Origin of the sequence: Streptomyces sp. NBC_00236, from assembly GCF_036195045.1 — a bacterium.
Lineage (GTDB): Bacteria > Actinomycetota > Actinomycetes > Streptomycetales > Streptomycetaceae > Streptomyces.
This window is the reverse complement of sequence record NZ_CP108100.1, coordinates 6,282,828-6,513,513: the sequence shown is the minus strand read 5'-3', so window position 1 is coordinate 6,513,513 and position 230,686 is coordinate 6,282,828. Positions and strand designations below refer to the sequence as shown.

Below are 230,686 nucleotides of genomic sequence, written 5' to 3'. Positions count from 1 at the left end.
GGTCGGTGCCGGTGGACGGTGCCGGGTCGGACGAACCCGAGCCCCGCTCACCGCGCACGACGGAGCCGACCGTGGTTCCGTGGCCGCCGCTCAGGTCGTTGCCGGAGACCAGCTCGAACGTGGTGATCCCGATCATCGACACGACGAACACGACGGCCGCCCCGAGGGCCGAGCGCTTCCAGCCGCGGATCCGGGTGCCGTGCGTCGTCGCCTGTGTGAACGCGTCGTCGGAAGCCGGGGCCGCAGCGAGCTGCCGGGCTCCGGCCGGCGCCTCGACGATCCGCGTACGGTCGGGGTCGGCGGTCGCCCTGCGCAGCACGGTCGTGGCGTCCACCTGCCGCAGGACGGTCGTGGCGTCGGCGTCCTTCGGGGCGCCGCCCCCGGGCATGTCCGCGGGGTCCACCCGCCGGAGCACGGTCGTGGCATCCGGCGGGCGCAGCATCGCGGTGGCGTCGGCGGATCCGGCGGCCTCGCGCAGGGCGACCCGGGTACCGGAGGTCTCCCATCGCGCGTCCGGATCGCCGCCGTCCCGCGTCTGGCGTGTGTGGACCGTCACCTCGCGGCCCGGGTGCTTCACATGGACGGTGACCTCGCGGATCTGCTCGCCCGTACGGCGGAAGAAGTGCTGGAAGACCGAGCCGCCGCAGGTGGCCACGATGCTCATCACCCCGGCGCCGAGAATCGTCCCGTACACGCCCAGTTGGGAGGCCGCCACCGCCGCCGCGACCGCCGCCACCGCACTGCCCGCCACCTGGGGCAGGCTCAGATCTATCCGCCTTTCTCTGGGTTCCGTGTCACTTTCCGGCTTCTGCACCATTTCCAGCCCTTGGTTGACATCTCTCCCACCATGCAACAACAAGGGACATTTGAACGAAGCGGATAGTTCCGCTTAAGTTGATTCTGTGAAGGGGGACACGCATTGCGGGCATCCCGCCTTCAACGGGGTACCTCAACTCCCGTGCCTCACGAGAACTTCGGCGGCGCGGCGGTCCACCCCGATGGCCCGAATGGAGTACTGTGGCGAGCCCTGGGGCCGGACTCCCGCGTGGAAGTCCGGAACCTTCGGGAGGGGGCCGAAGGAGGCACTCGATCCGGCGGCGCCGCGGCATCGCACGGGGGCCAGCTACGCGGAGTGACCATCGGTCACTTTGCGTTGCACAAGAGGTCACCGTGTCATACCGGCGATCAAGGGCTCACGCCCGACACGCCGGGCAACACGGCAATGTTGTGGCAGGCTGCACCCGGGCAGGCCACACTCGACTAGCGGAAGCAGCGACGCACGTGACGTCGGCAGGCACCACCCGGGAGGTCCCCATGCCCGAACTGCGTGTCGTGGCCGTCTCCAACGACGGCACACGACTGGTGCTCAAGGCTGCGGACAGCACGGAGTACACGCTTCCGATCGACGAGCGGCTGCGAGCCGCCGTGCGCAACGACCGCGCGCGGCTCGGCCAGATCGAGATCGAGGTGGAGAGTCACCTCCGACCCCGCGACATCCAGGCCCGGATACGAGCCGGTGCCTCCGCGGAGGAGGTCGCTCAGTTCGCCGGGATTCCGGTCGACCGTGTCCGCCGCTTCGAGGGCCCCGTGCTCGCGGAGCGCGCCTTCATGGCCGAGCGGGCCCGGAAGACTCCCGTGCGCCGTCCCGGCGAGAACACCGGCACCGGCCCGCAACTAGGCGAGGCGGTGCAGGAACGCCTCCTGCTGCGCGGCGCCGACAAGGAAACCGTCCAGTGGGACTCGTGGCGCCGCGACGACGGCACCTGGGAGGTCCTCCTGGTGTACCGGGTCGCCGGCGAGCCGCACTCGGCGAGCTGGACCTACGATCCGCCGCGCCGGCTGGTCCAGGCCGTCGACGACGAGGCACGCTCGCTGATCGGCGAGACCGATGACGTCGCCGCGCCCGAGCCCAGCTTCCCGTTCGTCCCCCGGATCGCCCGGCTGCCGCGCGACCGGCCGCTGGACCGCGCCCTGGACCGGCAGATGGAACGCCCCGCGCCGCCTCCGCCCCCGGAGCCGGAGGAGCGCATCGGCGGGGTCACCGCGAGCGAGCGGGACTCGCTCACCAGCCTGCTGGAGGCGGTACCGAGTTTCCGCGGCGACATGGTCGTTCCGGAACGGCCCGCGCCGCCCGAGCCGCCGGCGCTCGAACCCGCCCCCCACGAGCCGGAGGCGGAGGAGCCGCCGGCCCCCGCGGCCTCGGCGGGCGCGGGTTCCGCTTACGCGGACGTCCTGATGCCGCGTGCGGTCGCGGGGCATCGCGACCGGCTCACCGGTACGACGGACCGGCAGGCCGAGGCGGACGGGGTCCGGCCCGGCCGACGCGCCGCCGTGCCGAGCTGGGACGAGATCGTCTTCGGCACCCGCCGCAAGAAGCAGGACTGAGAGAGTCCGGGTGACAGCAGCATGACGAGGGCCCGTACGCAGCCGCGTACGGGCCCTCGTGCGCTGTCCCGGCGGAGCCGGAGCCTCCGGGACCGCCCCGCGGATCCCCTACCGGGGGTCGGGGCCCGTGGCGACCGGGCGGGACTCGTCGCGCGTCCAGTGCGACCAGGAGCCCGCGTAGAGGGCCGCGTCCGCGAAGCCTGCGATCTCCAGCGCCAGCACCTGGTGGGCGCCGGAGACCCCCGAGCCGCAGTAGACGCCGACCTCCCCGGCGTCCTCGGTGGCACCCAGTTCGAAGAACCGGGAGGCCAGCTGCTCGGCGGGAAGGAAACGTCCGTCCGCTCCGACGTTCTCCACCGTGGGGGCCGACACCGCACCCGGGATATGCCCGCCCACCCGGTCGAGCGGCTCCACTTCGCCCCGGTACCGTTCGGCCGCCCGCGCATCGAGCAGCAGGCCCGAGCGGGCCAGAGCGGCCGCGCCGTCCGCGTCCAGCAGCGGCAGCGCGCCGGGGACCGGGACGAAGTCCCCCTCCGCCGGGCTCGGAATCTCCTTCGACAACTCACCGGTCCACGCGGCGAGACCGCCGTCCAGCACCCGGACATCCCGGTGCCCCGTCCAGCGCAGCAGCCACCAGGCACGGGCCGCCGCCCAGCTCTGGCCGCCGTCGTACACGACGACCGAGCTGTCCCGGTTCACCCCGGCACGGCGCATGACAGCGCCGAATTCCACCGGATCGGGCAGGGGATGGCGTCCGCCGTCACCCGCCGGCCCCGAGAGTTCCGCCTCCAGGTCGACGAAGACCGCGCCGGGAAGGTGCCCGGCCTCGTAATCGGGCCGGCCATGGGGGCCGCCGAGCTGCCAACGTACGTCCAGGAGCACCGGCGGACGTGGCCCCGCCGACTCGCTCGCGCATTCGGATGCGGTGATGATGGGCTTCATGCGTGCCATCCTCGCGCAGAGGTCGGCCCGCCCGTAACAGCGCCGAAATGGATGTATCACCAGAAACCGGACCTCCTTGGTCGAGATCGCGGAAAACGCGGCGCGGCCGGGACGCATCACGTGCCGGGTGGTGCAAGCATCTGCACGGGGCGTACACATCCCGTACCGCACAACGGCGCGCCGGCCCCGTTCCCCCTGTACGGCCACCACGATGGTCGGAGGAGAGTGTGACGATGACCGAGGCTGCCGCTCGGCGAGCGCCCGGAACACCATGCTGGGTGAGCCTGATCGTGCACGGCCTGCACACGACCCAGAACTTCTACGCCGAACTGTTCGGCTGGGAGTTCGGTCCGGGCCCGGAGCAGCTCGGCCCGTACGTCCGGGCGCTGATCGACGGGAAGGAGGTCGCGGGCATCGGCCAGCTGCCGCCCGACCGGCACCTCCCGATCGCCTGGACGACCTATCTGGCCACGGACGACGCCGATCTCACGGCGGAGGCCATCCGCGCCTGCGGCGGCACGGTCGGTGTCGGACCGCTCGACGCCGGGGAGGCGGGCCGGATGGCCATCGCCTCCGACCCGGTCGGCGCCGTGTTCGGGATCTGGCAGGCGGCCGCCCACCTCGGCACCACGCTGGCCGGCGCCCCCGGCACTCCGGTCTGGAACGAGCTGGTGACCCGGGAGACGTCGACGGTCGCCAAGTTCTACCAGGCGGTCTTCGGGTACGACACCGAGGCGGTCGTCTCGGCCGACTTCGACTACCAGACCCTCCACCTGGACGGCCGCCCGGTGGCCTCGCTGCACGGCGTCGGCAACGCCCTGCCGCGCGACCGGGGCCCGCACTGGATGACGTACTTCGAGGTAGCCGACACGGACGAGGCCGCACGGCGCGTGGTGGAACTCGGCGGACACGTCCTGCAGCCGCCCAGGGAGGGATCCAACGGCAGGGTGGCCACCGTCGCGGACCCGGAGGGCGCAGCGTTCACGATCGTGCGGTCGGCGGGGCGCTGAGGCGCTCGCTCACCGGCCCGGGCTGCGCGATACCGACGCCCTGGAAGTGACCAGCAGACCGGCGGCGAGACAGGCGGTGACCAGGCCGCCGGCCGCCCACCGCAGGGCGGACCAGGGCGGGCGCGGCCGGCTGTTCGTCCAGCCGTACGGGGCATGGCGGGCGCCCTCGCTCCCCCACTCGGAACCGGGGTCGGTGTCCGTCGGCTCACGGGCACGTCTGCCGATAGGGAACTCCGGGAAGGTGGGCACTCCATTGGTCGGGAGTGAACTGCCGTCCCGTGCGCCGGCAGACGGCTCGGACCACGGCCGTCACCGACAGATCGTAGGTACGCGGCGGGGCATGGTCGCCGGCCGCGCGCAGCGTGTGGTTGCCGTCGAAGGCAAGGCTGCCGATGGTGTCCCCGGCCGTCGGGAGGGGGCTGCCGATGCGTTGGCGGGTGTTGGTGTCCCACAGCTGGAGGGCCCCTTCGTCACCGGCGACGGCCAGGGTCCGGCTGTCGGGTGTGAAGGCCAGGGCGGACACGTACTGGCGGGTGGGGGTGTCCGGGTCGACGAGTTCGCCCAGCCGTCGGGTGATCCGACCGTCCCACAGCACGATCCGACCGGAGCCCTCACCGACCGCCAGGTACTTCCCGTCGGGGCTGAACGCCATGGCTGTGGCCTGACCAGGGGTCCGTGCCGAGGAAAGCGGTGTGCCGGAGGGCATTCGGAACGCCGAACCGCTCAATGTGGTGAGCAGGGTCCCGTCCGGGCTCAGCACCGGACTGCCGGACGCCTCCGGGATGGACACGGCGATGGCCTTCTGCCCGAGGTCCCAGATCCGGGTGGTGGGCGAGGGGCCCGACGCCCCCGCGACTATCAGCTTCCCGTCGTCCGGGGTGAACGCGGTGTCCTGCCAGTCGCCCCTGCCGAGGTCGGCGCCGGACAGGGCCGTGGTGATACGCCGCCGGGCTGTGTCGTAGAGGGCGATCCGCCCCGGGGCGGACGCGTCGAAGCCTGTCACGCCGTAGGCGAGCGTCCGTCCTGTGGAGTTGAAGGCCAGCGACACGCTGCCGCAGCTGTACCGCCCGACGGCGCCGTCGGGCGGGCAGGACACGCGCGGTGGAGATGCGAGGAGTGCCCCGGTTCGCGCGTCGAGGACGCTGACGCGGAGGCGCCGGCCGTCCGGATCCGCGCGGGCTACGGCCAGCCTGTCGCCCGCGCGGCTGAAGCGTGTCAGAGCGGGAGCCCGGTCCCACCGGGAGCCGAACGCCTCTGCCAGGACGATGCGGCGTGCCTCGACCTCGCGGCTGCGTTGCTCGCTGCTCCGATTCTGCTGCCAGGCGGCCAGGCCGGCGAGGAGGCTGAGGACAAGGAGAGTGGACAGAGCGGTGATTCCGGCCCGGCGGCGGTGGCGCTCCCGTTTCCGGGCGCTGCGACTGGCTTCGAGGAACTCGGCTTCCAGTTCGGTCAGTTCACCCCCCTGCTCCGGGTCGGCGAAATATCCGGTGGCTTCGTCCAGACGCAGTCCCCGGCACAGAGCCCCGGTGTCGCGTTCCAGACTCTGCCAGTTGGCAGCCGCTTCCGTGAGCCGGCGCTGGGCGCGGAGCCGGTCACGGTCCGCGTCGAGCCAGGAACGCAGCAGGGGCCAGCCGGCGAGCACGGCCTCATGGGCGAGATCGACACAGTCTTCGTCAAGGGTGACGAGGCGAGCGCGGGCGAGGCGCTCCAGGACGATTTCGGTGTCCTCGGTGCTGCCGTTGCCCAGCGCGGCGATCTCGGCGCGCGGGGCGGAGCGGCGGGTGTCCGGAGTGCCCTGGCCCGGAGTGATCAGGCGGAGCAGGAGGCGCCGGGCGGCTTCCGCCTGAGCGGGCGACAGGCGCGCGTACAGGTCGTCCGCTGTGCGGGCGATCGCGCCCTGGATGCCGCCCGTCTCGTCGTAGGCCGCCTCGGTCAGCACCCTTCCCCTGCGGCGGCGCCAGATCTCCAGCAGCGCGTGGGACACCAGCGGGAGGCTGCCGTCCTCGTCGGCGGATTCGCTGAGGAGTCGAGCTGTCAGAGCCCGCTCCACGACGAGGCCGGCGTGCGCCGCGGGTTTGATGATCGCCTCGCGCAGCTCGTCCGGGCTCATCGGCGGCACCAGCATGCTCGCCCTGCGGGCCGCATCCGCGAGTGTTCGGTGCTGGGTGAGGTGACCGTAGAAGTCGGCGCGGACAGCGACCACGACGCGTACGCCGCTGCCGGTCCCGGTAGCGGAGCTCAGCAGTTCGACGAAGCGCGCGCTCGCCCGTGTCCGTGCACTGCGTGAAGATCTCCTCGAACTGATCCACCACGATCAGCGTGCCCTTGCTCAGGACCGCGGGATCGAACAGCCCGGCATGGGTGTGCGCAGGCCGCGGACCAGGAGTGAGGACGCGGATCGTGGACGTCCGGTGGCCACGGATCGCACCGTCCCGGATGCGGTGGAGCAGCCCCGCGCGCAGTAAGGAGGACTTGCCGCTGCCCGACGGTCCGACCAACACGACGAACTCGCTTCGGACGAACAGGTCGACCAGTTCGTCGACGAGACGGTCCCGCCCGAAGAAGCGATCGTGGTCCTCGACACCGAAGCGGGCCAGACCCAGATAGGGCGGATCTCCTTCTGCAGAGGCCGCGTTGGCCTCGTCCGCCTCCCGCGACGCGTGCTTCCAGCGCTCTGTCCACTCCTCGGGGTCGCCGTCACAGGCGCGGACGTAGGCGAGTACGACCGCGAGCGTCGGCAGTCGCACGCCGGCGGCAGCCTGTGCGAGCGTCGCGGCCGAGTAGTGTTCCCGGTCCGCCATCGCCCGGTAGGTGCGGCTCCCGGCCTTGTGGCGTAACTCCCTCAAGGCGCAGGCAAATTCGGCGACAGGTCCCTCGGCCGCGTCGAGCGGCCGCTCACGACGTCCCATGACTCCCCCTCATCACGGATGCCGTTCGACGCTACGAAGCCCGGCGGGCCCTCCACAAGGCGGCACACCGCCACCCGCATGCCGTCCCGCAATTGTCCGAAGTGGCGAAAGGGGCCTGCCGGACAATCCTCCGGCCGCGAAAGCTGAGGTCAGGAAGTCCGCGATCGAGGTCGCGGACGGAGCTGCCGGCCGTCGGCAGCCCCAGTCGAAGGAGGCAACACATCATGAGAAGTCATCGGTTGACCCTTGCCGCACTCGGAGCCGCGCTCGCAGTGGGGAGTGCCCTGAGCACCGGATCCGGCGCCATGGCGGCCACCCCTGCCGGCACCCAGGCAGCATGGGGCGGCTGCAGCATCGGGGACATCTGCGTCTACTCGGGCCTCAACGGCACCGGGTCGGTGTGCGCATGGGACGCGGATGACCCCGACTGGCTCGGCGGCGCCATCAGGTGCAGCTGGGCCGGGACGAAGAACGTCAAGTCGATCTGGAACCGTGGGACAGGAGGGGCAGGCGACTACCGGCACGTGGCGTTCTACAAGAAGGCCGACTACCAGGACTACTACGCCTGCGCCGCCCAGGGCTTCCAGGGCAACACCGGTCCGGACGCCGGAGTGCGGCTCAGGTCCCACAAGTGGGTCACCACCTGCCCTGCGTAGGTAGGCAGAGGCGGCGGGTGTCGTGCAGCGGTGGTACGGGGGCTGCTGCACGACAGCCGCGTCGCTGAGCGGCGCGGTGGTCAGGTGCGCCGGGCGGCTCGTGCCGCCGACCGGCGAGTTCGTCGTCGGCCGCATCGGGGGTGCCGCGGCGGCCTGCCCATGGGAAGCCGGCCGGGGCGCCTGTCCACCGGCGGGTCCGAGCGTCGCGTCGTCGGTCACCGCTGCCGCGTTCCCGTGGGACCGGAGCAGCACGGACCGCGACGACCTCAGCCGGAGGCCACCGGCAGGACGTCCGGCGAGAGCGCGCCGGCGCGGGCGGAGCCGCTCGTCATACGGCGCCGATGGTGGCGCCGGCACAGCACCTCGTAACCGGTCTCCGCGGCGGGACTGCTCACATCACCCACGACGACCTGCTCACCCTCCACCACCATCGCGCCGCCCACCGTCCGGGCGTTGTGGGTGGCGCGCGCGCCGCACCAGCACAGCGCCTCCACCTGAAGGGCCTCTATGCGGTCGGCGAGCTCGATCAGCCGCTGGGAGCCCGGGAAGAGCTTGGTGCGGAAGTCCGTGGTGATACCGAAGGCGAAGACGTCCAGGCCCAGGTCGTCGACGACGCGGGCCAACTGGTCGATCTGTTCCGGGGCGAGGAACTGCGCCTCGTCGACGATCACGTAGTCCACCCTGCCGCCCTGGGAGAGCTGATCGACGAGGTGCGCGTACAGGTCCATGCCCTCGGAGGCCTCGACCGCTTCCGTGACCAGGCCCAGCCGGGAGGAGAGCTTCCCCTCCCCCGCCCGGTCGTCTCGGGTGAAGATCACGCCCTGGAGCCCTCGCGCCGACCGGTTGTGTCCGATCTGGAGGGCCAGCGTGCTCTTTCCGCAGTCCATCGTTCCGGAGAAGAACACAAGCTCGGGCATGAGGGGTTGAGCACCTTTCGGGACGGGCGGGGAGGAGAGCGGGACGGGGCGGGAGGGTCTAGGTCCGTACTTCGAGGAGCGGGACGAGCTGCTCGACGGGGGTCATCGAGCCGTGCATGCCGACCATCGCGGACTCGTGCGGCTCGTTGACGGAGGCGGTGATCACCACGTCGTCGTGGGCCGCCGCGACCACGTCGCCGATCCTGCCGAGGACCCGCTCGTCGATCCGCGGGCCGAACCAGCCCGCCTCGACGGCCTCGTCACGGCTCGCCACCCAGAACTGCTCGCCGAGCACCTCGCGCCAGACGGTCAGCACATCGGCCTCGGCACCCGGCACGGCGTAGACATGGCGGGCACGGCCCTCGCCGCCCAGCAGGGCGACGCCGGCGCGCAGCTCCCAGTCCTCGTCGAAGTCGATCCTGGACTGTTCGTCGAACGGGATGTCGATCATGCCGTGGTCGGCGGTGATGTACAGCGCCGAGCGCGGCGGGAGCTGCTCGGCGAGGCGCCGGGCCAGCCCGTCGACGTACATCAGCTGCCCGCGCCAGGCGTCGGAGTCGACACCGAAGCGGTGTCCCTTGCCGTCGACCTCGCTGTAGTACGTGTAGACGAGGGACCGGTCCCCGGCCGCCAGCCGCTGGGCGGCGACGTCCATCCGCTCCTCACCGGTGAGCCGGCCGAGGAACGAGCCGCCGCTGAGCGCGACCTTGGTCAGCGGGGTCTGCTCGAAGGCGGGGGCGGAGACCTGGGCGGTACGCACTCCGGCGGCGTCGGCCAGCTGGAAGACGGTGGGGTACGGCTGCCAGACCTTCGGCGGTGTCCACGGCTTCCAGCGGAGCTGGTTCATCAGCTCGCCGGTCTCCGGATTGCGGGCCGTGTAGCCGGGCAGGCCGTGCTCGCCCGGCGGGAGCCCGGTGCCGACCGAGGCCAGCGAGGTGGCGGTGGTGGCCGGGAAACCCGCGGTGACGGGGCGGCCCGTGCCACCGCGTGAGGTGGGCAGGAGGGAGTACAGGAACGGTGCCTCGTCGGGGTGCGCCTTGATCTGCTCCCAGCCGAGACCGTCGATCAGGAAGACGCAGTTGCGGTCGGCGGGGGTGAGCTCGGGGATCGCCGCGGTGAATCCGGGGACGCCCTGTCCCGCGACGAGAGTGGGGAGCAGGTCCGCGAGCGAGCCGCTGCCGTACTCCGGTACGGGGGCGGTGTCGACTGGCAGCAGCACGGGGTCGTCCTGCCAGGCCGGGTGGGCCATCAGCGGCCGGCCGCCGCGGTCGCGGCCGTGGCCTCGGAGAGCGCCTGGGCGAACGCGAGCGTCTGGCGCACGGTGTCGGGGCCGTCGCCGGCCTCGCTGACCCGCAGGCTCAGGTCGTCGGCGGTGGAGCTGCCCGTGTAGCCGTGGTCGGCCTCGCAGTTGGGGTCGCCGCAGGCGGCGGGCTCCAGGTCGATCCGGGAGACGGCGCCCCAGCCGATGGTCAGGACGACCTCGCGGGGCAGCGTGCCGGGGACGTACTTCTCCGGGTTGGCCACGACCCGGCTGACCACGACCGAGGAGATCCGGTCGAGCTTGACGGACTCGGTGGACGTGGTGGCGTAGGGCGTCGGCGAGCTGGTGTCGGCGTTCTGCTCATCGGTGTGGCTGACGATGAAGCGGGTGTCCGTGAGCACCAGCACCGTGACGTGCCTGCGCACCTCGTTGGAGTCGAAGGTCGTCTCCTGGTGCACCAGGTACGAAGCGACCGGCTCACCGCCGACGGCGGCCTCCACCGCCTCGGCCACGAGGGCCGGGTAGTAGCCGCTGCGCTCGATCGCCGCGCGCAGCCCCTGGGTCGTCGTACCGGTCTTAGCCATACGCACCATCCTACGGGGGGCCGATGGCTGCCGGGGACGGTCCCGCCGTCGCTGCCGGACGGGGCCCGGGGCGGGGCGGGTCAGTAGTTGGACAGGCGCCGGGGGCCGAGGTCGGTGCGGGCCGGGGGCGGCGAGAGCCGGACGCTCGCTCCGAGGACGGTCAGTCCCTGGGTGGCGACCACGACCGGTTCCAGGGCGATCGAGACCACCTCGGGGTGGTCGTCGACCAGTCGCGAGACCCGCAGCAGCAGTTCCTCCAGCGCGGCGGTGTCCACGGGCGCCGAGCCGCGCCAGCCGAAGAGGACCGGGGCCGCCCGGATGGACCGGATCAGTTCGGCCGCGTCGCGGTCCGTGGCGGGGACCAGGCGGTGTGCGGTGTCTCCGAGGAGTTCGGAGGGGGCGCCCGCCAGGCCGAAGGAGAGGACGGCTCCGGCTGCCGGGTCGATGGTGGCCCGCACCACGGTGTCGACGCCGCGCGGGGCCATCGACTGCACGACGGGCCGGAGCTCGGCGGGTTTGCCGAGCAGGTCGGTCAGTTCGCCGTACGCGCGGCGCAGCGCCGGCTCGCCGTCGAGGTCCAGGCGGACCCCGCCGAGGTCGGCCCGGTGGCGCAGATGCGGTGCGGTGGTCTTGAGCGCCACGGGGTAGCCGAGCCGCGCCGCCGCGGCCACGGCCTCCTCGGGGCCGGGGGCCGGGAGGGTGGGGCGGACGGTGATGCCGTAGCAGGCCAGCAGTTCGCGGGCCTCGTCGTGTTCCAGGGGCCTGCCACGCGGATCGGGGTCCTGGCCGAGCAGGGTTTCGATGAGGGCGCCCGCGGCCGGTTCGTCGATGGTGTCGTCGAGGAACTCGGGCACCTTTCCGGGTACGGCGGCCTGGCGTCGCCACTGGGCGTACCGCACGGCTTCGGCGAGCGCCCGGACCGCGCGTTCGGCGGCGGGGTAGGCGGGGATCCGGCCCACCGGGCGGGGGGCGCCGGGTGCGGGGCCGTCGTCGCCGGCCGCCTTGTCGGGGGCGGGGGCGGGGCGGCCGGTGGCGGCACGGCCGGTGTCCGGTCGGCGTGGGGCCGCGGCGGCGGGGCGCCCTGGTACGCCGAGGGCGGGTGACGCCGTCGACGGGCGCTGCTGCGCCACCGTGCTGGTCGCGGCGGCCAGGGCCTCGGCGAGGCCGCCGATCTCCACATGGACCACGGCCACCGGCTTGGCGGGACCGGTGGCGGCCGCCGCGTGCAGGGCCGTGGCGAGGACCTCGCCGTCACCCGACTCCGCCTCGCCGTTCTCGCCGACCCACGGGATCGCCGTCACGACGACCGCGTCGCAGCCGTCGTCGGCCAGGGCCGCGGACAGCGCGTCCCGGAAGTCCTGCGGCGTGGCTGCCGTGGTGAGGTCGACGGGCGGGCGCGGGCGCAGCCCCTCCGCCAGGCAGGCGTCGTACGTGAGCAGCCCGAGGGACTCCGAGTTGCCGAGGATCGCGACCCGCCCGCCGGCCGGGAGGGGCTGGTCGGCGAGGAGCAGGCCCGCGTCGACCATCTCCGTCACCGTGTCGACGCGGATCACGCCCGCCTGCCGCATCAGCGCGGAGACCGTCGCGTCCGGGATCCGGCTGACGGGGACCGCGTGGCCGGGTGGCGTGGAGCCGCTGTGCCGGGCGCCCTTCACCACGACCACCGGCTTCACGGCCGCGGTCCGCCGGGCGAGGCGGGTGAACTTGCGGGGGTTGCCGAGCGACTCCAGGTACAGCAGGGCGACGTCGGTGTCCGGGTCCTCGTACCAGTACTGGAGGAAGTCGTTGCCGGAGATGTCGGCGCGGTTGCCGGCGGAGATGAACGTGGAGAGCCCCGCGCCGCGCCGGTAGAGCCCGGAGAGCAGAGCGATGCCGATCGCGCCGGACTGGGTGAACAGGCCGATGCGCCCGGAGGCGGGCCGCTCGGGCGCGAGGGAGGCGTTGAGCCGGACCGCCTCGGAGTTGTTGATGATGCCGAAGGCGTTCGGACCGATGATCCGCATGCCGTACGAGCGGGCCTGGCGCACCAGTTCGCGCTGGCGTTCGCGGCCCTCGGCCCCCCACTCGGCGTAGCCGGCGGACAGGACGACGAGCCCCTGGACGCCGTGTTCCCCGCAGTCCGCGACGGCTTCGGGCACCCGGTCGGCCGGAACGGCGACGACGGCCAGGTCGACCGGTTCACCGATCTCGCCGAGGGAGCGGTGGGCGGGCACACCGTCGATGGTGGCCTGGTCGGCGGCGAACGCGCTGTTCACGGCATAGGTGCGGCCGGTGAAGCCGGCACCGAGGAGGTTGCGCAGGACCGTTCGGCCGACGCCGCCCGGGGTGCGGCCCGCGCCGATGACGGCGACGGAGCCCGGGGCGAGCAGGCGCTGCACGGAGCGGGCCTCGGCGCGCTGTTCCCGGGCGCGCTGGACGGCGAGCGACTCGGCGGTCGGTTCGAGATCCAGGGTGAGGTGGACGGAGCCGTCCTCGAAGCTGCGCTGCTGGGTGTATCCGGCGTCCCGGAACACCTTGATCATTTTGTTGTTGGCGGGCAGTACCTCGGCGGCGAAGCGCCGGATGCCGCGTTCGCGGGCAACGGCCGCGATGTGTTCGAGCAGGGCCGATGCGACGCCTCGGCCCTGATGGGCGTCCTGGACGAGGAAGGCCACCTCGGCCTCGTCGGCCGGGGCCGATGCGGGCCTGCCCTGCGCGTTGATCCGGTCGTAGCGGACCGTGGCGATGAACTCGCCGCCCACCGTGACGGCCAGCCCCACCCGGTCGACGTAGTCGTGATGGGTGAAGCGGTGGACGTCCTTGGCGGAGAGACGGGGGTAGGGAGCGAAGAAGCGGTAGTACTTCGACTCGTCGGAGACCTGCTCGTAGAAGCTCACCAGCCGGTCGGCATCGTCCGTGGTGATGGGCCTGATGCGGGCGGTGCCGCCGTCGCGGAGCACCACGTCCGCCTCCCAGTGATCGGGGTAGGCGTGATGCGGACTCTGCTCCGGAGAGGGCTGCATGGGCAAAGCGTACGGCTCCGCCAGCGGTCGCGTGGGTGCCGGGGCCGGGGCAGTCTGAGGGGTGCCGGGTGACGGTGCGGCGCGGGTGGAAAGCGGTCCGCGGGTCGGCCGGAGCATCGCGCACTGCATGAGAGACTGGTCTAGACAACCATTGATTCGTGAAGGGCAGAACCATGGCTGAGCGCCGCGTCAACGTCGGTTGGGCCGAGGGCCTGCACGCCCGCCCCGCTTCCATCTTCGTCCGTGCCGCCACGGCTTCCGGCATCCCTGTGACCATCGCCAAGGCCGATGGCAACCCGGTGAACGCGGCCTCCATGCTCGCCGTGCTCGGGCTCGGCGCGCAGGGCGGCGAGGAGATCGTCCTGGCGTCCGAGGCCGACAACGCAGAAGCCGCCCTGGACCGCCTGTCCAAGCTGGTCGCCGAGGGGCTCGACGAGCTTCCGGAGACCGTCTGACCCCGACGGGTCACCACCGCGGGAATTCCTGCGACAGAGCCGCGACACCCTCGACCGGGTGCCGCGGCTCTTTTGTTCAGCTCTTTCGTTCAACTCGTTCGTCCGCCAAAAGGTGCGGGTCATCGAATGGTTCCGCCGAGGCGAATTCGGGCAGCAGAAAGAAAGTCCTCCGGAATCCCACTCTTTGTATACGGCGCAATTGTTAATGCCGGCCGCTCGGGGTGTTTACGGCATGTTGCGAAGTTCTCACCCGGCCGGTCCGGGCCGTGGCGGACTCCGGCCGGCCGGGGCGGCGCAGCCGGTACGCGGCGGCGGCCCGCTCGGCGTGCTGGGCGGTCAGCGCCCGCGCCCTCTCCGCGTCCCCGCGCGCCACGGCGTCCACGATGGCCCCGTGCTCGGCCCATGAATCGGCCGGACGGGCCGGGGACTCGATCGCGTACATCCAGGTGGTCTTGTGCCGCAGCTGGGTGAGCAGCGCGATCAGGCCGGGGCTGCCGGAGGCCTGCGCGAGCGTCTCGTGGAACCAGGCGCCAAGGGAGCGCAGGTCCTCGCCCTCACCCCGGCGGGCGCGCTCCTGACCGAGCCTGACCAGGCCGCGCAGCACCTTGAGGTGCGCGTCCGAGCGGCGGTGGGCGGCGCGGGCCGCGCCGAGCGGCTCCAGCAGCATGCGGACCTCCAGGAGGTCGGCAGCCTCCTGCTCGGTGGGCTCGGCCACGCAGGCTCCGGCGTGTCTGCGGGTGACCACGAATCCTTCGGACTCCAGGGTGCGCAGCGCTTCCCGAACCGGCACCCGGGAGACCCCGTAACGCCGTGCGAGTACCTCCTCGGTGAGTCGGCTGCCGCGTTCGAAGACACCCGAGACGATGTCTTCACGGATTGCCGTGCATACCGAATGCGCCGGAATGCGCATGTCCGAACCTCCGCCTTAATCCCCGCGAAACGCAGCCGATCGACACCTGTCCTGCGACTCTATTGCAATGCGGTCGCATTTCCGACGGCGGGTGGAAATTCATGAATATCTTTTGGTCACCGGGCCGTTCCGGCGCCACCGCTGCGGAAGGCCGGGACACACGGACACGACGAAGGCCCCGGCGTGGTGCCGGGGCCTTCACCGAGGGGTCGTCGGCCGGTCAGACGGAGACGCCGTGGGAGCGCAGGTAGGCGACCGGGTCCATGTCGGAGCCGTACGAGGGCGTGGTGCGGGCCTCGAAGTGCAGGTGCGGGCCGGTCGAGTTGCCGGTGGAGCCGGAGAGGCCGATCTGCTGGCCGGCACCGACGCTCTGGCCGACGGACACGCCGATCGAGGAGAGGTGGCCGTACTGGGTGTACGTGCCGTCCGTCATCCGCAGCACGATGTTGTTGCCGTACGCCCCGCCCCAGCCGGCCTCGACGACCGTGCCGGCGCCGACGGCGACGACGGAACTGCCGGAAGCGGCGTGGAAGTCGATGCCGGAGTGGCTGCCGGAGGACCACATGGAGCCGCTGGACTTGTAGCCGGTGCTCACGTACGAGCCGGCGACGGGGAGCTGGAAGGAGCCGAGCCGGGTGCGCTCGGCGGAACGGGCGGCACGGGCCGCACTCTCGCGGGCCTTCTCTGCCCGGGCGGCCTTCGCCTTCGCGGCGGCCTCGGCCTTCGCGGCAGCCTTGGCCTTGGCTTCGGTCTTCTTCTTGGCCTCGGCCTTCTTCTTCGCGGCGGCCTTCGCCTCGGCCTTCTTCTCGGCGACGTCGGCCTGGTGCTGCTGCGCGTCCGCCTGGGCGTCGATCTGCTCGGCGAGGACGTTCTCGATGGCGATGACCTGGGTGAGGCCGGTGTCGCCGACGGAGGGGGTCCCGGTGTCCGAGGCGAGGGCCGGGGAGGCCAGTCCTCCGATGACGCCGGTGGTGGCCAGGGTCGCGATGCCGACGGCCTTCGCGCCGGTGCGCGTCAGACGGCCCGGGGCACGATGCTTCCCGGTGGCACGGGTGAACGCCATGAAGTGGCTGGTCCTTTCCTTCCTTCTCGCCTACCGGGTTAGCTGACGGGTTCGGAGCAGGAAGGTCTCCTACGGATCCCCGGTCCCGTACGGGACACGGCCATCCGATTCACCCCAGGGACTGCGTGGGTCCCCGGCTCCCCAGGCTCGCGCCTGACGGGGACTCGGCGATGGCTGCCCGGTACGTCACGGATGCGGCATACGAGTGACGGACAGCGGAGCCGACGCTAAGCGGGGGCACTTCCCGTCACCAAACGGACAGGCCGTTTTGTAGCGCATCCCACAGGGCAGAAAGGCAACCAACCCCCCAAAAAGGGGCAAAACGGAAGGTCCCGGCGGAGATCGCTCCGCCGGGACCTTCACCACTGTTCTGTTTGCCCTGATACCGGGCGGGATGACCGTTGTGCTCAGCCGGTCACGATCGACACCTCGCCGATGCCGAGGGCCCGGACCGGGTCGGCGATCTGCGCGGCATCCCCGACGAGAACCGTGACCAGCCGGTCCTCCGGGAAGGCGTTGACCACGGCCGCCGTCGCCTCCACCGTCCCGGTGTCGGCCAGGCGTGCGTAGAGCTGCGCCTGGTAGTCGTCCGGGAGATGCTGCTCGACCTGGTCGGCGAGGGTGCCGGCGACGGAGGCCGCCATCTCGAACTTCAGCGGGGCGACACCCACGAGGTTCTGCACGGCCGTCTCGCGCTCGGCGTCCGTCAGCCCTTCGGCTGCCAGCGTCCGCAGGACCTTCCACAGGTCCTCCAGCGCCGGCCCGGTGGACTCCGTGTCCACGGAACCGCTGATGGCGAGCATCGCGGCGCCCGTGGCCCCGGAGGCGGAGTCCGGAGCCGTCGAGCGCAGCACCTGGGCGAAGGCCCGCACGCCGTAGGTGTAGCCCTTCTCCTCCCGCAGCACCCGGTCGAGCCGGGAGGTGAGCGTGCCACCGAGGCAGTAGGTGCCGAGCACCTGGGCCGCCCAGACGCTGTCGTGCCGGTCGGCGCCGATCCGGCCGATCAGCAGCTGGGTCTGCACCGCGCCGGGGCGGTCCACGATCACCACACGGCCCGTGTCGTCAGCGGTGATCGGCGGGACGGGGCGGGGCTCCGCGGTGTTGCCCGACCAGTCACCGAGGGTGTCGGCGAGCAGCGCGTCCAGGTCGATGCCCGTGAGGTCGCCCACGACCACGGCGGTCGCGGTGGACGGGCGGATGTGGGCGTCGTAGAAGGCGCGCACGGCCGCGGAGTCGATCCGGGCCACGGTCTCCTCGGTGCCCTGGCGCGGGCGCGACATGCGTGCCGTGGCCGGGAACAGCTCCTTGGAGAGCTGCTTGGCGGCACGCCGGGCCGGGTTGGCCTGCTCGTGCGGGATCTCGTCCAGCCGGTTGCCCACGAGTCGCTCGATCTCGCTGTCGGCGAAGGCCGGAGCCCGCAGCGCCTCGGCAACGAGGCCGAGCGCCTTGGCCAGCCGGGAGGCCGGAACCTCCAGGGAGACCCGGACGCCGGGATGGTCGGCGTGGGCGTCCAGCGTGGCGCCGCACCGCTCCAGCTCGGCGGCGAACTCCTCGGCGCTCTGCTTGTCGGTGCCCTCGGACAGCGCGCGGGACATGATCGTGGCGACCCCGTCCAGCCCTTCGGGCTCGGCGTCCAGGGGGGCGTCGAGGAAGATCTCGACGGCGACGACCTGCTGGCCGGGGCGGTGGCAGCGCAGCACCGTGACGCCGTTGGGCAGCGAGCCGCGCTCGGGCGCGGGGAAGGCCCAGGGCCTGGCCACGCCGGGGGCGGGCTGCGGGTGGTACTCCATCGAAACTCCAGTCGCGGCAGCGTCGGTCACTTGTCCGCCCCTTCGTGCGCGTCGGTGTCGGTGGCGGCATCCGCCTCTTCGGCGGCCTCGGCGGCCTCGGCGGGCTCGATCGGCTCGTACACCAGCACCGCCCGGTTGTCCGGTCGCAGCTGGGCCCTGGCGGCCGCCTTGACCTCCTCGGCGGTCACGTCGAGCACCCGGTGCACGGCGGTCAGGGCGAGCTGCGGGTCACCGAACAGCACGGCGAACCGGCACAGTTCGTCGGCGCGGCCCGCGACCGTACCGAGGCGGTCCAGCCACTCGCGCTCCAACTGCGCCTGGGCGCGCTCCATCTCCTCGGGCGTGGGGCCCTCCTCGGCGAACCGGGCCAGCTCCTCGTCGACCGCGGTCTCGATCTGTGCCACCTCGACACCGCCGGACGTCTTGACGTCCAGCCAGCCGAGCGAGGGCGCGCCCGCCAGGCGCAGCAGCCCGAATCCGGCGGCGACGGCCGTCCGGTCCCGGCGCACCAGGCGGTTGTGCAGCCGGGACGACTCGCCGCCGCCCAGCACGGTCAGCGCGAGGTCCGCGGCGTCGCACTCACGGGTGCCGTCGTGGGGCAGCCGGTAGGCGGCCATCAGCGCTCGCGCCGGGACCTCCTCGCGGACCTCCTCGCGCAGCTGGCCACCGATGATCTCCGGCAGGGCGCCGTCGCGCGGCGGCTGCTTGCCGTCGTGCGAAGGGATGCTGCCGAAGTACTTCTCGATCCAGGCGAGCGTGCGCTCGGGGTCGATGTCGCCGACGACGGAGAGCACCGCGTTGTTGGGCGCGTAGTACGTACGGAAGAAGGTCCGCGCGTCCTCGAGCGTCGCCGCGTCCAGGTCGGCCATCGAGCCGATCGGGGTGTGGTGGTACGGGTGGCCCTCCGGGTAGGCGAGTGCCGTCAGCTTCTCGAAGGCGGTGCCGTAGGGGACGTTGTCGTAGCGCTGGCGGCGCTCGTTCTTGACGACGTCGCGCTGGTTCTCCATGGACTCGTCGTCGAGCGCGGCGAGCAGCGAGCCCATCCGGTCGGCCTCGAGCCACAGGGCCAGCTCCAGCTGGTGCGTCGGCATCGTCTCGAAGTAGTTGGTCCGCTCGAAGCTGGTGGTCCCGTTGAGGGAACCGCCGGCGCCCTGCACCAGTTCGAAGTGTCCGTTCCCCTTGACCTGGCCGGAGCCCTGGAACATCAGGTGCTCGAAGAGGTGAGCCAGACCGGTGCGTCCCTTGACCTCGTGGCGCGAACCGACGTCGTACCAGAGGCACACCGCGGCGACCGGGGTCAGATGGTCCTCTGAGAGCACCACGCGCAGGCCGTTGGCCAGACGGTGCTCGGTCGCTGTCAAGCCGCCGGAGCCGGCCTGGGCTGTGGCCGTGTGACCCATGGGCATGTACGTCCCTTCGATCGCGATACTGGTTTTACTGCGAGACCTGCCACTGTAAGCAAGCGCACCAGCACCTGGCGAAGTTCCCGTGCCGCGAAAGTTCGCGGGAAAGAGGGTTCCGAGCGCCTCGGGACGGGTGGAGAAGGCCCTTTGGGACGGGTCGAGGTCCGGGTTGTCAGTGGGGCGGTCCACAATGGTGCGCGTCAGAACCTGAGGTTGCCCGAACAGAATCCGTGAAGGAGTCGCAGCAGCGATGGCCCGCCGCAGCACGAAGACCCCGCCGCCGGTCGACTTCGAGGAGAAGATCCTCGACATCGACGTCGTCGACGAAATGCAGGGCTCCTTCCTCGAGTACGCGTACTCGGTGATCTACTCACGGGCCCTGCCCGACGCCCGTGACGGCCTGAAGCCCGTGCACCGCCGCATCGTGTACCAGATGAACGAGATGGGCCTGCGCCCTGACCGCGGCTTCGTGAAGTGCGCCCGGGTGGTCGGCGAGGTCATGGGTAAGTTGCACCCGCACGGCGACGCGTCGATCTACGACGCGCTGGTGCGGATGGCGCAGCCGTTCTCCATGCGGCTCCCCCTCGTCGACGGGCACGGGAACTTCGGCTCGCTCGGCAACGACGACCCGCCGGCCGCCATGCGGTACACCGAATGCCGGATGGCCGACGCGACGTCGTTGATGACGGAGTCGATCGACGAGGAGACCGTCTCCTTCCAGTCGAACTACGACGGCCAGGAGCAGGAACCGGTCGTCCTCCCGGCCGCCTATCCGAACCTCCTGGTCAACGGCACGACCGGGATCGCGGTCGGCATGGCGACCAACATGCCGCCGCACAACCTGGGCGAGGTCATCGCCGCCGCCCGCCATCTCATCAAGCATCCGGGTGCGGACCTGGAGACCCTGATGCGGTTCGTCCCCGGTCCCGACCTGCCGACCGGCGGCCGGATCGTGGGCCTGGGCGGCATCAAGGACGCCTACACCGCCGGCCGCGGATCGTTCAAGATCCGGTCCACGGTCACCGTGGAGAACGTCACGCCGCGCCGCAAGGGCCTGGTCGTCACCGAACTGCCCTTCACCGTCGGCCCGGAGAAGGTGATCGCCAAGATCAAGGACCTGGTCTCGGCGAAGAAGCTGCAGGGCATCGCCGACGTCAAGGACCTCACCGACCGCTCGCACGGACTGCGCCTGGTCATCGAGATCAAGAACGGCTTCGTCCCCGAGGCCGTGCTGGAGCAGCTCTACAAGCTGACGCCGATGGAGGAGTCCTTCGGTATCAACAACGTGGCACTGGTCGACGGACAGCCGCTCACGCTGGGCCTCAAGGAGCTGCTGGAGGTCTATCTCGACCACCGCTTCGACGTGGTGCGCCGGCGCAGCGAGTTCCGCCGGACCAAGCGCCGCAACCGGCTGCACCTGGTCGAGGGCCTCCTCGTCGCGCTGATCGACATCGACGAGGTCATCCGCCTCATCCGTTCCAGCGACAACTCGGCGCAGGCCAAGGAGCGGCTCATCGAGCACTTCTCCCTGAGCGAGATCCAGACCCAGTACATCCTGGACACCCCGCTGCGCCGGCTGACCCGGTTCGACCGGATCGAGCTGGAGAGCGAGCGCGACCGGCTCAACGCCGAGATCGCCGAGCTGACCGCGATCCTCGAATCGGACACCGAGCTGCGCAAGCTCGTCTCCACGGAACTGGCCTCGGTCGCGAAGAAGTTCGGCACCGACCGGCGCACGGTGCTGCTGGAGTCGGCCGGTTCGCAGGTCGCCTCGGTTCCGCTGGAGGTGGCGGACGACCCCTGCCGGGTGCTGCTGTCCTCGACCGGACTGCTGGCGCGTACGGCCAACGACGACCCGATCGTGTTCGCCGAGGACGCCAAGCGGGCCAAGCACGACGTGATCGTGTCGGCGGTGCCGGCCACGGCGCGCGGCGATGTCGGCGTGGTGACCTCCACCGGGCGGCTGTTGCGGCTCGCGGTGATCGACCTGCCGCAGCTGCCGGACACCCATGCGGCGCCCAACCTGTCGGGCGGGGCCATGGTCGGGGAGTTCCTCACGCTGGAGGCGGACGAGGAGGTCATCTGCCTCACCACGCTCGACGAGTCCTCACCGGGCCTGGCGATCGGCACCCTCCAGGGCGTCGTGAAGCGGGTGGTGCCCGACTACCCCGCCAACAAGGACGAGCTGGAGGTCATCACCCTCAAGGACGGTGACCGGATCGTCGGCGCGGCGGAACTGCGTACCGGTGAGGAGGACCTGGTCTTCATCACGTCGGACGCGCAACTGTTGCGCTACCCGGCGGCTCAGGTGCGCCCGCAGGGGCGTCCGGCCGGCGGTATGGCGGGCGTCAAGCTCACCGAGGGCGCGGTGGTGCTCTCGTTCGCCGCGGTGGATCCGGCGGTGGACGCGGTGGTGTTCACGGTCGCGGGTTCGCACGGCACGCTGGACGATTCGGTGCTGACGTGCAAGCTCACGCCGTTCGACCAGTATCCGCGCAAGGGCCGGGCCACCGGCGGCGTGCGCTGCCAGCGGTTCCTGAAGGGCGAGGACGTGCTGGTGTTCGCCTGGGCGGGTGCGACGCCGGCGCGGGCCGCGCAGAAGAACGGCACACCGGCCTCGCTGCCGGAGGTCGACCCGCGGCGCGACGGTTCGGGTACGCCGCTGGAGAGCCCGGTCGCGGTGATCGCCGGCCCCGTGTAGGCCGCGGGCCCGGCGGATCCGGCGCTACGCGTCGTCGCCGCCGGGCTGTTGCACGTATCGCAGGACGCCCCACATGGCTCGCTCGTGTGGGGCGTCCTGCGCCGTTTCCGGTGCCGGCTCCACCGAGCCCTCCCCCGAGGGCTCTCCTGATGGCGTTCCGGATGGCTTTCCTGATGTGCGACAGCCCTCCAGTTCCTTGAGGAGTGCCTGGGCGTCGATGCCGGAACCGATCAGGACGAGCCGCGTCAGCCGCGGCTCACCGCGCGTCCAGGGCCTCGGCACGAACCGCAGGAACCGGCCGACGGCGTGCACTCCGTACGCGTGGTCCTCGTCGCCCGCGCCGAAGTCGACGTAGCCCTTGATCCGGTAGAGACCCGCGGGCCGCGAGTCGAGGAACTCCATCAGCCGACGGGGGTCCATCGGCACGTCGGAGGTGAAGTCGATGCTCTCGTACGCCGTGTGCAGATGCGCCCCGTGTTCCTCGCCGCTCTCCCGCGCCCGCTCCTCCAGGTACAGGTCCTCGAAGGTGAGCTGGCGCGCCTTCTCCTCGCCGTCGGGCCGCAGCGCAGGATCGAAGAGCAGTTCCGGGTCGATGCGTCCGTACGTGGCGGGGATGACGGCCGCCGTGCTGCCGGACGCCTCGACGGCTTCCCGGATATCCGCCCGCTCCTGCTCACCGGCCCGGTCCGTCTTGTTCAGTACGACGAGGTCGGCGACGGCGAGGTGCCGGTCGATCTCCGGGTGGCGCTCCCTGGTCGCCCCGAACTCGGCGGCGTCCACGACCTCGACCAGTCCCCCGTACACGATGTGCGGGTTGTCGCTGGCCAGGAGCATCCGTACGAGTTCCTGGGGTTCCGCGAGCCCGCTCGCCTCGATGACGATCACGTCGAGGCGGGCGGCGGGACGGGTCAGGGTCTCCAGGTAGGTGTCCAGTTCACTCGCGTCGACCGCGCAGCACAGACAGCCGCCGCCCAGCGAGACGGTGGAGCCGACCTGCCCGGAGACGGTCATGGCGTCGATCTCGATGGACCCGAAGTCGTTGACGATCACCCCGACGCGGTTTCCCGCACGATGGCGCAGGAGGTGGTTGAGCAGCGTCGTCTTGCCGGATCCCAGGAATCCCGCGAGGACGATGACGGGGATCTGCCGGCTGCGGGGCGGGGGCGACGCGTTCAACGGGGGCCTTCCTGCGGTGTCACACGGCCGGGACCGGCTGGGGCGGGGGCGGACCGGCATACCGGGCCGCCGGGCGGATGATCTTCGAGTCCTCCGCCTGCTCCAGGATATTGGCGCTCCAGCCGACGACCCGGGCCGCGCAGAAGGTCGGGGTGAACATCTCACGCGGCAGCCCGCACAGCTCCATGACCACTCCGGCGTAGAACTCCACGTTGGTGTGCAGCTCGCGCCCCGGCTTGAGCTCGGCGAGGATCGCCTCGACCTGCCGTTCCACTTCTACGGCGAAGTCCACGAGCGGGCCGCCGAAGCCCTGGGCGATGGACCTCAGCATGCGTGAACGGGGGTCCTCGGTGCGGTAGACCGGATGCCCGAAGCCCATGATCCGGTCACCGGCGAGCACCCGCTCACGGATCCAGCGGTCGATGCGGTCGGGGGTGGGGATGGCGTCCAGGGTGTCGAGGGCGCGGCTGGGGGCGCCGCCGTGCAGCGGCCCGGACAGAGCGCCGACGGCGGCCACCAGGCAGGCGGCGACGTCCGCTCCGGTGGAGGCCACGACGCGGCCGGTGAAGGTGGAGGCGTTGAAGCCGTGGTCGACGGTGGAGATCAGATACTGCTCGACGGCCCTGACCCGGTCGGCGTCCGGTACGGAACCGGTCAGCATGTAGAGGTAGTTGGCCGCGTGGGGCAGGTCGTCGCGGGGTTCCACCGGTTCGAGGCCCTGGCCCAGCCGGTGGAGGGCGGTGAGCACGGTGGGGACGGCGGCACAGGCGGTCAGCGCGTCGCTGCGGCGCCGGTCGGCGTCGATGTCGTACACGGGCCGGAAGCCCGCCGAGGCGCCGAGCAGGGAGAGTGCCGTGCGCAGCCCTGCGAGGGGGCCGGTGGCCACGCCCGCGCGGGCTATGGCGGGCAGGGCGTCGCGGACCTCGGCCGGCAGCCGGCGGAGCCCGGCGGTGCGGGCGGCGAAGTCGGCGCGGGCCGCCGGGCCGGGCAGCTCGCCCTCGGTCATCAGGTACCAGACGTCCTCGAAGCTGCGGGTCTGCGCCAGCTCGATCGCCGAGTACTGCCGGTAGTGGTAGAAGCCCTCGCGGCCCCGGACGTCACCGAGAGCGGTATCCGTGACGACGACCCCGGCGAGGCCCCGGGGCACGTCGAGCGATGTGGCGGTGGTGGTCGTCATTGCTTCCTCCATGGACATTCCGGCCCTGTTGACATTGATTCGACTGTCCATGCTTGACTGAAGATCTGTCAATGTTGATTGAATCAATATGGATACGGTGGACACCATGACGGATCAAGCAGATGCGGCCGGTTTCACCGAACGCTCGGCGCAGCGGCTCACCACGAGGGAGACGGCCGAGCGCCTGGGCGTGAAGCCCGAGACGGTGTACGCGTACGTGAGCCGGGGGCAGCTCAGCAGCAATCGCGCCCCGGGCGGGCGTGGCAGCACGTTCGACGCGGCGGAGGTCGACGCCCTGGCGCGGCGTACCGGCCGCAGGGAACCCACCGCGGCAGCCGGCGGTCTGTCCTTCCCCACCGGCATCACGCTCATCGCGGGCGACCGGTACTTCTTCCGGGGCGTGGACGCCACGGAGCTGGCCCGGCGTCATACGTACGAGGAGGTCGCGGAGTGGCTCTGGACCGGGGAGCTGCGGCCCGGCATGCGTTTCACGGCGCCGGACGAGACGCTCGCCGCGGCCCGCCGGGCGGTCGGCGCGCTGCCCGTGCACTGCGGCTCGACCGACCGGCTGCGGGTGGCGGTCGTCGCGGCGGCGGCGGCCGATCCGCTCCGTTTCGACCTCTCGCGCGAAGCGGTGCTCGGCGGTGCCCGGAGCCTGATCCCGACCCTGGCCGCCGCGCTGCCGGCCGTTATCGAGGAGGTGGCGGAGGAAGCCGTACCCTCCGGTCTCGCGCGTCAACTCTGGCCGAAACTCACCGGCCGCCCGGCCGACGAGGCGTCACTGGCCGTGCTGGACACCGCTCTGGGACTGCTGATCGACCACGATCTGGCCGCCTCAACCCTGGCGGCGCGGGTCGCCGCCTCCGCCCGTGCTCATCCGTACGCCGTGGTCTCGGCGGGGCTCGGGGTACTGGAGGGTCCTCTGCACGGAGCCGCGAGCGGGCTGGCACACCGCATGCTGACCGAGGTCCTGGAACGGGGCGGGGCGGCTCCGGTGGTCGCGGACCATCTGCGCAGCGGACGCCGGATTCCGGGACTCGGTCACCGCCTCTACGCCGGCGAGGACCCCCGGGCCCGCACGCTGTTCGCACTGCTCGCCGAGGTCCCACGGGCCGCGCCCGCCCTGGCTGCCGCCCGTGACGTCGTCGCCACCACCGCCCGGCACACACCCCTGCACGCCAACGTCGATCTGGCGCTCGCCGTCCTGTCCGTGTCCTCGGGCATGGCCGTGGAGGCGGGCGAGACCGTGTTCGCGATCTCCCGCACGGCGGGCTGGATCGCGCACGCCCTGGAGGAGTACGGGGAGCGTCCGCTGCGGATGCGCCCCAGCGGTCAGTACACCGGCCCCCGGCCGCCCCAGCCGCTCCCCATCGGCCAGGCATCCGCTTCGCAATAGACGATGTCGGCAGTGTAAATTTTCGACGCTCAGCGGGAAGCGCTGCGCGGGGGCTGGGCCGTCGAGCCCCGCACCACCAGTTCCGGCTCGAAGAGCAGCTCGTCGGACGGCACCGTACGGCCTCCGATCTGCACCGAGAGCAGTTCGACGGCGGCCCGCCCCATGGCCTCGATCGGCTGACGCACGGTGGTGAGCGGCGGCTCGGTGCAGTTCATGAACGCCGAGTCGTCGTAGCCCACGACGGAGACGTCCTCGGGCACCGAGAGGCCACGGCGGCGGGCCGCCCGGACCGCTCCCAGGGCGAGCGGGTCGCTGGCGCAGATGAATCCGGTGACCCCCTGCTCCAGCAGCCGCATGGCGGCCGCCTGCCCGCCCTCCAGCGAGAACATCGCCCGGGCCACCCACTCGTCCGGGATGGCCGCGCCGGACGCCTCGGCCAGCGCACGGGCCGCGGTCAGCTTGCGCTGCGAGGGCATGTGGTCCGAGGGGCCGAGCACCAGACCGATGCGCTCGTGGCCCAGCGAGACCAGATGACGCCAGGCCTGCTCCACAGCCACGGAGTCGTCGCAGGAGACGCAGGGGAAGCCGAGGTGGGCGATGGCCGCGTTGATCAGGACGACGGGGATCTTGCGGTCGGCCAGCACCTTGTAGTGGTCGTGCGGGGCGTCGGCCTGGGCGTAGAGGCCACCGGCGAAGACCACGCCCGACACCTGCTGCTGGAGAAGCAGCTCCACGTAGTCCGCCTCGGAGACCCCGCCCTTGGTCTGGGTGCACAGCACCGGGGTCAGGCCCTGCTGAGCGAGGGCGCCGCCGACCACCTCGGCGAAGGCCGGGAAGATCGGGTTCTGCAGCTCGGGCAGGACCAGTCCCACCAGGCGGGCCCGTTCGCCGCGCAGCTGGGTCGGGCGCTCGTAGCCGAGGACGTCCAGGGCGGACAGGACGGCCTGCCGCGTGGCGTCGGAAACGCCCGGCTTGCCGTTGAGTACCCGGCTGACCGTGGCCTCGCTGACTCCAACCTTCTGTGCCACCTGAGCAAGTCGTCGCGTCATGTGCGCAAGATTAGCGCAAGAAGCGCAAGCCGATTGCGTGGAACGGGAAACGAGACGAATTTCGGAAAGCACCGGAACGCCCTCTACCGTTCATACGATGAGCGCCCCACCGCCCACGGCCAGGAGGCCGCGCCGGCTCGGCTGGCCCCAGCGGGTCTTCTCGCAGGTGCTGCTGATGCAGCTGGCCATCGCCACCGGCGTCACCGTACTCGCCACCGGTCTCTTTCTGGCACCCCTCAGCGCACAACTCGACGATCAGGCGATGCGCCGGGCCCTGTCCATCGCGCAGAGCACGGCCGCCCAGCCGCAGATCGCCGAGGCACTGCTCGCCACGGACCCGGCACCCGGCGGCGCCGTCCAGACCGCGGCCGAGCGGATCAGGCGTGCCACGGGCGCCGAGTACGTCGTCGTGATGGACCGCCGCGGGGTGCGCTGGTCGCATCCCGACCGGTCCCGGATCGGGCGGACCGTCTCCACCGATCCCGGCCAGGCGCTCGCGGGCCAGGACGTGATGGAGATCGACAGCGGCACACTCGGACGCTCGGCCCGTGGCAAGGTCCCGCTGCGTGACCGGTCCGGACACATCGCGGGAGCGGTCTCCGTGGGGATCGCGTACGACAGCGTCCGGGCCCGGCTCCTCGCGGCGATTCCCGGCTTGCTCGCCTACGCGGGCGGGGCTCTGGCCGTGGGTGCGCTCGCCGCGTACCTGATCTCCAGGCGCCTGCAACGGCAGACCCATGACCTCGCCTTCTCCGACATCGCCGCGCTGCTGACGGAGCGCGAGGCCATGCTGCACAGCATCCGGGAAGGTGTGGTCGCACTCGACCGCGGCGGCCGTGTCCGGCTGCTGAACGACGAGGCGCAGCGGCTGCTCGGGGTCGGGCCCGAAGCGTCGGGCCGTCCGCTGGCCGAGGTGTTCGGCACCGGGCGGACCGCCGACGTGCTGGCCGGCGACGTGTCCGGCGAGGACCTGCTGACCGTGCGCGGCAGCAGGGTGCTGCTCGCCAACCGGATGCCGACGGCCGACGGAGGAGCCGTCGTCACCCTCCGCGACCGCACCGAGCTCGAACACCTCGGCCGCGAGCTCGACTCCACCCGCGGGCTGATCGACGCCCTGCGCGCCCAGGACCACGAGCACGCCAACCGCCTGCACACGCTCCTGGGCCTGCTGGAGCTCGAGCTGCACGAGGATGCGAGGGAGTTCGTCACCGAGGTGGTCGGCGTCCACCGGGCCACCGCGGAACAGATCACCGAGAAGGTCCGCGACCCGCTCCTCGCCGCACTGCTGGTGGGCAAGGCCACGGTCGCCGCGGAGCGGGGCGTGGCTCTGCGCACGGCACCGGACAGCCTGCTTCCGGACCGGCTCGTCGACCCGCGCGGGCTGGTGACGATCGTCGGCAACCTGGTCGACAACGCTCTGGACGCGGCCGCGGGAACGGCCGGTGCACTGATCGAGGTGGGCCTGCAAGCCGAGGGCCGTACGGTGATGCTGTGGGTCCGCGACAGCGGGCCGGGCATCCCGCCGGAACAGCGCGAAACGATCTTCACCGAGGGCTGGTCGACCAAGGAGGTTCCGGCGCGCGGCAAGCGCGGCCTCGGGCTGGCCCTGGTACGGCGGCTGGCCGAGCGGCAGGGCGGCAGTGTGGCGGTGGACGGGGCGGACGAGGGCGGCGCCGTATTCGCCGTCGTCCTTCCCGAGGCCGTCACGGAATCGGAATCCGACAAGGCGGGAGCGGCTCAGTGATCGAGGTCCTGGTCGTCGACGACGATGTCCGTGTCGCGCGGATCAATGCGGCCTACGTCTCGAAGGTGCCCGGCTTCCGGGTGGCAGCCCAGGTGCACAGCGCCGCCGATGCCCTTGCCGCGGTCGAGGAGCTCCCGGTCGATCTGATCCTGCTGGACCACTACATGCCCGACCGCACGGGGCTGGCCGTGGTGCGGGAACTGCGCAGCCTCGGCCACGGCACCGACGTGATCATGGTGACGGCGGCGCGCGATGTCGCCACCGTCCAGGAGGCCATGCGCCAGGGCGCCCTGCAGTATCTGGTGAAGCCGTTCACGTATGCGCGGCTGCGGACGAAGCTGGAGGCCTATGCCGCGCTGCGCCGCTCCCTGGAGAGCGGCGGCGAGGCCGAGCAGGGCGAGGTGGACCGGCTCTTCGGCGCCCTGTGGGCAGCGGGCGAGCCCGATCTGCCCAAGGGACATTCGGCCACGACGGCCGAACTCGTCCGCCAGGCACTGCGCGGCGCCGGCGGCCCGCTCTCTGCCCAGGAGATCGCGGAGAGCGCCGGGATGAGCCGGCAGACGGCCCAGCGCTATCTGAAGCTGCTGGAACGGTCGGGCCGCGTCAGACTGACCCTGCGGTACGGGGAGACCGGGCGCCCCGAACACCGCTACGCGTGGGTCACCGGCGGCGGCCGGTGACCGCGGGGCCCGGGCACTACGCCTTGGGATGCTCCGCGTCGTAGGTCGTCTGACTCAGTTCGATACCGGGGTTGTTGTCGACGGCCCACTCGGCCAGCTGCACAGCGGGCTCGATCAAGGTGCGTCCCCGCGCGGTGAGTTCGTACTCGACCCGGGGCGGGACCTCGGGGAACACCGTGCGGGACACCAGGCCGTCGCGCTCCAGGTGCCGGACCGTACGGGTGAGCATGCGCTGCGAGATGCCGGGAATGCGCTGCTGGAGCTCGGTGAAGCGCATGCGTTCACCATCGAGGGTGGCGACCACCAGCAAGGTCCACTTGTCGCCGATGCGGTCCAGGATGCCGCGGACGGCCCGGCCCCCGTCACCACGGATGAGGCAGCTGTGGCGGTACTTCGACACCGGCGTCCCCTGTTCGCAAGGCACACCCGTGTGCCTTTTGTAAGCGTTCCGATAGTCACCGATCATGTGCTTGCTTACACATCGTAACCATGACGGAGGACGAGAATGCACATCGCCTACTGGATCGTCGCCGTACTCCTGGCGGCCTTCTATCTGTACGCGGGCGGCAAGAAGGCCGTCCAGAACCAGGAGCAATTGGCGCCCATGATGGGCTGGGTGGACACGGTTCCGATGTGGCTGGTCCGGGTCATCGGCGTCGTCGAGATCCTTGGTGCGGCCGGTCTGGTGCTGCCGCCGCTCACGGGAATCGCGCCCGCCCTCGCGACGGCGGCGGCACTCGGCCTGCTCGTGCTCCAGGTGCTGGCAGGCGCCCTGCACCTGTCCCGGGGCGAGGTCAAGGAGACCGGTCTCAACGCCGCCCTGATCGCGCTGGCCGCAGGGGCGGCGTGGCTCGCCCCGACCTGGTGACACCGGGGGTCCTGAGGCCCGGTCCGGTCCGGGCCGGGCCGGTCGGTCGGTCGGTCGGTCACACCGCGCCGGCTCCTGTCAGCGCACGCACCTCGGTCTCCGCGTGCTTGGCCTCGTCGGGCGGCTCGGTCGAGGTGACCGTGCCGATCCAGCCGGCCAGGAAACCCAGCGGGATGGAGACGAGGCCGGGGTTCTCCAACGGGAAGAGCTGAAAGTCCACTCCGGGGAACAGAGAGGTGGGGCTGCCCGAGACGACCGGGGAGATCAGGACGAGCACAACGGCGGGCAGCAGACCGCCGTAGACCGACCAGACCGCCCCGCGCGTGGTGAACTTCCGCCAGAACAGGGAGAAGAGCAGTACCGGCAGGTTCGCCGATGCGGCGACCGCGAAGGCCAGGCCCACCAGGAACGCCACGTTCAGGTCCTGGGCGAGCAGCCCCAGCCCGATGGCGGCCAGCCCGATCCCGGCCGCTGCGACCCGGGCCACGGCGACCTCGCTGTACTGCCGGGACCCCGGTCGCCTGAGCGAGGCGTACAGGTCGTGGGCGACGGACGCCGAGGACGCGAGGGTGATACCGGCGACGACGGCGAGGATGGTCGCGAAGGCGACTGCGGCGACCACCGCGAACAGAATCGTTCCCCCCCTCGAGCCCTCACCGCCGCCGAGGACCAGGGCAAGCAGCGGAACGGCCGTGTTCCCGGCGGGATTCGACTCCCGTACCTCGGCGGATCCGACCAGAGCCGCCGCTCCGAACCCGAGCACGATCGTCATCAGGTAGAAGCTGCCGATGAGGCCGATGGACCAGACGACGGACCGCCGGGCCGCACGGGCCGTGGGCACGGTGTAGAAGCGGGACAGGATGTGCGGAAGGCCCGCCGTGCCGAGCACCAGGGCCAGCCCCAGGCTGATGAAGTCGATGCGCGCCGTCCAGCTTCCGCCGTAGCGCAGTCCGGGCGAGAGGAACTCCTTGCCGTACCCGCTGCGGTCGGCGGCGGAGTTGAGCAACTCGTTGAAGTTTCCGTGGAAGTGGACCAGGACGAGCACGGTGAGCACCACGGTGCCCGCCATCAGCAGTACGGCCTTGACGATCTGGATCCACGTGGTGGCGCGCATGCCGCCGAGCGACACGTAGACCACCATGAGCGCCCCGACACCGATGACCGTCCAGGACCGTGCGGCGCCGCTCGTCCCGCCGAGGAACAGTGCGACGAGGCTGCCCGCCCCCACCATCTGGGCCACCAGGTAGAGCACGGAGACGGTGACGGACGACGTCCCCGCCGCGATCCGAACCGGGCGCTCCGCCATGCGGGCCGCCACCACGTCGGCGAGGGTGAACCTGCCGCAGTTGCGGACGAGTTCCGCCACGAGCAGGAGCACGACGAGCCAGGCGACCAGGAAGCCGACCGAGTAGAGCATGCCGTCGTAGCCGTAGAGGGCGATCACCCCGGAAATACCGAGGAAGGACGCGGCGGACATGTAGTCGCCGGCGATGGCGAAACCGTTCTCCATGGGGGAGAACAGCCGGCCGCCCGCATAGAACTCCTCGGCCGATCCCTGACGATTGCGGCTGACCCAGGTCGTGATGCCGAGAGTGACAGCGATGAAGGCGCTGAACAGCAGGAGCGCCAGGGTCTGATGGTTCCCGCTCAACGTCCGACCCCCCGCGTCATCTCCTGGGTGTCCCAGCGCAGATCGAGCGCGGCCCGGTCTCTGCGCAGCCGCGCATGCCGTGCGTACGCCCCGGTGAGCAGGAAGGTGGTGAGGAACTGCCCGAGTCCCGCGACCATGGCGACGTTCACCGCGCCCGCCACCGGACGGGCCATCAGGCCGGGTGCGGTGACCGCCGTGACGACGTAGGCGAGGTACCAGACCAGGAAGGCGAGGGTCGCGGGGACGACGAATCGCCGGTACCGGCGGCGCACTTCCTGGAAGGCCTCGCTGCGCTGCACCTCCAGGTAGATCTCCGCCGCGCTGGGACCACGCCCGGGTGTGGTGGGGGCGGGCACCGGAGCGGGCGCAGGACTTCCCGTGCCATCCAGGTCCCCCCATCCGGAGGCCAGCGCGTCGTACCACGGGTCGTCGAGCCGCGTCCCTGCGGCCTCGCGCCCTGCTTCCTTCTCCACCGAACAACTCCCCTTGTCCACGGACCACTTCGGCCGCGTACCCAAGAATGGGCAGATCGGGAAGATCCCGGGCACTTCATCACCCGGACTTCACCTCTTCAGGTGAAGGTTGTCCCGGGCGGCTGTGCGATCCCTCGAACGTACGCATAGCGGACCGCCTGGGCCCGGTCGCGGAGCCCGGCCTTGGCGAACAGGTTGTTGATGTGGCTCTTCACGGTGGCCTGCGAAATGTGGAGGCTCCGGGCGATCTCCGCGTTGGACATCCCGTCGGCGATCAGGACGAGCACCTCCGCCTCGCGGGGAGTCATCCCGTCGGGCAGCTCCAGCACATCGCCCCCCGTCCGCGGCAGGGACCCCTCGGTGACCTGTTCCAGCAGACGGCGCTGAATGGCGGGCGAGAGCCCCGCCTCTCCGGACAGCACGGCGTGGACAGCCCGCACGATCTCGTCACCCCCCGCGTCCTTCGTCAGGTATCCACGGGCCCCCGCCCGGAGCGCCGGGAAGAGCGAGTCGTCGTCGTCGAAGGTCGTCAGCACCACGACCTGTGTGCCGGGGAAATCCTTGCGGATGCGGCGCGTCGCCTCAACCCCGTCGCAGCGGGGCATCCGCAGGTCCATCAGGACAACATCCGGGGCGTGCTCGGCCACAAGGGCGACGGCTTCCTCCCCGTCCTTCGCCGATCCGACCACCTCGATCCCGGGCAGCAGCCCCAGCAGCATGACGATCCCCTCACGCACCACCGACTGATCGTCGGCGACCACCACCCGCGCGGTCACGCGGGCACCCGCAGACTCACCACGAACCCCTCCTCACCGGGACCGGCCTCCAGACTGCCGCCCAGCAGTTCGGCGCGCTCCCTCATCCCCAGCAGACCGTAACCGGAGCCACTGACAGCGAGGTCTCCCCCGGCGCCGTCCCCGCCCGAATCGCTGACGTCCAGGGCAATCGCGTCCGGCTGATACTCCAGCCTGATCAGTACGCTGGCGCCCGGTGCGTGCTTGCGCACATTGGTGAGTGCTTCCTGCGCCACGCGCCGGACCGTCTGCGAGGCCTCGGCGGTCAGCGCCCGCCGCTCACCCTCCACCCTGACCTCGACCGGCTCGGCCGCCACCAGCTGCCGCAGGAATTCCTCCACGGGCGCCACCTCCCCGCGCAGGGCGGAGAGCGCCTGACGGGTCTCCGCAAGCCCCTCACGGGCCATGGAACGGGCCGCGACGACCCGCTGCAGGACCTCGTCCCGGAACTCCCCGGCCGGTTCCCTCTCGATCAACAGCCGCGCTGCCTCCAGGTGCACCAACTGGGCGGAAAGGCTGTGCGCGAGCACGTCATGGATCTCCCGGGCGATTCTGGACCGCTCGTCCAGCGCCGCAGTCTCGGCCTCCGCCATTCGTGCCGCGCGTTCCTGTGCCAGAAGGCGCTGCGCGCTTCCACGAGCCTCTGCGTCCAGACGCAGCACGTACCCCGCAAGGCAGAGCCCGGCCGTGGTCACGGCCGTGGTCAGCCAGTCGTCGGTGTTCACCACCGCGTACGCGATGAGCGCCACCGCCGTGGACGGGACACCTGCACGAAGCGGAAGCCGCTCCAGTGCGGTGACGGCGCAGCCGCACCAGAGCACCGTCGCCGGCACCTCGGCCCCCGCCTGCTGCGCCCCGAACGCCGCAAGCATCAGCAGGAACAGCAGGCCGAGCGAGGGCCACAGACGGTTCTCCAGGCTGGCCCGGAAGAAGGCCACGGCGACTGCGGCGCATGCCGCCACTCCGACGACGCCGGCCACGATCTCCCACGGGCCGAACGGGCCGTCCGTGAAAGTCCCCCAGAGCATCAGGGTGATCAGTCCGACCGTCCGCACCAACCGGCTGACGACGGTCCGCGACCGGGGACGGGTCTCCCGCGCGAGCGCCTCCTTCGACGGCCAGCTCGTCCAGGCAGCGGCAGTCACACACGGTCCTTCCACGTCGGCCGGAAGCTCATGCCCTCGGCAGCTCCACGGCAGGGCTCCGGTATCTCCGCGGCCCGGCGGGCCAGGATGCCGCTGCGCACCAGCAAGGTCGCCGCGAGAGCCATCATCAGGGCGGGCGCACCCTGATGTATGCCCATGGCCGCGGCAAGCCCGTACAAGCCCGCTCGCAGCATCAGGCCTGCGCACCAGACGTAAGCGGTCGCTCTGGTGCCCTTGCCCCAGAGGGTCCCGTCCTCGGCACGCCGCAGCCGGGTGGTCCAGGCCCAGCCTGCACCGGTGACCAGGCCCACGGCCAGTTCGGCGCCCAGGACGACGACGGACAGCACTTCATGGTGCGGATCCACGAGTCCGGGCTCGCGCAGGGCCATGACCAGCAGTACTCCCGGCAGGACCCACCAGCGGCGGTCGCCTGAGATCCGCTGCGCCGAGCACTGGCGCACCACGACGAGAGAGATGATCGCGACGATCACCAGAACGTTGACGAGCCCGGGCATGGGCGCCTCCGAGTTGCGGAAAGTGCTGACAATCCGACGCTACGGAAACGGACCGCCCGGCAGATCGGCCGAGGGGTGGATCACGGGTGGAGCCGTTGTCTCCACCCTCGGGTGGAGACAACGGCTCGATCCGGCGCCTTGCCGGGGAGAACGCGGTCTCAGACGTCGATGCGCGAACGGTCCAGCGTGGCAGCCGAGCTGGTGATGAACTCCTTGCGGGGCGCCACTTCGTTGCCCATCAGCAGGTCGAAGACCTTCTCCGACGATTCCAGGTCGCCGATGTTGATTCGCCGCAGCGTGCGGTGGCGCGGGTCCATCGTCGTCTCCGCCAGCTGGTCGGCGTCCATCTCGCCCAGACCCTTGTAGCGCTGGATCGAGTCCTTGTACCGGACGTTCTTCCGCTGCAGCTCCAGCAGCCGCTGACGCAGCTCGTTGTCCGAGTACGTGTAGATGTACTTGTCCTGGCCCTTCTTCGGCTGGACCAGCTCGATCCGGTGCAGCGGGGGCACCGCAGCGAAGACCCGCCCCGCCTCGACCATGGGACGCATGTACCGCTGGAACAGCGTCAGCAGCAGGATGCGGATATGGGCCCCGTCCACATCGGCGTCGACCAGCAGCACGATCTTGCCGTAGCGGGCGGCGTCGATGTCGAAGGTCCGTCCGGACCCCGCTCCTATGACCTGGATGATCGCCCCGCACTCGGCGTTCTTCAGCATGTCGGAGACGGATGCCTTCTGAACGTTGAGGATCTTGCCGCGGATCGGCAGCAGCGCCTGGAACTCGCTGTTCCGCGCCAGCTTGGCGGTGCCCAGCGCGGAGTCGCCCTCCACGATGAACAGCTCGCTGCGCTCCACGTCGTCACTTCGGCAGTCGGCGAGCTTCGCCGGCAGCGAGGAGGACTCCAGGGCCGTCTTGCGACGCTGCGCGTCCTTGTGCTGGCGGGCGGCGATCCGGGTGCGGGCAGCCGCCACCGCCTTCTCCAGAACGGCCCTGGCCTGGGCCTTCGCGTCCCGCTTGGTGGAGGTCAGGAACGTCTTGAGCTCCTTGGCCACGACGTTGGCGACGATCCGGTTGGCCGCGGAGGTGCCCAGCACCTCCTTGGTCTGCCCCTCGAACTGCGGTTCCGCCAGCCGCACGGTCACGACGGCGGTGAGGCCCTCGAGTGCGTCGTCCTTGACGATGTCGTCCTCGGCGACACGCAGCATCTTCGCGGACCGGAGCACCTCGTTGACCGTCTTGGTCACCGAGCGCTCGAATCCGGACACATGGGTGCCGCCCTTGGGGGTGGCGATGATGTTGACGAAGGACTTGACGACGGTGTCGTAGCCGGTGCCCCAGCGCAGCGCGATGTCCACGCCGAGTTCGCGGGTGACCTCTGTCGGGATCATGTGACCCCGCTCGTCCAGGACCGGCACGGTCTCCTTGAAGCTGCCCTGGCCCGTCAGCCGCTGGACGTCGCAGACCGCCTTGTCCTGGGCCAGGTACTCGCAGAATTCGCTGATGCCGCCGTCGTAGTGGAAGGTCTCCACGCTGACGGGTGCGCCGTCGATCCCCCTCTCGTCGCGGACGACGAGGGTGAGGCCCGGCACCAGGAACGCCGTCTGACGTGCGCGCTGGTACAGCGTGTCCAGGTTGAGCTTGGCTTCCTTCAGGAAGATCTGCCGGTCGGCCCAGTACCTCGTACGGGTGCCGGTACGGGTCTTCGGGATCCGCTTGGTCTTGCGGAGCCCGTTGGCGGGATCGAACGGGCTCTCCGCCCCCTGCTCCGTGAAGATGCCGGGAACGCCGCGGCGGAAGCTGATCGAGTGGGTCGAGCCGTTGCGGTCGACCTCGACGTCCAGCCGCGCGGAGAGCGCGTTGACGACGGAGGCACCCACGCCGTGCAGACCGCCCGAGGCGGCGTACGAGCCGCCGCCGAACTTTCCGCCCGCGTGCAGCTTCGTCATCACGACCTCGACGCCGGAGAGCCCCGTCTTGGGCTCCACGTCGACCGGGATGCCGCGGCCGTTGTCACGGACCTCGACGGAGGCGTCCTCGTGCAGGATCACCTCGATGTGGTCACCGTAACCGCCCAGGGCCTCGTCGACGGAGTTGTCGATGATCTCCCAGAGGCAGTGCATGAGGCCGCGGCTGTCGGTGGACCCGATGTACATGCCGGGGCGCTTGCGAACCGCTTCGAGCCCCTCGAGTACGAGCAGGTGCCGCGCGGTGTAGTTGGAACCGTCTCGGTCTGCTCCGGTCAGCAGCGCAGTGGACGGCACGGACGTATCGGCGGTCACGCGGTTCGCTCCTCGCTGAATTTCATTTGGGGCCCAGTGGGTAACGGGCTCGGCTTCGGTCGCCGCTGAGAGGGTACCGAGGCCTGGTAGAGCGGGTGTAACGCCACCCTCGGAGAACGCTCACACTAGTCCAGCCTCGCATGCACGTTCGATCCCTCCTTGGAGTGACGTGCACATCACGTTCCCTTCCAGGCATGAACCATTTAGGCTCCGGGCACGTCCTCATGAACAACCCGGCAAGCCGGCCGGTGGGACCGACCAAGACAAGCAACGCGAAACCGTAGCGCCACGCAATACGGCACATTCGCCGCGAACCGGCAACAGACAGCCATCCTGAGAAGAAGTTTCGAAGAAATGCCACGAGCGGGAACGTTTTCGGCCTGGTTGGATGTTGACCCTGGTACGACAGCTCGTCGAGCTAGAGAAGAGGCGACGTGACTACTGTTCTGACCCCCGCGAGCCCGCTGACCGCAGCAGACCGCTGTGACCGTTGCGGCGCCCAGGCATACCTGCGCGTCGTCCTGATCAGCGGCGGTGAACTGCTCTTCTGCGCCCACCACGGTCGCAAGTTCGAGCCGGAACTCAAGAAGATCGCCGCGGAAATACAGGATGAGACGGACCGACTGACGGCCGTGCAGGCCCAAGCCGCCGAAGAGGAACAACACTGACACCTCGCATCCACGACGAGCCAGGGGCCGGTCCCGCACCGGCCGACGGGCGGCTCCCCAGCTGGGGAGCCGCCCGTTCTCGCACCCGCTCATTCAGCGCCGGTCAGGCGGCCCCCTCCATCCACTCGATGGCGGCGGAGATCCGCGTGTAGACGCCAGGGCTGCCCGGAAGCCCGCAGCCGTTGCCCCAGGACACGAGGCCGACCAGCTTCCCCTGGGCCACCAGAGGCCCTCCGCTGTCCCCCTGGCAGGCGTCGTAGCCGCCCTGGGGTTCGCCCGCGCAGAGCATCGCCGAGGCGTCGTAGGTGCCGCTGAGGCCTCCGGGGTAGGCCTGCTCGCACGAACTGTCCGGGAGTACGGTCACCTTCGCCGACCGGAGCGACGACGCGTAGTCACCGTTGCCGGTCGTATCGCCCCAGCCGTAGACCACCGCGGCGGTATCCGGGTCGTACGCGGAGTCACCGGACCCGGCCATGGGGATCACGCTCTGTTCGGGCAACGCCTCGGCGAGCGTGAGTACCGCGACGTCCCCGCTGTTGGTGGCGGCGTCGAAACCGGGATTGACCCAGGTCCCGCTCACCGCGATCTCCTTGCCGTCGGTGCCGTTCAGCTCGTCCCGGCCCGAGATGATCCGCAGATCCCGCACCTGGCCGACATCGACGCCCAGCGCCTCCCGGCTCAGACAGTGCGCGGCCGTCAGCGCCTTCTTCGGCCCGACCACGACGGCCCCGCAGAACTGGCCGGCGCGGGTACCACCGAACCGGTCACGGCTGGAGAGCGCCACCACCCACGGACTGTCCTTCACATGAGCGGGCTGGCCGCCGATGACGATGCTGTCGGCGACTGCCGGGGCAGGCGAGACGAGCGGTATCACAGCCGTTGCGGCAGTGAGGGCGAGCGCCCCGGTCATGGTGCGGGCGACGATACGGGACATACGTACTCCTGACTCTGTGATGGACCATGCCCACCCAGAGTCATTCCGCCAGCCGCAAGCCGCACCCGCACACGACCGAGGGCCCGGACCCCTGGGGGGATCCGGGCCCTCGGCCCACTGCGTGACTGAGCGACCTAGTCGAGATAGTCGCGCAGGACCTGAGAACGCGACGGGTGGCGCAGCTTGGACATCGTCTTGGACTCGATCTGACGGATGCGCTCACGCGTCACGCCGTAGACCTTGCCGATCTCGTCCAGCGTCTTCGGCTGCCCGTCGGTGAGGCCGAAGCGCATGGAGACCACGCCCGCCTCACGCTCGGACAGCGTGTCGAGCACCGAGTGCAGCTGCTCCTGGAGGAGCGTGAAGCTGACCGCGTCGGCCGGGACGACCGCCTCGGAGTCCTCGATCAGGTCGCCGAACTCGCTGTCCCCGTCCTCACCCAGCGGGGTGTGGAGGGAGATCGGCTCGCGGCCGTACTTCTGGACCTCGATGACCTTCTCGGGGGTCATGTCGAGTTCCTTGGCCAGCTCCTCCGGGGTGGGCTCACGGCCCAGGTCCTGGAGCATCTGACGCTGCACGCGCGCGAGCTTGTTGATGACCTCGACCATGTGCACCGGGATACGGATGGTGCGGGCCTGGTCGGCCATGGCACGCGTGATCGCCTGACGGATCCACCAGGTGGCGTACGTGGAGAACTTGTAGCCCTTGGTGTAGTCGAACTTCTCGACGGCACGGATCAGACCCAGGTTGCCCTCCTGGATCAGGTCCAGGAAGAGCATGCCGCGGCCGGTGTAACGCTTGGCCAGCGAGACCACGAGACGGAGGTTGGCCTCCAGCAGGTGGTTCTTGGCGCGGCGGCCGTCCTCGGCGATGATCTCCAGCTCGCGCTTGAGCTTGGGAGCGAGCTTGTCGGAGTTCGCCAGCTTGTCCTCGGCGAACAGACCCGCCTCGATGCGCTTGGCGAGCTCGACCTCCTGCTCGGCGTTGAGGAGCGGGACCTTGCCGATCTGCTTCAGGTAGTCCTTGACCGGGTCGGCCGTGGCGCCGGCAACGGCGACCTGCTGCGCAGGTGCGTCGTCCTCGTCGTCGTCGGAGAGGACGAAGCCCTTGTTCTCGCCCTCGCCCTCCTCTTCCTCACCCTTGCCGGCCTTGACTTCCTCGGCTGCGTCGTCGCCGTCGAGGATCTCGTCGTCCTGCTTGCCGGCCTTCTTGGACGCGGTCTTCTTCGCCGCCGTCTTCTTCACGGCGGTCTTCTTGGCAGCCGTCTTCTTGGCTGCCGCCTTCTTCGCAGGTGCGGGCGCAGCGGCGTCATCGGCCACCGCGTCCACGGTTTCGGCCGACGCGGCGGCGGTGGCCGCGACGGTCCGCGTCACGGTCGTCTTGGCCGCGACGGTCTTGGTGGCGGTGCGCTTGACCGGGCTCTTCGCTGCGACGCTGCTCTTGCGGGCGCGCTTCGACGGCTCCGCGGCACTGACCATCAGCGTCACACCCTCTTCCTCGAGGATCTGGTTGAGGCTGCGCAGAACGTTCTTCCACTGGGTTGGCGGAATCTGGTCAGCCTCGAAGGCCCGACGCACGTCATCGCCGGCGATCTGCCCATCAGCCTTTCCCCGCTCGATGAGCGCCATGACAGATTCGGACTCGGCGATCTCCGGCGGGAGCGTACGGGATGTGCTGGCCGACACGAACAACCTCTCGGAACGATGGAAACGGCTTCCGGCCCGGCCCTGAGAGGGCTGGTACCGACGACCGTCGGGCTGGGAATGTACCGACGGCGCGGGCTAGGCCTCAGAACTGCACAGCGCACTGAACGGCTGCTGTATTCCTTCCGCGGCGGTCACCTCTTAAGTCATCGCGCTGTTTCGAGGAGTGTTACGCCCAATCCGCGTGGCCCGAGTCACACCTCATTTGCGATGAACGAGACCAGGAGTGACATCTCGCCACAATTGTGCCGCCGGACCGTGGGGATCCGGCGACACATGGCTCGTACACCCTGAACGCGCTGCGGTCAGTGCTGCTCGCGCGGCCCCGGCACCACTCGTTCCACCTGGACCACGAGCAGCTGCCGCATGGCCGTTTCGGCGCCTGCGGCGTCACCGGTCGCCAGGGCGTCGACGATGCGGGCATGGTGGCCGAGCGAAGCCTCGTTGGGACGGTCACAGCCCGTGACCGGGCCGCCCGAGACCTGGAGCGCGGCCGACACGATGCCGGAGAGGTGCTCCAGCATGCGGTTGCCCGCGGCCTGGATGAGCAAGGAGTGGAACTCCGCATCGGCGCGGGCGCAGGTGATCACGTCCCCCTGTCCGAGTGCGTGCCCCATGATCTCGACCATGTCCCCGAGCCTCTGCTGAAGATCGTCAGGCTTGTGACCGGCGGCCAGCCGGGCGGCAAGGGGTTCGATCGTCCACCGGAGCTCACCGAGTTCGCGACGCTGGTCGTCACGCTGCGGGCCGAACGCGCGCCATTCGATGATGTCGGGGTCGAGCAGATTCCAGTCGCTGACCGGCCGGACCCGGGTGCCCACATTGGGCCGGGCGCTGACCAGACCCTTCGCCTCCAGCACGCGCAGAGATTCCCGGACGACGGTGCGGGAGACCTCGAATCGCTGGCCGATCTCCTCCGGCACCAGGGGCCGGTCCGCGCCGAGGTCACCGGAAACGATCATCTGACCCAGCTGCTGAACAAGTTGGCCGTGCAGGCCTCGGCCCCGGCTGGCCGATCCTCGCCGGCCCACACGGCCCAGTTCGGTATCGGGGTCCCCCCAGGACCGGGCGGCGGCACGCTCGCCGGCCGGCGCATCCGCGTGGGTGTATCGGTCGAGTTCGCCCGGTCCGGCGAGGCCGGTGTCGGCGGTGCGGGCGGCGGTCATCATGGTGTGCGCAAGGGTACTCACGCATCCTTTGTCGGCGCGGCTCAGCCGCCCCTTGAGGTCTTTGGTGAAAAGCACACGAAAGGGTGATCGGCACCCGCCTCCCAATTGACGCCTTAATGGTATAAAACGGGCATTTTTAGTGGAGTTGTGGTTCCCGGCAGGTTCAGATCTCCTTCGTCGATCACCAACGGACTCTGCTGCGAAGGCTCGTGAACAGATACGCGCAGACAAGGACCGACAACGACAGGGTCAGCGCGGTACCCACCGGGTGCGCCACGACCCTCACGAGGGCCAGCACCCACCGGTCCGCCTCACGCGGCCACTGCAGCCAGGTCAGTTCTCTGAGACGGCCCGGAAGTCCGCTCATCGAACGGGCGGTCGGCACCTTCGGCACCGCCTCGATGAGCGGAACCATCAACACGGGAACGGCGAGCACGGCGGCGACGCCCGCCGCTGTCACGCGGAAGATTCCCGCGGCCAGCAACCCCGCCCAGGCACAGCCGACCGTCAGTCCCGACCAACTCACGGCGAGCGACATCACATTCGTAGGCACCTGAACCAAATCCCCTCCGTACACGAGGCGGAGAGATTCGGCCGAGACCAGCACGACGAGCAACCCCAGCGACAGCGCGACGCCCGCCGAGACGGCAAGTTTGGCGAACAGCAGCCCGAACCTGCGGGGAACAGTCCCGCGGCCGGCGGCGAGTGCCGGGTATCGGAACTCGTCGCCGAAGGACAGGGCTCCGAGCAACCCCGCGCCGAGCGCGGCGGGGGGCAGCGGCAACAGCGAAGGCCAGGCGACCAGCACGTTCGGCAGTGGGGCACGGCCACTACGGGCGAGCACGACGGACACCGCGGCGGAGGCGACAAGGGTGACGGCGACGATCAGGGTCGTGGTCCTGACGCCGAAGAGGCGGCGCAGCTCATATCGCACCGGGCGCAGCGGGCCACGGGCCGGGCGCCGCCTGATCCGCGGCGGCAACTGCGCCCCGGCCGGGACGGCGGGGCCGTGCGTGGCGCGCACGCCGGTGGCGGCGACCGCACCGGTTCCCGTGGCGAGGCGGGCATCCGCGGCAGCGCCGCTGCCACCGCCGGGAAGGCGGTTGTCGCGGAGACCGTCGCCGACGAGATCGTTGCCGCGGAGACCGTCTCCCAGAGGGCCGTCGCCGAGGAGGCCGCCGTCACGAGGACGGGATCCGGAGCCGGTGTCGCCCACCTCGTCGGCGAGCTGATGAACGGGAAGCCCGTGGCGGAAAGCCGTGTCCCCGATCTCCGCACAGCTGCTGCCGTAGACGGAGAGCCGGCTGCTGCTCGCCTCGGTGACGACCTCGACGGAGCGCCGGGCGGCGCGGGCCTCTCGGCTGACGATCGCGGCAAGGCGGGCGGCGTGCGGGGAACGGACCGCGACGCGGGGGCGCAGCCGGGTACGGGAGAAGTCCGCGGCTTCCTGATCGGCGACGAGGCGCCCCGAGTCGATGGTCACCACATGACCGGCCGACCGCGCGGCCTCCTTGGGATCCTGCGTGGTGTACAGGACCGTTCCGCCCCTGTCGGCATGGGACCTGAGCATTCCATGCAGCCAGTCCGCCTCCCGTGCGCCGAGGCCTTGTGCAGGTTCGTCGAGGATCAGCGTGTGCGGGTCGGCGAGCAGCGCCGAGGCGAGGGCCAGCCTGCGGTCCATGCCCAGGGAGAGCGTGCCGATGCGCTGGTCCCCCAGCCCGACGAGACCTACGGCGTCCAGCACCTCGTCGGCCCTGGACGCCGGGACTCCCGCAGCGGCGCAGAGCATGCGCAGCTGCCCGCGGACCGTGCGGGCGGGGTGCCCCGGTACGTCCCCGAGCAGTACGCCCACCTCCCGGGCCGGATGAGCCACACGGTGCAGCGGTCTGCCCCGGAAGTACGTGATGCCACGCCCCGGCTCGAGTTCGAGCATCAGACGCAGGGCCGAGGTCTTGCCTGATCCGGGTGGGCCCAGGAGCGCGGTCACGCTGCCGGACCCTGCTTCGAACGTGAGGTCGTCCACGGCGGGCGGAAGTCCGCGGTGGCGGGCGCTGGTGAGTCCGATGGCCTGGAGCATCGCTTCTCTCGCAGGAGGTGAGGCCGCTCGACGGCAGAGGTACCGCAGCACGATAACCCGACATATCGGACTTTTCACTCAAGGCTGGGCCCACGGCGTTCCTCCTGACCCACGCCTACGGCGCCTGCGCAGGAACTACCGGGAACCGCGAGGTCCTACGCAGATCCGCACCAGGGCCGGACCATCCGGTCAGACCTCGGGCCGCAGCATCGGCGGGTTCAGCACCGTGGCCGAACCCGACCGGAACAGCTGGGCGGGACGGCCGCCCTGCCTGGTGGTCGTCCCACCGGCGGGCACCAGGAATCCGGGCGTACCCGTCACCTTGCGATGGAAGTTCCTCGGATCGAGCACCACACCCCACACCGCTTCGTACACCCGGCGCAGCTCGCCGACGGTGAACGCGGGCGGGCAGAACGCGGTGGCCAGGGAGGAGTACTCGATCTTGGAGCGGGCCCGCTCCACGCCGTCGGCCAGGATGCGGGCGTGATCGAAGGCCAGAGGTGCCTGGCTCTCCCCGTCCCGGCCGTAGCCCCCCTCCGGCCCGAGCAGGTCCTCGACGGGTGCCCAGCGCGCGCTGTTCGCATCACCGCCCGCCCGCGGTGCGGGCAGATCAGGGGCCAGCGCGAGATGCGCGACGCTGACGACCCTCATACGCGGATCGCGCGCGGGGTCGCCGTACGTGGCGAGCTGTTCGAGATGGGCCCCGTTACCGACCGCCGGGGTCGCCGGGTCGTGCGCACACAGCCCGGTCTCCTCGACGAGCTCGCGCGCCGCTGCGGCACCGAGGTCCTCATCCGCTCTGACGAATCCGCCGGGCAGCGCCCATCTGCCCTGGAACGGCGTCTCACCTCGGCGTACCACCAGGGCACAGAGCGCGTGACGACGCACCGTGAGCACGACCAGGTCGACGGTGACAGCGAAGGGCGGGAAGGTCGACGGGTCGTAGGGCGGCATGCCGTGATCATAGTCGTCTGCCTGACGATAAACACTCCCTTCGCGACGCTCTTCGTCGGGCACGGCGTCCGGCGGACCGGCGTTGCGGTGCCGGATTCCGGCACCGCAACGCTCTCATCGTCCGGTCCTGGCCCCGCGCCGGCCCTGACCGCGCAGTTGTCCCGGTCGACGTCGGCCGAGGGCCGTGCCCGGACGGGTCGAGCCCGGCCGCGTCCGGCGCCGCCCGGCAGCCTGGACCCGTGCGGAACGGGTCCCCGAGGCCCGTCCCGTACCGCGATCGCGTCGCACTGTCCGTGCGCTGCGCTCACCGCGCAGGCAGCGCCGCAGCGTCTCCGGATCGAGGCCCTGGTTGCAGGCCTCGTGCAGCAGTTGGGCAAAGGTGTATCCGGGATCCAGTCGCAGGGCGAGGCCGAGCGCCACCCGCGCCGCAGGCTCGTCACCTGTCGACCACGAGACCCAGCCCGCCAGGGTGAGCGGAGCCGCCGCATGTTCCTCGTACGGCGCGACACACCGGCGCGCGAGTGCCCGCCACAGCCTCAGCGCGGACTGCGCCTCCGGCCCTTCCATCCATTCCGCGGCCCTGTCCCGGGTCTCCCGGTCCTGGAGCCCGAGGATGACCGCCGCCGCCTCCTCATGACTGATCAGCCGGTCGTCGTTGAGGTCGGACAGCGATGGCGTCGATGCCGGGGCCTGTCCGAGGCGCTCCATGAGCCGCCGGGCAAGGCCCAGGGTCGCGCTGCCCACCTCCTTGCGGCTCTCCTCGTCGAGGAGCTTCGGCACCAGAGCGGACCCGGCCGAGTCCAGCGCCCGTTGCTGCTCACTGCCTGCCCCGCCCGGCTGGGGCGCGAGCCTGGACTCCATCTCGCGCAGCGATCCCCGCACCTGGATGCCCGCGTACGCCGCTGTCGCGGCCATGACCGAGGTGCCCTGCATGGCCAGGGGATTCCCCTCGGCCGGACAGCAGCGGGCGTCGGGGCAGACATAGGACCAGAACCTGTCGCCGGAGATGCAGAGCGCTTCGAGCACCGGCACGTCCAGCGCCCCGCAGGCGGTTCGCAGCCGCTGGGCGAAGGGCCGAAGCCGCTCCATGGTCTGGCTGCCCGTTTCTCCTTCGGCCGGGTCCTGGCAGAGGAAGAGCACGATCGCGTCGGGGCGCCCGCCGCGCCGCTCGCTCCCCTTGATCAGGCACTCGGCGAGCTGCTCGGCGACCGAAGGCCACTCGTGCGCGGACTGCGGGATCCCGAGCCTCAGGCGCCCGCCGAAACGGCCTCGACCGCCGTGCAGCGCGACCATGACCACGCTGTCGTTCGGATGGAATCCCATGAGGTACGGGAGGGCGTCGGCCAGCTCGGCGGGCCCGCGCAAGGTGATCTGCTGCTCGTCGGACGGTCCGGTGGATTCGTGGTGCTTGTTCATGGGATGACCGTCCCCCGGCCGGACAATTTTCGCGACCCCCTGTGGATAACTTATCCACAGGAACCGCCCGGTCGTTCGCGGTTTGTCGTACCCATCGGGTTGCATGGGGGTATGACCAACGCAGACCGTGCAGAGCTCAGAACTTCGGCCGATTCCGTATTGGCACGACTCGTCGGGGACGCCTCCGGCACTGCCCGGCTGCGTGAGGACCAGTGGCGGGCCATCGAAGCCCTCGTCGCCAACAAGCGCAGAGCACTGGTCGTCCAGCGGACCGGCTGGGGAAAGTCGGCCGTCTACTTCGTCGCGACCTCGCTGCTGCGCGCGCAGGGCAGCGGGCCCACCGTGATCGTCTCCCCGTTGCTGGCACTGATGCGCAACCAGGTGGCGGCCGCCGCCCGGGCCGGGATCAGTGCGCGGACGATCAATTCGTCCAACACCGAGGAGTGGGAGACGGTGCAGGCCGAGGTGGCCGCCGGTGAGGTGGATGTGCTGCTCGTCAGCCCCGAGCGGCTCAACAATCCGGATTTCCGGGATCAGGTGCTGCCCAGGCTCGCCGCCGCGACCGGACTGCTCGTGGTCGACGAGGCGCACTGCATCTCCGACTGGGGCCACGACTTCCGGCCCGACTACCGGCGGCTGCGGACCATGCTCGCCGACCTGCCCGCGGGCGTGCCCGTCCTCGCGACCACCGCCACCGCCAACGCCCGTGTGACCGCGGACGTCGCGGAACAGCTGGGCACCGGCGCGGGTACGGACGCGCTCGTCCTGCGCGGTCCGCTGGACCGGGAGAGCCTGAGCCTCGGTGTGCTGCAACTGCCCAATGCCGCACACCGGCTGGCCTGGCTCGGCGACCACCTCAAAGAGCTCCCGGGTTCGGGGATCATCTACACCCTGACGGTCGCGGCGGCCGAGGAGATCACCGCGTATCTCCGTCAGTGCGGGCACACCGTCGCCTCGTACACCGGCCGTACCGAGAACGCCGACCGCCAGCAGGCCGAGGACGATCTGCTGGCCAACCGCGTCAAGGCCCTGGTGGCCACCTCCGCGCTGGGCATGGGGTTCGACAAGCCAGACCTGGGCTTCGTCGTCCACCTGGGCTCGCCCTCCTCCCCCATCGCGTACTACCAGCAGGTCGGCCGTGCGGGCCGCGGCGTCGAACACGCCGAGGTGCTGCTGCTTCCGGGCAAGGAGGACGAGGCGATCTGGCAGTACTTCGCGTCGGTCGCCTTTCCCCCGGAGGAACAGGTCCGGCGCACGATCGACGCGCTCGCCCAGGCAGGGCGCCCGCTCTCGCTGCCCGCTCTGGAGCCCTTGGTCGACCTGCGGCGCACCCGGCTGGAGACCATGCTCAAGGTGCTCGACGTCGACGGGGCGGTCCGCCGCGTCAAGGGCGGCTGGATCGCCACGGGCGAGCCCTGGGTCTACGACGCCGAGCGGTATGCCTGGGTGGCGCGCCAACGGGCGGCCGAGCAGCAGGCGATGCGCGACTACGCGACGACGGGCGGCTGCCGGATGGAGTTCCTGCGCCGCCAGTTGGACGACGAGGAGGCGACGGACTGCGGACGTTGCGACAACTGTGCCGGAGCCCGCTTCGACGAGGCCGTCTCCACGACCGCTCTGGACACCGCGCGGGGCGAGCTCGGCCGGCCCGGCGTCGAGGTGGAGCCCCGCAAGATGTGGCCGACCGGTCTTGCCGCGGTGGGGGTCGACCTCAAGGGCCGGATCCCCGCAGGCGAGTTGTCCGGCACCGGCCGGGCGCTGGGCCGCCTCTCCGACATCGGCTGGGGCAACAGGCTCCGCCCCCTGCTGGCCGCGCAGTCGCCCGACGCTCCGGTGCCGGACGACGTGGCCGAAGCCGTGGTGACCGTGCTGGCCGACTGGGCGCGGGGCCCGGGCGGCTGGGCGCCCGGCGCGGTGAACGCCGTTCCCCGGCCGGTCGGTGTGGTCACCGTGGCCTCCCACAGCAGGCCCCAGCTCATCCAGTCACTCGGCAACCGCATCGCCGAGGTCGGACGAATGCCCCTGCTGGGCAGTGTCGGCCACGCCCCGGGAGCCGAAGGTGCCCGGATCTCGCAGACCAACAGCGCCCAGCGGGTCCGGGCCCTGCACGAGCGGCTCGTCGTGGGGCCCGAGCTGGCCGAGGCCCTGGCAGCGGTGGAAGGTCCCGTCCTGCTCGTGGACGATCGCTCGGACACCGGCTGGACCCTCGCCGTGGCGGCCCGGCTCCTGCGGCGGTCCGGGGTGGGCGGCGTGTTTCCGCTGGTCCTCGCTGTCCAGGCGTGACGGGTGGCGTCATCCGGTGCCGGACTGGGCAGGGATATCCGTGTCATTCCAGCTGATTACCGTCAGCTGTGCCAATTGCTCGTTGCCGCCTGCCGATACGCCAGGAAGAATTGGACTCGCTCCCCGCACGGTCTTTTCGCGGGCCCGGAAGGGCTGTGCCGCGGCGCGCCCTCACCCGACTCTGCCCGCATCGTGGGCGCGTATGCGAAGGGAGGACCGTGACCTTCGGATTCGCTCCGTCCGCAGCCACTTCGATGTCGCCGGCCACAGACTCCGCCAACCGCCTTGCCAGAATGCTCGAACCGGCGGAGTGGGCGGCAGCGGGCATACCGCTGCTGCGCAGCCCGCGCGAGGTGGTCAGCGGCCTGCACTCAAGGCATCGGCCGACCCCGCAGACCGCAGTCGTCGCTGTGCTCGACCACGAGGAACGTCTGACGGCCAGCGCCTCGTTCGCCCGTCGTTCGGTGACGGCGGACGGCTGGGAATTCCGTAACGCCCTGCTGGCCCACCTGCGCCGGGTGATCCCGCACGATCTTCGCCGCCGTACCCCCGTGCGTACCGCGGTACTGCTCTACTGCCGCGAGGGGGACGAGCGTTGGACGGAGGAGGACGGGGCCTGGATGTGGGGGTTGCGGGATGCCTGCACCCTGCATGGGCTGCGGTGCGGCGCGTACATCACGCTGACCCGCGGCGGCTGGCAGGTGCTCGGGGAGGGCCGCGGCGGCCGTCGCCCCAACTCCACGTCACAGCCTGCCTCCCTCTCCGACGCCGCAGTGGACCAGGATCCCGGTCCGGTGCGCACCGGCGGCGGTGCGGCCCAGGCACTGCATCGCACCGCGGCTCGCTGACCCGGGCCGTGGGTGGCTCGCTGACCCGCCCCGTGGCGACCCGGCCACCCTCACGGGCAGCCGGGTCGCCATGGGGCGGCAGGACCGTGGCTCCGGCGTCCGGGCCGGAGCACAACGCACCTGCACGAGCCGGAGCGCATCAGATCATCGACCCGCTCCGGCCGGGCACTTACGCCCGGTGCCACGTCACATCGGCGCCGGCCCGGACACTCGCGCCGGTACCACGTCACATCGGCGCCGGCCCGGACACCCGCGCCGGTGCCACGTCACATCCGCTCGGGCTCAGACACCCGCGCCGAGCACGGCGTTGATCCGCTGCGGATCGCCGCAGACGATCAGCAGGGCTCCGGCACGGCCCTGTGCCGCCGTCAGCACGCGCTCGGCGGTGCCGTCGTCGGCACCGTTGACCGCGATGATCACCACCGGCCGCGGCTTCACCCGGTCCACCGCAGCGGCGCCGGCGAAGAACACGTCCTCGCCCGCTTCGTGCTGGGCCCAGTAGGCAGCCTCGCCGAAGGAGAGCTCGTGCGTCGCCCACGGGTGCTGCTCACCGGTGGTGAGTACCAGGATGTCGCCGGGCGCACGACCGGAGTCGAGCAGCAGATCCACCGCCTCGTCGGCGGCATCCAGCGCACCGTCGGCCGAGGCGGGGATCACCTGGAGCTGGGGTGCGGAACGATTCTCCGGACGGGCCGCCTGGGGCTGGCCGGAGGTGGAGTGCGGGCGCGGCGCCGGGGGCGCGGGCCTCGCGGGGCCGGGACCCGGACGACCGGGGCGCGGCATGGCCGCGGAACGCGGACCGGGTACGGGACGAGGGGTCGACGCGGTACGGCCGGTGGCCGTGGTTGCGCGGGGACCCTGGACGCTCTCGTGAATCTGAGGCTCCTCGGGGATGAGAGGCATGGGTGGTTGTCTATCAAACGCCGATGCGCGAAGCACCGGCGGGTGGGCACATGTGCGCGATCAGAAGTCGAAGCCGAGCTGGCCCCCGCTTTCCAGTGCGGCCGCCTCGGCGGAGAAGCGGACCTTCTTGAGGTGCTGCCACCTGGGCAGCGCGTCGAGGTAGGACCACGAGAGGCGGTGATGGGCCGTGGGGCCCCGCTCCTCCAGCGCGGCCCTGTGCACAGGGGACGGGTAGCCGGCGTTGGCGCCGAAGGCGAAGTCCGCGTACTCACCGGATTCCGCGCCCAGTTCGGCCATCACGGCATCCCTGCGGACCTTCGCGATCACCGAGGCCGCGGCAACCGCGATGCAGGACTGGTCGCCCTTGATGACCGTACGCACCCGCCAGGGCAGGCCCAGGTAGTCGTGTTTGCCGTCCAGGATCACCGCGTCGGGCCGCACCGGCAGCGCTTCCAGGGCCCGCACGGCGGCGAGCCGGAGCGCTGCGGTCATGCCGAGCTCGTCGATCTCCTGCGGTGTGGCGTCACCGAGGGCGTACGCGGTGACCCAGCGCTCCAGCAGCGGCGCGAGTTCCGCGCGGCGCTTCGGGCTGATCAGCTTGGAGTCGGTGAGTCCGGGGGGAGGCTTACGGAGGCCGGTGACCGCGGCACACACGGTGACCGGTCCCGCCCACGCTCCGCGTCCGACCTCGTCGACACCGGCGACGGTCTTGGCACCGGTGGTGGCGCGCAGTGAGCGCTCGACGGTGTGCGTGGGTGGTTCGTACGGCATGGCGCCAGCCAGCGTACGCCGATGGGGACGCCGACAACACCCCGGGGCGTACCTGGACCGTCTCCGTCCGGCTGCGGGTCACCGGACGGAGACGGGAAGCGCTCGCACGAGAGCGGCCGCGCGGCCCGGCGGCGGACGCTCAGCGGGGGCCGGCGCTGAAGAACGGCACCGCGACCTGATCGATCAGGTCGGCGATGTCCCGATCCGTCCATTCGCTTCCGCACACCTTGCTGCGATACATCATCATCGCGGGAATGACGTCGAAGGCGAGCCCGCGCAGCGCATCGGCGCGCACCTCACCGCGGTCGACCCCCCTGCTCACGACTTCTCTGATGAGAGCGGTCGTCGGCCCGATCACTCCGCTCAGGATCACCGACTGGAACCGTTCCGCCGTGTCCGCGTCACATTCGTGAAGGACGGCGCGCAGCGCGGCGCCCGACTTGGAGAGCATGGCGTCACGGAGCCGGCAGCACAGCTGGTAGAGGTCCTCGCGGATGTTCCCGTAGTCCGGCGCGTCACCGATCGCCGGAAGGGCACTGCGCAGCGCTTCCGCGACCAGGTCCTCCTTGGAGGACCATCGCCGGTAGATCGCGGCCTTGCCGGTCTGCGCGCCCGCCGCGACGCCCTCCATCGTCAGCGCGCTCCAGCCGACCGTACTCAGCCGCTCCAGCGCTGCGTCGAGGATCGCGCGTTCCAGTACGGGTCCACGGCGCCTCAGGGACACCACCGGCTGCCGGGCGGCGGCTGCCGATCGCGAAGTAACCATGAGCTTCTCTCTCCATCGGGACAGGTCGGTACGCCCACGCCGGCCGGCCGGCGCTCGGGACCGGGCGGTCAGTGGCAGAGCGGGCGTCGCAACGGATCGGCGCGGGACTGAGCAGGTCCCGGCCGGGACGGCGGATACGGACACGGCACGCCAACGAAGGATTCAGTGAACGCTTGCGTTCACTGAAGGGGACTCACTAACGTTGACGCGACAGTGAACGGATCCGTTCACTAATTCACTTGTGGGGGACCCATAGTGACAACCTCTCAGCTAGAAGCACGGAACGCACCGGGCGCGGCGCGAAGGCAGGGCCGCCCGGGGATCGCCCTGGCCGTTATCGCCGCCTGTCAGTTGATGGTTGTGCTCGATTCCACGATCGTCAACATCGCCCTCCCACACATCCAGGATGCGCTCAGTTTCTCGACCACCGATCTCTCCTGGGTCCTCAGCGCCTACACGCTCACCTTCGGCGGTCTGCTGCTGCTCGGCGGGCGGGCCGGGGACATCCTCGGCCGCCGTCGCGTCTTCATGACGGGCATCCTGGTCTTCACGCTGGCCTCGCTGCTGGGCGGATTCGCCCAGGAGCCCTGGCAATTGCTCGCGGCGCGCGCGCTCCAGGGCATCGGTGGCGCCATCGCCTCACCGACCTCCCTGGCCCTGATCACCACCACGTTCCCGGAAGGTCCGGAGCGCAACCGCGCGTTCGGCGTCTTCGCCGCGGTGTCCGCGGGGGGCGGGGCGATCGGCCTGCTGGCGGGCGGGCTGCTCACCGAATGGCTCGACTGGCGCTGGGTCTTCTTCGTCAACGTGCCGATCGGCGTACTGATCGCCGTCCTGGCGCCGCTGTACATCAACGAGTCCGAGAAGCACCCTGGCCGCTTCGACATCTCGGGGGCCATGACCTCGACCCTTGGCATGGCCTCGCTCGTGTACGGATTCATCCGGGCCTCCGAGGAGGGCTGGCGGGACTCCGTGACCCTGGCTTCGTTCGGCGCCGCGGTGATCCTGCTCGCCTCGTTCGTCCTCATCGAGATGCGCGCCAAGGAACCGATCACTCCGCTGCGGATGTTCGCCGACCGCAACCGTTCCGGCACGTACGTGATCATGCTCAGTCTGGCCGCGGCCATGTTCGGCATGTTCTTCTTCATCGTGCTGTTCGTGCAGAACGTGCTGGCGTACAGCCCCATCGAGTCGGGCCTGGCGTTCCTGCCCGTGACCGTCGCGATCATCATGGGAGCGGGGCTCTCGCAACGGTTCCTTCCGGTGCTCGGCCCCAAGCCGTTCATGGTCACGGGCTCGGCGTTCACCGGCGTGGGCCTGCTCTGGCTCACGTTCATCTCCCCCGACAGCAGCTATCTGTCCGGCGTCCTGGGCCCGATGCTCATCTTCGGCTTCGGCATGGGGCTGAACTTCGTGACCCTCACACTGACCGCGGTCTCCGGAGTCGCCCAGCACGAGGCGGGGGCCGCCTCCAGCCTGCTCAACGCGAGCCAGCAGGTGGGGGGTTCGCTGGGGCTCTCCATTCTGGTCACGGTCTTCGGTACGGCGAGCCGCAACGAGGCGGAGAAGCAGGTTCCGCAGTTCCTGGCGCAGGCGTCTCCGGAACAGAAGGCCGAGTTCGCCAAGACGCAGGAGCTGCCCGGGAGCTGGGGTCACGCGGTTCTCTCCCAGGGCATCTCGACCGCGTTCCTCGCCGCGGTGGCCATGGCAGGACTCGCCCTGCTGACCGCCCTGGTGGTGATCCGGGTTCGGAAGAGCGACCTGGAGGCGCTGAGCGGAAAGGCGGCGGCAGCGGGGCCGGCGGCCTAGTACTGCGTCGGTCAAGGTGTGCCCGACGGCGCGAACCTCGGCTGCCGCAGCGCGTGCCGTCGGCCGCCCCGCAGTGGCTCGCGGGTACGGACGAGCCCCCGCGCCGCCGGGAACGGCGTCACTGGAACCCGTACGTACGGAAGCGGACCACGTACGAACGGAAGCGGACCGTCCCCGAGGGGACGGTCCGCTTCCGGTGCGATGTGCTACGGCGATCAGTACGGGTCGTAGGGGTCGTACGGATCGTCCACGTGGCCGCGTTCACTCCCGTTGTCCCCTGAGTCGAGACCGCTGCAGTCCCTCGTGCGGTAGCCGGGATCCCAGTCCCCGAGGATGTCACGGGCCCTCGCCTCGCCCCAGCTCGTGGCGTACCAGGGCTCGTCCGAGCTCCGCAGCGACCGCTGGATCTCCTCCAGCGCGCAGGAGCGCAGGGGCTCCGGGAGGGTGTCGAGGGCCGGCACCGCATCGGCCGAGAGGCCGCGGAGGTACTCGACGTCGATCGAGTGATGGCGGTCGTAGCGCGCGACGTTCTGCTCCGCGATCAGGCCGTCGGGCGAAATGAGCCCGAACGCCAGGACGCCGACGGCCGCGCTCGCCACGACGGCCCGCGGCAGCATCTTCGCGCCGAAGGCCCCGGCCGCCATGATCAGCACGAGGACCACGCCGAGCCACAGCTCGACCGCCGCCACGGAGATCCGCAGCCTGGTCAGGCCGTACGCGTCGACGTAGAGGTCCATGCGCCGAAGCGCGGAGGCGACGACGACGAGCGTGAGCAGGCACAGGGTACCGAGCACGCCGCGGACGAGCGTACGGTCGCGTGCTCCGCCGCGCGGCGCCCAGCGCAGCGCGAGCGCGATGACCAACAGGGTGAGCAGCGTGGCCCAGAGCAGCTGCCAGAACCCCTCGCGGGCGTACTGGGAGTAGCTGAGGTCGGTCTCGGCCATCACCTTGTCGTACCCGCCGAGCAGCACCGTGAGCTGAATGGCGAGAAAGGCGGCGAAGAGCAGGTTCAGAACGACCAGCGGCAGGGCCCATTCCAGGCGGCCGCGCGCCTTTCCCGGACGGACCGTCAGACCGTCCCAGCGCACGGGGGCGGCTGCGGTGTACGCGGCGGCGAGCGCGCCGACGAGACCGAGCACGCCGAGGAAGAGCCGCCACGGGCTGTCACCGACGGAGACATCGGGCATCAGGCTGCCGAGCACATCCGCGAACGCCGCGTCGGCGCTGGCGAAGAGCGCTCCGAACACAATGAGCAGGACGGCCGCCACGACCGTGGACCGGAAGACCACACCCCAGCGCCCCCGGGAGCCCGCCATCCGGTCACGGACACCCCGGGCGCCCCAGCCGAGCGACTCGGCGACGGATGTGAGCAGCCCCAGTGAACCGAGGAACATCCCGAGCCAGCCGCGGCTGCCGTGCAGCGCGAGTGACCCGAGCGCGAACGCGGACACGATGGCGAGGAAGCTCGGCCAGCCGGCGTCGCGGAGTGCCGGAACGACGAGCAGGGCCAGCCCGCCGACCGCCCAGACTGCGGTCCAGGGGCGCAGCCGTCGGCCCGCCGCACGGGCAGTGAAGTAGGCCGCGAGCGCTGCGGGGACCGCCACGAAGAGCAGATTCAGGCCGATGCCCTCGCCGAGCAGCAGGGCGCTGAGCAGTCCGGTGGCGAGTACGGCCCAGAGCGTGGCTACCGGAATGGCTCCCGGCTTGACCGGGCGGAGCCGAGAGAGTTCCGAGGGCGCCGGCTTGGGGTACCCCCACGGGTTGGCCTGCGGAGGCCTCGCCTGCTGCGCGTAGGCCGGGGTCTTCGGAGGCTGCGGCCCGGTGTCGCGCGGCTGGGGGACCGCGGGTCCCGCAGGCGGCTGCGGGGCTCCGGCGGGTCCATTCGCCGTACCTCCCGGCGAGGCACCACCGGCGTCGTCGGACCGGGAGGCACCTGCCGGCCCGGCACCAGTGACGTCGGGCCGGGACGTACCGGCCGACGGCACCCCGGCAACGTCCTCGGGCCGGGATATACCGGCCGGCTCGGCCTCCCCCGCTGCCGGAGCCTCCGGCACCGGCACCGGCTCGGCAGCGTCCGGTGTCCGGGGCGCAGGCTCCGGCCGGGGTGATTCTGGCGTGTGATCTGACACGGGACCCCTCCCCACCGGGATCCGCTCGCGCGAGCCCTGGGCAGCGCGGCCCCCCGGCGTCTCATTCGGTGCACACCCACCGTGATGATCACCGTGGGCGGCGTGGCCGAAAGAGTAACCCCCGGTGACGACTCTCAGCCGTGCGGGGCAACGCTGTGGCAGTTCCGTGACAGTCGGGCGCCGAAGACAGCCTGCCCGGCCATCCGGCCGGGCGACGGGAAGGCAGCCTCGCGCATCATCCACTGCGGCGCGAAAGGCGGCCCGTCATGTCATCCGGTCCGGAGGGGAAGACCGCCCGTCACGTGATCTACGGAGCCGAAAACGGCCCGTCACGTCATCCGGAGCGGACAGCGGCCTACCGCGTCATCCATTCCGGCAGCTCTTCCGTCCGGGCCGTCCACTCCGCCGGTGGGGCGCCCGCCGCACCCGACGCCACCACTCCGCCGACGATCGCGCACGTCGTGTCGACGTCTCCGCCCGCCTGGGCGGTCACCCAGAAGGCCTGCTCGAAATCGCCGAGACTGCGGGCCGCTGACCAGAGAGCGAAGGGAACCGTGTCGTGCGCGCTCGTGCGGCGCCCGTTGCCGAGGACCGCGGCGACCGTGCCCGCGTCCTTGTAGTCCAGCATGTCGCGGGCCCTGCGCAGCCCGGCGCCGACAGCGCTGCGCGGCACGAGCGCGATCACGCCGTCCAGAAGATCCGCCGGCGTCGGCGGGCCTGTGGGCGACGCCGCTAGCGAGGCGGCCGCCGCGACCGCCATGGCACCGACGACGGCTTCCCGGTGCTGATGCGTGGTGTACGAGGAGATCTCGGCCTGGTGCGTGGCCTGCTCGGGGTCGTCCGCGTACCAGGCGCCGAGCGGTGCGATGCGCATCGACGAGCCGTTGCCCCACGAGCCCTGGCCCTGGAAGAGCGCGGAGGCCAGTTCGCGCCAGTCCCCGCCTTCCCGGACCAGCCTGAGCAGGCGGTTCACGGCGGGGCCGTAGCCCCGGTCGAAATCGTGGTGCACCGCGAAGGAGTGCGCGAGCGCGTCCTGGTCGATACGGCCGTGCTTCCGCAGCACGGCCAGCACCGAGGCGGCCATCTCGGTGTCATCGGTCCACTGCCAGGGCCCGGGGGGCAGGGAGCGGTCCTTCAGGAGCGGATAGTTGGCGGGCACGAAGAACTGGGAGCCCAGGGCGTCCCCCACGGAGAGGCCACGCAGGCTGGCAAGGGCGCGTTCGAAGCGCGGGTCGGAAGCGGATTCGGTCATCGCTTCCACTCTATCCGGTGATGCCGTACGGCTCAGGGGTGCGCCAGCGCTCGAACGGCCTGTCCAGCGTGTAGCGGCCGTCCTTGCCGAGCACCAGCGTCCGGGATTCCCCGTTGCCCGGATTGGACAGCGATTCGAATTCGGCCACGGACCAGTGGAACCAGCGCATACAGAACAGCCGCATGGTCAGTCCGTGCGTGACCAGCAGGACGTTCGGCGGATGGTCGGGGTCCTCGAAGCTCCGGTACAGGCTCTCCAGGAAGGCACCGACCCGGTCGTACACGTCCGCGCCGGACTCGCCCTGCGCGAAGCGGTAGAAGAAGTGTCCGTAGGCGTCCCGGTACGCCTTCTGGAGGCGCACATCGTCCCGGTCCTGCCAGTTTCCCCAGTCCTGCTCGCGCAGCCGGGGCTCCTCGCGCACCCGGACGCGTTCCAGATCCAGCCCGAGGGATCTGAACGTCTCGTGCGTCCGGCGGTAGGGCGAGACGTACACGCTGACCCGCTCCCCGTCGAAGAGCTCGCGCAGCCGAACCCCGGTCTCACGGGACTGCCGCAGTCCGGTCGGGGTGAGCCTCAGCGCATGGTCGGGTTCGCGCTCGTACACGGTGTCGTCGGCGTTGCCCTCGGACTCGCCGTGCCTGACGAGGACAATGCGTTGCGGTCTTGCCATGTACCGACCCTAGATCGAGTCGCGGCCGTTCGAGCAATTGTCCGGAATCCGACGGTGCATGTCGCGCATCACCACCTGGCCGCGCCGGCCGCTCACACCGTCCACGACGGTTCGAGCTGCACGACATCACCGGCGAGCGAGACCACGTCGTCCTCGGTCTGTGCCCGTTGCGAGAGCCGTTCGGCACTCGCCAGGCGGTACTTGCCGCGCTCCGCGCTCGACTGCCACATCGACAGGACCAGGAACTCGTGCCCCGGCGCTTCCCCGAACACACCGCGCAGCATCCCGGGCGATCCGGCCATCGCCGGATTCCACACCCGCTGCTGCATCAGCGCGAAGTGCTCGACCCGGTCCTCGTGCACCCTGCTGTGCGCCACCCTGACCACGTCCGCGTCCGCGAAGTGGGGCTCGAAGCCGGTCTTCACATCGAAGCGGTAGTCGAACAGTTTGACCTGGATGTCGTTGCACGTGCCGACCTGCGCCGCCGCCAGTGCGTCGTGCCCGCGCGCCATGAAGGAGTCGTAGAAGACCCTGTTCTCCCAGAACGCGAAGACATGGGCCACCTCCGGCCGACTGCGGCTCCAGCCGCCGCCCTGCCCCCTGAACCCCGGCTCACCCAGCAGCCCCGCCCATTTCCGCTGTCCCCGCTCAAAACCGCGACGGTCTCCCACACTGCAGCGAATCCACTTGACCAGCACCGCATCATCGTACGGGTGATGGACGTGGCGTGGGTCACGCTCCGACGGAGTGCATCAGAACCGGTCATGGGTGATCGCACAATGATCGCCATGACCTCGCTGCACACCAACCCGCTGTTCGATCGCCTCGATTCCGCGGAACGAATCCTCGTCGCCGGTGCGGGCGGCGGCTTCGACATCTACGCCGGGCTTCCGCTCGCGCTCTCCCTGATCCACCGGAACAAACAGGTGCAGTTCGCCAATCTGTCCTTCAGCGCACTCGAAGGGCTCCCCCTCGACTCCTGGCTCGCCCCCGACGTCGCCGTCATCACCCCCGAAACCTCTCTCCACCAGGTGTACTTCCCGGAGCGGACCCTCGCCCAGTGGCTCGACCTGCACGGCTATCCGGGCCGCGTCCACGCCCTGTCCCGTACGGGCGTCCAGCCACTGCGTGACGCCTACCGCGCGCTGATCGAGCGATACGACATCGACGCCGTCGTGCTGGTCGACGGCGGTACGGACATCCTGATGCGCGGCGACGAATCCGGCCTGGGCACGCCGGAGGAGGATCTGACCAGCGTCGCGGCGCTCGCCGCGATCGAGGGACCGGACCGCCTGGTCGTCTCCATCGGTTTCGGCGTCGACGCCTACCACGGTGTGAGCCACGGCCTCGTCCTGGAGAACATCGCCGCGCTCGACCGCGACGGCGCCTATCTGGGCGCCTTCTCCGTGCCCCGCACGACCCGTGAGGGCGCGCTGTTCGTCGACGCGGTGGCCCACGCCCAGGAGCACACACCCGATCATCCGAGCATCGTCAACGGATCCATCGCCGCAGCGGTCAGGGGAGAGTTCGGGGATGTCCGGTTCACCTCGCGCACCAGCAACAGCGAACTCTTCATCAATCCGCTGATGTCGCTGTACTTCGCATTCGAGCTGGCGGGAGTCGCCCGCAACTGCCTCTATCTCGACCGCATCGAGCACACCCATCTCATACGCCAGGTCAGCAGTGCGATCGAGGCCTTCCGGGACGAGGTTCGCCAACGTCCACCACGGCAGATCCCGCATTGAGACACCGTGTCCCCCGTCGTGGCCCGAATACGCCCCTCGCGCCCAAGGCGGTTGGTTCCGGGGGCCATTACGGACATGATCGGGTGATAGAACCGGAGCGACGGCCCCGAGCGACGGCCCCGCGTGAAGGAGCGAAGCCCGATGAGCACTCCCAACAAGGACATCGAGAAGGTCGAGGTCAGGGTCAAGTGGGATCCCAGTCCCCACGGCGAGCCCGCCAACGACCTCGACATCATCGCGGCGACCTATCCGGCCGAGGAGCCGTACGGCGACCCTGCGTACCTCGTGCACTTCGACAGCCGCGCGCCCGACGGCACCATCACGCTCAACCGCGACAGCAGGACCGGTCAGGGCCTGGGGTACGACGAGGTCATGACGCTGGAGCTGGACCGGCTCTCGGAGACGTACTCCCGGGTCGTCGTCGGTGTCGCCATCCAGCAGCGCGACGGCCACAAGACGTTCGGGGCCATAGAGAACACCGCCGTACAGATCCGTGAGGGTTACACCGTCCTCTCCGAGGACGACTTCTCGGCGGTCGGAGCGGCGACGGCCGCCGTCATCGCCGAGTTCGTGAGGGACTCCTCGGGAGCCTGGAACTTCCACGACACGGTGCGCGGATTCGACGGGGACGCCGACTCGTTCGCCGGGGACATGGGAAGCCGTCCGCCCGGAGCGTGACGCGCCGGGCGGACAGCCAAAGGGGGCGGGCAGGAACTCCACGATCGGAGTCCTGCCCGCCCCCTTCGGCACGTGCCGCAGCCCCTCCCGGGGCTTCCGGTTCGGTCAGCTGCAGCCGCTGGTCGAGCCGCAGCCCTCGCAGATGTAGCAGGAACCGGCGCGCTGCATCTTCGTACCGCAGGAGAAGCAGAGCGGGGCGTCGGCGCTGATGCCGAGCTGCATCTCGACGAGCTCCGCCGACGTGTGCGCCGTCTTCGGGGCCGGCGTCCCGGCCTCCTGCACCGGGGCCACTGCCTTCAGCGGCTCAGGCTGCCGCACCGGGGCGGACTGGGCCAGGTTCTCGGCCTCCAGCTGCTCCTCCTCGAACGACGGCTCGTAGGAACCGGTGTCCAGGTGACGCTGACGCTCCTCGGCGGAGTGGATGCCGAGGGCCGAGCGGGTCTCGAAGGGCAGGAAGTCCAGCGCCAGGCGGCGGAAGATGTAGTCGACGATCGACTGCGCCATCCGCACGTCCGGGTCGTCCGTCATGCCGGCCGGCTCGAAGCGCATGTTGGTGAACTTGGAGACGTACGTCTCCAGCGGAACGCCGTACTGCAGACCGACCGAGACGGCGATGGAGAAGGCGTCCATCATGCCCGCGAGGGTCGAACCCTGCTTGGACATCTTCAGGAAGACCTCACCGAGACCGTCGTCCGGGTAGGAGTTGGCGGTCATGTAACCCTCGGCGCCACCCACCGTGAAGGAGGTGGTGATGCCGGGACGGCCCTTGGGCAGACGCTTGCGGACCGGGCGGTACTCGACGACCTTCTCGACCGCGGTACGGATCGTGTCCTCGGCCTTGGCGGTGACCGCCTCCTTCTCCTTCTCCTTGGTCTTCGCGGAGAGGGGCTGGCCGACCTTGCAGTTGTCGCGGTAGATCGCGAGCGCCTTGACGCCCAGCTTCCACGCCTCGAAGTAGACCTCCTCGACGTCCTCGACGGTGGCCGTCTCCGGCAGGTTCACCGTCTTGGAGAGCGCGCCGGAGATCCACGGCTGGATGGCCGCCATCATGCGGACGTGACCCATCGCGGAGATGGAACGCTCGCCCATCGCGCAGTCGAAGACCTCGTAGTGCTCGGTCTTCAGGCCGGGGGCGTCGATCACGTTGCCGTTCTCGGCGATGTGGGCGACGACGGCCTCGATCTGCTCCTCCTGGTAACCCAGGCGGCGCAGGGCCTGCGGGACGGTGCCGTTGACGATCTGCATCGAGCCGCCGCCGACGAGCTTCTTGAACTTGACCAGGGCGAGGTCGGGCTCGAGACCGGTGGTGTCGCAGGACATCGCGAGACCGATGGTGCCGGTGGGCGCGATGACCGAGGCCTGCGCGTTGCGGAAGCCGTTCTTCGCGCCGAGACGGATGACGTCCTGCCAGGCCTCCGTCGCGGCGGCCCAGATCGGGTTGTCCAGGTCGTCGGCGTGCACGGCCACGGCGTTGGCGTCGGCGTGCTGCTTCATGACGCGCTGGTGCGGCTCGGCGTTGCGGGCGTAACCGTCGTACGGGCCGACGACCGCGGCCAGCTCGGCGGAGCGCTTGTACGAGGTGCCGGTCATCAGCGAGGTGATGGCGCCGGCGAGCGCGCGGCCGCCGTCACTGTCGTACGCGTGACCGGTCGCCATCAGCAGCGCGCCGAGGTTGGCGTAGCCGATGCCCAGCTGGCGGAAGGCGCGGGTGTTCTCACCGATCTTCTCGGTGGGGAAGTCCGCGAAGCAGATGGAGATGTCCATCGCGGTGATGACCAGCTCGACGACCTTGGCGAAGCGCTCGGACTCGAAGGACTGGTTGCCCAGGCCGTCGTCCTTGAGAAACTTCATCAGGTTCAGCGAGGCGAGGTTGCACGAGGTGTTGTCCAGGTGCATGTACTCGCTGCACGGGTTCGAGCCGTTGATCCGGCCGGACTCCGGGCAGGTGTGCCAGGCGTTGATGGTGTCGTCGTACTGGATGCCCGGGTCGGCACAGGCCCACGCGGCCTCGGCCATCTTGCGGAAGAGGGACTTGGCCTCGACCTCTTCGATGACGTCGCCGGTCATCCGGGCGCGCAGCCCGAACTTGCCGCCGGACTCGACGGCCTTCATGAACTCGTCGTTCACGCGGACCGAGTTGTTGGCGTTCTGGTACTGGACGGACGTGATGTCGTCGCCGCCCAGGTCCATGTCGAAGCCCGCGTCGCGCAGGGCGCGGATCTTCTCCTCCTCCTTCACCTTGGTCTCGATGAAGTTCTCGATGTCGGGGTGGTCGACGTCGAGGATGACCATCTTGGCCGCGCGGCGGGTGGCGCCACCGGACTTGATCGTTCCGGCGGACGCGTCGGCGCCCCGCATGAAGGAGACCGGGCCGGAGGCGTTGCCGCCCGAGGAGAGGAGCTCCTTGGAGGAGCGGATGCGGGAGAGGTTCAGGCCGGCACCGGAGCCGCCCTTGAAGATCATTCCCTCTTCCTTGTACCAGTCGAGGATCGACTCCATGGAGTCGTCGACGGCAAGGATGAAGCAGGCGGAGACCTGCTGCGGCTGGGGCGTGCCGACGTTGAACCAGACCGGCGAGTTGAAGCTGAAGATCTGGTGCAGGAGGGCGTACGCCAGCTCGTGCTCGAAGATCTCGGCGTCCGCGGGCGAGGCGAAGTAGTTGTAGTCCTCGCCTGCCTTCCGGTACGTCTTCACGATCCGGTCGATCAGCTGTCGCAGACCGGTCTCGCGCTGGGGGGTGCCGACAGCCCCGCGGAAGTACTTGCTGGTGACGATGTTGACCGCGTTCACCGACCAGAAGTCGGGGAACTCGACGCCACGCTGCTCGAAGTTGATCGAGCCGTCGCGCCAGTTGGTCATGACGACGTCACGGCGTTCCCACGCCACCTCGTCGTACGGATGCACGCCGGGAGTGGTGTGGATGCGCTCGATACGCAGGCCCTGCTTGGTCGCAGTCGACTTGGCTCCCTTGTTGCGGGAACCTCGTGCCGGGCCGCTCGCCGTCTCTGTCATGCCGCCTCCCATATGTGGGCAAAAACGCCCTGAAGTGCCGAGAACTTCCCCGGGCACAGTGTGTGTCTGATGCTTCGGACGCCACGCACAGCATCCGGAGCAGGTCTGCGTGCCGCGCCGCCGCCGATCATCGGATCGGGCGGCAGCCGGCCGGTGCCGCTCAGTCGGCGGCGACGGCGGGAACGGGGACCTCAAGGGTCTCGCCGGTCCCGCATCCTTGTACGGGAGGCCGTCGCTCGCGGAGTTCCACGATGGCGGCCTCGAAGTCTTCGAGGCTGTCGAACGCCCGGTAGACGGACGCGAACCGCAGGTACGCGACGAGGTCGAGTTCCTGCAGGGGGCCGAGGATGGCCAGACCCACGTCGTGAGTGGTCAGCTCGGCGCTGCCGGTGGCGCGCACCGCCTCTTCGACCCGCTGGCCGAGTTTGGCGAGGGCGTCCTCGGTGACCGGCCGCCCCTGGCACGCCTTGCGCACGCCGGAGATGACCTTGGTACGGCTGAAGGGCTCGGTGACGCCGCTGCGCTTGACCACCATGAGCGAGCAGGTCTCCACCGTCGTGAAACGGCGGGAGCAGTCGGGGCACTGGCGACGCCGGCGGATCGAGGTCCCGTCGTCGGTGGTGCGACTGTCGACGACCCGGCTGTCGGGGTGCCTGCAGAAGGGGCAGTGCATGGCTCCCAACCCTCCTTCACAGCACGACTGAATAGCCTCTTCAGGCCCGGTGAGGGGCCCTCGAAGCGATCTCAAGCATAGGCGATGACCACACCCCCGATGGACGGGGACCACAACTTCTGGGTGGCTGTAGCAATCCAACCACTAGATCTTGGGTTTGGTCGCGCATTTGGCCCTGGCGCGTGTCGCGCGTCCGACGTGACCGGAAGGCAGCGTACGACCGACCACGAGGGTACGGGAAGCGCTCGGCGCGACCGAGTGCGGGGCGACGGCGCCGGGGCCGCTCGAGCACCGGTCCGGCCACCCCCGCGCCCGCCCCGGACGACCGGGACCGCTACCCCGCGCGCTCACGCCGCGGGCACGGACGGTAGCGTAATGGTCCGAATTGCCGGAACGTCCGCACGCGCGGAATACCGTCCGGCCCGACGGCGCAACGCCACTCCCGGCTTCGCTCATACACCTGGCACTGAACACTCGGCACACTTTTATTCGTTTTTCACTCGAACGTGTGTTTGGCGCAACCTTTCGAAAGCTACTACCGTTGTCCAGCTAGGGAGACCATTCGAGAGGGGCCGACGTGACCACCACCGCAGACAGTGCCATCATCACTGCCCAGGACCGCTCCCAGAGCCGACTCGAGCCGGTGCATGCCATGAATGACTCAGTCACGAACACGGAGGGGCCGGAGCCCGCGCGCCCAGCGCGCTCGCTGCCCGGACGACCTCCTGGAATCCGGGCGGACAGCTCGGGGCTCACGGACCGGCAGCGGCGAGTGATCGAAGTCATCCGGGACTCCGTACAACGGCGGGGCTACCCCCCGTCGATGCGGGAGATCGGTCAGGCGGTGGGCCTTTCCAGCACGTCCTCCGTCGCACATCAGCTGATGGCCCTGGAGCGCAAGGGCTTCCTGCGCCGCGACCCCCATCGCCCCCGGGCGTACGAGGTGCGCGGCTCGGACCAGCCCAGCACACAGCCCACGGACACCACCGGGAAGCCCGCGGCGTCGTACGTGCCGTTGGTCGGCCGGATCGCGGCCGGTGGGCCGATCCTCGCCGAGGAATCGGTGGAGGACGTGTTCCCCCTCCCCCGCCAGCTGGTCGGGGACGGAGAGCTCTTCGTACTGAAGGTCGTCGGTGACTCGATGATCGAAGCGGCGATCTGCGACGGGGACTGGGTCACCGTACGACGTCAGCCCGTGGCGGAGAACGGCGACATCGTGGCCGCCATGCTGGACGGCGAGGCCACGGTCAAGCGCTTCAAGCGCGAGGACGGCCATGTGTGGCTGCTCCCGCACAACTCCGCGTACCAGCCGATTCCCGGCGACGAGGCGACGATCCTCGGCAAGGTCGTGGCGGTGCTGCGGCGGGTGTGAAGCCCTGTCGTCAACCGCGAGGGCCCCTGGTATCCGCTGTACGGATCCAGGGGCCCTGGCCATGTCTCCACGGCCCGCGCGGGCTACTTCATGTCGGCCTTGGCCGCCGCGTCGATCGCGGCGAGCGAGCGGCGTGCCTGGTTCGGGTCCGTCGTGTACCAGAAGTCGGGCAGCGAGGCGCGCAGATAGCTGCCGTACCTGGCATTGGCCAGGCGCGGGTCGAGCACGGCGACGACGCCCTTGTCCCCCGTGGCCCGGACCAGACGGCCGGCGCCCTGGGCCATCAGCAGCGCCGCGTGGGTGGCGGCCACGGCCATGAAGCCGTTGCCCCCCGCCTCCTCGACGGCCTTCTGCCGGGCGCTCATCAACGGATCGTCGGGCCGAGGGAACGGAATCCGGTCCATGACCACCAGCTGACAGCTCGCACCGGGGACGTCGACACCCTGCCAGAGCGAGAGCGTGCCGAAGAGGCACGTCTCGGGGTCGGCCGCGAAGTTCTTGATCAGCTCCCCCAGGGTCTCCTCGCCCTGGAGCAGGATCGGCTTCTCCAGCCGGCCCCGCAGCTCCTCGGCAGCGGCCTGGGCCGCCCGCATCGAGGAGAACAGTCCGAGTGTGCGCCCGCCCGCGGCTTCCACCAGCTCGGCGAGCTCGTCCAGCATGTCGGTGCGGGAGCCCTCCCGGCCGGGGGTCGCCAGATGCCGGGCGACGTACAGGATCCCCTGCTTCGGGTAGTCGAAGGGCGAGCCGACGTCGAGGCCCTTCCACTGCGGGACGTCATCGCCCGCGGTGCCCTCCGGGGAGAGCCCGAGGGACGCGCCCACACCGTTGAAGTCGCCGCCGAGCTTGAGGGTGGCCGAGGTCAGGACCACGGAGCGCTCGTTGAAGAGCTTCTCGCGCAGCAGCCCGGAGACGGAGAGCGGGGCGACCCGCACGGAGGCGCCGAAGCGGTCGTGGCGCTCGAACCAGACGACGTCGTACTCGGAGCCCTGCGTAATGCGCTCGGCCACACCGTGAATGGTCTCGACCGAGGCGAGCGCCTGCTTCCGGACCGCGTCCTCGTCCGCGACGGACTTGTCACGGGTGGAGCCGAGCGCGGTGATCACCGTACGAGCGGCGTCCCGCAGCGCCATCAGCGCGTATCCGAGGTCCTCGGGCACTTCCTCCAGCCGGCCGGGCAGGGCCAGCTCCATGACCCGCTCGAACCCCTCCGAAGCCGTCTGCAGCGCGTCGGCGGCCTTCTCGTTGACCAGCTTCGCCGCCCGGCGCACCGCACGGTTGACCTGGCCGGGGGTGAGCTCGCCGGTGGCGACCCCCGTGACCCGGGAAACCAGCTCATGGGCCTCGTCGACGATCAGTACCTCGTGGCTCGGGAGCACCGGGGCACCCTCGATGGCGTCGATGGCCAGAAGCGCGTGGTTCGTCACCACCACATCGGCGAGCTTGGCGCGCTCGCGGGCCTGCTCGGCGAAGCACTCGGCCCCGTACGCACACTTGGTGGCGCCCAGGCACTCCCGGGAGGAGACGGAGATCTGCGCCCAGGCCCGGTCCGAGACACCGGGCGTCAGGTCGTCCCGGTCGCCCGTCTCCGTCTCGTCCGCCCAGTCGCGCATGCGCAGCAGGTCCTGGCCGAGCTTGCTCGACGGGGCCGCCGCCTCGAACTGGTCGAAGAGCCCTTCTTCCTCATCCTGCGGCACGCCCTCGTGGAGGCGGTGCAGACAGAGGTAGTTCGACCGGCCCTTGAGCATGGCGAACTGCGGGCGGCGGCGCAGCAGCGGATGCAGGGCGTCGACCGTACGCGGAAGATCGCGCTCCACGAGCTGGCGCTGCAGGGCCAGCGTCGCCGTGGCCACCACGACGCGCTCGCCGTGCGCCAGGGCGGGCACCAGATAGCCGAGCGATTTGCCCGTGCCGGTGCCCGCCTGGACGAGCAGGTGGGATTGGTCGTCTACGGCCTCGGCGACGGCATCGGCCATGGCGGCCTGGCCGGGTCGCTCCGTGCCGCCGACGGCGGTCACGGCGGCGTGCAGGAGCTCGGGGAGAGATGGCTTCGTCATAGCCCGGCCAGCCTACGGGGCGCCGCTGACAACGACGGTCACTCCCGGACTCACGTGGAGGGGTGGAGCGGGTTGGCCACGGTGCCGTGGACCGCCGCGTGCGGGCGCTCCGGCCGGTCGCGGTAGCCGTCGAGGTGCAGGCGGTTGCGGTTCAGACAGAGGCGTTCGATGCGGGGCGTCAGCATGTCGAACATCTCGAACCTCTCCTTCAGCTCGGGGAAGCGGGCTTGGTGGCGCAGGATCTCCGCCCGGACGAGTGACCAGAACACGCTCTCCGGGATCCCGAGCTGTTCCTCGCAGAGCGGGGACAGGAAGCGGAAGACTCCGGTGAAGAGACCGGAGTGGATGAACTGGGTGAGGAAGGCCGGTTCCTCGGTGAGCAGGACGCGGCGCACGTCGGGCGGCATCGTGTCGTGCTCGGGCAGCGGCCGGGCGCTGACGTTCACGTCGTCGACGAAGTCCTTGATCGCCAGGCGCACCGGGACGTCGTGGTCGTCGAAGACGACGATGGCGTTCTCGCCGTGCGGGGAGAAGACGGTGCCGTAGCGGTACAGGAAGTGCAGCAGCGGCGGGAGCAGCGCGGCGAAGAGCCGGGTGAGCCAGACGGTGGGTGTCAGACCTGAGCGGGCGACCAGCTCGGCGGTGAAGGCGCGGCCCTGTGGGTCGGTGTGCAGCAGGGAGGCGAGGGTGCGGGCCCGCTCACCGGGTGCCAGGCGCGGCAGGAGCGGCTCGCGCCAGATCGCGCCGAGGATCTCCTTGAACTGGTACGGCGTCTCGGGGAGGTGGTCGTAGAGCGGGTGCTCGACCGTGACGGAGGCGACCTCGCCGAGGAGGATGACACCGCAGGTGTCGCGCAGGAACGGATCGTTGTCGCGCAGCCCCTGCACCCAGCCGGTGACGGCGGGCGCGGCGAGGGTGCGTTCGGTCGGCAGGCCGCGCCAGACCAGTGTGTTGAGGATGGACAGCGGGAGCTTGACCGTGTGCCGGTCGGGCCGGTCCAGGTTGGCGAAGGTGCGGATGGACTGCTGCGGCAGCCGCAGGTCCGGGTCGGCGTGCAGCGGGACGATGTCGCCGGCGGCGATGGCGGGGGCGAACAGGGGCACGATCCACTCGTCCCACTGCCAGGGGTGAACGGGCAGGCAGTAGTAGCCGTCCGGGTCGAGACCGCGGCCGCGCAGGACGGCGGAGAACGACTCGCGGACCGCGGGGTCCAGCTCCTGGGCGTAGAGGCGGCCGGGATCGGCGAGCTCGCTCACGCCCCGGTAGGCGGCGATCCGGGAGGAGACGGCGATCCAGGGCAGGGTGACCGGTGTGCGGGCCTCGGGAGTGAAGCGGGCCGCGTCGCTGGCGGAGAAGCCGAGCCGCCCCTTGTTGGCGACGATCCAGGGGTGGCCGGTCTGGTGGCCTTCGAGCTCGGCGTAACCGAGGTCGGCCAGCTCGGCGGCGCTGAGTGCGCCGTGGTCGAGGCGGGCATCGGCGGTGAGCGTGGTGGTGAGTTCGCGCACGAGATGGCCGAGGGTGGCACCGTCCAGATCGAGGAGACGGCGGGCGCGGGCGAGGAACAGCAGCGGATCCCCGAAGGGGACACTGTCCGCGACCTGGTCCCGGCCCGGCGCCCCGGATCCGGTTCCCGCCCCACCCTCCGCCTCGGCGGCGGCGTCGGCCTCCGTCGCCTCGCTGCTCGCCTCCCGGATCGAGTCGGGGGCGACGCGCCAGCTGCCGTAGACCCCTCGCCGGGCGGTGAAGCTCAGGCTGCCACCGTCGTCGAGCACGAGGGTGTACGTATCGCCTCCGGCGGATCGTGGGACGGGCCGGACCACCTCCTCGTAGGCGAATTCGCCGAGCATCTTGGCGAGCAGCCGGGCGGCTGCCCGGTCCCAGACCGCACGGTTCAGTTCCGGGGTGCTGAGCAGCGCGGGCGAAGGGACTGCGTCACGGCTCGCGGGATATTTCTGCACGGGGACTCCTCGGGTGGGAACCGACGGGGTTCGAGCGGCGGGGACAGGGCAGCGGATCGTTCACAGCTGGGCGCGGTGGGCTCGGTCGCGGACCATCAGCGCGGCCCGCTTCTCCGGGAGTTCGACCTCGGCGGAGTAGCGGAATCCGGCACTCAGGAAGGCGGAGACGGACGGGGTGTTGCGGACGTCGGGCTCGGCGACCACGCGTGCGCACCGTGGGCGGTTGTCGAGCACAAGGTCGGCGACGGCCCGCAGCAGGGTGCTCCCGATCCCATGGCCCCGCCGGCCCACCTCGCCGATGAGGAGGTGGATCCCGGTGTCGTGCGGCCGGATCGGGCAGTGCCGGGCCAGGGGGTCGAGGTCGGCCCGGTAGATCTCCCAGTAGCTCATGGGGACACCCGAGAGCACCCCCAGACAGGGCACGCTGCGTCCGTCGCCGTCGAGTTGGGGCATCAGATGCCCGGCGGTGACGGTCTCGGCTCCGGCGAGTTCCCAGAAGGCCGCGACGGCGGGGTCGTTCATCCAGCGGCTGATCACCGCGAGGTCGCGTTCCAGTCGCACGGGGACGAGCTGGAACACGCCGGCCGGAGTGGTGACGGGCTTCCACTCGGCCGGCCGGTCGAGCAGACCGGAGTCCTGCGGTCCGTACCCGTCCGCGGGGGTCTCCTCGCCCAGGAGCGCCAGCAGTTCGGCGGTGAGCCGCAGGTCCAGGGTGTCCTCGGCGCCCGGCCCGGCCTGGGGGTCGGTGGGCGCATCGGCAGGAGGCACGGTGACGCTCTCCTCTCTCGACGGTTGGCGTCCGTCTCTCGATGGTCGGCGTCCCGGCGGGGACGGAGTGGTTCCCTCAGCCGCACAGGGGGTTGGCGATGGTGACGTAGACGGACTGGGTGTCCACGGGTCCGACGAGTTCGTCGAGGCCCCGGAGGCGCGTGAGCATATTGGCCTTGCAGCGCAGGCGGGGGGTCTCCAGCAGTTGTGCGGGCAGTGGGGATCCCAGTGCGCCGGCCGTTCCCAGGAACCGCCGGAAGGCGGCAAGGAGCACCCGTTCGTCGGCGAGCTGCTGGGCGCCGAACGCCCCGATCAGTCCGAACACGTTGTTGATGCCGAGGTAGTACGCGAAGCGTTCGTCGGTGACGGCGTCGGAGACGAAGGTGTCGCTGACCGCTCCGATGCCGGGGAGCCTGCGGTCGAGCACGGCGCGGTGGGACTCACGGAAGTAGTAGCCCTGATTGTCGCGGTAGCGGCCGCCGACCGGCCAGCCCTCGGCGTCGAGGAGGACCAGGGTGTTCTGCTGGTGTGCTTCGAGGGCGACTCCGGCGTTGCCGTCGAGCCAGAGGACCGGCTGCACGACGCGGTCCAGGTAGCGCAGGAACCACTCGGCGGCGACGGCGGTCGTGGTCCGGCCGGTGGCGGCGGCGAGGCGGCGGACGATGTCGGCGAGGCGGGAGCGCATCTCCGGCCGGTCCGGCCAGGGGCGCGGGGCGGTGAGCCCGGCGATGCAGACGGCGTCGTCGTACCGGTCGAACGGGTTGTGGCGCAGCATGACGTCGAGGCCGGGAACGGGTTCGCCCTCGGGGGTGTCGACCGCGAGCCAGGCGGGGTCCCGGACGATGTCGAATCCGGGGTGGACGGCGTGCCACTGCCGGGCGAGTCCGGTGCGCAGCAGCCGGTGGACCTCCACGCCGCGGTGGAGTTCCTTGCGGAGGTTCTCCCGGCGGGAGTTGGTGATGCGTACGCCGAGGGAGAGTTTCAGCATGAGGTCGACGCCGGGCCGTTGCACGGTGCGCACCGAGGAGGTGGGGTGCCAGCGCTCGCCGTACGGGCCGAGGTCGTGCAGCAGGCCGGAGTCGGCGAGGGCGGCGACTTCGGGCCGCATCGCCAGTTCGCGGGCCTGCCAGGGGTGGAGCGGGATCGGCGTGGTGTGCGCGGGGATGCGCAGGCCGTCGGCGTGGCGGGCCACGAGTTCCGCGGCGGGGACCGGCCGGCCGTGGTCGGTCCACGCCGAGTCGGTGGCCAGGACGGACCGGTCGACGGCCATCCAGTGGAGCGCGAAGGAGCCGTGCGCCTCGGGTGAGTAGAGGCGGGACTCGGAGTCGGAGAGGCCTTCCCGGCTCTTCGGCGAGGGGTGGAGCGGGTGGCCGAGGAGAAGGGACTGCTCCGCGGTGAGGAAGAGGTCCGCTTCGGCGGGGGCGGTGGGGCGGCGCCGCTGCACCTCGATGAATCCGGCGGTCCGCCGTACCGAGTCGGCCACCCTGGCCACCATGTCGGCGCCCTCGTTGTGGTCCGCCTCCCTGCCCAGGAGTGCGGCGACGGTGACGGCGTCGGCGGTGGGCGCGCCTTCGGGGGCGTGTTCCAGGAGGGGCGGGCCGAAGCGGTGCCAGCCGGTGGCGGACCAGTGCCGGACGGGGACGAGCAGAGCGGTGCCGCTGGCGGGGAGCGGGATGCGGAGTGTCTCCTCCTCCGGGCGGGGCAGGTCGCATTCGCGGACCCAGCAGCGGAGCAGGTTCTCGATGCCCGCCGCATCGGCTGCGCGCAGCGGGTCCGGGTGGTCCAGGGGGTCCGTGGCCGGCGCGGTGCAGCCGGCCGCCGTCCGGTGGCTCTGCCACTGACCGTGCGGTACCTCCTTCTGGCGCGGCACGGTCGACGTCTCGACGGCGAGGTGGCCGGAGGTCCCGGCCTCTCCCCGGTGGTGGCTGGAGGGAGGGCCGTCGGCCTCGGGCGCGGGGGTGGGGTTCACGGCGGTCTTTCCTGTGATGGTTTCCGGGGTCAGCGGATCGACGCGGTCGCGGTCCGTCGATGCGATGAGCGTTCGGCGGCTGCCAGGGCGTCGGCGAGGCGGTCGACGACCGCTGTCGCCTGTTCGTCGGTGAGCGTGAGGGGCGGGAGCAGGCGTACGACGGTGGAGTGACGGCCGCCGAGCTCGACGATGAGCCCACGGCGCAGACACTCCTGCTGGACGGCCGTGGCGAGCACGGGATCCGGCGGTGCCTCGCCGCCCGACCCCACCGGGGCGGCCTCGGGGTCGACGAGTTCCACGCCGATCATCAGGCCCCGCCCGCGGACGTCGCCGATGCAGGGGTGGTGGGGGGCCAGGGCCCGCAGGCTCGCGAGCATCCGGGCACCGAGGTCGGCGGCCCGATCGGCGAGCCGGTTCTCCCGCACGTACGCGAGGGTGGCGGTGCCGGCGGCCATGGCGAGCTGATTGCCGCGGAAGGTACCGGCGTGCGCGCCCGGCTGCCAGGTGTCGAGTTCGGAGCGGTAGACGATCACGGCGAGCGGCAGGGAGCCCCCGATGGCCTTGGACAGCACCATCACGTCGGGCACGATGCCGCTGTGCTCGACGCCCCAGAAGGCTCCGGTCCGGCCGACGCCGGTCTGGACCTCGTCGGCGATCAGGGGGATGGACCGGGCCGCGGTGACCGCCCGCATCCGGCGCATCCAGGCGTCGGGGGCCGGGTTCACCCCGCCCTCGCCCTGGACGGGTTCGAGGATCATGCCGGCCGGTGCGGGTGTTCCGCTCTTGGGGTCGTCGAGCACGCTCTCGGTCCACCGTGCGGCGATTTCCGCGCCGTGTTCGCCTCCGGTGCCGAAGGGGCAGCGGTAATCCTGCGGGAACGGGAGCCGGGTCACCCGTACGTCCTCGGCGCCGCCGGACGCCGCGAGGGCACCCGCCGTCATGCCGTGGTACGCACCGGTGAAGGCGAGCAGGCCGCTGCGGCCGGTGGCGGCACGGACCAGGGTGAAAGCCGCCTCGACCGCGTCGGTCCCGGCCGGTCCGCAGAACTGGATGCGGGCGTTGTCGGCGAACTCCCGCGGCAGCGTGGCGAAGAGCTCCGTGGTGAAGGCGTCCTTGACCGGCGTGGCCAGATCGAGCACGTGCAGGGGCGCACCGGAGTCGAGGACCTTCTTGATCGCCTCCAGGACGACCGGGTGGTTGTGCCCGAGGGCCAGGGTCCCCGCTCCGGACAGGCAGTCGAGATACCGCCGCCCGTCCGCTCCCTCGATGGTGAGCCCCCGTGCCCGTACCGGCACGATCGGCAGTGAGCGCGCATAGGTACGGGCGGCCGATTCACGCAGCGACTGACGGCGCAGGATGCCCTCGTGCGGCGCGAGTGGTGGTGCCGGAGCTGGTTCGGTCACGGCCACGGCTGTTGATCCTCCCGCTGTAACAGTTGCGTTGCACGTCAGCACGATTCCGCAAGGACGGACTGCGGGGGTGAACGCTGTCTCCGTGTCCCCCGTACGTACCAACGACGCCGGGCGCGGCGGATCACGGGTAAATCCGAAGATCCTTGCGGACCCCAACCGGGGCCCTGCCGCATGCCGTCCACGGCCGCACCGGCATAGTGGGGGACCGTGCCGTGGCCCCGGGACAGGCTCCTGGGCGCCGTGGCCTGCCCGGAAAGGCACCCGGACCGTCGTCCGGTGGAGCCGGCCCGTGGGCGTCGGGCAGTGCGGAAGTGCAGTACAGAAGCGTTGGGTTACGAAGTCCCAGGGGGATCACGAGATGCGACTCATTCGACCAGGAACCACCGCACGCCGCGGGGGAAGCGCTCGCCGCGCCCCCTCCACCGTGCTCGCGACGGCGGCGGTCACCGCCGTCCTCGCCCTCACCGCGACGGCCTGCGGGCCCGGCGAGGACGACGCGAGCACCGAGCCGAGCAGCAGTTCCGCGGGCCAGACGTCGGACGGCAAGATCACCATTCCGGATGATCTGAAGGACCGGCTCAAGGAGCACGGGATCGACCTCGACCAGTGGAAGGGCGGCGACTGGAAGAACTGGGACAAGGACAAGTGGCTGCGTGAGGCCAAGGACTACATCAACCCCATCATCGAGGACCTCTGGGACCCGGACCGGATGCGGGACGCCGACAAGGCCCCCGAGCAGCCGGTCGAGAACGACATCTCGGGCGACGCGGGTGTGACGGACCCGACGCCCGCCCCGGTCCGCGCCGTTGGCGTGCAGACGCCCTTCCACGACAACGCCGCCGAGTCCGGGAAGCTGTTCTTCGACGGCCCCGAGGGTTCGATGGTCTGCTCGGCGACCGTGGTGAAGGACCCGGCGCACCCCGGGAAGTCCAACATGGTGTGGACCGCGGGACACTGTGTGCACGCGGGCAAGAAGGGCGGCTGGTACCGCAACATCGCCTTCGTGCCGTCGTACAACAACAGCGGGTTGTCGACCGACGAGCTGCGGAACAACCCGCCCAAGGAGAAGGTCGCCCCGTACGGCGTGTGGTGGGGCTCGTGGGCGCAGACCTCCGAGCAGTGGATCGACCAGGGCGCTTCGGTCGGCGGCCTGGGTGCCCCGTACGACTTCGCCGTGCTGCACGTGACGCCGGAGAAGGGTTCTACGGGCAAGTCCCTGGAGGAGACGGTCGGTTCGGCGCTGCCGGTCGAGTTCAACGCCCCGGCGGTGCCCAAGATCGCCGAGATGACGGCCACCGGCTTCCCGGCCGCTCCGCCGTACGACGGCCAGAAGCTCTACCAGTGCGAGGACAAGCCGGGCCGGCTGTCGCTCACCAAGGACGACCCGACGATGTACCGCATCGGCTGCTCGATGACCGGTGGTTCCTCCGGTGGCGGCTGGGTCGCGGCGGGGCAGGACGGCAAGCCCGCACTGGTCTCGAACACCTCCATCGGCCCGGTGTCGGCCGGCTGGCTCGCCGGTCCGCGCCTGGGCAAGGAAGCCAAGGGCGTCTACGACTCGGTCAGCAAGAAGTACGCGGGACAGTAAGGACGGGTACGGATCGCCTTTCGCTCCGGGGCGGATCGCCTTTCGCGCTCCGGGGCGGATGACGACCCGACAGGGGTCTTCGGCGGGACATCTCGCGCCGGAGGCCCCTGATCCGCTTCGTGGGGTCCGGGCCCCGGTCCCGTACGGCCCTCCGGTGGCAGGGGCGGCCGTCCGGGCCGTCATAGGGTGGTCCCCGCACATCACCGGCAGCCGGCCAGTCCGGCGTGCGGCATGACACGCTCATGCCATTTTCGAAGGTTTCAGGGGGAATCTTTCCATGCGATTCATACGTCCGCTGCTGAGCGCGACCGGTCTGGTCGCCGCACTCGCGCTGACGGCGACGGCCTGCGGTCCGAGCGAGGACGCCGCTGCCGACAAGCCGGCGACCACCGCGTCCGCCGACGGCAAGGACTCCGGCGGCGGCATATCCGCCGATCTGGCCGACACCCTGAAGAAGCACGGTGTCGACCTGGACAAGTGGAAGGGCGGCGACTGGAAGAACTGGGACAAGGACAAGTGGCTGCACGAGGCCAAGGACTTCGTCAACCCGGTCATCGACGGGCTGTGGAAGCCCGACCGGATGAAGACGGCGAAGGACCCGGCCAAGACGATGTCCGCGGGGGACCTCTCCGGTGACCAGGGCGTCAGCGACGCGGAGCCGGCGCCGGTCACGGCCGAGCGCGAGAAGACGCCCTACCACGACTACGCTGCCCCGGTCGGCAAGGTGTTCTTCGACTCCCCCGAGGGCTCCATGGTCTGCTCGGGCACGGTCGTCAAGGACCCGAAGAACCCCGGCAGGTCCAACCTGGTGTGGACGGCCGGTCACTGCGTCCACGCCGGTGCGAAGGGCGGCTGGTACCGCAACATCGTCTTCGTGCCCGCCTACAACGACCAGGGCAAGGACGCCGCTTCGCTGAAGAACGCGCAGCCGCAGGAGATCGCCCCGTACGGTGCCTACTGGGCGGACTGGGCCAGCACCTCGGGCGAGTGGCTGGCCGACGGCGGCCCCACGGGCGGCGAGGGCGCCCCGTACGACTACGCGGTCCTGCATGTGAAGCCCGAGCGGGGCACCAAGTCCCTGGAGGAGACCGTGGGCAACGCGCTGCCGGTCGACTTCGACGCCCCTCAGGTCGCGCAGATCAGCGCGATGGGGGCCTGGGGTTACCCCGCCGCCCCGCCGTACGACGGTCTGATCATGCACAAGTGCGTCGACCGCCCCGGCCGGCTCTCCCTCAGCCCCGCCACCCCCACGATGTACCGCATCGGCTGCACGATGACCGGCGGCTCGTCCGGTGGCGGCTGGTTCAGCGAGACGAGCGACGGCGAACTGGCCCTGGTCTCCAACACGTCCATCGGACCGGTGACCGCGGGCTGGCTCGCCGGACCCCGCCTCGGCGAGGGCGCCCAGCAGATCTTCACGATGATGAGCGACAAGTTCGGAGCCCGGTAGCGGCACCCGCGCCCGGAAACGGCGGAGGGCCCGCACCCATGGGGTGCGGGCCCTCCGCCGTGAGCGCCGTGCTCAGCTCACCGCGGGTACGAACGCGGCGAGGTCCGAAGCGAGCTCCTCGTGCACCCGCGCCTTGAGCAGGGTGCCCTCCGACGTGTGCTCCTCGGAGATCACCTCACCCTCGGCGTGCACCCGGGAGACGAGTCCGCCCTGGGTGTACGGCACGAGTGCCTCGATCTCGACCGAGGGCCTCGGCAGCTCGCTGTCGATGAGAGCGAGCAGCTCGTCGATACCGGCGCCGGTCCGTGCCGACACCGCGATCGCGTGCTTCTCGTTGCGCAGCAGCCGCTGGAGAACCAGCGGATCTGCCGCGTCCGCCTTGTTGATCACCACGATCTCGGGCACGTCGACCGCGCCCACCTCACGGATCACCTCGCGGACCGCGGCGAGCTGCTCCTCCGGCACCGGGTGCGAGCCGTCCACCACGTGCAGGATGAGATCGGACTCGCCGACCTCCTCCATGGTGGAGCGGAACGCCTCGACGAGGTGGTGCGGCAGGTGCCGTACGAACCCGACGGTGTCGGCGAGGGTGTAGACCCGTCCGCTCGGCGTCTCCGCCCGGCGCACGGTCGGGTCGAGGGTGGCGAACAGTGCGTTCTCCACCAGCACACCCGCGCCGGTCAGCCGGTTGAGCAGCGAGGACTTGCCCGCGTTGGTGTAGCCCGCGATGGCGACCGAAGGCACCTTGTTGCGCTTGCGTTCCTGCCGCTTGATCTCGCGGCCGGTCTTCATCTCCGCGATCTCCCGGCGCATCTTCGCCATCTTCTCGCGGATCCGGCGCCGGTCCGTCTCGATCTTGGTCTCACCGGGGCCACGGGTGGCCATGCCGCCACCGCCGCTGGAACCGCCGCCGCCCATCTGACGGGAGAGCGACTGGCCCCAGCCGCGCAGGCGCGGCAGCATGTACTGCATCTGTGCCAGCGAGACCTGCGCCTTGCCCTCACGGGACTTGGCGTGCTGGGCGAAGATGTCGAGGATCAGAGCGGTCCGGTCGACCACCTTGACCTTGACGACGTCTTCCAGGTGGATGAGCTGGCCGGGGCTGAGCTCACCGTCGCAGACGACGGTGTCGGCCCCGGTTTCGAGGACGATGTCGCGCAGTTCGAGCGCCTTGCCGGAACCGATGTAGGTGGCCGGGTCGGGCTTGTCACGCCGCTGGAAGACGGCGTCGAGCACCTGGGCTCCGGCCGTCTCGGCCAGGGCCGCCAGCTCTGCGAGGGAAATCTCCGCATCGTGCACCGTGCCCGAGGTCCAGACACCGACGAGCACCACGCGCTCCAGGCGCAGCTGCCGGTATTCGACCTCGGTGACGTCCTCGAGTTCGGTGGAGAGGCCCGCCACGCGCCGCAGTGCGGCGCGGTCGGAGCGGTCCAGCTGGTCGCCGTCCCGCGCTCCGTCGATCTCGTGGCTCCAGGCGACGTCCTCTTCCATCAGGGCGTCGGCCCGAAGGCTTTCGGTGAGGCTCTCGGTGACGTTCTCCGTGGCACTCTGCGCGTCCTGCGCGTCCTGGGGAAGGGAAGAAGAGGAGGTCATTGGATCCTTACGTCGAGAGGAGTGGGATACATCAGTCACAACGCGTGACCTCCCGGGAAGATTCCCGCAGGGGGGTTTCTCCGGTCCGGCCGCTGCGGGGACTCGTCGATAGTGGCACGGCGGGCCCGGCCCGTCACGCGGGTTTACCGCTCCTCGCGGGTGTCTCACTCGTCCAGTCCGGGTGCCCCGGCATGGGCGGTGTCTTCTTCCCGTGCAGCCAGCCGTCGAAGAAGGACGTCAGGTCGCGTCCGGCCACCCGGGACGCCAGGCCGGTGAAGTCGGCCGTGTCGGCGTTGGAGTCGCGGTGCTTCCTCACCCAGAGCCGCTCCAGCCGGTCGAATGTGCCTTCGCCGATCTCCTGGCGGAGGGCGTACAGGACCAGCGCGCTTCCGTCGTACATCACCGGCCGGAACAGGCTGATCTTCTCGCCGGGCGCCGGCGCGGCGGGGCGGGCCGGCGGACCGCCCTGGGCACGCCAGCCGTCCGAGCGGGTGTAGGCGTCGCGCATCCGGCGCTCCAGCGGCTTGCCGGCGTGCTCCTCGGCATAGCGCGCCTCGTACCAGCTGGCGTGCCCCTCGTTGAGCCAGAGATCGGACCAGGTCCGTGGGGAGACGCTGTCGCCGAACCACTGGTGGGCCAGCTCGTGGACCATGACCGAGTCGACGTACCACTCGGGGTAGCCGCCGTCGGTGAACAGGCGGCGCTCGAAGAGGGAGAGCGTCTGGGTCTCCAGCTCGAACCCGGTCTCCGTGTCGGCGACCAGCACGCCGTAGTTCTCGAACGGGTAGCGGCCGACCTGCCGTTCCATCCATTCCAGCTGGCCGGGCGTCTTCCTCAGCCAGGGTTCCAGCCTCTCCCTGTCGGCGGCCGGTACGACATCGCGCACGGGCAGCCCGTGCGGGCCGGTGCGCTCGACGACGGTGGACCGGCCGATGCTGACCTGCGCCAGTTCGGTGGCCATGGGGTGATCGGTGCGGTAGGTCCAGGTGGTGCGGTCGCCGTGCCGGAACCGCCCCGTCCGCTCGCCGTTGGCCACCACGGTGAGTTCCTGCGGGGCGGTGACACGGAAGGTGAAGTACGCCTTGTCCGCAGGGTGGTCGTTGCTCGGGAAGACCCGGTGCCCGGCGTCGGCCTGGTTGGCCATGGCGAGCCCGTCGGCGGTCCGCACCCAGCCCCCGCTGTCCCGCTCGCCCGAGGGATCGCTGGTGTGGCGGACGGTGATGCGCAGCGGCACGCCTGCCGGGAGGTGGCCCGGCACCTCGATGATCAGGTCCTCGTCCTCGGACGCGAAGTCCGCGCGCAGCCCGTTGACGTCGACGGAGCGAACGGTTCCGCGGGTGAAGTCGAGGTTGATCCGGTCCAGCGGCTCGGTCGTCCGCGCGTCGATCGTGGTGACGGCGTCGAGGGGGTCGGTGTTGCGGCCCCGGTAACCGAGGCCGATGTCGTAGGCCAGTACGTCGTATCCGGGGTTTCCGAGGTGCGGGAAGAGCGGGTCCCCGATGCCGAGGGGCACCGGTGCGGGCAGGGTGGCGGCGACGAGGGTGGCCGATGCGGTGGCCAGCAGGGCGGCCCGCAGACGGCGGGAGAGGAACGGCATGGACTACGGCTACCAGCGCCGCACCCGCCCTACCGGGACGGCGCGCACCGCGCCACCCGAACGAGATCCGCCGTGGCGGAAGTGCGCGGGCCGACAGGGCCGCCGATCAGGGACACGGGGCGGACAGGACCATGGGCCGGAGCCACGGAGCCGAGCGGGGCGGTCCGTCAGAGTGCGGCGGCCGGGTGCTGGGCGCGGCTCACGTCGTACACCCCCGGTACGTCACGCATGGCGCGCATCAGCGCGGGCAGTCCTGCGGCGTCGGGGAGATGCAGGGTGTAGGTGTGGCGAACGCGCTGTTCACTGGGGGGCTCGACGGTGGCGGAGATGACCGCGGCGTCCGCGCCGGCAATCGCCTCGGTGAGGTCGGCGAGGAGCCGGGGCCGTCCGAAGGACTCCGCGACCAGGGTCACCCGGCATTCGGCCGCGTCGCCCCAGCTCACGACGACCGGCACCCGGCCGACGGCCTCCATCCTGGTCACGACCGGACACTCCAGCCGGTGCACGGTGACGGCGCCGCCGCGCACCGTGAAGCCGGTGACCTCGTCGGGAGGTACAGGGGTGCAGCAGCCGGCGAGGCGCACCGTGGTGTCGGGCTGCTCGACCACGGCGCTCACCTTGCGGCCGGCCGTTCCGGCGGATCCGGACCGTGCGGGCCGGGCGGACCGTTCCGGCTGCGGACCGGGCCCGGTGGCGTCGGCCGGGCTTGCGGCGGCGGTCTCCGCGTCCTGGGGGTGGGCGTCGAGCCAGCCGGTGATGGCGATGCGGGCGGTGGGCGTCCGGGCGTGGTCGAGCCAGTCGGGCGAGGGCCCGGACGCGGCGTCCTCGGCGAGGAGCGGCTGGACCGTGTCCCCGTCGCCGAGCACGGTGCTGAGGGTGGCCAGCCGGCCGTTCACCCGGGCGCCGATGCAGTTGTGGGCGGCGTCCCCGTACTGCGCGTAGGCGGCGTCCACGCAGGTGGCCCCTGCGGGCAGGCCGAGCGTGCCGCCGTCGGTGCGGAAGACGGTGATCTCACGGTCCTGGGCGAGGTCGGCACGCAGGGTGGTCCAGAACGTGTCGGGGTCGGGTGCGGACTGCTGCCACTGGAGCAGCCGGGAGAGCCAGCCGGGGCGGGTCGGGTCGGCCCGTTCGCCGTCGCCGGGTTCGGCGCCGGGTGCCGTGCCGTCGGCGGGTTCGGCGCCCGGGGCCGTGCCGTCCGCGGCGTACGGATTGCCGAGCGCGATGACGCCGGCCTCGGCGACCTTGTGCATGCGGTGGGTACGGATGAGGACTTCGGCGACCTCGCCGTCCGGGCCCACCACCGCGGTGTGGAGCGACTGGTACAGGTTGAACTTGGGTGAGGCGATGAAGTCCTTGAACTCGGAGATCACCGGGGTGAAGCAGGTGTGGAGCTCGCCGAGGACGGCATAGCAGTCGGCGTCCTCGCCCACGAGCACCAGCAGGCGTCCGAAGTCGCTGCCGCGCAGCTCACCGCGTTTGATCCGGACGCGGTGCACGGAGACGAAGTGGCGTGGCCGGACGGCCACTTCGGCGGTGATGCCGGCCTCCCGCAGCACCGAGGCCACGTTGTCCGCGATGGCGGTGAGCGGGTCCGCCGTCGAGGTCGCGGCGGCTGCGGCGGAGATCACGGCGCGGGTGTGCGCGTACTCCTCGGGATGGAGGATGGCGAAGACGAGGTCCTCCAGCTCGGTCTTGAGCGCCTGCACGCCGAGCCGTTCGGCGAGGGGGATCAGGACGTCACGGGTGACGTGGGCGATCCTGGCCTGTTTCTCGGGGCGCATCACGCCGAGCGTGCGCATGTTGTGCAGCCGGTCGGCGAGCTTGATCGACATCACCCGGACGTCGTCGCCGGTGGCGACGAGCATCTTGCGGAACGTCTCCGGCTCGGCGGCGGCGCCGTAGTCGACCTTCTCCAGCTTGGTCACACCGTCGACGAGGTAACAGACCTCCTCGCCGAACTGCTCCCGCACCTGGTCGAGGGTCACCTCGGTGTCCTCGACCGTGTCGTGGAGGAGGGACGCCGTCAGGGTGGTGGTCTCGGCGCCGAGCTCGGCGAGGATGAGCGTGACCGCGAGCGGGTGCGTGATGTACGGCTCACCGCTCTTGCGCATCTGCCCGCGGTGCGAGCTCTCCGCGAGGACGTAGGCCCGGTGCAGGACGGAGAGGTCGGCGTCGGGGTGGTGGGCCCGGTGCGCCTCGGCGACATGCCCGATCGCGTCCGGAAGGCGGTCCCGGGAGACCGGGCCGAGCAGGGCGACCCGGCCGAGCCTGCGGAGATCGATCCGGGGACGGCCCCGCCTGCGGATGGGAGCACCTGGGTTGGTGGCCTCTGCGCTCATGGGGCACCTCCGGCAACGTCGACCGGCGGTGGGGAGGCGCGGTCGCGCTTCCGGGCCGGTGCTTGATGCTACCGACCCCACCACGTGGCGGAGTCCGGCTCTCGCCCAGCGTGAAACGGATCACCCATTCGAGCGAAGCTCTGTTCGCTCAGCGTTTCGATCTTTGTCGGCTCAGCGCTTCGAGCGCAGTCCCTTCAGTGTGCCGAGCACCGTCCGCCCAGCGTTTCGAGGGCTATCCGTTCAGCGTTTCCAGCCACGCCGGGTCGATCACGCCCTCGGCAACGATCACGGCCGCTCCGGTCATCTCGATCTCACCGTCCGGGTGCTCGGTGATCACCAGGGTGCCGCCCGGCAGATCGACGGTGTACGTGACCGGGACCCCGGTCTCCGCGGGGTCCGCCGCGTCCCGCCGGGCCGCGGCGACGGCCACGGCGCAGGCGCCGGTGCCGCAGGAGCGGGTCTCGCCCGAGCCGCGCTCGTGAACCCGCATCGCGACGTGCCGGGGGCCGCGGTCCACGACGAACTCGATGTTGACCCCGTCGGGGTAGACGGCGGCGGGCGCGAACGCCGGCTCACTGAACAGGTCGCCGGCGTGCGCCAGGTCGTCGACGAACGCGATGGCGTGCGGATTGCCCATGTTCACGTTGCGGGTGTCCCAGCTGCGGCCGCCGACGGTGACGGTGACCCCGTCGCCGGGGAGCAGGGCGCGGCCCATCGAGACCGTGACGTCGCCGTTCTTGGCGAGGTGCACCTTCTTCACTCCGCCGCGGGTGGCCACCGCGAGGTCGCCCTCCTCCACAGCGCCGACGTGCTGCAGGTAGCGGGCGAAGACCCGCACGCCGTTGCCGCACATCTCGGCGACCGAGCCGTCCGCGTTGCGGTAGTCCATGAACCACTCGGCCTCGTCCGCCATGGCCTGCGCCTCGGGGTGGGCGGCGGACCGCACGACGTGCAGCATGCCGTCACCGCCGATACCGGCGCGACGGTCGCACAACCCGGCGACGAGGGACGCCGGCAGGTCGATGGCGTTGTCCGGATCGGGAACGATCACGAAGTCGTTCTCGGTGCCGTGGCCCTTGAGGAAGGCGATCTGCGAGATGGTCACAGGACAACTGTACGAGCCCGCACCGACAGCGCGGCGAACCGGCCCGCCGGACGGCAGAGGCGCCGGTCCGCTCCCTCAGCCCCGCAGCCGGGCGACGCGCCAGACGGCCAGCGCGACCAGTACGGCGCACACCGCCACGTACAGCGCGACCACCCGCCAGTCGGCCCGCTCCCCGGAACCCCGGGACGGCAGTCCCGGCCAGGTGTGCCCGACGCGGCGGGCGGCCATCATGCCCCAGCCGGCGGCGCAGCAGCTGATGAGAAGCCCCAGCATGGCGACCACCGGGCCGCCGTCGCCCACCTCGAAGGCGAGCGGGAAGGCGAACATCAGCGATCCCAGCGCGGCCAGCATGACGATCGGCGCAAGCTGCCAGATACGCATCCGGCGGGCGGGACGCAGCTCCACCTCGACCTCGGGGGTCACAGCGAGCTCATCGGGCCCGTCGGGGCTCAGCCGCCCTGCCTCGTGCTGCGCGTCCGGTGCGTCTTGTTCTGTGTCGCGAGGGCCGGCCTCCATCGCCACGCGCCCTCCCAACTCGGACTCCACTGGTCGATCGATGCTCGATGATGGCACGCCGCAGGTCGCCGAAATGACGGGCAGGGCTTCCCGATGCCATCACGTGATCAGGCTGTTATAGCCCTGCTCCAGGGTTTACGCAGGTCAGGCGCCTGCTGCTGGTCGGCGAGTCAGCAAGGGGTCAGCAATAGCCCCAGGTCAGCGCCCCGATTGACCGGTCGCGAGCAGCCGAAGAAGGAACCTTCTCAATCATGTCGAACACGCTTGCGCGGGGTAGGGGCGGCTTCTTCGAGCCCGGCGAGTGCCGCCGCCCGTAGAGCTGCCCGCACCTCCCCACGATCCGCTTCCGCAACACCCGGGGCATGCAGGCGGAGGATGCGGCTTCCCCACCCAGGACGCCGCCATCGAGCGCCTGACCGAACTCTGTGCGTCCCGCAGGACCACTCCGAGGACGATCGCCGAACTGCGGGAGCCCCTCGGCGAGATGGCCTTCGAGGAGTACGGAGGCACGGTTCACCCGCAGGCGCGGTCTCACCGGCCGCACGAAAGCCGCGAGCGCGTTCCGGATGCGCACCTACGCCTCTTTCGACCGGCGCCGCAAGGGGGACCACCGCCGCCCTGGGCAGCGCTCAAAGAGCATCCGTCAGCGCGTCCCGACGGCGCTCCGGTCCACGTGATCCTGGACACCAGCTCCGGATCGCCGGGAAGTCTCCTTCTGGACGGCTTCGATGTTGTTGCCGTCCGGGTCGCTGACGAACGCACAGTGGGCGCGGTACCCGCCCCACGTGCGGGGCCCGTGCCGGGAAGCACCCCCGGCCGCTGCCGCAGCCGAGCGGAAGGCATCCGCCGCATCCCGGCTGACCGCTGTGAACGCGATGTGCACCCCCTCGGTGACGGCGTCCTCCGCGCGTTCCAGGGACAGCGACGGTGTGTCCCGCTCCGGGCTCCAGTACTCGGCACCGCCGTCGGCCCGGAACCCGACACCGACCCCCGGAGCTCCCGGCGCAGAGGTACAGAACCGCTCGCCGGCCTCGAAGCCCGAAGCGAACACCCCGAGGTGATGAGGGAAGGACGCCGTTGTCTCCATGGCGACCGAGCCTACGGAACGACGAATCGAGCGACACGCTCCGACGCTCGGCAACGTCCGGCCCCGGTCCGGGGCCGGCGGCCCGTCATCTGCTCCGCTGCGTCGGCCCGGAGATCACACCGCGCGCTCGAGTTTCTCCGCCGCGCCGACGGTGTGTACCTCGGCCGCCTGCGCCGCGCGGCGTCCCCGGTAGGCGAACCGGGGAAGGAAGAACTGGGTGATCGGCCCGACGAGCAGTGCGTAGAGCAGGGTCCCCACCCCTGCCCTGCCGCCCAGGGCCCAGCCCACGAGGAGGACAGTGACCTCCAGCAGAGTACGGACCAGCCGTACGGACCCTCCCGTCCGGTGGGAGAGCCCCGTCATCAGACCATCACGGGGGCCGGGGCCGAACCGCGCCCCGACGTACACGGCGACGGCGAATCCGTTGAGCGCGATCCCGAGGAGCAGCAGCATCATCTGCCCGGCCAGGGTCGTGACGGCCGGAATCAGCGCGAGACCGAGATCCGAGGCCACGGCGAGTACGGCGATGTTGGCGACGGTGCCGAGGGTCGGCTTCTGGCGCAGCGGGATCCACCCGAGCAGCACCAGCAGGCCGACAACCGCGCTGATGGTGCCGAAACTGAGCGACGTCTGATGCTGCAGTCCCTCATAGAGGACACTCCAGGGGTTCACCCCCAGCGCGGCGCGCACCAGCACGGACATGCTGAGCCCGTACAGCACCAGTCCGCCGAGGAGCTGGGCGAGTCGGCGGATCGGGCGCTCGCCGACGGGCAGACAGGTCAGGACGGGCGGGGTGGGGCTGTCCGCGCGACCCGAACGCCTCTGAGAGATCTTCCCGATATTCACCCTCGCCATCACGGCCACTCCCAGAAGCTAGCGTCCACCTTGCCACTTGAGCGATTCTGTAGACTGGTGGCCACAATTAACATGGCCAATTCCACTGGATTGGCTTGCTTGCTTCACACTTCACCGAGGTTGCGCAATGCGAGACGTGGTACAGACGGTCCGTGGGCGGCAGTTGGCCTCGCTCCTGCCGAACCTGGACGGGCTTCGCCCCCTCTACCGGCACCTCGCCGAGGCCATCAGCCGGCTCATCCTCGACGGCCAGGTGGCGCTGCACGTCCGGCTCCCCGCCGAACGGGAACTGGCAACGGCGCTGGGTGTGAGCAGGCCGACCGTCACCGCGACCTACGACCGTCTTCGCGCGACGGGATACGCACACAGTCGGCAGGGCTCCGGCACCTGGACGGCGCTGCCCAAGGACGCGGCACCCACACGGGTGTTGCAGACCATACCGGCCCCGGACACAACGATCGATCTCGCGCGCGCGGCCCCGGCGCTGCCCCGTGAGGTACTGGAGGACGCCCTGTCCCGCGTCGCCGGCCAGCTTGCCCACGAGGACCGCATGACGGGCTACAACCCCTACGGACAGCCGCAGCTCCGAGTCACGATCGCCGAGAGGTTCACCCAGCGCGGTCTGCCCACCCGGCCCGAGCAGATCCTGGTGACCTCCGGAGCCCAGCACGCGCTCTCGCTGGTGCTCGGCCTGCTGACCGCCCCCGGGGACCGGATCCTGGTCGAGAACCCGTCCTACCCGATCGCCCTGGAAGCCATGCGGCGCGCCCACCTGCGCACGCTGACGGTCCCGGTATCGGACCAGGGGTGGAACATGGACGCCGTCGAGTCGGCCTTCCGCCACGCCGTACCCCAACTAGCCTTCCTCATCCCGGACTTCCACAATCCGACCGGTCTCCTGATGCCCGACGACGAACGGGTCCGGGTGCTCGCCGCAGCCAGACGCGCGGACAGCTGGCTCATCGTCGACGAGACGCTGACCGACCTGGCACTCGACGTGTCGCCGCCGGCGCCCTTCGCCTCGTTCGCCGCCCCGGGCGACACGGGAAAGGTCATCGTCCTCGGTTCGATGAGCAAGAGCCACTGGGGTGGGCTGCGCATCGGCTGGCTGCGCGCGACGGCGAACCTGGTGACGGAGCTCGCCGGGCAGCGGATCGCCAACGACCTGGGCGGCTCGGTGATCGACCAACTGGTGGCCGACACCCTTCTGCATGCCGCCCCGGACTGGCTCCCGGCGCACTTGGCACGCATCCGCGGGCAGCGCGCGGCCCTGTCCGAAGCGCTCACGAAGCACTTCCCCCACTGGCAGTGGAACCAGCCGCCCGGCGGCCTGTCCCTCTGGGCCGACCTGGGTGAGCCCGCGGCGGCATGGCTGGCCGAGCGCTCGCTCGGCTTCGGCGTCCGGATCGAGGGCGGTGGCTGTTTCGCGGCAGCACCGGGCATCTTCGAGAACCGCCTGCGCATCCCCTACGCGATGCCGCCCGATGTCCTCCGCGACGCGGTGCAGCGGATGGCTGCGGCGTCCGGGCTGCCGCCCGCCGCGAGCACACACCAGCCGCATTGGATCGTCTGAAGCCCGCCTGTACCGGCACGAGTACCCCGGAACGCCGTCAGGGACCTGCGGGCAGGACGTGCAGCCGAGTGCGGCCCTCGTGCAGCCCGGCGTACGGAGTTGAATCGGTCGTGTCGGACGTGGTGAACACCTCCAGGGTCAGTTCGCGGGGCGCGCCGGCCTCCGCGGTGTCCGAGGCATAGGACAGCAGGAGCGTCGGATCGCTGAGAACGCACTGACCCAGGATGAGGTCGGCGCAGTCGGTTCCCCGGTGCGGGTGGACCGTCTGGGTCGATGCGGCACAGGCGGAGTTCCTGCGCCACCGTCGCGCCCTCGTCGCGCCCTCGTCACGCCGTCAGCCTGTAACCGCTCGTTCGACCAATGCCAGCGCCCGGCCCGGCAGTTCCCCCCGGTGCTCCGCGGCACCGTTCAGCCACTGGACGCGCGGGTCGCGGCGGAACCAGGAGTCCTGGCGGCGCGCGAAACGTTTGGTGGCGCGCACGGTCTCGGTGCGCGCATCGTCCTCCGTGCATTCCCCGGCCAGGGCGGTGAGCACCTGCTGGTAGCCGAGCGCCCGGGAGGCGGTGCGTCCCTCGCGCAGCCCGCGCGCCTCCAGGTCGCGCACCTCGTCCACGAGCCCGGCCTCCCACATCATGTCGACGCGTACGGCAATGCGCTCGTCGAGTTCGGGGCGGGCCACGTCGACGCCGATCTGGACGGCGTCGTAGACCGCATCGTTACCGGGAAGGTTGGCGGTGAACGGTTTGCCGGTGATCTCGATGACCTCCAGGGCCCGCACGATGCGCCGGCCGTTGCTCGGCAGAATGGCGCGGCCCGCCTCCGGGTCGGCCGCGGCCAGCCGTGCGTGCAGAGCGCCCGAGCCGTGCTCGGCCAGCTCCTCCTCCAGGGCGGCGCGGACGCCGGGGTCCGTACCGGGGAACTCCAGGGCGTCGATCGCGCCCTTCACGTACAGACCGGAGCCGCCGACCAGGACGGGCGTGCGGCCCTCGGCGAGCAGCCGGTCGATCTCGGCGCGGGCCAGGCGCTGGTACTCCGCCACGCTGGCGGTCTCGGTGACGTCCCAGATGTCCAGCAGCCGGTGGGGCACGGAGCCGCGCTCGGCGGGTGTCAGTTTGGCGGTGCCGATGTCCATGCCCCGGTAGAGCTGCATGGAGTCGGCATTGACCACTTCGCCCCCGAGCTGCTGAGCGAGGAACACCCCCAGGTCGGACTTTCCGGCTGCGGTGGGACCGACGACGGCGATGACCCGCGGTGCGGGAGCTGGACTTCTCACTGCCACAGTCTCGCAAACCTCGGGCCCGTTCCCGAATGAGCGAGGAACGGACCATGCGGTGTGCGCGTCGTCACGCGCCGCCAAGTAAAATGGTGTCTACATATGGGTGGTTTCTCATGGTTCTGCCGTTTGTCCCCCGAGGCAGCCGATACCGCGGCCGGGAGTACGGGGCGGCGCGGCGGGTATCGGGACCGGAGAGAGCACACGCACGCAGCCCCCAGCAGAGAAGGTGTCCGATGGGCTTCATGGACAATTTGAAGGCGAAGCTGAGCCCTGCGAAGGACAAGGTGAGTGACCTCGCGCAGCAGCACGGGGGCAAGATCGACCAAGGGCTCGACAAGGCCGCGCGGGCGGTGGACGCGAAGACCAAGGGCAAGTACAGCGACAAGATCGTGTCCGGCACGCAGAAGGCCAAGGGAGCGGTGGACAAGCTGGCCCAGAAGGACGGGGGCGGTACGCCGCCCACCTCGGGCAGCACCCCGCCGCCGCCGGCTTCCTGACACCGGGCAGCCAGGAGGGCACGACGGCCGTGGAGCGGTATCGCTCCACGGCCGTCGTGCCCTCCTGGCTCAGGGAGAGCGTCAGGCCCAGGCCGCGACCATGTAGCCCACGCCGTACGGCGCGTCGTCGTAGAGCAGCCGCCCGTCCAGGCCGGCCCCCTCTGCCGCCCCGGCAAGCACCTGCCAGGGCGCGCGTCCCGCAGCCTTGAGTTCGTACGCCAGCGCCTCGTCCAGCGCGATCAGCGCCCCCGTGTCCGCCGCCCCCAGCGCCCGCGCGGCCTCCGCGTCGAACCCGGCGGCGCGCTCGTCCAGGTAGCCGGGCGACTTCACGGTCCGGCAGGCACTGCCGTCACCCATCACCAGCAGCGCGACCCGGTCCGCGCGAGCGGCCAGGGCACGCCCCGTCTCCGCGCAGCGGGCGGTCTCCAGCGGCTCCCCCACACCGAGCGCCTCGACCGGGGTGCCCGCCCATCCGCCGGTGCGGGACAGCAGCCACGCGCCGACCGCGAGCGACGGCGGGAGCCGACGCTCGGCGACGCCGCCCGTGTCACCGGCTCGCCCCAGCCGTACGTCGAGGTCCACACCGAACTCCTGGAAGCCGCCCGTGGCCCCTTCCGGGTGCGTGCCGCGGCCCTCGATGCCGGCCGGACCGATCACGATCAGCAGATCGGGCCGGGAGGCCGCGAGCACCCCCAGGGCGTCGGTGCACGCGGTCCTCGCTCCATCGAGCTCGGGCGCGGCACCGGCGGCGACCTCGGGGACCAGCAGCGGCGGGCAGGGGCAGACTGCGGCGGCGACAAGCATGAGGGGCAGCGTACTGGCCCGCCGCGGGCATGCCGCGCGGGGATCGTACCCGCGCCGTCAGTCGCAGCCGCAGCCCGGTGCCGAGGCGGCGGGCAGCGGCGCCGGGGCGCCGATCCCCGGCAGGCCCAGCATGACACCGGCCGGCTTGGCGGCCGCGGCGGCGGTCCGCTTCTCCCAGGCGTCCCCCGAACGGGTCCGCCGCACCCCGAGGGGCGCGCCCTCGGCCAGCAGGTGGTGCGGGGCGGCGTAGCTGATCTCGACGGTCACCACGTCGCCGGGCCGCACGTCCTCGTCCGGCTTGGTGAAGTGGACCAGGCGGTTGTCGGGAGCGCGGCCGGACAGGCGGTGGGTCGCGCCGTCCTTGCGGCCCTCGCCCTCCGCGACCATGACGTCCAGGGTGCGGCCGACCTGCTTCTTGTTCTCCGACCAGGAGATCTCCTCCTGGAGGACGGACAGGCGCATGTACCGCTCCTGGACGACCTCCTTGGGGATCTGCCCTTCCATGTCGGCGGCGGGGGTTCCGGGGCGCTTGGAGTACTGGAAGGTGAAGGCGTTGGCGAAGCGCGCCTCGCGGACCGCGTGCATGGTCTGCTCGAAGTCCTCCTCGGTCTCCCCCGGGAAGCCGACGATGATGTCGGTGGAGATCGCGGCGTCCGGCATCGCGGCGCGCACCTTGTCGATGATGCCGAGGAAGCGTTCCTGCCGGTACGAGCGCCGCATCGCCTTCAGGATCGTGTCCGAGCCCGACTGCATGGGCATGTGCAGCTGCGGCATCACGTTCGGCGTCTCGGCCATGGCCGCGATCACGTCGTCGGTGAAGTCGCGCGGGTGCGGCGAGGTGAAGCGGACCCGCTCCAGTCCCTCGATCCGCCCGCAGGCCCGCAGCAGCTTGGAGAAGGCCTCGCGGTCGCCGATGTCGGAGCCGTACGCGTTCACGTTCTGGCCGAGCAGGGTGATCTCGGAGACGCCCTCGGCGACCAGGGCCTCGATCTCGGCGAGGATGTCGCCGGTCCGGCGGTCCTTCTCCTTGCCGCGCAGCGCCGGGACGATGCAGAAGGTGCAGGTGTTGTTGCAGCCGACCGAGATCGAGACCCACGCGGCGTACGCGGACTCGCGGCGGGTGGGCAGCGTCGAGGGGAACGCCTCCAGGGACTCGGCGATCTCGATCTGCGCCTCCTCCTGGATCCGGGCGCGCTCCAGCAGCACGGGCAGCTTGCCGATGTTGTGCGTACCGAAGACCACGTCGACCCAGGGGGCCCGCTGGACGATCGTGTCGCGGTCCTTCTGCGCGAGGCAGCCGCCGACCGCGATCTGCATCCCGGGGCGCTTCGTCTTCATCGGGGCGAGCCGGCCGAGGTTGCCGTAGAGCTTGTTGTCGGCGTTCTCCCGCACCGCGCAGGTGTTGAAGACGACGACATCGGCGTCGCCGTCGGATCCCTCGGGCGCCCGTACGTAGCCGGCGTCCTCCAGCAGACCCGACAACCGCTCGGAGTCGTGGACGTTCATCTGGCACCCGTAGGTGCGCACCTCATAGCTTTTTCTGACGTCCACTGCTTCGCTCCGGTTGCCGCTGCTCATGCGACAAGGGTAGGCGCTGCACGGACACCTCCCGCCGCGGGCGGCCCGCGGACCGCGCACCGGGTGCCGCAGCGGGCTGTGAGATCCGACGGCACCCCTGGCCAGGGCCGGGAACCACCTGGCAGGATCGCCGCCATGCTCCCGGCTCTGTCCCGAATCGGCCGGCGTCGCTCACTACGGGCGGGCGCCGCCCTCGTCGTCGTGCTCGGACTGCTGCTCTGGTGGCTGCTCCCCCTCGGGGATCCGGCGCCGAACGGGACGCTGACGTTCAGCACGGGAGTGCGCAGCGGCGTCTACCAGCGCTACGGCGAGCGGCTGGAGGGCGCGCTCGCCAAGGACCTTCCCGAGGTGTCGATACAGCTCCAGACCAGCGAGGGCTCGCAGCAGAACATCGCCCGGGTGGCGACGGGCAAGGCCGACTTCACCATCGCGACCACCGACGCCGTCGCCACCTATCTCCGGGACCGCAAGCCGGGCGCCGACCGGCTGCGCGGCTGTGTCCGCCTGTACGACGACTACATACAGCTGGTCGTGGAGCGGGGCTCGGACATCCGCAAGGTCGCGGATCTGCGGGGCAAGACGGTCGCGGTCGGACAGCCGGGCTCGGGCGTGCGGCTGGTCGCCGACCGGCTGATGACGGCGGCGGGCCTGGATCCCGTCGCGGACGTGACGGCCGTGCCCGCGGGCATCGACACGATGCCGAAGCTGCTGGAGGACGGCCGGCTGGACGCGTTCTTCTGGTCCGGCGGGCTGCCGACCACCGCGGTCGCGGATCTCTCCGCCCGGTTCTCGATCCGGCTGGTTCCGCTGGAGGACCCGCTCATCAGGCAGCTCCAGGCGGCCGGCGGGTCCACCCGCTTCTACCGCTCGGCCGTGATGCCGGCCGACGCCTACCGCGACGCCCAGCAGGGACAGGCCGTTCCCACCGTCGCGGTCGCCAACGTGCTGGTGACCACGGACCGCACCAGCGCCGCGATGACGGAGGCGTTCACGCGCACCGTGATCGACAGCAGGGACCGGATCGGCCGTGAGGTGCACGCCGCGCAGCTGGTGGACCTGCGGACGGCGATCTACACGGATCCGCTGCCGCTGCACGAAGGGGCCAAGCGCTACTACCGCTCGGTGAAGCCCTGACCGACTCCGGACTGGCTCCGGGTGAGGACTTCTCGGCCCTGCTGCCCTTCCGGTGAGGGCTTCTCGGCCCTACCGCCCTCCGGTGAGGGCTGCTCAGCCCTGCGGCCCGGTGCGCGGGACCGAGACCGTCACACGGAGCCCGTGAGGTTCGTTCCGCGTGCAGGACAGTGAGCCGTCGCTCGCGGCGAGGAGGGCCTTGGAGATGGAGAGGCCGAGCCCCGATCCTCGTACGTTCTGATGCTGGGAACTGCGCCAGAACCGGTCGCCCACGCGCTCCATCTCCTGCTCGGTGAGTCCCGGTCCGCCGTCCGCGACGACGACGGTGACGCACGCGCTGTCGGAGGCGACCGTGACCCGGACCTCCTCGTCCCGCGGGGTGAACTTGAGGGCGTTGTCGATGATCGCGTCGAGTGCGCTGGACAGGGCGATGGGGTCCGCCCAGGCGGTGACGGCTCCCATGCCGTCCGCCCGCAGCCGTACGCCCCTCTCCTCGGCCACCGGCCTCCAGGAAGCGACCCGTTCGGCACTGAGGGCGCCGATGTCCGTGAGCTGCAGATCGGCGCCGGTGTGCTCGGCCAGCGCCAGGTCGAGCAGATCGTCGAGCACCTGGCCGAGGCGCTTGCCCTCCGTACGCACGGAGGCGATCTCCTCGTTGCCCTCGGGGAGTTCGAGAGCGAGCAGTTCGATCCGCAGCAGCAGGGCGGCCAGGGGATTGCGCAACTGGTGCGAGGCGTCGGCCACGAAGGCGCGCTGCTGCTCCAGCACGTCCTCGACGTTGTCGGCCATCTCGTTGAACGAACGGGCCAGACGCCTGAGTTCCGGGGGCCCGCCGGAGGCCGCCACCCGGGACCGCATGCGCCCGACGGCGATGTCGTGGGCGGCGGCGTCGAGTGTCCGCACGGGGAGCAGCACCCAGCCGGTGAGCCGGTTCGCGGCGCCCACGGCCACCAGCATCGCGATGACCTCCCCCGCGGCGATCACCAGCCAGCCGCGGAGTGTGGCGGCGCGCATCTGGTCGGTGGGCGAGTCGATCACGACGACGGCGATCACGTCGCCGTCCCGCACGACGGGTGAGGCGACGACCACCCGGCCGTCCTGCCAGGGCCAGACCTGGGGCGGGTCGTGGCTGCGACGGCCGAGCAGCGCCTCCTTGAACGCCTCACGGCCCTCGCCCTCGTCGGGCAGCCGCCAGGACGCGGGCGCCTTGGCCATGGCGGTGTCGTCGCGGTAGAAGACACCGGCCCTGATGCCGTAGACGGAGTCGTACGTCTCCAGCTCGCCCTGGAGCGTGCGGCGCCGTTCGTCGTAGCCGCTGGTGCGTTCGGTGATGAACTGGGCGAGTGCGGCGAAGCGTGCCGTGTCGTCGATGCGGTCGATCACGACGCCCTGTTGCCTGGCCGCCGCCACACTGACGGCCAGCGGGAAGCCGAGGGCGAGCAGGACGCCCGCCATGAGGACGATGAGCAGCGGAAGCAGCCGGGTACGCAACGGGAACGTGCGCCCTCTACGCGGCCGGCGCGACGAGGCGGTAGCCGACCCCGCGCACGGTCTCGATCAGGGCGGGCAGCCGCAGCTTGGAGCGCAGGGAGGCGACGTGCACCTCCAGGGTGCGGCCCGTGCCCTCCCAGCTCGTACGCCACACCTCGCTGATGATCTGTTCACGGCGGAACACCACGCCGGGCCGCTGGGCGAGCAGCGCAAGGAGGTCGAACTCCTTGCGGGTGAGCTGGACCTCGCTCCCGTCGACGCTGACCCGGCGGGTCGGCAGCTCGATGTGCACATGTCCCAGGCGCAGCGCGGCCACGGGCGTGGGCGCGGTGTCCTCGGGGCCCGTCTTGCGCCTGCTGACGGCGTGGATACGGGCGAGGAGTTCGCCGGTGTCGTACGGCTTGGTCACGTAGTCGTCGGCGCCGAGGTTGAGGCCGTGGATCCGTGAGCGGACGTCGGCCCGCGCGGTCACCATGATCACGGGGACGGAACTGCGCTTGCGGATCTTCCCGCAGACCTCGTAGCCGTCCTGGTCGGGCAGGCCGAGGTCGAGGAGTACGACACCGAAGGGTTCCGTCTCGGTGGGCAGGAGCGCCTGGAGGGCCTCCTCGCCGCTGCGGGCGTGCACGACCTGAAAACCGTGCCGGGTGAGGATCGCGGACAGGGCGGCGGCGACGTGGTTGTCGTCCTCGACGAGCAGCAGTCTCATGGCCCCCCTTTTCCTTCCCACTCGGTGTCGGTACGGTCGCGTACCCCTCCCGTTACTTCCCCGTACCGGGGCGTTTCACGTCAGGGTGTACCAGAGCATCCACCCCGATGACGGGGGGCCAGTCAAGTGCCCGCCTGTTGCATCCAGGTTTCCGTTATGCACCCGGTACGCCCCGGGGCACTGAAAGGCGCCCCGTTCACACGGAGTGTCCGGTTGCAGCCGGATCGTTATGCTCAATTTCCGCTCAGATGTAATGACGCTGGTCGCACTGCGTCACTAAGGTCCTTCCCAACCGAGGAGGACGGAGCAAGAAGCCGATGAGCGGAGTTTCAGTGACCAAGGGCGCCGAGGACGCTGCACCCGCGCCCGGCGGCGACCTGGTCGTGCTGAGCAACGTCAACAAGCACTTCGGCGCGCTGCATGTGCTCCAGGACATCGACCTGACGATCGCCCGTGGCGAGGTCGTGGTCGTCATCGGGCCCTCCGGGTCCGGGAAGTCCACGCTGTGCCGCACGATCAACCGCTTGGAGACGATCGACTCGGGCGCGATCTCGATCGACGGAAAGCCGTTGCCCGCGGAGGGCAAGGAGCTGGCGAGGCTGCGTGCCGATGTCGGCATGGTCTTCCAGTCGTTCAATCTCTTCGCGCACAAGACAGTGCTCGAGAACGTGACGCTCGGCCAGCTCAAGGTCCGCAAGACGGACAAGAAGGCTGCCGAGGACAAGGCGCGTTCCCTGCTCGACCGGGTGGGCGTCGGAACCCAGGCCGACAAGTACCCCTCCCAGCTCTCCGGTGGCCAGCAGCAACGTGTGGCGATCGCGCGGGCGTTGGCGATGGACCCGAAGGTCATGCTCTTCGACGAGCCGACCTCCGCGCTCGACCCGGAGATGATCAACGAGGTGCTGGAGGTCATGCAGCAGCTCGCCCGCGACGGCATGACCATGGTCGTCGTCACCCACGAGATGGGCTTCGCCCGCTCCGCGGCGAACCGGGTCGTCTTCATGGCGGACGGAAAGATCGTCGAAGAGGCCACGCCCGACCAGTTCTTCAGCAACCCGCGCAGTGACCGGGCCAAGGACTTCCTGTCGAAGATCCTTCACCACTGATGGAGCCTTCGGCGCCGGTCTCCGGACCGGCCGATCACTCACATCGCGTCAACTCTAGGGAATTTCACCATGCAGCTTCGTAAGGTCACCGCCGCCTCGGCCGCCGTGCTCGCCCTCGCCCTGACCGCCACCGCTTGTGGTTCCGACGACAAGGACGACGCGTCCGGTTCGGGCGGCGGCAAGAAGATCACGATCGGTATCAAGATCGACCAACCGGGTATCGGGCTGAAGACCCCGGACGGCAAGTACACCGGCTTCGACGTCGATGTCGCCACGTACGTAGCCAAGGAACTGGGCTACGACGCCAAGGACATCGAGTTCAAGGAGACCAAGAGCGCCGACCGCGAGACGTCGATCGAGCGCGGTGACGTGAAGTTCATCGCCGCCTCCTACTCGATCAACGACGAGCGGCTGAAGAAGGTCGACTTCGCGGGTCCGTACCTCCTCGCCCACCAGGACATCCTGGTCCGCGCGGATGACACCTCCATCAAGGCGCCGGAGGACCTGAACAACAAGAAGCTCTGCTCGGTCACGGGCTCGACCTCGGCGCAGAACGTCCACGACAAGCTGGCCCCGAAGGCGGACCTCCAGGAGTACGGCGGCTACTCGGAGTGCCTGACCGGCCTGGAGAACAAGGCTGTCGACGCGCTGACCACCGATGACAGCATCCTGGCCGGCTATGCCTCGCAGGACGCCAACAAGGGCAAGTTCAAGCTGGCCGGCTTCAAGATGACCAACGAGAACTACGGCATCGGCCTGAAGAAGGGCGACGCCGACCTCAAGAAGAAGATCAACGACGCGTTGACCAAGATGGTCTCGGACGGTTCGTGGAAGAAGGCCGTGGACGCCAACTTCGGCCCGGCGGGCTACAAGAACGAGGACGCTCCGAAGATCGGCAACGTCGTCAAGTGAAGCAGGGCTGACCGGGCGCGCCGCCACTGAGGGCGGCGCGCCGTGCCCTTCTACACGTGGAAGCGCGGGAGATCGTGTTCGACTTTCTTGATGGTTACGACCTGCTGGGGGCCTTCTGGGTGACGGTGCAACTCACCGTCTACTCCGCCCTCGGCTCCCTCATATGGGGAACGCTGCTGGCCGGCATGAAGGTCAGCCCGGTCCCCCTGATGCGCGGTTTCTCGACCGGCTACGTGAACGTGGTCCGGAACATTCCGTTGACCGTGATCATTCTCTTCGCGTCGCTGGGTCTGTTCTCCACGCTCGGCGTCAAGCTCGGCGCCGACGGTTTCACGGGGATCAACTTCCGGCTCGCGGTGCTCGCCCTGAGCGCCTACACCGCCGCGTTCGTGTGCGAGGCCCTGCGGTCCGGCATCAACACGGTGCCTGTCGGCCAGGCCGAGGCCGCACGCGCCCTCGGTCTGAGCTTCACCCAGGTACTGCGGCTGATCATTCTCCCGCAGGCCTTCCGCTCGGTCGTCAATCCGCTCTCCAACGTGCTGATCGCGCTGACGAAGAACACCACGGTCGCTTCCGCGATCGGGGTGGCGGAGGCCTCCTACCTGATGAAGAAGATGATCGAGAACGAGGCGCAGCTGCTTCTGATCTCGGCCGTCTTCGCGTTCGGCTTCATCGTTCTGACCCTCCCGACCGGCCTCATCCTCGGCTGGGTGAGCAAGAAGGTGGCGGTGAAGCGATGACCTCGGTCCTCTACGACGCCCAGGGGCCCCGCGCCAAGCGTCGGAACATCCTCTACACCGTGCTGTTCGTGCTGGGCGCGGCGGCCGTGGTCTGGTGGGTGTACGACGGTCTCGCCTCCAAGCACCAGCTCGACTGGATCAAGTGGAAGCCGTTCTTCACCAGCTCCCAGCCGTGGGAGACGTACATCTGGCCCGGGCTCCAGAACACGCTCAAGGCGGCATTCTTCGCGCTGATCATCGCACTTCCGCTGGGTGCCCTCTTCGGAATCGGCCGGCTCTCGGACCACCGGTGGATGCGTGGACCATCCGGTGTGGTCGTGGAGTTCTTCCGGGCCATTCCGGTCCTGATCCTGATGCTCATCGCGAACCAGGCGTACTTCGAGTACACCGACCTCGCTCCGGACACCCGCCTGCTCTACGCCGTGATCACGGGGCTGGTGCTCTACAACGCCTCGGTGCTCGCCGAGATCGTGCGGGCCGGCATCCTGACGCTCCCGTCGGGACAGACGGACGCGGCCAAGGCGATCGGTATGCGCAAGGGCCAGACCATGGTCTTCGTGCTGCTGCCGCAGGCGGTCACCGCCATGCTGCCCGCGATCGTCAGCCAGATCGTGGTGATCGTGAAGGACACCGCCCTCGGTGGCGCGGTGCTCAGCTTCCCGGAGCTGCTGGCCTCGGTCCGGCCGATGGCCGCGAACTACGGCGCGAACACCATCGCGTGCTTCACGATCATCGCCGTGATCTACCTCGCGGTGAACTTCGCCCTCACCTCGTTCGCGAGCTGGCTGGAGCAGCGCCTCCGGCGCGGGAAGAAGAGCACGGGCGCCATCGTGGGTACCGGCCCCGGGGGCGACCTGGAGACGATCGATGCGCCGTCGCTCAAAATCGATGGGAATCGCGCCGTCTGACGGTACGTCGGTGAATGCCCGTGAGGGGCGGTGGCGCATCTGCCACCGCCCCTCGCCGCGTTCCGGTGTCACTTGACGCACGCACCCCCAGTAGGTTGCATACGTTCTGTGATCGCGCCCCGAGCCTCCGCCGCCGCATCTCCTTCGACGCCGCCCTCCGCCTCAGGAGCCGTCCAGGCTTCCTCCCTCCGCTCGTGCGCCTCCTCGCGTCCGACCACAGGTGTTCCGGGGGCCGCGCCGTGGACCCGGTGATCGTCGTCGGCGCCGGGCCCGTGGGCCTGGTGCTGTCGCTCGCCCTCGCGGCGCAGGGTGTGCCCTCCGTGCTCCTCGACGAGGACCCGGGCAAGGACGAGACACGTCCGGCCCGCACGGTCGTGCTCCGTGAGGACACCGCCGGCCTGGTGGAACGGCTGGGATGCAAGACGCTCCAGGACGAGGGCCTTCGCTGGACCGGCTGGCGGTCCGTGCGGCGCCGGCAGGTCGTACGGAAGCTGTCGCTCGGCGAGGGCTCCCCCGCCGGCGACCTGCCTGCCGCTCCCGTCCATGTCCCGCAGCACGCGCTGGTGCGGGGGCTGCGGGACGCGGTGGCCGCGCAGGAACTCGTGCAGACGGCGCGGCTCAGCCGGATCGACACGCTGGAGCAGGACGCCGACGGTGTCACGGTGCACACCCGGGAGCCCGGTTCGACCTGGTGGCGAGGGAGTTATCTGGTCGGCTGCGACGGGGCCCGGTCCACCGTCCGCAAGCTCCTCGACATCCGGTTTCCCGGGCGTACGGCGGTGGAGCGGCATGCCGTCGCCGCGCTGCGCACCGAGCTGCCCTGGCCCGGCGAAGCCGTACTGCACCGGTTGCCGCCCTGGCGCACCGGCGGCGCCGAGGTCACGGCGCGGCCGCTGCCGGACGGGGTCTGGCGGCTGGACTGGCTGCTGCCGCCGCGCGGTGAGCTCGTCACGCCGGATGCCCTGGTCACCCGGGTCCGGGACACCCTGGAGGGCTGGTGCGGCGAGACACCCCCGTACGAACTGCTGGACACCGGCGTGTACACGCTCCATCACCGGCTCGCCCGGCGGTGGCGGGTGAAGCGGGCGTTCCTGGCCGGGGACGCCGCGCATCTGCTGGGCGCCCTGGGCACCCAGGGGCTCGACGAAGGGCTGCGGGACGCCGAGAACCTGGCGTGGAAGCTGGCGCTGGCCTGGCATCACGGCGCGTCCGAGGTGCTCCTCGACAGCTACCAGGCCGAGCGACGGGCCGCGGTCGCCTCGCGGCTGCGCGCCGCCGACCAGTCGCTGCCGATACTGCGGGGCGGCGGAGGTCTGCGGACCCTGGTCCCGGGGAGCGCACGGGGGCACGACTCGCTGCTCACCGACGGCCATCTGGGGTGCGGGCCACTCGGTGCGCCCCCGTCCTACTCCCACTCCCCCCTTGCGCCCCCACGCGCGGAGGCGCACACATCGGTGGGTACGCCCCCCGGTGCGCCGGTCGCCGATGTGCGGGTCACCGCGCCTGACGGAACGCCCGTACGGCTCCGGGAGCGGCTGGGGCAGGGGCATCTGCTGGTGCTGCTCGTCGCACCGGGCACGGGCGTCTGGGACCGGCGGCACTGGATGCGGGCCGGAGTCATGCCCCGGCTCGTCGAGACGGTCGACGGCCTCCCGGTGAAGGCCGAGTTGCTGGTCGCCGAGAGCTACCCGGGTGCGTCGGCGCACACCGTGCTGCTGATCAGGCCGGACGGCCATCTCGTGGAGTCGTTCGGCGGCGTCCGGCCGGCGGAGCTCCTCGCGGCGGCGGACGCGGCGCGCGGCGGCGCGGCCCTCACCTCCGTACGCTCCGACCGGACCGCAGACGTCAATTGACCGACGCAGGCGCACATGGTCTACTCCGGAACATGACCGACACCGATGTGCGCCTGTGGCGGAGGGTCCATATGGACCTGCTCCGCTATGCGGGCTGCGTGTGTCGCCCGTCCTGCTGAATCGCCTCCTCCTGCTCCGCCGCGCGCGGTGACGTGCGGCAGGAGCATCCACGCGAACTCTCAGGACGGTCCCCGTGTCTGCCTCTCCCTCCCCTGTCGTGCCCGTACGTACGGCCTCCGGCCCGACCGCCGCGGAACTGCTCGACTTCGTCCGACGTACCGCCGCCGACACCGCACTCATCGCCTCGCTCCCCCTCGACCCCGAGGGCCGCACCTGGATCCGGCTCGACGGGCCCGGGGGCAGCGAGGCCTGGCTGATCGGCTGGCCACCCGGCACCGGCACCGGCTGGCACGACCACGCCGACTCGATCGGCGCCTTCCTCACCGCGGCCGGCACGCTGAAGGAGCACTCACTCGCGGCACGGCTGCCCACCGACGGCTGGAAGACCCTGGAACTGACCGAGGACATCGACCGGTCAAGGGAGTTGACGGCGGGTCAGGGCAAGGCCTTCGGCCGGCACCACGTCCACGAGGTGCTGAACGAGTCCGCCACGGAGCACGCCGTTTCCGTCCACGCGTACTACCCGCCACTGCCGCAGATCCGGCGCTACAGCCGCACCGGCGCGGTGCTCCGCCTTGAGCAGACCGAACGCCCGGAGGACTGGCAGTGAGCGACGATCGGCACGACGGCGGCGACACCCCGCCCGGCATCGACCAGCTGCTGGAGCGGGTGCGGGCCGGATACGAGCGGCTCGGACCGCAGGAGGCGAAGGCGGCCGCCGAGGACGGCGCGCTGCTCGTGGACATCCGCTACGCGGAGCTGCGGGCGCGGGACGGGCTGATCCCGGGGGCCCTGGTCGTCGAACGCAACGAGCTGGAATGGCGGCTGGACCCGCGGGGAAGCCATCGCGCGGCGGAGGCCGTGAGCCACGGCTTGCGTGTGGTGGTGATCTGCAACGAGGGGTACGCGTCGAGCCTCGCCGCCGAGTCGCTGCACCGGCTCGGGCTGTACCGGGCGACGGACCTGGTCGGCGGCTTCCAGGCCTGGCGCGCGGCGGGGCTCCCCGTCGAGGTGTGACCGGGAGCCCCGCCGCGCTCGGCAGCCGGGCACGGCGTGGGAACCCCCGCCGTGCCCGGGGCCATCGGTCATCGGCTCGTGACGGCCTCCACCGGGCGGGCCTTCAGTGTCAGCCTGCCCGGCAACGCCGTGGCGACCAGGGCGAGCACGGCCGCGGCGCCCACCACCGTCGCGTACACCAACGGGACCACGGTGGGCGCGGCGCTGCCCGTCATGCCGATGCTGAAGGCGGTCAGTACGGCCAGCGCGATACCCGTGCCGAGGGCAGCGGCGACGGCCAGGACCGACAGGGTCTCGATGCGGAGCATCCGCAGCACCTGACGGCGCGTCGCCCCGGCCAGTCTCAGGAGCGCGAACTCCTTGAGCCGCTCGGAGACCGACATGGCGAGCGTGTTGACGACGGCGATGGCGGTGAAGGCCAGCACGAGCCCCATGGCCAGCAGGTTGACCTCGGCGTTCTCCTGCTGACGGTCTGCCTGGAGCCGGTCGGCGGTCTCGGGCGCGACGACGGCGACGCCCGGGAACCTCCCCAGAGCGGCCGTCAGTTCGCCGCGGCTCGCGTTCCCTGCGACCAGGACGGTCGCGGCGAGTGGATTGTCCATGTGCCGGGCGAGCAGGTCGTGCGGAAGCGTCAGGTCGCCGAAGCCCAGCCCGCGACGGTAGACGGCCGCGACCGTGAGGGTGGCGGGGGTGCCGTCGCCCAGGTGCAGCTTCAGTTCGCTGCCGGGGCGCAGGCCCAGTTGACCGGCGGCCAGTTCACTGATGGCGGCGGAGCGGGCGTCCGCAGTGAACGCGGCGATCGAACCGCTCGTCACGCCGGGGTCCCAGGTGCGGGCGAGACCCGCTGTGGTGACTCCCTGGGCCTGGTACTTGGCGAGCCCGACCCGGACGGTGGTGCGGACCACCTCCGTGGCGGCGGTGACTCCGGGCGTCCCGCGCACGGCCTCGGCGGCTGCCGACGGCACACCGGGGCCCTGCGCGCCCAGCACCCAGGTGGCGCGGGTGCCCTCACGGGCCTGGGCCAGGGCGGCGTCGCCGAGGGTCGGCTGGACGAAGAGAACCGTGCAGGTCATGCCGATGAGCAGGGTGAGCGGGGTGACGACGGAGGCCATCCGGGTGGAGTTCCCGCGGATGTTCGCCGTGGCCAGGACGCCGACGTGTCCGGCCGTCCGGTTCACGCCCGCCAGGAGGAACGCGGCAGCCCGGACCAAGAGGGGGCCGAGCAGCGACACCGCCGTGGCCAGCACCACCACGGCCAGGAAGGTGACCGGGGTCGAGGCGGCCTCGGTGTGCAGGATGCTCAGCACCGCGACGAGCACCCCGCCGCCGATGAGCAGGACCAGACCGGCGGCGATTCGCCCCCGGGCGGGGCGGCGGCGCTCGACCGCGGACTCGGCCATGGCCTCGGCGGGGCGGAGACGGGCGATGCGACGGCCGGAGATGCGGGCTGCGGCCCAGGCACCGAGGAGGGTGACGGCGAGTGCGGCACCGGCAGGAAGGATTCCGGCCGTCCGCTCCAGCGTCGCCGGGACCACGCCCATGTCGATGAATCGACTGTGCAGCCAGGTGGCCAGCGGCAGACCGGCAAGGGCCCCCAAGACCCCGGCGACGGCACCCACCAGCAGTGCCTCCCGGCCGAGCAGGCGGCGGATCTGCCGCGACGTGGCGGCGATCGTACGCAGCAGCGCGAGTTCGCGTTGGCGTTGCTGGATGGAGAGTGCGAAGGTCCCGACGACCACGAGCACCGCGACCAGCAGCGAGGTTCCGCCCATGGCGCCGCCCATCGAGACCAGCTTGACCCTCGCGCCGGCCGCATCCAGGAACTCGACCTGGCCGCGTTCGTCCCCCGCCGAGACCTGGGCGCCGGTGCCGTCGAGTGCCTGCTCGATCCGTTGTTTCAGCCGGTCGGTGTCCGTACCGGTTGCGGGCAGCACGCCCAGGGCGGAGACCTGGCCCGGGCGGGCGGCAAGGCGTTCGGCCTCCGCCGCGGAGAAGAACAGCGAGGTCTGCTGCCGCAGTTCGCCGGGTCCGCGCGGGGCGGCGATTCCGCTGACACGGTACGTGCGGGGAGCCTGCGTGGACTGCACGGTGAGCCGGTCCCCGGTGGTCAGGCCGGTCCGTTCGGCGAGGCCCCGGTCGATCACCACGTCGCCGGACGAGGCGGGGGCGCGGCCGGCGGTGAGGGCGAACGGGGTGAGGGGGGCGGACTCCCAGGAGTGTCCGTACGAGGGCGTGTCGCCGCTTCCGGCGCGCGCGGGCAGGGAGGACGTGCCGCCGCTCCCGTTCCCCGCACGCGGAGAGCGGACCACCGACAACGGCTCGGCGAGGAAGGTCAGTTCGGGGACGACCGCTCGTACACCCTCCAGGGTACGGAGCCGGTCGGCGGTGGTGACGGGCAGCCAGGCACGCTCGGCAACGGGCTTGGCCTTGTGCTTGACCTTCGTCTTCCCGTTGCCCTTGTGCTTGACGGTGGTCCGGTGGACGTTCTGGTCGGCGGAGACGACGACCGGGCTCGCGGCGTAGCGCTCGGTGGCGATCCGTCCGCGCAGGCCGGTCTCCAGAAGGGTGCCGCAGGCGGTGACGAGGGCTGCGGCGCACATGAGTGCCAACAGCGCGCTGAGGAATCCTCCTCTGCGGTCGCGGACCGTGCGCAGGGCATAGCGCAGCATCATGATGCGTCCGTCTCTCTTCCGTTGTCGTCCGTGCGGGCGCCACGGGGCGCATGGACGCCACGGGGGTCATGGCCGTCTTCGCCCGGCGCCGGGTCATGGCCGTGCTCGCCCGACCTCAGGTCATGGCCGTCCTCGCCCGGCGCCGGGAAGGCCAGCAGCCGGGTGTGGACCGTGCGGGCGCCCGGCGGCGTCTCCGCTTCGGGGCGCTTGTAGCGGTTCATGAGGGCGATGTACTCCTCGAAGAACTGCTGGAGCTCGGGCAGGGTGAGCCGCAGCGAGCCACGTGAGTACGCGTGCGCGTCGGCCCACTCGTCGGGCGCCGCGCCGTCTCCGGAAGCCCCGGCGGCCCCGCTCTCGCGCTGGAGCCGCTCGAAAAGTGCGAGGTCCGCGGCGTACGCGTGACGGTTCAGCTCGTCCATGACGAGCCGCATCCCGGGTGTCCGGCGGGACGGAGGCGGGAACCTGCGGTCACCGGGCACGGCCCGCCACCATCGTGCCCGGCCCCCGCCCGGCGCCTGCGGCACGGTGTCGGTGACGAAGCCGTACCGGGCCAGTTCGCGCAGGTGGTAGCTGGTGGCCCCGGTGTTCAGTCCCAGGGCACGGGCGAGGATCGCGGATGTCGCGGGACCGTGCAGGGTGAGGTGCTGAAGGATCTGCTGGCGTCGCGGCTGGGCGAGGGCCTTGAGGGCGGCCAGCTCGGTGATCTCGGTACCGCCGGGCTTCTCTGGCATGCGTCACACACTGCTCTGTGCACAGATGTCTGTGCACTGGAGTGTTCCGGCGTCTTCGTAGGGGGGTTTTCCCCCGTGCTGCTCCCCGTGCCGGGGGTTCCCCTCCCGCCGGCCTTCCTCTCCCGCCGGGGGTTCCCCTCCCGCCGGGGGTTCCCCTCCCGCCGGGCTGCTCCCGCGCCGCTCTTCCCCGCCCGCCGCGCTTCCCTTGCCGGACTCCCCGTTCAGCGCCTCCCGTTTCACCGCGCCCAGGCACACGCCGGCGGGCCCGGCCGGCCGCTCGCCATCCCCGAAATGCGTTGCGACACACCCGTATGGCCTCGCTCCGGTGGAGCGAACCGCGGACCGGACGGACATTCGCCTCAACGGCGAGGTCCGCCACGGCATCACCATCCCGCCGCCGCGGTACCGCTTCGCCACCGCTACGACGGGGAGCCCGCACCCATGCCGACCACCGCCACCGCCCTCACGCCCGACGAACTCGACGCCCAGGCCGCTCGCCTCCATGACACGGAGGCCTGGCAGCAGATCGTCACGGGCTGGGACCTCACCGTCCCCGAACCGCCGGGACCCGTCTCACCCGGTGCCGAGCAGAACCGTCCCGCTCCGTCGGACGACTGGCGCGATCTGCTGTCCGTACCGGTGGATCAGCTCATCGCCGATACGGTGCGCGCGCTGCCCGCGGCCCTGCCGCGCGAGCGGCCCCTCCCCGGGCGTCTCGGTGCGGTGCTGCCCGACCGGCTCCACGCCTGGCGGCGCATCGGACAGCCGGAGGTGCGGCCCTCCGTCCATCTCGCCCATGCCCGTCAGATCCTGACCGAATGGGGCTGGCAGAACACCCCGTACCGGCTCCGCAACGCCCGGGGCGCCCGCTGTATCTGCGGCGCCATGCTCACGGCACACCGGCTGGGCTACGGATCGGCGCACACCGTCGACCGGGCCGGTGCCTGGCTCATCTCCGAGCTTCGTGCCCAGGGATGGACGGGGCTCATCGGTCCGTGGAACCGCTACCCGGGGCGCACCGCCGCAGACGCCCTCGCCCTGATCGACGCCGCCATCAGCCGCGCGGCCCGCGCCGGGCAGTAACTGCACGGGAGACAACGGCGCACCGGCTCAACGGATGCCGCTGCTCTTGCTGTTGCCGCCGACGCCACCGCCGTCGACACCGCCGTCACCCTTGATGCCACCGTTACCGATACCGCTAACGATGCCGTTCAGAAAGGTTCGTCCAGCCCTTCCGTGTCCTCGCCCTCTTCCTCCAGCGCCCGGCGCACTACGCGCAGGGCCATGCCCTCCCCGTACCCCTTGCGGGCGAGCATGCCCGCAAGACGGCGAAGCCGCTTGTCGCGCTCCAGGCCCCGGGTCGACCGGAGCTTGCGAGCGACGAGCTCACGCGCCGTCTCCTCCTCCTGCTCGGAGTCGAGCTGACCTACGGCCTCGTCGATCACGGCGGAGTCCACCCCCTTGGTCCGCAGCTCACGGACGAGCGCGCGGCGGGCCAGCCCGCGTCCGTGGTGCCGCGATTCCACCCAGGCACCGGCGAACGCGGCATCGTCGATCAGCCCGACGTCCTCGAAGCGCGACAGCACCTCTTCGGCCGCCTCGTCCGGGATCTCCCGCTTGCGCAGAGCGTCCGCGAGCTGCTTGCGCGTGCGCGGGGTCCCGGTGAGCAGTCGCAGGCAGATGTTGCGCGCCTGCTCGACCGGGTCCAGCGGTTCCCCCTTCTCGGCCCTCGACGAGGAGGGGGAACCGCCGTCCCTGGACCGGGAACGGGAACGGCGCCCCGCTCCCTCACCGAATCCGGTGCCCGAGGCCGCGTTTCTCCCACGGCCGGCTCTGGCGGCCGGCCCGTGGGAGACATCGGACTCATGATCGGATCCGGCCGATCGCGCGGCGGCGAATTCGGGGCCGGGGCCCGTACCGGAATCGGCGGCGCTGCCCGGCCACTCCGTACGACGCGTCACGGTCTAGCTCTTGGCCGCCGCCGTCTTGGCCGGCTTGGTCTTGCCGGCCGGAGCGGGCACCGACTTCGCCGCGCCGTCGGCCGGAGCCGTCGCCGCGCCTGCCGCGTCCGCACCGGGTTCGGCGGACTCGGCCTCGGGCCGGACTCCGACGCCCAGCTTCTCGAGGATCTTCTTCTCGATCTCGTTGGCGAGGTCGGGGTTGTCCTTGAGGAAGTTGCGGGCGTTCTCCTTGCCCTGGCCGAGCTGGTCGCCCTCGTACGTGTACCAGGCGCCGGCCTTGCGGACGAAGCCGTGCTCCACGCCCATGTCGATCAGGCCGCCCTCGCGGCTGATGCCCTGGCCGTAGAGGATGTCGAACTCGGCCTGCTTGAACGGCGGCGCGACCTTGTTCTTGACGACCTTGACGCGGGTACGGTTACCGACCGCGTCGGTGCCGTCCTTCAGCGTCTCGATGCGCCGGATGTCCAGGCGCACCGAGGCGTAGAACTTCAGCGCCCGGCCACCGGTGGTGGTCTCCGGCGAGCCGAACATCACACCGATCTTCTCGCGCAGCTGGTTGATGAAGATCGCGGTGGTCTTGGACTGGTTGAGCGCACTGGTGATCTTCCGCAGCGCCTGGCTCATGAGGCGGGCCTGCAGACCCACGTGCGAGTCACCCATCTCGCCCTCGATCTCCGCGCGCGGCACGAGGGCCGCGACGGAGTCGATGACGATCAGGTCGAGCGCACCCGAGCGGACCAGCATGTCCACGATCTCGAGGGCCTGCTCACCGTTGTCCGGCTGGGACAGGATGAGGTTGTCGATGTCGACGCCGAGCTTCTTGGCGTACTCCGGGTCGAGCGCGTGCTCCGCGTCGATGAACGCCACCTGGCCGCCGAGCTTCTGCGCGTTCGCCACGGCGTGCAGTGTCAGCGTCGTCTTACCGGAGGACTCCGGCCCGTACACCTCCACCACACGGCCGCGCGGCAGACCGCCGACGCCGAGCGCCACGTCCAGCGCGGTCGACCCGGTGGGAATCACCTCGATGGGCTCGTTCGGCCGCTCGCCCAGGCGCATCACCGCGCCCTTGCCGAATTGCCGTTCAATCTGTGCGAGTGCGGCGTCCAACGCCTTCTCGCGGTCGGTTCCTGCCATGGGTTCCACCCGATTTGCTTGAGTCGATCGCTTCACGTCAAAGACGCTAACCCCTGCCACTGACAATGGGCCTCGACGTCCTCCCGGCCTGTGGACAACTCCACGGTCGAGCCCGGGAAAACCCGGCCGGAATCCCATGAGAATGGATGTTCGATTTTGGTGTCAAGCGCACCACGCCGCACCGGCTCGCCCTCAGGATAGCGCCGCGAAGTCGGGCATTCAGGGGAAAAGATCACCAACGCGACACCACGCCGCAATTGAGGTGTTCATGGGCAATGTGAACCGGAGGAACGCCGAGCCTCAGGAACGAGGCTGCGGGTCCTGAGGCTCGTCACCCTCCCCCTGGCCGTCCTCGGCCTCGGGGGCGTGCCAGATCCGGCGCAGCCGCACGGCCACCGGTTCACCGCGCCGCCACTGATGGCGTCCGTGCACCCGGGGGTCGTCCGTGACGTCGTAGCGCTTCACGTAGGCGCCGAGGAATGCCTGCAGCGTGGCGACGGCCGGAATGGCGATCAGCGCACCGACCGCGCCCATCAGGGCCGTGCCCGCGATGACCGAGCCGAAGGCGACCGCGGGATGGATGTCCACGGTCTTCGAGGTCAGCTTGGGCTGCAGCACGTAGTTCTCGAACTGCTGGTAGACCACCACGAAGCCGAGGACCCACAGCGCGTACCAGGGGTCGACGGTGAACGCGATCAGCATCGGCAGGGCCCCTGCCAGATACGTACCGATCGTGGGGATGAACTGCGAGACGAGTCCCACCCACACCGCGAGCACCGGCGCGTACGGCACTCCCAGGGCCAGCAGCAGGATGTAGTGCGCGACTCCGGAGACGAGCGCCATCAGCCCGCGCGAGTAGAGGTACCCGCCCGTCTTGTCGACCGCGATCTCCCAGGCCCGCAGCACCTCGGCCTGGCGGGACGGCGGGAGGACGGAGCACAGCGCGCGGCGCAGCCGGGGGCCGTCGGCCGCGAAGTAGAACGAGAACAGGAAGATCGTCAGCAGCCGGAACAGGCCGCCGAGGACCGTGGTGGACACGTCGAGGACACCGCTCGCACTGTTCTGGACGTACTTCTGCAACCAGTCGGAGTGCAGCAGGCTGTCCTGCACCTCGACACGGGAGAGCTCGGTGCGGAAGGTCTGGTTGACCCAGTTGATCACCGAGTCGAGGTACTTCGGGAAGTCCTCCACCATGTCGACGATCTGGCCCGCGAGCATCGAGCTGAGCAGCACGACGAAGCCGGCGCCGGCGATCAGCACGCCGAGGAAGACCAGGAAGGTGGCGAAGCCCCGTCGTACGCCGCGGGCCGACATCCGGCTCACCGCGGGTTCGATCGCGAGTGCCAGGAAGAAGGCGATCAGCACATTGATCAACAGACCGATGAGCTGGTCGAAGGCCCAGCTGCCGAGCCGGAAACAGGCGTAGAGCGCCAGTGCCAGGACCATGGCACGCGGCAGCCAGCCCGGCATGCGGGCGCGCCCGGCGCCGGACTGCGGGGGCGGTGGCGCGGCCGGCGGGACGGGCGGGTCGAGGGGCGGCTGGGTCTGAGCGGTCTCGTCTGTCGGTGCCACGGAGCAAGTCTCGCCTACTGCGCGGGCACGCGGTCGCGCGCCCCGGCTCCGGCCAGGCCGCCGTACCGGCTCGGATCGTGCTTCAGCGCTTGTCCGCGGGCACGTCCACGGCCGTGCACACCCCACGCCAGACGTCCTTGGCCTCCCAGCCCGCGTCCAGCGCCTGCCACACGGTGCGCCCGCCGAGCTCGGCCATCACATGGTCGCGCGCGAAGGAGTCGGCGTACCCCGCGCCGAAGTGGTCCGCCATCCGTTCCCAGAAAATCGTCAACCGCATGCCCCCAGTATCCCGCTCCTGAGAGTGCAGCCTGGCCGCCCGGCCTTGCCGAGAGCGCTTGCCGTCCTACGGTCGGTGCATGGCTGGAACCGGAACAAGTCCCCTCAACCGTGCCGAGCAGTTCATCTGGCTCACGGCCCGCGTCCTGGAACAGCGGCGGTTCGCCCATCACTTCCTGAAAGGAAGTGCGGACGCCGTGGAAACAGCGCTCGCCGCCTTCCTCAACGAGGACGGCGGATACGGTCACGCGCTCGAACCCGATCTGCGAGGTCCCGTGAGTCAGCCGCTCCACACGGCACACGCGCTGAGCGTCCTCGACTCCATCGATCGCTGCGGCGGGCTCCGGGTGGAACGGATCTGCCGATTCCTGACCGCCGTGTCCACCAAGGAGGGCGCCTTACCCGCTCTGCTCCCCTCGCAACGCGGCTACCCGGCCGCGCCGTTCATCCCGGTCGTCGACGATCCACCGGCCGAGCTGCTGGTCACCGGGCCCGTCGTCGGGCTGCTCCACCGCAATTCGGTGTGGCACGCCTGGCTGTTCCGGGCCACGGACTTCTGCTGGGCCGCCGTCGACGCCCTGGAGGTGTCGCATCCCTACGAGGTCGAGGCCGCGGTCGCCTTCCTCGACGGTGCGCCGGACCGTCCGCGGGCCGAGGCCGCGGCCGACCGGCTCGGACGTCTGGTGCGCGAGCAGCGGCTCGCCACCCTGGACCCGGAGCGGCGCGCGGAGTACCCCGTGGCGCCCGGGTACGCACCGGGTGAGCAGCACTTTCCGTACGACTACGCCCGCGCGCCGGAGTCTCTCGCCCGGCGCTGGTTCACCGACGCGGAGATGGATCGAGCGCTGGATCATCTGGCAGCCGCGCAGCAGCCGGACGGCGGGTGGCCGGTGACGTGGCGGCAGTGGGCCCCGGGAACCGCCCTGGAGGGGCGACCGCTGGTCACGCTCAGAGCCCTGCAGACACTTCGGGCGTACGGGCGCTGTCTGGGCTGACCCCCGGGCACCGGCGGCCGCCTCCCGCCCCGGGCTCTCACACACTGCCGTGGCCGTCCTCCTGCTTCCGGGCACGGCGTGCCGGATCGCAGGCAGGGACCGGGTCCATCGGGCGCTCGACGCCACCGCGCGTCTCCTGGACCCGCTGTGCCACCAGACCAGGGCCCTGCCTGTACGCGGGCCACCGCCTCGACACGGTGGTGCACGACGTGCGGGTGCCGCCGGAGCTTCTGCTGTCGAAGCCCTCTCTGCATCCGGCCTACGACAAGCCGGAGTTCGTCGTACGTCGTACGGAATCGGTGGCGGCTGGTACGACCAGAACCCGGCGCGCCTCAAGCCGGCTCCGGACACGGCGGTCACGGCCTGGACCGAGCCCCTTACCCGTCCCGGGCTGTCGTACGCACGGTCAGCCGAGGGCGCGCACTCCGGCGGTGACGGCCACGGCCACGCCCACGACCACGAGGAAGGGCGCACGCAGCACGAAGGCGAGGGCCGCGGCGGCAAGCCCGGCGCCCCTGGCGTCGAGCACCAGGTGCTGGCCGGTGCCGAACGCCTGCTGCGCGGTCAGGGCAGCCAGCAGGGCCACCGGAAGCAGAGCGGCCAGGCGCTGCACGACGGGACGTTCCAGGGCGCCGGCCGGCACCAGAAGGCCCAGGAGCTTGGCGAGATAACAGCCGAGGGCGGTGAGTGCGATGGCGATCCAGACGTTCATCGGCCGTCCTCCTGCGTGGTGGTGCTCGGCTCCCCGGTCTGCGCGGCGGCCCTCTCCGCTTCCTGCCCCTGCCCGGCCGTCCCGGCCGGTTCATCCGGGCTTCCTGTCTTGTCGCGGCCCATCAGCCCGGTCTTGTCGCGGCCCATCAGGAAGAGGACGGCCGGCGCCGCGAGCGCGGCCAGCAGTACGGGCACTCCTGCGGGCAGAACGGGCAGCAGGCCGAGCGCGAGCACGACGGCGAGCGCGGCGGTGACCCGCTCCGTCGTGCTCTTCAGCATCGGTGCAAGCAGGGCGAGGAAGGCGGCAGGACCTGCCGCGTCCAGCCCCCAGGCGGCGGTGTCGCCGAGCGCCTCGGCACCGAGCGCGCCGACCAGCGTGGTGACGTTCCACAGCACGTAGATCGTGAGTCCGGTGACGGTGAAACCGATCCGGGCGGCGCGCCGGGTGGGCTGGGGCAGCGTCACGGCGGTCGTCTCGTCGATGACCCACTGGGCGGCGAGGGGACGCAGGGCGCCCGGGAGCGCGAGCAGCTGCGACAGCCGCAAGCCGTAGAAGGAATTGCGCACGCCGAGAAAGAAGGCACCGGCAGCCGCGGTGTACGGGTTGCCCCCGGCGGCCAGGGCGCCCACCAGGGCGAACTGGGAGGCGCCGGTGAAGACGAGGAGGCTGAGCGCGCAGATCTGCAGCAGGCTCAAGCCTGACCCGGCCGCCGTGACGCCGAAGGCGAAGCCGGAGAGGCCGACGGCTATGCCGACGCCGAGTGCGTCACGTACGACGGCCGCGTCCGGCTTGGCCTCGGCTGTGATGGCGCCGGCGCCGGGCGGGCCGACGACGTTCTCAGGGGGTGCTGTCTGTTCTGCCACGAGCGGGACGCTACCCGGGCACTTCGCGACCGGTCTTGTACGTTCTTGCACGTTCCCGCTGGTAGGCGCCGGGGGGCACACCCACGATCCGGGTGAAATGACGGTTGAGATGCGGCTGGTCGGTGAAGCCGACCGCTGCGGCAGCCGCGGCGGGGGCCGTGCCCGCGTCGAGCATCCGTCGCGCGCGGCGGACGCGCGCGTCGGTGAGCCAGGTGTGCGGCGGCATCCCGTACTGCTTCTTGAAGGCCCGGAGCAGGGCGAACGGACTCGTGCCGAGTTCGGCGGCCAGTGCCTCCAGGGTGGGCGGCTGCGACATCCTGCTCTCCAGTACGGCCCGGGCCCGCGCCGCGTTCCGGGCGCCGGCCGCCCCGGGCACCGGAGTGGGCAGGACGCTGCCGTGCCGGGTGAGCAGACGCGTGACCAGGACCCGCAGCACGCTGTCCGCCGCCAGCGCGTTGCCCTCCTCCGCTGCCCGGTGGACCTCGCCGATGAGCCGCGCCGCGTAGGGATCGGCCACGCTGGTCTCCGTGAAACCGACGGTGCCGCGGAGATTCGTCATGTCGGCCGCGATGGCGTTGACCGCCTGAGCGGACGGATAGAGCGTGGTGTACGCCCAGCCCTCGGGAACACCCGCCCTTGCGGTGTGCGGCACCTCAGGGTTGATCATGACGACGGAGCCGGGCCCCGCGTGGACGGTGCCACCGGGCAGCTCGACGTCCTCGACGCCCTGGGTGACGGCGCCGAACACAAAGCCCTCGTGGCTGTGGCGCGGGAAGGTGTGGCGGATGTAGCGGGCGCGCAGCAGGTCGAGGCCGGGCAGCTCCGCGTACTGCCAGTGCCTCGCCCACTCCTCCGGTCCCGTCGCTCCTGCCATGCTCGAATTCTCGCAGCCCGCGGGCTGCGGGTGCCCCGGGCCCGTGGCCGGCCCAGCCGTCACGCCTCATCCGAGTGCGGACGCGACCCGGCGGGTCCGTTTCCGGGGCCGTTGTCAGTGGCGGGGTGCACGATGGGGGACATGACCGGCTCCGCACTCGATGCGTTCTCCCCCGCGACCCGCAATTGGTTCACGGGGGCCTTCAGCGCGCCGACAGCGGCGCAGGAAGGTGCCTGGCGGGCGATCGGCGAGGGGTCGGACGTCCTGGTCGTCGCGCCGACCGGGTCGGGAAAGACTCTGGCCGCCTTCCTCGCCGCCCTGGACCAGCTGACCGCGGTCCCGCCGCCCGCCGAGGCGAAGAAGCGCTGCCGTGTGCTGTACGTATCGCCGCTCAAGGCGCTCGCCGTCGACGTGGAGCGCAATCTCCGCTCGCCGCTGACCGGTATCCGCCAGGAATCGGCGCGCCTGGGGCTGCCCGAGCCCGAGGTGCGCGTGGGTATCCGTTCCGGCGACACCCCGCCCGCCGAGCGTCGCTCGATGACGACGCGGCCGCCGGACATCCTGATCACCACACCCGAGTCCCTCTTCCTGATGCTGACGTCCTCGGCGCGGGAGGCGCTGGCCGGGATCGAAACGGTGATTCTCGACGAGGTGCACGCGGTCGCGGGCACCAAGCGGGGCGCCCATCTCGCCGTGTCGCTCGAGCGGCTCGACGAGCTGCTGCCCCGCCCGGCCCGCCGCATCGGCCTGTCGGCCACGGTCCGCCCGGTCGACGAGGTCGCGCGTTTCCTCTCACCCCGGCGGAAGGTGGAGATCGTCCAGCCGCCTTCCACCAAGCAGTTCGATCTGTCGGTGGTCGTACCGGTGGAGGATCTGGGTGAGCTCGGCGGCTCCCCCGCCACCGACCCGGACTCCGGGCAGACGGACAAGCCGTCGATCTGGCCCCATGTGGAGGAGCGGATCGCCGATCTCGTGCAGTCCCACCGCTCCACGATCGTCTTCGCCAACTCCCGCCGGCTGGCCGAGCGGCTCTGCAACCGGCTCAACGAGATCGCGTACGAACGGGCCACGGGCGAGACGATGCCCGAGGCCCACTCCCCCGCCGAGGTCATGGCGGAGTCCGGTGCGGCGAAGGGTGCGCCCCCGCTTCTCGCCCGGGCCCATCACGGATCGGTCTCCAAGGAGCAGCGCGCGCAGGTGGAGGAGGACCTCAAGGCGGGCCGGCTGCCCGCGGTGGTCGCCACCTCCAGCCTGGAGCTGGGAATCGACATGGGAGCGGTCGACCTGGTCATCCAGGTCGAGTCGCCGCCGTCGGTCGCTTCCGGGCTTCAGCGGGTCGGCCGTGCCGGGCATCAGGTCGGCGCGGTCTCCACCGGGGTCGTCTTTCCGAAGTACCGCGGCGACCTGGTGCAGGCGGCTGTGGTCACCGAACGCATGCGTGAAGGATCCATCGAGGCGCTGCGGGTCCCTTCCAACCCGCTGGACGTGCTGGCCCAGCAGCTGGTCGCGATGGTCGCCCTGGACAGCTGGCAGGTAGACGACCTGCTGGCGGTGACCCGCCGGGCCGCGCCCTTCGCCTCGCTCCCCGAGTCGGCGTTCACCGCCGTGCTCGACATGCTCGCCGGCCGCTATCCGTCCGACGCCTTCGCCGAGCTGCGTCCCCGTGTCGTCTGGGACCGGATCGCCGGTACGGTCACGGGCCGGCCCGGCGCCCAACGGCTCGCCGTCACCTCCGGGGGCACCATCCCCGATCGCGGCCTCTTCGGGGTCTTCCTCGCCGGCTCCGACCCCAAGAAGGGCGGCGGCCGGGTCGGGGAGCTGGACGAGGAGATGGTGTACGAGTCCCGGGTCGGTGACGTCTTCACCCTGGGCACCACGTCGTGGCGGATCGAGGACATCACCCGCGACCGGGTCCTGGTCTCGCCCGCACCGGGTGTTCCGGGACGGCTGCCGTTCTGGAAGGGCGACCAGCTGGGCCGTCCACTGGAGCTGGGGCGTGCGCTGGGCGCCTTTCTCCGCGAGCTCGGCGGGCTGTCCCCGGACGACGCCCGGCAGCGGCTGCTGGCCGCGGGTCTGGACACGTGGGCCGTCGACAACGTGCTGTCCTACATCGACGAGCAACGCCGGGCCTGCGGCCATGTGCCGGACGACCGGACCATCCTCGTCGAGCGTTTCCGGGACGAGCTGGGCGACTGGCGCGTCGTCGTGCACTCCCCGTTCGGCGCCCAGGTGCACGCCCCGTGGGCGCTCGCCCTCAGCGCCCGCCTCGCCGAGCGGTACGGCATGGACGCCCAGGTCATGCATGCCGACGACGGCATCGTGCTGAGGCTCCCGGACGCGGACATGATGGGCTTGGACCTCCTCGACTTCGACCCCGCCCAGGATCCGTCCCAGGCGCCCGCCGCCGCACCGCTCCCTCCCGCCAACACCTCCCTCGACAGCGACCAGCCCCCGGTGGGTGCCGCCGATGTGGCCTTCGACAAGGGCGAGATCGAGCAGATCGTCACGGACCAGGTCGGCGGTTCCGCCCTGTTCGCCTCGCGGTTCCGCGAGTGCGCGGCCCGCGCGCTGCTGCTGCCGCGGCGCAGCCCCGGCAAGCGCACACCGCTGTGGCAACAGCGTCAGCGGGCCGCTCAGCTCCTTCAGGTGGCCTCCGAGTTCGGCTCCTTCCCCATCGTTCTCGAAGCGGTCCGTGAATGCCTCCAGGACGTCTTCGACGTACCCGGGCTCACCGAGGTGATGGGCGACCTCGAAGCCCGCCGGATCCGTCTGGTCGAGGTGACCACGCCGGAGCCTTCCCCGTTCGCCCGCTCGCTCCTGTTCGGGTATGTCGCGCAGTTCCTGTACGAGGGCGACTCCCCGCTCGCCGAGCGGCGGGCCGCCGCGCTCTCGCTCGACTCCCACCTCCTGGCCGAACTGCTGGGCCGCGCGGAGTTGCGCGAACTCCTCGACGCCGAGGTCCTGACCGAACTGGAGCGTGAGCTCCAGTGGCTGGCCGAGGACCGCCGGATCAAGGACGTCGAAGGGGTCGCCGACCTGCTGCGGGTCCTCGGCCCGCTCACCGATGCGGAACTGGCCGAGCGCGGGGCCGAGCCCCCATGGGCGGACGAACTGGCATCGGCACGCCGCGCCATCCAGGTCCGGATCGGCGGCGTCGATCACTGGGCTGCCATCGAGGACGCGGGCCGGCTGCGCGACGCCCTGGGCACGGCACTCCCGGTCGGCGTCCCCGAGGCGTTCACCGAACCGGTGAAGGACCCCCTCGGCGACCTCCTCGCCCGCTACGCCCGTACGCACGGTCCTTTCACCTCCACCACGGCGGCGGCCCGCTTCGGCCTCGGCACCGCCGTCACCGACGGCGCGCTGCAGCGGCTCGCGGCTTCCGGCCGGATCGTCCAGGGCGAGTTCCACCCCGCCGGTATCGGCCAGGAGTGGTGCGACGCCACGGTGCTGCGGCGGCTGCGGCGCCGCTCGCTCGCCGCGCTCCGCCATGAACTGGAGCCGGTACCTCCCGCCGCGCTGGCGGGGTTCCTCCCCCAGTGGCAGCATCTCGGCGACAACAGCCTGCGTGGCGTCGACGGACTGGCGCGCGCCGTCGAGCAGTTGCAGGGCGCACCCGTCCCCGCGTCCGCGTTGGAGAAGCTCATCCTGCCGAGCCGGGTCAGCGGCTACTCCCCGGCGCTCCTGGACGAACTCACCACCACCGGTGAGGTCGTGTGGGCCGGCGCGGGGGCCCTGCCGGGCAAGGACGGCTGGCTCTCCCTCTACCCGGCCGACAGCGCGCCCCTCCTTCTGCCTCCCCCGCGCCCGCTCGAACTCAGCGCGCTGCACGAATCCGTGCTGACCGCGCTCAGCGCGGGATACGGGCTCTTCTTCCGGCAGATCGCCGATCAGGTCCGCGCCACCACGCACCCGGACTCCACCGATCCCCAGCTCGCGGACGCCCTCTGGGACCTCACCTGGTCGGGCCGCCTCACCAACGACACCCTCGCCCCGCTGCGTGCGCTCCTGGGCTCGGGGCGCACAGCCGGATCGACCGCGCACCGCGCCAAACGCAACGTTCCACGCGGCCGTTACGGTTCTCTTTCCGCCTCGGCCCGTCCTGTCTCGCGCACGGGCCCGCCCACGGTCTCGGGCCGGTGGTCCCTGCTGCCCTCCACCGAACCCGAACCCACACACCGGGCCCACGCCCTGGCCCGCACCCTCCTGGACCGGCACGGTGTGGTGACGCGCGGCGCGGTCCAAGCCGAGGGTGTCGAGGGCGGCTTCTCCGCCGCATACCGCGTGCTGTCCGCCTTCGAGGACAACGGACAGGCGCGCCGCGGCTACGTCGTGGAGGGGCTGGGGGCAGCACAGTTCGCCATGGACGGCGCGGTCGACCGGCTCCGCGCGGCCTCCACCGCCCGCGACCGTACGGAACCGGGCGCGGCCCCCCGGGCGCTGGTCCTCGCCGCGGCCGATCCCGCCAACGCCTACGGGGCGGCCCTGCCGTGGCCCGAGCCACCGGCCGGGGCCGGCCACAAGCCCGGCCGGAAGGCCGGCTCCCTCGTCGTCCTGGTGGACGGTGAGCTGACGCTCTACATGGAGCGCGGCGGCAAGACGCTGCTCGCCTGGCCGACCGACCCGGACGACCCCGCGCTCCGAGCAGCCGCGACGGCCCTCGCAGCCGCGGCCCGGGCCGGAGCCCTCGGCACCGTCACGGTGGAGCGCACCAACGGCGCCTCGTCGCTGACCTCACCGCTCGGCCGCACCCTGGAGTCAGCCGGCTTCCTCGCCACCCCGAGAGGCCTGCGTCTGCGCGCCTGAGCCCGAGGACCACCGCCACCGCCAGGCCAAGGCACCCGCACCCGCACCCGCACCCGCACCCGCAAGCTCACCCGCGCATCATGGGTGTATGCCCGAAGGAGACACCGTCCTGCAGACCGCGAAGCGGCTGCACAGCGCACTGGCCGGCCAGGTCCTCACCCGGTCCGATCTGCGCGTCCCCCGGTTCGCCACCGCCGATCTCACCGGCCGTACCGTTCTGGATGTCTCCGCACGCGGCAAGCATCTGCTGACCCGCGTCGAGGGCGGTCTCACCCTCCACAGCCATCTGCGGATGGACGGCGCCTGGCGTGTCTACGCCCCCGACGAACGCTGGCGGGGCGGCCCCTCCCACCAGATCCGCGCCATCCTGGCCAACGCCACGCACACCGCGGTCGGCTACCGCCTCCCCGTCCTCGAACTCCTGCGTACGAAGGACGAGGAGCAGGCGGTCGGTCACCTCGGTCCGGACCTGCTCGGCCCGGACTGGAACGCCGACACCGCGCTGCGCAATCTGCTCGCCGACCCCGCCCGCCCCCTCGGCGAAGCCCTTCTGGACCAACGCAACCTGGCCGGGATCGGCAACGTCTACAAGTGCGAGCTCTGCTTCCTCGCCCGGGCCACCCCCTGGCTCCCCGTCGGCCGGCTCCCCGAACCCACCGCAGCCCTCATGGTCACCACGGCCAAGCAGCTCCTGGAAGCCAACCGCGACCGTCCGGTCCGCACCACCACTGTCGGTGCCCGCCCCCGGACCGCCGCCGCTCCGGTGTCTCGCGACCGTCGCACCAGCGAGAACCTGTGGGTCTACGGCCGGACCCACCGCCCCTGCCTGCGCTGCGGCACGGCGATCCGCATGGCGGAGCAGGACACCCGCCCCACCTACTGGTGCCCCCACTGCCAGCCGGGCCCCACTCCCTGAGCCGGCCTGGCCCAAACGAAGGACCCGGACGGGCAGTCAGCCACCGCACGATAGTTGACGATCCGTCAGATAGCGCCGTACGGTCCCGTCATGCCACTCGCCGCGTACGACCTCACCGGCCGCTCCGCGTTCGTCACCGGCGCCGCCGGCGGTATCGGCCGCGCCTCGGCCGTCCTGCTGGCGGAGGCGGGTGCCACCGTGCACTGCGCCGATCTCGACGAGAAGGGCCTCCTGGAGACCCTCGGCCTGATCTACTCCGCAGGTGGCGAAGCCCACACCCATCCGCTGGATGTCACCGACCGCAACCAGGTCCGGGCCGCCGTCTCGGCCGCGGGTGAAGTGGACATCCTGGCCGCCGTCGCCGGAATCATGCATACGAGCAGCGTGCTGGAGACCACGGACGAGGACCTCGACCGTGTGCTCTCGGTCAACTTCAAGGGTGTTCTTTACGCCTGCCAGGAGGTGGCTCGCACGATGCTGGCGCGCACCTCGCCCGGCTCGCTGATCACGATGGCCTCGGGGGCGGTCGACTCCGCGAGCCCGGGCCTGCTCTGCTACAGCGCTGCGAAGGCCGCGGTGGTCCAGCTGACCAAGACCCTGGCCACCGAGCTGGGACCCCACGGCATCCGGGTCAACGCGGTCGCCCCCGGATGGATCCGCACCCCCATGACCGCCCGCCACGACGCGGAGCAGCAGCACCGGGCCGAGGCCACGATGGCCCGCATTTCCCCACTGGGCAGGGTCGGCGAGCCCGACGACGTCGCCCACACGGTGCTGCATCTGGCTTCGGACGCGTCGGCCTTCATGACCGGTCAGATCCTCCGCCCGAACGGCGGCGTCGCCATGCCCTGGTAGCGCGCCACACCCTGCCCAGGGACCAGGACCGGCGGCCCTCGCACCGCCAAGGCCCCTTCGCCCGTCCGAACAGGGCAGAAGTTCGTCGAGACCAGGCGGAGGTCCCCCCGGACAGGGCGGCAGGGAGCCGGGTCCAGCCGCTCCCCCGCCACGACGGGCCGGGCATCGAGCCGGGCATCGAGCCGGGTATCGACGAGCCGGATATCAGTGACTGCCAGTGCCGGACCATCTCACGCGCACCTTCGGCACACCGCCGCAGCAGACCGCTCCCCGCGTCGAATATCCCCATCGGCCGGACGGTCTCGGTCACGTGTACGGGCAGGAGGCTGAGCCCCCATCCACCCGCCGCCACCACCCCCTCGACGGGCCCCGCGTGCGCCGGCTCCAGCACCAGCCGCAGCACCGCCCACCACCACACACCGCCGAGCACGAGCGCCGGCACCCATCGCCGCACCATGGCTGCCTCCTTCGGCCGAACCCGGGGCCTGTCGTTCGGAACGTGCCGAGCTCGTGGGCCCGCCCTGATCCGAACGGAAGACCCTAGCCCTGCCCGGTCACCCGGCGGGAGAGCACACCGGCGCAGTACAGGCGCGCACCATGCATCCGCACGCCCCTTTGGCCCGGTCGGTCACATCCCACCGGCCACCCACCCTCGGCCGCCGCCGACCACGCCCGCCCGACCGGCCGGCGAGCCGCAGGCCTCCCCGCCGGATGCCTTCCTCCAGCGGGGAGCCCCCACCGCTTCCGGTGGGGGCTCCGGCCACTTCCGCTCAGTTCTTGTCGTCGCGGGACAGGGAGTCCTTGACGCCCTCAGCACGTTCCTTGGCCTCGCCCATGGCGCCCTTGGCCTTGCCCTTCGCCTGGTCCGCCTTGCCCTCGGACTCCATGCGCTTGTTGCCGGTCATCTTGCCCATGGCTTCCTTGGCCTTGCCGGCCATCTTGTCCTTGGCGCTCTCGTCAGTCATCGCAACTCCTCGCGTCTTGCGGTCCGGCCTTCGCCCGATACCGGGCAGACCGGCTGAGATGGGGCCCGACCGGCGGACAACCGGCCGAGCGGGTCGGAGAACCGGGTCAGGCGCTCTCCGCCTGGAACATCCACGCGTGCTTCTCGAGGTCCGCGGTCAGCGCGATGAGAATGTCCTGGCTGACCGGGTCGGGATCGCCCGTCACGTCGATCCGCTCGCGCATCCGGCCGATCACGATGCCCAGGGCGTCCACCAGCGTCCGCACGGCGTCGACGTCCTTGACCCAGCCCTCAGGCACGGAATCGATGGCCGTGGTCCTGGCGATCGTCCCCGACCGCCCGTCCGGATTGACGCCCACCGCGGAGGCCCGCTCGGCCACCGTGTCGGAGTGCTGACGGGCGGTGTCGACGACCTCGTCGAGCTGGAGGTGAACCGACCTGAAGCGGGGCCCGACCACGTTCCAGTGGACCTGCTTGGCCACCAGAGAAAGATCGACGAGGTCCACCAGGGCTCCCTGGAGAGCCTCACCCACGGACTTGAGGTCGGCCTCGGACAGCGGGCTCTTCACCACAGACATGCACGTCTCCGATCTGATATCCGTTCCGTTCAGCACCAACCACGATGGCACAAACGAAGCAAAACGGTCATCCGGGGAAATGTTCGAAGCGTTCATTCCCCGCTCTCATTGATGCGCCTGCCCGCAAGGAGCACGCCAACACCCCGGACCGGGCAGTCGTCCGGGCCGGCCCGGACCGCCCGAAGGCCACTGGGCCGTCCCGGTCACACCCCCGTCCACGGGCCCGCGGACGCACAGAAGCCCCGGTCCGCCCGCTGAGGGGAGGACCGGGGCTCCGGCGTCACACCGAACCGAGCGGGTCAAGCGGCGACGACATCCACCGCTTCCGCAGGCGCCTTGATGGTCACCCGCCCCGTCGGCACACCCGTCACCGACGAAACGGAGACGGAATTGAGCATGGGGCGCACCGGTACAGGTACCGGATCGCTGGCCGCTGCCGACTCGGCCAGTTCGGCCAGGGACAGCTCATCGCTCACTTCACGCATGAGCTCGGACATCCGTACATCAAGCGCGTCGCAAATGGCGGAGAGCAGTTCGGAGGATGCCTCCTTCTGCCCCCGCTCCACCTCGGAGAGATAGCCGAGCGAAACTCGGGCGGACGAGGAGACTTCGCGCAGAGTACGGCCTTGGCGCTGGCGCTGCCGACGCAGCACGTCACCAAGCAGGCGACGGAGCAGAATCATCGGTGGCTCCCTCCTCGGACCGCGTAGCCGCATCCTTCACGCCCCACCGTACCGCCTAGCGCTGCGGCCGTGCGGGGAGCGATGTCGTGTTCACTCAGGGCTGCAAACATCAATTCCCCCCGTTGTGTTCCGTATCCTGTGCGCTCGCGTACCCGCCGAGTTCGCCGGAGAGCAGTTCGAGCACGCTCCGTACGCTCTTCCTACGGATGTCCGCCCGTCCGCCGTTCAACCGCAACGCGGTCACTTTCCCGGCGTCAAAGGGCCCGCAGACTGCGACGAAGACCGTTCCGACCGGGTGGCCGTCCTGCGTATCGGGACCGGCTACGCCGGTCGTCGCCGCTCCCCAGTCTGCACCGAGCGCCCGGCGTACGCCTGCTGCCATCTGGCGCGCGACCTCGGCGTCCACTGCCCCTCGTGCCGCCAGAAGCTCCGCGTCCACGCCCAGGACTTCACTCTTGAGGGGGGTCGCATAAGCCGTCACGGACCCGCGGAAGGCCTGCGAGGCACCGGGTACGGACGTCAGCTCCGCCGCGACCAGGCCGCCGGTGAGTGACTCGGCGACGGCGAGGGTCTCCCCCCGCCCCACGAGCAGCCGCAGCACCTGGGCCGCGGCTGTCACCGCTCGGCCTCCGCGGCGCCCCGGTTCCCGGACACCCGCTCCGGGTCGCCGGGCCCGTCGGAGGCGGCCCCGGCAGTCTCGGCACCGTGGGAGGAGCCATGAGCATCGCGAGGAGAAGCGTCGCGAGAGGCACCCCGGGAGGCCTTGCGAGTGGCCCGCCCGTCGTCCTTGGCGCTCTCCAGAGCCGCCTCGGCGTTCTCGGCGGCCTCCTGGGCCGCGGCGGCCTTCTCCGCCCTGAGCCCCTGGCGCCGCAGCACGACGGCCTGGCGCACGTAGTCCAGGCCGGTGACGACCGTCAGCACGACCGCCACCGCCATCACCCAGAAGCGCAGCGTGGCCAGCGGACCGGTCAGCGCCAGGACGTACATCCCGACAGCGGTCCCCTGGGCCAGCGTCTTCATCTTCCCGCCGCGACTGGCGGGAATCACACCGTGGCGGATCACCCAGAACCGCATCAGCGTGATGCCGAGTTCCCGGAAGAGGATCACGCCGGTGACCCACCAGGGCAGGTCCCCGAGATAGGACAGGCAGATCAGCGCAGCGCCCATGATCGCCTTGTCCGCGATCGGGTCGGCGATCTTCCCGAAGTCGGTGACCAGGTTGTACTTACGCGCCAGATGCCCGTCGAACACATCGGTGATCATCGCGACGGCGAACGCGGCCCAGGCGATGGAACGCCAGGCCGGGTCGTATCCGCCGTCGTGAAGCAGCAGCACGACGAACCCGGGGACCAGGACCAGCCGAGCCATGGTGAGGAGATTGGCGATGTTCCACAGGCTGGCCTGATTGACGGCCGCAGCACCCAGTTTTCCGCCGCGGGCCGGCGTCGCGCCGGAACCGTCTGCCGCGGATGCCGGGACTCCGGTCATCTGGCTACCTCCGCAAGTTCACAGCTCTCCGCCACCAGGTCCACGCCTTCGGTGCCCACTACCTTCGCCTCGACCATACGGCCCGGGACAAGTCCTTCGCGTGCGGTGAAGAGCACCTGTCCGTCCGTTTCGGGCGCCTGGTGGGCGGCTCGGCCCACGGCACGCGGCTCGTCCTCGGTGGGCTCGACCGACTCGACCAGCACCTGGAGCGACTCGCCGAGGCGCTCCTCGGCCCGCTGCGAGGTCAGCTCCTCGGCCAGCTGCGAGATGTGCGCCAGGCGCTCGGCGATCGTGTCGGCGTCCAGCTTGTTCTCGTAGCCGACCGCCTCCGTACCGTCCTCGTCGGAGTAGCCGAAGACGCCGATGGCGTCGAGGCGGGCGCCGGTGAGGAACCGTTCCAGCTCAGCCAGGTCCGCCTCGGTCTCCCCGGGGAAGCCCACGATGAAGTTGGAGCGGGCACCGGCCTGCGGTGCCTTGCTCCGGATGGTGTGCAGGAGCTCCAGGAAGCTGTCGGTGTCACCGAAGCGCCGCATCGCGCGCAGCACGCCGGGGGCCGAGTGCTGGAAGGACAGGTCGAAGTAGGGCGCGACCTTCGGCGTGGACGTCAGGACGTCGATCAGACCGGGCCGCATCTCGGCGGGCTGCAGATAGCTGACCCGGATGCGCTCGATCCCCTCGACGTCCGCGAGCTCCGGAAGCAGTGTCTCCAGGAGGCGGATGTCGCCCAGGTCCTTGCCGTACGAGGTGTTGTTCTCGGAGACCAGCATGACCTCCTTCACACCCTGCTCCGCCAGCCAGCGCGTCTCGCCCAGGACGTCCGAGGGCCGCCGCGAGATGAAGGAGCCGCGGAAGGACGGGATGGCGCAGAAGGAGCAGCGGCGGTCGCAGCCCGAGGCCAGCTTCACGGAGGCGACGGGGCTGGTGCCCAGCCGTCGGCGCAGGGGCGCCCGGGGACCGGAGACCGGCGCGACGCCGTCCGGGAGGTCGGCGGGCGGCGGCGTGGCCTCCTGGGCGTGGCCGGGCAGGGCCACGGCTGCGTCCTGGCGGTCTGCCGGGCTGATGGGCAGCAGCTTGCGGCGGTCGCGCGGGGTGTGGGAGGCGTGGATGCCGCCGTTGAGGATGGTCTGGAGGCGGTCGGAGATGTCTGCGTAGTCGTCGAATCCGAGGACTCCGTCCGCCTCCGGCAGGGCCTCGGCGAGGTCCTTGCCGTAGCGCTCGGCCATGCAGCCGACGGCGACGACGGCCTGGGTCCGGCCGTGGTCCTTCAGATCATTGGCTTCGAGCAGGGCATCGACGGAGTCCTTCTTGGCGGCCTCGACGAATCCACAGGTGTTGACGACGGCGACATCGGCATCGGAGGCATCCTCGACGAGCTCCCAGCCGTCCGCTGCCAAGCGGCCTGCGAGCTCCTCCGAGTCCACCTCGTTACGGGCGCAGCCAAGAGTGACAAGGGCGACGGTACGGCGTTCGGGCATGGGCTCAAGACTACTTTGTCCCGGCACTGGCCCCGCCGTGCAGGGTTCGACCGTTACAGGGAGTGACAAAGGCGGCGGGCGCCCGGCACGATGGCCGGGCGCCCGCCGCCCTGTGAACTGCCGGATCCGGGGTCAGCCGACCTCGGGGTCGCCCTTGGTGTAGGAGAGCCGCTCGACCTGTCCGGGCTGGAACTGGTCCTCGACCTTCTTGCCGTTGACGAAGAGTTCGATCGAACCGGCGTCGCCGAGGACGAGGTCGACCCGCTCCTTGTCCTGGAAGGTCTTCGTCTCGCCCTGCTGGAGGGTTCCGTCGAAGAGGGACCGGCCGTTGTGGTCCTTGGCGGAGATCCAGCTCTTGCCCTGGCTCGCACTGAGCTTGACCGTCACCTTGTCCTGGGGCGCTGCCGCGATGGCACTGTCCGAGGGGGCCGGCTTGGGGTCGACGGGCTTGCTGGAGGCCGGTTTGGGGGTGATCTTGTCGGATGTCGGGCCTTCGGCGACCTGGCCGGCGGTCGAGGGCTCGTCACCGCCCTTGAAGAAGGTGAAGCCGACGAATCCGACGACGGCCACGATGGCCGCGACCATGGCCGCGGTCCAGTTGGGCCGCCGGGGTTCGGAACGGATCCGCTCGGCCTCGAACAGCGGGGCCGCGGGCGTGGGCGCGGGACGGCCGCCGTGCTCGGCGTCGTACTGCGAAACCAGCGGTTCCGGTTCGGTGCCTACGGCACGTGCGAGCGTTCGGATATGGCCGCGGGCGTACACGTCGCCGCCGCAGCGGGAGAAGTCGTCCTCCTCGATCGCGTGCACGATGGGGATGCGCACCCGGGTGGACGTGCTGACCTCTTCGACCGTGAGACCTGCGGCGATGCGAGCCTGCTGAAGCACTCGACCGATCGAAGGCCGGTCGTCTTCGGGGGAGTTGCCGATGGACACGGGGGCGCCTTTCGAGCGTGAGCCACCTGCTGGGTGTTCAGTCTAGGGGGGGTACGAAAGGGTGGGGCAACCGGGAGGGAGGACTTTGTACGCCATCAGATTCGAACAGAGTCGGATTCGCCGGACCGCCCCGGGAGGAAACATCATGCTGTCCCTCCCTTCAACTTGACGTACGGCCCGGCGAAACGGTTGCCCGCAAAACCCTTACGAACCGGTTTCCCCACGGATCAGTGCCAACACCCCGTCGAGTTCGTCCGGTTTCACCATGACATCGCGCGCCTTGGAGCCCTCGCTCGGGCCGACGATGTTGCGCGACTCCATCAGGTCCATCAGCCGTCCGGCCTTCGCGAACCCCACCCGCAGCTTGCGCTGGAGCATCGAGGTGGACCCGAACTGAGTGGAGACGACCAGCTCAGCGGCCTGGCACAGCAGATCCAGATCGTCGCCGATGTCCTCGTCGATCTCCTTCTTCTGCTTCGTCCCGACCACCACGTCGTCCCGGAAGACGGGGGCCATCTGGTCCTTGCAGTGCTGCACGACCGCCGCGACCTCGTCCTCGGTGACGAAGGCGCCCTGCATGCGGGTCGGCTTGTTCGCCCCCATCGGCAGGAACAGTCCGTCACCCTTTCCGATGAGCTTTTCGGCTCCGGGCTGGTCGAGGATGACGCGGCTGTCGGCCAGCGACGAGGTGGCGAAGGCGAGCCGGGAGGGCACGTTCGCCTTGATCAGACCGGTGACGACGTCCACCGAGGGACGCTGGGTGGCGAGCACCAGATGGATTCCGGCCGCGCGGGCCAGCTGGGTGATGCGGACGATCGAGTCCTCGACGTCGCGGGGGGCCACCATCATGAGGTCGGCCAGCTCGTCGACGATCACCAGCAGGTACGGGTACGGCGACAGCTCCCGCTCGCTGCCCTCCGGCGTCTTGAGCTTGCCGGTGCGCACCGCGTGGTTGAAGTCGTCGATGTGCCGGTAGCCGAACGCGGCGAGGTCGTCGTAGCGCAGGTCCATCTCGCGCACGACCCACTGGAGCGCCTCGGCCGCCTTCTTGGGATTGGTGATGATCGGCGTGATCAGGTGCGGAATGCCCTCGTAGGCGGTCAGCTCCACGCGCTTGGGGTCGACCAGCACCATCCGGACGTCCTCCGGAGTCGCCCTTATCATCACCGAGGTGATCAGGCAGTTGATGCAGGAGGACTTACCGGAACCGGTGGCACCGGCCACCAGGACGTGCGGCATCTTCGCGAGATTGGCCATCTCGTAACCGCCCTCGACGTTCTTGCCGAGTGCGACCAGCATCGGGTGGTCGTCCTCCGCCGCGTCCGCGAGCCGCAGCACGTCACCGAGGTTGACCATCTCCCGGTCGGAGTTGGGGATCTCGATGCCGACGGCCGACTTCCCCGGGATCGGGGAGATGATCCGGACGTCCGGACTGGCGACGGCGTACGCGATGTTCTTGGCGAGCGCGGTGATCCGCTCCACCTTCACGGCGGGCCCGAGCTCCACCTCGTACCGCGTGACCGTGGGACCGCGGGTGAACCCGGTGACGGCGGCGTCCACCTTGAACTCGGTGAAGACGTTGGTCAGTGACGCGACGATCGCGTCGTTGGCGGCGCTGCGGGTCTTGCCCGGGCCGCCGCGCTCCAGCAGGTCGAGGGAGGGCAGCGAGTAGGTGATGTCGCCCGAGAGCTGGAGCTGCTCCGCGCGGGGCGGCAGCGGCTGCGACTCCGAGCGGTCGGGTACCGGCTTCGTCAGGTCGGGCACGCCCCCGGCGGGCGAGCCGGACCTCTCCCCCGGCCTCCGGCCCGGCTCCGCCTCCCTGGCGCCGGGCACCGGCGTGCCCGCGCGCTCGCGGTCCACCGAGACGCCCTGGGTGAGGTCGGCGACGACCGGCGACGGCGGCATGCCGTTGAGCACCGCCCCGTCGAGTGCGGCAGCCGCGGCGGCGGCGACGTCCACGGCGTCCATGGTGCGGTTCATGGCCGGCTGCACGGAGGGCCTGCGCGGCCTGCGGCGCTTGGAGAGCGCGTCGGTCTCCGCCCGGTCCGGGTCGTACTCCTCGGGCGTCTCGGAGCGGCGGGCCGACGAGCGGCGTGAACGGGCCGGCAGCGACTCGCGCCACTGCTCGTCGTACCGCTCGTCGTCGTCCTCGTCCAGCGCCTCGGGGTCGTACACCGGATCGATGATTCCCAGCTTGGCGCCGAGCAGTCGCAGCCGCTGCGGAATGGCGTTCACCGGGGTGGCCGTCACGACCAGCAGTCCGAAGACGGTCAGCAGCAGGAGCAGCGGTACGGCGAGCACCTCGCCCATGGTGAAGATCAGCGGCTTGGACGCGGCCCAGCCGATGAGGCCCCCCGCGTCCTGCATGGCCTCGGTGCCGTCCTCGCGTCCCGGCGAGCCGCACGCGATGTGGACCTGCCCGAGCACCCCGATGACGAGTGCGGAGAGCCCGATGACGATCCGGCCGTTGGCTTCGGGCTTCTCCGGATACAGGATCAGCCGTACGGCGACGGAGCCCAGCAGTATCGGTACGAGGAGGTCGAGCCGGCCGAAGGCTCCGGTGACGAGCATCTCGACGAGGTCACCGACCGGGCCACGCAGGTTCGACCACGTACCCGCGGCCACGATCAGCGCGAGGCCGAGCAGCAGCAGCGCGACGCCGTCCTTGCGGTGAGCGGGGTCGAGCCCCTTGGCGCCGCGCCCTATGCCGCGGAACATCGCGCCGACGGCGTGGGCCGCTCCGAGCCAGACGGCGCGCACCAGGCGGTACACACCACCGGTGGGCGACGGCGCCGGTTTGGGCGCGGCGGCCTTCTTGGCCACCGCCTTCTTCGCGGGTGCCTTCTTGGCTGGTGCGGTCTTCTTCGCCGCGGTCTTCTTGGCGGGCGCGGCTTTCTTCGCCGGGCCCGGGGCACGGCCGGCGCGCTTCGCGGTGCCCGCGGTGCCCTGGGAACCCTTGCCGGACGTACGTGAGGCCATGGGGCCGAGGTTACCGGTGTCTGCGGCAGTGAACACGTGCGCGTGCCGGTTCACCCGACCGTGTCGCCCTACAACGGCCGCAAACTGACGCGCACTCACCGGCCGGGCGACGCGACACCGGCACCGGGCGAGGTGGCCCCGAGCAGGGCCACCACCGCCGAACCGCCTCGTTCACCGGCCAGTTGGCGCATTGCCGACCCGAGGCATCCGCTCAGGAGCGGCGGTGCGGTCGGCGGACGTTACGAGGGGAGGCCGGCCGGCCCGCCCGCCGTACCGGGTTCCAGCGCGTCCAACGCCCGGCGCAGCCCGGTCAGCTTCCGTTCGAGATGAGCGGCGGTGGCCACGGCTCCGGCGTCCGCCGACTCGTCGTCGAGCTGCTTGGAGAGGGCCTCGGCCTGCTCCTCGACTGCCGCAAGCCGTGCGGAAAGTTCGGCCAGCAGTCCGGCCGGCTCCTTCTCCCGGTTCGCGCCCGCCTGCCCGCCACCCTCCAGCTGGAGGCGCAGCAGCGCCGCCTGCTCACGCAGCTGGCAGTTCTTCATGTACAGCTCGACGAAGACGGAGACCTTGGCACGCAGCACCCAGGGATCGAACGGCTTCGAGATGTAGTCCACCGCGCCGGCCGCATAGCCCCGGAAGGTGTGATGCGGACCATGGTTGATCGCGGTGAGAAAGATGATCGGGATGTCCCGGGTCCGTTCCCGCCGCTTGATGTGCGCCGCGGTTTCGAAACCGTCCATGCCCGGCATCTGGACGTCCAGCAGAATCACCGCGAAGTCGTCCGTGAGCAGCGCTTTGAGCGCTTCCTCCCCTGACGATGCCCGCACCAGTGTCTGATCGAGCGCAGAGAGGATGGCCTCCAGCGCCAGCAGATTCTCCGGCCGGTCATCGACCAGGAGGATCTTGGCCTTCTGCACCATGGCCCGTCCTCCTCGCCCCGGAATTGCACCGGGCGCCGCCCCAGGGGACGGCACCCTTACGCCGTCCGTCCTTGTGCCGGTCATGGTAGCCGCACCCCGGCTGCCACCACACCCTGTCACCGCGATGTCACTGTGCACACAGGGAAAACGCGGCGAGAGACCAGAAGGTTCCCCGAAATCCGCGTTCCCACACTCCTTCCGACACGGCGAGTCAACACATCACGATCGATTCGCTCAACTCACGATCACTCTCCGCGCATCCACTGCTCCATTACCGAGAGAAGATGATCGGAATCGACCGGCTTGGTGACGTAGTCGGATGCGCCGGATTCGATGGCCTTCTCGCGGTCGCCCTTCATCGCCTTCGCCGTCAACGCGATGATCGGCAGACCGGCGAACTGCGGCATCCTGCGGATCGCCGAGGTCGTCGCGTATCCGTCCATCTCCGGCATCATGATGTCCATCAGCACGACCGTCACATCGTCGTGCTGCTCCAGGACTTCGATCCCCTCACGCCCGTTCTCCGCGTACAGCACCGAAAGGCCGTGCTGCTCCAGCACGCTGGTGAGCGCGAAGACGTTACGGATGTCGTCATCGACGATCAGTACCTTCTCGCCACCGAACCGGAACGTCCTGCGGACCTCGGGCTCCTCCTGGCCGCCGAGCGTCCACGGCTCCTGCGGAGCCGGCCGCTCCATGGAGGAGGAGGCCCGGGGCGGCAGTGCGGGCTGCTGCTGCGTCCCGCCCAGCGCCTTGCGCCGACGCCTGGACAGCCCTGCCGCGCCACCCTGGTCGTACGCGTTGCCCGGCACCCCTGAGGCCTCCCCGAAGGTCTGGAAGCCGGGTCCGTGGCCCTGCCCCGCCTCGGGCAGCCGGCCGCTCTCGACCGCCGCGCCGTGCACCTCGATGGGCCCGGGGCCGATCTGCGGGTAGCCCTGCGGCGGGAGTTCGCTCGGGTGCAGCGGCAGGTACAGCGTGAACGTCGAGCCGCGGCCCGGCTCGCTCGCCGCATGGATCTCGCCGCCCAGCAGCCGGGCGATCTCCCGGCTGATGGAGAGACCCAGGCCGGTACCGCCGTACTTGCGGCTGGTCGTCCCGTCCGCCTGCTTGAACGCCTCGAAGATCACCAGCATCTTGCTGGACGCGATCCCGATACCGGTGTCGGTCACCGAGAAGGCGATCAGATCGGCGTCGGCGTCCCGCAGCGAACCGGCTTCCAGCAACTGCTCACGGATGGCGTTCGGCACCTCGGCACCCGCGTGCCGGATCACCAGCTCGACGGCGCCGCTGTCGGTGAACTTCACCGCGTTGGAGAGCAGATTGCGCAGCACCTGCAGCAGCCGCTGTTCGTCGGTGTGCAGCGTGGCCGGAAGTTCCGGCGACACCCGTACGGAGAAATCCAGCCCCTTTTCCGCGGTGAGCGGCCGGAACGTCGCCTCCACGTAATCGACCAGCTGAACCAGCGCGATCCGGGTCGGACTGACGTCCATCTTGCCCGCCTCGACCTTCGACAGATCGAGGATGTCGTTGATCAGCTGGAGCAGATCGGAACCCGCCCCGTGGATCGTCTCGGCGAATTCCACCTGCTTCGGCGACAGGTTGCCCTCGGCGTTGTCCGCCAGGAGTTTGGCCAGAATGAGCAGCGAGTTGAGCGGTGTCCGCAGCTCGTGGGACATGTTCGCCAGGAACTCCGACTTGTACCGCATGGAGACAGCGAGCTGTTCGGCGCGTTCCTCCAGGACCTGGCGCGCCTCCTCGATCTCGGTGTTCTTGACCTCGATGTCGCGGTTCTGCTGGGCCAGCAGCTCGGCCTTCTCCTCCAGTTCGGCATTGGACGCCTGGAGCGCCTTCTGCCGGTTCTCCAACTCCTGCGACCGGTCACGCAATTGCTCGGTGAGCTCCTGCGACTGCTCCAGCAGTTTCTCCGTCGTGGTGTTGACGCTGATCGTGTTGACACTGGTCGCGATCATCTCGGCGAGTTGGTTGAGGAAGTCCCGCTGGATGTGGGTGAACGGCTGGAAGGAGGCCAGTTCGATCACCCCGAGGACCTTCCCCTCGAAGAGCACCGGCAGCACGATGACATGCGCGGGAGGCGCCTCACCCAGACCGGAGGAGATCTTCAGGTACCCCGGCGGCACGTTGTCCACCTGGATCGTCCGCTTCTCCTCGGCCGCCGTGCCGATGAGCGTCTCGCCGGGCCGGAAGGACGTCGGCATGGAACCCGCCGAATAGCCGTAGCTGCCGCGCATGCGGAGCTCGTAGGCACCCTCCCTGTCGCCCTCCGCGCCCAGCGCGTCGGTTTCCCCGGTCGCCATCGCGAGGAAGAAGGCACCGTGCTGCGCGGAGACGACGGGCGTTAGCTCACTCATGATCAGCGAGGCCACGTCGTCCAGATCGCGCCGGCCCTGCATCAGGCCGGAGATCCGCGCGAGGTTGCCCTTGAGCCAGTCCTGCTCCTTGTTGGTGGCTGTCGTGTCGCGCAGGTTGGCGATCATCGTGTTGATGTTGTCCTGCAGGGCCTGGATCTCGCCCGCGGCATCCACATCGATCTTGAGATTGAGATCGCCGCGGGTCACCGCGGTGGCGACGGCCGCGATGGCACGCACCTGACGGGTCAGGTTCCCGGCCATCTCGTTCACGGACTCCGTGAGGTCGCGCCAGGTGCCGTCCACGTCCCTGACCCGCGCCTGGCCGCCCAGCTGCCCCTCGGTTCCCACCTCGCGGGCCACCCGGGTCACCTGCTCGGCGAACGAGGACAGCTGGTCGACCATCGTGTTGATGGTGTTCTTCAGCTCCAGGATCTCGCCGCGCGCGTCAATATCGATCTTCTTGGTGAGATCGCCCTTCGCGATGGCCGTGGTGACGGTGGCGATCTGGCGCACCTGCCCGGTCAGGTTGGACGCCATCGAGTTCACGGACTCCGTGAGGTCCTTCCACGTACCGGAGACCCCGGGGACGCGCGCCTGGCCGCCCAGCTCGCCCTCCGTGCCCACCTCGCGGGCCACCCGGGTCACCTCGTCGGCGAACGAGGACAGGGTCGTCACCATCGTGTTGACGGTGTCGGCCAGCTCGGCGACCTCGCCGCGCGCCTCGACCGTGACCTTCTTCGTCAGGTCCCCGTTGGCGACCGCGGACGAGACCCGGGAGATGTTCCGCACCTGACTGGTCAGGTTGTTGGCCATCAGGTTGACGTTCTCGCTGAGGTCCTTCCAGATGCCCGTCGCACCGCGCACCCGGGCCTGGCCGCCGAGGATGCCCTCGGTGCCCACCTCCCGGGCGACCCGCGTCACCTCGTCACCGAAGTTCATCAGCTGGTCGACCATCGTGTTGACGGTCGTCACCAGTTCGAGGATCTCGCCCTTGGCGTCGACGGTGATCTTCTTGGAGAGATCACCGTTGGCGACCGCGGTGGTGACCTCGGCGATGTTGCGGACCTGGAGGGTCAGGTTGTTCGCCATGCCGTTGACGGACTGGGTGAGGTCCTTCCACGTACCGGACACCCCCTGCACCTCGGCCTGACCACCGAGAATGCCCTCCGTACCCACCTCACGCGCGACCCGGGTCACCTGCTCCGCGAAGTTCGAGAGCTGGTCGACCATCGTGTTGAGGGTGTTCTTCAGCTCCAGGATCTCGCCGCGCGCGTCCACGTCGATCTTCTGCGACAGGTCACCCCGCGCCACCGCCGTGGCGACCTGGGCGATGTTACGGACCTGAGCGGTGAGGTTCCCCGCCATGCCGTTCACCGAGTCGGTCAGATCGCGCCACACACCGGCCACGCCGGGCACCTGGGCCTGACCGCCGAGACGCCCGTCCGTGCCCACCTCGCGCGCCACCCGGGTCACCTGCTCGGCGAAGGCGGACAACTGGTCGACCATCGTGTTGATGGTGTTCTTCAGCTCCAGGATCTCGCCGCGCGCGTCCACGTCGATCTTCTGCGACAGGTCACCCCGCGCCACCGCAGTGGTCACCTGCGCGATCTGGCGCACCTGGGAGGTCAGGTTCCCCGCCATGAAGTTGACGGAGTCGGTGAGCTCCTTCCACGTACCGGAGACGCCGTCGACCCGTGCCTGACCGCCGAGGCGGCCCTCCGTGCCCACGTCCCGCGCCATGCGCGTCACCTGGTCGGCGAAGGAGGACAACTGCGCGACCATCGTGTTGACGGTGTTCTTCAGCTCCAGCATCTCGCCGGCCACATCGACCGTGACCTTCTGCGACAGGTCGCCGTTGGCGACCGCCGTCGTCACCTGCGCGATGTCACGCACCTGACCCGTCAGGTTCCGGAACGCCGTATTGACGGAGTCCGTGAGGTCCTTCCACGTACCCGCCGCGCCCGGCACCTCGGCCTGGCCGCCCAGCCGGCCCTCGACGCCGACCTCCCGGGCCACCCGGGTCACTTCCGAACCGAACGACTGAAGCTGGTCGACCATCGTGTTGACGGTGTTCTTCAGTTCCAGCATCTCGCCGGCCACGTCGACGGTGACCTTCTGCGTCATGTCACCGCTGGCGACCGCCGTCGTCACCTGCGCGATGTCCCGCACCTGGGTCGTCAGGTTGCGGAAGACGGTGTTCACCGAGTCGGTGAGGTCCTTCCAGGTGCCCGCGGCACCCGGCACCTGCGCCTGGCCGCCGAGCAGACCCTCGCCACCGACCTCGCTGGCCACGCGTGTGACCTCGTCCGCGAAGGTCCGCAGCGTCTCCGTCATCTGGTTGATCGTCTCGGCGAGCTGCGCGACCTCGCCGCGCGCGCTCACCCGGACCTTCTGCGACAGGTCACCGTTGGCGACCGCCGTCGTCACCTCCGCGATGCCGCGCACCTGGGAGGTGAGGTTTCCGGCCATCGTGTTGACGGAGTCCGTGAGGTCCTTCCACACCCCGGCCACACCCGGAACCGTCGCCTGCCCGCCCAGCTCACCCTCGGTACCCACCTCGCGGGCGACGCGGGTCACCTCCGAGGAGAACGAGGACAACTGGTCGACCATCGTGTTCACGGTGTTCTTGAGCTGAGCCATCTCGCCGGCCACGTGGACGGTGACCTTCCGCGACAGATCACCCTTGGCCACCGCCGTCGTCACCAGGGCGATGTCGCGCACCTGCGCGGTCAGCCGGTACGCCATGGTGTTCACGGAGTCCGTCAGGTCCTTCCAGGACCCGGACATCCCGCGCACCTGGGCCTGGCCGCCCAGCTTGCCCTCGGTGCCCACCTCGACCGCGACCCGCGTCACCTGCTCGGTGAACGCCGACAGCTGGTCGACGAGGTTGTTGACCGTACGCGCGACCTTCAGGAACTCGCCGCGCAGCGGCCGTACCGTCTCGTCCGCCGTATGCGAACGCAGCTCCATCCGCTGCTCGAGGTCACCGTCGGCCACCGCCGACAGCACGCGTCCGACCTCCGAGACAGGACGCGCGAGATCATCGACCAGTTCGTTGGACGCGTCGATCGCGGCGGCCCAGGAGCCCTCGCAGGCCCCCGTCTCCAGCCGCTCGGTGAGCTTGCCCTCCCGGCCGACCACGCGCCGCACACGCGCGAGCTCACCCGTGAGATGCACGTTGCGGTCGGCGACCTCGTTGAAGACCGCCGCGAGCTCCGCCATGACACCGTCACCGGACACGGTCACCCGCCGGCGGAAGTTCCCGTCACGCATGGCCACCAGACCGGACAGCAGTCTGTTGAGTGCCGCGGCGTCGACTTCGACGGTTCCATTGCGCTGCTTCTTCACGGACTGTCCGCCTTTACTGCGCGTACCTGATCCCCGCGCCGCCACGTCAGACTCCACCGTGTCCCTCCCGCAGGGGTTGACCGAATCGCTCGGGCCTTGTCCGAGAGCTTGCCCAGATCCTCTGGGACTCACCGCCACAGCCCACCGTCGACGGGTGACCATGCGGACGTCAAATCGTTGAAACGTACCAGGCCGGAACAGGTCGGGGTGGAACCTCCCATGGTTGTCCCACATCCCTCCGAGGGGAAGCCCACACTTGTCCGGTCACAGGCCTGTTCCTGCCCGTCCCTGCCCGAACCCGGCCCTCGTGTATCCGGCACCTGCACGGAGCGTCTAGCCTGGCAGGCGAATCGAAGCGGCGAGAAACGGGCACAGGACTCGGGGAAGCGACGAGACACCATATGGGGAGTGCTGTGATCACGGCGCGCGCGGCTGCCACCTTCGACCCGGTGGGGCGTTCCGTCGCGACGGCCCGCGCCTTCGTCCGGGACACCCTCCAGGGGTGGGGGTACACCGACGTCGTCGACGACGCCGTCGTCCTCACCAGCGAGCTCGTCACGAACGCGGTGGTCCACGCGGGCACCACAGCGGACGTGCTGTGCCTGCGCACGGAGGACGGTGTCCGGGTCGAGGTCTCCGACCACTATCCGGAACGCGAGATCCCGCTCCAGTCCACCGGGCTGGACTTCGGCAGCCCCGACCGGGAGGGCGGCCGCGGCCTCCTCCTGTGCGCGGCGCTCGCTTCCCGCTGGGGGGTCGAGTACTCCCCGGCACACAAACACGTCTGGTTCCAGCTCGATCTCCCCGACCGTCCGGTGGGCATCCGCTCCGCGGGTCCGCTGCTCCCCGTCGGTCTGCTCCCCGTCACCGACGAACGGGTCAGGGTCGCCGTCGTCCAGATCGACAGCACGGGCTCCATCGCGGCGTGGAACGACGACGCCTCGTACCTGTTCGGGCACACGGCGGAACAGGTCACCGGCAAACAGTTCACCGACTTCACCGCCTGGCCACAGACGCCGGGCACCAACACCGGCATCGCCGACGCGCTGCGCCTCTCGCGCTGGGAGGGCAGCTACGGCATCCGGGCCGCCGACGGCCGCACGATCCAGGTCTACGGCTCCCATCTGCGCGTGCGGGACACCGAGGGCGAGCCCTCGACGGTGTGCCTGCTGGTGCGCGACTACGAGCGGGCCGTGCTCCAGTCGCCGGTACGCACTCCGGTCTCCGACGCGAACACGGAGAGCCGCACGACGGACCCCTTCGAGGTCTTCATCGGCTCCCCCGCCCCCGACGACCTCGACGGACTGCTCCAGCGCACCGTCGAGCGGGCCCGCGACATGCTCGACGCCGACGCGGCCTTCCTGCTGCTGGCGACGGACGACGAGACCGAACTGGAGGTACGGGCCACGACCGGCCTGCCCTCCGCCCGCCAGCGCTTCGCCCGCGTTCCCGTCGAGGCCGGCACGGGACGGTACGGTTCCGCCCGCATGCCCGCCGTGCACGAGGATCTCGACGCGGTACCCGGCGCCGTCCCGCTGCTCAGCGACACGGGCATGCGCTCGGTGGTCACGGTCCCCCTGAAGGTCGAGGGCCGGCTCACCGGCTCCCTCGGCGTCGCGGCCGAAGCCGCCGGCCGGTACTCCAACGAGGAGGCCCTGCGCCTCCAGTTCGCCGCCGACCGCATCGCCCTGGCCGTCGAGTCCGCCCGCCTGGGAGAGCTGGAACGGCTGCGCCGCGGCTCGCTCTCCTTCCTCGTCGAGGCGTCCGACCTGCTGGCCGGCACGCTCGACCGGGACCAGACACTGGCGCTGATGGCGCAGATGACCGTCCCCACCCTGGCCACGTGGTGCGCCGTCTACACGATCGCCGACCAGTCCTCGGACCCGTACCTCTCGTACGTCCTGCACGAGGACGAGGAGCTCATCGACGGCCTCAAGGCCCTGCTCTCCAAGATCTCCCCGCCCGACCCGGTGCCGACGCCGGGTGCCCGTGTCTGGTCCGCACCGTCCGAGGCCGCCCATGAGGCGGCCCTGCGCACCTCGATGCGCAGCATCGGCCTCGGTGACCCCGGCGCGCTCGGCGCGGGCATCCGTACGACGCTCGCCACCGCGGCCGCGGTCGGCGGCGAGACCGTGGTCCTTCCCCTTGTCGCCCGCAACCGGGTCATCGGCATGCTGACGCTCGGCAAGCCGTCCGACGACCACTTCCGACAGGAGATCCTGGAACTGGCCGAGGACCTCTCCCGCCGCGCGGCCCTCGCCCTGGACAACGCCCGCCTCTACTCGGAGCGCATGGCGATCAGCCAGTCCCTGCAGCGCAGCCTGCTGCCCCCGGGCCTTCCCGACGTCCCCAACGTCGAGATCGAGGTCATCTACCGGGCAGCCGGTGAGGGCAACGAGGTGGGCGGCGACTTCTACGACGTCTTCCCGATCCGTGACGGTGCCTACGGCTTCGCCATCGGCGACGTCTGCGGTACGGGCCCGGAGGCCGCGGCCGTGACAGGCCTGGCCCGGCACGCCCTGCGCCTGCTCGCCCGCGAGGGCTTCGGCGGCCCCGCCGTCCTGGAGCGGCTCAACGCCGCCATCCTCGACGAGGGAGCCCGCAGTCGCTTCCTGACCCTGCTGTACGGAGAGTTGTGGCCACAGGAGGACGGCAGCGCCCTTCTGAAGGTGGTCTGTGCCGGCCACCCGTTGCCGCTGCGCCTGCGCCAGGACGGCTCGGTCGAGGCGGCGGCGGATCCGCAGCCGCTGCTGGGTGTCATCGAGGACCTGGAGCTGTACGAGCAGACGGTGACGCTCGACCCGGGCGACGTCCTGCTGTGTGTGACCGACGGTGTCACCGAACGCCGGGAAGGCGCCCGCATGCTCGGCGACGACGGCCTCGCGGACGTGCTGGCCAACTGCACGGGCCTGACCGCCGGGGCGGTGGCCGCGCGCATCCTTCGGGCCGTGGAGCGATTTGCCGCCGAGCCGGCCTCGGACGACATGGCCATTCTCGCGATGCGTGTCCCCGAGCCGCAGGCCGCTCCGTAGCCCCTGCCGACCGGGCCCCGCTCAGAACGACTCCGGACACGCGAAAGGCCCCCGCCGTATGGCGGGGGCCTTTCGTCTGTACGAGCCCCAATGCGGAATCGAACCGCAGACCTTCTCCTTACCATGGAGACGCTCTACCGACTGAGCTATTGGGGCCTTGCTGCCCTGCGGCAACGAGCTAAAGCATACCCTGAACCAGGGGGTGTGCAAAACCGCCTGTCGCACCGTCACGGACCCGCCCACCAGGGGCGTTCCGAAGCCGCCGCCCCTCGGCACGAGCGACGCGTTCCCCCCTGACGGTGCGCCGGCGAACGGGTCCGGAACGCAGAAAAGCCCCGTGCCACAAGGGCACGGGGCTTAACTATTCAAAAGGAGTTCGGCGGCGTCCTACTCTCCCACAGGGTCCCCCCTGCAGTACCATCGGCGCTGAAAGGCTTAGCTTCCGGGTTCGGAATGTAACCGGGCGTTTCCCTAACGCAATGACCACCGAAACACTATGAAATTAACCAACACCGGAAATAAACACGGCCGTTCGTTATTTCAGAACTAACACAGTGGACGCGAGCAACTGAGGACAAGCCCTCGGCCTATTAGTACCAGTCAGCTCCACCCGTTACCGGGCTTCCACATCTGGCCTATCAACCCAGTCGTCTACTGGGAGCCTTAACCCTTCAAGAGGGTGGGAATACTCATCTCGAAGCAGGCTTCCCGCTTAGATGCTTTCAGCGGTTATCCTTTCCGAACGTAGCCAACCAGCCATGCCCTTGGCAGGACAACTGGCACACCAGAGGTTCGTCCGTCCCGGTCCTCTCGTACTAGGGACAGCCCTTCTCAATATTCCTACGCGCACAGCGGATAGGGACCGAACTGTCTCACGACGTTCTAAACCCAGCTCGCGTACCGCTTTAATGGGCGAACAGCCCAACCCTTGGGACCGACTCCAGCCCCAGGATGCGACGAGCCGACATCGAGGTGCCAAACCATCCCGTCGATATGGACTCTTGGGGAAGATCAGCCTGTTATCCCCGGGGTACCTTTTATCCGTTGAGCGACAGCGCTTCCACAAGCCACTGCCGGATCACTAGTCCCGACTTTCGTCCCTGCTCGACCCGTCGGTCTCACAGTCAAGCTCCCTTGTGCACTTACACTCAACACCTGATTGCCAACCAGGCTGAGGGAACCTTTGGGCGCCTCCGTTACTCTTTAGGAGGCAACCGCCCCAGTTAAACTACCCATCAGACACTGTCCCTGATCCGGATCACGGACCCAGGTTAGACATCCAGCACGACCAGAGTGGTATTTCAACGACGACTCCACAACCACTGGCGTGGCCGCTTCAAAGTCTCCCACCTATCCTACACAAGCCGAACCGAACACCAATATCAAACTATAGTAAAGGTCCCGGGGTCTTTCCGTCCTGCTGCGCGAAACGAGCATCTTTACTCGTAGTGCAATTTCACCGGGCCTATGGTTGAGACAGTCGAGAAGTCGTTACGCCATTCGTGCAGGTCGGAACTTACCCGACAAGGAATTTCGCTACCTTAGGATGGTTATAGTTACCACCGCCGTTTACTGGCGCTTAAGTTCTCAGCTTCGCCGACCCGAAAGTCAGCTAACCGGTCCCCTTAACGTTCCAGCACCGGGCAGGCGTCAGTCCGTATACATCGCCTTACGGCTTCGCACGGACCTGTGTTTTTAGTAAACAGTCGCTTCTCGCTGGTCTCTGCGGCCACCCCCAGCTCACCGAGTAAATCGGATCACCAGTGATGGCCCCCCTTCTCCCGAAGTTACGGGGGCATTTTGCCGAGTTCCTTAACCATAGTTCACCCGAACGCCTCGGTATTCTCTACCTGACCACCTGAGTCGGTTTAGGGTACGGGCCGCCATGAAACTCGCTAGAGGCTTTTCTCGACAGCATAGGATCATCCACTTCACCACAATCGGCTCGGCATCAGGTCTCAGCCTTAATGTGTGACGGATTTACCTACCACACGGCCTACACCCTTACCCCGGGACTACCACCGCCCGGGCTGGACTACCTTCCTGCGTCACCCCATCGCTTACCTAGTACAAGTCTGGTTCGTCGGCTCCACCACTACCCTCAACTCCGAAGAGATCGGGCCGGCTTCACGGACTTAGCATCGCCTGATTCAGTATTGGGCGTTTCAAAGCGGGTACCGGAATATCAACCGGTTGTCCATCGACTACGCCTGTCGGCCTCGCCTTAGGTCCCGACTTACCCTGGGCAGATCAGCTTGACCCAGGAACCCTTAGTCAATCGGCGCACACGTTTCTCACGTGTGTATCGCTACTCATGCCTGCATTCTCACTCGTGAACCGTCCACAACTCGCTTCCGCGGCTGCTTCACCCGGCACACGACGCTCCCCTACCCATCCCAGCCCCCGTTGGGGGTACATGCTGGAATGACACGACTTCGGCGGTACGCTTGAGCCCCGCTACATTGTCGGCGCGGAATCACTTGACCAGTGAGCTATTACGCACTCTTTCAAGGGTGGCTGCTTCTAAGCCAACCTCCTGGTTGTCTCTGCGACTCCACATCCTTTCCCACTTAGCGTACGCTTAGGGGCCTTAGTCGATGCTCTGGGCTGTTTCCCTCTCGACCATGGAGCTTATCCCCCACAGTCTCACTGCCGTGCTCTCACTTACCGGCATTCGGAGTTTGGCTAAGGTCAGTAACCCGGTAGGGCCCATCGCCTATCCAGTGCTCTACCTCCGGCAAGAAACACACGACGCTGCACCTAAATGCATTTCGGGGAGAACCAGCTATCACGGAGTTTGATTGGCCTTTCACCCCTAACCACAGGTCATCCCCCAGGTTTTCAACCCTGGTGGGTTCGGTCCTCCACGAAGTCTTACCTCCGCTTCAACCTGCCCATGGCTAGATCACTCCGCTTCGGGTCTTGAGCGCGCTACTAAATCGCCCTATTCGGACTCGCTTTCGCTACGGCTTCCCCACACGGGTTAACCTCGCAACACACCGCAAACTCGCAGGCTCATTCTTCAAAAGGCACGCAGTCACGACTGCATGTGCAAGCACATACAGCGACGCTCCCACGGCTTGTAGGCACACGGTTTCAGGTACTATTTCACTCCGCTCCCGCGGTACTTTTCACCATTCCCTCACGGTACTATCCGCTATCGGTCACCAGGGAATATTTAGGCTTAACGGGTGGTCCCGCCAGATTCACACGGGATTTCTCGGGCCCCGTGCTACTTGGGTGTCTCTTAAACGAGCCGTTAATGTTTCAGCTACGGGGGTCTTACCCTCTACGCCGGACCTTTCGCATGTCCTTCGCCTACATCAACGGTTTCTGACTCGTCTCACGGCCGGCAGACCATGAAAAAGAGATCCCACAACCCCGCATGCGCAACCCCTGCCGGGTATCACACGCATACGGTTTGGCCTGATCCAGTTTCGCTCGCCACTACTCCCGGAATCACGGTTGTTTTCTCTTCCTGAGGGTACTGAGATGTTTCACTTCCCCTCGTTCCCTCCACACTGCCTATGTGTTCAGCAGCGGGTGACAGCCCATGACGACTGCCGGGTTTCCCCATTCGGAAACCCCCGGATCAAAGCTTGGTTGACAGCTCCCCGGGGACTATCGTGGCCTCCCACGTCCTTCATCGGTTCCTGGTGCCAAGGCATCCACCGTGCGCCCTTAAAAACTTGGCCACAGATGCTCGCGTCCACTGTGCAGTTCTCAAACAACGACCAGCCACCCATCACCCCACCCTTACAGGCGAGTTCACTGGGGCCGGCAACCGAAGGACGACCATGACGGCCGTACCTTCAGATACCCAACAGCGTGCCCGACCCGACCGATCACCCTCACGTTCCACGCCGAAGCAGTACTAGTGAAAACAACCTGTCGTGCCGAATAGTCAACGTTCCACCCATGAGCTAACCACCGCCGAACATTTGCCGGCGTAGTGGCTCTGGATTCCTTGCGGAATCTAGATGCTCCTTAGAAAGGAGGTGATCCAGCCGCACCTTCCGGTACGGCTACCTTGTTACGACTTCGTCCCAATCGCCAGTCCCACCTTCGACAGCTCCCTCCCACAAGGGGTTGGGCCACCGGCTTCGGGTGTTACCGACTTTCGTGACGTGACGGGCGGTGTGTACAAGGCCCGGGAACGTATTCACCGCAGCAATGCTGATCTGCGATTACTAGCAACTCCGACTTCATGGGGTCGAGTTGCAGACCCCAATCCGAACTGAGACCGGCTTTTTGAGATTCGCTCCGCCTCGCGGCATCGCAGCTCATTGTACCGGCCATTGTAGCACGTGTGCAGCCCAAGACATAAGGGGCATGATGACTTGACGTCGTCCCCACCTTCCTCCGAGTTGACCCCGGCAGTCTCCTGTGAGTCCCCATCACCCCGAAGGGCATGCTGGCAACACAGAACAAGGGTTGCGCTCGTTGCGGGACTTAACCCAACATCTCACGACACGAGCTGACGACAGCCATGCACCACCTGTCACCCGACCACAAGGGGGGCCGTATCTCTACGGCTTTCCGGGCGATGTCAAGCCTTGGTAAGGTTCTTCGCGTTGCGTCGAATTAAGCCACATGCTCCGCTGCTTGTGCGGGCCCCCGTCAATTCCTTTGAGTTTTAGCCTTGCGGCCGTACTCCCCAGGCGGGGAACTTAATGCGTTAGCTGCGGCACCGACGACGTGGAATGTCGCCAACACCTAGTTCCCAACGTTTACGGCGTGGACTACCAGGGTATCTAATCCTGTTCGCTCCCCACGCTTTCGCTCCTCAGCGTCAGTAATGGCCCAGAGATCCGCCTTCGCCACCGGTGTTCCTCCTGATATCTGCGCATTTCACCGCTACACCAGGAATTCCGATCTCCCCTACCACACTCTAGCCTGCCCGTATCGACTGCAGACCCGGGGTTAAGCCCCGGGCTTTCACAACCGACGCAACAAGCCGCCTACGAGCTCTTTACGCCCAATAATTCCGGACAACGCTTGCGCCCTACGTATTACCGCGGCTGCTGGCACGTAGTTAGCCGGCGCTTCTTCTGCAGGTACCGTCACTTTCGCTTCTTCCCTGCTGAAAGAGGTTTACAACCCGAAGGCCGTCATCCCTCACGCGGCGTCGCTGCATCAGGCTTTCGCCCATTGTGCAATATTCCCCACTGCTGCCTCCCGTAGGAGTCTGGGCCGTGTCTCAGTCCCAGTGTGGCCGGTCGCCCTCTCAGGCCGGCTACCCGTCGTCGCCTTGGTAGGCCATTACCCCACCAACTAGCTGATAGGCCGCGGGCTCATCCTTCACCGCCGGAGCTTTTAACCTTCCCCCATGAGAGGGAAAGTGTTATCCGGTATTAGACCCCGTTTCCAGGGCTTGTCCCAGAGTGAAGGGCAGATTGCCCACGTGTTACTCACCCGTTCGCCACTAATCCACCCCGAAAGGCTTCATCGTTCGACTTGCATGTGTTAAGCACGCCGCCAGCGTTCGTCCTGAGCCAGGATCAAACTCTCCGTGAATGTTTTCCCGTAATCGGGTAGACACCACGAGAGCGGAACGACCAAGTCGGAATATGACCGGCCGTTCGCTATGTCCTCGCTGTGTGCATTGCCTACCAAGCCCGAAGACTTGTTAGGACTTTCAAAGGAACCTCGAACCTGCCGAAGCAGGTCGGGGTATCAACATATCTGGCGTTGACTTTTGGCACGCTGTTGAGTTCTCAAGGAACGGACGCTTCCTTCGTACTCACCCTCAGAACATTTTCTGGGGCTTTCCTCCGGGCGCTTCCCTTCGGTCTTGCGTTTCCGACTCTATCAGACTCTTTCGTGTCCGATTCCCGGTCGAAGCGGGTTTCGCATTTCACTTTCCAGTTCTTCGCTTTCGCGCTTTCCCTTTCCAGCGGTTTCAACCTTACCAGAACCCGTGCGTACCGTTTCCGGTCCGAATTTGAATTCTGATGGCCGTTGAAGTGGCCTTGCCTTTCGGCGGATCCGACGTTATCAGAAGTTCTGAGTCGGAATTTCCACCCTCGGGATCACGGCGCACACGTGTGCGCGGTGGTTCCCGGCGGGGTGGAGACGTAAACGTACTGGAGCGGGGCGCCCCGATGCAAATCGGGGGCCCCGCTCCGGAGTTCGCGCCTGTCGAGGGTCAGACCTCGACGACGACGGGAAGGATCATCGGGCGCCGGCGGTAGGTGTCGGAGACCCACTTGCCCACCGTGCGACGGACGAGCTGCTGGAGCTGGTGCGGCTCCATGACGCCGTCCTGCGCCGACTTGTTGAGGGCCTCTTCGACCTTCGGTACGACCGCGCTGAACGCCGAGTCGTCGATGCCGGAGCCCCGGGCCTGGAAGTGGGGGCCGCCCACGATCTTGCCGGAGGAGCTGTCCACCACGATGAAGACCGAGATGATGCCCTCGTCGCCGAGGATGCGGCGGTCCTTGAGCGAGGTCTCGGTGACATCGCCGACCGAGAGGCCGTCGACGTACACATAGCCGGCCTGGACCTTGCCGACGATCTTGGCCTTGCCGTCGATCAGGTCGACGACCACGCCGTCCTCGGCGATCACGATGTGGTCCTTCGGAACGCCGGTGAGGGCGCCGAGCTCGGCATTGGCCCTGAGGTGGCGCCATTCGCCGTGGACCGGCATCAGGTTCTTCGGCTTGCAGATGTTGTAGAAGTACAACAGCTCGCCGGCCGAGGCGTGACCGGAGACGTGCACCTTGGCGTTGCCCTTGTGGACGACGTTGGCGCCCCAGCGGGTCAGACCGTTGATCACGCGGTAGACCGCGTTCTCGTTACCCGGGATCAGCGACGAGGCCAGGATGACGGTGTCACCCTGCACGATGCGGATCTGGTGGTCACGGTTGGCCATCCGGGACAGGGCCGCCATCGGCTCGCCCTGCGAACCCGTGCAGACGAGCACCACCTCGTCGTCCGGCAGGTCGTCGAGCGTCTTGACGTCGACGACCAGGCCCGCGGGAACCTTCAGATAGCCCAGGTCACGGGCGATACCCATGTTCCGGACCATCGAACGTCCGACGAAGGCGACCCTGCGGCCGTACTCGTGCGCCGTGTCGAGGATCTGCTGGATGCGGTGCACGTGACTGGCGAAGCTCGCCACGATGATGCGCTTCTGCGCATTGGCGAAGACCGTGCGCAGCACGTTCTGGATGTCCCGCTCGGGCGGTACGAAGCCGGGCACCTCCGCGTTCGTCGAGTCGGAGAGCAGAAGGTCGATGCCTTCCTCGCTCAGCCGGGCGAAGGCGTGCAGGTCGGTGAGCCGGCCGTCCAGCGGCAGCTGGTCCATCTTGAAGTCGCCGGTGGCGACCGCCATGCCCGCAGGTGTGCGGATGGCGACCGCGAGAGCGTCCGGGATGGAGTGGTTGACCGCGATGAACTCGCAGTCGAAGACTCCGATGCGCTCGCGCTGCCCCTCCTTGACCTCAAGGGTGTACGGGCGGATGCGGTGCTCCTGGAGCTTGGCCTCGATGAGCGCGAGGGTCAGCTTGGAGCCGATGAGCGGGATGTCCGGCTTCAATCGCAGCAGATACGGGACACCACCGATGTGGTCCTCGTGTCCGTGCGTGAGGACGATGCCCTCGATGTCGTCGAGACGGTCCCGGATGGTGGTGAAGTCCGGAAGGATCAGGTCGATTCCCGGCTGCTCCTCTTCGGGGAAGAGGACGCCGCAGTCGACGATGAGCAGGCGGCCGCCGTACTCGAAGACCGTCATGTTGCGGCCGATTTCGCCGAGGCCGCCGAGGGGCGTGACCCGCAGGCCGCCCTTCGGGAGCTTCGGCGGGGTGCCGAGTTCAGGATGCGGATGACTCAAAAGACTCTCCTTACCACACGCGCCACGTACCGCTTGGGCACGTGGCGCGCATGTCATTCGTGCACTTGCTGTTGTCTTTGGTGTTGCTCTGTTGCGAACGTTCTTCGCGTATTCAGTTGTGAAGTCTGTGGTTACAGCTGTACCCCACCGGCGGCGAGATCGATCTTGAGCTGTGCCGTTTCCTGTGCGGTGAGTTCCACCAGGGGCAGGCGCAGCGGGCCCGCCGGGAGGCCCTGAAGGGTCAGCGCCGCCTTGGTGGTGATCACGCCCTGGGTGCGGAACATGCCCGTGAACACCGGAAGCAGCTTCTGGTGGATCTCCGTGGCCTTCTGTACGTCTCCGCCGAGGTAGGCCTCGATGAGGGCCCGCAGGTCCGGGGTGACGACATGGCCCACGACGGAGACGAGACCGACCGCACCGACCGACAGGAGCGGCAGGTTCAGCATGTCGTCACCCGAGTACCAGGCCAGGCCGGACTGTGCGATGGCCCAGCTCGCGCGGCCGAGGTCGCCCTTGGCGTCCTTGTTCGCCACGATGCGCGGGTGCTCGGACAGCCGGACCAGGGTCTCCGTGTCGATCGGGACACCGCTGCGGCCGGGAATGTCGTAGAGCATCACCGGCAGGCCGGTGGCGTCCGCGATCGCGCTGAAGTGCCGGAGGAGGCCCTCCTGCGGCGGCTTGTTGTAGTACGGCGTGACCGCGAGGAGGCCGTGGGCGCCGGTGCGCTCCGCAGTGCGGGCGAGTTCGACGCTGTGGCGGGTGTCGTTGGTCCCGATGCCGGCGACCACGTGCGCCCGGTCTCCGACCGCCTCCAGCACAGCCCGTACGAGCTGGTCTTTCTCCGCGTCGCTGGTGGTCGGGGACTCGCCGGTGGTGCCGTTGATGATCAGGCCGTCGTTGCCTGCGTCCACCAGATGGGTGGCGAGCCGCTGGGCGCCGTCGAGGTCGAGTGCGCCGTCCGCCGTGAAGGGCGTGACCATAGCGGTGAGGACCCGCCCGAAGGGGGTCTGCGGAGTGGAGATCGGAGCCATGGGTAACACGCTACTCGTTGCTCGGCGCTCAATGTCCCCTCGGGGGGACAAGCAAGAGGAGCCCGGCACTGCCTGCTCGGGGGTTCAAGCAGTGCCGGGTCCGTTTGATCAGCCTAGATGAACTTCACGAAACGCCGCAATACGGACACCGCTTACGGGGCAACGCGTCCATTTTTGTTGAAGGCTGCATGGGTGAGCGGCATGAGCTCCGCCCAGTGCGCCTCCATCTGTTCGCCGACCATCTCGATCTCCCGCTGCGGGAACGAAGGAACCTTCGCAAGCTCGTGCTGCGTACGCAGGCCGAGGAAGTGCATCAGCGAGCGGGCGTTGCACGTCGCGTACATCGAGGAGAACAGGCCGACCGGGAGGACCGCACGGGCGACCTCGCGGGCCACTCCCGCCGCGAGCATCTCCTGGTAGGCCTCGTACGCCTGGCGGTACGAGTCCTCCATGACCCGGCCGGTGAGCTCGGCCTGGGCCTCGGTGCCTTCGACGAACTCGTACTTTCCGGGACGGCCCTGCTGGACGAGCTTGCGGGACTCGCCCGGGACGTAGAAGACCGGTTCCAGCTCCCTGTAGCGGCCCGATTCCTCGTTGTACGACCAGCCCACGCGGTGCCGCATGAACTCGCGGAACACGAAGATCGGGGCACTGATGAAGAAGGTCATCGAGTTGTGCTCGAACGGGCTGCCGTGCCGGTCCCGCATCAGGTAGTTGATGAGCCCCTTGGAGCGCTCAGGATCCTTGGTGACCTCTTCGAGGGACTGCTCTCCGGCCGTCGAAACACGGGCGGCGAACAGCACATCGGAGTCACCGGCGGCGTGTTTCACCAGGTCAACGGTGACATCGCTGCGGAAGCTGGGCTTTGCGGGCTCGGGGGTCTCGGTCACCGGCGGGGTCCTTCCAATGGCGTCGCTCGGGCGGCGCCCACTCTACGGGCCACCACTGACAACGCGGTCCGCACCGCCCGTCCGGGGATTTCTTCGGCCAATCCGGCGATTCGGGGCACCGATCGGGCTCGCCGTGCGTCTGACTCATTAGCACCACCCGAATCAGACTTCAAGGAGAGCTACCTCATGTTCCGCCGGCGTGAACCCGTCCCGTTCTCGTTCGTAGCCGAGGCCGACCGGTTCCGCAGTAACGTCACACCGCCCCCGCGGGAGCGCGCCTCCCTCTCCGAGAGGGCGGGCAGCATCCTGATCGGCCTCGTCGTGGTCGCCGGGCTCGCCGGATCACTGCTCCTCGGACTGCCCGCCCTGGCTCCCGAGCAGTCGCCGCAGCACAGTCAGCAGACCGAGGCCGCACACGGGCGCTGACTCGTACGGGCCCCCTGGGGTGGTCCGGCCGGTAGCCTCCTCGGTAGCCTCACCGGGCACAGCAATCGAGCGTGCTTGTGAGTGAGGATCAGTCGTGCCCCTGCCCTTCCTGACGGCCGACCGCGCATTTGACGCGAGCGCTGAGGATGTCGCGCTGCCGTTCGACGACCACGACAGCTGGCGGCGCCCCTACCGCCCCGGGCCCTGGCGTGTCGCGGCCGCGGCCGGGCTGCTGCTGCTCGCCTCGTTCGTCCTGTTCGCCGGGATGATCACGGCGTTCGCCGGGGCGATGCCCGGGGCCGGAGCGTGTCTCGCCCTGGCCCTCGCGGTGATCATCTGCGCCCTGCGGATGCTGCGGATCGGCGCGTGGGTGAGCCGGCACGGTGTGCGCCGGGTGGGTTTCTTCCGGACGACGACGGTGCCGTGGAACCGCGCCGCCGCGGTGCGTACGGTGCAGCAGCCGGTGAAGTGGCTCGGGTTCCCGCGCACGGTGCAGGGCCAGGCGCTGATCGTCGTGCGCAAGGGTGGGGACGCGATGCCGCCGCTGCTCACGGACTCCAACGCGGACTTCCTGGCGCGCGGTGAGGCGTTCGACCGTGCCGCCGACACGATCGAGGCGTGGGGGGACGAGTACCGGCAGCGCTGAGGGCCCGCCTGCCCCCGGCCGGAAAAACGAGACCGTCCGGCGTTCGCGATGAACGCCGGACGGTCTCGTCGTGTGCGGGAGAACCGCGCCCTAGTTGCCGGACGGGGCCGCTGAGGCCGGTGTGCGGCCTCTGTGCAGCGCGATGGCCCGCTGCATGGCCTTCCTGGCCCTGGGGGTGTCCCGGGCGTCCTGGTAGGCCACAGCGAGGCGGAACCAGCAGCGCCAGTCGTCCGGCGCGTCCTCCGTCTCCTCCTTGCGGCGGGTGAACACCGCGTCGGCGGCGTCCCGGTCGATCCTGCCGCTCGGAGTACGGGCCAGGTCGTCGACGGGCAGGCCGCCCTCGGCATCGAGTTCGGCGGCGAGGGCGTTGGCCCTCCGGACGAACTGGGTGTTCTTCCAGAGGAACCAGATGCCGATGACCGGAAGGATCAGCACGGCGACCCCGAAGGTCACCGTCAGCAGCGTGCCGTGCCTGATGAGCAGGACACCTCGGCTGCCGACCAGGAGGAAGTAGAAGACCAGGACGGCAGCGGTGACGGCGTAAGTGATCTTTGCGCGCATGGCGGTGGACTCAGTCAGTTCAGGTCGAGGAAGTTTTCCAGGCCGAACGTCAGGCCCGGAGTGGTCGCCACGCGGCGTGCTCCGAGCAGGATGCCCGGCATGAAGCTGCTGTGGTGCAGGGAGTCGTGCCGGATGGTGAGGGTCTCGCCCTCGCCCCCGAGCAGCACCTCCTGGTGGGCCAGGAGACCGCGGAGCCGGACCGAGTGGACCGGGATCCCGTCGACGTCCGCGCCGCGTGCTCCGTCCAGTGCCGTCGCGGTGGCGTCCGGCTGGGGCGCGCAGCCCGCCTCCCGGCGGGCCTCGGCGATCAGCTGGGCGGTGCGCGCGGCGGTGCCGGAGGGGGCGTCGGCCTTGTTGGGATGGTGCAGCTCGATGACCTCGACGGACTCGAAGTAGCGGGCGGCCTGCTGCGCGAACTTCATGGTGAGGACCGCGCCGATGGAGAAGTTCGGCGCGATGAGCACACCGGTCCCCGGGGAACCGGAGAGCCAGGTGTTCAGCTGCGCGAGCCGTTCGTCGGTCCAGCCGGTGGTGCCGACCACGGCGTGGATGCCGTGCCGGACGCAGAAGTCGAGGTTGTCCATCACCGACGTGGGGGTGGTGAGCTCGACGGCGACCTGGGCGCCGGAGTCCGTCAGGGACTCCAGCCTGTCGTCGCGGCCGAGCGCGGCCACCAGTTCCATGTCGTCGGCGGCCTCGACCGCTCGTACCGCTTCCGAGCCGATACGGCCCCGGGCACCGAGAACGGCCACGCGCAGCTTGCTCATTGCTCTGCTTCCTTACAAAGGGATTTAGGAGACCGCTTCGTCGAGGCGGTCGGCCTGCTTGTCCTTGAGCGGGCCGATGACGGAGAGCGAGGGGCGGTGTCCGAGGACCTCGCCCGCCACCGCGCGGACGTCGTCCGGGGTGACCTGCGCGATGCGGGCCAGCATGTCGTCGACCGACATCTGCTCGCCCCAGCACAGTTCGCTCTTGCCGATCCGGTTCATCAGGGCGCCGGTGTCCTCCAGGCCGAGGACCGTGGAGCCGGAGAGCTGGCCGATGGCACGGCTGATCTCCTCGTCGTCGAGCCCGTCCGACGCGACGCGGTCGAGCTCGTCGCGGCAGATCTTGAGGACGTCGTGCACCTGGCTGGGCCGGCAGCCCGCGTACACGCCGAACAGTCCGCAGTCGGCGAAGCCCGAGGTGTACGAGTAGACGCTGTAGGCGAGGCCGCGCTTCTCCCGTACCTCCTGGAAGAGGCGGGAGCTCATGCCGCCGCCGAGTGCGGTGTTGAGTACGCCGAGCGCCCAGCGGCGCTCGTCGGTGCGGGCCAGTCCCGGCATGCCGAGGACCACGTGGGCCTGCTCGGTCTTCCGGTTCTGCAGTTCGACCCGGCCCGCGGTGCGCAGCGTGCGGGAGCCCTCGCGGGGGGCCGTCGGGACGGCGTCGGTGCGGGACAGCGCACCGGCGCGCTCGAAGGCCTTGCGGACCTGGCGTACGACCGTGGCGTGGTCGACGTTGCCTGCTGCGGCGACGACCAGGTGCGTGGGGTCGTAGTGCTTCTTGTAGAAGCGGGCGATCTGGCCGCGGTTCAGGGCGTTGATCGTGTCCACGGTGCCGAGGACCGGGCGGCCGAGCGGGGTGTCGCCGAGCATGGTGTGCGCGAACAGGTCGTGCACGCAGTCGCCCGGGTCGTCCTCCGTCATCGCGATCTCTTCGAGGATGACGCCGCGCTCGGCGTCGACGTCCTCGGAGGCGATCAGGGAGCCGGTCAGCATGTCGCAGACGACGTCGATGGCCAGCGGCAGGTCGGTGTCCAGGACCCGCGCGTAGTAGCAGGTGTACTCCTTCGCCGTGAAGGCGTTCATCTCGCCGCCGACCGCGTCGATCGCGGAGGAGATGTCGAGGGCGCTGCGCTTGGCGGTGCCCTTGAAGAGGAGGTGTTCGAGGTAGTGCGTCGCGCCGTTCAGCGTCGGGGTCTCGTCGCGTGATCCGACGTTGGCCCAGATGCCGAAGGTGGCGGAGCGTACGGAGGGCAGTGTCTCGGTGACGATGCGCAGGCCGCCGGGGAGGACCGTGCGGCGGACCGTGCCGATGCCGTTGGTGCCCTTGAGGAGTGTTTGGGTACGGGCGACGGCCCGCCCCTCCGAAGAGGGGCGGGCCGTCGTCACGGAACTACGGGACGTCACTTGTCGGTGTCGTCCTTCGTCTCGTCCTCTTCGCCCTCGATGACGGGGATGAGGGAGAGCTTGCCGCGGGAGTCGATCTCCGCGATCTCGACCTGGACCTTGGCACCGACGCCGAGCACGTCCTCGACGTTCTCCACGCGCTTGCCACCGGCGAGCTTGCGGATCTGCGAGATGTGCAGCAGGCCGTCCTTGCCGGGCATCAGGGAGACGAACGCACCGAAGGTGGTGGTCTTGACGACCGTACCCAGGTAGCGCTCGCCGACCTCCGGCATGGTCGGGTTGGCGATCGCGTTGATCGTGGCGCGCGCGGCCTCGGCCTGCGAGCCCTGCTGGGCACCGATGTAGATGGTGCCGTCGTCCTCGATCGTGATGTCGGCGCCGGTGTCCTCCTGGATCTGGTTGATCATCTTGCCCTTGGGGCCGATGACCTCACCGATCTTGTCCACCGGGATCTTGACGGTGATGATCCGCGGGGCGTTCGGGGACATCTCGTCCGGGACGTCGATGGCCTCGTTCATCACGTCGAGGATGTGGAGGCGGGCGTCACGGGCCTGCTTCAGCGCGGCGGCCAGGACCGAGGCGGGGATGCCGTCGAGCTTGGTGTCGAGCTGGAGCGCGGTCACGAACTGCTTCGTACCGGCGACCTTGAAGTCCATGTCACCGAACGCGTCCTCGGCACCGAGGATGTCGGTGAGGGCGACGTAGTGGGTCTTGCCGTCGATCTCCTGCGAGATCAGACCCATGGCGATACCGGCGACGGCGGCCTTGAGGGGCACACCGGCGTTCAGCAGCGACATGGTGGAGGCGCAGACCGATCCCATGGACGTCGAGCCGTTGGAGCCCAGCGCCTCGGAGACCTGGCGGATCGCGTAGGGGAACTCCTCGCGCGACGGCAGCACCGGCACGATGGCGCGCTCGGCGAGCGCACCGTGGCCGATCTCGCGGCGCTTGGGCGAGCCCACGCGGCCGGTCTCACCGACGGAGTACGGCGGGAAGTTGTAGTTGTGCATGTAGCGCTTGCGGGTCACCGGGGAGAGGGTGTCCAGCTGCTGCTCCATCCGGAGCATGTTGAGGGTGGTGACGCCCAGGATCTGGGTCTCGCCACGCTCGAACAGCGCCGAGCCGTGCACGCGCGGGATGGCCTCGACCTCGGCGGCGAGCGTACGGATGTCCGTGACGCCACGGCCGTCGATGCGGACCTTGTCCTTGATGACGCGCTCGCGGACCAGCTTCTTGGTCAGCGCGCGGTAGGCACCGGAGATCTCCTTCTCGCGGCCCTCGAAGGCCGGGAGGAGCTTCTCGCCCGCGATCTCCTTGATGCGGTCGAGCTCCGCCTCGCGCTCCTGCTTGCCGGCGATGGTGAGCGCCTTGGCGAGCTCGGTGCTGACGGCCTTGGTGAGGGCCTCCAGGACGTCGTCCTGGTAGTCGAGGAAGACCGGGAACTCACCGGTGGGCTTGGCGGCCTTGGCGGCGAGGTCGGACTGGGCCTTGCAGAGCGCCTTGATGAAGGGCTTCGCGGCTTCCAGACCGGCGGCGACGACCTCTTCGGTCGGGGCCTCGGCGCCGTCCTTGACCAGCTGGATGGTCTTCTCGGTGGCCTCGGCCTCGACCATCATGATCGCGACGTCGCCGTCCTCCAGGACGCGACCGGCGACCACCATGTCGAAGACGGCGTCCTCGAGCTCGGTGTGCGTCGGGAAGGCGACCCACTGGCCCTTGATCAGGGCGACGCGGGTGGCGCCGATGGGGCCGGAGAAGGGCAGGCCCGCCAGGATCGTGGAAGCGGACGCGGCGTTGATCGCGACCACGTCGTACAGGTGGTCGGGGTTGAGCGCCATGATCGTCTCGACGATCTGGATCTCGTTGCGCAGGCCCTTCTTGAAGGAGGGGCGCAGCGGGCGGTCGATCAGGCGGCAGGTGAGGATCGCGTCCTCGGAGGGGCGGCCCTCCCGGCGGAAGAAGGAGCCGGGGATCTTGCCGGCGGCGTACTGCCGCTCCTCGACGTCCACCGTGAGGGGGAAGAAGTCGAGCTGGTCCTTGGGCCGCTTGGAAGCGGTGGTGGCCGACAGCACCATGGTGTCGTCGTCCAGGTACGCGACGGCGGAGCCTGCGGCCTGCTTGGCCAGGCGGCCCGTCTCGAAGCGGATGGTGCGGGTGCCGAAGGTTCCGTTGTCGATAACGGCCTCGGCGTAGTGGGTCTCGTTCTCCACTAGTGATTTCTCCATACTCGTCGTCTTTCGTCCTTGCGCCCGTGTGGCGCAGGACGGTGCGGAGAAGCGCACCGTGTGTGCGGGGCCGGTCTTCGATCGAAGCCCACGGGCGTTGTCCCGGGGGCCACTACCGAGGACCGGCGGCGGCCGTGGCGCGCCTCTCCTCGTCTGTTGTTGTACGTCCAGGTTACTGAGGTTGCCCCCGGTACCGCACGTACGGCAAAGGGAGCGGCCCCCTAGAAGTGGGAACCGCTCCCTTTCACAGCGTCCTTACTTGGCGCCGCCGGCCGCGCCACGGCGGATGCCGAGGCGGTCGACGAGCGCACGGAAGCGCTGGATGTCCTTCTTGGCCAGGTACTGCAGGAGGCGGCGACGCTGGCCGACCAGGATCAGCAGACCACGACGGGAGTGGTGGTCGTGCTTGTGCGTCTTGAGGTGCTCCGTCAGGTCCGAGATCCGGCGCGAAAGCATGGCGACCTGAACCTCGGGGGAACCGGTGTCGCCCTCCTTCTGCGCGAACTCGGTCATGATCTGCTTCTTCGTAGCGGCGTCGAGCGGCACGCGGTACTCCTCTTGGTGTTCGATGCGCTCACGAGTGCCCCTGGTCTGGATCTCAGGGGAGCTTGGACGACTCGGGAGCGAAGGTCCGATGAGCGCAGTCCCCAGAATCAACCGGGAACGCGTACACAAACGGCCACAGCCAGACTACCAGCCGCCCGGAGCGGCCCCGACAGCCTCAGCCCGTGAGGGCCCTGGCGCGCGCGAAGACGTCGAGGACCGCCAGGCAGAGCGGGACGAGGGAGAGCAGGAGCGCGCTCTCCGCCAGGTCCAGGATCCGGCCCCAGAACGGGGAGAGTCCCTTGCGGGGAACGATCAGGCCGGCCGCGGTCAGCAGGGTCACGCCGGCGACGACGGCCGCGCAGAGCCACACCGTACGGAGGTCCAGGTCGCCGCGGTCCCCGTACCGGGCGAGCTCCGCCACCGGGCCGGCGGGCGGATTCAGCGCGAGGCCGAGGATCAGCAGGGCGAGGGCGCCGAGGCCCGCCGCGAGCACGCAGACGACCTGCGAGGTGTAGCGGAAGAGCCGGGCCCGCAGCAGCATGGCCGCGCCCGTGGCCAGGGCGAGAAGCCGGGCCCAGGTGTCGCCGGAGAAGCCGAGCACCGCTGCGGACAGGGCGACGAGGGCCGCGCAGCCGCCGACGAGGCCGAGGAGGAGTTCGTGGCCGCGCCGCGCCCGCTCCGCGATGCGCGCGGCATCGACGGGGGCGTCGCGGTGGCCGGCGTCCGGATCGGCGAAGGGGTCGTCGTAGCCGGCCCGGGCGGTGCGCTGCGGGGTGTATCCGATGGGGAGCCGGGCGAAGCGGGCCGAGAGGCCGGGCAGGAAGGCGACGAGCCCGATGGCGGCCGGGGAGCAGACGGCGGCCGCCGCGGCGGGCGAGGACTCGGTGAGGATCACGGCGAAGGAGGCCAGGGTGCCCGCGGTGGCGAGGAGGGCCGCCGCGACGAACGGCGCGTCGCCCCCCGGGGTGACGGCGACCAGGACCACGGAGGCGAGGAGCACGGCGACACAGCCGAGCAGGAGCTGGAGCCTGCCCGGTCCCTGGCCGGTGTCCGGGCCGATGATGCCGGAGCCGGCGAGCAGGACGAGGGGCAGCGCGCCGAGGCCGAGGGCGACGGCCGTGACCCGGTCCCCGTAGACCCGGGCGCGCACCCCGGCGAAGGCGGTGAGCAGCACGCCGGCGGCGCCCGCGATGATGCCGGGCAGGCCGTGCATGTCGTGGCGGACCGGGTCGGCGAACCAGAGGACGAAGCCCATCAGGACGAGCAGCAGTGCGGCGCCCGCCGGGCCTGCGCCGCGCAGCAGGTCGTCGCTCCACAGGTGGCGGTCGCGGGCGACGGCGGAGGCGACGGCGTCCGAGACGTCGTCGAACACGGCGGGCGGCAGCGATTCGGCGAACGGTCGCAGGGCCAGGATCTCGCCGTCGAGCACCTGCTGGGCGGCGAGGGTGCGGGCACCGTCGAGGACCGTGCCGTCGCTCCGTACGAGGTGGTGGCCGGTGGGAGTGGCGACGGCCTGGGTCCGGCCGGTGAGGCGGAGGATCTCCGGGCAGATGTCGGCGACGGCGAGGTCCTCGGGCAGCGCGACGTCGATCCGGCTGTCGGGCGCCACGACAGTGACGCGGCAGAAGCCCGTCGCTGCGGTCGTACTCACGTGTCTGGATCCCCCCGGTCGGCGGCTGCGCGCGGTCACGGGTCCGGTCCCCCGGTTCCGCGGTCGCGCACGATGCGCGCGCAACCCTACCGGGACGGGTGAATCCCGGATTCTGCGTCGGTGTCCGGGAAGTTAGGATCGCCGTCGCGCGGAGGCCAGTCCGTGGGCGGAGGCAGCCACGGGGGCGCCGGTGCGGGTCCGCCCGGCCTCCGGCCCGTCCGTACCGAGGGATTTGATGCACCGGTGAGCCAGATCGTCGTGAAGCGTCCGCCGCGGGCCCTGCCGCCGGAACCGCCCGCGGACGGGCTGACGTTGAAGGCCCCTCCCGCGTTGCCGCGCGGGCAGCGCGAGGGCTTGCTGATGCAGGTGCTGCCGGTGCTCGGCATGGGTTCGTCGGTGGTCTTCTTCTTCTCGCCGCAGGCACCGCCGTTCATGCGGATCATGGGTGTGCTGATGCTGGTCTCGACGGTCGCCATGGCGGTCGCCCAGGTGGTCCGTCACCGGCGCGGTACGCAGGGGCAGTTGGCGGATGCCCGGCGCGACTACCTCGCGTACCTGGCGCAGACGCGGCGCACGGTGCGCCGGACGGCGCGCGCCCAGCGTGATGCGCAGTGGTATCTGCATCCCGGCCCCGACCAGCTGTGGTCGGTGGTGGCGGAGGGCGTCCGGGTCTGGGAACGGCGGTCCGGTGACGAGGACTTCGGGCAGGTGCGGGTCGGGCTCGGGGTGCAGGCGCTGTCGACGCCCCTGTCGGCGCCGGACACCGATCCGGCCGACGATCCCGAGCCGGTGTGCGCGGGGGCGCTGCGGCGGTTCCTGGCGGTGCACGGCTCGCTGGACGGCCTGCCGGTCGCGTTCCCGGTGCGGGCGTTCCACCGGGTGACGGTGTGCGGTCTGCCGGAGTCGGCGCAGTCGCTGGCGCGGGCGGTGGTGGCCCAGTTGGTGACGTTGCACGCGCCGGACGATCTGGTGGTCGCGGTCGTGGCGGGGCCGGATGCGGTGGCGCGCTGGGACTGGACGAAGTGGCTGCCGCACACACAGGTGCCCGGTGAGGTCGACGGGGCTGGTTCGAAGCGGCTGTTCGCGGCGGACCTGGCCGCTCTCGAACCGTTGCTGGCCGGGCGGCTGGAGGGGCGGCCGCGGTTCGGCCGGGAGAGCGCCCCGCTGCCGGACCAGCCGCACATCGTGGTGGTCGTCGACGGTGGCCGGGTGGCGCCGGACTCGGGGCTCGCGGCGGCGGAGGGGCTGCAGGGGGTGACCGTCGTCGAGGTGGCGGAGGGTGAGCCCGCCGCCGTCCGCGGCGGGCTCACGGTGATGGTCCGGCCGGGGCTGCTGCGGTTGGAGCCGGCCGGGGGCGCGGTGTTCGAGGGCGTACCGGACGGCATCTCGCTGCCCGTGGCCGAGGCGCTGGCGCGGCAGCTGGCGCCCTTGCGGACGGGGGGCGGCAAGGACGGTGAACCGCTGCTGTCCGACGTGGACTTCACCGAACTGCTGGGCCTCGGCGACGCGGACACGGTCGATGTGGCGCGCACCTGGCGGCCGCGGCCGGTCTCCGAGCGGCTGCGGGTGCCGATCGGTGTCGGCGAGGACGGCCTGCCGGTGATGCTGGACCTCAAGGAGGCGGCGCAGGACGGCATGGGGCCGCACGGGCTGTGCGTCGGCGCGACGGGTTCCGGCAAGTCGGAGCTGCTGCGGACGCTGGTGCTGGGGCTCGCGGTCACGCACCCCTCCGAGACGCTGAACTTCGTGCTCGCGGACTTCAAGGGCGGGGCGACGTTCAGCGGTATGGCGCAGCTGCCGCACGTGGCCGCGGTCATCACCAACCTGGCCGACGACCTGGCCCTCGTCGACCGGATGGGCGACGCCATCCGTGGAGAGCTCCAGCGCCGGCAGGAGCTGCTGCGCTCGGCGGGCAACTACGCCAACATCCATGACTACGAGAGGGCCCGGGCGGCGGGGGCGGCGCTGGAGCCGCTGGCCTCGCTGGTGCTGGTCATCGACGAGTTCTCCGAACTGCTCACCGCCAAGCCCGACTTCATCGACATGTTCATCCAGATCGGCCGCATCGGCCGTTCGCTGGGTGTGCATCTGCTGCTGGCCTCGCAACGGCTGGAGGAGGGAAAGCTGCGCGGTCTGGACACGTATCTCTCGTACCGGATCGGGCTGCGGACCTTCTCGGCCGCCGAGTCGCGGACCGCGCTGGGGGTGCCGGACGCGTACCACCTGCCGTCGGTGCCGGGCTCGGGCCTTCTCAAGTCCGGTACGGAGGAGATGACGCGGTTCAAGGCGGCGTACGTGTCGGGGGCGTACCGCCGGGGTGGTGCGGGGCCCGCCGCGGGGCAGTTGCCGGCCGCGCGGCGGGCGGCGCTGTTCCGTGCGATGCCGGTGCCGCCGGGGGGTGCGGGGCCCGGGGGGAGTGTCCCGCCGCCGGTGCCGGTGCGGGCTCATCAGGACGCGTTCGCCGACACCGTGCTCGACGTGGTCGTGCGGCGGCTGGAGGGGCAGGGGGTGCCTGCGCATCAGGTGTGGCTGCCGCCGCTGGACCGGGCTCCGGCGCTGGACCAGTTGCTGCCGGGGCTCGCGCCGGCCGAGGGGCGCGGGTTCACCGCCACGGGGTACAGCCGGCCCGGCGGGCTGACGGTCCCGCTCGGCCTGGTCGACAAGCCGTTCGAGCAGCGGCGCGAGGTGCTGTACCTCGACTTCTCCGGGGCTGCGGGGCATCTGATGGTGGTCGGCGGTCCGCAGTCGGGGAAGTCGACGCTGCTGCGGACGCTGATCGCCTCGTTCGCGCTCACGCACACCCCGCAGGAGGTGCAGTTCTACGGCCTCGACTTCGGTGGCGGCGGGCTCGCGCCGCTGGCGGAGCTGCCGCATGTGGGGCAGGTCGCCTCACGGCTGGATCCCGAGCGGGTGCGGCGCACGGTCGCGGAGGTGGCGGGGGTACTGGCCCGGCGCGAGGAGCTGTTCCGCGCCCGGGGCATCGACTCCGTCGCCACGTACCGGCGCGGGCGCGCGCTCGGCGAGCTCCCCGGTGAGGCGTGGGGGGACGTGTTCCTGGTCATCGACGGCTGGGACGGCTTCCGGACCGCGTACGAGTCGCTGGAACCGGTCGTCACGGACATCGCCGCACGCGGTCTCGGTTACGGGGTCCACGTGGTGCTCTCGGCCGCGCGGTACATGGAGGTGCGTGCCGGGCTGAAGGACCAGGTCCTCGGGCGGCTCGAACTGCGGCTCGGTGACGTCATGGACTCCGAGTTCGACCGGAAGGTCGCCGGCCGGGTGCCCGCCGGTGTGCCGGGCCGCGGCCAGGTGGCGGAGAAGCTGCACTTCATGGGCGCGCTGCCGCGCATCGACTCCGTCACCGACGCGTCGGGCCTCGCCGACGCGACCGCCGCGCTCGTGGGGGCGGTGCGGGCGAACTGGGCGGGCGCCCCGGCACCCTCCGTACGGCTGCTGCCGCTGAAGCTGCCCGCGGAGCGGTTGCCGAAGGGGTTCGAGTTCCCGGACCGCGGGATCGCGATCGGGATCGCCGAGACGGATCTTGAACCGGTGTTCGTCGACTTCGACACCGATCCGTTCTTCCTGGTCTTCGGCGAGAGCGAATCGGGCAAGACCAATCTGCTGCGGCTGATCGCGAAGCAGATCGCGGAGCGGTACTCCCCCGAGGAGGCGAAGCTCGTCGTCGGGGACTACCGGCGGGGCCTGCTGGGCGCACTGCCGGAGAGCCATCTCCTGGAGTACGCGCCGACGGCGGACGCGCTGGGGACGCATATGGAGGCGCTGGCCGGGGTGTTCGCCCGGCGGCAGCCGCCGGCGGACGTGACTCCGCGGCAGTTGCGGGACCGGAGCTGGTGGACCGGCCCGCGGATCTTCATCGTGGTTGACGACTACGACCTGGTGGCGACGGGCGCGGGCGGTCCGCTGGCACCGCTGGCGGAGTACCTCCCGTTCGCCCGGGACACCGGCGTGCGCTTCGTCATCGCGCGCAGTTCGGCGGGGGCGTCGCGTGCGATGTACGAGACGTTCATGCAGCGGATCAAGGAGCTGGGGGCCCAAGGGGTGGTGCTGTCCGGCAGTCCGGCCGAGGGCGACCTCATCGGGGCGGTGCGCGGGCATCCCATGCCGCCGGGGCGCGGGTACTTCGCCACCAGACGGCGCGGCAACCCCCTGGTGCAGACGGGAAGGCTTCCGGAGCGGCCCTGAACGACGGCACGGATGCACAGGAAGGCTGCTCTCCGCAGGGGAACTCCGGACAGGACTTGATGGCCGCGGAGGTCCCTGTACGGTGCCGTGCAGAGCCACGTACGGAGAGGAAGCTTGACCATGGGCACGCAGGCGGAGAAGGACGAGCTGTACGCACTCGACATCTCGGGGGTGGAATGGCTGAGTGCGCCCGGGACCGAGGAGGCGGAGGAGCGCGTCGAGATCGCGCATCTGCCGGGCGGGGCCGTGGCGATGAGGTCCTCGCTGGACCCGGACACCGTGCTGCGGTACACGGAGGCCGAGTGGCGTGCGTTCGTCCTGGGCGCCCGGGACGGCGAGTTCGACCTCACGTAGGGCGGGGCGGAGTGCGTTCACCGGGACGTGCTTCCCCGGACATCGGGAGGGGCACGTTCGGGTGAACGTGCCCCTCCTGCCGTACGCGGTGCCTGCCGGGTGTTCAGTACGCCTCGGTGAACAGGCGTGAGGCCCTGAGGTCCGTGGCGCGGTAGTTGTCCTTGCCGTTCTCGATGATCCTCGCGACGTGCTCCAGCCGGCCCTTCATGTCGTCGGCCTTGCCGCGGTACTTGTTCTGGAGCAACACGTAGGCGGTGTGGGCCTCGCCGTCCCAGGTGTCGGTGACCACCTTGAGCGCGCCGTCCATCTCCTCCAGGTCACGGCAGATGTTCTGCGACACCACGCGGATGCGGTTCGCCATCTCCTGGACGCTTTCGTACCTGACCTTGGTGTGCGGGTCGTGGCCCATCCGGGTTCTCCTCTGGCTCGGCTGCGGGGGAAGGAAGAGGGTCGGTTCAGACGCCGTTGAGCCCCGAGGCGCTGCCCGCCGAGGCCGGTGTCCTGACCGCGTTGAAGGCCGCACGGACCTCCTCGTCGTTGGCGTTGCTGAGGTTTCTGGTGCTGCCCACCGCGTGGAGCAGCACGTTCAGCAGCCGGCGGATCTCGTCGTGGTCCTCGTTGATCAGGAGCTGCGCGGAGGTGAATCCCGAGGCTCCGACTCCGGTCCACCCGGCCCCGGCCGTCGCGAGGATGTCGGCCAGTTCCCTGGACTGTGCGGAGACCGCCTCGGCGGTTTTGACGATCTTGTTCCTGGCCTGGATGACCGGCTCGTCGGCAAGTCCGAAACCGCCCGCGGGGTTGGTCATGCGGAGGTCCTCTCTCGGTTCGCGAAGGGGCGTGAAGGGGTACGAAGGAATGCGGGGCAGGGGTGTTGGCACCGGCACCGGCGGAGCCTCCGGCCGGTTCCTGATCCCCCGTCACTCTTGTGAAGTCCTTGATCACCCTAGCCACTTCGGCACCGCGCCCCGGGACGCCTCAGCGGCGGGAAATGCCTTCCGCGCGGGTCAGCGGTGGCGCGGAACGCGGCGTCGGCGGAGGTCGCGTGCCACGGTCGCCGCGCCCGCCACCACCCCCACGAGCACAGCGGCCGAAGCCAGTGCATAGGTCGCGTACCGCTTGCTGCGCTGCTGCGAGGTCTCCGACATCGCCAGGTGCGCGGGCTCGGGAGCCCGGGCGCCGGCGGGTGGTGCGTCGGGGTGGGGGGCGTCCTGCGGGACGTCGTCGCCGGACAGTGCGCGGACCGGGTCGACTACACCCCATCCGACGAAGGCGTCACGTCCGTTGACGGAGCGTTCCGCCGTCTGTTCGATACGGGCGATGATCTGGGCCGCCGTCCAGTCCGGGTACTTGGCGCGCATCAGCGCGACGACTCCGGCGACGTAGGGCGCGGCGAAGCTGGTGCCGTTGTCGGTGCACTGGCCGTCGCCCGGGACGGTGGAGACGATGTCGACCCCGGGTGCGGCGATCCCCACGAACTCCCCCGCCTGGGAGAACGGCGCGCGTTCGTTGTTGCGGTCGGACGCGGCGACGGCGAGGACACCGTCGAAGGCGGCGGGATAGGTCTTCCTCAGCCGGCCGTCCATGCCGTCGTTGCCTGCGGCGGCGACCACCACGACGTCCTCGGCGACCGCCCGCGCCACCGCCCGGCCGAGCAGCGAGTCGTCGGCCAGGGGCCTGGTGGTGTCCTGGGAGATGTTGATGACCTGGGCGCCCTTGGCGATCGCGTGGTCGATCGCGGCGGCCATCGCACGGTCCAGACCGCCCCGCCGCCCGTCGTTCTGACGGATCGGGATGACGGTGGCCTCGGGCGCCAGGCCGACGAACCCGGTGCCGGTGCGGGGGCGGGCGGCGATGATGCCCGCGACCTTGGTGCCGTGACCGACCTCGTCCACGGTCCCGTCGCTCCCGCCGCCCCCTGTGTAGTCGATGCCCGCGGAGGCGTCCACGGCGTCCCTGAGCTGCGGGTTGGTGTCGTCCACTCCGGTGTCGATGACGGCGACACGGATGCCCTTGCCCCGCGTGTCCTGCCACAACTCGTCGAGCAGCACCCGCTGGAGCGGCCACGGGCGCCCCTCGAACTGCTCCTTCATCGGGAAGTCGCACGCTCCGACGCCGTCGAGGCGCAGACCGTCCGGGCGGGAGACGGTGTACGCGGCCTGCGGCGCCGCGAGTGCGCCGAGCGCTGCGGCGGCCGCCGTCAGCAGGACCCATGTCCGGTACGGCATCGCGTGCTCTCCCCCGCGTCTGTCCACTGGTGTTCCGCCGCCCTGCCGGGTCCCTCAGGAACCCTGGGGCCTGCGGGCGCTGTTGGTGTCGAGCCGGGGGCCCCTGGCGAGGAACTCCGACCAGGCGATCGGGACGGGGACGGGCGTCACCTTCTCGTATCCGAGCCTGATCTGCGCCTGGCTGGGTTCGGGGCGCTCGTCCTGCCCGTCCTGCGCTCCGCCGGTGCCGATGTCGGACCGTTCGGCGTCGCTGTCCCCGTTCGCCTGAACCGCGTACCGCAGTCCGGTGTCGGTCACCAGGAAGAGTGACCCGTCCGGGCTGCTCTGTCCTTCCCGGACCTGGGTGTAGAGGAGACCGCTGCCCGGGGTGACGTACGTACTCGTGCCGCCGGTGCCGACGGGGGCGGGAAACGCGGTGCCGGCCCAGGTGCTCAGCGTCGTGCGGCCCGAACCGTCCGTGCGGCGCAGCACGTTGCAGACGGTGTCGCGGCCGGCGGCACCCGCGTCGGTGGCGTTGACGCGGACGGCCCTGCGCGCGGGCCAGTGCGCGGCCTGGCCCGCGAAGGGCTCGGAACCGGGGACGAAGTCCTGGAGACCGGCCGGGCGCGCCTCGCCGGCCAGGTCGAGGGGCGCGGTCTGCGGGGAGTTGACGATCAGCCAGGCGGTGAATTCGGAGACCGGCCGGACCTCACCGTCCAGGACGACGTAGTGGGCGGTCCCCTCTCCGTTCCTGGTGCGCAGCACCGTGCCCACACGGTTCTCCTGCGCGGACAGATGACCCTCGATGTGCGCGGGGGCACCGACGGTGCCGGGGATCCGCGGGAAGGCGACGGGGCTGCCGTCGTGCAGGGTGGCCAGCCAGTCGTCGGTGACGGGTTGCGGCTGCGCGCTGCCGACCAGGGCGCCGGTGAGATGGCCGAGGTCGGCGGCGGTCTCGTCGATGCGGTACTTCGTGCCGCGGGCGTCGACGAGGTAGCGGGTGCGGTCCTGGCCCGTGACGTAGAGGACCTGGCCGCCGGTGAGCCGGCCGGCTCCCTCGGTCAGCGCGTCGTCGCGTGCGGCGAGGACGAAGGCGGCCTTCTGCACACTGGTGCCCCTGCTGCCGGGCTGCACACAGACGGCCCAGCGCTTGGCGGTGCCCGCGTCCTCCTTCTCGGGCAGCCGGTCGGGGGCGTACGGGATACCGAGAACGGGTCCGCGCGGGGGCTTGCCCGCGTCGAGGATGTCGTCGTCGACCTGGATGACGCCGTAGTTCTGCGGGGTCAGCAACAGTCTGGCCGAGGCGAGGTTCAGCACGGGGTGCAGCAGCGTCTCCCGGTCCGCACCCCTGCCGGTGGTGAGCACCACGTAGCGGGTGGTCGACGACTTGCCGACGATGACCTTGGTGCCGGGGCTGTCCCAGTCCTTGGGGGCGGCCGGCCTGAACATGCCGTAGGCGCCGAATCCGGCGAGGATCAGGGCGCCGGCGACGAGGCCCGGAAGAACGGCGCGCAGCGGGCGCGGAGCACCCTCGTCGGAGCCGGTGGGCGAGGGCTGGAGGAATGCGGCCACCGTGCGCCGCTTCGCGAAGGTGTACGCGTTGAGGTCGTCGCGCCGCGATGCCATGAGTCCGTCCGTCTCCCGAGTCCGACCGCGCGGCACCGGGAACGGCCGCGGCCGGCGTCCCGTACCGGACCCCCGATGCCGGACCGGCTCCCTACTATGCCTGTAGATCCAACGGTGTTGTGGGCCGGGTAGGGTGATTCACCCCGCCGGAGACCACGGTGGGACGAGCCTGGAACGGGCCGGTCCGGAAGGCGCCGGGCCGGATGAACGGGGGGTGCCGCGATGACGGCTTCCACGACGCGAACGGCTCCGGCCGCTGCCGCACCGTCTCCCGCAGGCCCTCGGACCCCGGCGCCGGGCCCCTCGGCTGACGGGCCCGGGCAGGGCATCGCGCGTTGGGGCGGGCGGACCGGATCGTTGCGGCTCCACCAGCTCGTCCTGTTCGAGATCGCGGGTGCGCTGCTGCTGTGCGCCTGGGTCGTGGACCCGTTGCTGCTGGCCCCGGCCTCGGTGGCGGCGGCCGTGCTGGTGGTGTTCGCCGTCGCGCGCCGGCGGCGCCGCTCCCTCCCCGCGCTGCTGCACGCGGTCCTCGCGCTGCGCGCCCGTCAGCGCAGAGCCGCGTCGCCGGCGCCGGCGCCGGCCGCGGGCACCGAACCCGGCATCGCGCCCGTGACGGAGTGCGAACCGGCGCTGCGCACACACTCGTTCGCGGGCCGCGACCGGCGTCCGGTCGGCATGATCGGCGACGGTACGTATCTGACGGCCGTCCTGAGGATCGACGCGGACGGCACGGCGCTGCGCCGGGACCGGTCCGCACGGCCGCTGCCCCTGGCACTCGTACGGGACGCGCTCGACGTCGACGGCATCCGGCTGGAGTCGGCACAGATCGTGCAGCACACCCAGCCGGCCCCCGCCTCGCATCTGCCCGAGCGGTCGGTCGCGGCCCGCAACTACGCGCCCCTGCAGGCCAGGACGGGCTCTCCGGCGGTCCGGATCACCTGGATCGCGCTGAAGCTGGCCCCGGAGCTCTGTCCGGAGGCCGTACGGGCACGGGGCGGCGGCCTCACCGGGGCGCAGAAGTGCCTGGTGCGCGCGGCCGATCAATTGGCGGGCAGGCTGACCGGGGCGGGGCTGACCGCGACGGTGCTCACGGAACAGGAACTCGGGGCGGCGATCGCCACGTCCGTCGGCGCGAGCCCGTCGGTGACGGCGCGGGCGGGCCGGGACGAGGCGCCCGCGCGCCGCACCCGGGAGACCTCCCGCACCTGGTGGTGCGACGACCGGCCGCACACCACGTACTGGGTGCGCCGCTGGCCGGAGCTGGGCGGGGGCGGCGCGCCGATGCCTCAGCTCGTCGCGCTGCTCACCTCGGTCCCGGCCCTGGCCACCACGTTCAGCCTCACGCTGGGACACGGCGACCGGCAGGAGGTCACGGTGACCGGCCACGTCCGTGTCACCGGCCGCGACGACCGGGAACTCCTCGCCGCACGCCATGAGTTGGAGCGCACCGCGCGCGGCGTGAAGACCTCGCTGGTGCGGCTCGACCGGGAACAGCTGCCCGGCCTGCTCGCCACCCTGCCCCTCGGAGGTACCCGCTGATGTCCGTACCCGTTCGGGGGCGTGGACGGCTGGGGTTCGGCGCGGCCGGCCCACGCCGGCCCCGGCACACGGTCCGCCCCGAGCAGTTGGCGTCGCTCGCCCTGCCGGTCGGGGACGACGGCGTGGTGGTCGGCGTGGACGGCGAGGGGCGCCCCGCCGTGCTGGGCATCGTCCGGCCCACTCCGTACGACGTCACGCTGATCGGCGGGCTCTGGACGGCGCAGGTGCTGGCGCTGCGGGCGGCGGCGACCGGCGCCCGGATCGTGGTCGAGACGGGACGGGCCCCGGCATGGGAGGGCTTGGTGCGGGCCGCGGGCGGTGACGGGGCCGGCATCTCCCTGCACGAGGTGGGGAGGGTGCCACCGCAGGGCCCGTCGGCCGGATCGCCGGTCGTCGTGGTGCGGGACTGCGGCATAAGGCCACCGCGCGGGCGGGTGGCATCCGGTCCGTGGCAGTCCGTGGTGACGCTGCTGCCGTACCTCAGTCCGGTGGCTGCCGGGCTGATGGAGAAGTCGTCCCTGGTCGGCGTTCAGCGGGTCTCTCCCGACGAAGCCGAACAGATCGGGCATCTCATGCGTCTGGGTCCCGACGACACCCGCGCCCTGTCCACCCTTACGGACGGCGTCACCCTCTGGTGCACCCGGCGGGACCGGCAGTTCGTGATGATCCGGGCGACCGATGCGGAATCGGGACTGCTGGGAGACGCCCGCAGGATGGACTGACGGCCCATCGCAACGTGTGCGAATTGTTCAGATTTCCCTGCGCAGATGTGCATGTTTGACCGCTTTACGCCCCACCTCCGGCCGCACTCAGTCCACTTGGGGGCAGTACGTGACGTACGGGACAGCAGTCGCGGTTCCGTACGGCCTGCCGTGGCGAGCCCGATGACGATTAGGGTGGGTCCGGGCGCGGCAGAAGAACCTGCGGGCAGGCAATGCGCGTCCCAGGGGGAGAGCCGGGCGGTTCGCACTAGGTCAGGACCTACGGGAACGGTCGCCCCCACCCACCACGGCACAAGGGTGCTCGACCACACCAGGAGGCAAAGTGAACGGCGATCGGGACGAGATGCGCGGGGGCTGGAACAAGCCCGTCGACGAGTCGTCCGACGCGGAGCCCGCCGAGACGACGGGTGAGTTCACCATCGACTACACCCCGCCCGCCTGGTACACGCAGAACGCGCCGGGCGACTCGTCGGGCGGCGCCGGAACGCACCTGGCACCGCCCCCGCCGCCCAGCGGCGCCCCGGTGTCCGTGCCCGGGCTGCCGGCCGGGAGCGGTTTCGAACCCGACTGGACTCCGGGTCCCCCGGCCCCGGCCCCGGCCCCGGCCCCGGCCCACGGTGCCGCGGCCGAGCATCCGGTGCCGGGTGCGGGCGGTGCGCCGGATCCCTTCGGGGGCGGCGACGTGGAGAGCGGCGCGACGATGCGGTTCTCGTCCGCCGCGCTGAAGCGGGAGATCGCCGAGCGCGAGGCCGCCGCGGGAGCCGATTCCGGGATCGCCGCCGAGGACGGCACCGAGCCGGAGGACGGCGGCCCGGCAGCCGATTCCGTGCCCGCCGAGAACGATGCCGTTGCCGGTGACGGTGACGAGGTGGCGGACGAGGTGCGGGACAGCTCCGAGGAGGCCGACGCGGAGCCGGACTCCTCGTCATCCGCGCCGTCCTCGACGCCGTCCGGCACCCCGCCGCTCCCGGCCTCGCAGGACGACCCCCACGAGGCCGACGCACCCTTCGACGCCGCTCCGGCGGACGGCGCCGCGAGTCACGACGGCCCCGACGACGGCCCGCACGCCGACGAGCCCGCCGACGCCGTTCCCACGGACTCGGCACCCTCGGACGCCGTACCCCCGCCCGCCCCCACGGATGCGGCCCCCCTCGACGCACCGGCGGGCGGCGCACCCCAGGACGCGGCGCCCGCACCCTGGAGCCCCGCGCCGGCGCCGGGCGGACTCCCGCCGCTGCCGCCTTCGTTCCAGCCCGCCGCGCCGCAGCCCGAGGCACCCCGGCCGGCTTCCCACTGGCCCCCGACGCCTCCGGCCGACGCCGGGCAGGGCGGCTACGGCTTCCCGCAGACCCCGGCGGCCCCGGCTGCCCCGGCCGCCCCGGCCACCCCGGGCCCGCAGACCCCGCAGGCTTCTCCCTTCCCGCAGCAGACCCCGCAGGCCTCCCCCTTCCCGCAGCAGGACCGGCCGGCAGCCCCGGCACCGGACGGAGGCTACGGATTCCCGCAGCCCCAGCCGCCGCAGCCCCAGCAGGACCGGCCGGGGGCGGCACTTCCGGCGCAGCTCCCGCCGCCCGCGGCTCCCGCGCCCCAACCGCCGCAGACACCGGCACACCAGTGGCCCGGTCAGCAGCAGGGCGCGGCACTTCCTCCGCCGGCACCCCAGTTGCCGCAGGCCCCGCAGCAGCCTCAGGGCGGTTACGGATTCCCCCAGGGCGCCCAGCCGCCGGCTCAGGCCACCCCGAATCTGCCCGCACAGATTCCCCCGTACCAGCAGCACGCACAGCAGCCGCACCCCCAGCAACTCCCGCCCCAGGGACCGCCGCAGGGACCGCCCGTCGACCCCCGCGCCGGAAGCGCCTGGCCCACGCCGGTCACCCACGATCAGCGCGAGCGATCCGTGCCGGGCGCACCCCTCGGTTACACGGCCGCGGTCGAGCTCTCTTCCGACCGGCTCGTCCGGGGCAAGCAGAAGGCGAAGAGCAGCCGCAATCCGTCCGGCGCGTCCCGCTTCAAGCTGGGCGGCAAGAAGGAGGAGATCGAGCGGCAGCGCAAGCTCGATCTGATCCGCACCCCGGTGCTCTCCTGCTACCGGATCGCGGTGATCAGCCTCAAGGGCGGCGTGGGCAAGACCACGACGACCACCGCTCTGGGCGCGACCCTGGCCACCGAGCGGCAGGACAAGATCCTCGCCATCGACGCCAACCCCGACGCGGGCACGCTCGGCCGCCGGGTCCGCCGCGAGACCGGGGCCACCATCCGTGACCTGGTCCACGCGATCCCGCACCTCAACTCGTACATGGACATCCGGCGGTTCACCTCGCAGGCACCCTCCGGCCTGGAGATCATCGCCAACGACGTGGACCCGGCGGTCTCGACCACGTTCAACGACGAGGACTACCGGCGCGCGATCGAGGTGCTGGGCAAGCAGTACCCGATCATCCTCACGGACTCGGGCACCGGGCTGCTCTACAGCGCGATGCGCGGTGTGCTGGACCTCGCCGACCAGTTGATCATCATCTCGACCCCGTCGGTCGACGGCGCGTCGAGCGCCTCCACCACGCTGGACTGGCTGTCGGCACACGGGTACGCGGAACTGGTGCAGCGGTCCCTGACCGTCATCTCCGGGGTCCGCGAGACCGGCAAGATGATCAAGGTCGACGACATCGTCCAGCACTTCGAGACGCGCTGCCGCGGCGTGGTCGTCGTACCGTTCGACGAACACCTGTCGGCCGGTGCCGAGGTCGACCTCGACATGATGCGCCCGAAGACCCGGGACGCGTACTTCCATCTCTCCGCCCTGGTCGCCGAGGACTTCGCGCGCGCCCAGCAGCAGCAGGGGCTGTGGACGTCGAGCGGCAGCAACCCGCCGCCGCAGTACGCCCCCCCGATGCCCGGACAGCAGATGCCGGGCCAGCAGATGCCGGCACCCGGGCAGCAGCCGTACGCACCCCAGCAGCCCCAGCCGCCACAGCAGCCCGGACAGCCGTACCCGCAGCAGCAGCCCTACGGCGGGCCGCCGCCGCAGCCCTATCCCCCGCAGCAGTCGCCCGGCGCCGGGCAGAACTGGCAGCAGTCACTGCCCTCCCAGGCGCAGTCGACGGCCGGTCAGGCCGGCCCGCCACCGCCGCAGCAGCACGACGGACAGCCTGGTCAGCCGGGGCAACCCGCGCACCCCGAACTCCAGGGTCCCGTCCCGCCCGCAGGGTGGCAGCAGCAGCCGCCGCCAGCGCCTCAGCAGTAAGGCGTCAGAGGTCTGAACCAATGAGGGTCCACATCGCTTCCACGATGTGGACCCTCATTGCATTCCCGCAGACCACACGCCGTTTCGGTGACCGTTGACGCGGCTCGACCACCGCTGATAAACCTTCGCTTCACCAGCTGGCGAACCAGAGATCAACCCGCCTTCTCCGTGCGAGTCATGACGCGAGGTCCCTGACCATGGTCGAAAGAGTTCCACCGCCCTCAGCCCAGCCACGCTCACGTCTGCGGATCCTCGTGGCGTCCGGCGCGGCCGCTCTCGCTCTCACAGCCGGGGCCGTCGTACCGGGCGCGCCCCTCGGGGCCGCGCCCCAGCAGGCCCAGGCCGCCGACGCCGGCGGCAAGACGCTGACCGTCGCGGTCGCGCAGAGCATCGACTCCCTGAGCCCGTTCCTCGCCCAGAAGCTGCTGAGCACCAGCGTCTCCCGGCTCATGTACGACTTCCTGACGAACTACGACCCGAAGGACAATCACGCCGTCCCGGGTCTGGCCACGAAGTGGGAGCCGTCGGCCGACAAGCTGACGTGGACGTACACCATTCGGAGTAATTCCACGTGGTCGGACGGCAAGCAGGCCACCGCCGAGGACGCGGCCTGGACGTTCAACAAGATGATGACGGACGAGGCCGCCGCCCAGGCGAACGGCAACTTCGTCGCCAACTTCAAGAAGGTGACGGCTCCCAGCCCGACCCAGCTGGTCATCGAGCTCAAGGAGCCGCAGGCCACGATGGCCGCGCTCGATGTGCCGATCGTCCCCAAGCACGTCTGGGAGAAGGTCGGGGACTTCTCGAAGTTCAACAACGACAAGGACTTCCCCGTAGTGGGCAACGGGCCCTTCGTGCTGAGCGACTACAAGGTCGACCAGTACGTGAAGCTCAAGGCCAACAAGGACTTCTGGCGCGGCAAGCCCAAGTTCGACGAGCTGGTCTTCAAGACGTACAAGGACCAGGACGCCGCGGTCGCCGCACTCCGCAAGGGCGAGGTCTCCTTCGTCGCCGGCTCGCCCGCGCTGACGCCCGCCCAGGCCAACTCGCTCAAGGGCGACGCGAACATCAAGGTCAACGAGGGTCCGGGGCGCCGCTTCTTCGCGCTGGCGACCAACCCGGGCGCGCGGACCAAGGACGGCAAGAAGTTCGGCAACGGCAACGAGGCGCTGCTCGACCAGAAGGTCCGCCAGGCGCTGTTCCTGTCGATCGACCGCAAGACGATCATCGACAAGGTCTTCCAGGGCCACGCCGTCGAGGGCCAGGGGTACATTCCGCCGCGCTTCTCGGAGTACGCCTGGCAGCCGTCGGCCGGCCAGAGCCTCGCCTACGACCCCGCCAAGGCCGGAAAGCTCCTGGACCAGGCGGGCTACGAGCTCAAGGACGGCAAGCGCGTCGGCAAGGACGGCAAGGCGCTCGACCTGCGCATCCTGTGCCACGCGACGGACCCGAACGACAAGGCGATCGGCAAGTACCTCAAGGAGTGGTGGGGCAAGCTCGGCGTCGGCCTCAAGGTCGAGTGCCTCGACGACGTCTCCGTGCCCTGGTACGCCGGTGAGTACGACCTCGCCTTCGACGGCTGGTCCGTCAACCCGGACCCGGACTTCGTCCTCGGCATCCACACCTGCGCCGCCCTGCCGGCCAAGGCCAAGGCGAGCGCGGCCACGGACAACTTCATCTGCGACAAGACGTACGACGAGCTGTACAAGAAGCAGCTCGCCGAGTACGACACCACGAAGCGGGCCGACCTCGTCGGGCAGATGCAGTCGTGGCTGTACGACTCCGGGTACATGAGCGTCATCGCGTACCCGAACGCGGTCGAGGCCTACCGCACCGACCAGATCAAGTCGATCACGACGATGCCCGAGGCGGCCGGCAACATCTACGGCCAGGACGGGTACTGGAGCTGGTGGTCGGCCGTTCCGGCCGGCAGCGGTGAAGGGACCGGTGACAGCGACTCCGGCTCGTCCTCCACGGGCATCGTCATCGGCATCGTCGCCGCCGTGGTGGTCCTCGCCGGTGGCGGGTTCCTCATCTCCCGGCGCCGTCGCACCACCGCGGACGACCGCGAGTAGTTCCATGGACCGCGGGCAGTCCCCGCGGACGGGATGAGAGTGATCACAGGCGGGGCCGGGCAGCCCGGCCCCGCCGGCCGGTCCCTCCAGGCGCAGCACGAGTAACGAGAGTTCCTATGACAGCTGACAGCACTCCGGCGCTCGTGAAGCAGGCGGACGCGGCCACGGAGGGTCCGGCTCCGGCCGGTTCCCCGGCCGCCCGCGGCCCACGCGCGCGCAACACCCAGGCCTATCTGAAGTACGTGGCCGCCAAGATCTTCGGCGCGGCCGTATCGCTGTTCGCCGTTCTGGTCACCAGCTTCTTCCTCTTCCGGCTCATCCCCAGCGACCCGGTGAAGCAGATGACCGGCGGGCGGCCCGTCTCCGCCGAGCAACTCGATTCGCTGCGCCGGCAGTTCGGCCTCGACCAGCCGATGTGGCAGCAGTTCACCACGTACGTGGGCGACGCGCTCACCGGCGACTTCGGCACCTCGTTCCAGTACCACGCCCCGGTCATCGACAAGATCACCGAGGCGCTCCCGGCGACCCTGCTCCTCACCGGCACGGCGTACGTCCTCTACAGCGCGCTGGGCATCTGGCTCGGCACCCGTACCGCCTGGCGCAACGGGTCGAAGAGCGACCGGTTCAACACCGCGCTCGCGCTCACGCTCTACTCCGTGCCCTCCTTCTGGCTCGGCCTGCTTCTCATCATCGTCTTCTCGGTGGGCGTCGGACCGATTCCGGGCATGTTCCCGACCGGCGGGCTGGAGTCGGGCAACGAGTCGGGCTTCGCGTACGTGCTCGACGTCGCGCACCACATGGTGCTTCCCGTGATCACCCTGGTCGCTGTCGGCTACGCGCAGACGCTCCTGGTGATGCGCTCCTCGCTCCTCGACGAGATGGGCAGCGACTACCTGACGACCGCGCGCGCCAAGGGGCTGCGCGACGACACGGTCCGCCGCAAGCACGCCGTGCCCAACGCGATGCTGCCGACCTTCACGCTGATGTTCGTCAACCTCGGCCATGTGGTCGCGGGGCAGATCCTGGTGGAGACCGTGTTCTCCTGGCCGGGTCTCGGCGGGCTCTTCTACCAAGGGCTGAGCGTCCCCGACCTTCCGCTCGTCCAGGCACTGTTCTTCGTCTTCGCCACCGCGGTGATCCTGGCGAACACCCTGGCCGATCTGCTGTATCCGCTGCTCGATCCCCGGGTGGGCCGATGACGACCGAATCCATGCCCGCGTCCACGCCGGGAGCAGAAGCCCCCGCGCCCGAGGAATCCGGGCCCGGGGCCGTCAAGAGCCCGGGCGCACTGGCCCGCGCCCGCAAGCGGCGTTCCATGGCCCGGTTCTGGCGGGAGTACCGCAGCCACCGGGGTGGCCTGTGGGGGCTTGCCGGGCTCGTCCTGATCGCGCTGATCGCCGTGTGCGCACCCGTGCTGACCGGCGCGAACGCACAGAGCGTCACCGAGGCACCGGGCGGTGCGCTGGAGTCACCGAGCGCCGAGTTCCCGCTCGGCACCGACCAGTTCGGACGCAGCGTCCTCGCCCTGCTGATCTGGGGAGCGCGCGTCTCCCTCACCGTGGGACTGCTCGCGGCGTTCCTCTGCGTGGCCATCGGCACGGTCGTCGGAATCGTCGCGGGGCACTTCCGCGGCTGGTACTCGACGGTCCTCATGCGGGTCACCGACTGGTTCCTGGTGATGCCGACCCTGGTCCTGGCCATCGCGCTCGCCACCGTGATGGACCGCTCCCTGTGGACGGTCATCATCGCGATCGGCGTCACGACCTGGCCGACGACCGCCCGGCTGGTACGGGCCCAGACCCTCGCCGTGGAGTCCCGCCCCTACATCGAGCGTGCCCGTGCGCTGGGCGGCGGGCACGGACACATCATGCTGCGGCACGTCCTGCCGAACGTGATGCCGCTGGTACTCGCCCAGACCACGCTGGTCATCTCCAGCGCGATCCTGACGGAGGCCACGCTGGCCTTCCTCGGCCTCGGCGACCCGACCATCACCTCCTGGGGCGGGATGCTCCAGGACGCGCGCGAAGCCGGTGCGGTGAGCGCGGGCGACTGGTGGTACCTGGCGCCTCCCGGCATCGCCATCGCCCTGGTCGCCCTGGCGTTCACGCTGTGCGGGCGCGCCATCGAGACCGTCCTCAATCCCAAGCTGGGGGTGGCCCGTTGAGCACGACGAGCATCCGAAAGACGCCTCTTCTCGAGGTACGCGATCTGACCGTGACGTACGCCGGCGGGGCCCGGGCGGTCCGCGGGGTGAACCTGGAGGTCGACGCGGGCAGGAAGCTCGGCATCGCCGGGGAGTCGGGGTGCGGGAAGTCCACGCTGGCGCTCGCGCTGCTGCGGCTGCTGCCCGCGGGCACGAAGGTCACCGGCGAGATCCTGCTGAACGGCGAGGACGTCCTGGCCATGAAGTGGGGTCAGGTCAGGGCCGTGCGCTGGGCGGGCGCCTCGATCGTCTTCCAGGGCGCGATGCACTCGCTGAACGCGGTGCACCGCATCGGCGACCAGATCGCCGAGCCGATCGTGCTGCACAGGAAGACGACGCAGGCCGCGGCACGCAAGCGCGCCGGTGAGCTGCTGGAGCAGGTGGGTCTGCCCGCCGCCCGGGCGGACGCCTATCCGCACGAGCTCTCCGGCGGGCAGCGGCAGCGTGTGATGATCGCGATGGCGCTGGCCTGCGATCCGGGCCTGATCATCGCCGACGAGCCGACGACGGCCCTCGACGTGATGATCCAGGCCCAGATCCTGCGGCTGATCGAGCAGTTGGTCTCCGAGCAGGACCTCGGACTGATCATGATCAGTCATGACCTCGCGGTGCTCTCGGACACCTGCGACCGGCTCGCGGTGATGTACGCGGGACGGGTCGTGGAACAGGGCCCGGCGTCCGAGGTCTACGAGCGGGCGCAGCACCCGTACAGCAAGGCCCTGTCGGGCGCCTTCCCGCGCATCGGGGACCCGGCCTCGCGGTTCGCGCCCCGGGGACTGCCGGGCGACCCGCCCGACCCGTCGGCCCTGCCGGCCGGCTGCACGTTCCATCCGCGCTGCACGGTGGCCCTGGACTCCTGCACCACGCAGGACCCGGAGCTGCGGGCGGCGGGGCCCGGGCGGGAGGCCGCCTGTGTGCTGGTGGGGCCGGACGGGGCCACGGCCCCCCAGGGCGCCGAAGAAGCAAGGAGCACGTCATGACCACCACCACGGACCTGCTCAGTGCGCGGGATCTGCGGGTCTCGTTCCCCGGCAGGCACGGCGCCGACCCGGCCCGTGCCGTGGACGGGGTCGACCTGGACATCAGGCCGGGCGAGATCGTCGCGCTGGTAGGCGAGTCGGGCTGCGGCAAGACGACGCTGGCCCGCTCGCTGCTCGGCCTGGTCCCGCCGACGGCCGGCGGGATCACCTTCGGCGGGAAGCCGCTCGACTACGGCAGCCGGGCGCTGAAGGCGTACCGCAAGCGGGTCCAGCTGGTGCTCCAGGACCCCAGCGGTTCGCTGAACCCGCGGCACACGGTGTACGACGCGGTGGCCGAGGGCCTGCGGATCCACCGGTACGGCGGCGACGAGCGGGAGGCGGTGACGAACGCCCTCTCCCGGGCGGGGCTGCGGCCTCCGGAGCGCTTCTTCCTCCGCTACCCGCACGAGCTGTCGGGCGGTCAGCGTCAGCGCGTCGTGATCGCGGGCGCGCTGGTCCTGGAGCCCGAACTCATCGTGGCGGACGAGCCGGTGGCCTCGCTGGACGCCTCGGTGCGCGGCGAGATCCTGGCGCTGCTGCTGCGCCTGCGGGACGAGCTGGGCCTGTCCGCGCTGGTGGTCACCCATGACCTCGGTCTCGCGTGGAACATCGCGGACCGGGTGGCGGTGATGTATCTCGGCCGGATCGTGGAGACGGGTGACGTGGAGCAGATCCTCACGGCTCCGCAGCATCCGTACACCCAGGCGCTGTTGTCGGTGCTGCCGGAGGCCGAGGGCGAGCCGGTCGTGCTGACCGGTGAGCCGCCGGACCCGTCCAAGGTGCCGTCCGGCTGCCGCTTCCATCTGCGCTGCCAGGTCCTGGCCTCGGGCGAGGCGGAGCGGGCGGGCGTCGCGGACGCCTGCCGGACGAAGGACCTGCCGGTGCTCGCGGGCGGCGGCGAGACCCAGGTGGCGTGCCACTGGGCGAGTGCGGCGGCGGTGGCGCGGCCGTAGGGAGTGCGGGCGGGTCTCCGGTCCGGGGGCCCGCCCGCTACCGCCGGCCGTGGTGGTGGATCGCGCCGGACAGTTCACCGAGTGGCCGCCCCGTGCCGCCCCACCGGTGCTGGATGATCTCGGCGGCGATCGAGACGGCCGTCTCCTCCGGCGTACGGGCGCCGAGGTCGAGTCCGACGGGTGAGGCCAGCCGGGCGAGGTCGGCCTCGCTCACGCCCTCGTCCCGGAGCCGTGCCAGTCGGACGCGATGGGTGCGCCGGCTGCCCATCACCCCGATGTAGGCCGCCGGTGTGCGCAGTGCGGCGACCAGCAGGGGCACGTCGAATTTCGGGTCGTGCGTGAGCACGCACAGGACGGTGCGCTCGTCGACGTCCGTGCCCGACAGATAGGTGTGCGGCCAGGCGCGGACGACCTCGTCCGCGGTGGGGAAGCGCTCACGGGTCGCGAACGCCGGGCGGGCGTCGCACACGGTGACCCGGTAGCCGAGGAAGGACCCGATACGGGCGGTGGCCGCCGCGTGGTCGATGGCGCCGAAGACGATCATGCGGGGTGGTGGCGCGTACGTCTGGATGAAGACGGAGACGTCCTGCATCCGGCGCTCTCCGTGGATCCCGTACCACTGCCGCCCGGTCGCACCCTGGGCGAGGAGGCCCCGGGCGTCGTCGGTGACGGCGGCGTCGAGCCCCTCGTCGCCCAGCGATCCCTCCGCACCGTCCGCCCGCACCACCCGCCGCGCACCCGCACCGGCGGCGTCCGGGAGGACGGTGGCCACGGCGACGGGTTCGCCGCGTGCGACGGTTTCGCCCACCCCCCGGAGCCAGGTCCGGTCGGCTTCCGCGGCGAAGGGCGCGACGAGGACGTCGATGGTGCCGCCGCAGGTCAGGCCCACCCCGAACGCCTCGTCGTCGCTGATTCCGTACGACTGCAACTGCGGGGTCCCGGTGGCGAGCACCTCGCCGGCCGCCTCGTACACCGCTCCCTCGACGCAGCCCCCGGAGACGCTGCCCGCCACCGTGCCGTCGGCGGTCACGGCCATCATGGCGCCGGGCGCCCGGGGGGCGCTGCCGCGGACGGAGACGACGGTCGCCAGGGCGAAGGGGGTGCCGGCGTCGTGCCAGGCGCGCAGTTCCGACAGCAGTTCACGCACGGTAGGGACCTCCTCCGGCCCGGTCCACCCGGTCCTGATGCGGTCACCCTAGACGAAGCCTGAGCCCTGAGATACTGAGTGCTACGGGTTGCGCGGCGGGTCCCGCCGTACGGACGCCGCCAGTGCGGCGCGGTCCGGCGGCGTCCGCTCCGCCGTCTCCAGTGAGCGCTCCAGCTTGCCGAGCAGCAGGCCCAGCCGGCGTCTTTCGGCCTCGGACAGTTCGGCGAGCATCCGTTCCTCGTTGGCGAAGTGCGCGACGGCGACCACGTCGGCGATCTCGATGCCGCGTTCGGTGAGGCGCGCGTACACGACCCTGCGGTCCGCCCCGTCGCGCTCCCTGGTCACCAGGCCCGCCTGCTCCAGCCGGTCCAGCCGCAGGGTGATGCCGCCGGTGGTGACCAGGGCGATGTCCGCGAGCTGGCCGGCCGTCTGCCGATAGGGGGGCCCCGACCTGCGCAGGGCTGCCAGCACGTCGAACGCGGCCATGTTCAGGTCGAAGCATTCGAAGAGGTCGGACAGCAGCCCCTGGTACCGCAGGAAGCTGCGGTGCAACCGGCCCAGCACCTCCATGGGCGAGGCATCGAGGGCGGGCAGTTCGCGCTTCCACTGCTCCAGGATGAGGTCGACCGCGTCGGGGCGGCCCGCTGCTCTACGAGTCATGTGCGGTGGGAGGGCGGTGTCGTGCCACGCCCCCGCATCTCCTTCCGGAAACACCGCGCACGGCGCGGCGGTGCGTCGTTCACGATACAAGCCGGAGACCGTCGCGAACCCCTTGTTACGACAACACCTTGGTGCTAGAAATCTCATCAGTAGCTATTTCAGCTATGAGATAACTCTCTGTCATGACAGGCCAGGAGGCACGGTCCGCATGCTCCTGCTCCCCACCGGGATGGTCGCCCCCACCCAGCGCACCGTTCCGCACTTCACACTCGAACGTCCTACGTCGACGGCCGGAGCCGTGTCCGCCGGAGCCGCCCCCGGCGCCGTCTACGCACAGGGCTGCAGCGATCTGTTCGCGCAGTTCCGCGAGGGGCTGAGCTGCGACACCCTGGTCTCGCTCGAGCGCGTGTCCTCCCTCGGCGCGGTCGAGTGGGACGGCTCCACGCTGGAGATCGGTTCCGGGGTCGATCACCACGCGGGCTCGCGCCACCCCCTGGTGCGGGCCGCTCTGCCCGGTCTCGCCGATGGCTGGGGCCGCATAGCGACGGAGCGGATCCGGCGCCGGGCCAGCCTCGGCGGGAACCTCATGGCCCGGCGCACCCGGTACGAGATGTCGGTGATGCTCGATGCGCTCGGCGCGCGGCTGGACTTCGAGACGACACTGGGCCCGGTCACCGTCCCACCGGACGCCCTGTGGGACCGTTCCGAGCCGCCGGGCGGCCTGCTGCGCGCCGTCAGGATCACGAACGTACCGCAGGTGTGGTTCGGCTACGAGCGGTCGATGCGTCCGCTGCTGACCGTGGCCGCCGCGGTCCGGGCGGACACCGTCACGATGACGGTGGGCTCGGAGTACACCCGGCCGTTCACGGTCGCGGCTCCGCTGGGCACCGATCCGGCCGAGCTCGCGGCGCGGCTGCCCGACGCCGTGGGGGACGCCGCGGGCACCGCCCGCTACCGGCGCCACGTCGCCGGCGTGCTCCTCGGCCGTCTGCTGGAGCGCCGCACCTTCGAGAAGGGGAGTCCCCGATGAGTCACGAGACCCCGGCCGGTTCACCGCACGGCGGGCTGATCACCGTCGGCTTCGACATCGACGGACGGCCGCGCACCGAACGGATCGCACCGAACACCGTGCTGCTGGACCTGCTCCGCGAGCGGTACGGCCTGAGCGGCGTCAAGGCCTCCTGCGAGCGCGGCGTCTGCGGCGCCTGCACGACACTGATCGACGGCATCCCCACCGCCTCGTGCAGTGTCTTCGCCTTCGGCGTCGACGGCCGGAGCCTCGAGACCATAGCCGGACAGGCCGTGGACGGGGAACTCGGCCCGGTGCAGCGCGCCTTCGCCGAGTGCGGCGGATTCCAGTGCGGCTACTGCACCCCGGGCATGATCATGCTCACCACGGCCCTGCTCAGGGAGCACCCGGATCCGGACGAGGAGACGATCCGCTCCTGGATCTCCTCCAACGTGTGCCGCTGCACCGGATACGCCATGATCATCGACTCCGTCCGCCGGGCCGCCGCACTGCTCCGCGAGTCGGCCGGCTCCGTCGGCGGGGAGGCCGGCCGGTGACCTCCTCCCGTATCGGCACCACCGACCGCCGCGGCGACGCCGCGCTCAAGCTCACCGGCGGCGCGCTCTACACCGCCGACATCCGCCTGCCCGGCATGCTCCACGCCAAGGTGCTCCGCAGCCCGCACGCCCACGCCCGGCTGGTCTCGGTCGATGCCACGAAGGCGCGGGCGCTGCCGGGGGTCCATGCGGTCCTGACCCGGGACGACCTGGCCGGACTGGACCCCGTCTACGGCTACTACATCAAGGACCAACCGGTCGTGGCGCAGGATCTGGTGCGCTACGCGGGCGATGTGGTGGCGGCGGTGGCCGCCGACGACGAAGCGGTGGCGCTGCGTGCCCTGGAGCTGATCGAGGTGGTGTACGAACCGCTGCCGGCCGTCCCGGACATCGCGGCGGCCCTGGCACCGGACGCCCCCGAGCTCTTCGCCGAGGCCCCGCCCGGCATGCTCCCGCCGTACGGCACCGGCGCGTCAGCCGCGCTGCGGCCGCGCAGGAACGTCTGCTACGAATTCCGCTACGAGACCGGCCCGGCCTCGGTCTGGGACGACTGCGACCACGTCTTCGAGGACACGTTCGCCTTCTCCCGGATGAACCACTTCCACCTGGAGCCGTTCGTCACGGTCGCGGATGTGCGCGGCGAGGAGATCGAGATCTGGACGTCGACCCAGAACCCGTTCCCCCTGCGCAAGGAGCTCGCCCGGGTACTGCGGACCCCGGAGAGCCGGATCCATGTGCATGTGCCGTTCGTGGGCGGTGCTTTCGGGGCTAAGCACAACTGCAAGACCGAGCCGGTAGCGATCCTGCTGTCGCGGGCCGCGGGCCGTCCGGTGCGCTACTGCCTGACCACCGAGGAGGGCTTCCTCACCCTCAGCCAGCACGCTGCCGTACTGAAGGTGAAGACGGGCGTGATGGCCGACGGCACCTTCGTCGCCCGGGAGAGCGAGGTGCTGCTGGACGCGGGCGCGTACTCCGACGGCAGTCCGCTGGTGGCCGAGAAGGCCGGTTACCGGATGCCGGGCCCCTACCGCTGGCAGCACATCCGCTCCTCCTGCGCCTGCGTGATGACGACGACCACGCCGGCCGGGCCGTTCCGCGGTTTCGGGGCGACCCAGGCGACCTGGGCGAGCGAGAGCCAGGTCGACATGATCGCCGAGCGGCTCGGGATGGATCCGTACGCGTTGCGGGTGAAGAACCTCAAGGATCTCGGGGAGCCGTTCGTGCCCGGCGAGAGCGGGATCGACAGCGATCTCGTCGAAGGGCTCGACGCGGTGGCCGGCGCGCTGGGCTACCACGGCCGCGTACGCACACCGAACCGGGGCATGGGACTGGCCATCGGCTTCAAGGACGGCGGCGGGGTGAACAAGCCCGCGCAGGCCCGGGTGAAGATCACCGCCACCGGTTCCGTGTACGTCAGCTCCGGCACGGTCGAGATCGGGCAGGGCGCCTCCACCGCACTCTGCCAGGTCGCGGCCGAGGTGCTCGGCGTGCCTCTGGACCGGGTCCGCTACGCGCCGGTCGACACCGATGTCACGCCCTACGACCAGGGAACCAACGCCTCGTCCGGCATGACGGTGATGGGTACCGCGGTACTGCGGGCGGCGCAGGAGGCCCGGGCGAAGGTGCTCGCGTTCGCCGCCGGGCAGCTCGACTGCGCCCCGGACGAACTGACCCTGCGGGACTGGACGGTGCGGCGCGCCGGCGAGGCTCCCGTCGCACTGCCCGGTCTGGTGGCGGGCGTCTTCGGAGGGACGGGGTACGAGTTTCACGGCGAGGGGTTCTTCAAGGCACCGCTGTCCCACGACGCGCCTCTGGAGTCACCGTGCCTGTTCTGGGAGGTCGGCTGGGCGGGCGCCGAGGTCGAGGTCGACCCGGAGACCGGCAAGGTGACCGTCCTGCAGCTGGTGGCCAGCGGTGATGTCGGCCGCGCCGTCAACCGACTGCTCTGCCGGGGCCAGGACGAGGGCGCCGCCGTGATGGGCCTGGCCCAGGCGATGTTCGAGGAGATGCGGTACGAGGACGGCGCGCTGCTCAACGGTGAGGCGCTGGACTACCGGGTGCCGATGGCCGAGGACCTGCCCGCGCGGTTCGTCTCGATCACCCAGGAGCAGGGGCACGGGCCCGGCCCGTTCGGCGCCAAGGGGGCGGGTGAGGGCGCCATGGTCCCGGTGGCGGCCGCCGTCGCCAACGCGGTGCACGACGCCACGGGCGCCCGGGTGACCACCCTGCCGCTCTCCCCCGAGCGGGTCTTCGACGCGTTGCGGGCGCGTACGGACTGACCCGGCCGACCTTTCCGGCCCGCTCGCTCAACGGCCCTGACCACTTGCGTCATGGGCCGTTGAGCCATGCCCGCGTGCGTGCCGGTGTCGGCGAAATCCCTGCTCAGGGGCGGTTCCACTTCGTTACTAAATTTAAGCACTTAGTTATTGACCGCTAAGACACTTCTTTCTAGGGTCACCGCAACTCCTCTGTTCGCGGAAGGATCCCCATGTCAATCGTGGCCAACGGCCCCACGGTGAGCTCCATCTCGGCCCGGCTCGAACGCCTGCCGAGTTCCCGCTGGCACATCAAGGTCCGCACCCTCATCGGCACCGTCACGTTCTTCGAGGCGTTCGACCAGCTGCTGACCGCCTCCGCGCTGCCCGTCCTGACCGAACAGTGGAAGCTGAGCACCGGTCAGGGCACGATGATCGTCACCAGCGGCTCCGTCGGCATGCTGCTCGGCGCGCTCGTGGCCGGCTGGCTCGGCGACCGGATCGGCCGGGTGAACACCGTCGCGCTGGGCGTAGCCGTGACCGCGCTGGCCAGCCTCGCCGTCGCCCTCTCCCCCGGCGTCGCCCTCTTCACGCTCTTCCGGTTCGTTCAGGGCCTCGGCATCGGCGGTGTCGTGCCGGTCGCCGCCACGTACATCAACGAGATCGCCCGGGCGGATCACCGGGGCCGCTTCGTGCTGCTCTACGAACTCATCTTCCCGGCCGGCCTCGCCACGGCCACGCTCGTCGCGAGCTGGGTGGTGCCGAGCTTCGGCTGGCGGGTGATGTTCGTGATCGGCGCCCTGCCCGTTCTCCTCGTCGTCGTCCTGCGCCGCCAGGTGCCGGAGTCGCCCCGCTGGCTGCTCTCCCGGGGCCGGGTCACGGAGGCCGAACAGGTCATCGCCCGGATCGAGAAGGACGTGGCGAATTCGACCGGCGCCCCGCTCCCCGAACCCGGCCCGGCGACGGTCGTCGAGACCTCCCGGGGCGGGCTGCGGGATCTCTTCACGGGCCGCTACCTGCGGCGCACGGCCGTCGTGTCGGCGCTGTGGTTCGTCGCGTACTACGTCAACCACGGCATCGCCACCTGGCTGCCCTCGCTGTACACCAAGGAGTTCGGCCTGGATCTGCGCACCGCGCTCAACTACGCGCTGCTGAGCAATGTGACGGGCCTGATCGGCTGTCTGCTGGTCGCGCTCGTCATCGACCGGGTGGGACGCCGGGTCTCCCTGACCGTCGGTCTCGGCGGGGCTGCCGTCGCCCTGTTCGCGCTGGCCGTCTCCGGTGCCACGTCGGGCGGTCAGGTCGCGATGTGGGCCTCGGTCAGCACGCTCTTCGTCTTCGCCACCAACGTCAGCCTCTACCTCTACACGCCCGAGCTCTACCCGACCCGGAGCAGGGCGCGCGGAGCGTCGTTCGGCGGGGTGTGGAACCGGCTGGGAGTCATCCTGGGACCGATCGTGGTCGGCGCGATCATCAGCTCGGGCGCCGGTCTGACCATGGTCTTCACCCAGCTGGGCTGTATGGCGGCGCTGGGCGCGGTGATCGCGCTGTTCGCCGTGGAGACGAAGGGCAAGACGCTGGAGGAGCTGAACAGCTGAGCTGCTCCGGTTACTGCTACGGCTCCGGCCGGGACCGCGGTCATGCGGTCCCGGCCGGAGCCGTGAAGGCCGTCAGCCCCGGCCGTACGCGGAGATCAGCTCGCTGCACCGCTTCACATCGGCGGCCATCGCCACGAGCAGATCGTCGATCGAGTCGAACTTCAGCATGCCGCGTACGTACGCGAGGAAGTCCACGGCGACGTGCAGGCCGTACAGGTCGAGGCCGACGCGGTCGATCGCGTACGCCTCCACCGTCCGCTCGGTGCCGTCGAACTGCGGGTTGGTGCCGACCGAGATCGCGGCGGGCATCGCCTCGCCGTCCACATGCAGCCAGCCCGCGTACACGCCGTCTGCCGGGATGGCGGTGTGCGGCAGGGTCTCCACGTTCGCGGTGGGGAAGCCGAGTTCACGCCCGCGCTGCGCCCCGCGGACGACGATGCCCTCCACGCGGTGCGGACGGCCGAGGATCTCCGCGGCTCCGGCCACGTCCCCCTCGGCCACCAGGCGCCGGGTCAGGGTCGAGGAGAACGGCTCACCGCCGCCGGCCTCGCCACGCACCCGCAGGTCGATGACCTCGACGCGGTAGTCGTAGGTGTCACCGAACTCGGTGAGCAACTGCACGTTCCCGGCGGCCTTGTGACCGAACCGGAAGTTGGGGCCCTCGATGACCAGCTGGGCGTGCAGCTTGTCGACGAGCACCTTCACGATGAAGTCGGCCGGAGCGAGCTTCGAGAACTCGGTGGTGAACGGCAGGATCAGCACGGCGTCCACGCCGAGCTCCGCCATCAGTTCCGCACGGCGGTGGTGCGGGGCGAGCAGCGGCGGATGGCTGCCGGGGCGGACGACCTCGCTGGGATGCGGGTCGAACGTCACGACGACGGACGGCACCCCCAGCTCGCGGGCCCGCTCGACGGCCCGGCCGATGATCAGCTGGTGTCCGCGGTGCACCCCGTCGTAGGAGCCGATGGTGACGACGCTGCGTCCCCAGTCCTGGGGGATGTCCTCCAAGCCACGCCAGCGCTGCACTCTGACCGCTCCTCGCCCGAACCTGTGTACGTGGGTATGTCTCTTACGCAGGTCTAAGACTGCCATGCTCACGCCCTGCGGCCTGCATCGGCATGGTCATCGGGGATCCCGGTACGTCCCCGAGCCCCTCCACCGTGCGCCGCGCGCTCGGCCCGATGACCGCCGCCCACTCCTGCGGGGCGTCGGCCAGCCACTCGACGACCAGGGCGCCGAACCCGGGTACGTCCCGGGCGAGTGCGACCAGCAACCGGTCGAACAGACCGGCCCCCTCCGGGGTGCGGAGCAGCAGCATCCCGGTGCGGTGGACCAGGGCCCGGGTGCGGACCGGTGGCCGGCCCCCGCAACCGGTCGCGGCGGCCCGCAGCAGGGCCTCCAGCACGATCGGGTCCCGGTGGCCGCCGCTCTGCTCGAAGTCCAGCAGCACCTCCAGCAGGGTGTCCCGCAACGGCTGGGACGCGGGGCTGCCGGGTGAGGCGAGAACCCCGGCGAGCGCACCCCGGACCGGCGGGGGCGCCGGCCGGTCCCGGAGCAGTCCGGTCAGCAGGGGAAGCAGCAGCGCCCGGGCGGCGGGCCCCTGCTCCAGCCTGCGGTCGAGGTAGGCGGCGGTGTGCGTGGTGTCCCCGGGATGGCTGTCGACGTAGGCGCGGACGAGCCCGGCGGTGTGCAGCGCCAGCGCGGGGGCTTCGATCCCGGCGAGCGCGCGGAGCACCTCACCCGCGCCGTCCCCGGGCCGCACGAGCCGCTCCCGGTACGCGGCCAGCACCGGCTCGGGATGGGTGGGCAGCGCGACGGCGAGCGCGGCGGCGGACACCTGCGGCCCGTCCGCGACGAAGGCCCGGAGGGCTTGCGGCAGACAGCGGTCCCGGGTCTGCGGATCGGCCACGAGCAGGGCGAGCACGGAACCGTGCAGATCGGTGTCGGCAGGGCGGGCCAGCAGGGCGAGCGCGGACCGGCGCAGCAGGGCGCGGTCCGCGTCCCGGGTCAGGTGCGGGGCGACGAGCGCTCCGTACGAAGCCGCGGCGATCCGGCGGGCCCGGCGGTCGTCGTCGCGCGACCACCGTTCGACGGCCCGGCAGAGCGCCGCCGGTTCGTCCTCTGCCAGCGCGGCGAGCAGTTCGTCGGCGCGGGGGTGGCCGGAGGATACGAGCGCGTCGGCCAGGTCGTCCACGGCGAGGTCCCGGCGGGCGTGGAGGAGCGCCTGCGCGGCCGCCGCGACGGTGGGCCGCGGAACGACGTCCGCGTCGGCCGCGAGCGGGCGCTCGTCGGCGAACCAGGCACACAGGAGCGGCTGGAGCGTACGCGGATGGGCGGCGAGCCGGCGGGCCACGGCGTCCAGGAACCGCTCCCCGTCGCCGTCGGTCTCGGTGCGCGGTGGCCCGTCGGCGGGAACGAGCCGCCGGAACAGATCCATCCGGTCCGCCTCGGGCAGCCGCAGCCGCCGCCAGAACCACGGCCCGAACTCGGCGTACGCACCCCGCGCACCGGTGCCACCGGCATCGGCGGAGCTGCGGACGATGCGCCCGGCGAGCAGCCGGAGCACCCCGAGGTGAGGCCGGGCGTCGGGGACCCGCAACAGCGTCTCCGCCAGCAGATGCCCGGCCCACCAGCGCGCGTCGGGGAAGGGCACGCCGGTGTCGCCCTCCACGGTCTGTGCCCCCTTCCCCTCCCCCGCCGACAGCCGGTCCAGCGCCTCGATCAGGTCGGCCAGCCGGTGGGCCAGCGCGGCCGGGCCCTGGCGGCGGCCCAGGAGGAGGAGCGCCTGGATCACCGGGCCGATCCGGTGGCGCGGCACGGGAAGTGTGTGCGGCTGCTCCGGCACCGGCGCCTGAGGTGCGGGTGTCTCCGGTGCGGGTGTCTGGGGTGCCCGAGGCTCCGGGGTCCGGGGCGCGGGCGCCTGAGGTGCGGGTGTCCGGGGCGCGGGCGCCTGAGGTGCGGGTGTCCGGGGCGCGGGCGCCTGAGGTGCGGGTGTCCGGGGCGCGGGCGCCTGAGGTGCGGGTGTCCGGGGCGCGGGCGCCTGAGGTGCGGGTGTCCGGGGCGCGGGCGCCTGAGGTGTGGCCTGCCCGCCCGGCCGGCGCGGATGCGGTACCCGGTCCGCGCCCTCCCCCGCAACCGGGTCCGCATGCCACCGGTGCACCAGTGCCCGCAGCGCCGCGTCCAGGTCCAGATGCGCCCCCTGGACCCAGTCGCCGAGCTCCTCGTGGGCGAACCGGTAGCCCGCTCCCGCCGGGACCAGCAGGCCCTCCGCCAGCACCGCCGAGGCCCAGCCCGTGCGCCACGGGAAGACCTCCTCGAACGCAGCCCGGTCCAGCTCCCCCTGCCCGGGCCCCAGGCAGCGCCGGGCCGCCTCGTGGACCTGGCCCGCCACCCGCGCCGCCAGCCGCCGCACCGCCGTGCCGTGCGGTGCGGGACGCCCTTGGGCGGCGATCCGGACCGCGATGCGCAGGCACATGAGGTCCAGGTGGGCGCCGAAGACCTCTTCGGTGTCGGGGCGCCCGGGGGCGCCCGCCGGAAGGGCCCCGCGCACCTCCGCGAGCAGCCGCAGCGTGAGCGGGTGCCGGTCGTGGCCGACGGCGAGCGCGTCGGGCGGAAGGCCGTAGCGCTCTCTGGCCCGTTCGGCCTGGCCCACGGTCAGGTCACCGATGCGGACCGCCGAGGGCAGCCGCCTGGCGGGGCGGGCCGGGCGGTGCAGCGCGTCCGGCGGACAGAGCGCGCCCGCCGTCTCCCAGTGCTCGGGCCGGCAGGCGACGACCAGGCGGGCCCCGTGGGCGCGCAGCCAGTCGACCGAGCCCGCCGTCCACCGGGCCAGCCGGTGTGCCAGGACGGGCGGCATCTCCTCGGGGCCGTCCAGCAGGACCAGCAGCGGGCTGCCCGCGTCCGCGGCCAGAGCGGCGACCCGCTCCGGGGTGGCGGATGCCATGTCACCCATGGCTCCGGCAGCGGTGACGATGCGCCCGGCCTGCCGGAGCGTGCGGGCGATCGCGTCGGCCACGGAGGTGTCGTCGGCCAGCAGATCGGCGCCGCGCAGCCACAGGGTGGGCGCGGGCACCGGGCCCCGGGTCCTTCGTGCGGCGAGCGCGGCAAGTTCCGTGGTGCGGCCGGTGCCCGGCGCCCCGACCAGGCCGAGGACCACCGCGGGTTCCGCCCCGTCCCTGTCGCGGCCCACCGCCGCGAAGTCGTCGAACTCCGCGAGGGCGTCGGGCCGTTCCACCGGGTCGGGCCAGGCGCTCGGGCCGCCCGCGGAGCCGACCGACATGGCGGTGAGCTGGAGCGCACCCGCCACGTTCAGATCGGTGCCGTATCCGGGTACGTCCATCGCGTTGCGCCGCAGCAGCGCGCCCAGCGGGCCGTCGCGGTCCGGTCCGGCCAGCGGCACCGCGCAGCCGGCGGCGGCGTGCCCGGTGCGCAGGGCGGTGCCCAGGACCGCGATGACAGCGCCGCTGTCCGGGTCGAACACGGGCCCGCCGACGGCCGCGCCACGGAGCCGGAGCGCATCGCTGCCGTCCGTGCCGAGGGCCAGTTCCAGGGCCCGGCCGATCGTGTGGGTACGGCCGCCCGCGGTGTACGTCGCAGCGGTCGCGCCGAGGACGCGCGCCTCGCGCCGGCCGTGCGCGGCGATCGTCACATAGGCTCCGGCGTCGATCCGCTCCCGAGGGGCGATCGGCAGAGGCGGCACGCCGAGCGCGTCCGGTCCGCCGGTGGGCAGGAGCGCGAGGTCGAGTTCCGGCAGTGCGGTGATGTCGTGGGCCTCGACGCGGCAGCTGCGGCCGTCCGCGCCGTGCAGCAGGAGGTACGGGAGGTCGTCGACCGCTTCGTGACTGGTCACCACCGTTCCCCGGCCGTCAGCGACGAATCCCGTCCCCCGCGGCCGGCCCGCCGGATCGCACAGTCGTACCAGCGTCGCCCGGTCCCCGCATCCCATGATCCGACGGTAGGGCGATGGTGATCGGCGCGAAGAGCGATCAGGGTAAAAGCGCCCCGTTTGCACCCCTGATTCACTCCGAGCGCCTGCCCGTTGGGGTGAATCAGGGGCGTTCGCCGGACAGAATCCGGTGGGGGGCCGTGGAGCGGGCGCAGGGGTCGTGCCCGCTCCACGGCGGGGCCCGCGAAGGGCCCCGGGGGTCAGGCGAAGACGGCGAGGCTCTTGGCCTTGCCCTTCTGCTCCTCGACGAGGACCAGGAACGTCCCGTCGGGCCCGAAGACCGCGACCGGACCCGGCGGATACGCCGGCATGTCGAGCCGCACGCCGTTGAGCAGCAGCTTGGCCCGCCTCTCGTCGACGTCCCAGCGGGGGAACGCCGAGTCGGCGGCCTCGGCCACCGGCATCACGACGAGCTCCTCCTGGTGCTGGTCGAGCGTCCGCGCGGCGTCGAGACCGTACGGACCGACGCGGGTGCGCCGCAGGGCGGTCAGATGCCCGCCCACGCCGAGCCCGGCCCCGAGGTCGCGGGCGATGGCCCGGATGTAGGTGCCGGAGGAACAGACCACCGAGACGACCAGGTCGACCACCGGGGTACCGTCCTCGGCCACCGCCTCGCGGACGTCGTAGACCTGGAAGGACGAGATCGTCACCGGACGGGCCGGGATCTCGAACTCCTCGCCGCCGCGCACCCGTGCGTAGGACCGCTTGCCGTCGATCTTGATGGCGCTGACCTTGGACGGCACCTGCATGATGGCGCCGGTCAGGGCGGCGACCCCCGCGTCGATGCCCTCGCGGGTCACACCGGAGGCGTCGGTGGACGAGGTGATCTCGCCCTCCGCGTCGTCCGTGACCGTGTCCTGGCCGAGCCGGATCGTACCGAGGTACTCCTTCTCGGTCAGCGCGAGATGGCCGAGGAGCTTGGTGGCCTTCTCGACGCCGAGCACGAGTACGCCGGTCGCCATCGGGTCCAGCGTGCCGGCGTGGCCGACCCGGCGGGTCCGGGCGATGCCGCGCATCTTGGCGACGACGTCGTGCGAAGTGAAGCCGGACGGCTTGTCAACAATGACCAGACCGTCCGGCGTTTTGTTCTGCGTCATGCGGAAGGTGAGTCCTCGTCCTCGTCCTCCGGCTTGCGGTACGGGTCCGCGTCGCCCGCGTACGTGGCGCCCGAGGACGCCTCGCGCACCTTGGCGTCGGAGGCCCGTGCGCGGTCGAGGAGGTCCTCGATCGCCTTGGCGTTCTCCGGCAGCGCGTCCGCCACGAAGGAGAGCGTGGGGGTGAACTTCGTCCCCGCCGCCGAGCCGACCGCGGAGCGCAGGATGCCCTTGGCGCTCTCCAGGCCGGCTGCCGCGCTCGCCCGGTCCTCGTCGTCGCCGTAGACCGTGTAGAAGACCGTGGCCTCCCGCAGGTCGCCGGTGACGCGGGTGTCCGTGATGGTCACGTGCGTACCCAGGCGGGGGTCCTTGATCCCACGCTGCAGTTTCTCGGCGACCACCTCCTGGATGAGGTCCGCCAGCTTCTTAGCCCGCGCGTTGTCGGCCACTGGTCCGTCTCCTTCTCGCTTTGGGACGACCGGGAATCGGGGGCGGCGTCGCGGGGCTGGGCACGCGCGTCTGCGGCGTTGTCGTCAATCACCATGGCTCCGCCATGGCTCAATCCTCCGCCTTGCAGCCGCACGCACCCAAGCCCCGCTCCTTCACCCACCCCCCGATTCCCGGTCGGCCCTACTCAATCGTCTTCGTCGCTGTGCAGCCGCCGCCGTACGGACAGCAGCTCCACCTCCGGCCGGCCGGCGACCAACCGCTCGCACCGGTCGAGTACGTCTGTGAGGTGTCCGGTTTCCCCGGAGACCACGGCGAGGCCGATCTCGGCCCTGCGATGGAGGTCCTGCCCGCCCGTCTCCGCCACGCTCACCGCGTACTTGCGCTGGAGCTCGGCAACGATCGGACGGACTATGGAGCGCTTCTCCTTCAGCGACCGTACGTCGCCGAGAAGCAGATCGAAGGACAGTGTCCCCACATACATGTGTGTCCGGATGTCCCGCCGGTTCGGGTTCGCGCCCCGCCGTTGATTGGCAGGGACACAAGAACCGTACACGGAACGGCCGGGGCCGATCGACGGATATACGTCCCGTCGACCGGCCCCGACTGTTGAGGTACGGGTCAGCCTCGCGGCTTCTCGCGCATCTCGTACGTCGCGATGACGTCGTCGATCTTGATGTCGTTGAAGTTTCCGAGGTTGATACCGCCCTCGAAGCCTTCGCGGATCTCGGTGACGTCGTCCTTGAAGCGGCGCAGACCGGAGATGTTGAGGTTCTCCGCGATGACCTTGCCATCGCGCAGCAGGCGCGCCTTGGTGTTGCGCTTGACCTCGCCGGACCGGACCAGCACACCGGCGATGTTGCCCAGCTTGGACGAGCGGAAGATCTCGCGGATCTCCGCCGTGCCGAGCTCGACCTCTTCGTACTCCGGCTTGAGCATGCCCTTGAGGGCCGCTTCGATCTCTTCGATCGCCTGGTAGATGACCGAGTAGTACCGGACGTCCACACCTTCGCGGTCGGCCATCTGCGCGGCACGCCCTGCGGCGCGCACGTTGAAGCCGATCACGATGGCGTCGGAGCCGGTCGCCAGGTCGATGTCCGACTCGGTGACCGCACCCACACCGCGGTGCAGGACCCGGATGTCGACCTCTTCACCGACGTCGAGCTGGAGCAGCGAGGACTCGAGAGCCTCCACCGAACCGGACGCGTCGCCCTTGATGATGAGGTTGAGCTCCTGGACCAGACCGGCCTTGAGCGCCTCGTCCAGGTTCTCCAGGGAGAACCGGACACCCTTGCGGGCGAAGTTGGCGTTGCGCTCACGAGCGGCACGCTTCTCGGCGATCTGACGGGCCGTACGGTCCTCGTCGACGACCAGGAAGTTGTCGCCGGCACCCGGGACGTTGGTGAGACCCAGCACGAGGACGGGGGTCGAGGGACCCGCTTCCTCGACGTTCTCGCCCTTGTCGTCGAGCATCGCGCGGACTCGGCCGTACGCGTCGCCGACCACCATCGTGTCGCCGACCCGCAGCGTGCCTCGCTGGACCAGAACGGTCGCAACGGCACCACGGCCGCGGTCGAGGTGGGACTCGATCGCAATACCCTGCGCGTCCTGCTCCGGGTTGGCCCGCAGGTCGAGCGAGGCGTCGGCGGTGAGGACGACGGCCTCCAGAAGAGCCTCGATGTTGAGGCCCTGCTTGGCGGAGATGTCGACGAACATCGTGTCGCCGCCGTACTCCTCGGCCACCAGACCGAACTCGGTGAGCTGACCGCGCACCTTCGTCGGGTCCGCACCCTCGACGTCGATCTTGTTGACCGCGACCACGATCGGCACGTCGGCCGCCTTGGCGTGGTTCAGCGCCTCGATCGTCTGGGGCATCACACCGTCGTTCGCCGCCACCACGAGGATCGCGATGTCGGTGGACTTCGCACCACGTGCACGCATGGCGGTGAACGCCTCGTGACCCGGGGTGTCGATGAAGGTGATACGGCGGTCCTCGCCGTTGACCTCGGCGCCGACCTGGTACGCACCGATGTGCTGCGTGATGCCGCCGGCCTCGCCCGCAATGACGTTCGTCTTGCGGATCGCGTCCAGCAGTCGGGTCTTACCGTGGTCGACGTGACCCATGACGGTCACGACCGGCGGACGGGAGACCAGGGCCTCTTCGCCGCCCTCGTCCTCGCCGAACTCGATGTCGAAGGACTCGAGCAGCTCGCGGTCCTCCTCCTCGGGGCTGACGATCTCGAGGACGAAGTTCATCTCGTCCGCGAGGAGCTTCAGCGTCTCGTCGGAGACGGACTGCGTGGCAGTGACCATCTCGCCGAGGTTCATCATCACGCCGACGAGCGACGCCGGGTTGGCGTTGATCTTCTCGGCGAAGTCGGTGAGGGAGGCACCGCGCGACAGCCGGACGGCCTGTCCGTTGCCGCGAGGCAGCATGACGCCGCCCACCGACGGGGCCTGCATGGCCTCGTACTCCTGGCGCCTCTGCCGCTTCGACTTGCGACCACGACGCGCGGGACCACCGGGGCGGCCGAAGGCGCCCTGTGTGCCACCACGGCCACCGGGGCCGCCGGGACGTCCACCGAAGCCGGGACGACCGCCGAAGCCGCCGCCACCACCGGGACGGCCTGCGCCGCCACCGCCACCGCCGCCACCGGGACGACCGGCGAAACCGCCGCCACCGCCACCGGGACCGGCCGGACGGCCGGCGAACCCGCCGCCGCCACCGGGACGGCCTGCGCCGCCACCGCCGCCGGGACGACCGCCGCCGCCACCGGGACCACGGCCACCGCCGGGGCCACCACCGGGACGCGGGCCGGCAGCGGGACGCTGCGGCATCATGCCCGGGTTCGGACGGTTACCGCCGGCGCCGGGGGCGCCGCCGGGACGAGGAGCCTGCGGGCGCGGCATGCCGCCCGGAGACGGACGTGCGCCGCCCTGGCCCTGACCCTGCGGACGCGGGGCGCCGCCGGGGCCGCCCTGCGGACGCGGGGCGCCGGGGCGCTCCGCGCCGCCACCGGGACGCGGGGCGCCGCCGGGACGGGGCGACTGCGGACGGGCCATGCCCGTCGAGCCACCGGAGGTGAAGGGGTTGTTGCCCGGACGGGGACCCGCCGGACGTGCGCCGCCGGGCCGCGGGGCGCCCTGGCCTGCGGGGCGTGCGGGACGCTCGGCGCCACGCTCTCCACCGCGGCCGCCGTCACGCTGACCACCGTCACGGCCACCGTCGCGCTGGCCGCCGGCCGGAGCCGGACGGGAAGCGGCGGGACGGGGACCCGGGGTGGCACCCGCGGGACGCGGGGCCTGCTGCTGCTGCGGTGCTGCCGGCTGGGCCGGAGCCGGAGCCGAGAACTCGGCTGCGGGCACCGGGGTGACCGGGGCGGCCTTCGGCGCGGGCTTGGGGCCCGGACGCGGGCCCGCCGACGGCGCGGAAGGCGCAGCGGGGGTGGTGCTCGCCGGGGCTTCGGCAGCGGCCGGCTTGGGAGCCGGTGCGCCGGGCTTCGGAGCACCGGGACGTGCCGCAGCGGCCGGGGAGGGCGCTGCGGGCTTCACAGGGGCGGCCTTACGGGGCGCGCCAGGCTTTGCAGCGGACTTGCCGGCGTTGCCGCCGGGCCCCTGCAGTGCGTCAGTCAACTTGCGTACAACCGGCGCCTCGATCGTCGAGGACGCCGAACGTACGAATTCACCGAGTTCTTGGAGCTTGGCCATGACGACCTTGCTCTCAACCCCGAACTCCTTGGCGAGTTCGTATACCCGGACCTTAGCCACTTCGCTCCTTTTAGGTCCGGGTTACCGCCGGACCGTCGCTACTTCATGGGCGTACTCATCGCGTACTCATCGAGTGCTCATCGCAATCTCGACCTACTTCCAACTCGCGAGGTACCTGACCGCACGGGGACCCGTGCCGTTCAATTTCTTACGGTGTCACCCGCTCGACGAACCGCTGCACCGCAGCGGAGTCGAACGGCCCCTTGGCCTTGAAGGCCCGGGGGAAGGCCCGGCGGCGAACCGCCAGGTCCAGACAGACGGAGACGGGGTGTACATATGCACCCCGGCCGGGCAGCGTACCGCGCGGATCAGGGAGGCATGCATCCCCGTCCACCACGATGCGCAGCAGCTCGCTCTTGGCCGCCCGCTCCCGGCATCCCACACAGGTTCGCTCGGGGCAAGCGCGGGCGTGCGTCCGGCCAGACACGTTTAAGTCTACCTCCCCGTACCGACCTCACCCCTTTGGGGCAAAAATCGAACGGATGTTGTCGTGATCTCAGCGGCGTGCCGCCTGGATCTATTCCTTGTCGTCCCGCCGGACCCGGTCCGGTTCGTCCCCGCCGGGCCCGGTCCGGACAAGGTCCGGCGGGCCTTCGGGACCGTCGTCGGGTCAGCGCCGCTCGGAGCGCTCCCGGGCCCGCTCGGCTCGCTCACGGTCCGCCACGTCGCGCTCGGCGTCGGTCTCGGTGTCCGGGCGGATGTCGATGCGCCAGCCCGTCAGACGGGCGGCGAGGCGGGCGTTCTGCCCTTCCTTGCCGATCGCCAGCGACAGCTGGTAGTCGGGCACGGTGACCCGGGCGGAGCGCGCGCCGAGGTCAACGACCTCGACCTCGCTCACCCGTGCGGGCGACAGCGCGTTGGCGACCATCTCGGCCGGATCGTCCGACCAGTCCACGATGTCGATCTTCTCGCCGTGCAGCTCGGCCATGACATTGCGCACACGTCCGCCCATCGGACCGATGCAGGCGCCCTTGGCGTTCAGACCGGAGCGGGTGGAGCGGACGGCGATCTTGGAACGGTGGCCGGCCTCGCGGGCGATCGCGCAGATCTCGACGGAACCGTCGGCGATCTCCGGGACCTCCAGCGCGAAGAGCTTCTTCACGAGGTTGGGGTGGGTCCGCGACAGCGTCACGGACGGACCGCGGACACCCTTGGCGACGCGGACGACATAGGTGCGCAGCCGCAGGCCGTGGGTGTACTCCTCGCCCGGCACCTGCTCCTGCACCGGCAGGATGGCCTCCAGCTTGCCGATGTCGACCAGGACGTTCTTCGGGTCCTTGCCCTGCTGGACGACGCCGGTCACGACATCGCCCTCGTGGCCCGCGTACTCGCCGAACGTCCGGTCGTCCTCGGCGTCGCGCAGACGCTGCAGGATGACCTGCTTGGCGGTGGTGGCGGCGATCCGGCCGAAGCCCGACGGGGTGTCGTCGAACTCCTTGGGCTCCTGGCCCTCCTCGAGGTCGGCCGGGTCCTCCTTGGCCCACACGGTCACGTGGCCGCGCTCGTCCAGCTCCACACGCGCCCTGCGGTGGCTGCCGTCCGTACGGTGGTACGCGATGAGGAGGGCCGACTCGATCGCCTCGACGAGCACGTCGAACGGGATCTCCTTGTCCTGCGCCAAGCCCTTCAGAAGCTTCACATCGATGTCCACGGCTACGCCTCCTCTTCCTTCTTGTCCTTGCGGTTGAATTCCAGCTCCACGCGCGCCTTGGCGATCTCGTCGAAGGCGATCCGGCGGGACGTGGGCTTGCGGCCCTTGACGCCCGGCACCTCGAGATCGAGGCCCTCTTCGTCGACCTCGAGGATGCGGGCCATCAGCTCGCCGCCCTCGTTGAGCGTCAGCCTGGCCAGGCGGCCCGTGGCACGTACGTAGTGGCGGTGCTCCGTCAGCGGGCGGTCGGCACCGGGAGAGCTGACCTCCAGGACGTACTCGTCCTCGCCCATCACGTCGGTCTCGTCGAGCTTGGCGGAGATCGCGCGGCTCAGATCCGCGCAGGCGTCGAGCTCCACGCCCTCCTCGGAGTCCACGATGACGCGCAGCACCCGGCGACGGCCGGCCCGGGACACTTCGATCTCTTCCAGATCCAGCTGCTCGGCGCTGACGAGCGGTTCGACCAGCCCGCGCAGCTTGTCGCTCTGGGTGGTGCTCATCCGGGTGACTCCTCGGCCGCGTGTGCTGTTGTGGGGATCGTCGCGTGTCTGGTCAAAGGGTATCCGGTCCCAGGGGGTGTTGCTGTCCGCCGGCCCCCGGGGCGCGGGTACGCTCGCCAACGCGTGATCACTTCCGGACAGATCCAGTCAAGACAGGTCCAGGCCCGAAGGAGAAAAGGTGCGGCGCACGGGGACGACGCGCAGGGGCGCGCTGACCGCGACGGGAGCGATCGCCATGGGGGCGGTGCTGGCCGGCTGCGGCAGCGGCGGGGACGACGAGAGCGCCGGGCGCAAGGGATCCGCACGGACCGCGGCCGGCCGCCCGGCGGCGGAGCGGGCCGAGACCTCGCTGCGGACACAGGCCCACGGCGTGAGCACCTCGCTGGCCGTCCAGTACGAGACCGTCGTGCGGGCCCATCCGGCGACCGCGGCCGAACTCACTCCGCTGTGGGACGCCGTCCGCGCCCACATCAGGGCCCTCGGCCCCGGCGACGCGCGCGGCCATCTCCGGACCCCGCCCGCCGCCCGTGACGCCCGGGCTGCGGTCCGGGACCTGGCCGCCGCGGAGCGCCGGGCGGCGGCCTCGCACACCGAGGCACTGATGAAGGCTCCGCCGGAACTGGCCCGGCTGCTCGCGTCGGTCGCGGCGGCGGCCTCGGCCCACGCCTATCTGCTGACCGAACTGGCCAAGGAGACGAAGGCATGAGCGAGGACGGGACGCTGGAGGCCGCACAGGCGGCGCTGGCCGCCGAACACGCGGCCGTGTACGGCTACGGGGTGGCCGGCGGCCGGGTCGCCGCGGACCGCCGCGCCGAGGCCACCGCCGCGCATCACGCCCACCGCGCCCGGCGCGACGCGCTGGTGCGCACGGTGCGTGACCTGGGCGGTGAACCGGTGGCCGCGGGTCCCGCGTACGCTCTGCCGTTCGCGGTACCGGACGCCGCCGCGGCGGTGCGCCTGGCCGCCGTGCTGGAGGACCGGGTCGCGGAGGTCTACTCCGACCTCGTACGGGCCTGTGAGGGGCCGTTGCGCCGCTCGGCGGCGGACGCCCTGCGGGAGGCCGCGGTGCGCGCGGTCCGCTGGCGCGGCAGCGGCGTACCCTTTCCCGGGCTCGCCGAGCGGGCCGCGGACGGGTCCCGTACCGAAGGGACCGGTGCACGGGACGAGACGACCGGGGCCCGCGCGAAGGCCGGGTCCGACGCGCAGGCCGGAACCGGCTCGACGCACTGAAGCAGGCTCTGAAAGGGAACACGGCACGTATGGGTTTTGAACCGCCGCAGCGTCTGGTGCGAGCGCTCGGCGAGTCGTACGGGGATACGGCCGCCGGGGAATGGCTCACGGGGCTACCCGGGCTGACCGAGCAGGCACTGGCCGCGACCGGGCGGGAGATGACCGTAGAACGGGTCGCCGCCCCGGGCGGGCGCAGCAGCCTGGTCCTGCTGGTACGGGACACCGACGGCACCCCGGCAGCGCTGAAGCTGGCCCCCGCCGGGGCGGCCCCGGAGCTCGAACGTGCGGCGCTGGCGCACTGGAACGGCTGGGGCGCGGTCCAGCTGATCGCGGCCCCCGACGAGGCGGCGGAGACGGCGGGTGGTGGTGCGCTGCTGCTGGAACGCCTCCATCCCGAGGTGTCGCTGCGCTCGCTCCCGGAGGCGAAGGCGCTGCTGGAGGCGGCCGGAACGGTGCGGCGGCTCTGGGTCGAGCCGCCCCCGGAACACGCTTTCGAGACGGTCACCGTGCGGACCGGGCTGCGCATCGACGCCATGCGGGCCTCGGCGGCGGACGACCCCGCCCTGGAGCCCCTCGTCTCGGCGGCCCTGGCGGCACGCGAGGAACTGGTCGCCCAGTCCCCCGAGACCCTGTTGCTGCACGGCAACTTCCGGCAGAGCAAGGTGCTCTCCGGCGAACGCGCACCCTGGCTGACGGTCGGCCCCGAGCCGGTGGTCGGCGAGCGCGCCTACGATCTGGCGCGGCTGGTGCGGGACCGCGTCGAGGACCTGATCGCCTCGCCCGGCGGCGCGATGACCGCCCGGCGCAGGATCAAGAAGCTCGCGGACGCCCTGGACGTGGACCGGGAGCGGCTGCACGGCTGGACGCTGTTCCGTGCGGTGGAGTCGGGCACCCGGGCGCTGGCGGCCGGGCGTCACCAGGAGGGCGAAGTGACGCTGGAGTTCGCGGGCTGGCTGTAGGGCCCGCACATACCGAAGGGCCCCGGCACGGAGATCCGTGCCGGGGCCCTTCGGTATGTGCGGCGGAGCGGTCAGCCCTGCTCGGTGAGGCGGGCGATCGCCTCGTCGACCGTGAGCTCCTCGCGCTCGCCGGTGCGACGGTCCTTCAGCTCCAGGACGCCTTCTGCCGAGCGGCGGCCGGCGACCAGGATCTTCGGGACACCGATGAGCTCGGAGTCGGTGAACTTGACGCCGGGCGAGATGCCCGGGCGGTCGTCGACCAGGACCCGCAGGCCGGCGGCGTTCAGCTTCTCGGAGACGTCGAGGGCGAGCTCCGTCTGGAGCGCCTTGCCCGCGGCGACGACGTGCACATCGGCCGGGGCGATCTCACGGGGCCAGCACAGGCCCTTGTCGTCGGCGGTCTGCTCGGCGAGCGCGGCCACCGCGCGGGAGACGCCGATGCCGTACGAGCCCATCGTGACGCGCACGGGCTTGCCCTGCTGGCCGAGCACGTCGAGGGAGAAGATGTCGGCGTACTTGCGGCCGAGCTGGAAGATGTGGCCGATCTCGATGGCACGGTCCACCTGGAGGCCGGTGCCGCACTTGGGGCAGGGGTCGCCCGCCTCGACGACCACGACGTCGAGGTAGTCGTCGACCTCGAAGTCGCGGCCCGCGACGACGTTCTTCGCGTGCTTGCCCTCCTTGTTGGCACCCGTGATCCAGGCGGTGCCGGCGGCGACACGGGGGTCGGCGATGTAGCGGACCTTCTCCAGACCCTGCGGGCCGACGTAACCGCGGACCAGGTCGGGGCGGCCCACGAAGTCCTCGGCGGTGACGAGCTCGACGACGGCCGGGGTGAGGTGCTCGCCGAGCTTGCCGAGGTCGACCTCGCGGTCGCCGGGCACGCCCACGGCCACGATCTCGCCGTCGACCTTGACCAGGAGGTTCTTCAGGGTGGCGGAGGCCGGGACGCCGAGGTGGGCGGCGAGGGTCTCGATGGTCGGGGTGTCGGGGGTGTCCAGCTCCTCGACGGGACCGGTCGCCGAGCCGTCGACCGGGGTGGCGTTGAACGTCACGGCCTCGGTGTTGGCGGCGTAGTCGCAGTTCGGGCAGTCGACGAAGGTGTCCTCACCGGCGGGCGCGGGGGCGAGGAACTCCTCGGAGGCGGAGCCGCCCATGGCGCCGGAGACCGCGGAGACGATGCGGTGGTCGAGGCCGAGCCGCTCGAAGATCCGGATGTAGGCGCCGCGGTGCAGCTGGTACGCCTCGGCGAGCCCCTCGTCGGTGGTGTCGAAGGAGTACGAGTCCTTCATCTGGAACTCGCGGCCGCGCAGCACTCCGGCCCGGGGGCGGGCCTCGTCGCGGTACTTGGTCTGGATCTGGTACAGGATCACGGGCAGGTCCTTGTAGGACGAGCACATGTCCTTGACGACCTGGGTGAAGACCTCTTCGTGCGTCGGGCCGAGGAGGTAGTCGGCGCCCTTGCGGTCCTGGAGCCGGAACAGCAGGTCGCCGTACTCGTCGTACCGGCCGCTCGCCTCGTACGCCTCCTTGGGGAGGAGCGCGGGGAGCAGGACCTCCTGGCCGCCGATGGCGTCCATCTCCTCGCGGACGACGCGGGTGATGTTCTCCAGGACCTTCTTGCCGAGCGGCAGCCAGGACCAGATGCCGGCCGCGGTGCGGCGTACGTATCCGGCGCGGACGAGGAGCTTGTGGTTGAGCGTCTCGGCGTCCGCCGGGTCGTCGCGCAGTGTCTTGATCATCAATCGGGACATGCGCTGGACCTGGGCCATGATGAACTCCTGCTCGGAAGGGTGATGTGCAGGAGGTTAGCCGGGCGGCACCGGCGGGCGGAAATCGATTGCGTCAGACGCGCCCGGGGCGGAGCAGCGGAAGGGGTGCTCCCATGACCGCGTACGGCATGGGAGCACTGGGGAAATGCACCTGCCGGGCGAGGTCCCGGTAGCCGAGCGATCGGTACAGACCGCGTGCGGGACTCTCCGTGTCGATGGCGGAGAGGATCGACCGGGGCTGGTCGACGGCGTCCGTGATGGTGGTGATGAGGCTGCGTCCGACGCCCATGTTCTGGAACTCCGGGTGGACGTGGAGTTCGGTGATCACGAACGAGTCGTCGAGCCAGTCGGCCGAGCCGGTGGCCCGCAGGTGGGGCTCGACGACGGTGGACCACCAGTGGCCGCGCTCGTTGGGCATGCCGTAGACGAACCCGACAAGGCCGCCGTCCGGGGTCAGCGCGCCGAGCGCGCGGGCGAAGGGGTGGTCGAGGTGTCTGAGGACGATGTGGCGTCGCACCTCGATCTCCTCGGGGCCGAGTCCGAAGGCGACGGCCTGCACGGCGAGCGCCTCGTCCACGCGTGCGGCGAGATCGACCGGCCCGATCCGGACGCGGGCGGTGTGGGGTGCTCCCCCGGAAGCTGCTGCCATGAGCAGACCCTACTGTCCGTGGCGGGGTGCGGGGTATGCGCCGGTGCGGGGCCGGCCACGGGATCAGAACAGGACGCTCATGAACGCGCCGGTCTCGCGGAAGCCGATGCGCCGGTACGCCCTGCGCGCGGGGGTGTTGTAGTCGTTCACGTACAGGCTGACGATCGGCGCGACGTCGGCCAGCGCGTACCGCAGGACGGCTGCCATGCCGCTCTCGGAGTGGCCCCGGCCGCGGTACTCGGGGGCGACCCAGACGCCCTGGATCTGGCAGGCCTGTGCGGTGGTGGCGCCGATCTCCGCCTTGAAGACGACCTTGCCGTCGTCGATCCGGGCGAAGGAGCGGCCGGCGCCGATGAGCTCGGCGACGCGGGCCTGGTAGAGGAGTCCGCCGTCGCCGGCGAGCGGGGAGATGCCGACCTCCTCGGTGAACATGGCGACGCAGGCCGGCATGAGGACGTCCATCTCGTCCTTGCGGACGCGGCGGACCAGGGGGTCGGGTGCCACGTCGGCGGACGGACTCTCGGTGACCATGAGCGGCTGGTTGGCCCGGACCTCGCGGGCGGGGCCCCAGCCCGGTTCGAGGAGCCGCCACAGCTGTGCGGTGGGCCCGGCCGGTCCCACGATCGAGGAGCAGCGGCGGCCGGCCCTGCGGGCGCGGTCGGCGAAGGCGCGGACGGCCTCGGGAGTGGCGCAGATGGGGACGAGGTTGGCTCCCGAGTAGCAGAGCGACCGCAGGTGGCCGCCTGTGTACCAGCCCCACATCTCGCCGCCCAGGCGCCAGGGGTCGAGGCCTGCGACCTGGACCCGGGAGGTCACGAAGGCGTTGGCTACGGGTTCGCTCTCCAGTACCGCGAGGGCGGCGCCGAGGTCGCTGGGTTCGAGGACCCGGGTGGTGGTCTGCGTCAACACGAGGGGGCCTCACCATGCGGTCTGCTGATTTCCGCACTGTACCCAAAGAGGCTGAGGGACGCCGCTCGTGGCCGCGAACAGCCCCTGTGATCCCCGGTGACCTCGCTCACTGACAGCGCCCCGCACGGAGGGTTCCTCCGGCGGGGCGCTGTCGTGGAAGGCATGGGATCAGCTGATGGAGACCTCGGGCTCGCCCGAGGCGATGCCGTCCTTCTCCATCTGCTCGGCGATCTTGAGGGCTTCCTCGATGAGGGTCTCGACGATCTTCGACTCGGGCACGGTCTTGATGATCTCGCCCTTGACGAAGATCTGGCCCTTGCCGTTGCCCGAGGCGACGCCCAGGTCGGCCTCGCGTGCCTCGCCGGGGCCGTTGACGACACAGCCCATCACGGCGACGCGCAGCGGGACCTCCATGCCTTCGAGGCCCGCGCTCACCTGGTCGGCCAGCTTGTACACGTCGACCTGCGCACGGCCGCACGACGGGCAGGACACGATCTCCAGCCGCCGCTGCTTCAGGTTCAGCGACTCCAGGATCTGGAGCCCGACCTTGACCTCCTCGGCCGGCGGCGCCGACAGCGAGACGCGGATCGTGTCACCGATGCCCTCGCTCAGCAGCGCGCCGAAGGCGACGGCCGACTTGATGGTGCCCTGGAACGCCGGGCCGGCCTCGGTCACGCCGAGGTGCAGCGGGTAGTCGCACTGGGCGGCGAGCTGCCGGTAGGCGTTGACCATCACGACGGGGTCGTTGTGCTTGACCGAGATCTTGATGTCCCGGAAGCCGTGCTCCTCGAAGAGGGACGCCTCCCACAGTGCCGACTCCACCAGCGCCTCGGGCGTGGCCTTGCCGTACTTCTTCAGCAGTCGCGCGTCCAGCGAACCGGCGTTCACGCCGATCCGGATCGGCGTGCCGGCATCGTTCGCCGCGCGCGCGATCTCCTTGACCTTGTCGTCGAACTGCTTGATGTTCCCGGGGTTCACCCGGACCGCCGCGCAGCCCGCGTCGATCGCGGCGAACACGTACTTCGGCTGGAAGTGGATGTCGGCGATCACCGGGATCTGCGACTTCGACGCGATCGTCGCGAGAGCGTCCGCGTCGTCCTGGGTCGGGCACGCCACCCGCACGATCTGACAGCCCGAGGCGGTCAGCTCCGCGATCTGCTGAAGCGTGGCACCGATGTCCGACGTACGCGTCGTCGTCATCGACTGCACCGAAACCGGCGCGTCCCCACCGACCGCCACCGACCCGACCTGGATCTTGCGGCTGACCCGCCGTACGGCGAGCTGGGTCGGAACGGTGGGCATTCCGAGAGAAATCGCAGTCATGCGCTGAGCATCCCCAAGGTGTGGATCGAGGTCCCGAAGTCGGCGGGCTCCGGCCTTCGAGGTTACGGCACCGAGCCCGGCGTGAAGCACACCGCGTCCGGGAACCCGGGCAAAATATGGGGTCCCGGACGCACCGTGCGCATCCGCCGTCACTCGGGGTACAGGCGCCCCCAGGACGGCCCGGTCGGCCCGGTCAGGAGATCTTGACCGGGTTGACGACGTCGGCGACCAGGACGAGCAGGGTGAAGCAGATGAACACCCCGGCGACCACATAGGCGACCGGCATCAGCTTGGCCACGTCGAACGGGCCGGGGTCGGGGCGCTTGAAGAGCCGCGCGGCGTTGCGCCGCAGCGCCTCCCACAGGGCCCCCGCGATGTGGCCGCCGTCGAGCGGCAGCAGCGGCAGCATGTTGAAGAGGAACAGCGAGAGGTTGAAGCCGGACAGCAGGAACAGCATCATCGCGATCTGGTTCTGCGCCGGCACGTCCAGGTTCATCACCTCGCCGCCGATCCTGGCCGCGCCGACGACGCCCACCGGGGAGTCGTCCGCGCGCTCTCCGTCCGAGAAGGCCGCGTCCCACAGGGCCGGGATCTTGGACGGCAGGGCGATGATCGAGTCGACACCGTTCTCAATCATGTCGCCCATGCGGACGACGGAGTCACCGAAGGAGAGCGGGACGATCTCGCTCTGCGCCGCGAAGCCGAGGTAGCCGGCGGAGACGTACTCCCCCGGGACCACCTCGCCGTCGGAGTCCTTCTTCAGCACGGCGTTCTTCTTCAGCACGGCGTGGAGGGTCTTCTCCTGCCCGTCGCGCCGGACCGTGATGGTGGCGGGGCCGATCGTGTCGCGGATCTTGTCGGAGAGGACGGACCACTCGTCGATCTTCTGGCCGTTGAAGGCGACGATCTTGTCGCCCACCTTCAGGCCGGCGGCCTGCGCGGGCGAGACCGGGTCGGACTTCTTGCAGGTCTCCCGCTTCTCGCTCTGGGAGATCACGCACTTCTGGACGCCCGCGACGTCGGTCGTCTGCGTCTGGAATCCGAAGGTCATGGCCACGCCGAGGAAGATCGCCACGGCCAGGATCAGGTTCATGAAAGGGCCGGCGAACATGACGATGACGCGCTTCCACGGCTTGCGCGTGTAGAAGAGCCGCTTCTCGTCGCCTTCTTCCAGCTCCTCGAAGGCGGCGGACCTGGCGTCCTCGATCATGCCGCGCCACGGCGAGGTGGAGCGGGCCTCCAGCCTTCCGTCCGGTCCCGGCGGGAACATCCCGATCATGCGGATGTAGCCGCCGGCCGGGATGGCCTTGATCCCGTACTCCGTGTCGCCCTTCTTCCGCGACCAGACCGTAGGACCGAAGCCGACCATGTACTGGGGGACGCGGATACCGAAGAGCTTCGCCGTCGACAGGTGGCCCAGCTCGTGCCAGGCGATGGAGAACAGCAGGCCGACGGCGAAGACGGCGATGCCGAGAATCGTCAGCAGGATCGTCGTCATACTCATGCGCGCGCCTCCGCGGTGGCCTTGGCCGAGAGTTCCCGGGCCCGGGTCCGTGCCCAGGCTTCCGCTTCAAGGACGTCCGCGACCGTCAGCGAAGTTCCCGTCGCGGGCGTTCCGTGCTCGGACACCACCGCGGTGACCGTGTCCATGATGCCGTTGAACGCCAGCCGCCCGTCCAGGAACGCGTCCACGCACTCCTCGTTCGCCGCGTTGAACACCGCCGGGGCGGTGCCGCCGAGCGTGCCCACGTGCCGGGCGAGTCCGACGGACGGGAAGGCCTCCGTGTCGAGCGGGAAGAACTCCCACGTGGAGGCCTTCGTCCAGTCGAAGGCGGGCGCCGCGTCCGGGACGCGCTGCGGCCACCCGAGTCCGATGGCGATCGGTCCGCGCATGTCGGGCGGGGTGGCCTGGGCGAGGGTGGAGCCGTCGGTGAACTCGACCATGGAGTGGACGTACGACTGGGGGTGGACCACGACCTCGATGCGGTCGAAGGGGATGTCGTAGAGGAGGTGCGCCTCGATGACCTCAAGACCCTTGTTGACCAGGGTGGCCGAATTGACCGTGATGACCGGGCCCATGGCCCAGGTCGGGTGGTTGAGGGCCTGTTCCCGCGTGACGTCGGCGAGCTCGCTCCTCGTACGTCCCCGGAACGGGCCGCCGGACGCGGTGACGACGAGCCTGCGCACATCGGCGCGCTTGCCGGCCGCGAGCGCCTGGAAGAGCGCGGCGTGTTCGGAGTCGACCGGGATGATCTGGCCCGGGGCGGCGAGCGCCTTGACCAGGGGGCCGCCGACGATCAGCGACTCCTTGTTGGCGAGCGCCAGCGTGCGGCCCGCCTTCAGCGCGGCCAGGGTGGGGGCGAGACCGATCGAGCCGGTGATCCCGTTCAGCACGGTGTGGCAGTCGCTGCCGGCCAGCTGTGCGGCGGCGTCGGGTCCGGCCAGGATCTCGGGAGGCTGTTCTCCCGCTCCGTACTCCTTGCGCAGGGCCTCGCGCAGGGCCGGCACCGCGTCGGGAGAGGCGACGGCGACCGTGCGCACCCTCAGTCGGTGCGCCTGCTCGGCGAGGAGGGCGACCCGGCCGCCCGCCGCGGAGAGCGCGGTGACGCGGAAGCGGTCGGGGTTGCGCAGCACCAGGTCGATGGCCTGGGTGCCGATGGACCCGGTGGAGCCGAGGATGACGAGATCCCGGCGGCCTTCCACGGCGTCGAAGACGAGGTGCGGGTCGGCGAGGGGGGCGGGGCTGTCGCTCATGCCCCCCATTGTTGCCGCTTCGGCTGTGCGCGTGGACAGCGCGCCCCCCGCGCCGTGTCCTGGCTGCTCGCTCATCGCGCCCTCAGCCCTTCGCCGCGCGGAACTTCGCCCACTGGGCGGCCATCACCTCGGGAGGCACCCCGCCGATGTCCTCGGTGGAGGTGATCTCCGCCCGGAACGAGAGGGTCGTGGAGCCGGAGCGGACGACGGTGAGGTACTCGTACAGCTTCTGCTGCCCCTTCACGTCGAGGATGGTGAAGCGGTAAGCCTTCGCCTCGTCGGCCTCGGCCGCGAATGCGGGGGCCTTGGCGGGCTCGGCCTTCAGGTACTTCGCGGCAGCGACGGCCCGCTGCTCGGTGAAGCCGCCGGCGCAGTCACGGCCGGCCTTGTCGAGGGCCTTCATGACGGTGGCGGCGCCGCCGCCGGCGTAGCTGCGCAGGGTGACGTCGACGGTGACGCCCAGCATCTCGTCCGGGACGTCGACCTTGCGCTGGACCTCGGCGGCCGGGTCCGGGTCGCTGACCTCGCCGGAGAGGCTGACCAGCGGCTGGCAGCCGTCGGGGACGGCGGTGTACGCGTCGCCGAGCGGGCCGTCGAGGACGTACTCGGAGGCCGTGTACGTGCCGACCTTCTCGCCGTCGGTGAACGACGCGGCCTTCAGGCGGGCCTCGTCGGGTGCCGCGGGCGCGGAGGGTGCGGCCGAGGCCTTGCCGTCCTTCTTCGCACCGGCGGAGCCGTCCGGGCCGTCGTCGCTGCCGCAGGCGGACATGCCCAGCGCCATCACGGCCACCATCCCCACGACCGCCGGCCCGCGCCGTCGGCCCCGCAGGTTCCTCACCCCGTACATGCCTGTCCCCATTTCCCTGGTCCCCGATTTCCCTGGTGCTTCGTCGTGCGCGTGGGCCGGTGCTCGCTCGTGCCGCGTTCCGTCGGTCGAGGTCACCGGCCGGCTCAGAAATGCGTGGCCACACCGAACTCCCTGCGGAGCCGGTCCATGTCGTGCAGGTCGGCCTCGCCGGGCTCGTATCCCTGGTGGAACTCGACCTGCTGCCCGACCGAGATGCAGTGCACCCGCGTCCCCGCGATGGTGCCGGTGACGAAGCACTCCGCCGGGTAGCGGAACGGCTTCTCCGGATCGAGCGAGGACTGGATGGCCGACCCGTCGGGGGCGAACTGCAAGGGATGCAGGTCGATTTCCTGCCCGGCCGGGTGGCTGAGGACGAACCGTGCGGGGCGCCAGTCGAGCGTCTGCGTGTATCCGGCCGCCGTCAGGGCGGCGACGAGCGCGGGTTCCTGCTCGCGGCGGTGCAGCAGATCGAGATCCTTGTGGCTGCGGGTCTCCTTGCCGAGCAGCGCGTCGATACCCCAGCCGCCGGCGATCACCACATCCGCACCGGCCTCGCGCGCCACGGAGAGGACGGACAGTACATCGGAGGCGGACATCATGCCGCGCAGCCTAGCCGCCCCGCACCGGCTCGTGCCCGGAGGTCGTTCCGGCCCGCAGCCCTATCCGTGCAGGAGGTCGGCGAACCCGGCGAAGACCTCGTGGAACCGGGGGAACGTCTTGCGTACGCAGCCGGGGTCGTCGTACGTGATGCCGGGCGTCCGCAGGGCGGTGACGGCGAAGGACATGACGATGCGGTGGTCGCCGTGGGTCGTGATCTCCGTGGGACGCGGGGTGCCCGGAAGGATCTCGATCCAGTCCGGACCGGTCGTGACCGTGATGCCCATCCGCCGCAGGTTCTGGGCGCAGGCCTCCAGGCGGTCGCACTCCTTGACCCGGGTGTTGCCGACGTCCTCGATGCGGACGGGCCCCGAGGCGAAGGGGGCGATCGCGGCGAGCGTCGGCATGGTGTCGGAGATGTCACGCATGTTGACGGTGAGACCGCCGAGCCGGCCGGTGGAGCGGACCGTCGTGGCGTCGGTCGTCATGTGCACCTCCGCGCCCATGCGGCGCAGCACGTCGACGAAGCGCAGATCCCCCTGGAGGGCGCCCTCTCCGAGGCCGGGGACGGTGACCTCGCGGCCCGTGAGCGCCGCAGCCGCGAAGAAGTAGCTTGCGGTGGAGGCGTCGGGCTCGATGGCGTACGTGGTGGCCCGGTAGCCGCCGGGCGGCACCGTGAAGACGGTGTCGCCGGGGCCGCCGCGGGTGACCTCGACGCCGAAGCTCCGCATCATCGCGAGGGTGATCTCGATGTACGGCGCCGACACCAGGTCGGTGACGGTGATCGTGAGGCCCTCCGCCGTCAGTGGTCCGAGCATCAGCAGCGCGGTGAGGTACTGGCTGGACTGCCCGGCGTCCAGGGTCAGTTCGCCGCCCTTGATGCCGGCGGCCTCGATGTGCAGCGGGTGGTGGCCCTCGGCGGCCTCGTGGCGGAGGTCGACGCCGAGCGTGCGCAGCGCCTCGGTGAGCGGGGCGAGGGGGCGCCGGCGCATCTGGGCGGAGGCGTCGAAGCGGTAGCTGCCGCGGGCGCCCGCCGCCGCGAGGGTCGGCAGGAACCGGGCGGTGGTCGCGCCGTCCCGGCAGTAGACGTCGGCGTCCGTGGCGGCAGGACCGGAGGGCCGGCCCGTGATGCGCCAGGACTCCGCTCCCCGCTCGACGGCGTAGCCGAGGGCGGTGAGTCCTTCCGCGAAGCCTTCGGTGTCGTCCGAGGTCAGCGGACGTACAAGGGTGCTGGTGCCGTTCGCGGCGGCGGCCAGGAAGAGGGCGCGCGCGGTGACGGACTTGGAACCGGGGACATGGATGACGGTCACGGGCGCCCATCCTGCCGTGTCGCGCGCACGGCGGCGGGGCACGTCCAGCGCGTGGACGTGCCCCGCCGTTACGGCTTCACGGGCTCAGCGGATCGGCCGGTGCACGTTCTCCCGGGCCGAGGGGCCCGGGGTGGCGTCGGCGATCCACGGGCCTTCGCCGCTCGGGTCGACGATGCCCTCCTCCAGCCAGGTGTACGTGCCCGCGAGGACTCCGTCGACCACCTTGCGGTCGAGGTCGTCGGTGTTGGACCAGAGCCGGGTGAAGAGCTCCTCGATCCTGATGCGGGACTGGCGGCAGAAGGTGTCGGCGAGTTGGTACGCCTCGCGGCCGTGGTCGTTCTCGGCGCGCAGGTGTTCGGCGCGGACACAGGCGGCGCTCATGGCGAAGAGCTCCGCGCCGATGTCGACGATCCTGCCGAGGAAGCCCTGCTTGGTCTCCATCCGGCCCTGCCAGCGGGACATGGCGTAGAAGGTGGAGCGGGCCAGTTTGCGGGAGGCCCGTTCGACGTAGCGCAGGTGCCCGGAGAGGTCGGCGTGGCCGGTGGGGTGGAAGTCCCCGTAGGTGCGCGGGAGCTGTCCCGGTCCGGCGACGAGCTTCGGGAGCCACTTCGCGTAGAACCCGGCGGCGTTCGCGCCCGCCCGGGCCTTGGCGGAGAGCGGCTTGTCGGGGTCGATGATGTCGCCCGCGACCTTGAGGTGGGCGTCGACCGCCTCGCGGGCGATCAGCAGGTGCATGATCTCCGTCGAACCCTCGAAGATCCGGTTGATCCGCATGTCCCGGAGCATCTGCTCGGCGGGGACGGCCCTTTCACCTCGGGCGGCGAGGGAGTCCGCCGTCTCGAAGCCCCGGCCGCCGCGGATCTGGACCAGCTCGTCGGCCATGAGACAGCCCATCTCGGAGCCGTACAGCTTGGCGAGCGCCGCCTCGATCCGGATGTCGTTGCGGTCCTCGTCCGCCATCTGCGAGGAGAGGTCGACGACGGCTTCGAGGGCGAAGGTGGTCGCGGCGATGAAGGAGATCTTGGCGCCCACGGCCTCGTGCCGGGCCACGGGCCGGCCCCACTGCTCACGGACTGCCGACCATTCGCGGGCGATCTTCAGGCACCACTTCCCGGAGCCGACGCACATGGCGGGCAGCGAGAGCCGGCCCGTGTTGAGGGTGGTGAGGGCGATCTTGAGCCCTGCGCCCTCGGGACCGATGCGGTTCGCGGCGGGGACGCGCACCTGGTGGAAGCGGGTGACGCCGTTCTCCAGACCGCGCAGCCCCATGAAGGCGTTGCGGTGTTCCACGGTGATGCCGGGGGCGTCGGCCTCGACCACGAAGGCCGTGATGCCGCCCTTGTGCCCTTCCGACTTCGGTACGCGCGCCATGACGACCAGCAGGTCGGCGACGACCCCGTTGGTGGTCCACAGCTTCACCCCGTCGAGGACGTAGTCGTCCCCGTCCCGGACGGCTGTGGTGGCGAGCCGCGCGGGGTCGGAGCCCACGTCCGGTTCGGTGAGGAGGAACGCCGAGATGTCGGTACGGGCCAGCCGGGGCAGGAAGGTGTCCTTCTGCTCCTGGCTGCCGAAGACCTTCAGGGGCTGCGGCACGCCGATGGACTGGTGGGCGGAGAGCAGGGCGCCGATCGCGGGGCTGGCGGAGCCGACCAGGGCGAGGGCCTTGTTGTAGTAGACCTGCGTCAGTCCGAGGCCGCCGTACTTCACGTCGATCTTCATGCCCAGCGCGCCGAGCTCCTTGAGGCCGTTCACGACCTCGTCGGGGATCCTCGCCTCGCGCTCGATCAGGGCGCCGTCGATCCGGGTCTCGCAGAAGTCGCGCAGCCGGGCGAGGAACTCCTCGCCGCGCCGGACGTCCTCGGCGGCGGGCAGCGGATGCGGGTGGATCAGGTCGAGCCGGAAGCGGCCCAGGAAGAGTTCCTTGGCGAAACTGGGTTTGCGCCAGTCCTGTTCGCGCGCTTCCTCGGCCACCTGCCGCGCTTCGCGTTCGGTGACCTTGGGCGTGTGCGGCTGTGCGGACGGACGTTGTGCGGATGGTGCGGACATGAGGAGCTCACCTCGCCGCTTCGTCGGGTGGGTGGTCCCGAAAGGCCCGTGGCGGCCGGGGTCCCGTCCGCCCTTGCGTACCTCTCGGTTCTACTCGTCCGTATGTACCCGATTCCTGGCACTGTCACCAGCCTCGGGGCGCCGATCGGGTCGGTCACCACTCCACTGCCCGCCAGGGCGTGCGGCATACCGAAACGACCGGCGCCCCTGCGTGGCCGGAGTCAGGCCGGCGTCTCCCCGGACAGGACTCCGGAGGCCGCTGCGGCCTTCTCGGCCCGGAGTTCTCCGACCTCGGCCTCCAGCTGCAGGGCCTGGACCGCCACCAGTGCGACCCCGTTGGCGTCGGTGCAGCAGAGGGTGACTGCGTTACGGGACATGCTGCGCGCTGCGGGCTGATGAGGGACCTGATCAACCCGGCAACGACACCGGTCCCCGTCGGTCACGTCGCGGACGTGCCCGTACGCCGGAACGGCCCGAACCCCCGCACAGTGGGTTCGGGCCGTTCCCCTGCCGCCCGCCGTCTCGCTGTCCGGGCGGAATTGCGGGCGGCAGGGGCTTACAGGGCGAGGCCGGTGAGGACCAGGACGCGCTCGTAGGTGTAGTCGTCCATCGCGTAGCGGACACCCTCGCGGCCGACGCCGGACTGCTTGGCGCCGCCGTACGGCATCTGGTCGGCGCGGTACGAGGGGACGTCGCCGATGATCACGCCGCCGACCTCCAGGGCGCGGTGCGCGCGGAAGGCGGTCTGCAGGTCGTGGGTGAACACGCCTGCCTGGAGGCCGTACTTGGAGGAGTTCACGGAGGCGAACGCCGCGGCCTCGCCGTCCACCTTCTGGACCGAGAGGACCGGTCCGAAGACCTCCTCGTGGCACAGGGTGACGCCCTCGGGGAGCTCGGCGAGGACGGTCGGGGCGTACGTGGCCCCGTCGCGCTTGCCGCCGGTGAGCAGCTGGGCGCCGGCCTGCACGGCCTCGTCGACCCAGGACTCGACGCGCTTGGCGGCGTTCTCGTCGACGAGCGGGCCGACGTCGGTGGTGGCGTCGGACGGGTCGCCGGTGACCTGGGCCTCGACGGCCGCGACGATCTTCGGCAGGAGCCGGTCGTAGACGGCGGCGTCCGCGATGACGCGCTGCACCGAGATGCAGGACTGGCCGCCCTGGTAGTTGGAGAAGGTCGCGATACGGGTCGCGGCCCAGTCCAGGTCCGCCTCGGAGGCGTAGTCGCCGAGGACGACCGCGGCGCCGTTGCCGCCGAGCTCCAGGGTGCAGTGCTTGCGCGGCACCGAGTCCATGATCGCGTACCCGACCGGGGCGGACCCGGTGAACGAGATCACGGGGAGGCGCTCGTCCTGGACGAGGGCGGGCATGCGGTCGTTGGGGACCGTCAGCACCGACCAGGAGCCGGCGGGCAGGTCGGTCTCGGCCAGCAGCTCGCCCAGGATCAGCGACGAGATCGGGGTGGCCGGGGCAGGCTTCAGGATGATCGGGGCGCCGACGGCGATGGCCGGGGCGACCTTGTGGGCGCTCAGGTTCAGCGGGAAGTTGAACGGGGCGATACCGAGGACCGTGCCGCGCGGGAAGCGGCGGGTCAGGCCGAGACGGCCGGTGCCGCCGGCGTCGGTGTCCAGGCGCTGGGCGTCACCGCTGTTGAAGCGGCGGGCCTCCTCGGAGGCGAAGCGGAACACGGAGACCGCGCGGCCGACCTCGCCGCGCGCCCACTTGATCGGCTTGCCGTTCTCGGCGGAGATCACCTGGGCGATCTCCTCGGTGCGCTCCGTCAGGCGCCGGGCCACGTGGTCGAGTGCGGCGGCGCGGACGTGGGCCGGCGTCGCGGCGAACTCGTCGCGCACGGCGTGTGCGGCGGCGACGGCCTCCTCCACCTGGGCCTCGGTGGGCACGCTGACGGTGCCGACGAGACGCCCGTCCCAGGAGTTGGTGACGTCGAAGCTTTCCTCGCCGGTGGCCTCGCGGCCGGCCAGCCAGAAGGCGTGGGTGGAGGTCATGGAGGTTCCGGCCCTTCGATGGCGTGGGGTGTTCCGTCCTCCACCGTAGGGCCGCGGTGTCCGCCTGGCGTTTGTCCGGCGTGGAGCACAAGCGGGGCGCGGTGCGCCGGTTTGTCGCAGGACCGGAGAGGGCTTACGGCGCCGCCGGGGGGCTCGCGACCTTGAGGGCGAGCCACAGCTCCATCCGTGCGTCCGCGTCGTCCAGCGAACGGCCGAGGATCTCCTCCACCCGGCGCATGCGGTAGCGCAGGGTGTGCCGGTGCACCCCCAGGTCCGCCGCGGCGGCGTCCCACTGGCCGTGGTGCGAGAGCCAGGCCCGCAGGGAGGCCACGAGGTCGCCGCGGCCCTTGGCGTCGTGCTCGTACAGGGCGCGGAGCATGCCGTCGGCGAAGGCCCTGACGGCGTCGTCCGCGAGCAGCGGCAGGACGGATCCGGCGGCCAGCTCCTCGTGCTCGACCAGGGCCCTGCCCCGGCGGCGGGCGACCGAGAGGGACTGCTCGGCCTGTTTGTACGCGGCGGACACGGCGATGGGTCCCGCGGGGGCGGAGAGTCCGACGACCACCTCCGCGTCCGGTGCGGACGGTTCGCGCGGGGGCGCGGCCTCCTGCGCCTCGGCGTACGCGGCGCAGGCCGCGACGGCGGCGCCTCCGTCGGCGGCCAGCACGACCAGGCGTTCGCCCTCGGGCACCATCAGCAGCGTTTCGCCGGAGCGGGCGGCTGCGGTCTCCATGGCCTCGCTGAGCTGCGCCGTGGTCGACGGTTCGGCGGCCTCGGCGATGAGCAGCCGGAAGGGCGCGTCGAGCAGCCCGCCGTACAGATCCCCGGCGACACCGCGCGCATGGTCGGGCTGGCCGGCCAGGAGCATGCGCAGCACCGCGGCGCCGAGCCGCTGTTCGGCGCCCTGGAGCGAGCGGGAGCGGGCCGTGGTGAGGGTGAGCAGGGCGACCGCCGAGTGCACCGCGTAGCGCTCAGCGGTGCCGAGCGCCGCCCCGGTGCCCACGGCCAGTGCGCCGCGGACCCGCCGGCCGGTGCCCAGGGACTGGAGCTCGACGCGGTCGTCGGTGTCACCGACGACGACACTGGCCGGCGCCGGGCGCTCCCGCAGGCGTTCCACGTCGGGGGTGAGCCGGGCGGCACGGCGGGCCGCCCAGTCGGGCGCGGCGGCCACGACCGCACCGGAGGCGTCGTACAGCGCGGCCCAGCCGTCGACGTGCGCGGCGAGACGGGTGAGGAGTTCGGCGGGTCCGTCCCCGGCGAGGGCCGCCCTGGTCAGTTCCCGCTGCGCCTCGAAGCCCGCGGTGACGGCCCGGTACTGGTCGGCGGCGATCTCGGAGGAGACGGCTTTGGCGATGGCGAGGAACGGGGTGCGGCGCGGCACTTCGAGCAGGGGCAGCCCGGCGTCCTCGGCGGCGTCGACCAGCGCCTGCGGTACGTCGTCGTAGGTGACCCCGACGGCGAAGCCGAGCCCGACCACACCGGCTCCGGCCAGCCGTCGCACGTACCGCCCCATGACCTCCGGGTTCTCCGCGTCGAGGTTGGTCGCGGTGATCAGGAGCAGTTCGCCGCCCTCCATGTAGGGGACGGGGTCGGCCAGCTCACTCGCGTGCGCCCAGCGCACGGGCGCGTCGAGCCGGTCCGCCCCCGCACGCACCGTGAGTTTGAGCGCCGAGTGCTGGACGAGCGAGGCGAGTGTGGGGGGCATGGGGATCGGGGGACCTTTGGGAGGGGGCGATTTCGCCGTCCCGTATGAACGGCTCGTAGCGATTCTGCCAGGGTGGCAGAGTCCCCGTCACTGTCACACCGACCGCGCCCGCCTCCGTCAGCCGCCCAGCCGCACCAGGAGCGGGGGCGCGTGTTCGCCGTCGACCGTGGTCAGGGAGAGCACCGCGTGGCCGACGGGCAGCTCGTACGCGAGTCCGGAGGCGGACCACCGTTCCCGTTCGACCTGGCGCACGGTCACCGCGTCCGTGGTGACGGCCTTGCCGGTGGCCATCTTCCGCAGGGCGTGCAGGGCGCGGGTGAGCGGCTGGTCGGCGAAGACGCCGTGCTGGGCGACCTCGCGGACCTCGACCCATTCCTTGCCCCAGGTCTCGGCGAAGCGTTTGCCGTCCCAGGTCGTGACGCCGGGGAAGGCCATGGTGCAGCCGACCGCGCCGAGCAGCGGCGTGTGCAGGTCCTCGGGCACGTCGTCCAGGGTGCGCAGGGCGAGGACCGCCCCGGCGTTGACGGAGCGCAGCCGGCGGATGCCCCGGACCGTTTCGGCGGTGACCGTGTGGGTCGCGTCGTCCAGGACCAGGCAGACGAAGAGGGAACGGTCGGCGCGGGCCGCGGTGATGGCGTTGAACTGGGCGAGGATCAGACGGGCCAGCAGCCGGGACGCCTCGGCATGGGCGCGCTCCGGAAGGTCGATGCGCACCCGCAGCGGATGCTGCTCCAGGGAGCGCAGCGAGAACGGGCGGGCGTCGGGCCCGGTGGCGAAGAACCCGGCGAAGGCCGGCCGGTCGAGCACGGCGATCCGGTCGGCGAGGACGGCCGCCGGGTCACCGGCGCCGCCCGCCTGACGCTGCCGCGCGTCGAGCTCGCGCAGCATCGCGTGGTGTCCGGACGACTCCAGCGCCTGCCGCAGGCCGTCCATTGCGGCGGCGGAGCCTTCGAGGAGTTCGCGGAGTTCGGGTACGGGAGGGAAGGTGCCGTGAACCGCACGGTAGGGGCCGAGCAGCTGGCCCAGCGCGGTCGCCGCGCGCCGGGTGTCCGGGGCGGGGAGGTCACCGGCCAGACCCTCCGCGAGGGCGGCCGCCGCCTCGTCGGGGTCGGTCGTCCCCCCGTACAGGTCGAAGTCGTGCAGGGACGCGGGGTCGCCGATCCTGACGACGACGTCGTAGGCCCCGTCCGGGCCGAGCCGGTCACCGCCCGCACCGACGGCCAGTACCGCCGCCTGGCCGGTGAGCGCCCGCAGGGCGAGGGATTCGACGACGGGCCGCACCACCCGTTCCGTCTTCCCCGAGCCGGGCGGTCCGACGACCAGCAGCGAGGTGCCCAGCGACGCGGGTTCCAGCGCCATCCCCGAGCCGCGGCGCGCGTAGGGGTTGCGCGGGTCGTCGGCGCAGGCGCCGATCCGGACCTGGCCGGTGAGCGGGTCGTGCACGGCGGTCCGCCGGGGCAGGTCCCGGCGGCCGGAGGGGTGGAGGAAGGCGTCGGCGCCCTTGCGCAGCACGGTGTCGGTGAAGGACGCCCGCCGGTCCGGGCGGGTCCGGGCAGCTCCCCAGGCGTGGCGCAGCCGTACGCAGTCGATGTCGTTCAGCCGGTCGGCGTGGACGGCCGCGGTGAGGGCCTCCGCCGCGTCCGTGGATCCGGCGGCCCGCAGTTCGGGCCAGTGGGCGAGGTCGGGCCCGGCCTGTGCGGGAGCGGTCCGGGGCCGCTCCGGGCCGGGTTCACCGCGTCCCAGGAGGGGGGCGAGCGCCGCCTGCCACTGGCCGATTCTGGCGAAGGGCCACACGATCGCGGTGCCGATCAGGGCGTAGGCGATGAGCGAGACGAGGAGCGCCGCGTACTGGTTGCCGCCGCCCTGCATCCAGCTGGTCGGAACGGCGGGCAGGATGATGTCGGCGAGCGGGACCCGCCGGGTCCAGACCAGCCATACGGTGACCACCGCGCCGGACACCGAGAGCAGCAGCCTGGCCCGGGCCAGGCGGGGTCCGGCGAAGTAGCGGAAGACATGGGCCCAGCCGCCGATCCGGGCGGCCCAGAAGCCCAGGCCGAGGACCAGGACCTGGTAGTAGAGCGTGGTGGAGTTGACCACCAGCGCCGGCGCGTCCTCCTTGAGACCGCCGAAGGACCACCATTCGGGACCGGTGATGATCTCGATCGGCTTGGACACGTAGGGGACGGCGCGTTCCGTCAGCAGGAGCCACAGCAGGAGCCACAGGACCATCGTCGCCAGCGGACCCACCAGCGAAGGACGGGGCGGGCGCTCGGCGGGCCGGGGCACGTGGGCGTACCGCCACACCCCCGGCTCGGTCCTGGGGCGCGCCGCGTTCAGCCATTCGGCCGTGTCCGACCGCGCCCCGGCCGGCCGGGGCTGCTGCCCGGGGGCGGTCGCGGGGCGCTTCGGGACGGCGGGGGGCGTGACAGGCGGCGCGGAGGGCGGCGGGACCGCCGGGGGGAACACGGGCGGGGCCGCGGGCGGCGGGCCGGCCGGATGCGGCACGGAGCTCCCGGGCCGGCCGTCGGGCGGCTGCGCACCCCGCGTGCCCCGGGTGCCGTGCGTGCCTTCGTTGTCCATGAACCGTTGCCCCCTGACCAGCCAGGTCCGACCGCTGCACCGGCCAATCTAGTGCGCACACACGGTGAGTTCAGCAACGCGCCCGGATAGTGACGGGTCCGGGGCCGCCGCGCCCCGTACCGTCCTCGCGCCCCATGCCTGTCTGTCGCGGACAGAAGGGCACACGCCGCCGTACCTGTTTCTGTCCGTCGCGGACGTGCACACACACGCCGCCGCACCTGTTTCTGTCTCTCGCGGACGTGCACACACGCCGCCGCACCTCGTGCCTCCCCGCCTCGGACAGAAAGCCGGCCGACTCGGACGGAAAGGCACACGCCCTGGCACCTCCTTCTGTCCGTCGCGGACAAGGACACGCGCTCCACCACTCCCGATCGGAGCATGCCGGACCCCCTCCCCCGCCCCTAGCCTGCAGAAAGAGAAGCGTCCGAAACACCCCCAGGAGCCCCGCATGACCGCAATTCCGCAGGAGCGCCGCGTCGTCACTGCCATTCCCGGCCCGAAGTCCGTGGAGCTGCAGGCCCGCCGGCTCGCGACGGTCGCCGCAGGCGTGGGCTCCACCCTGCCGGTCTTCACCGCCCGCGCGGGCGGCGGGATCATCGAGGACGTGGACGGGAACCGTCTGATCGACTTCGGTTCCGGCATCGCCGTGACCTCGGTCGGCGCCTCGGCCGAGGCCGTCGTGCGCCGGGCCTCCGCCCAGCTCGCCGACTTCACCCACACCTGTTTCATGGTCACGCCGTACGAGGGGTACGTCGAGGTCTGCGAGCAGCTCGCCGAGCTCACCCCGGGCGACCACGCGAAGAAGTCCGCGCTGTTCAACTCCGGCGCCGAGGCCGTCGAGAACGCGGTGAAGATCGCCCGCGCCCACACCAAGCGCACCGCGGTCGTCGTCTTCGACCACGGATACCACGGCCGGACCAACCTCACGATGGCGCTGACCGCGAAGAACATGCCGTACAAGCACGGCTTCGGTCCGTTCGCGCCCGAGGTCTACCGCGTGCCGGTGGCGTACGGCTACCGCTGGCCGACCGGTGCCGAGAACGCCGGCGCGGAGGCGTCCGCCCAGGCCATCGACCAGATCACCAAGCAGATCGGCGCGGAGAACGTCGCCGCGATCATCATCGAGCCGGTCCTCGGCGAGGGCGGCTTCATCGAGCCGGCGAAGGGCTTCCTGCCGGCGATCGCGCAGTTCGCCAAGGACAACGGCATCGTCTTCGTCGCCGACGAGATCCAGTCCGGCTTCTGCCGCACCGGCCAGTGGTTCGCCTGCGAGGACGAGGGCATCGTCCCGGACCTGATCACGACCGCCAAGGGCATCGCGGGCGGTCTTCCGCTCTCCGCCGTGACCGGCCGCGCCGAGATCATGGACGCCGCGCACGCCGGCGGCCTCGGCGGCACCTACGGCGGGAACCCGGTCGCCTGCGCGGGGGCGCTCGGCGCCATCGAGACGATGCGCGAGCTGGACCTCAACGGGAAGGCGAAGCGCATCGAGGAGGTCATGAAGGGCCGCCTCGCCGAGATGCAGTCGAAGCTTCCCAACGGTTCCCTCATCGGTGACATCCGCGGCCGCGGCGCGATGATCGCGATCGAGCTGGTGAAGGCGGGGACGAAGGACCCCAACCCGGAGGCCGCCGCACAGCTCGCGAAGGCCTGCCACGCCGAGGGCGTGCTGGTCCTGACCTGTGGCACGTACGGCAACGTGCTGCGCTTCCTGCCGCCGCTGGTGATCGGCGAGGACCTGCTGAACGAGGGCCTCGACGTCCTTGAGCAGGCGTTCGCCGGAGTCTGATCCGCCGGCCTAGGTGGCGGCGCGCGGCGTTTTCTCCGCGGATGCCCGGTGCCCGCGTGAGGGCCTGTGAAGAAGGTGTGCGGGGGCGATGGCGGGATACCGTTCCCGCTGTCGGTCCCCCCATCGCCTGACGTACGGTTTCCGCAGATGAGAGAAACACCCCGCCCGCAGGGGACTGCGGGCGATGCCGGGTCGGAGCTTCCCCAGCGCCGTCCTGGTTGTGCCTTCGCGCACACCACTGGAGCCTCGGGCTCCGGAACTCCTCACCGATCGGATGGCCGCCCGCCCCACACCCCCCGGGGCGCGCGGCACACCGATCCCACCGTCCGGCCCGGAACAACCCCCCCTGTCCCGGGCCGGACGGCCCTTTTCTTCTCCGTGGTGTCGGGCCTGCTGGCCCTGTTCGCACTCACCACCTGGCAGATCGCGGCCGACGGCCCGTTGCGACGCCTGGACGAGCGCGCCGGCCGCGCCTTCGTCGGACACGGCCCGGAGCGCCTCACCGAACTCCTCGCCGATCTCGGCAACATGCAGGTCGCGCTCCCGGTCCTCGGCTGCGCGATCCTGTGGAGCCTGGTGCGCGGGGAGCGGCGGGCGCCGCTCGCCGCCGCCCTGGCCATGGCGGCGGTGCCGCTGCTCGTCGTCCCGCTCAAGGACTGGATCGCCCGCCCGGGTCCGCTGACCGACGCCACGGGCTACTACCCCTCGGGCCATGCCGCGACCGCCGCCGTGGCGTACGGCGCCGCGGCGCTCCTGCTCGCCCCGTACGTGCGGTACGCGTGGATGATGCCCGTCGCCGCCGTCCTGATGACGGTGGCGACGGGCATCGGTCTGGTGCTCCGCGGCTACCACTGGCCTCTCGACGTGGCCGGGAGCTGGTGGCTGTGCGGGGTGCTGCTGGTGGCGCTGCGGGTGCTCAGCCGCCGAAGTAGGCGTCGAAGTTCTTCGAGAACTCCCAGTTGTTGAAGCGGTCCCAGTTGACGGACCACGTCATCAGGCCGCGCAGTCCCGACCAGGTGCCGTGGGTGGCGTACGAACCGCAGTCGGTCTTCTTGGTCAGGCAGTTCAGCGCCTTGGTGACCTCGGCGGGCGAGGTGTGTCCGTTGCCCGCCTGGGTGGAGGCCGGCAGGCCGATCGCGACCTGGTCGGGGCGGAGCCCGGGGAAGACCTTGGTCTGGTCGCCCGCCACCGGGAATCCGGTCAGCAGCATGTCGGTCATCGCGATGTGGAAGTCGGCGCCGCCCATGGAGTGGTACTGGTTGTCCAGCCCCATGATGGAGCCCGAGTTGTAGTCCTGGACGTGCAGCAGCGTGAGGTCGTCGCGCAGCGCGTGGATCACCGGCAGGTAGGCCCCGGCGCGCGGGTCCTGTCCGCCCCACGGCCCGGAGCCGTAGTACTGGTAGCCGAGCTGCACGAAGAAGGTCTCGGGGGCCATCGTGAGGACGAACTTCTCGCCGTACTTGGCCTTCAGGGACTTCACTGCGGAGATCAGGTTGACGACGACGGGGGTGGTGGGGCTGCGGAAATCGGTGTCGCCGGTGTTCAGCGAGAGGGAGTGGCCCTCGAAGTCGATGTCCAGGCCGTCGAGACCGTACTCGTCGATGATCTTGCTGACCGAGGAGACGAAGGTGTCACGGGCAGCCGTGGTGGCGAGCTGCACCTGGCCGTTCTGGCCGCCGATGGAGATCAGCACCTTCTTTCCGGCCGCCTGCTTGGCCTTGATGGCTGCCTTGAACTCCGCCACGGATTCGACGTTCGGGCACTCGGTGACCGGGCAGAGCGAGAAGCGGATGTCGCCGGAGGTGACGGAGGTCGGCTCGCCGAAGGCCAGGTCGATGACGTCCCAGGAGTCGGGCACGTCCGCCATGCGGGTGTAGCCGGAGCCGTTGGCGAAGCTGGAGTGCAGATAGCCGACGAGCGCGTGGGCCGGGAGGTCCGAGCCACCGCCGCCCCCGCCGCCCGCCGTCGTGGTCGCGGAGACCGCGGCGGACTTCGCGGACTCGCCCGCCTCGTTGGTGGCGCTGACCTGGAAGCTGTACGCGGTCGAGGCGGTCAGGCCCGTCACGGTGGCCGAGGTGCCGGTGGCGGAGAGGACCTTGGTACCACCCCGGTAGACGTTGTAGCCGGTGGCGCCCGTGGCGGCGGTCCAGGAAAGCGGGACCGAGGACGAGGTCGGCGTGCCGGCCTTGAGGCCCGCGGGGACCGCCGGGAGGACGACCGGGTCGCCGCCGGGACCGACGAGGGTGAGGTCGTCGGCGTAATAGGCGGGGGTGCCGTACCAGCCGTGCGTGTAGACCTTCACCGAGGTGGTCGACGCACCGGTCTTGAAGGTGGTGGTGAGCTTCTGCCACACCCCGACGGACTGCGTCCAGGTGGACACGTCCGTCGTGCCGGTGCCCTCCGCGCCCAGATAGACGTAGCCGCCCTGCACCCAGGCGCTCAGCGTGTACGTGGAGCCGGGCTTGACCGTCACGGTCTGGGAGCACTTGGCGTTGTCGCTGCCGGCCGGGGTCGCCTTCAGCGCGGAGGTGCCGCCGTGTACGGGCGCGCTGACGGCGACTCCGCTGCCGCCCGTACAGTTCCAGCCGGTCAGACCGGCCTCGAAGGTGCCGTTGCGTGCCACGTCGGCGTCGGCCGCCGCGGCGCTCGGCGCCGTCGCGGCCAGGCCGCCGACGGCCAGCAGGGCGGCCGAGAAGGCCGCCAGAAGTCCGGTCATGCGGGCGGGGGGTCCCGTGCGTTCCACAACGGCCTCCGTGCAGGGGGGAATTGAGTGGTGGCGCACAACATGGTCCAGACCAATCAGGTTGTCAAGACCTCTGGCACCCAGCCCTTACTCCCTGCCCCCTGCCGCGGCCTCGTGCATCGCCAGCTCCAGCAGCGTGGCGTCGGTGAGCGTGCCGGATCCGTCCGGCGGGATCAGCCAGCGCACCTTGCCGACGACGGCCCGCCCCGGGTGGGGCACCACGATCCAGGTACCGCGGCCCGCGCTCCGCACCCCCGTGCCCACCCAGCGGGCGGCCGTGCCCGGCGGCACGAAGAAGCCCATGCGGGCGTCGCCGAAGCCGGCGAGGACCGGGCCGGGCCGGTCGATGAGGCGGGTGAGCACGTCGAGCGTCGGACAGCCCAGCTTCCCCGGAAGAATGAGCACGTCCCAGCGCCGGCCGGCCGGAAGGAGCGCGATCCCCCGCGGATCGCGCTCCCATTCCCACTGGCAGATGTCGGGATCCGGCGCCACCGACGCAAGCCACTCGACCGCTGCCCTGACCTCTGAGCCAGTCATGGCCCTCCTCCGTTCCGTGGTGCACCGGCGTGGAGTCGCCGGTGCGTGCACAGGAGAGAGCGAGGTGGAGCCGATCCATTACGCCGGTTCGACTACCCATCAGTAGTGAACTGGGTCACTCCGCTTCAGCTGTCGAAGCCGAGGCCCACGCGGTCCATCGTCCGCAGCCACAGGTTGCGGTGGCCACCGTTGTCGTCGGCCCTGGCCAGCGACCGCTTCGTCAGCTCGATCCCGGCCCAGGCGAGGGGCTCCGGCGGGAACGGCATCGGCTTGGTCCGCACCATCTCCAGGGCGGTCCGCTCGGTGGGGCGGCCTGCGAGGAGGTCGAGCATGACATCGGCACCGAACCGGGTGGCTCCGACGCCGAGCCCGGTGAATCCGGCGGCGTAGGCGACCCGCCCCTGATGGGCCGTACCGAAGAATGCGGAGAACCGGGAGCAGGTGTCGATCGCACCGCCCCAGGCATGGCTGAAGCGCACGCCCGCCAATTGCGGAAAACACTCGAAGAACTGTCCGGCGAGTTTCAGGAACGTCTCGGGCCGCTGGTCGAGTTCGGCGCTGAGCCGGCCACCGTACGGATAGATCGCGTCGTATCCGCCCCACAGGATCCGGTTGTCCGCGGAGAGCCGGAAGTAGTGGAACTGGTTGGCGCTGTCCCCGAGCCCCTGGCGGTTCTTCCAGCCGATGGAGGCGAGCCGGTCCTCGGTCAGCGGTTCGGTCATCAGCGCGTAGTCGTAGACCGGGACGGTGTACGGGCGGATCCGCTTCACGAGCGAGGGGAAGATGTTCGTCCCCAGAGCGACCCGGCGGGCGAGGACCTTCCCGTACGGCGTGCGGACCGCCATTCCGGTTCCGGTTCTGGCCAGTTCCAGCCCGCGGGTGTGTTCGTAGATCCGCACACCGAGGTCGAGGCAGGCCTGCTTCAGGCCCCAGACCAGCTTGGCCGGGTGCAGCATCGCGACGCCGCTCCGGTCCCAGAGGCCGCCCAGGAATGTCGGTGAGTCGACTTCTGCGCGCAGCGCTTCACGGTCCAGGAACTCGACTCCTCCGAAGCCGTGCCGTTCCGCCTCCTGATGCCATTCCCGCAGCTCTTCGAGCTGGTGGGGCTGGGTGGCCACATCGATCTCGCCGGTGCGCTCGAACTCGCAGTCGATGGAGTAGCGGGCCACCGCCGCTTCGATGGCGTCGAGGTTGCGGGCCCCCAGTTCCTCCAGCTTCTTGATCTCGTCGGGCCAGCGCTCCAGTCCGTTGGGCAGGCCGTGAGTGAGGGAGGCGGCACAGAATCCGCCGTTGCGGCCCGAGGCGGCCCAGCCCGTCTCGTGCCCCTCGATCAGGACGACATCGCGTTCCGGTTCGCGTTCCTTGGCGAGCAGTGCGGTCCACAGTCCGCTGTAGCCGCCCCCGATGACGAGCAGATCGCAGTGCTCGTCACCGGTGAGCGCGGGGAGCGCCTCGGGCCTGCCGGGGTCGTCCAGCCAGAACGACACCGGCTTCGCGTCGGCGAGTGACTGTGCGGCAGTACGCATGGCAGCTGGGGCCATGGTTTCCAACTCCTTCGGGACTTTCAGGGTCGTGCTTTTTTGCGCCGGTTCGCGATCAGCTGACCGGCGAGGACCACCAGTACCGCAATGACGAACATCGCCGTGCCGATGACGTTGATCTGTACGGGTGTGCCGCGCTGTGCCGAGCCCCAGACGAACATGGGGAAGGTGACGGTCGAACCCGCGTTGAAATTGGTGATGATGAAATCGTCGAAGGAGAGCGCGAAGGCCAGCAGCGCGCCCGCGGCGATTCCGGGGGCGGCGATCGGCAGGGTCACCCGCACGAAGGTCTGTACCGGCCCTGCGTACAGATCGCGGGCCGCCTCCTCCAGCCTCGGGTCCATCGACATGACGCGCGCCTTGACGGCCGTCACGACGAAGCTGAGGCAGAACATGATGTGGGCGATCAGGATCGTCCAGAAGCCCAGCTGCGCACCCATGTTGAGGAACAGCGTGAGCAGGGACGCGGCCATGACGACCTCGGGCATCGCCATCGGCAGGAAGATCAGCGAGTTGATCGCCCCGCGCGCCCGGAAGCGGTAGCGGACCAGGGCGAACGCGATCATCGTGCCGAGGACGGTCGCGCCGACCGTGGCGTAGGCGGCGATCTGGAGGGAGAGCGAGAGCGAGCCGCACATGTCGGCGACGCCGCAGGGATCCTTCCAGGCGTCGGTCGAGAAGCGCTGCCAGGAGTAGTTGAAGCGCCCGTTGGGCTTGTTGAAGGAGAACACCATCACGACGATGTTCGGAAGGATCATGTAGGCGAGGGTCAGCAGACCCGCGATGACGATCAGATGGCGTCGCAGCCAGCGCAGTACGGGCATCAGACCAGGTCCTCCGTCCCGGAGCGGCGGATGTAGAAGGTGACCGCGATCAGGACGACCGCCATGAGGATGAAGGAGAGCGCGGCCGCCGTCGGATAGTCGAGGACGCGCAGGAACTGGGTCTGGATGACGCTGCCGACCATCTTGGTGTCGGTGGATCCCAGCAGTTCCGCGTTGACGTAGTCGCCGCTGGCCGGGATGAAGGTCAGCAGCGTCCCGGAGACGACACCCGGCATGGACAGCGGGAACGTCACCTTGCGGAAGGTGGTGGCGGGCGTGGCGTACAGGTCCCCGGCGGCCTCGTGCAGCCGGCCGTCGATCCGCTCCAGCGAGGTGTAGAGCGGCAGGATCATGAACGGCAGGAAGTTGTACGTGAGGCCGCAGACGACCGCCATGGGTGTGGCCAGGACGCGGTTGTTCTCGGTCCAGCCGAGCCAGCTGGTGACGTCCAGGACGTGCAGCGTGTTCAGTACGTCGACGACCGCGCCGCCGTCCGCGAGGATCGTCTTCCAGGCGAGCGTACGGATCAGGAAGCTGGTGAAGAACGGCGCGATGACCAGCACCAGCACCAGGTTGCGCCAGCGGCCGGCCTTGAACGCGATGAGGTAGGCGAGCGGGTAGCCGAGCAGGAGACACAGGATCGTGGCGGTGCCCGCGTACAGCAGGGACCGGATGAACTGCGGGTAGTAGTCGGTCAGCGCGTCCCAGTACGTCTGGAAGTGCCAGGTGACCTCGTACCCCTGCTCCAGGGATCCGGTCTGTACGGAGGTCGAGGCCTGGTACACCAGCGGCAGCGCGAAGAAGACGACGAGCCACAGGATGCCGGGGAGCAGCAGCCAGTACGGCACGAGGCGCTTGCGGGTGGAGGGCTTGCGCAGGACCGGCTCGGTGGCGGGGGCCGGTGGCGCCTCCTTGGTGAGGCTCACGCCGCGTCCTCCACCGTCTCCACGCCGGCGTCGATGTCCTGGGCTGCATCGAGGCCGAAGGTGTGCGCCGGGTTCCAGTGCAGCACGACCTCGGCGCCCGTAATGAGTCGGGCGCGCCGCTCGATGTTCTGCTCGTAGACCTGGAGCGACTTTCCGGCCGGGCTCTCCACCACGTACTGCGTGGAGACCCCGATGAAGCTGGAGTCGACGATGCGGCCGGTGACCCGGTTACGGCCCTCCGCTATCGCGTCCGCGTCGTCGCGGTGCGCGAGGGATATCTTCTCGGGGCGGATGCCGAGGAGCAGCCTGCCGCCGTTCGCGGTCGGCGCCGGACAGCGGTCGGCGGGCAGCCGCAGCTTGCCGCCGCCGGCCGATACGACGATGTCCTTGCCGGTGGAGACGACCTCGCCCTCGATGAGGTTCGAGGTGCCGAGGAAGTTGGCGACGAAGGTGGTCCGCGGGTTCTCGTACAGATCCGCCGGGTCGCCGAGCTGCTCGACCCGGCCCCCGTTCATCACCGCGACGGTGTCGGCCATGGTCATGGCCTCCTCCTGGTCGTGGGTGACGTGGATGAACGTGATGCCGACCTCGGTCTGGATCCGCTTGAGTTCGAGCTGCATCTGGCGGCGCAGCTTGAGGTCGAGGGCTCCGAGCGGTTCGTCGAGGAGCAGCACCTGCGGGTGGTTGATCAGGGCGCGGGCGACGGCGACGCGCTGCTGCTGGCCGCCGGAGAGCTGATGGGGCTTGCGCCGGGCGAAGTCGCCGAGCTGGACGAGCTCCAGCATGTCGTCGACCTGCTTCTTGACCGACTTGATGCCGCGCCGGCGCAGTCCGAAGGCGACGTTCTCCGTGATGTCGAGGTGCGGGAACAGCGCGTAGCTCTGGAAGACGGTGTTGACGGGCCGCTTGTACGGGGGGAGGCCGGTGATGTCCCGGCCGCCGAGGGTGACGGTTCCGGTGGTGGCCTCCTCCAGGCCCGCGATCATCCGCAGGGTGGTGGTCTTGCCGCAGCCGGACGCGCCGAGCAGCGCGAAGAAGGAGCCCTGCGGGACGGTCAGATCGAGCGGCTGTACGGCGGCGAAGGAGCCGTACGTCTTGCTGATCCCGGTGAGGCGGACGTCGCCGCCTGTCTGCTGCTGTGTCATGGATCGCAGTCCCAGTGGTGTCAGAGGGAGATCAGGGGAGGAAGGGCGTGGCGTTGGCGGTCAGGCGCCGATGAGCTTGGCGAACTTCTCCTCGTACGCCGTCTCTTCCTCGGCGGTCAGGGAGCGGAAGGCGTGCGACCGGGCGGCCATCGCCTTGTCCGGGAGGATCAGCGTGTTGGCGGCCATCGCCTTGTCGATCCTGGCGAGTTCCTCGCGGACCCCGTCGACCGGGCAGACGTAGTTGATGTACGCGGCGAGCTGGGCGGCGACCGGGGGCTCGTAGTAGTAGTCCATGAGCTTCTCGGCGTTGGTCTTGTGCCGGGCCTTCGCCGGGACCAGCATGTTGTCGCTGGAGGTGATGTATCCGGCGGCCGGGATGGCGAACTTGATGTCCGGGTTACCGGCCTGAAGCTGGATGATGTCACCGGCCCAGGCGACACAGGCGGCGATGTCGCCCTTGTCGAGGTCGGCGGTGTAGTCGTTGCCCGTGAAGCGGCGTATCTGGTTCTTGTCGACGCCCTTCTGCATCCGGCCTATCGCGGCGTCGTAGTCGGCGTCGGTGAACTTGCCCGGGTCCTTGCCCATGTCGAGCAGGGTCATCCCGACGGAGTCGCGCATCTCGGAGAGGAACGCGACCCGGCCCTTGAGGGTGGGGTCGTCGAGCAGCTGCGTCACGGAGTCGACCTTGCGGCCGCCGGTCGCCTTGGAGTTGTACGCGATGACGGTCGGGATGCCGGTCCAGGGGTAGGAGTAGGAGCGGCCCGGGTCCCAGTCGGGGGTGCGGAACTGCGATGAGAGGTTGGCGAACGCGTGCGGCAGGTTCGCCGGGTCGAGCTTCTGGGCCCAGCCGAGCCGGATGATGCGGGCGGCCAGCCAGTCGGTGACGATGATCAGGTCACGGCCGGTGTCCTGGCCGGCCGCGAGCTGCGGTTTGATCTTCCCGAAGAACTCGACGTTGTCGTTGATGTCCTCGGTGTACTTCACCTTGATCCCGGTGCGTTCGGTGAACGCGTCCAGGGTGGGCCGGTGTTTCTCGTCCTCGCTGACGTCCATGTACTCGGTCCAGTTGGAGAAGTTGACCTGCTTCTCCTTGGCCGAGTGGTCGTCCGAGGCCGCAGCCGCGTCGCCCTCGCGTTTGGCGGGCGGGATGCCGCAGGCGCTCAGCGTCCCCAGACCGCCGATCGCGAGGGCGCCCATGCCTGAGGCGCGCAGCAGCGATCGGCGGGTGAGGGCTCCCCTGCCGTTGGTCAGACTCCGGCGCATCGCGGCCAGCTGGGCTGCCGAGAGTCGCTCGGGCTCGTACTGCTCCATACGCGTTGCCCTTTCGGGTGGGTATGCGGCCGGACCGGCCGGGTTATCGGTCCCCGAAGATCGTGCGGTGCCAGTCCTTCCGGGCGACCGCGGTGTTGTCGTACATGACGTGCTTGACCTGCGTGTACTCCTCGAAGGAGTACGACGACATGTCCTTGCCGAAGCCGCTGGCCTTGTAGCCGCCGTGCGGCATCTCGCTGATGATCGGGATGTGGTCGTTGATCCACACGCAGCCCGCCTTGATCTCGCGGGTGGCGCGATTGGCCCGGTACAGGTCGCGGGTCCAGGCGGAGGCCGCGAGTCCGTACGGGGTGTCGTTGGCGAGGGCGATGCCCTCGTCGTCGGTGTCGAAGGGCAGCACGACCAGGACCGGGCCGAAGATCTCTGCCTGGACGATCTCGCTCTCCTGGGCAGCCCCGGCGACCAGGGTCGGCCGGTAGTAGGCGCCGTCCGCCAGTGCACCGCCGGGGGCCTCGCCGCCGGTGACGACGGTGGCGTAGGCACGGGCACGCTCGACGAAGCCGGCGACCCGGTCGCGCTGGGCGTGGCTGATCAGCGGGCCGAGGTCGGTCTTCGGGTCGAACGGGTCACCGAGGCGGACCGTCTCCATCAGCGCGGCGACGCCCTGGACGAAGGCGTCGTAGAGCGGGCGCTGGACGTAGGCGCGGGTGGCCGCCGTGCAGTCCTGACCGGTGTTGATGAGGGAGCCGGCGACGGCCCCGTTGACCGCGGCCTCCAGGTCGGCGTCGTCGAAGACCACAAAGGGGGCCTTGCCGCCGAGTTCGAGGTGGAGGCGCTTGACGGTGGAGGTGGCGATCTCCGCGACGCGCTTGCCGACGGCGGTGGAGCCGGTGAAGGAGGTCATCACGACGTCGGGGTGGCCGACGAGGTGCTCCCCCGCGTCCTTTCCGGCGCCGGTGACGATGTTGATCACGCCGTCCGGGATGCCCGCCTCGGTGGCCGCCTGCGCGAACATCAGCGAGGTCAACGGGGTGATCTCGGCAGGCTTGAGCACGATGGTGTTACCGGCGGCGATGGCCGGGAGGACCTTCCAGGCGGCCATCTGGAGCGGGTAGTTCCAGGGGGCGATGGAGCCGATGACACCGATCGCCTCACGCCGTACGTACGAGGTGTGGTCTCCGTCGTACTCGGCGGCCGACTTCCCCTCCAGGTGACGGGCGGCGCCCGCGAAGAAGGAGGTGTTGTCGACCGTCCCGGGAACGTCGAACTCGGTGGAGAGCTTGACCGGCTTGCCGCACTGGAGGGACTCCGCGTACGCGAAGTCGTCCGCCTGCTCGGCGAGTACGGCGGCGAAGCGGTGCATCGCCTCGGAGCGCTCGGCCGGGGTGGCTCCGGACCAGCCGGGGAACGCCTCGCGCGCCGCGGTGACGGCCGCGTCCACGTCGGCGGTTCCGGCCAGCTCGTAGGTGTAGACGGTGTCGCCGGTGGCCGGATTCACCACCTCGTGGCTCCGTCCTGATGTGCCGGCCCGCAGCCTTCCGCCGATGTACTGAGCGCCGTCCGCAAAACGGTCCTGCACCTGGAAGCTGTTGCCCATCACGCTCTCCTCCGCCGCTGCCCCGCAGACCGGGGGCGGCGTAGCTTCTGCTCGATTTGAGTGCCGATCCTGACAGAGGAGACCGAGCCCAACAAGTGATTCCGTTGTTGCCTTTTGGTTACGCGACGGAATCTGTCGACCATGTGTCGCGTCGGTACGGACTTCCGCGTACGGAGTGTCAGTGGCGGATGCCAGACTCGCCTGTCATGGACCACATCGGGGATGTCCGGGATGTCGGCGGGCTCGTGTCACGTGCGGCCGAGGGCGACAGAGTGAAGTACCTGCTGTTCTGGGGGCACCGGCCGCGCCCGGACGGCCGGATCGGTGCGAGTTGCCTCAGTCAGTGGTGGCCCTCGCCGTTCACGGTCGACGGGGTGACGTACGCGTCGGCCGAGCACTGGATGATGGCCGGCAAGGCGAGGCTGTTCGGTGACGCGGAGGCCGCGGAGCGGGCGCTGGCGGCCAGGACCCCGGCGGAGGCGAAGAAGGCGGGCCGGCTGGTCCGCGACTTCGACGGGGACGTCTGGGAGCGCGAGCGGTTCGGGCTGGTGGTCGCGGGCAGCGTCCACAAGTTCGGCCAGCACGCGGAGCTGGGCGGATTCCTGCTGGGCACGGGCGACCGGGTACTGGTCGAGGCGAGCCCGATGGACCGGATCTGGGGCATCGGTCTCGCGGCGGACGACCCGCGCGCGGAGGACCCGGCGACGTGGCGGGGCCTGAATCTGCTGGGGTTCGCGCTGATGGAGGCACGGGCCGCGCTGCGGGACGGTGCGGACGGCACGGACGGCATATGAAAGGGGCCCGCGGGGGGCACGTGCTCCACACCCCCCGCGGGCCCCGTTTTCTGGCCGCTCACCGTGCACTGCCCAGGACCGGGTTCCTGGCCGCTCACCGTGCACTGCCCAGGACCGGGTTCCTGGCCGCTCACCGTGCACTGCCCAGGGCCGGAAATGCCGTTACACGCCCTCGACGACGAAGGACGTCATCGCGCGCCCGTGACGACCGGGAACGTCACCGCGCATCCTCGATGACGAGGGAGGTCCCGTAGGTGTTGTCGTCGCTGTACGTGGTGTCGTCGTCGAACTCGTCCGCGTGCGTCGCGAAGAGCCAGATGAGGCCACCGATGATGATGACGCCGATGGCGATGCCGATGGACCCCAGGATGAGCCCGGCCAGCGCCTGGCCGGCGTTGTCCGCCTCCCCGCGCGCGGCCCGCTTGCGGCCGATGATGCCGAAGATCAGCGCGAGCGTGCCCAGGACGAGACTGGGGATGCCGTAGATGCAGAACAGGCAGACAGCGAGGATTCCCAGCACCATCGACGCCGTGCCCATGCCGTTGGAGGGCCCGGCACCCCACGCCGGCTGGCCGCCGTAGCCCGGGTAGCCGCCGTACTGCGGGGCCGGTGGGACCGGGTAGCCGTACTGCGGCGGAGCCGGGTAGCCGTACTGTCCCGCGGGCGGCGGGGCCGCCTGACCGGGACCGTTCGGTCCGACCGGCGGTGGCGGCACCGTCCCCGGGTCCTGCCAGGGGCCGGCCGGCTGTCCCTGGCCGGGCGGGCCGAAACCGGCCGTGGGTATCGGGCCCGTCCCGGAGTTCGGCATCGACGTGACCGTCTGCTGATCGTGCACGGGCGGCGGGCCCGGATTCCCGGTGCCCGCGTCCGTCTGCGGACGGGTGTCGCCGGTGTTCTTGTCCAACGGCACCTTGGCGTCCGGCGGAGCCCACGGATCGCGCGGCGCGGACCCGTCCGCGGGCCGTTCTGAGCTGTCTGACATGGGCCTCCCCCATCGTAATGCCGTCATGCTACGGGCCACCCCGTCCTACGATGACTCCCGTCCCCTGCCCGGTTCCCCGACGTACCGGGCCCGCACCACCACTGCCCCCGGAGGATCCGATGACCGATCTGCACCCCTTCATCGCGGGGCTGCCCAAGGCCGAGCTCCATGTGCACCATGTCGGCTCGGCCTCGCCCCG

Annotated in this window: 177 protein-coding genes, 1 tRNA gene, 3 rRNA genes, 1 pseudogene and 1 riboswitch (2 of these 183 only partly in view); of the genes and pseudogenes, 58 read left to right on the top strand and 124 right to left on the bottom strand. The window is 70.6% G+C overall.

What is annotated here, in order from left to right; all coding sequences use genetic code 11:
* A protein-coding gene (locus tag OG446_RS29130; RefSeq protein WP_328896789.1) for a hypothetical protein crosses the window boundary here: on the bottom strand, nt 1–817 show its 5' portion. 287 nt of this gene lie to the left of the window's left edge; the window shows 817 of its 1,104 coding nt (coding positions 1–817); it begins with the start codon at nt 815–817; its stop codon lies beyond the left edge, outside the window.
* Nucleotides 818–1,314: 497 nt separating this feature from the next.
* On the opposite strand from OG446_RS29130, the gene sepH reads away from it, so the two are divergent.
* Complete coding sequence (gene sepH, locus OG446_RS29125) at nt 1,315–2,385, top strand: septation protein SepH (protein ID WP_328896788.1); 1,071 nt, start codon at nt 1,315–1,317, stop codon at nt 2,383–2,385.
* A 108-nt stretch (nt 2,386–2,493) separates the two neighbouring features.
* On the opposite strand, the gene OG446_RS29120 is transcribed toward sepH, so the two are convergent.
* The gene (locus OG446_RS29120) at nt 2,494–3,327 is read right to left on the bottom strand and encodes a sulfurtransferase (RefSeq protein ID WP_328896787.1); all 834 of its coding nucleotides are present in this window, start codon (nt 3,325–3,327) and stop codon (nt 2,494–2,496) included.
* Between the two features lie 233 nt (nt 3,328–3,560).
* Between OG446_RS29120 and OG446_RS29115 the strand changes: the two genes are divergently transcribed.
* Nucleotides 3,561–4,337 carry a VOC family protein gene (locus OG446_RS29115; RefSeq protein WP_328896786.1) on the top strand — a complete coding sequence of 259 codons (777 nt, stop codon included), beginning with the start codon at nt 3,561–3,563 and terminating at the stop codon, nt 4,335–4,337.
* 205 nt (nt 4,338–4,542) lie between these two features.
* On the opposite strand, the gene OG446_RS29110 is transcribed toward OG446_RS29115, so the two are convergent.
* Both OG446_RS29110 and OG446_RS29105 read right to left on the bottom strand, forming a co-directional pair.
* On the bottom strand, nt 4,543–6,579 hold the full coding sequence (locus OG446_RS29110; RefSeq protein WP_328898445.1) for a WD40 repeat domain-containing protein: 2,037 nt from the start codon (nt 6,577–6,579) through the stop codon (nt 4,543–4,545).
* 42 nt (nt 6,580–6,621) lie between these two features.
* Nucleotides 6,622–7,138, bottom strand: a pseudogene (locus tag OG446_RS29105) (nSTAND1 domain-containing NTPase); the annotation flags it as partial.
* 332 nt (nt 7,139–7,470) lie between these two features.
* Between OG446_RS29105 and OG446_RS29100 the strand changes: the two are divergent.
* Nucleotides 7,471–7,902 carry a peptidase inhibitor family I36 protein gene (locus OG446_RS29100; protein ID WP_328896785.1) on the top strand — a complete coding sequence of 144 codons (432 nt, stop codon included), beginning with the start codon at nt 7,471–7,473 and terminating at the stop codon, nt 7,900–7,902.
* Between the two features lie 266 nt (nt 7,903–8,168).
* On the opposite strand, the gene OG446_RS29095 is transcribed toward OG446_RS29100, so the two are convergent.
* The 4 genes from OG446_RS29095 to OG446_RS29080 all read right to left on the bottom strand — a co-directional run bounded on the left by OG446_RS29095 (nt 8,169) and on the right by OG446_RS29080 (nt 13,666).
* Nucleotides 8,169–8,819: a thymidine kinase gene (locus OG446_RS29095; protein WP_328896784.1), complete on the bottom strand. Its 651-nt coding sequence runs from the start codon at nt 8,817–8,819 to the stop codon at nt 8,169–8,171.
* A 58-nt stretch (nt 8,820–8,877) separates the two neighbouring features.
* Nucleotides 8,878–10,068 carry an alkaline phosphatase family protein gene (locus OG446_RS29090; RefSeq protein ID WP_328896783.1) on the bottom strand — a complete coding sequence of 397 codons (1,191 nt, stop codon included), beginning with the start codon at nt 10,066–10,068 and terminating at the stop codon, nt 8,878–8,880.
* Nucleotides 10,068–10,664, bottom strand: a complete 597-nt coding sequence (locus OG446_RS29085) for a DUF5998 family protein (RefSeq protein WP_136327834.1) — start codon at nt 10,662–10,664, stop codon at nt 10,068–10,070. The genes OG446_RS29090 and OG446_RS29085 overlap by 1 nt, the downstream gene beginning before the upstream one ends.
* Before the next feature lie 80 nt (nt 10,665–10,744).
* Nucleotides 10,745–13,666 (bottom strand): bifunctional acetate--CoA ligase family protein/GNAT family N-acetyltransferase, encoded by a 2,922-nt coding sequence (locus OG446_RS29080; RefSeq protein ID WP_328896782.1) that lies wholly within the window; start codon nt 13,664–13,666, stop codon nt 10,745–10,747.
* A 173-nt stretch (nt 13,667–13,839) separates the two neighbouring features.
* Here OG446_RS29080 and OG446_RS29075 point away from each other — a divergent pair, with 173 nt between their 5' ends.
* The gene (locus OG446_RS29075) at nt 13,840–14,121 is read left to right on the top strand and encodes an HPr family phosphocarrier protein (protein ID WP_123462851.1); all 282 of its coding nucleotides are present in this window, start codon (nt 13,840–13,842) and stop codon (nt 14,119–14,121) included.
* Nucleotides 14,122–14,323: 202 nt separating this feature from the next.
* On the opposite strand, the gene OG446_RS29070 is transcribed toward OG446_RS29075, so the two are convergent.
* From OG446_RS29070 to OG446_RS29055, 4 genes are all read right to left on the bottom strand, one after another.
* A complete protein-coding gene (locus OG446_RS29070) occupies nt 14,324–15,031 on the bottom strand; it encodes a GntR family transcriptional regulator (protein ID WP_328896781.1) in 708 nt (235 codons plus the stop codon).
* A gap of 220 nt (nt 15,032–15,251) precedes the next feature.
* Entirely contained in the window at nt 15,252–16,094 is an 843-nt protein-coding gene (locus tag OG446_RS29065; protein ID WP_328896780.1) for a M23 family metallopeptidase, read from the bottom strand.
* A gap of 13 nt (nt 16,095–16,107) precedes the next feature.
* Nucleotides 16,108–16,274: riboswitch (cyclic di-AMP (ydaO/yuaA leader) on the bottom strand.
* Nucleotides 16,275–16,501: 227 nt separating this feature from the next.
* Entirely contained in the window at nt 16,502–17,884 is a 1,383-nt protein-coding gene (locus OG446_RS29060; protein ID WP_328896779.1) for a M16 family metallopeptidase, read from the bottom strand.
* A gap of 26 nt (nt 17,885–17,910) precedes the next feature.
* A complete protein-coding gene (locus OG446_RS29055; protein ID WP_328896778.1) occupies nt 17,911–19,290 on the bottom strand; it encodes a M16 family metallopeptidase in 1,380 nt (459 codons plus the stop codon).
* Between the two features lie 247 nt (nt 19,291–19,537).
* On the opposite strand from OG446_RS29055, the gene OG446_RS29050 reads away from it, so the two are divergent.
* Nucleotides 19,538–21,988, top strand: coding sequence for a DNA gyrase/topoisomerase IV subunit A (locus OG446_RS29050; protein WP_328896777.1), 2,451 nt, complete (start codon nt 19,538–19,540; stop codon nt 21,986–21,988).
* Nucleotides 21,989–22,012: 24 nt separating this feature from the next.
* On the opposite strand, the gene OG446_RS29045 is transcribed toward OG446_RS29050, so the two are convergent.
* Nucleotides 22,013–23,164: a CobW family GTP-binding protein gene (locus OG446_RS29045; RefSeq protein ID WP_328896776.1), complete on the bottom strand. Its 1,152-nt coding sequence runs from the start codon at nt 23,162–23,164 to the stop codon at nt 22,013–22,015.
* Between the two features lie 19 nt (nt 23,165–23,183).
* On the bottom strand, nt 23,184–24,341 hold the full coding sequence (locus tag OG446_RS29040; RefSeq protein ID WP_328896775.1) for a citrate synthase/methylcitrate synthase: 1,158 nt from the start codon (nt 24,339–24,341) through the stop codon (nt 23,184–23,186).
* 106 nt (nt 24,342–24,447) lie between these two features.
* Here OG446_RS29040 and OG446_RS29035 point away from each other — a divergent pair, with 106 nt between their 5' ends.
* Nucleotides 24,448–25,737: a citrate synthase gene (locus OG446_RS29035; RefSeq protein WP_328896774.1), complete on the top strand. Its 1,290-nt coding sequence runs from the start codon at nt 24,448–24,450 to the stop codon at nt 25,735–25,737.
* Nucleotides 25,738–25,766: 29 nt separating this feature from the next.
* On the opposite strand, the gene OG446_RS29030 is transcribed toward OG446_RS29035, so the two are convergent.
* Nucleotides 25,767–26,786: a LacI family DNA-binding transcriptional regulator gene (locus tag OG446_RS29030; protein WP_328896773.1), complete on the bottom strand. Its 1,020-nt coding sequence runs from the start codon at nt 26,784–26,786 to the stop codon at nt 25,767–25,769.
* Nucleotides 26,787–26,883: 97 nt separating this feature from the next.
* On the opposite strand from OG446_RS29030, the gene OG446_RS29025 reads away from it, so the two are divergent.
* Nucleotides 26,884–28,530, top strand: coding sequence for a sensor histidine kinase (locus OG446_RS29025; protein WP_328896772.1), 1,647 nt, complete (start codon nt 26,884–26,886; stop codon nt 28,528–28,530).
* The gene (locus tag OG446_RS29020) at nt 28,527–29,210 is read left to right on the top strand and encodes a response regulator (protein WP_328896771.1); all 684 of its coding nucleotides are present in this window, start codon (nt 28,527–28,529) and stop codon (nt 29,208–29,210) included. The genes OG446_RS29025 and OG446_RS29020 overlap by 4 nt, the downstream gene beginning before the upstream one ends.
* A gap of 16 nt (nt 29,211–29,226) precedes the next feature.
* Here the strand turns inward: OG446_RS29020 and OG446_RS29015 are convergent, their stop codons facing one another.
* The gene (locus tag OG446_RS29015) at nt 29,227–29,610 is read right to left on the bottom strand and encodes a winged helix-turn-helix transcriptional regulator (protein WP_328896770.1); all 384 of its coding nucleotides are present in this window, start codon (nt 29,608–29,610) and stop codon (nt 29,227–29,229) included.
* A gap of 105 nt (nt 29,611–29,715) precedes the next feature.
* On the opposite strand from OG446_RS29015, the gene OG446_RS29010 reads away from it, so the two are divergent.
* Complete coding sequence (locus tag OG446_RS29010; protein ID WP_328896769.1) at nt 29,716–30,078, top strand: DoxX family protein; 363 nt, start codon at nt 29,716–29,718, stop codon at nt 30,076–30,078.
* Nucleotides 30,079–30,136: 58 nt separating this feature from the next.
* Here OG446_RS29010 and OG446_RS29005 read toward each other — a convergent pair whose 3' ends face one another.
* The 6 genes from OG446_RS29005 to OG446_RS28980 all read right to left on the bottom strand — a co-directional run bounded on the left by OG446_RS29005 (nt 30,137) and on the right by OG446_RS28980 (nt 36,935).
* Nucleotides 30,137–31,729, bottom strand: a complete 1,593-nt coding sequence (locus OG446_RS29005) for a solute symporter family protein (protein ID WP_328896768.1) — start codon at nt 31,727–31,729, stop codon at nt 30,137–30,139.
* A complete protein-coding gene (locus OG446_RS29000) occupies nt 31,726–32,202 on the bottom strand; it encodes a DUF485 domain-containing protein (protein ID WP_328896767.1) in 477 nt (158 codons plus the stop codon). Before OG446_RS29000 ends, OG446_RS29005 begins: the two co-directional genes overlap by 4 nt.
* A 98-nt stretch (nt 32,203–32,300) precedes the next feature.
* Nucleotides 32,301–32,978 (bottom strand): response regulator transcription factor, encoded by a 678-nt coding sequence (locus OG446_RS28995; RefSeq protein ID WP_328896766.1) that lies wholly within the window; start codon nt 32,976–32,978, stop codon nt 32,301–32,303.
* Nucleotides 32,975–34,141 carry a sensor histidine kinase gene (locus OG446_RS28990; protein WP_328896765.1) on the bottom strand — a complete coding sequence of 389 codons (1,167 nt, stop codon included), beginning with the start codon at nt 34,139–34,141 and terminating at the stop codon, nt 32,975–32,977. Before OG446_RS28990 ends, OG446_RS28995 begins: the two co-directional genes overlap by 4 nt.
* Nucleotides 34,138–34,656, bottom strand: coding sequence for a DUF1453 domain-containing protein (locus OG446_RS28985; RefSeq protein ID WP_328896764.1), 519 nt, complete (start codon nt 34,654–34,656; stop codon nt 34,138–34,140). The genes OG446_RS28990 and OG446_RS28985 overlap by 4 nt, the downstream gene beginning before the upstream one ends.
* A gap of 158 nt (nt 34,657–34,814) precedes the next feature.
* Nucleotides 34,815–36,935: a DNA gyrase/topoisomerase IV subunit B gene (locus OG446_RS28980; RefSeq protein ID WP_219568111.1), complete on the bottom strand. Its 2,121-nt coding sequence runs from the start codon at nt 36,933–36,935 to the stop codon at nt 34,815–34,817.
* Nucleotides 36,936–37,369: 434 nt separating this feature from the next.
* Here OG446_RS28980 and OG446_RS28975 point away from each other — a divergent pair, with 434 nt between their 5' ends.
* The gene (locus tag OG446_RS28975) at nt 37,370–37,603 is read left to right on the top strand and encodes a DUF7455 domain-containing protein (protein ID WP_024489001.1); all 234 of its coding nucleotides are present in this window, start codon (nt 37,370–37,372) and stop codon (nt 37,601–37,603) included.
* A 103-nt stretch (nt 37,604–37,706) separates the two neighbouring features.
* On the opposite strand, the gene OG446_RS28970 is transcribed toward OG446_RS28975, so the two are convergent.
* The 6 genes from OG446_RS28970 to OG446_RS28945 all read right to left on the bottom strand — a co-directional run bounded on the left by OG446_RS28970 (nt 37,707) and on the right by OG446_RS28945 (nt 45,856).
* A complete protein-coding gene (locus OG446_RS28970; RefSeq protein ID WP_328896763.1) occupies nt 37,707–38,537 on the bottom strand; it encodes a S1 family peptidase in 831 nt (276 codons plus the stop codon).
* A 134-nt stretch (nt 38,538–38,671) separates the two neighbouring features.
* On the bottom strand, nt 38,672–40,222 hold the full coding sequence (locus OG446_RS28965; RefSeq protein ID WP_328896762.1) for an RNA polymerase sigma factor: 1,551 nt from the start codon (nt 40,220–40,222) through the stop codon (nt 38,672–38,674).
* A 323-nt stretch (nt 40,223–40,545) separates the two neighbouring features.
* Nucleotides 40,546–41,409, bottom strand: a complete 864-nt coding sequence (locus OG446_RS28960; protein WP_328898444.1) for a FadR/GntR family transcriptional regulator — start codon at nt 41,407–41,409, stop codon at nt 40,546–40,548.
* A gap of 181 nt (nt 41,410–41,590) precedes the next feature.
* Nucleotides 41,591–43,486 carry an ABC transporter ATP-binding protein gene (locus OG446_RS28955; protein WP_328896761.1) on the bottom strand — a complete coding sequence of 632 codons (1,896 nt, stop codon included), beginning with the start codon at nt 43,484–43,486 and terminating at the stop codon, nt 41,591–41,593.
* A gap of 189 nt (nt 43,487–43,675) precedes the next feature.
* Nucleotides 43,676–44,440, bottom strand: a complete 765-nt coding sequence (locus tag OG446_RS28950) for an NUDIX hydrolase (RefSeq protein WP_326739284.1) — start codon at nt 44,438–44,440, stop codon at nt 43,676–43,678.
* 114 nt (nt 44,441–44,554) lie between these two features.
* On the bottom strand, nt 44,555–45,856 hold the full coding sequence (locus tag OG446_RS28945; RefSeq protein ID WP_328896760.1) for a DUF4192 domain-containing protein: 1,302 nt from the start codon (nt 45,854–45,856) through the stop codon (nt 44,555–44,557).
* 111 nt (nt 45,857–45,967) lie between these two features.
* Here OG446_RS28945 and OG446_RS28940 point away from each other — a divergent pair, with 111 nt between their 5' ends.
* Entirely contained in the window at nt 45,968–48,139 is a 2,172-nt protein-coding gene (locus tag OG446_RS28940; RefSeq protein WP_328896759.1) for a RecQ family ATP-dependent DNA helicase, read from the top strand.
* A 218-nt stretch (nt 48,140–48,357) separates the two neighbouring features.
* A complete protein-coding gene (locus tag OG446_RS28935; RefSeq protein WP_328896758.1) occupies nt 48,358–48,987 on the top strand; it encodes a hypothetical protein in 630 nt (209 codons plus the stop codon).
* Nucleotides 48,988–49,269: 282 nt separating this feature from the next.
* On the opposite strand, the gene OG446_RS28930 is transcribed toward OG446_RS28935, so the two are convergent.
* The 3 genes from OG446_RS28930 to OG446_RS28920 all read right to left on the bottom strand — a co-directional run bounded on the left by OG446_RS28930 (nt 49,270) and on the right by OG446_RS28920 (nt 51,427).
* On the bottom strand, nt 49,270–49,890 hold the full coding sequence (locus OG446_RS28930; RefSeq protein ID WP_328896757.1) for a hypothetical protein: 621 nt from the start codon (nt 49,888–49,890) through the stop codon (nt 49,270–49,272).
* Between the two features lie 60 nt (nt 49,891–49,950).
* Nucleotides 49,951–50,661, bottom strand: coding sequence for a ribonuclease HII (locus OG446_RS28925; protein ID WP_328896756.1), 711 nt, complete (start codon nt 50,659–50,661; stop codon nt 49,951–49,953).
* A gap of 139 nt (nt 50,662–50,800) precedes the next feature.
* Nucleotides 50,801–51,427: a TetR/AcrR family transcriptional regulator gene (locus OG446_RS28920; protein WP_328896755.1), complete on the bottom strand. Its 627-nt coding sequence runs from the start codon at nt 51,425–51,427 to the stop codon at nt 50,801–50,803.
* A gap of 255 nt (nt 51,428–51,682) precedes the next feature.
* Here OG446_RS28920 and OG446_RS28915 point away from each other — a divergent pair, with 255 nt between their 5' ends.
* Nucleotides 51,683–53,236 (top strand): MFS transporter, encoded by a 1,554-nt coding sequence (locus OG446_RS28915; RefSeq protein WP_328896754.1) that lies wholly within the window; start codon nt 51,683–51,685, stop codon nt 53,234–53,236.
* A gap of 215 nt (nt 53,237–53,451) precedes the next feature.
* Here the strand turns inward: OG446_RS28915 and OG446_RS28910 are convergent, their stop codons facing one another.
* The 4 genes from OG446_RS28910 to OG446_RS28895 form a co-directional block, all read right to left on the bottom strand.
* Nucleotides 53,452–54,930: a DUF4153 domain-containing protein gene (locus tag OG446_RS28910; protein ID WP_443050288.1), complete on the bottom strand. Its 1,479-nt coding sequence runs from the start codon at nt 54,928–54,930 to the stop codon at nt 53,452–53,454.
* 790 nt (nt 54,931–55,720) lie between these two features.
* The gene (locus OG446_RS28905; protein WP_328896752.1) at nt 55,721–56,617 is read right to left on the bottom strand and encodes an ADP-ribosylglycohydrolase family protein; all 897 of its coding nucleotides are present in this window, start codon (nt 56,615–56,617) and stop codon (nt 55,721–55,723) included.
* Nucleotides 56,618–56,627: 10 nt separating this feature from the next.
* Nucleotides 56,628–57,287, bottom strand: a complete 660-nt coding sequence (locus tag OG446_RS28900; RefSeq protein ID WP_328896751.1) for a histidine phosphatase family protein — start codon at nt 57,285–57,287, stop codon at nt 56,628–56,630.
* Nucleotides 57,288–57,379: 92 nt separating this feature from the next.
* Nucleotides 57,380–57,985 (bottom strand): YdbC family protein, encoded by a 606-nt coding sequence (locus tag OG446_RS28895; protein WP_328896750.1) that lies wholly within the window; start codon nt 57,983–57,985, stop codon nt 57,380–57,382.
* Between the two features lie 90 nt (nt 57,986–58,075).
* Between OG446_RS28895 and OG446_RS28890 the strand changes: the two genes are divergently transcribed.
* The gene (locus tag OG446_RS28890) at nt 58,076–59,032 is read left to right on the top strand and encodes a DUF1152 domain-containing protein (protein ID WP_328896749.1); all 957 of its coding nucleotides are present in this window, start codon (nt 58,076–58,078) and stop codon (nt 59,030–59,032) included.
* Nucleotides 59,033–59,173: 141 nt separating this feature from the next.
* Entirely contained in the window at nt 59,174–59,710 is a 537-nt protein-coding gene (locus tag OG446_RS28885; RefSeq protein WP_328896748.1) for a TerD family protein, read from the top strand.
* 105 nt (nt 59,711–59,815) lie between these two features.
* Here the strand turns inward: OG446_RS28885 and OG446_RS28880 are convergent, their stop codons facing one another.
* A complete protein-coding gene (locus OG446_RS28880; RefSeq protein ID WP_328896747.1) occupies nt 59,816–62,722 on the bottom strand; it encodes a vitamin B12-dependent ribonucleotide reductase in 2,907 nt (968 codons plus the stop codon).
* Nucleotides 62,723–62,882: 160 nt separating this feature from the next.
* A complete protein-coding gene (gene nrdR, locus OG446_RS28875) occupies nt 62,883–63,395 on the bottom strand; it encodes a transcriptional regulator NrdR (protein WP_148021323.1) in 513 nt (170 codons plus the stop codon).
* 577 nt (nt 63,396–63,972) lie between these two features.
* On the opposite strand from nrdR, the gene lexA reads away from it, so the two are divergent.
* Nucleotides 63,973–64,767, top strand: a complete 795-nt coding sequence (gene lexA / locus OG446_RS28870) for a transcriptional repressor LexA (RefSeq protein WP_219573501.1) — start codon at nt 63,973–63,975, stop codon at nt 64,765–64,767.
* A gap of 83 nt (nt 64,768–64,850) precedes the next feature.
* Here lexA and OG446_RS28865 read toward each other — a convergent pair whose 3' ends face one another.
* From OG446_RS28865 to OG446_RS28845, 5 genes are all read right to left on the bottom strand, one after another.
* Nucleotides 64,851–66,821 (bottom strand): ATP-dependent DNA helicase, encoded by a 1,971-nt coding sequence (locus OG446_RS28865; RefSeq protein WP_328896746.1) that lies wholly within the window; start codon nt 66,819–66,821, stop codon nt 64,851–64,853.
* 50 nt (nt 66,822–66,871) lie between these two features.
* Nucleotides 66,872–68,779, bottom strand: coding sequence for an IucA/IucC family protein (locus OG446_RS28860; RefSeq protein WP_328896745.1), 1,908 nt, complete (start codon nt 68,777–68,779; stop codon nt 66,872–66,874).
* 60 nt (nt 68,780–68,839) lie between these two features.
* A complete protein-coding gene (locus OG446_RS28855) occupies nt 68,840–69,547 on the bottom strand; it encodes a GNAT family N-acetyltransferase (RefSeq protein ID WP_328896744.1) in 708 nt (235 codons plus the stop codon).
* Between the two features lie 76 nt (nt 69,548–69,623).
* Nucleotides 69,624–71,516: an IucA/IucC family protein gene (locus OG446_RS28850; protein ID WP_328896743.1), complete on the bottom strand. Its 1,893-nt coding sequence runs from the start codon at nt 71,514–71,516 to the stop codon at nt 69,624–69,626.
* Nucleotides 71,517–71,545: 29 nt separating this feature from the next.
* Nucleotides 71,546–72,925, bottom strand: a complete 1,380-nt coding sequence (locus OG446_RS28845; protein ID WP_328896742.1) for a diaminobutyrate--2-oxoglutarate transaminase family protein — start codon at nt 72,923–72,925, stop codon at nt 71,546–71,548.
* A 361-nt stretch (nt 72,926–73,286) separates the two neighbouring features.
* Here OG446_RS28845 and OG446_RS28840 point away from each other — a divergent pair, with 361 nt between their 5' ends.
* Entirely contained in the window at nt 73,287–74,516 is a 1,230-nt protein-coding gene (locus tag OG446_RS28840) for a trypsin-like serine peptidase (protein WP_328896741.1), read from the top strand.
* Between the two features lie 277 nt (nt 74,517–74,793).
* A complete protein-coding gene (locus OG446_RS28835) occupies nt 74,794–75,966 on the top strand; it encodes a trypsin-like serine peptidase (protein WP_328896740.1) in 1,173 nt (390 codons plus the stop codon).
* Nucleotides 75,967–76,038: 72 nt separating this feature from the next.
* Here OG446_RS28835 and hflX read toward each other — a convergent pair whose 3' ends face one another.
* From hflX to yczE, 7 genes are all read right to left on the bottom strand, one after another.
* The gene (hflX, locus tag OG446_RS28830; protein WP_328896739.1) at nt 76,039–77,559 is read right to left on the bottom strand and encodes a GTPase HflX; all 1,521 of its coding nucleotides are present in this window, start codon (nt 77,557–77,559) and stop codon (nt 76,039–76,041) included.
* Nucleotides 77,560–77,692: 133 nt separating this feature from the next.
* Nucleotides 77,693–79,156 (bottom strand): M1 family metallopeptidase, encoded by a 1,464-nt coding sequence (locus OG446_RS28825; protein ID WP_328896738.1) that lies wholly within the window; start codon nt 79,154–79,156, stop codon nt 77,693–77,695.
* A gap of 167 nt (nt 79,157–79,323) precedes the next feature.
* Nucleotides 79,324–81,495 (bottom strand): RelA/SpoT family protein, encoded by a 2,172-nt coding sequence (locus OG446_RS28820; protein WP_328896737.1) that lies wholly within the window; start codon nt 81,493–81,495, stop codon nt 79,324–79,326.
* A gap of 232 nt (nt 81,496–81,727) precedes the next feature.
* Complete coding sequence (gene dapF, locus OG446_RS28815; RefSeq protein ID WP_328896736.1) at nt 81,728–82,600, bottom strand: diaminopimelate epimerase; 873 nt, start codon at nt 82,598–82,600, stop codon at nt 81,728–81,730.
* Nucleotides 82,601–82,675: 75 nt separating this feature from the next.
* Nucleotides 82,676–83,116, bottom strand: a complete 441-nt coding sequence (locus tag OG446_RS28810; RefSeq protein ID WP_328896735.1) for a hypothetical protein — start codon at nt 83,114–83,116, stop codon at nt 82,676–82,678.
* Nucleotides 83,117–83,759: 643 nt separating this feature from the next.
* Nucleotides 83,760–84,203 (bottom strand): VOC family protein, encoded by a 444-nt coding sequence (locus tag OG446_RS28805; protein ID WP_328896734.1) that lies wholly within the window; start codon nt 84,201–84,203, stop codon nt 83,760–83,762.
* A 114-nt stretch (nt 84,204–84,317) separates the two neighbouring features.
* A complete protein-coding gene (gene yczE / locus OG446_RS28800; protein ID WP_328896733.1) occupies nt 84,318–85,058 on the bottom strand; it encodes a membrane protein YczE in 741 nt (246 codons plus the stop codon).
* Nucleotides 85,059–85,185: 127 nt separating this feature from the next.
* Between yczE and yczR the strand changes: the two genes are divergently transcribed.
* Nucleotides 85,186–86,631 (top strand): MocR-like transcription factor YczR, encoded by a 1,446-nt coding sequence (gene yczR, locus OG446_RS28795; protein ID WP_328896732.1) that lies wholly within the window; start codon nt 85,186–85,188, stop codon nt 86,629–86,631.
* Nucleotides 86,632–86,965: 334 nt separating this feature from the next.
* On the opposite strand, the gene miaA is transcribed toward yczR, so the two are convergent.
* Nucleotides 86,966–87,904 (bottom strand): tRNA (adenosine(37)-N6)-dimethylallyltransferase MiaA, encoded by a 939-nt coding sequence (gene miaA, locus OG446_RS28790; RefSeq protein ID WP_328896731.1) that lies wholly within the window; start codon nt 87,902–87,904, stop codon nt 86,966–86,968.
* Between the two features lie 236 nt (nt 87,905–88,140).
* Between miaA and OG446_RS28785 the strand changes: the two genes are divergently transcribed.
* Complete coding sequence (locus OG446_RS28785) at nt 88,141–88,404, top strand: antitoxin (protein ID WP_328896730.1); 264 nt, start codon at nt 88,141–88,143, stop codon at nt 88,402–88,404.
* A gap of 81 nt (nt 88,405–88,485) precedes the next feature.
* On the opposite strand, the gene OG446_RS28780 is transcribed toward OG446_RS28785, so the two are convergent.
* On the bottom strand, nt 88,486–89,208 hold the full coding sequence (locus tag OG446_RS28780) for a class III extradiol dioxygenase subunit B-like domain-containing protein (protein ID WP_328896729.1): 723 nt from the start codon (nt 89,206–89,208) through the stop codon (nt 88,486–88,488).
* A 57-nt stretch (nt 89,209–89,265) separates the two neighbouring features.
* Complete coding sequence (gene miaB, locus OG446_RS28775) at nt 89,266–90,786, bottom strand: tRNA (N6-isopentenyl adenosine(37)-C2)-methylthiotransferase MiaB (protein WP_328896728.1); 1,521 nt, start codon at nt 90,784–90,786, stop codon at nt 89,266–89,268.
* 135 nt (nt 90,787–90,921) lie between these two features.
* Between miaB and OG446_RS28770 the strand changes: the two genes are divergently transcribed.
* On the top strand, nt 90,922–91,920 hold the full coding sequence (locus OG446_RS28770; RefSeq protein ID WP_328896727.1) for a TAXI family TRAP transporter solute-binding subunit: 999 nt from the start codon (nt 90,922–90,924) through the stop codon (nt 91,918–91,920).
* A 93-nt stretch (nt 91,921–92,013) separates the two neighbouring features.
* Here OG446_RS28770 and OG446_RS28765 read toward each other — a convergent pair whose 3' ends face one another.
* Together OG446_RS28765 and OG446_RS28760 are read right to left on the bottom strand one after the other, a co-directional pair.
* Entirely contained in the window at nt 92,014–93,408 is a 1,395-nt protein-coding gene (locus OG446_RS28765; RefSeq protein WP_328896726.1) for a sensor histidine kinase, read from the bottom strand.
* A gap of 16 nt (nt 93,409–93,424) precedes the next feature.
* Entirely contained in the window at nt 93,425–94,117 is a 693-nt protein-coding gene (locus OG446_RS28760) for a response regulator transcription factor (RefSeq protein WP_328896725.1), read from the bottom strand.
* A 317-nt stretch (nt 94,118–94,434) separates the two neighbouring features.
* Between OG446_RS28760 and OG446_RS28755 the strand changes: the two genes are divergently transcribed.
* The 8 genes from OG446_RS28755 to OG446_RS28725 all read left to right on the top strand — a co-directional run bounded on the left by OG446_RS28755 (nt 94,435) and on the right by OG446_RS28725 (nt 100,773).
* Nucleotides 94,435–95,223, top strand: a complete 789-nt coding sequence (locus OG446_RS28755; protein ID WP_148021305.1) for an amino acid ABC transporter ATP-binding protein — start codon at nt 94,435–94,437, stop codon at nt 95,221–95,223.
* Between the two features lie 69 nt (nt 95,224–95,292).
* Complete coding sequence (locus OG446_RS28750; protein ID WP_328896724.1) at nt 95,293–96,135, top strand: glutamate ABC transporter substrate-binding protein; 843 nt, start codon at nt 95,293–95,295, stop codon at nt 96,133–96,135.
* Nucleotides 96,136–96,209: 74 nt separating this feature from the next.
* Complete coding sequence (locus tag OG446_RS28745; RefSeq protein ID WP_326657476.1) at nt 96,210–96,875, top strand: amino acid ABC transporter permease; 666 nt, start codon at nt 96,210–96,212, stop codon at nt 96,873–96,875.
* The gene (locus OG446_RS28740; RefSeq protein ID WP_328896723.1) at nt 96,872–97,783 is read left to right on the top strand and encodes an amino acid ABC transporter permease; all 912 of its coding nucleotides are present in this window, start codon (nt 96,872–96,874) and stop codon (nt 97,781–97,783) included. Before OG446_RS28745 ends, OG446_RS28740 begins: the two co-directional genes overlap by 4 nt.
* A 239-nt stretch (nt 97,784–98,022) precedes the next feature.
* Nucleotides 98,023–99,636 (top strand): FAD-dependent monooxygenase, encoded by a 1,614-nt coding sequence (locus OG446_RS28735; protein WP_328896722.1) that lies wholly within the window; start codon nt 98,023–98,025, stop codon nt 99,634–99,636.
* Between the two features lie 32 nt (nt 99,637–99,668).
* Nucleotides 99,669–99,755, top strand: a complete 87-nt coding sequence (locus OG446_RS37235; protein WP_311307652.1) for a putative leader peptide — start codon at nt 99,669–99,671, stop codon at nt 99,753–99,755.
* A 74-nt stretch (nt 99,756–99,829) separates the two neighbouring features.
* Nucleotides 99,830–100,366, top strand: a complete 537-nt coding sequence (locus OG446_RS28730) for a cysteine dioxygenase (protein ID WP_328896721.1) — start codon at nt 99,830–99,832, stop codon at nt 100,364–100,366.
* The gene (locus OG446_RS28725; protein ID WP_328896720.1) at nt 100,363–100,773 is read left to right on the top strand and encodes a rhodanese-like domain-containing protein; all 411 of its coding nucleotides are present in this window, start codon (nt 100,363–100,365) and stop codon (nt 100,771–100,773) included. The genes OG446_RS28730 and OG446_RS28725 overlap by 4 nt, the downstream gene beginning before the upstream one ends.
* A 68-nt stretch (nt 100,774–100,841) precedes the next feature.
* Here OG446_RS28725 and OG446_RS28720 read toward each other — a convergent pair whose 3' ends face one another.
* Together OG446_RS28720 and OG446_RS28715 are read right to left on the bottom strand one after the other, a co-directional pair.
* The gene (locus OG446_RS28720) at nt 100,842–103,445 is read right to left on the bottom strand and encodes an FtsX-like permease family protein (protein WP_328896719.1); all 2,604 of its coding nucleotides are present in this window, start codon (nt 103,443–103,445) and stop codon (nt 100,842–100,844) included.
* Nucleotides 103,442–104,176, bottom strand: a complete 735-nt coding sequence (locus tag OG446_RS28715; protein ID WP_328896718.1) for an ArsR/SmtB family transcription factor — start codon at nt 104,174–104,176, stop codon at nt 103,442–103,444. The genes OG446_RS28720 and OG446_RS28715 overlap by 4 nt, the downstream gene beginning before the upstream one ends.
* A 441-nt stretch (nt 104,177–104,617) precedes the next feature.
* Between OG446_RS28715 and OG446_RS28710 the strand changes: the two genes are divergently transcribed.
* Nucleotides 104,618–105,259 carry a DUF6197 family protein gene (locus OG446_RS28710; protein ID WP_328896717.1) on the top strand — a complete coding sequence of 214 codons (642 nt, stop codon included), beginning with the start codon at nt 104,618–104,620 and terminating at the stop codon, nt 105,257–105,259.
* A 128-nt stretch (nt 105,260–105,387) separates the two neighbouring features.
* Here the strand turns inward: OG446_RS28710 and recX are convergent, their stop codons facing one another.
* From recX to OG446_RS28690, 4 genes are all read right to left on the bottom strand, one after another.
* Nucleotides 105,388–106,137 carry a recombination regulator RecX gene (recX, locus tag OG446_RS28705; protein ID WP_328896716.1) on the bottom strand — a complete coding sequence of 250 codons (750 nt, stop codon included), beginning with the start codon at nt 106,135–106,137 and terminating at the stop codon, nt 105,388–105,390.
* Nucleotides 106,138–106,140: 3 nt separating this feature from the next.
* A complete protein-coding gene (gene recA / locus OG446_RS28700; protein WP_328896715.1) occupies nt 106,141–107,271 on the bottom strand; it encodes a recombinase RecA in 1,131 nt (376 codons plus the stop codon).
* A 300-nt stretch (nt 107,272–107,571) separates the two neighbouring features.
* Nucleotides 107,572–108,741 carry an AI-2E family transporter gene (locus OG446_RS28695; RefSeq protein WP_328898443.1) on the bottom strand — a complete coding sequence of 390 codons (1,170 nt, stop codon included), beginning with the start codon at nt 108,739–108,741 and terminating at the stop codon, nt 107,572–107,574.
* A 184-nt stretch (nt 108,742–108,925) separates the two neighbouring features.
* Nucleotides 108,926–109,120 (bottom strand): DUF3046 domain-containing protein, encoded by a 195-nt coding sequence (locus OG446_RS28690; RefSeq protein WP_326657487.1) that lies wholly within the window; start codon nt 109,118–109,120, stop codon nt 108,926–108,928.
* Nucleotides 109,121–109,199: 79 nt separating this feature from the next.
* Here OG446_RS28690 and OG446_RS28685 point away from each other — a divergent pair, with 79 nt between their 5' ends.
* Nucleotides 109,200–110,114, top strand: coding sequence for a hypothetical protein (locus tag OG446_RS28685; protein WP_328896714.1), 915 nt, complete (start codon nt 109,200–109,202; stop codon nt 110,112–110,114).
* A gap of 406 nt (nt 110,115–110,520) precedes the next feature.
* Here the strand turns inward: OG446_RS28685 and OG446_RS28680 are convergent, their stop codons facing one another.
* The 3 genes from OG446_RS28680 to OG446_RS28670 are packed head-to-tail and all read right to left on the bottom strand — an operon-like array spanning nt 110,521 to nt 112,563.
* Nucleotides 110,521–110,826 carry an AzlD domain-containing protein gene (locus OG446_RS28680; protein WP_328896713.1) on the bottom strand — a complete coding sequence of 102 codons (306 nt, stop codon included), beginning with the start codon at nt 110,824–110,826 and terminating at the stop codon, nt 110,521–110,523.
* Nucleotides 110,823–111,689: an AzlC family ABC transporter permease gene (locus OG446_RS28675; RefSeq protein ID WP_389261894.1), complete on the bottom strand. Its 867-nt coding sequence runs from the start codon at nt 111,687–111,689 to the stop codon at nt 110,823–110,825. The genes OG446_RS28680 and OG446_RS28675 overlap by 4 nt, the downstream gene beginning before the upstream one ends.
* Before the next feature lie 10 nt (nt 111,690–111,699).
* Nucleotides 111,700–112,563 (bottom strand): AraC family transcriptional regulator, encoded by an 864-nt coding sequence (locus OG446_RS28670; protein ID WP_328896712.1) that lies wholly within the window; start codon nt 112,561–112,563, stop codon nt 111,700–111,702.
* 141 nt (nt 112,564–112,704) lie between these two features.
* Between OG446_RS28670 and OG446_RS28665 the strand changes: the two genes are divergently transcribed.
* The 3 genes from OG446_RS28665 to OG446_RS28655 all read left to right on the top strand — a co-directional run bounded on the left by OG446_RS28665 (nt 112,705) and on the right by OG446_RS28655 (nt 119,140).
* Nucleotides 112,705–117,369, top strand: coding sequence for an Lhr family helicase (locus OG446_RS28665; RefSeq protein ID WP_328896711.1), 4,665 nt, complete (start codon nt 112,705–112,707; stop codon nt 117,367–117,369).
* An 88-nt stretch (nt 117,370–117,457) separates the two neighbouring features.
* Nucleotides 117,458–118,285: a DNA-formamidopyrimidine glycosylase family protein gene (locus tag OG446_RS28660; protein ID WP_328896710.1), complete on the top strand. Its 828-nt coding sequence runs from the start codon at nt 117,458–117,460 to the stop codon at nt 118,283–118,285.
* Between the two features lie 90 nt (nt 118,286–118,375).
* Nucleotides 118,376–119,140, top strand: a complete 765-nt coding sequence (locus tag OG446_RS28655; protein WP_328896709.1) for an SDR family NAD(P)-dependent oxidoreductase — start codon at nt 118,376–118,378, stop codon at nt 119,138–119,140.
* A 770-nt stretch (nt 119,141–119,910) separates the two neighbouring features.
* On the opposite strand, the gene OG446_RS28650 is transcribed toward OG446_RS28655, so the two are convergent.
* From OG446_RS28650 to OG446_RS28605, 10 genes are all read right to left on the bottom strand, one after another.
* Complete coding sequence (locus OG446_RS28650; protein WP_328896708.1) at nt 119,911–120,105, bottom strand: CsbD family protein; 195 nt, start codon at nt 120,103–120,105, stop codon at nt 119,911–119,913.
* A 106-nt stretch (nt 120,106–120,211) separates the two neighbouring features.
* Nucleotides 120,212–120,682 carry a Dps family protein gene (locus tag OG446_RS28645; protein ID WP_328896707.1) on the bottom strand — a complete coding sequence of 157 codons (471 nt, stop codon included), beginning with the start codon at nt 120,680–120,682 and terminating at the stop codon, nt 120,212–120,214.
* Nucleotides 120,683–120,981: 299 nt separating this feature from the next.
* Nucleotides 120,982–121,365: a helix-turn-helix domain-containing protein gene (locus OG446_RS28640; protein ID WP_148021270.1), complete on the bottom strand. Its 384-nt coding sequence runs from the start codon at nt 121,363–121,365 to the stop codon at nt 120,982–120,984.
* Nucleotides 121,366–121,474: 109 nt separating this feature from the next.
* Entirely contained in the window at nt 121,475–121,984 is a 510-nt protein-coding gene (locus OG446_RS28635) for a CinA family protein (RefSeq protein ID WP_328896706.1), read from the bottom strand.
* Nucleotides 121,981–122,853: a CDP-diacylglycerol--glycerol-3-phosphate 3-phosphatidyltransferase gene (gene pgsA, locus OG446_RS28630; RefSeq protein ID WP_328896705.1), complete on the bottom strand. Its 873-nt coding sequence runs from the start codon at nt 122,851–122,853 to the stop codon at nt 121,981–121,983. The genes OG446_RS28635 and pgsA overlap by 4 nt, the downstream gene beginning before the upstream one ends.
* The gene (rimO, locus tag OG446_RS28625; protein ID WP_328896704.1) at nt 122,850–124,328 is read right to left on the bottom strand and encodes a 30S ribosomal protein S12 methylthiotransferase RimO; all 1,479 of its coding nucleotides are present in this window, start codon (nt 124,326–124,328) and stop codon (nt 122,850–122,852) included. The genes pgsA and rimO overlap by 4 nt, the downstream gene beginning before the upstream one ends.
* A 132-nt stretch (nt 124,329–124,460) precedes the next feature.
* Entirely contained in the window at nt 124,461–125,261 is an 801-nt protein-coding gene (locus tag OG446_RS28620) for a helix-turn-helix domain-containing protein (RefSeq protein WP_219573080.1), read from the bottom strand.
* 204 nt (nt 125,262–125,465) lie between these two features.
* Entirely contained in the window at nt 125,466–128,240 is a 2,775-nt protein-coding gene (locus OG446_RS28615) for a DNA translocase FtsK (RefSeq protein ID WP_328896703.1), read from the bottom strand.
* A 239-nt stretch (nt 128,241–128,479) separates the two neighbouring features.
* The gene (locus OG446_RS28610) at nt 128,480–129,157 is read right to left on the bottom strand and encodes a response regulator (protein ID WP_148021264.1); all 678 of its coding nucleotides are present in this window, start codon (nt 129,155–129,157) and stop codon (nt 128,480–128,482) included.
* 245 nt (nt 129,158–129,402) lie between these two features.
* Entirely contained in the window at nt 129,403–134,874 is a 5,472-nt protein-coding gene (locus OG446_RS28605) for a HAMP domain-containing protein (RefSeq protein WP_328896702.1), read from the bottom strand.
* Nucleotides 134,875–135,275: 401 nt separating this feature from the next.
* On the opposite strand from OG446_RS28605, the gene OG446_RS28600 reads away from it, so the two are divergent.
* Nucleotides 135,276–137,906, top strand: a complete 2,631-nt coding sequence (locus OG446_RS28600; RefSeq protein ID WP_328896701.1) for a SpoIIE family protein phosphatase — start codon at nt 135,276–135,278, stop codon at nt 137,904–137,906.
* 83 nt (nt 137,907–137,989) lie between these two features.
* On the opposite strand, the gene OG446_RS28595 is transcribed toward OG446_RS28600, so the two are convergent.
* The 7 genes from OG446_RS28595 to thyX all read right to left on the bottom strand — a co-directional run bounded on the left by OG446_RS28595 (nt 137,990) and on the right by thyX (nt 147,661).
* Nucleotides 137,990–138,062, bottom strand: a tRNA-Thr gene (locus tag OG446_RS28595).
* A gap of 218 nt (nt 138,063–138,280) precedes the next feature.
* A 5S ribosomal RNA gene (rrf, locus tag OG446_RS28590) occupies nt 138,281–138,397 on the bottom strand.
* Between the two features lie 79 nt (nt 138,398–138,476).
* Nucleotides 138,477–141,601: ribosomal RNA gene (locus tag OG446_RS28585) — 23S ribosomal RNA — on the bottom strand.
* A gap of 296 nt (nt 141,602–141,897) precedes the next feature.
* A 16S ribosomal RNA gene (locus OG446_RS28580) occupies nt 141,898–143,423 on the bottom strand.
* Together the 16S, 23S and 5S rRNA genes with 1 tRNA gene alongside form the textbook arrangement of a ribosomal RNA operon.
* 631 nt (nt 143,424–144,054) lie before the next feature.
* Nucleotides 144,055–145,740, bottom strand: coding sequence for a ribonuclease J (locus OG446_RS28575; protein ID WP_328896700.1), 1,686 nt, complete (start codon nt 145,738–145,740; stop codon nt 144,055–144,057).
* Between the two features lie 131 nt (nt 145,741–145,871).
* Nucleotides 145,872–146,771, bottom strand: coding sequence for a 4-hydroxy-tetrahydrodipicolinate synthase (dapA, locus tag OG446_RS28570; RefSeq protein WP_328896699.1), 900 nt, complete (start codon nt 146,769–146,771; stop codon nt 145,872–145,874).
* 152 nt (nt 146,772–146,923) lie between these two features.
* Complete coding sequence (gene thyX, locus OG446_RS28565; RefSeq protein WP_326657514.1) at nt 146,924–147,661, bottom strand: FAD-dependent thymidylate synthase; 738 nt, start codon at nt 147,659–147,661, stop codon at nt 146,924–146,926.
* A gap of 186 nt (nt 147,662–147,847) precedes the next feature.
* Here thyX and OG446_RS28560 point away from each other — a divergent pair, with 186 nt between their 5' ends.
* The gene (locus tag OG446_RS28560; protein WP_328896698.1) at nt 147,848–148,087 is read left to right on the top strand and encodes a hypothetical protein; all 240 of its coding nucleotides are present in this window, start codon (nt 147,848–147,850) and stop codon (nt 148,085–148,087) included.
* 94 nt (nt 148,088–148,181) lie between these two features.
* Nucleotides 148,182–148,733: a hypothetical protein gene (locus tag OG446_RS28555; protein WP_328896697.1), complete on the top strand. Its 552-nt coding sequence runs from the start codon at nt 148,182–148,184 to the stop codon at nt 148,731–148,733.
* A 90-nt stretch (nt 148,734–148,823) separates the two neighbouring features.
* Here the strand turns inward: OG446_RS28555 and OG446_RS28550 are convergent, their stop codons facing one another.
* The 6 genes from OG446_RS28550 to eccD all read right to left on the bottom strand — a co-directional run bounded on the left by OG446_RS28550 (nt 148,824) and on the right by eccD (nt 155,887).
* Entirely contained in the window at nt 148,824–149,294 is a 471-nt protein-coding gene (locus OG446_RS28550) for a hypothetical protein (protein ID WP_328896696.1), read from the bottom strand.
* A 14-nt stretch (nt 149,295–149,308) separates the two neighbouring features.
* On the bottom strand, nt 149,309–150,061 hold the full coding sequence (dapB, locus tag OG446_RS28545; protein WP_328896695.1) for a 4-hydroxy-tetrahydrodipicolinate reductase: 753 nt from the start codon (nt 150,059–150,061) through the stop codon (nt 149,309–149,311).
* A 24-nt stretch (nt 150,062–150,085) separates the two neighbouring features.
* On the bottom strand, nt 150,086–151,465 hold the full coding sequence (locus OG446_RS28540; protein ID WP_328896694.1) for a M16 family metallopeptidase: 1,380 nt from the start codon (nt 151,463–151,465) through the stop codon (nt 150,086–150,088).
* The gene (locus tag OG446_RS28535) at nt 151,462–153,675 is read right to left on the bottom strand and encodes a polyribonucleotide nucleotidyltransferase (protein ID WP_328898441.1); all 2,214 of its coding nucleotides are present in this window, start codon (nt 153,673–153,675) and stop codon (nt 151,462–151,464) included. The genes OG446_RS28540 and OG446_RS28535 overlap by 4 nt, the downstream gene beginning before the upstream one ends.
* 270 nt (nt 153,676–153,945) lie before the next feature.
* Complete coding sequence (rpsO, locus tag OG446_RS28530; protein ID WP_018551846.1) at nt 153,946–154,236, bottom strand: 30S ribosomal protein S15; 291 nt, start codon at nt 154,234–154,236, stop codon at nt 153,946–153,948.
* A gap of 175 nt (nt 154,237–154,411) precedes the next feature.
* Nucleotides 154,412–155,887, bottom strand: a complete 1,476-nt coding sequence (eccD, locus tag OG446_RS28525; RefSeq protein WP_328896693.1) for a type VII secretion integral membrane protein EccD — start codon at nt 155,885–155,887, stop codon at nt 154,412–154,414.
* 243 nt (nt 155,888–156,130) lie between these two features.
* On the opposite strand from eccD, the gene eccCa reads away from it, so the two are divergent.
* Both eccCa and OG446_RS28515 read left to right on the top strand, forming a co-directional pair.
* Nucleotides 156,131–160,090 (top strand): type VII secretion protein EccCa, encoded by a 3,960-nt coding sequence (gene eccCa, locus OG446_RS28520; protein WP_328896692.1) that lies wholly within the window; start codon nt 156,131–156,133, stop codon nt 160,088–160,090.
* Between the two features lie 120 nt (nt 160,091–160,210).
* Complete coding sequence (locus tag OG446_RS28515) at nt 160,211–160,444, top strand: DUF397 domain-containing protein (RefSeq protein WP_148021251.1); 234 nt, start codon at nt 160,211–160,213, stop codon at nt 160,442–160,444.
* A gap of 103 nt (nt 160,445–160,547) precedes the next feature.
* On the opposite strand, the gene OG446_RS28510 is transcribed toward OG446_RS28515, so the two are convergent.
* The 4 genes from OG446_RS28510 to eccB all read right to left on the bottom strand — a co-directional run bounded on the left by OG446_RS28510 (nt 160,548) and on the right by eccB (nt 164,274).
* The gene (locus OG446_RS28510) at nt 160,548–160,853 is read right to left on the bottom strand and encodes a WXG100 family type VII secretion target (protein ID WP_219573470.1); all 306 of its coding nucleotides are present in this window, start codon (nt 160,851–160,853) and stop codon (nt 160,548–160,550) included.
* Nucleotides 160,854–160,899: 46 nt separating this feature from the next.
* Nucleotides 160,900–161,250, bottom strand: coding sequence for a hypothetical protein (locus OG446_RS28505; RefSeq protein ID WP_328896691.1), 351 nt, complete (start codon nt 161,248–161,250; stop codon nt 160,900–160,902).
* Nucleotides 161,251–161,448: 198 nt separating this feature from the next.
* A complete protein-coding gene (gene mycP, locus OG446_RS28500) occupies nt 161,449–162,669 on the bottom strand; it encodes a type VII secretion-associated serine protease mycosin (protein WP_328896690.1) in 1,221 nt (406 codons plus the stop codon).
* 54 nt (nt 162,670–162,723) lie between these two features.
* Nucleotides 162,724–164,274 carry a type VII secretion protein EccB gene (eccB, locus tag OG446_RS28495; protein WP_328896689.1) on the bottom strand — a complete coding sequence of 517 codons (1,551 nt, stop codon included), beginning with the start codon at nt 164,272–164,274 and terminating at the stop codon, nt 162,724–162,726.
* A 222-nt stretch (nt 164,275–164,496) separates the two neighbouring features.
* Between eccB and eccE the strand changes: the two genes are divergently transcribed.
* The 8 genes from eccE to OG446_RS28455 all read left to right on the top strand — a co-directional run bounded on the left by eccE (nt 164,497) and on the right by OG446_RS28455 (nt 176,026).
* Nucleotides 164,497–165,813 carry a type VII secretion protein EccE gene (eccE, locus tag OG446_RS28490; RefSeq protein WP_328896688.1) on the top strand — a complete coding sequence of 439 codons (1,317 nt, stop codon included), beginning with the start codon at nt 164,497–164,499 and terminating at the stop codon, nt 165,811–165,813.
* A complete protein-coding gene (locus OG446_RS28485) occupies nt 165,813–166,535 on the top strand; it encodes a hypothetical protein (protein ID WP_328896687.1) in 723 nt (240 codons plus the stop codon). The genes eccE and OG446_RS28485 overlap by 1 nt, the downstream gene beginning before the upstream one ends.
* Before the next feature lie 322 nt (nt 166,536–166,857).
* A complete protein-coding gene (locus OG446_RS28480; RefSeq protein ID WP_328896686.1) occupies nt 166,858–169,776 on the top strand; it encodes an SCO5717 family growth-regulating ATPase in 2,919 nt (972 codons plus the stop codon).
* A 197-nt stretch (nt 169,777–169,973) separates the two neighbouring features.
* Nucleotides 169,974–171,851 (top strand): ABC transporter substrate-binding protein, encoded by a 1,878-nt coding sequence (locus tag OG446_RS28475; protein WP_328896685.1) that lies wholly within the window; start codon nt 169,974–169,976, stop codon nt 171,849–171,851.
* A gap of 116 nt (nt 171,852–171,967) precedes the next feature.
* A complete protein-coding gene (locus tag OG446_RS28470) occupies nt 171,968–173,050 on the top strand; it encodes an ABC transporter permease (RefSeq protein WP_328896684.1) in 1,083 nt (360 codons plus the stop codon).
* Between the two features lie 11 nt (nt 173,051–173,061).
* Nucleotides 173,062–174,015 carry an ABC transporter permease gene (locus OG446_RS28465; RefSeq protein WP_328898440.1) on the top strand — a complete coding sequence of 318 codons (954 nt, stop codon included), beginning with the start codon at nt 173,062–173,064 and terminating at the stop codon, nt 174,013–174,015.
* Nucleotides 174,012–175,034, top strand: a complete 1,023-nt coding sequence (locus OG446_RS28460) for an ABC transporter ATP-binding protein (protein ID WP_328896683.1) — start codon at nt 174,012–174,014, stop codon at nt 175,032–175,034. The genes OG446_RS28465 and OG446_RS28460 overlap by 4 nt, the downstream gene beginning before the upstream one ends.
* Complete coding sequence (locus OG446_RS28455; protein WP_328896682.1) at nt 175,031–176,026, top strand: ABC transporter ATP-binding protein; 996 nt, start codon at nt 175,031–175,033, stop codon at nt 176,024–176,026. Before OG446_RS28460 ends, OG446_RS28455 begins: the two co-directional genes overlap by 4 nt.
* Nucleotides 176,027–176,063: 37 nt before the next feature.
* Here the strand turns inward: OG446_RS28455 and OG446_RS28450 are convergent, their stop codons facing one another.
* Together OG446_RS28450 and OG446_RS28445 are read right to left on the bottom strand one after the other, a co-directional pair.
* Nucleotides 176,064–177,173: an XdhC family protein gene (locus OG446_RS28450; RefSeq protein WP_328896681.1), complete on the bottom strand. Its 1,110-nt coding sequence runs from the start codon at nt 177,171–177,173 to the stop codon at nt 176,064–176,066.
* Between the two features lie 81 nt (nt 177,174–177,254).
* Nucleotides 177,255–177,833 carry a MarR family winged helix-turn-helix transcriptional regulator gene (locus OG446_RS28445; RefSeq protein WP_328896680.1) on the bottom strand — a complete coding sequence of 193 codons (579 nt, stop codon included), beginning with the start codon at nt 177,831–177,833 and terminating at the stop codon, nt 177,255–177,257.
* A gap of 208 nt (nt 177,834–178,041) precedes the next feature.
* Between OG446_RS28445 and OG446_RS28440 the strand changes: the two genes are divergently transcribed.
* The 4 genes from OG446_RS28440 to OG446_RS28425 all read left to right on the top strand — a co-directional run bounded on the left by OG446_RS28440 (nt 178,042) and on the right by OG446_RS28425 (nt 183,252).
* Nucleotides 178,042–178,863, top strand: coding sequence for an FAD binding domain-containing protein (locus OG446_RS28440; RefSeq protein WP_328896679.1), 822 nt, complete (start codon nt 178,042–178,044; stop codon nt 178,861–178,863).
* Nucleotides 178,860–179,399 carry a (2Fe-2S)-binding protein gene (locus OG446_RS28435; protein WP_328896678.1) on the top strand — a complete coding sequence of 180 codons (540 nt, stop codon included), beginning with the start codon at nt 178,860–178,862 and terminating at the stop codon, nt 179,397–179,399. The genes OG446_RS28440 and OG446_RS28435 overlap by 4 nt, the downstream gene beginning before the upstream one ends.
* Nucleotides 179,396–181,678 carry a xanthine dehydrogenase family protein molybdopterin-binding subunit gene (locus tag OG446_RS28430; RefSeq protein ID WP_328896677.1) on the top strand — a complete coding sequence of 761 codons (2,283 nt, stop codon included), beginning with the start codon at nt 179,396–179,398 and terminating at the stop codon, nt 181,676–181,678. Before OG446_RS28435 ends, OG446_RS28430 begins: the two co-directional genes overlap by 4 nt.
* A gap of 209 nt (nt 181,679–181,887) precedes the next feature.
* Entirely contained in the window at nt 181,888–183,252 is a 1,365-nt protein-coding gene (locus OG446_RS28425; RefSeq protein ID WP_328896676.1) for an MFS transporter, read from the top strand.
* A gap of 72 nt (nt 183,253–183,324) precedes the next feature.
* On the opposite strand, the gene OG446_RS28420 is transcribed toward OG446_RS28425, so the two are convergent.
* The 9 genes from OG446_RS28420 to rimP all read right to left on the bottom strand — a co-directional run bounded on the left by OG446_RS28420 (nt 183,325) and on the right by rimP (nt 195,657).
* The gene (locus OG446_RS28420) at nt 183,325–184,278 is read right to left on the bottom strand and encodes a bifunctional riboflavin kinase/FAD synthetase (protein ID WP_328896675.1); all 954 of its coding nucleotides are present in this window, start codon (nt 184,276–184,278) and stop codon (nt 183,325–183,327) included.
* A 43-nt stretch (nt 184,279–184,321) separates the two neighbouring features.
* Nucleotides 184,322–188,197 carry a trypsin-like peptidase domain-containing protein gene (locus OG446_RS28415; protein ID WP_328896674.1) on the bottom strand — a complete coding sequence of 1,292 codons (3,876 nt, stop codon included), beginning with the start codon at nt 188,195–188,197 and terminating at the stop codon, nt 184,322–184,324.
* A 200-nt stretch (nt 188,198–188,397) separates the two neighbouring features.
* A complete protein-coding gene (gene truB / locus OG446_RS28410; protein ID WP_328896673.1) occupies nt 188,398–189,294 on the bottom strand; it encodes a tRNA pseudouridine(55) synthase TruB in 897 nt (298 codons plus the stop codon).
* Nucleotides 189,291–189,740, bottom strand: a complete 450-nt coding sequence (gene rbfA, locus OG446_RS28405) for a 30S ribosome-binding factor RbfA (RefSeq protein WP_326657547.1) — start codon at nt 189,738–189,740, stop codon at nt 189,291–189,293. The genes truB and rbfA overlap by 4 nt, the downstream gene beginning before the upstream one ends.
* A gap of 185 nt (nt 189,741–189,925) precedes the next feature.
* On the bottom strand, nt 189,926–190,222 hold the full coding sequence (locus OG446_RS28400; protein WP_136329549.1) for a DUF503 domain-containing protein: 297 nt from the start codon (nt 190,220–190,222) through the stop codon (nt 189,926–189,928).
* A gap of 137 nt (nt 190,223–190,359) precedes the next feature.
* On the bottom strand, nt 190,360–193,506 hold the full coding sequence (gene infB, locus OG446_RS28395) for a translation initiation factor IF-2 (protein WP_328896672.1): 3,147 nt from the start codon (nt 193,504–193,506) through the stop codon (nt 190,360–190,362).
* 148 nt (nt 193,507–193,654) lie between these two features.
* Nucleotides 193,655–193,933 carry a YlxR family protein gene (locus OG446_RS28390; protein WP_328896671.1) on the bottom strand — a complete coding sequence of 93 codons (279 nt, stop codon included), beginning with the start codon at nt 193,931–193,933 and terminating at the stop codon, nt 193,655–193,657.
* 183 nt (nt 193,934–194,116) lie between these two features.
* Nucleotides 194,117–195,157: a transcription termination factor NusA gene (nusA, locus tag OG446_RS28385; RefSeq protein WP_219571906.1), complete on the bottom strand. Its 1,041-nt coding sequence runs from the start codon at nt 195,155–195,157 to the stop codon at nt 194,117–194,119.
* 2 nt (nt 195,158–195,159) lie between these two features.
* Nucleotides 195,160–195,657 carry a ribosome maturation factor RimP gene (gene rimP / locus OG446_RS28380; RefSeq protein ID WP_328896670.1) on the bottom strand — a complete coding sequence of 166 codons (498 nt, stop codon included), beginning with the start codon at nt 195,655–195,657 and terminating at the stop codon, nt 195,160–195,162.
* A gap of 178 nt (nt 195,658–195,835) precedes the next feature.
* On the opposite strand from rimP, the gene OG446_RS28375 reads away from it, so the two are divergent.
* Genes OG446_RS28375 through OG446_RS28365 form a run of 3 tightly spaced genes read left to right on the top strand, consistent with a single transcriptional unit; the run spans nt 195,836 to nt 197,846 of the window.
* Nucleotides 195,836–196,363: a hypothetical protein gene (locus tag OG446_RS28375; RefSeq protein ID WP_328896669.1), complete on the top strand. Its 528-nt coding sequence runs from the start codon at nt 195,836–195,838 to the stop codon at nt 196,361–196,363.
* A complete protein-coding gene (locus OG446_RS28370; RefSeq protein ID WP_328896668.1) occupies nt 196,360–196,887 on the top strand; it encodes a ferritin-like domain-containing protein in 528 nt (175 codons plus the stop codon). The genes OG446_RS28375 and OG446_RS28370 overlap by 4 nt, the downstream gene beginning before the upstream one ends.
* Before the next feature lie 29 nt (nt 196,888–196,916).
* The gene (locus tag OG446_RS28365; protein ID WP_328896667.1) at nt 196,917–197,846 is read left to right on the top strand and encodes an aminoglycoside phosphotransferase family protein; all 930 of its coding nucleotides are present in this window, start codon (nt 196,917–196,919) and stop codon (nt 197,844–197,846) included.
* A gap of 71 nt (nt 197,847–197,917) precedes the next feature.
* On the opposite strand, the gene OG446_RS28360 is transcribed toward OG446_RS28365, so the two are convergent.
* From OG446_RS28360 to OG446_RS28295, 14 genes are all read right to left on the bottom strand, one after another.
* Entirely contained in the window at nt 197,918–199,618 is a 1,701-nt protein-coding gene (locus tag OG446_RS28360; RefSeq protein WP_328896666.1) for a proline--tRNA ligase, read from the bottom strand.
* Between the two features lie 73 nt (nt 199,619–199,691).
* A complete protein-coding gene (locus tag OG446_RS28355; RefSeq protein WP_328896665.1) occupies nt 199,692–200,267 on the bottom strand; it encodes a GNAT family N-acetyltransferase in 576 nt (191 codons plus the stop codon).
* Nucleotides 200,268–200,330: 63 nt separating this feature from the next.
* Nucleotides 200,331–201,176 (bottom strand): GNAT family N-acetyltransferase, encoded by an 846-nt coding sequence (locus OG446_RS28350; RefSeq protein WP_328896664.1) that lies wholly within the window; start codon nt 201,174–201,176, stop codon nt 200,331–200,333.
* Nucleotides 201,177–201,344: 168 nt separating this feature from the next.
* A complete protein-coding gene (gene ispG, locus OG446_RS28345; protein WP_219571918.1) occupies nt 201,345–202,499 on the bottom strand; it encodes a flavodoxin-dependent (E)-4-hydroxy-3-methylbut-2-enyl-diphosphate synthase in 1,155 nt (384 codons plus the stop codon).
* A gap of 193 nt (nt 202,500–202,692) precedes the next feature.
* The gene (locus OG446_RS28340; RefSeq protein ID WP_328896663.1) at nt 202,693–204,003 is read right to left on the bottom strand and encodes a M50 family metallopeptidase; all 1,311 of its coding nucleotides are present in this window, start codon (nt 204,001–204,003) and stop codon (nt 202,693–202,695) included.
* Nucleotides 204,000–205,253, bottom strand: a complete 1,254-nt coding sequence (dxr, locus tag OG446_RS28335; RefSeq protein ID WP_328896662.1) for a 1-deoxy-D-xylulose-5-phosphate reductoisomerase — start codon at nt 205,251–205,253, stop codon at nt 204,000–204,002. Before dxr ends, OG446_RS28340 begins: the two co-directional genes overlap by 4 nt.
* 82 nt (nt 205,254–205,335) lie before the next feature.
* Nucleotides 205,336–206,100, bottom strand: a complete 765-nt coding sequence (locus tag OG446_RS28330; protein ID WP_328896661.1) for a hypothetical protein — start codon at nt 206,098–206,100, stop codon at nt 205,336–205,338.
* A 104-nt stretch (nt 206,101–206,204) separates the two neighbouring features.
* Nucleotides 206,205–206,696 (bottom strand): nucleotidyltransferase domain-containing protein, encoded by a 492-nt coding sequence (locus tag OG446_RS28325; protein ID WP_443050287.1) that lies wholly within the window; start codon nt 206,694–206,696, stop codon nt 206,205–206,207.
* 63 nt (nt 206,697–206,759) lie between these two features.
* Nucleotides 206,760–208,007, bottom strand: a complete 1,248-nt coding sequence (gene aroA, locus OG446_RS28320) for a 3-phosphoshikimate 1-carboxyvinyltransferase (protein ID WP_328896659.1) — start codon at nt 208,005–208,007, stop codon at nt 206,760–206,762.
* 84 nt (nt 208,008–208,091) lie between these two features.
* Entirely contained in the window at nt 208,092–210,053 is a 1,962-nt protein-coding gene (locus tag OG446_RS28315; RefSeq protein WP_328896658.1) for an acyl-CoA dehydrogenase family protein, read from the bottom strand.
* Between the two features lie 221 nt (nt 210,054–210,274).
* Nucleotides 210,275–210,430 carry a hypothetical protein gene (locus OG446_RS28310; protein ID WP_328896657.1) on the bottom strand — a complete coding sequence of 52 codons (156 nt, stop codon included), beginning with the start codon at nt 210,428–210,430 and terminating at the stop codon, nt 210,275–210,277.
* Between the two features lie 179 nt (nt 210,431–210,609).
* Nucleotides 210,610–212,055 (bottom strand): aldehyde dehydrogenase family protein, encoded by a 1,446-nt coding sequence (locus OG446_RS28305; RefSeq protein WP_328896656.1) that lies wholly within the window; start codon nt 212,053–212,055, stop codon nt 210,610–210,612.
* A 133-nt stretch (nt 212,056–212,188) separates the two neighbouring features.
* The gene (locus OG446_RS28300; RefSeq protein WP_328896655.1) at nt 212,189–213,757 is read right to left on the bottom strand and encodes a PucR family transcriptional regulator; all 1,569 of its coding nucleotides are present in this window, start codon (nt 213,755–213,757) and stop codon (nt 212,189–212,191) included.
* Nucleotides 213,758–213,874: 117 nt separating this feature from the next.
* Nucleotides 213,875–216,337, bottom strand: a complete 2,463-nt coding sequence (locus OG446_RS28295) for an ATP/GTP-binding protein (protein WP_328896654.1) — start codon at nt 216,335–216,337, stop codon at nt 213,875–213,877.
* Between the two features lie 448 nt (nt 216,338–216,785).
* Between OG446_RS28295 and gabT the strand changes: the two genes are divergently transcribed.
* Entirely contained in the window at nt 216,786–218,126 is a 1,341-nt protein-coding gene (gabT, locus tag OG446_RS28290) for a 4-aminobutyrate--2-oxoglutarate transaminase (protein WP_328896653.1), read from the top strand.
* A gap of 147 nt (nt 218,127–218,273) precedes the next feature.
* The gene (locus OG446_RS28285) at nt 218,274–219,092 is read left to right on the top strand and encodes a phosphatase PAP2 family protein (protein WP_328896652.1); all 819 of its coding nucleotides are present in this window, start codon (nt 218,274–218,276) and stop codon (nt 219,090–219,092) included.
* Here the strand turns inward: OG446_RS28285 and OG446_RS28280 are convergent.
* From OG446_RS28280 to OG446_RS28245, 8 genes are all read right to left on the bottom strand, one after another.
* Nucleotides 219,043–220,869: a chitinase gene (locus tag OG446_RS28280; RefSeq protein ID WP_328896651.1), complete on the bottom strand. Its 1,827-nt coding sequence runs from the start codon at nt 220,867–220,869 to the stop codon at nt 219,043–219,045. The genes OG446_RS28285 and OG446_RS28280 overlap by 50 nt on opposite strands.
* A gap of 87 nt (nt 220,870–220,956) precedes the next feature.
* Nucleotides 220,957–221,406: a hypothetical protein gene (locus tag OG446_RS28275; protein ID WP_328896650.1), complete on the bottom strand. Its 450-nt coding sequence runs from the start codon at nt 221,404–221,406 to the stop codon at nt 220,957–220,959.
* Nucleotides 221,407–221,531: 125 nt separating this feature from the next.
* A complete protein-coding gene (locus OG446_RS28270) occupies nt 221,532–222,947 on the bottom strand; it encodes an NAD(P)/FAD-dependent oxidoreductase (protein WP_328896649.1) in 1,416 nt (471 codons plus the stop codon).
* Between the two features lie 23 nt (nt 222,948–222,970).
* Nucleotides 222,971–223,771, bottom strand: coding sequence for an ABC transporter permease (locus tag OG446_RS28265; protein WP_328896648.1), 801 nt, complete (start codon nt 223,769–223,771; stop codon nt 222,971–222,973).
* Nucleotides 223,771–224,697: an ABC transporter permease gene (locus OG446_RS28260; protein ID WP_328896647.1), complete on the bottom strand. Its 927-nt coding sequence runs from the start codon at nt 224,695–224,697 to the stop codon at nt 223,771–223,773. The genes OG446_RS28265 and OG446_RS28260 overlap by 1 nt, the downstream gene beginning before the upstream one ends.
* Nucleotides 224,694–225,842, bottom strand: coding sequence for an ABC transporter ATP-binding protein (locus OG446_RS28255; RefSeq protein WP_328896646.1), 1,149 nt, complete (start codon nt 225,840–225,842; stop codon nt 224,694–224,696). Before OG446_RS28255 ends, OG446_RS28260 begins: the two co-directional genes overlap by 4 nt.
* Before the next feature lie 60 nt (nt 225,843–225,902).
* Complete coding sequence (locus tag OG446_RS28250) at nt 225,903–227,153, bottom strand: polyamine ABC transporter substrate-binding protein (protein WP_328896645.1); 1,251 nt, start codon at nt 227,151–227,153, stop codon at nt 225,903–225,905.
* 43 nt (nt 227,154–227,196) lie between these two features.
* Nucleotides 227,197–228,711: a gamma-aminobutyraldehyde dehydrogenase gene (locus OG446_RS28245; protein WP_328896644.1), complete on the bottom strand. Its 1,515-nt coding sequence runs from the start codon at nt 228,709–228,711 to the stop codon at nt 227,197–227,199.
* 206 nt (nt 228,712–228,917) lie between these two features.
* Here OG446_RS28245 and OG446_RS28240 point away from each other — a divergent pair, with 206 nt between their 5' ends.
* Nucleotides 228,918–229,505 (top strand): NADAR family protein, encoded by a 588-nt coding sequence (locus tag OG446_RS28240; RefSeq protein WP_328896643.1) that lies wholly within the window; start codon nt 228,918–228,920, stop codon nt 229,503–229,505.
* Between the two features lie 217 nt (nt 229,506–229,722).
* Here the strand turns inward: OG446_RS28240 and OG446_RS28235 are convergent, their stop codons facing one another.
* Nucleotides 229,723–230,487, bottom strand: a complete 765-nt coding sequence (locus OG446_RS28235) for a DUF4190 domain-containing protein (RefSeq protein WP_328896642.1) — start codon at nt 230,485–230,487, stop codon at nt 229,723–229,725.
* Nucleotides 230,488–230,606: 119 nt separating this feature from the next.
* Between OG446_RS28235 and OG446_RS28230 the strand changes: the two genes are divergently transcribed.
* Nucleotides 230,607–230,686 carry the 5' end (the start) of an adenosine deaminase gene (locus OG446_RS28230; protein WP_328896641.1) on the top strand. Its footprint extends 955 nt past the window's final position, so the window shows 80 of its 1,035 coding nt (coding positions 1–80); its start codon is at nt 230,607–230,609; the stop codon falls past the right edge of the window.

Coding starts and splice junctions, on each gene's coding strand:
- OG446_RS28880 (WP_328896747.1), bottom strand. CDS start 62,722: ATGACAGAGACGGCGAGCGGCCCGGCACGAGGTTCCCGCAACAAGGGA.
- OG446_RS28475 (WP_328896685.1), top strand. CDS start 169,974: ATGGTCGAAAGAGTTCCACCGCCCTCAGCCCAGCCACGCTCACGTCTG.
- OG446_RS29050 (WP_328896777.1), top strand. CDS start 19,538: ATGGCCCGCCGCAGCACGAAGACCCCGCCGCCGGTCGACTTCGAGGAG.
- OG446_RS28785 (WP_328896730.1), top strand. CDS start 88,141: ATGGGCTTCATGGACAATTTGAAGGCGAAGCTGAGCCCTGCGAAGGAC.
- OG446_RS28245 (WP_328896644.1), bottom strand. CDS start 228,711: ATGGGCAACAGCTTCCAGGTGCAGGACCGTTTTGCGGACGGCGCTCAG.
- OG446_RS28360 (WP_328896666.1), bottom strand. CDS start 199,618: ATGGCCCAGGTCCAGCGCATGTCCCGATTGATGATCAAGACACTGCGC.
- OG446_RS28470 (WP_328896684.1), top strand. CDS start 171,968: ATGACAGCTGACAGCACTCCGGCGCTCGTGAAGCAGGCGGACGCGGCC.
- OG446_RS28370 (WP_328896668.1), top strand. CDS start 196,360: ATGAGCGAGGACGGGACGCTGGAGGCCGCACAGGCGGCGCTGGCCGCC.
- OG446_RS28295 (WP_328896654.1), bottom strand. CDS start 216,337: ATGGACAACGAAGGCACGCACGGCACCCGGGGCACGCGGGGTGCGCAG.
- OG446_RS28310 (WP_328896657.1), bottom strand. CDS start 210,430: ATGTCCCGTAACGCAGTCACCCTCTGCTGCACCGACGCCAACGGGGTC.
- OG446_RS28505 (WP_328896691.1), bottom strand. CDS start 161,250: ATGACCAACCCCGCGGGCGGTTTCGGACTTGCCGACGAGCCGGTCATC.
- OG446_RS28835 (WP_328896740.1), top strand. CDS start 74,794: ATGCGATTCATACGTCCGCTGCTGAGCGCGACCGGTCTGGTCGCCGCA.
- OG446_RS28985 (WP_328896764.1), bottom strand. CDS start 34,656: ATGCCCGGGCTCGTCAACGTTCTGGTGATCGTCGCGATCATCTCTCTC.
- mycP (WP_328896690.1), bottom strand. CDS start 162,669: ATGCCGTACCGGACATGGGTCCTGCTGACGGCGGCCGCCGCAGCGCTC.
- OG446_RS28465 (WP_328898440.1), top strand. CDS start 173,062: ATGCCCGCGTCCACGCCGGGAGCAGAAGCCCCCGCGCCCGAGGAATCC.
- OG446_RS28655 (WP_328896709.1), top strand. CDS start 118,376: ATGCCACTCGCCGCGTACGACCTCACCGGCCGCTCCGCGTTCGTCACC.
- OG446_RS28825 (WP_328896738.1), bottom strand. CDS start 79,156: ATGCCGTTCCTCTCCCGCCGTCTGCGGGCCGCCCTGCTGGCCACCGCA.
- OG446_RS28930 (WP_328896757.1), bottom strand. CDS start 49,890: ATGCCTCTCATCCCCGAGGAGCCTCAGATTCACGAGAGCGTCCAGGGT.
- eccE (WP_328896688.1), top strand. CDS start 164,497: ATGACGGCTTCCACGACGCGAACGGCTCCGGCCGCTGCCGCACCGTCT.
- OG446_RS28270 (WP_328896649.1), bottom strand. CDS start 222,947: ATGGCCCCAGCTGCCATGCGTACTGCCGCACAGTCACTCGCCGACGCG.
- OG446_RS28485 (WP_328896687.1), top strand. CDS start 165,813: ATGTCCGTACCCGTTCGGGGGCGTGGACGGCTGGGGTTCGGCGCGGCC.
- pgsA (WP_328896705.1), bottom strand. CDS start 122,853: ATGACCGGAGTCCCGGCATCCGCGGCAGACGGTTCCGGCGCGACGCCG.
- OG446_RS29040 (WP_328896775.1), bottom strand. CDS start 24,341: ATGACGACCACCACCGCCACATCGCTCGACGTGCCCCGGGGCCTCGCC.
- miaB (WP_328896728.1), bottom strand. CDS start 90,786: ATGAGCAGCGGCAACCGGAGCGAAGCAGTGGACGTCAGAAAAAGCTAT.
- OG446_RS28665 (WP_328896711.1), top strand. CDS start 112,705: ATGACCGGCTCCGCACTCGATGCGTTCTCCCCCGCGACCCGCAATTGG.
- OG446_RS29095 (WP_328896784.1), bottom strand. CDS start 8,819: ATGCCCGAGCTTGTGTTCTTCTCCGGAACGATGGACTGCGGAAAGAGC.
- rimP (WP_328896670.1), bottom strand. CDS start 195,657: ATGAGCACCACCCAGAGCGACAAGCTGCGCGGGCTGGTCGAACCGCTC.
- OG446_RS28905 (WP_328896752.1), bottom strand. CDS start 56,617: ATGACCGAATCCGCTTCCGACCCGCGCTTCGAACGCGCCCTTGCCAGC.
- OG446_RS29100 (WP_328896785.1), top strand. CDS start 7,471: ATGAGAAGTCATCGGTTGACCCTTGCCGCACTCGGAGCCGCGCTCGCA.
- OG446_RS28650 (WP_328896708.1), bottom strand. CDS start 120,105: ATGACTGACGAGAGCGCCAAGGACAAGATGGCCGGCAAGGCCAAGGAA.
- OG446_RS29080 (WP_328896782.1), bottom strand. CDS start 13,666: ATGCAGCCCTCTCCGGAGCAGAGTCCGCATCACGCCTACCCCGATCAC.
- OG446_RS29060 (WP_328896779.1), bottom strand. CDS start 17,884: ATGGAGTACCACCCGCAGCCCGCCCCCGGCGTGGCCAGGCCCTGGGCC.
- OG446_RS28645 (WP_328896707.1), bottom strand. CDS start 120,682: ATGTCTGTGGTGAAGAGCCCGCTGTCCGAGGCCGACCTCAAGTCCGTG.
- OG446_RS28435 (WP_328896678.1), top strand. CDS start 178,860: ATGAGTCACGAGACCCCGGCCGGTTCACCGCACGGCGGGCTGATCACC.
- OG446_RS28750 (WP_328896724.1), top strand. CDS start 95,293: ATGCAGCTTCGTAAGGTCACCGCCGCCTCGGCCGCCGTGCTCGCCCTC.
- OG446_RS29120 (WP_328896787.1), bottom strand. CDS start 3,327: ATGAAGCCCATCATCACCGCATCCGAATGCGCGAGCGAGTCGGCGGGG.
- OG446_RS28560 (WP_328896698.1), top strand. CDS start 147,848: ATGTTCCGCCGGCGTGAACCCGTCCCGTTCTCGTTCGTAGCCGAGGCC.
- OG446_RS28340 (WP_328896663.1), bottom strand. CDS start 204,003: ATGAGTATGACGACGATCCTGCTGACGATTCTCGGCATCGCCGTCTTC.
- OG446_RS28885 (WP_328896748.1), top strand. CDS start 59,174: ATGAGCACTCCCAACAAGGACATCGAGAAGGTCGAGGTCAGGGTCAAG.
- OG446_RS28440 (WP_328896679.1), top strand. CDS start 178,042: ATGCTCCTGCTCCCCACCGGGATGGTCGCCCCCACCCAGCGCACCGTT.
- OG446_RS28690 (WP_326657487.1), bottom strand. CDS start 109,120: ATGCGGTTGACGATTTTCTGGGAACGGATGGCGGACCACTTCGGCGCG.
- OG446_RS28255 (WP_328896646.1), bottom strand. CDS start 225,842: ATGACACAGCAGCAGACAGGCGGCGACGTCCGCCTCACCGGGATCAGC.
- OG446_RS29055 (WP_328896778.1), bottom strand. CDS start 19,290: ATGCCCATGGGTCACACGGCCACAGCCCAGGCCGGCTCCGGCGGCTTG.
- OG446_RS28960 (WP_328898444.1), bottom strand. CDS start 41,409: ATGATGACCGCCGCCCGCACCGCCGACACCGGCCTCGCCGGACCGGGC.
- OG446_RS28925 (WP_328896756.1), bottom strand. CDS start 50,661: ATGCCGTACGAACCACCCACGCACACCGTCGAGCGCTCACTGCGCGCC.
- hflX (WP_328896739.1), bottom strand. CDS start 77,559: ATGACCTCCTCTTCTTCCCTTCCCCAGGACGCGCAGGACGCGCAGAGT.
- OG446_RS28810 (WP_328896735.1), bottom strand. CDS start 83,116: ATGGAGGCCGGCCCTCGCGACACAGAACAAGACGCACCGGACGCGCAG.
- OG446_RS28900 (WP_328896751.1), bottom strand. CDS start 57,287: ATGGCAAGACCGCAACGCATTGTCCTCGTCAGGCACGGCGAGTCCGAG.
- OG446_RS28945 (WP_328896760.1), bottom strand. CDS start 45,856: ATGAACAAGCACCACGAATCCACCGGACCGTCCGACGAGCAGCAGATC.
- sepH (WP_328896788.1), top strand. CDS start 1,315: ATGCCCGAACTGCGTGTCGTGGCCGTCTCCAACGACGGCACACGACTG.
- yczE (WP_328896733.1), bottom strand. CDS start 85,058: ATGGCGAGGGTGAATATCGGGAAGATCTCTCAGAGGCGTTCGGGTCGC.
- OG446_RS28950 (WP_326739284.1), bottom strand. CDS start 44,440: ATGCCGCCCTACGACCCGTCGACCTTCCCGCCCTTCGCTGTCACCGTC.
- OG446_RS28890 (WP_328896749.1), top strand. CDS start 58,076: ATGACCTCGCTGCACACCAACCCGCTGTTCGATCGCCTCGATTCCGCG.
- OG446_RS28315 (WP_328896658.1), bottom strand. CDS start 210,053: ATGTCCGCACCATCCGCACAACGTCCGTCCGCACAGCCGCACACGCCC.
- OG446_RS28300 (WP_328896655.1), bottom strand. CDS start 213,757: ATGCCCCCCACACTCGCCTCGCTCGTCCAGCACTCGGCGCTCAAACTC.
- eccB (WP_328896689.1), bottom strand. CDS start 164,274: ATGGCATCGCGGCGCGACGACCTCAACGCGTACACCTTCGCGAAGCGG.
- gabT (WP_328896653.1), top strand. CDS start 216,786: ATGACCGCAATTCCGCAGGAGCGCCGCGTCGTCACTGCCATTCCCGGC.
- OG446_RS28685 (WP_328896714.1), top strand. CDS start 109,200: ATGGCTGGAACCGGAACAAGTCCCCTCAACCGTGCCGAGCAGTTCATC.
- OG446_RS28235 (WP_328896642.1), bottom strand. CDS start 230,487: ATGTCAGACAGCTCAGAACGGCCCGCGGACGGGTCCGCGCCGCGCGAT.
- OG446_RS28285 (WP_328896652.1), top strand. CDS start 218,274: ATGAGAGAAACACCCCGCCCGCAGGGGACTGCGGGCGATGCCGGGTCG.
- OG446_RS28615 (WP_328896703.1), bottom strand. CDS start 128,240: ATGGCCTCACGTACGTCCGGCAAGGGTTCCCAGGGCACCGCGGGCACC.
- recA (WP_328896715.1), bottom strand. CDS start 107,271: ATGGCAGGAACCGACCGCGAGAAGGCGTTGGACGCCGCACTCGCACAG.
- OG446_RS28240 (WP_328896643.1), top strand. CDS start 228,918: ATGGACCACATCGGGGATGTCCGGGATGTCGGCGGGCTCGTGTCACGT.
- OG446_RS28680 (WP_328896713.1), bottom strand. CDS start 110,826: ATGAACGTCTGGATCGCCATCGCACTCACCGCCCTCGGCTGTTATCTC.
- OG446_RS29090 (WP_328896783.1), bottom strand. CDS start 10,068: ATGGCCCACCCGGCCTGGCAGGACGACCCCGTGCTGCTGCCAGTCGAC.
- OG446_RS28920 (WP_328896755.1), bottom strand. CDS start 51,427: ATGGTTACTTCGCGATCGGCAGCCGCCGCCCGGCAGCCGGTGGTGTCC.
- OG446_RS28275 (WP_328896650.1), bottom strand. CDS start 221,406: ATGACTGGCTCAGAGGTCAGGGCAGCGGTCGAGTGGCTTGCGTCGGTG.
- OG446_RS28415 (WP_328896674.1), bottom strand. CDS start 188,197: ATGGGATGCGGGGACCGGGCGACGCTGGTACGACTGTGCGATCCGGCG.
- yczR (WP_328896732.1), top strand. CDS start 85,186: ATGCGAGACGTGGTACAGACGGTCCGTGGGCGGCAGTTGGCCTCGCTC.
- OG446_RS28325 (WP_443050287.1), bottom strand. CDS start 206,696: ATGTCCGCCTCCGATGTACTGTCCGTCCTCTCCGTGGCGCGCGAGGCC.
- OG446_RS28760 (WP_328896725.1), bottom strand. CDS start 94,117: ATGAGACTGCTGCTCGTCGAGGACGACAACCACGTCGCCGCCGCCCTG.
- OG446_RS29035 (WP_328896774.1), top strand. CDS start 24,448: ATGACGGATCAAGCAGATGCGGCCGGTTTCACCGAACGCTCGGCGCAG.
- OG446_RS28330 (WP_328896661.1), bottom strand. CDS start 206,100: ATGTACGGGGTGAGGAACCTGCGGGGCCGACGGCGCGGGCCGGCGGTC.
- OG446_RS28715 (WP_328896718.1), bottom strand. CDS start 104,176: ATGCCAGAGAAGCCCGGCGGTACCGAGATCACCGAGCTGGCCGCCCTC.
- OG446_RS28445 (WP_328896680.1), bottom strand. CDS start 177,833: ATGACTCGTAGAGCAGCGGGCCGCCCCGACGCGGTCGACCTCATCCTG.
- OG446_RS28610 (WP_148021264.1), bottom strand. CDS start 129,157: ATGGTGCAGAAGGCCAAGATCCTCCTGGTCGATGACCGGCCGGAGAAT.
- OG446_RS28955 (WP_328896761.1), bottom strand. CDS start 43,486: ATGCTCCAGGCCATCGGACTCACCAGCGCCCGCCACCGCGGACTTCCG.
- OG446_RS29075 (WP_123462851.1), top strand. CDS start 13,840: ATGGCTGAGCGCCGCGTCAACGTCGGTTGGGCCGAGGGCCTGCACGCC.
- OG446_RS28600 (WP_328896701.1), top strand. CDS start 135,276: ATGGGGAGTGCTGTGATCACGGCGCGCGCGGCTGCCACCTTCGACCCG.
- OG446_RS29085 (WP_136327834.1), bottom strand. CDS start 10,664: ATGGCTAAGACCGGTACGACGACCCAGGGGCTGCGCGCGGCGATCGAG.
- OG446_RS29010 (WP_328896769.1), top strand. CDS start 29,716: ATGCACATCGCCTACTGGATCGTCGCCGTACTCCTGGCGGCCTTCTAT.
- OG446_RS29065 (WP_328896780.1), bottom strand. CDS start 16,094: ATGGCGTTCACCCGTGCCACCGGGAAGCATCGTGCCCCGGGCCGTCTG.
- OG446_RS28755 (WP_148021305.1), top strand. CDS start 94,435: ATGAGCGGAGTTTCAGTGACCAAGGGCGCCGAGGACGCTGCACCCGCG.
- OG446_RS28970 (WP_328896763.1), bottom strand. CDS start 38,537: ATGTCCCGTATCGTCGCCCGCACCATGACCGGGGCGCTCGCCCTCACT.
- ispG (WP_219571918.1), bottom strand. CDS start 202,499: ATGACTGCGATTTCTCTCGGAATGCCCACCGTTCCGACCCAGCTCGCC.
- OG446_RS29070 (WP_328896781.1), bottom strand. CDS start 15,031: ATGCGCATTCCGGCGCATTCGGTATGCACGGCAATCCGTGAAGACATC.
- OG446_RS28305 (WP_328896656.1), bottom strand. CDS start 212,055: ATGACCTCCACCCACGCCTTCTGGCTGGCCGGCCGCGAGGCCACCGGC.
- OG446_RS29025 (WP_328896772.1), top strand. CDS start 26,884: ATGAGCGCCCCACCGCCCACGGCCAGGAGGCCGCGCCGGCTCGGCTGG.
- OG446_RS28550 (WP_328896696.1), bottom strand. CDS start 149,294: ATGCGCGCAAAGATCACTTACGCCGTCACCGCTGCCGTCCTGGTCTTC.
- OG446_RS28670 (WP_328896712.1), bottom strand. CDS start 112,563: ATGGCAGGAGCGACGGGACCGGAGGAGTGGGCGAGGCACTGGCAGTAC.
- OG446_RS28400 (WP_136329549.1), bottom strand. CDS start 190,222: ATGTATGTGGGGACACTGTCCTTCGATCTGCTTCTCGGCGACGTACGG.
- OG446_RS28865 (WP_328896746.1), bottom strand. CDS start 66,821: ATGACGAAGCCATCTCTCCCCGAGCTCCTGCACGCCGCCGTGACCGCC.
- OG446_RS28740 (WP_328896723.1), top strand. CDS start 96,872: ATGACCTCGGTCCTCTACGACGCCCAGGGGCCCCGCGCCAAGCGTCGG.
- truB (WP_328896673.1), bottom strand. CDS start 189,294: ATGACGCAGAACAAAACGCCGGACGGTCTGGTCATTGTTGACAAGCCG.
- OG446_RS28355 (WP_328896665.1), bottom strand. CDS start 200,267: ATGGCAGCAGCTTCCGGGGGAGCACCCCACACCGCCCGCGTCCGGATC.
- OG446_RS37235 (WP_311307652.1), top strand. CDS start 99,669: ATGACCGACACCGATGTGCGCCTGTGGCGGAGGGTCCATATGGACCTG.
- OG446_RS28265 (WP_328896648.1), bottom strand. CDS start 223,771: ATGCCCGTACTGCGCTGGCTGCGACGCCATCTGATCGTCATCGCGGGT.
- OG446_RS28770 (WP_328896727.1), top strand. CDS start 90,922: ATGCTCCCGGCTCTGTCCCGAATCGGCCGGCGTCGCTCACTACGGGCG.
- OG446_RS28710 (WP_328896717.1), top strand. CDS start 104,618: ATGCCGACCACCGCCACCGCCCTCACGCCCGACGAACTCGACGCCCAG.
- OG446_RS28820 (WP_328896737.1), bottom strand. CDS start 81,495: ATGAGCGCAGAGGCCACCAACCCAGGTGCTCCCATCCGCAGGCGGGGC.
- OG446_RS28250 (WP_328896645.1), bottom strand. CDS start 227,153: ATGGAGCAGTACGAGCCCGAGCGACTCTCGGCAGCCCAGCTGGCCGCG.
- OG446_RS28365 (WP_328896667.1), top strand. CDS start 196,917: ATGGGTTTTGAACCGCCGCAGCGTCTGGTGCGAGCGCTCGGCGAGTCG.
- OG446_RS29030 (WP_328896773.1), bottom strand. CDS start 26,786: ATGACGCGACGACTTGCTCAGGTGGCACAGAAGGTTGGAGTCAGCGAG.
- OG446_RS28640 (WP_148021270.1), bottom strand. CDS start 121,365: ATGATTCTGCTCCGTCGCCTGCTTGGTGACGTGCTGCGTCGGCAGCGC.
- rimO (WP_328896704.1), bottom strand. CDS start 124,328: ATGCCCGAACGCCGTACCGTCGCCCTTGTCACTCTTGGCTGCGCCCGT.
- OG446_RS28425 (WP_328896676.1), top strand. CDS start 181,888: ATGTCAATCGTGGCCAACGGCCCCACGGTGAGCTCCATCTCGGCCCGG.
- OG446_RS29115 (WP_328896786.1), top strand. CDS start 3,561: ATGACCGAGGCTGCCGCTCGGCGAGCGCCCGGAACACCATGCTGGGTG.
- OG446_RS28455 (WP_328896682.1), top strand. CDS start 175,031: ATGACCACCACCACGGACCTGCTCAGTGCGCGGGATCTGCGGGTCTCG.
- OG446_RS28515 (WP_148021251.1), top strand. CDS start 160,211: ATGGGCACGCAGGCGGAGAAGGACGAGCTGTACGCACTCGACATCTCG.
- OG446_RS28805 (WP_328896734.1), bottom strand. CDS start 84,203: ATGGAGACAACGGCGTCCTTCCCTCATCACCTCGGGGTGTTCGCTTCG.
- dapB (WP_328896695.1), bottom strand. CDS start 150,061: ATGAGCAAGCTGCGCGTGGCCGTTCTCGGTGCCCGGGGCCGTATCGGC.
- nrdR (WP_148021323.1), bottom strand. CDS start 63,395: ATGCACTGCCCCTTCTGCAGGCACCCCGACAGCCGGGTCGTCGACAGT.
- dapA (WP_328896699.1), bottom strand. CDS start 146,771: ATGGCTCCGATCTCCACTCCGCAGACCCCCTTCGGGCGGGTCCTCACC.
- OG446_RS28720 (WP_328896719.1), bottom strand. CDS start 103,445: ATGATGCTGCGCTATGCCCTGCGCACGGTCCGCGACCGCAGAGGAGGA.
- OG446_RS28940 (WP_328896759.1), top strand. CDS start 45,968: ATGACCAACGCAGACCGTGCAGAGCTCAGAACTTCGGCCGATTCCGTA.
- OG446_RS28840 (WP_328896741.1), top strand. CDS start 73,287: ATGCGACTCATTCGACCAGGAACCACCGCACGCCGCGGGGGAAGCGCT.
- OG446_RS28510 (WP_219573470.1), bottom strand. CDS start 160,853: ATGGGCCACGACCCGCACACCAAGGTCAGGTACGAAAGCGTCCAGGAG.
- OG446_RS28660 (WP_328896710.1), top strand. CDS start 117,458: ATGCCCGAAGGAGACACCGTCCTGCAGACCGCGAAGCGGCTGCACAGC.
- dxr (WP_328896662.1), bottom strand. CDS start 205,253: ATGAGCGACAGCCCCGCCCCCCTCGCCGACCCGCACCTCGTCTTCGAC.
- OG446_RS28780 (WP_328896729.1), bottom strand. CDS start 89,208: ATGCTTGTCGCCGCCGCAGTCTGCCCCTGCCCGCCGCTGCTGGTCCCC.
- OG446_RS28695 (WP_328898443.1), bottom strand. CDS start 108,741: ATGCCGGGCTGGCTGCCGCGTGCCATGGTCCTGGCACTGGCGCTCTAC.